The 166,945-nt window shown below is 70.4% G+C and carries 133 protein-coding genes, 1 tRNA gene and 1 riboswitch; of the genes, 89 read left to right on the top strand and 45 right to left on the bottom strand.

Translation table 11 applies throughout. The features are described 5' to 3' along the window. Positions 1-104 precede the first annotated feature (104 nt). Positions 105-767 (top strand): DegT/DnrJ/EryC1/StrS family aminotransferase, encoded by a 663-nt coding sequence (locus KCH87_RS28810; RefSeq protein ID WP_210589216.1) that lies wholly within the window; start codon positions 105-107, stop codon positions 765-767. Between the two features lie 84 nt (positions 768-851). Continuing rightward, positions 852-927: transfer RNA gene (locus KCH87_RS28805), tRNA-Thr, on the top strand. A 44-nt stretch (positions 928-971) separates the two neighbouring features. On the opposite strand, the gene KCH87_RS28800 is transcribed toward KCH87_RS28805, so the two are convergent. Next, positions 972-3,725 carry a SpoIIE family protein phosphatase gene (locus tag KCH87_RS28800; RefSeq protein WP_210589207.1) on the bottom strand — a complete coding sequence of 918 codons (2,754 nt, stop codon included), beginning with the start codon at positions 3,723-3,725 and terminating at the stop codon, positions 972-974. A gap of 373 nt (positions 3,726-4,098) precedes the next feature. On the opposite strand from KCH87_RS28800, the gene KCH87_RS28795 reads away from it, so the two are divergent. The 10 genes from KCH87_RS28795 to KCH87_RS28750 all read left to right on the top strand — a co-directional run bounded on the left by KCH87_RS28795 (position 4,099) and on the right by KCH87_RS28750 (position 18,987). Beyond that, entirely contained in the window at positions 4,099-9,594 is a 5,496-nt protein-coding gene (locus tag KCH87_RS28795) for a HAMP domain-containing protein (protein ID WP_210589206.1), read from the top strand. Positions 9,595-9,912: 318 nt separating this feature from the next. Further along, the gene (locus KCH87_RS28790) at positions 9,913-10,596 is read left to right on the top strand and encodes a two-component system response regulator (protein ID WP_210589205.1); all 684 of its coding nucleotides are present in this window, start codon (positions 9,913-9,915) and stop codon (positions 10,594-10,596) included. A gap of 142 nt (positions 10,597-10,738) precedes the next feature. Next, on the top strand, positions 10,739-13,447 hold the full coding sequence (locus tag KCH87_RS28785) for a DNA translocase FtsK (protein WP_210589204.1): 2,709 nt from the start codon (positions 10,739-10,741) through the stop codon (positions 13,445-13,447). 262 nt (positions 13,448-13,709) lie between these two features. Continuing rightward, positions 13,710-14,537, top strand: a complete 828-nt coding sequence (locus tag KCH87_RS28780; RefSeq protein ID WP_210589203.1) for a helix-turn-helix domain-containing protein — start codon at positions 13,710-13,712, stop codon at positions 14,535-14,537. A 97-nt stretch (positions 14,538-14,634) separates the two neighbouring features. Next, positions 14,635-16,110: a 30S ribosomal protein S12 methylthiotransferase RimO gene (gene rimO, locus KCH87_RS28775; protein WP_210589202.1), complete on the top strand. Its 1,476-nt coding sequence runs from the start codon at positions 14,635-14,637 to the stop codon at positions 16,108-16,110. Then, complete coding sequence (gene pgsA / locus KCH87_RS28770) at positions 16,107-16,859, top strand: CDP-diacylglycerol--glycerol-3-phosphate 3-phosphatidyltransferase (protein WP_210589201.1); 753 nt, start codon at positions 16,107-16,109, stop codon at positions 16,857-16,859. Before rimO ends, pgsA begins: the two co-directional genes overlap by 4 nt. Continuing rightward, positions 16,856-17,401 carry a CinA family protein gene (locus KCH87_RS28765; protein WP_210589200.1) on the top strand — a complete coding sequence of 182 codons (546 nt, stop codon included), beginning with the start codon at positions 16,856-16,858 and terminating at the stop codon, positions 17,399-17,401. The genes pgsA and KCH87_RS28765 overlap by 4 nt, the downstream gene beginning before the upstream one ends. 109 nt (positions 17,402-17,510) lie before the next feature. Beyond that, positions 17,511-17,891, top strand: a complete 381-nt coding sequence (locus KCH87_RS28760) for a helix-turn-helix domain-containing protein (RefSeq protein ID WP_210589199.1) — start codon at positions 17,511-17,513, stop codon at positions 17,889-17,891. Positions 17,892-18,078: 187 nt separating this feature from the next. Further along, positions 18,079-18,549, top strand: coding sequence for a Dps family protein (locus tag KCH87_RS28755; RefSeq protein ID WP_210589198.1), 471 nt, complete (start codon positions 18,079-18,081; stop codon positions 18,547-18,549). Positions 18,550-18,708: 159 nt separating this feature from the next. Then, a complete protein-coding gene (locus tag KCH87_RS28750) occupies positions 18,709-18,987 on the top strand; it encodes a hypothetical protein (protein ID WP_210589197.1) in 279 nt (92 codons plus the stop codon). Here the strand turns inward: KCH87_RS28750 and KCH87_RS28745 are convergent. The 3 genes from KCH87_RS28745 to KCH87_RS28735 form a co-directional block, all read right to left on the bottom strand. Then, positions 18,935-19,699, bottom strand: coding sequence for an SDR family NAD(P)-dependent oxidoreductase (locus KCH87_RS28745; RefSeq protein WP_210589196.1), 765 nt, complete (start codon positions 19,697-19,699; stop codon positions 18,935-18,937). The two genes, KCH87_RS28750 and KCH87_RS28745, sit on opposite strands and share 53 nt — an antisense overlap. Before the next feature lie 88 nt (positions 19,700-19,787). Continuing rightward, positions 19,788-20,627, bottom strand: a complete 840-nt coding sequence (locus tag KCH87_RS28740) for an Fpg/Nei family DNA glycosylase (RefSeq protein ID WP_210589195.1) — start codon at positions 20,625-20,627, stop codon at positions 19,788-19,790. 89 nt (positions 20,628-20,716) lie between these two features. After that, entirely contained in the window at positions 20,717-25,690 is a 4,974-nt protein-coding gene (locus tag KCH87_RS28735; protein ID WP_210589194.1) for an ATP-dependent helicase, read from the bottom strand. A gap of 93 nt (positions 25,691-25,783) precedes the next feature. Here KCH87_RS28735 and KCH87_RS28730 point away from each other — a divergent pair, with 93 nt between their 5' ends. The 3 genes from KCH87_RS28730 to KCH87_RS28720 are packed head-to-tail and all read left to right on the top strand — an operon-like array spanning position 25,784 to position 27,698. After that, positions 25,784-26,746, top strand: a complete 963-nt coding sequence (locus KCH87_RS28730) for an AraC family transcriptional regulator (protein WP_210589193.1) — start codon at positions 25,784-25,786, stop codon at positions 26,744-26,746. Further along, on the top strand, positions 26,647-27,393 hold the full coding sequence (locus KCH87_RS28725) for an AzlC family ABC transporter permease (protein WP_210589192.1): 747 nt from the start codon (positions 26,647-26,649) through the stop codon (positions 27,391-27,393). The genes KCH87_RS28730 and KCH87_RS28725 overlap by 100 nt, the downstream gene beginning before the upstream one ends. Continuing rightward, complete coding sequence (locus KCH87_RS28720; RefSeq protein ID WP_210589191.1) at positions 27,390-27,698, top strand: AzlD domain-containing protein; 309 nt, start codon at positions 27,390-27,392, stop codon at positions 27,696-27,698. The genes KCH87_RS28725 and KCH87_RS28720 overlap by 4 nt, the downstream gene beginning before the upstream one ends. A gap of 12 nt (positions 27,699-27,710) precedes the next feature. On the opposite strand, the gene KCH87_RS28715 is transcribed toward KCH87_RS28720, so the two are convergent. Beyond that, positions 27,711-28,655 (bottom strand): hypothetical protein, encoded by a 945-nt coding sequence (locus KCH87_RS28715; protein ID WP_210589190.1) that lies wholly within the window; start codon positions 28,653-28,655, stop codon positions 27,711-27,713. A gap of 80 nt (positions 28,656-28,735) precedes the next feature. Between KCH87_RS28715 and KCH87_RS28710 the strand changes: the two genes are divergently transcribed. From KCH87_RS28710 to recX, 4 genes are all read left to right on the top strand, one after another. Continuing rightward, entirely contained in the window at positions 28,736-28,930 is a 195-nt protein-coding gene (locus KCH87_RS28710; protein WP_210589189.1) for a DUF3046 domain-containing protein, read from the top strand. Positions 28,931-28,989: 59 nt separating this feature from the next. After that, entirely contained in the window at positions 28,990-30,225 is a 1,236-nt protein-coding gene (locus KCH87_RS28705) for an AI-2E family transporter (protein WP_210589188.1), read from the top strand. Between the two features lie 244 nt (positions 30,226-30,469). Continuing rightward, positions 30,470-31,597, top strand: coding sequence for a recombinase RecA (recA, locus tag KCH87_RS28700; protein ID WP_210589187.1), 1,128 nt, complete (start codon positions 30,470-30,472; stop codon positions 31,595-31,597). 4 nt (positions 31,598-31,601) lie between these two features. Beyond that, entirely contained in the window at positions 31,602-32,483 is an 882-nt protein-coding gene (gene recX / locus KCH87_RS28695) for a recombination regulator RecX (RefSeq protein WP_210589186.1), read from the top strand. 305 nt (positions 32,484-32,788) lie between these two features. Here recX and KCH87_RS28690 read toward each other — a convergent pair whose 3' ends face one another. The 8 genes from KCH87_RS28690 to KCH87_RS28660 all read right to left on the bottom strand — a co-directional run bounded on the left by KCH87_RS28690 (position 32,789) and on the right by KCH87_RS28660 (position 39,113). After that, positions 32,789-33,205, bottom strand: a complete 417-nt coding sequence (locus KCH87_RS28690) for a rhodanese-like domain-containing protein (RefSeq protein ID WP_374199050.1) — start codon at positions 33,203-33,205, stop codon at positions 32,789-32,791. Beyond that, positions 33,196-33,726: a cysteine dioxygenase gene (locus KCH87_RS28685; RefSeq protein ID WP_210589184.1), complete on the bottom strand. Its 531-nt coding sequence runs from the start codon at positions 33,724-33,726 to the stop codon at positions 33,196-33,198. Before KCH87_RS28685 ends, KCH87_RS28690 begins: the two co-directional genes overlap by 10 nt. 78 nt (positions 33,727-33,804) lie before the next feature. Beyond that, positions 33,805-33,876 (bottom strand): putative leader peptide, encoded by a 72-nt coding sequence (locus KCH87_RS50805; protein ID WP_328288302.1) that lies wholly within the window; start codon positions 33,874-33,876, stop codon positions 33,805-33,807. A 91-nt stretch (positions 33,877-33,967) separates the two neighbouring features. After that, on the bottom strand, positions 33,968-35,578 hold the full coding sequence (locus KCH87_RS28680; RefSeq protein WP_210589183.1) for an FAD-dependent monooxygenase: 1,611 nt from the start codon (positions 35,576-35,578) through the stop codon (positions 33,968-33,970). Positions 35,579-35,755: 177 nt separating this feature from the next. Beyond that, positions 35,756-36,664 carry an amino acid ABC transporter permease gene (locus tag KCH87_RS28675; protein WP_210589182.1) on the bottom strand — a complete coding sequence of 303 codons (909 nt, stop codon included), beginning with the start codon at positions 36,662-36,664 and terminating at the stop codon, positions 35,756-35,758. After that, the gene (locus tag KCH87_RS28670; RefSeq protein ID WP_210589181.1) at positions 36,661-37,329 is read right to left on the bottom strand and encodes an amino acid ABC transporter permease; all 669 of its coding nucleotides are present in this window, start codon (positions 37,327-37,329) and stop codon (positions 36,661-36,663) included. The genes KCH87_RS28675 and KCH87_RS28670 overlap by 4 nt, the downstream gene beginning before the upstream one ends. 75 nt (positions 37,330-37,404) lie before the next feature. Beyond that, complete coding sequence (locus KCH87_RS28665) at positions 37,405-38,256, bottom strand: glutamate ABC transporter substrate-binding protein (RefSeq protein WP_210589180.1); 852 nt, start codon at positions 38,254-38,256, stop codon at positions 37,405-37,407. A gap of 80 nt (positions 38,257-38,336) precedes the next feature. Continuing rightward, on the bottom strand, positions 38,337-39,113 hold the full coding sequence (locus KCH87_RS28660) for an amino acid ABC transporter ATP-binding protein (RefSeq protein WP_210589179.1): 777 nt from the start codon (positions 39,111-39,113) through the stop codon (positions 38,337-38,339). Between the two features lie 287 nt (positions 39,114-39,400). On the opposite strand from KCH87_RS28660, the gene KCH87_RS28655 reads away from it, so the two are divergent. Both KCH87_RS28655 and KCH87_RS28650 read left to right on the top strand, forming a co-directional pair. Continuing rightward, positions 39,401-40,087 (top strand): response regulator transcription factor, encoded by a 687-nt coding sequence (locus tag KCH87_RS28655; protein ID WP_210589178.1) that lies wholly within the window; start codon positions 39,401-39,403, stop codon positions 40,085-40,087. Positions 40,088-40,096: 9 nt separating this feature from the next. Further along, positions 40,097-41,506: a HAMP domain-containing sensor histidine kinase gene (locus KCH87_RS28650; RefSeq protein ID WP_210589177.1), complete on the top strand. Its 1,410-nt coding sequence runs from the start codon at positions 40,097-40,099 to the stop codon at positions 41,504-41,506. A gap of 156 nt (positions 41,507-41,662) precedes the next feature. On the opposite strand, the gene KCH87_RS28645 is transcribed toward KCH87_RS28650, so the two are convergent. After that, positions 41,663-42,661 (bottom strand): TAXI family TRAP transporter solute-binding subunit, encoded by a 999-nt coding sequence (locus KCH87_RS28645; RefSeq protein ID WP_210589176.1) that lies wholly within the window; start codon positions 42,659-42,661, stop codon positions 41,663-41,665. 328 nt (positions 42,662-42,989) lie between these two features. On the opposite strand from KCH87_RS28645, the gene KCH87_RS28640 reads away from it, so the two are divergent. Continuing rightward, the gene (locus tag KCH87_RS28640) at positions 42,990-43,394 is read left to right on the top strand and encodes a MazG nucleotide pyrophosphohydrolase domain-containing protein (protein ID WP_210589175.1); all 405 of its coding nucleotides are present in this window, start codon (positions 42,990-42,992) and stop codon (positions 43,392-43,394) included. Positions 43,395-43,539: 145 nt separating this feature from the next. On the opposite strand, the gene KCH87_RS28635 is transcribed toward KCH87_RS28640, so the two are convergent. After that, positions 43,540-44,763, bottom strand: coding sequence for a cation:proton antiporter (locus tag KCH87_RS28635; protein WP_210589174.1), 1,224 nt, complete (start codon positions 44,761-44,763; stop codon positions 43,540-43,542). Between the two features lie 4 nt (positions 44,764-44,767). Continuing rightward, positions 44,768-45,253, bottom strand: coding sequence for a cation:proton antiporter regulatory subunit (locus KCH87_RS28630; protein WP_210589173.1), 486 nt, complete (start codon positions 45,251-45,253; stop codon positions 44,768-44,770). Between the two features lie 247 nt (positions 45,254-45,500). On the opposite strand from KCH87_RS28630, the gene KCH87_RS28625 reads away from it, so the two are divergent. The 3 genes from KCH87_RS28625 (at position 45,501) to KCH87_RS28615 (ending at position 49,077) form a co-directional block, all read left to right on the top strand. After that, a complete protein-coding gene (locus tag KCH87_RS28625; protein WP_308298935.1) occupies positions 45,501-46,445 on the top strand; it encodes a sensor histidine kinase in 945 nt (314 codons plus the stop codon). Beyond that, complete coding sequence (locus KCH87_RS28620; protein WP_210589171.1) at positions 46,445-47,098, top strand: response regulator transcription factor; 654 nt, start codon at positions 46,445-46,447, stop codon at positions 47,096-47,098. The genes KCH87_RS28625 and KCH87_RS28620 overlap by 1 nt, the downstream gene beginning before the upstream one ends. A 107-nt stretch (positions 47,099-47,205) precedes the next feature. Then, a complete protein-coding gene (locus KCH87_RS28615; RefSeq protein WP_210589170.1) occupies positions 47,206-49,077 on the top strand; it encodes a glycoside hydrolase family 5 protein in 1,872 nt (623 codons plus the stop codon). Here the strand turns inward: KCH87_RS28615 and KCH87_RS28610 are convergent. From KCH87_RS28610 to KCH87_RS28585, 5 genes are all read right to left on the bottom strand, one after another. Next, the gene (locus tag KCH87_RS28610) at positions 49,016-50,590 is read right to left on the bottom strand and encodes a carboxylesterase/lipase family protein (protein ID WP_210589169.1); all 1,575 of its coding nucleotides are present in this window, start codon (positions 50,588-50,590) and stop codon (positions 49,016-49,018) included. The two genes, KCH87_RS28615 and KCH87_RS28610, sit on opposite strands and share 62 nt — an antisense overlap. Positions 50,591-50,850: 260 nt before the next feature. Further along, entirely contained in the window at positions 50,851-52,308 is a 1,458-nt protein-coding gene (locus tag KCH87_RS28605) for a benzaldehyde dehydrogenase (protein ID WP_210589168.1), read from the bottom strand. Between the two features lie 43 nt (positions 52,309-52,351). Continuing rightward, positions 52,352-54,325, bottom strand: a complete 1,974-nt coding sequence (locus KCH87_RS49340) for a thiamine pyrophosphate-dependent enzyme (RefSeq protein ID WP_247196952.1) — start codon at positions 54,323-54,325, stop codon at positions 52,352-52,354. Continuing rightward, the gene (locus KCH87_RS28590; RefSeq protein WP_210589167.1) at positions 54,322-55,155 is read right to left on the bottom strand and encodes a FadR/GntR family transcriptional regulator; all 834 of its coding nucleotides are present in this window, start codon (positions 55,153-55,155) and stop codon (positions 54,322-54,324) included. Before KCH87_RS28590 ends, KCH87_RS49340 begins: the two co-directional genes overlap by 4 nt. A gap of 133 nt (positions 55,156-55,288) precedes the next feature. Beyond that, positions 55,289-56,044, bottom strand: a complete 756-nt coding sequence (locus KCH87_RS28585) for an SDR family oxidoreductase (protein ID WP_210589166.1) — start codon at positions 56,042-56,044, stop codon at positions 55,289-55,291. Between the two features lie 235 nt (positions 56,045-56,279). Between KCH87_RS28585 and KCH87_RS28580 the strand changes: the two genes are divergently transcribed. The 5 genes from KCH87_RS28580 (at position 56,280) to KCH87_RS28560 (ending at position 60,952) form a co-directional block, all read left to right on the top strand. Next, complete coding sequence (locus tag KCH87_RS28580; protein ID WP_210589165.1) at positions 56,280-57,131, top strand: hypothetical protein; 852 nt, start codon at positions 56,280-56,282, stop codon at positions 57,129-57,131. A 44-nt stretch (positions 57,132-57,175) separates the two neighbouring features. Further along, positions 57,176-58,114, top strand: a complete 939-nt coding sequence (locus KCH87_RS50495) for a fumarylacetoacetate hydrolase family protein (protein ID WP_210589164.1) — start codon at positions 57,176-57,178, stop codon at positions 58,112-58,114. 66 nt (positions 58,115-58,180) lie between these two features. Then, positions 58,181-58,765, top strand: a complete 585-nt coding sequence (locus KCH87_RS28570; protein ID WP_210589163.1) for an NADPH-dependent FMN reductase — start codon at positions 58,181-58,183, stop codon at positions 58,763-58,765. Between the two features lie 61 nt (positions 58,766-58,826). Further along, entirely contained in the window at positions 58,827-59,258 is a 432-nt protein-coding gene (locus tag KCH87_RS28565; protein WP_210589162.1) for a heme-binding protein, read from the top strand. A 164-nt stretch (positions 59,259-59,422) separates the two neighbouring features. Continuing rightward, the gene (locus KCH87_RS28560; RefSeq protein ID WP_210589161.1) at positions 59,423-60,952 is read left to right on the top strand and encodes an MFS transporter; all 1,530 of its coding nucleotides are present in this window, start codon (positions 59,423-59,425) and stop codon (positions 60,950-60,952) included. 23 nt (positions 60,953-60,975) lie between these two features. Here KCH87_RS28560 and KCH87_RS28555 read toward each other — a convergent pair whose 3' ends face one another. Next, positions 60,976-61,845, bottom strand: a complete 870-nt coding sequence (locus tag KCH87_RS28555) for a LysR family transcriptional regulator (RefSeq protein WP_210589160.1) — start codon at positions 61,843-61,845, stop codon at positions 60,976-60,978. 167 nt (positions 61,846-62,012) lie between these two features. On the opposite strand from KCH87_RS28555, the gene KCH87_RS28550 reads away from it, so the two are divergent. Beyond that, on the top strand, positions 62,013-63,305 hold the full coding sequence (locus tag KCH87_RS28550) for an MFS transporter (protein WP_210589159.1): 1,293 nt from the start codon (positions 62,013-62,015) through the stop codon (positions 63,303-63,305). 259 nt (positions 63,306-63,564) lie between these two features. Here KCH87_RS28550 and KCH87_RS28545 read toward each other — a convergent pair whose 3' ends face one another. Then, complete coding sequence (locus KCH87_RS28545; protein WP_210589158.1) at positions 63,565-64,392, bottom strand: FadR/GntR family transcriptional regulator; 828 nt, start codon at positions 64,390-64,392, stop codon at positions 63,565-63,567. Positions 64,393-64,628: 236 nt separating this feature from the next. On the opposite strand from KCH87_RS28545, the gene KCH87_RS28540 reads away from it, so the two are divergent. The 7 genes from KCH87_RS28540 (at position 64,629) to KCH87_RS28510 (ending at position 71,804) form a co-directional block, all read left to right on the top strand. Continuing rightward, a complete protein-coding gene (locus KCH87_RS28540) occupies positions 64,629-66,089 on the top strand; it encodes a DHA2 family efflux MFS transporter permease subunit (RefSeq protein WP_210589157.1) in 1,461 nt (486 codons plus the stop codon). 10 nt (positions 66,090-66,099) lie between these two features. After that, the gene (locus KCH87_RS28535; RefSeq protein WP_210589156.1) at positions 66,100-67,155 is read left to right on the top strand and encodes an ABC transporter substrate-binding protein; all 1,056 of its coding nucleotides are present in this window, start codon (positions 66,100-66,102) and stop codon (positions 67,153-67,155) included. Positions 67,156-67,213: 58 nt separating this feature from the next. Then, positions 67,214-68,008 carry an ABC transporter ATP-binding protein gene (locus tag KCH87_RS28530; protein WP_210589155.1) on the top strand — a complete coding sequence of 265 codons (795 nt, stop codon included), beginning with the start codon at positions 67,214-67,216 and terminating at the stop codon, positions 68,006-68,008. 12 nt (positions 68,009-68,020) lie between these two features. After that, positions 68,021-68,845, top strand: coding sequence for an ABC transporter permease (locus KCH87_RS28525; RefSeq protein ID WP_210589154.1), 825 nt, complete (start codon positions 68,021-68,023; stop codon positions 68,843-68,845). 309 nt (positions 68,846-69,154) lie between these two features. Continuing rightward, on the top strand, positions 69,155-69,385 hold the full coding sequence (locus KCH87_RS28520; RefSeq protein ID WP_247196951.1) for a hypothetical protein: 231 nt from the start codon (positions 69,155-69,157) through the stop codon (positions 69,383-69,385). A 104-nt stretch (positions 69,386-69,489) separates the two neighbouring features. Next, the gene (gene miaB, locus KCH87_RS28515) at positions 69,490-71,010 is read left to right on the top strand and encodes a tRNA (N6-isopentenyl adenosine(37)-C2)-methylthiotransferase MiaB (protein WP_210589153.1); all 1,521 of its coding nucleotides are present in this window, start codon (positions 69,490-69,492) and stop codon (positions 71,008-71,010) included. Between the two features lie 65 nt (positions 71,011-71,075). Then, on the top strand, positions 71,076-71,804 hold the full coding sequence (locus tag KCH87_RS28510) for a class III extradiol dioxygenase subunit B-like domain-containing protein (protein WP_210589152.1): 729 nt from the start codon (positions 71,076-71,078) through the stop codon (positions 71,802-71,804). 74 nt (positions 71,805-71,878) lie between these two features. On the opposite strand, the gene KCH87_RS28505 is transcribed toward KCH87_RS28510, so the two are convergent. After that, on the bottom strand, positions 71,879-72,148 hold the full coding sequence (locus tag KCH87_RS28505; protein ID WP_210589151.1) for an antitoxin: 270 nt from the start codon (positions 72,146-72,148) through the stop codon (positions 71,879-71,881). A 25-nt stretch (positions 72,149-72,173) separates the two neighbouring features. Beyond that, positions 72,174-72,440, bottom strand: a complete 267-nt coding sequence (locus KCH87_RS28500) for a hypothetical protein (protein ID WP_210589150.1) — start codon at positions 72,438-72,440, stop codon at positions 72,174-72,176. A gap of 182 nt (positions 72,441-72,622) precedes the next feature. Between KCH87_RS28500 and miaA the strand changes: the two genes are divergently transcribed. The 6 genes from miaA (at position 72,623) to hflX (ending at position 80,765) form a co-directional block, all read left to right on the top strand. Next, positions 72,623-73,561, top strand: a complete 939-nt coding sequence (miaA, locus tag KCH87_RS28495) for a tRNA (adenosine(37)-N6)-dimethylallyltransferase MiaA (RefSeq protein WP_210589149.1) — start codon at positions 72,623-72,625, stop codon at positions 73,559-73,561. 108 nt (positions 73,562-73,669) lie between these two features. Next, positions 73,670-74,167 (top strand): hypothetical protein, encoded by a 498-nt coding sequence (locus tag KCH87_RS28490; RefSeq protein WP_210589214.1) that lies wholly within the window; start codon positions 73,670-73,672, stop codon positions 74,165-74,167. 109 nt (positions 74,168-74,276) lie between these two features. Continuing rightward, complete coding sequence (gene dapF, locus KCH87_RS28485) at positions 74,277-75,155, top strand: diaminopimelate epimerase (RefSeq protein WP_210589148.1); 879 nt, start codon at positions 74,277-74,279, stop codon at positions 75,153-75,155. A 278-nt stretch (positions 75,156-75,433) separates the two neighbouring features. After that, entirely contained in the window at positions 75,434-77,554 is a 2,121-nt protein-coding gene (locus KCH87_RS28480; RefSeq protein WP_210589147.1) for a bifunctional (p)ppGpp synthetase/guanosine-3',5'-bis(diphosphate) 3'-pyrophosphohydrolase, read from the top strand. Positions 77,555-77,673: 119 nt separating this feature from the next. After that, the gene (locus tag KCH87_RS28475) at positions 77,674-79,137 is read left to right on the top strand and encodes a M1 family metallopeptidase (RefSeq protein WP_210589146.1); all 1,464 of its coding nucleotides are present in this window, start codon (positions 77,674-77,676) and stop codon (positions 79,135-79,137) included. A 134-nt stretch (positions 79,138-79,271) separates the two neighbouring features. After that, complete coding sequence (gene hflX / locus KCH87_RS28470; RefSeq protein WP_210589145.1) at positions 79,272-80,765, top strand: GTPase HflX; 1,494 nt, start codon at positions 79,272-79,274, stop codon at positions 80,763-80,765. Positions 80,766-80,844: 79 nt separating this feature from the next. Here the strand turns inward: hflX and KCH87_RS28465 are convergent, their stop codons facing one another. Next, positions 80,845-82,065 (bottom strand): serine protease, encoded by a 1,221-nt coding sequence (locus tag KCH87_RS28465; protein ID WP_210589144.1) that lies wholly within the window; start codon positions 82,063-82,065, stop codon positions 80,845-80,847. 361 nt (positions 82,066-82,426) lie between these two features. On the opposite strand from KCH87_RS28465, the gene KCH87_RS28460 reads away from it, so the two are divergent. From KCH87_RS28460 to KCH87_RS28440, 5 genes are all read left to right on the top strand, one after another. Continuing rightward, positions 82,427-82,933, top strand: coding sequence for a SigE family RNA polymerase sigma factor (locus KCH87_RS28460; RefSeq protein ID WP_210589143.1), 507 nt, complete (start codon positions 82,427-82,429; stop codon positions 82,931-82,933). Between the two features lie 10 nt (positions 82,934-82,943). After that, complete coding sequence (locus tag KCH87_RS28455; RefSeq protein ID WP_210589142.1) at positions 82,944-83,477, top strand: hypothetical protein; 534 nt, start codon at positions 82,944-82,946, stop codon at positions 83,475-83,477. Positions 83,478-83,561: 84 nt separating this feature from the next. Further along, positions 83,562-84,806 carry a glycosyltransferase gene (locus KCH87_RS28450; RefSeq protein ID WP_210589141.1) on the top strand — a complete coding sequence of 415 codons (1,245 nt, stop codon included), beginning with the start codon at positions 83,562-83,564 and terminating at the stop codon, positions 84,804-84,806. A 116-nt stretch (positions 84,807-84,922) separates the two neighbouring features. Further along, positions 84,923-86,068 (top strand): glycosyltransferase family 39 protein, encoded by a 1,146-nt coding sequence (locus KCH87_RS28445; protein ID WP_247196975.1) that lies wholly within the window; start codon positions 84,923-84,925, stop codon positions 86,066-86,068. A 36-nt stretch (positions 86,069-86,104) separates the two neighbouring features. After that, entirely contained in the window at positions 86,105-87,349 is a 1,245-nt protein-coding gene (locus KCH87_RS28440; protein WP_210589139.1) for a mannosyltransferase family protein, read from the top strand. A 479-nt stretch (positions 87,350-87,828) separates the two neighbouring features. Here KCH87_RS28440 and KCH87_RS28435 read toward each other — a convergent pair whose 3' ends face one another. Beyond that, entirely contained in the window at positions 87,829-90,849 is a 3,021-nt protein-coding gene (locus KCH87_RS28435) for a CHAT domain-containing tetratricopeptide repeat protein (protein ID WP_210589138.1), read from the bottom strand. Positions 90,850-90,858: 9 nt separating this feature from the next. Then, positions 90,859-91,524 carry a hypothetical protein gene (locus KCH87_RS28430; protein ID WP_210589137.1) on the bottom strand — a complete coding sequence of 222 codons (666 nt, stop codon included), beginning with the start codon at positions 91,522-91,524 and terminating at the stop codon, positions 90,859-90,861. 143 nt (positions 91,525-91,667) lie between these two features. Between KCH87_RS28430 and KCH87_RS28425 the strand changes: the two genes are divergently transcribed. The 6 genes from KCH87_RS28425 to KCH87_RS28400 all read left to right on the top strand — a co-directional run bounded on the left by KCH87_RS28425 (position 91,668) and on the right by KCH87_RS28400 (position 100,776). After that, on the top strand, positions 91,668-92,066 hold the full coding sequence (locus tag KCH87_RS28425) for a hypothetical protein (protein WP_210589136.1): 399 nt from the start codon (positions 91,668-91,670) through the stop codon (positions 92,064-92,066). Beyond that, on the top strand, positions 92,066-92,920 hold the full coding sequence (locus KCH87_RS28420; protein WP_210589135.1) for a hypothetical protein: 855 nt from the start codon (positions 92,066-92,068) through the stop codon (positions 92,918-92,920). Before KCH87_RS28425 ends, KCH87_RS28420 begins: the two co-directional genes overlap by 1 nt. Before the next feature lie 302 nt (positions 92,921-93,222). Beyond that, a complete protein-coding gene (locus tag KCH87_RS28415) occupies positions 93,223-94,794 on the top strand; it encodes a diaminobutyrate--2-oxoglutarate transaminase family protein (RefSeq protein WP_210589213.1) in 1,572 nt (523 codons plus the stop codon). Between the two features lie 154 nt (positions 94,795-94,948). Next, positions 94,949-97,018 carry an IucA/IucC family siderophore biosynthesis protein gene (locus tag KCH87_RS28410; protein ID WP_374199046.1) on the top strand — a complete coding sequence of 690 codons (2,070 nt, stop codon included), beginning with the start codon at positions 94,949-94,951 and terminating at the stop codon, positions 97,016-97,018. Positions 97,019-97,488: 470 nt separating this feature from the next. Then, positions 97,489-98,220: a GNAT family N-acetyltransferase gene (locus KCH87_RS28405; RefSeq protein WP_210589211.1), complete on the top strand. Its 732-nt coding sequence runs from the start codon at positions 97,489-97,491 to the stop codon at positions 98,218-98,220. Positions 98,221-98,730: 510 nt separating this feature from the next. Continuing rightward, positions 98,731-100,776: an ATP-dependent DNA helicase gene (locus KCH87_RS28400; protein ID WP_210589134.1), complete on the top strand. Its 2,046-nt coding sequence runs from the start codon at positions 98,731-98,733 to the stop codon at positions 100,774-100,776. Positions 100,777-100,890: 114 nt separating this feature from the next. Here KCH87_RS28400 and lexA read toward each other — a convergent pair whose 3' ends face one another. After that, positions 100,891-101,670, bottom strand: coding sequence for a transcriptional repressor LexA (gene lexA / locus KCH87_RS28395; protein WP_210589133.1), 780 nt, complete (start codon positions 101,668-101,670; stop codon positions 100,891-100,893). Between the two features lie 566 nt (positions 101,671-102,236). On the opposite strand from lexA, the gene nrdR reads away from it, so the two are divergent. Beyond that, positions 102,237-102,788, top strand: coding sequence for a transcriptional regulator NrdR (gene nrdR, locus KCH87_RS28390; RefSeq protein ID WP_210589132.1), 552 nt, complete (start codon positions 102,237-102,239; stop codon positions 102,786-102,788). 165 nt (positions 102,789-102,953) lie between these two features. Continuing rightward, the gene (locus KCH87_RS28385) at positions 102,954-105,848 is read left to right on the top strand and encodes a vitamin B12-dependent ribonucleotide reductase (RefSeq protein WP_210589131.1); all 2,895 of its coding nucleotides are present in this window, start codon (positions 102,954-102,956) and stop codon (positions 105,846-105,848) included. 64 nt (positions 105,849-105,912) lie between these two features. On the opposite strand, the gene KCH87_RS28380 is transcribed toward KCH87_RS28385, so the two are convergent. Further along, a complete protein-coding gene (locus tag KCH87_RS28380) occupies positions 105,913-106,446 on the bottom strand; it encodes a TerD family protein (protein ID WP_210589130.1) in 534 nt (177 codons plus the stop codon). A gap of 149 nt (positions 106,447-106,595) precedes the next feature. Between KCH87_RS28380 and KCH87_RS28375 the strand changes: the two genes are divergently transcribed. The 3 genes from KCH87_RS28375 to KCH87_RS28365 all read left to right on the top strand — a co-directional run bounded on the left by KCH87_RS28375 (position 106,596) and on the right by KCH87_RS28365 (position 108,897). After that, positions 106,596-107,201 (top strand): YdbC family protein, encoded by a 606-nt coding sequence (locus KCH87_RS28375; protein WP_210589210.1) that lies wholly within the window; start codon positions 106,596-106,598, stop codon positions 107,199-107,201. A gap of 118 nt (positions 107,202-107,319) precedes the next feature. Next, entirely contained in the window at positions 107,320-107,979 is a 660-nt protein-coding gene (locus KCH87_RS28370) for a histidine phosphatase family protein (protein ID WP_210589129.1), read from the top strand. A gap of 12 nt (positions 107,980-107,991) precedes the next feature. Next, positions 107,992-108,897, top strand: a complete 906-nt coding sequence (locus KCH87_RS28365; RefSeq protein WP_210589128.1) for an ADP-ribosylglycohydrolase family protein — start codon at positions 107,992-107,994, stop codon at positions 108,895-108,897. A gap of 265 nt (positions 108,898-109,162) precedes the next feature. Here KCH87_RS28365 and KCH87_RS28360 read toward each other — a convergent pair whose 3' ends face one another. After that, positions 109,163-110,710, bottom strand: coding sequence for an MFS transporter (locus KCH87_RS28360; protein ID WP_210589127.1), 1,548 nt, complete (start codon positions 110,708-110,710; stop codon positions 109,163-109,165). Between the two features lie 187 nt (positions 110,711-110,897). Here KCH87_RS28360 and KCH87_RS28355 point away from each other — a divergent pair, with 187 nt between their 5' ends. The 3 genes from KCH87_RS28355 to KCH87_RS28345 all read left to right on the top strand — a co-directional run bounded on the left by KCH87_RS28355 (position 110,898) and on the right by KCH87_RS28345 (position 113,006). Beyond that, a complete protein-coding gene (locus KCH87_RS28355; protein WP_210589126.1) occupies positions 110,898-111,521 on the top strand; it encodes a TetR/AcrR family transcriptional regulator in 624 nt (207 codons plus the stop codon). Between the two features lie 82 nt (positions 111,522-111,603). Beyond that, positions 111,604-112,302, top strand: a complete 699-nt coding sequence (locus KCH87_RS28350) for a ribonuclease HII (RefSeq protein ID WP_210589125.1) — start codon at positions 111,604-111,606, stop codon at positions 112,300-112,302. A 68-nt stretch (positions 112,303-112,370) separates the two neighbouring features. After that, entirely contained in the window at positions 112,371-113,006 is a 636-nt protein-coding gene (locus KCH87_RS28345) for a hypothetical protein (RefSeq protein WP_210589124.1), read from the top strand. Between the two features lie 425 nt (positions 113,007-113,431). On the opposite strand, the gene KCH87_RS28340 is transcribed toward KCH87_RS28345, so the two are convergent. Together KCH87_RS28340 and KCH87_RS28335 are read right to left on the bottom strand one after the other, a co-directional pair. Next, positions 113,432-114,064: a hypothetical protein gene (locus KCH87_RS28340; RefSeq protein WP_210589123.1), complete on the bottom strand. Its 633-nt coding sequence runs from the start codon at positions 114,062-114,064 to the stop codon at positions 113,432-113,434. Positions 114,065-114,422: 358 nt separating this feature from the next. After that, positions 114,423-116,588, bottom strand: a complete 2,166-nt coding sequence (locus KCH87_RS28335) for a RecQ family ATP-dependent DNA helicase (RefSeq protein ID WP_210589122.1) — start codon at positions 116,586-116,588, stop codon at positions 114,423-114,425. A gap of 140 nt (positions 116,589-116,728) precedes the next feature. Here KCH87_RS28335 and KCH87_RS28330 point away from each other — a divergent pair, with 140 nt between their 5' ends. The 7 genes from KCH87_RS28330 to KCH87_RS28300 all read left to right on the top strand — a co-directional run bounded on the left by KCH87_RS28330 (position 116,729) and on the right by KCH87_RS28300 (position 128,028). Further along, the gene (locus KCH87_RS28330) at positions 116,729-118,354 is read left to right on the top strand and encodes a DUF4192 domain-containing protein (RefSeq protein ID WP_210589121.1); all 1,626 of its coding nucleotides are present in this window, start codon (positions 116,729-116,731) and stop codon (positions 118,352-118,354) included. A 268-nt stretch (positions 118,355-118,622) separates the two neighbouring features. Beyond that, complete coding sequence (locus KCH87_RS28325) at positions 118,623-120,785, top strand: glycogen debranching N-terminal domain-containing protein (protein ID WP_374199045.1); 2,163 nt, start codon at positions 118,623-118,625, stop codon at positions 120,783-120,785. 131 nt (positions 120,786-120,916) lie between these two features. Next, a complete protein-coding gene (locus tag KCH87_RS28320) occupies positions 120,917-121,675 on the top strand; it encodes an NUDIX domain-containing protein (protein WP_210589120.1) in 759 nt (252 codons plus the stop codon). Between the two features lie 125 nt (positions 121,676-121,800). Continuing rightward, a complete protein-coding gene (locus KCH87_RS28315) occupies positions 121,801-124,020 on the top strand; it encodes an ATP-binding cassette domain-containing protein (RefSeq protein WP_210589119.1) in 2,220 nt (739 codons plus the stop codon). A 162-nt stretch (positions 124,021-124,182) separates the two neighbouring features. Next, the gene (locus KCH87_RS28310; protein WP_210589118.1) at positions 124,183-125,070 is read left to right on the top strand and encodes a FadR/GntR family transcriptional regulator; all 888 of its coding nucleotides are present in this window, start codon (positions 124,183-124,185) and stop codon (positions 125,068-125,070) included. A gap of 426 nt (positions 125,071-125,496) precedes the next feature. Beyond that, positions 125,497-127,032 carry an RNA polymerase sigma factor gene (locus KCH87_RS28305; protein ID WP_210589117.1) on the top strand — a complete coding sequence of 512 codons (1,536 nt, stop codon included), beginning with the start codon at positions 125,497-125,499 and terminating at the stop codon, positions 127,030-127,032. A gap of 129 nt (positions 127,033-127,161) precedes the next feature. Beyond that, positions 127,162-128,028, top strand: a complete 867-nt coding sequence (locus KCH87_RS28300; RefSeq protein WP_210589116.1) for a trypsin-like serine protease — start codon at positions 127,162-127,164, stop codon at positions 128,026-128,028. A 101-nt stretch (positions 128,029-128,129) separates the two neighbouring features. On the opposite strand, the gene KCH87_RS28295 is transcribed toward KCH87_RS28300, so the two are convergent. Continuing rightward, the gene (locus KCH87_RS28295; RefSeq protein ID WP_210589115.1) at positions 128,130-128,360 is read right to left on the bottom strand and encodes a hypothetical protein; all 231 of its coding nucleotides are present in this window, start codon (positions 128,358-128,360) and stop codon (positions 128,130-128,132) included. A 441-nt stretch (positions 128,361-128,801) separates the two neighbouring features. Here KCH87_RS28295 and KCH87_RS28290 point away from each other — a divergent pair, with 441 nt between their 5' ends. The 6 genes from KCH87_RS28290 (at position 128,802) to KCH87_RS28265 (ending at position 135,798) form a co-directional block, all read left to right on the top strand. Further along, complete coding sequence (locus KCH87_RS28290) at positions 128,802-130,922, top strand: type IIA DNA topoisomerase subunit B (RefSeq protein WP_210589114.1); 2,121 nt, start codon at positions 128,802-128,804, stop codon at positions 130,920-130,922. Positions 130,923-131,235: 313 nt separating this feature from the next. Continuing rightward, the gene (locus tag KCH87_RS28285) at positions 131,236-131,760 is read left to right on the top strand and encodes a CcdC protein domain-containing protein (RefSeq protein ID WP_210589113.1); all 525 of its coding nucleotides are present in this window, start codon (positions 131,236-131,238) and stop codon (positions 131,758-131,760) included. After that, a complete protein-coding gene (locus tag KCH87_RS28280; protein ID WP_210589112.1) occupies positions 131,757-132,908 on the top strand; it encodes a histidine kinase in 1,152 nt (383 codons plus the stop codon). The genes KCH87_RS28285 and KCH87_RS28280 overlap by 4 nt, the downstream gene beginning before the upstream one ends. Next, a complete protein-coding gene (locus KCH87_RS28275; protein WP_210589111.1) occupies positions 132,905-133,585 on the top strand; it encodes a response regulator transcription factor in 681 nt (226 codons plus the stop codon). Before KCH87_RS28280 ends, KCH87_RS28275 begins: the two co-directional genes overlap by 4 nt. Positions 133,586-133,654: 69 nt before the next feature. Further along, positions 133,655-134,209: a DUF485 domain-containing protein gene (locus KCH87_RS28270; RefSeq protein WP_210589110.1), complete on the top strand. Its 555-nt coding sequence runs from the start codon at positions 133,655-133,657 to the stop codon at positions 134,207-134,209. Further along, entirely contained in the window at positions 134,206-135,798 is a 1,593-nt protein-coding gene (locus KCH87_RS28265) for a cation acetate symporter (protein WP_210589109.1), read from the top strand. The genes KCH87_RS28270 and KCH87_RS28265 overlap by 4 nt, the downstream gene beginning before the upstream one ends. An 84-nt stretch (positions 135,799-135,882) precedes the next feature. Here the strand turns inward: KCH87_RS28265 and KCH87_RS28260 are convergent, their stop codons facing one another. The 4 genes from KCH87_RS28260 to KCH87_RS28245 form a co-directional block, all read right to left on the bottom strand. Then, positions 135,883-136,563: a response regulator gene (locus KCH87_RS28260; protein ID WP_210589108.1), complete on the bottom strand. Its 681-nt coding sequence runs from the start codon at positions 136,561-136,563 to the stop codon at positions 135,883-135,885. Continuing rightward, positions 136,560-138,236, bottom strand: coding sequence for a sensor histidine kinase (locus tag KCH87_RS28255; protein ID WP_210589107.1), 1,677 nt, complete (start codon positions 138,234-138,236; stop codon positions 136,560-136,562). Before KCH87_RS28255 ends, KCH87_RS28260 begins: the two co-directional genes overlap by 4 nt. An 88-nt stretch (positions 138,237-138,324) precedes the next feature. Next, a complete protein-coding gene (locus KCH87_RS28250) occupies positions 138,325-139,266 on the bottom strand; it encodes a sucrase ferredoxin (RefSeq protein ID WP_210589106.1) in 942 nt (313 codons plus the stop codon). 53 nt (positions 139,267-139,319) lie between these two features. Continuing rightward, the gene (locus KCH87_RS28245; protein ID WP_210589105.1) at positions 139,320-140,576 is read right to left on the bottom strand and encodes a citrate synthase; all 1,257 of its coding nucleotides are present in this window, start codon (positions 140,574-140,576) and stop codon (positions 139,320-139,322) included. Positions 140,577-140,686: 110 nt separating this feature from the next. On the opposite strand from KCH87_RS28245, the gene KCH87_RS28240 reads away from it, so the two are divergent. Continuing rightward, on the top strand, positions 140,687-141,853 hold the full coding sequence (locus KCH87_RS28240) for a citrate synthase/methylcitrate synthase (RefSeq protein WP_210589104.1): 1,167 nt from the start codon (positions 140,687-140,689) through the stop codon (positions 141,851-141,853). Between the two features lie 95 nt (positions 141,854-141,948). On the opposite strand, the gene KCH87_RS28235 is transcribed toward KCH87_RS28240, so the two are convergent. The 3 genes from KCH87_RS28235 to KCH87_RS28225 all read right to left on the bottom strand — a co-directional run bounded on the left by KCH87_RS28235 (position 141,949) and on the right by KCH87_RS28225 (position 143,392). Continuing rightward, on the bottom strand, positions 141,949-142,176 hold the full coding sequence (locus tag KCH87_RS28235; protein WP_210589103.1) for a hypothetical protein: 228 nt from the start codon (positions 142,174-142,176) through the stop codon (positions 141,949-141,951). A 297-nt stretch (positions 142,177-142,473) separates the two neighbouring features. Beyond that, positions 142,474-142,710: a hypothetical protein gene (locus KCH87_RS28230; protein WP_210589102.1), complete on the bottom strand. Its 237-nt coding sequence runs from the start codon at positions 142,708-142,710 to the stop codon at positions 142,474-142,476. 130 nt (positions 142,711-142,840) lie between these two features. Continuing rightward, a complete protein-coding gene (locus KCH87_RS28225; RefSeq protein ID WP_210589101.1) occupies positions 142,841-143,392 on the bottom strand; it encodes a DUF6082 family protein in 552 nt (183 codons plus the stop codon). A gap of 684 nt (positions 143,393-144,076) precedes the next feature. Between KCH87_RS28225 and KCH87_RS28220 the strand changes: the two genes are divergently transcribed. The 3 genes from KCH87_RS28220 (at position 144,077) to KCH87_RS28210 (ending at position 150,318) form a co-directional block, all read left to right on the top strand. Next, positions 144,077-146,920, top strand: coding sequence for a carbohydrate-binding protein (locus KCH87_RS28220; protein ID WP_210589100.1), 2,844 nt, complete (start codon positions 144,077-144,079; stop codon positions 146,918-146,920). A gap of 5 nt (positions 146,921-146,925) precedes the next feature. Then, positions 146,926-149,097, top strand: a complete 2,172-nt coding sequence (locus KCH87_RS28215) for a ThuA domain-containing protein (RefSeq protein ID WP_210589099.1) — start codon at positions 146,926-146,928, stop codon at positions 149,095-149,097. 153 nt (positions 149,098-149,250) lie between these two features. Then, the gene (locus KCH87_RS28210) at positions 149,251-150,318 is read left to right on the top strand and encodes a GTP-binding protein (protein ID WP_210589098.1); all 1,068 of its coding nucleotides are present in this window, start codon (positions 149,251-149,253) and stop codon (positions 150,316-150,318) included. Here the strand turns inward: KCH87_RS28210 and KCH87_RS28205 are convergent. Then, complete coding sequence (locus KCH87_RS28205) at positions 150,315-152,771, bottom strand: DNA topoisomerase (ATP-hydrolyzing) subunit A (RefSeq protein WP_210589097.1); 2,457 nt, start codon at positions 152,769-152,771, stop codon at positions 150,315-150,317. The genes KCH87_RS28210 and KCH87_RS28205 overlap by 4 nt on opposite strands. Positions 152,772-153,087: 316 nt before the next feature. Between KCH87_RS28205 and KCH87_RS28200 the strand changes: the two genes are divergently transcribed. The 4 genes from KCH87_RS28200 to KCH87_RS28185 all read left to right on the top strand — a co-directional run bounded on the left by KCH87_RS28200 (position 153,088) and on the right by KCH87_RS28185 (position 157,887). Next, complete coding sequence (locus KCH87_RS28200; RefSeq protein WP_210589096.1) at positions 153,088-154,479, top strand: pitrilysin family protein; 1,392 nt, start codon at positions 153,088-153,090, stop codon at positions 154,477-154,479. Further along, positions 154,476-155,864, top strand: a complete 1,389-nt coding sequence (locus tag KCH87_RS28195) for a pitrilysin family protein (protein ID WP_210589095.1) — start codon at positions 154,476-154,478, stop codon at positions 155,862-155,864. The genes KCH87_RS28200 and KCH87_RS28195 overlap by 4 nt, the downstream gene beginning before the upstream one ends. A 202-nt stretch (positions 155,865-156,066) precedes the next feature. After that, positions 156,067-156,234, top strand: a riboswitch (cyclic di-AMP (ydaO/yuaA leader). A 12-nt stretch (positions 156,235-156,246) separates the two neighbouring features. Beyond that, positions 156,247-157,005, top strand: a complete 759-nt coding sequence (locus tag KCH87_RS28190) for a M23 family metallopeptidase (protein WP_210589094.1) — start codon at positions 156,247-156,249, stop codon at positions 157,003-157,005. A 186-nt stretch (positions 157,006-157,191) separates the two neighbouring features. Continuing rightward, on the top strand, positions 157,192-157,887 hold the full coding sequence (locus KCH87_RS28185; RefSeq protein ID WP_210589093.1) for a GntR family transcriptional regulator: 696 nt from the start codon (positions 157,192-157,194) through the stop codon (positions 157,885-157,887). 134 nt (positions 157,888-158,021) lie between these two features. On the opposite strand, the gene KCH87_RS28180 is transcribed toward KCH87_RS28185, so the two are convergent. Next, positions 158,022-158,303, bottom strand: a complete 282-nt coding sequence (locus KCH87_RS28180; RefSeq protein ID WP_210589092.1) for an HPr family phosphocarrier protein — start codon at positions 158,301-158,303, stop codon at positions 158,022-158,024. Between the two features lie 178 nt (positions 158,304-158,481). Here KCH87_RS28180 and KCH87_RS28175 point away from each other — a divergent pair, with 178 nt between their 5' ends. The 4 genes from KCH87_RS28175 to KCH87_RS28160 are packed head-to-tail and all read left to right on the top strand — an operon-like array spanning position 158,482 to position 163,836. After that, positions 158,482-161,313, top strand: coding sequence for a bifunctional GNAT family N-acetyltransferase/acetate--CoA ligase family protein (locus KCH87_RS28175; RefSeq protein ID WP_210589091.1), 2,832 nt, complete (start codon positions 158,482-158,484; stop codon positions 161,311-161,313). A 53-nt stretch (positions 161,314-161,366) separates the two neighbouring features. Continuing rightward, positions 161,367-161,954 carry a DUF5998 family protein gene (locus KCH87_RS28170; protein ID WP_210589090.1) on the top strand — a complete coding sequence of 196 codons (588 nt, stop codon included), beginning with the start codon at positions 161,367-161,369 and terminating at the stop codon, positions 161,952-161,954. Continuing rightward, positions 161,954-163,150 (top strand): alkaline phosphatase family protein, encoded by a 1,197-nt coding sequence (locus KCH87_RS28165; RefSeq protein WP_210589089.1) that lies wholly within the window; start codon positions 161,954-161,956, stop codon positions 163,148-163,150. The genes KCH87_RS28170 and KCH87_RS28165 overlap by 1 nt, the downstream gene beginning before the upstream one ends. Positions 163,151-163,188: 38 nt before the next feature. Continuing rightward, positions 163,189-163,836, top strand: coding sequence for a thymidine kinase (locus KCH87_RS28160; protein WP_210589088.1), 648 nt, complete (start codon positions 163,189-163,191; stop codon positions 163,834-163,836). 2 nt (positions 163,837-163,838) lie between these two features. On the opposite strand, the gene KCH87_RS28155 is transcribed toward KCH87_RS28160, so the two are convergent. Next, entirely contained in the window at positions 163,839-164,642 is an 804-nt protein-coding gene (locus KCH87_RS28155; protein WP_210589087.1) for a VOC family protein, read from the bottom strand. Between the two features lie 296 nt (positions 164,643-164,938). Between KCH87_RS28155 and KCH87_RS28150 the strand changes: the two genes are divergently transcribed. Then, a complete protein-coding gene (locus tag KCH87_RS28150) occupies positions 164,939-165,793 on the top strand; it encodes a sulfurtransferase (protein WP_210589086.1) in 855 nt (284 codons plus the stop codon). A gap of 70 nt (positions 165,794-165,863) precedes the next feature. Here KCH87_RS28150 and sepH read toward each other — a convergent pair whose 3' ends face one another. Next, positions 165,864-166,898 carry a septation protein SepH gene (sepH, locus tag KCH87_RS28145; RefSeq protein WP_210589085.1) on the bottom strand — a complete coding sequence of 345 codons (1,035 nt, stop codon included), beginning with the start codon at positions 166,896-166,898 and terminating at the stop codon, positions 165,864-165,866. Positions 166,899-166,945: the final 47 nt, after the last annotated feature.

Below are 166,945 nucleotides of genomic sequence, written 5' to 3'. Positions count from 1 at the left end.
AGGGTTGGACCCGGAACTTCGGTTCTGGGTCCAACCCTTTTTTGTTCTGCGTTACTTGAAGTTCACGTTGCGCAACAACCATCCGCAGCATGGGTACTGCTGCAATGCTCCGGGCTGCCGGCGTAGGAGTCGGTGACGAGGTCGTCGTCCCGGCGTTCGGGAACGTGGAAGTGGCCGAGGCCGTGGCGCTGGCCGGTGCGCTTCCGGTGTTCGCCGACATAGACCCGGTGACGTACTGCCTCGACACGTCCGCTGTCGAGGCGGCCGTAACTCCGCGGACGGCGGCCCTGGTCGTCGTACACCGCTTCGGTCGGCCCGCGGACATCGCGCGGCTGCTCGGGCTCGGGCAGCGGCATGGCCTGCTGGTGCTGGAGCAGGGCGAGTCCGAGGTGCCGTACGACGAGACTGCTCAGCGCAGGCAGCGGGCCTCCTATCTCGATGCGAAGTTGAAGGGTGTGCTGACGCCAGATGGCGGTGACGGGCACACCTATCAGCAGTACGTCGTGCGGGTTCCGGGGAACGGGCGGCCCGACCGGGACGCGTTCGCTCGGTCGGTGCGGGCCAGGGGAGTTGAGTGCCGGGTGCCGGTGAAGACGCCCGTGCACCGGCTGCCGGAATTCCGTCGGTGTGTGTCCCTGCCGGAGACCGAGCGGGCCGCTGACGAGACGTTGTCGCTGCCTGTGGATGCGTCGTTGACGAAGCGGGACATGCAGCGAATAGTGGCTGCGTGCAATGCCCTCGGGGGACTGCTTCAGCCCGCCTTCTGAAGGGAAGAGCAGGGTTGGGAGCACAGGTCTGTTCGGGGTATGATCTATTCCGTTGCCGCGGGGGAAGCCCCGAAATCGCGACAGGCCCCTATAGCTCAGTCGGTAGAGCGTCTCCATGGTAAGGAGAAGGTCAACGGTTCGATTCCGTTTGGGGGCTCCACGGAAAAGGCCCCCCGCCCAACGGCGGGGGGCCTTTTCGCTGTTCTAGTCCTTGTGGAGTCCGGGGACTCGCATCGCGAGGATTGCCATGTCGTCGGACGGGGCGTCGGATGCGAACCGCTCCACTGCGCGCATGATGCGGGCCGCTACGGCGCCGGCCGTGAGGCCCGTGCAGGTCGTGAGGACGTCGGTGAGGCCGTCGTCGCCCAGCATGCGGCTGCCTTCGCGGCGTTCGGTGACGCCGTCCGTGACGCACAGGAGGACGTCGCCGGGGTCCAGGGTGACCGTCTGCTCGTACAGCTCGAGATCCTCCATGACACCGAGGAGCGGCTGGGGTTCGGCGGCCGGTTCGACCGTGCCGTCCTGGCGCAGGCGGAGGGGGAGCGGGTGGCCGGCGCAGACCACCTTCAACTCCGCGCTGCCGTCGTCCTGCGGGCGCATCTCGCCGTACAGGAGGGTCAGGAAGCGGCTGCGGGCGCCCTCGTCGAGGATGGCGGAGTTCAGGCGCTCCAGGACCGCCGGGCCGCTGAGGCCTTCGCGGGCGAGCAGGCGGAGGGCATGCCGGGCCAGGCCCGTGACGGCCGCCGCGTTCGGGCCCGTACCGCAGACGTCGCCGATGGCGAAGCCGTAGGCGCCGTCGCTGATGGGGAAGACGTCGTAGAAGTCGCCGCCGACCTCGTTGCCCTCGCCGGCGGCGCGGTAGATGACCTCGACCTCGACGCCCTCGATCTCGGGGAGTTCGGGCGGCAGGAGGCTGCGCTGGAGGGACTGGCTGATGGCCGTGCGCTCGGAGTAGAGGCGGGCGTTGTCCAGGGCCAGGGCGGCTCGGCGGGACAAGTCCTCGGCCAGTTCCAGGATTTCCTGGCGGAAGTGTTCGTCCGTCGGCTTGCCGAGCGTCAGCATGCCGATGACTCGGTTGCGGGCCACGAGCGGCAGGACCACAGTCTCGCCGCCGACGGCGGACGCCGTGGCCAGAGTCGGGCCGATGCCCGAGCTGACGCGCGGGATGGGCTCGCCAAGGCCCAGGCTGCGCATGGACGTGCGCAGCGCCGCCTGGTGGGCGGCTTCCGCGGGGGCCGACCAGACGCGGGCGCCGGGCGTGGGGACCGGGTCCGGTGGGGCGATCTTCGACAGCAACGACTTGATGCCGTCGATGAGTTCCTCGTCCTCGTGCAGGACGTACGACAGGTACGGCTCCGAGGCCTGGTCGGCGATCGTGTAGACCGCGCACCAGGTCGCCAGGGTCGGGACGGTCATCTGGGCCATGAGGGCGAGCGTCTGGTCGCGGTCGAGGGTGCCGGCGAGGAGATCGGAGGCCTCGACCAGGAAGCTCAGCGAGCCTCGGCGCAGGCGCTCCAGTTCGCCCAGACGGGCCGACTCGACGGCCAACGCGATGCGGTCCGCGGCGAACTGGAGGCGCAGGGCCTCCTCGTTCGAGTATCTGCCGGGGCCCTCGGCGGCGACGCCCAGGGAGCCGGTGAGGCGGCCCTCGACCTTCAGCGGGACCGTGACGACCGAGCGCATGCCCGTGCCGCTCAGCAGGGGGACGGCGCCCGGTACGGCCGTCAGGTCGTCGTGGACCGCCGGCATACGGGCCGAGCCGTAGCGGCCGGGGCCCGCCTCGACGGGGACGCGGGCGAAGCGCTGGCGGGCGGAGGGCAGGCCCGTGGAGGCGCGGACCTCCAACTCCGTTTCGTCGTCGGTGGCCAGGAGCAGGAAGGCGCTGTCGCCGTCGAGCATGTCGCGGGCGCGCTCCACCGTGCGCTGGAGGAGGCCGTCGAGGTCGTCCGGGGCCGGGGAGCCGATGAACACCTCGAAGGGGTCGGCGCTCTGGCCGTCGGCAGAGGTGCCGGAGTCGGAGGAGGGGTGGCGCGACGGCGTCTGGAGGACGGCGCGTTCGTGGTCCCGTACGAGAAGGCAGACCGTGGACGGTTCGCCGCCCGTGTCGCGGACCCTGAGGTGGGAGGCGTACACCGGGGTCACGCGGCCGTTGGCGCCGCGGATGCCGTAACTGCCTTCCCAGCGCGAGAGTTGGAGCGCTTCCGCGATGCCGGTGCTGGTGCCCGGGGTGTGCGGCCAGGCCGCGAGGTCGGTCAGGGGCTTGCCGGTGACCTGCTCGGCGGCGTACCCGAAGAGGTCCTCGGCGTCCTCGTTCCAGGAGGCGATGCAGCCCGTACGGTCGATCTGGACGACGGCGACGCGGACCCGGCCGTCGGCGAGCGGCAGGAGGTCGGCGGGGAGGGAGGGGCCTGCCGAGCGGGTGCCGACCGAGCGCTCGGGGAGGGCGATCTGGAACCAGACCTGCTTGTGCGTGGGCGTGTACTCGACGCCCCAGCGGCCGGCCAGAGCCGCGCACAGCTGGAGGCCGCGGCCGCCCTCGCGGTCGGGGCTGCCCATGTTGACGGCCGAGCCCTGGAGTGGGATCTCGCGTTCGGGGTAGCGGTCGGCGACCTCGATCCGGACGCCGTCGTCACTGCGCAGGCACAGGACGTCCGCGGAGGTGCCCGCATGCACGACGGCGTTGGTCACCAGTTCGCTGGTGAGAACCACGGCATCGTCGACGATGTCGGCGAAGCCCCAGCCCTGGAGCGTGTCGCGGACGAAGGAGCGGGCGGTCGCGACGGATCGCCCGACGGGCTCGAAGCTGGCGGCCGCGCGCGCGGTGATCACAGAACTCCTCGACCGGTTGTCGACATGCAGGGCTACCTGGCCGACCGGCTCGTGCCGCGTTTGCGACGGCAGGCCGCCCGTCGGCCGTGGGTCCGGGGGATGTCCCCCCGGGATCAGTCCGGTGGTCATGCTGCGGCCGCCCCTCCGATGCCCGCTCGTTCTCGTGCCACCGCCCAGGCCGGACGGACCGGCGAGGCTGGACAGCCGCATGCAAGGTTACTTACCTTCGCCGTCCATGCGGATGCCGGTCTGCAGTGTTTCCGTCCGGAGGGTGTGCGGACGGTGTGCGAAGCTGCCGAACTGTTATGGCCGGGTTCAGGGAGGGTGAAACACTGGGCAAGCTTCTTGTGAAGGTCCGGGCAGGCAGAGTGAGATCCCCTTCGGGCGGGCAGCAGCCCGGGGTGTGGCCTGGCGGATCCGACAGAAATGCGCAGTAGTAACTGGTACGTCGAGCAGTCGTACCGGACACAGCAGTAACGGTCGACCCCTGCGGGAGGGACAAGTGGAGTCTGGCGCAGCGACGCGGGGCACTAAGACGCGCGCGAAAGGCGGACAGTCCCTGACCAAACAGCGCAAACCGCGTGGTGGGACCACGTCGGTGGACACGGCCTCCCTGGACAGACTGCTGGCGGCACTCGTGTCGATGCGGGACGGAAACTTCCGTAAGCGGCTCACGGTGTCCGGCGACGGCGTGATGTCGGAGATTGCTGCCGTTTTCAACGAGGTGGCCGACCGCAATCTCCATCTGACGGGTGAGTTGTCGCGTGTGCGGCGCATGGTGGGGCGTGAGGGAAAGCTCACGGAACGGCTGGAAACAGGCTCCAGCGAGGGCTCCTGGGCGGCCGCCATCGACGCCTCGAACGCCCTGGTCGACGATCTCGTACGACCGGTCTCCGAGGTCGGCCGGGTGCTTTCCGCGGTGGCCGAGGGTGATCTGTCGCCGCGCATGGAGCTGCGGACGCAGGCGCCGGACGGCACCACTGGGCAGCCGCTGCGCGGGGAGTTCCTCAAGGTCGGGCGGACGGTCAACAATCTGGTCGACCAGCTGTCGACGTTCACCGACGAGGTCACCCGGGTGGCCAGCGAGGTCGGGACCGAGGGCAAGCTGGGCGGACAGGCCCAGGTGCGCGGTATGTCGGGTTCGTGGAAGGACCTCACGGATTCCGTCAACACGATGGCGTACCGGCTGACGGCCCAGGTGAGGGACATCGCGCTGGTGACGACCGCGGTCGCGAAGGGTGACTTGTCCCGGAAGGTCACGGTTCATGTGGCCGGCGAGATGCTGGAGCTGAAGAACACCGTCAACACGATGGTGGACCAGCTGTCGTCCTTCTCCTCCGAGGTGACGCGAGTCGCCCGTGAGGTGGGCACCGAGGGCGAGCTCGGCGGGCAGGCGCAAGTGCCGGGTGTGGCCGGCGTGTGGAAGGACCTCACCGATTCGGTGAACCTCATGGCCGGCAACCTGACGGCACAGGTGCGCGGTATCGCACAGGTGACAACGGCGGTCGCCAACGGTGACCTGTCGCAGAAGGTGACGGTGTCGGCGCGCGGCGAGGTCGCGCAGCTGGCCGACACGATCAACCAGATGACCGAGACGCTGCGGATCTTCGCCGACGAGGTCACCCGCGTCGCCAACGAGGTCGGTGGCGAGGGGCGCCTCGGCGGTCAGGCGAATGTGCCGGGGGCCGCGGGGACGTGGAAGGACCTGACGGACTCCGTCAACACGGTCTTCAGGAACCTGACCACTCAGGTGCGGGACATCGCCGCCGTGACGACGGCCGTGGCCAGCGGTGACCTGTCGCAGAAGGTCACCGTCGACGTGGCCGGCGAGATGCTGGAGCTGAAGAACACCGTCAACGGGATGGTGGACCAGCTGTCGTCCTTCGGTTCCGAGGTCACCCGCGTGGCCCGGGAGGTCGGCGTCGAGGGTGAGCTCGGCGGACAGGCGCAGGTGCCGGGGGCGGCGGGGACGTGGAAGGACCTGACGGACTCCGTCAACACCGCGTTCCAGAACCTCACCGGACAGGTGAGGAACATCGCCCAGGTGACCACGGCGGTGGCCAACGGTGACCTGTCGCAGAAGGTCACCGTGGACGTCTCCGGCGAGATGCTCCAGCTGAAGAACACCGTGAACACGATGGTGGACCAGCTGTCGTCCTTCGCCGAGCAGGTGACCCGGATGGCCCGGGACGTGGGCACGGAGGGCCGCCTCGGCGGGCAGGCCGTCGTACCGGGTGTGTCCGGTACGTGGAAGGAGCTCACCGACTCCGTCAACTTCATGGGCGGCAACCTCACCTCACAGGTGCGGCAGATCGCCCAGGTGACCACGGCGGTGGCCCGGGGTGACCTGTCCCAGAAGATCGACGTCGATGCGCGCGGCGAGATCCTGGAGCTGAAGAACACCATCAACACGATGGTCGACCAGCTCTCCGCCTTCGCCGACCAGGTGACCCGGGTCGCCCGCGAGGTGGGCACGGAAGGCCGCCTCGGCGGGCAGGCGCAGGTGCCCGGCGTCGCCGGTGTGTGGCGCGACCTGACCGACTCCGTGAACGGCATGGCCGGCAACCTCACCGCGCAGGTGCGGAACATCGCGCAGGTCGCGACCGCGGTGGCCCGGGGTGACCTCTCCCAGAAGATCACCGTGGACGCGCGTGGCGAGATCCTGGAGCTCAAGAACACCCTGAACACGATGGTGGACCAGCTGTCGTCGTTCGCCGAGGAGGTCACCCGGGTCGCCCGCGAGGTGGGCACGGAGGGCCAGCTCGGCGGTCAGGCCGAAGTGCAGGGGGTCTCCGGCACCTGGAAGGACCTCACCCAGTCCGTGAACTTCATGGCGAACAACCTGACCATTCAGGTGCGCCAGATCGCCGAGGTCACGACCGCGGTCGCCAAGGGTGACCTGTCCAAGAAGATCACCGTCGACGCGAAGGGCGAGATCCTCGAACTCGTCACCACCGTCAACACGATGGTGGACCAGCTGTCGGCCTTCGCCGAGCAGGTGACCCGGGTGGCCCGCGAGGTGGGCACCGAGGGCATCCTGGGCGGCCAGGCGCACGTGCCGGGCGTCACCGGCATCTGGAAGGACCTCAGCGGCAACGTCAACCTGATGGCCAAGAACCTGACCATGCAGGTGCGGAACATCTCCCAGGTCGCGGCGGCCGTCGCCAACGGCGACCTGACCCGGACGGTGACGATCGAGGCGCGCGGCGAGGTCGCGCAGCTCGCGGACACCTTCAACACCATGGTGAAGACGCTGAGCTCGTTCGCCGACCAGGTCACCAAGGTGGCCCGCGAGGTGGGCACGGACGGCATCCTCGGCGGGCAGGCGCACGTACCGGGCGTGGCGGGTACGTGGAAGGACCTCACCGAGTCCGTGAACCAGATGGCCTCCAACCTGACCGGTCAGGTGCGGAACATCGCCATGGTCACCACCGCCATCGCCAAGGGTGACCTGACGAAGAAGATCGACATCGACGCTCGCGGTGAGATCCTCGAGCTCAAGACGACGATCAACACGATGGTCGACCAGCTGTCGTCCTTCGCCGAGGAGGTCACCCGTGTCGCCCGCGAGGTGGGCACGGAAGGCCAGCTCGGCGGCCAGGCACGCGTGCGTGACGTCGACGGCACCTGGCGCGACCTGACCGAGTCCGTGAACGAGATGGCCGGGAACCTCACCCGGCAGGTGCGTGCCATCGCGCGCGTGGCGACCGCCGTGACCCGCGGCGACCTGAACCTGAAGATCGACGTGGACGCCTCCGGCGAGATCCAGGAACTCCAGGACTACATCAACAAGATGATCGCCAACCTGCGCGACACCACGATCGCCAACAAGGAGCAGGACTGGCTCAAGGGCAACCTCGCCCGTATCTCCGCCCTGATGCAGGGCCGTCGCGACCTGGACGACGTGGCCTCGCTGATCATGAGCGAGCTGACGCCGGTGGTCTCCGCGCAGCACGGCGCGTTCTTCCTCGCGCTGCCGCTCGTCGACGGCAAGGACACGAGCGGCGACCACGAGGACCCGTACGAACTGCGCATGCTCGGGTCGTACGGCTACTCGATGGGCTCCATGCCGACGTCGTTCCGGCCGGGTGAGGCGCTGATCGGGACGGCCGCCGAGGAGCGGCGCACGATCCTCGTGGAGAACGCGCCCAGCGGCTATCTGAAGATTTCCTCCGGGCTCGGAGAGGCGCCGCCCGCGCAGGTGATCGTCCTTCCGGTGCTGTTCGAGGGCCAGGTCCTCGGTGTCATCGAGTTGGCGTCCTTCACTCCCTTCACGCAGATCCAGAAGGACTTCCTCAACCAGATCGCCGAGATGATCGCGACCAGCGTCAACACCATCTCGGTCAACACCAAGACCGAGGTGCTGCTGAGGCAGTCGCAGGAGCTGACCGAGCAACTCCGGGAGCGTTCGGAGGAGCTGGAGAACCGGCAGAAGGCCCTCCAGGCGTCCAACGCCGAACTGGAGGAGAAGGCCGAGCTGCTGGCCCAGCAGAACCGCGACATCGAGGTCAAGAACACCGAGATCGAGGAGGCTCGGCAGGTCCTGGAGGAGCGCGCCGAGCAGCTCGCCGTCTCCATGCGCTACAAGAGCGAGTTCCTCGCCAACATGTCGCACGAGCTGCGTACGCCGCTCAACTCGCTGCTGATTCTCGCCAAGTTGCTCGCCGACAACGCGGACGCCAATCTCACCCCGAAGCAGGTCGAGTTCGCCGAGACCATCCACGGCGCCGGCTCCGACCTGCTCCAGCTGATCAACGACATCCTCGACCTGTCGAAGGTCGAGGCGGGCAAGATGGACGTCTCGCCGACGCGTATCGCGCTCGTCCAGCTCGTCGACTACGTAGAGGCCACCTTCCGCCCGCTGACCGCGGAGAAGGGCCTCGACCTGTCCGTACGGGTGTCTCCGGAACTGCCCGCCACGCTGCACACCGACGAGCAGCGGCTGCTCCAGGTGCTGCGCAACCTGCTGTCCAACGCGGTGAAGTTCACCGACTCCGGATCCGTCGAGCTGGTCATCCGGCCGGCCGGCGCGGACGTCCCGTTGGCGATTCGGGAGCAGCTCCTGGAGACGGGCTCGCTGCGCGACGCGGACGCGGATCTGATCGCGTTCTCCGTGACCGACACCGGCATCGGCATCGCGAACAGCAAGATGCGGGTGATCTTCGAGGCCTTCAAGCAGGCGGACGGCACGACCAGCCGCAAGTACGGCGGTACGGGCCTGGGGCTGTCGATCTCGCGGGAGATCGCCCAGCTGCTCGGCGGCGAGATCCACGCGCAGAGCGAGCCGGGCCGCGGCTCGACGTTCACGCTGTATCTGCCGCTGCACCCGAGTGAACTGCCGCCGCAGGGGTACCAGCAGGGGCTGCCCGCACTGGAGGCCGGCGACCTGGTGGCGTCCGCGGCCCGGGCCGCGGCGGACCTGTCGGAGCTGTCCGACGTGGAGATCGAGACGCCGGCCGAGGTGAAGTCGTACCGCGATGCGCAGAACGGTCCGGCCGCGCTCTTCCGGCGCCGGCGCAGGGCCACGCCCATCGCGGCCGAACAGCTGGGAAGGGCGACACCGGAGCGCTGGCCCGCGTCCGACCAGGACGTGGCGCCGCGGTCGCACCGGGGCATCCGGTTCGGCGGGCAGAAGGTGCTGATCGTCGACGACGACATCCGCAATGTCTTCGCGCTCACCAGCGTTCTGGAGCAGCACGGCCTGTCCGTGCTGTACGCGGAGAACGGCCGTGAGGGCATCGAGGTCCTGGAGCAGCACGACGATGTGGCGGTCGTGCTGATGGACATCATGATGCCCGAGATGGACGGGTACGCGACGACGACGGCGATCCGCAGGATGCCGCAGTTCGCCGGTCTGCCGATCATCGCGCTCACCGCGAAGGCGATGAAGGGCGACCGGGAGAAGGCGATCGAGTCGGGCGCTTCCGACTATGTGACGAAGCCGGTCGACCCTGATCACCTGTTGGCTGTGATGGATCAGTGGATGAGGGAGGAGTGACGAGAACCGTCGGGGCGCGAGGCGAAGCGGCGGGGAAGTGGTGGGAACCTTCGGTGTTCACCCGGAGTTGCTGACTCAGTGTGGCCGAAGCCGTGTAGAAGTACGGGATACGGGGAACCTTCTGGTCTCCTGCTGCGTTTCTGCTACGTGCACAGTGACATCGCGGTGACAGGGTGTGGCGACAGGCGGGGTGCGGCTACCATGACCGGCACAAGGACGGGCGGCGCAAGGGAGTCGTCCCCTGGGGCGACGCACATCGGCGTCACCTCAAGTCCTGAGGACAGGGGAGGCCCCAAGCCGGGGCGAGGAGGGCGGGCCATGGTGCAGAAGGCCAAGATCCTCCTGGTCGATGACCGGCCGGAGAATCTGCTGGCGTTGGAGGCCATCCTCTCCGCGCTCGATCAGACGCTGGTGCGGGCATCGTCCGGGGAAGAAGCGCTCAAAGCACTGCTGACGGACGACTTCGCGGTCATTCTGCTGGATGTCCAGATGCCGGGAATGGACGGTTTCGAAACCGCCGCGCACATCAAGCGGCGAGAGCGGACCCGGGACATCCCGATCATCTTCCTCACCGCCATCAACCACGGTCCGCACCACACCTTCCGCGGCTATGCGGCGGGCGCGGTGGACTACATCTCCAAGCCCTTCGACCCGTGGGTGCTGCGCGCCAAGGTCTCCGTTTTCGTCGAGCTGTACATGAAGAACTGCCAGCTGCGGGAGCAGGCGGCCCTGCTGCGGCTCCAGTTGGAGGGCGGCGGAGGCAAGACCGCGGTCGGCGAGGCGAAGGAGCCCGCCGGGCTGCTCGCCGAACTGTCGGCGCGGCTCGCGGCCGTCGAGGAGCAGGCCGAGGCACTGTCCAAGCAACTCGACGACGAGTCCGCGGACGCGGCTGCGGTGGCCACGGCCGCCCACCTCGAGCGCAAACTCACCGGCCTGCGCCGCGCGCTGGACGCGCTGGAGCCGGGCACGGGAAGCGCTCCTTCTGTGCCGTCGCAGAACTGAACGCCCGCGACGACCGCCGTTGTGCGGGCGTGCACGCGGTGTTTGAGCGCGCGTCAATTTCCCGCCCCCGCAAGGGCGACACGAACGGGTGAAGCGGTGGGCACACGTGTCCGCCGGCGTCTCCACCGGTAACCTCACACCCATGGCCCCACGTCCCTCTGCCGCCAAGAAGCCTGCGAAGAAGGCGGCCGCTCCCGCGAAGGGACCGGCCAAGAAGGCCGCTGCCAAAAAGGCTCCTGCGAAGAAGGCGCCCGCCAGGAAGGCCGCGGCGAAGAAGCCCGCGCCCAAGCCGGCGCCGAACCCCACCGGGGGCATCGTGTGGCTCCTGCGGGCGATCTGGCTCGGTGCCGCGCACGCCGTCGGCGCGGTCTTCCGCGGCATAGGTCAGGGAGCGAAGAACCTCGACCCGGCGCACCGCAAGGACGGCATCGCGCTGCTGCTCCTCGGTCTCGCCCTGATCGTCGCCGCCGGTACATGGTCGAATCTGCGCGGTCCCGTCGGCGACCTCGTCGAAATACTGGTCACCGGCGCCTTCGGCCGCCTCGACCTGCTGGTGCCGCTGCTGCTCGCGATCATCGCCGTGCGCTTCATCCGGCACCCCGAGCAGCCCGAGGCCAACGGCCGCATCGTGATCGGTCTGTCCGCGCTCCTCATCGGCGTGCTCGGCCAGGTCCACCTCGCCTGTGGCTCGCCCGCCCGCAGCGACGGCATGCAGGCCATAAGGGACGCCGGCGGCCTCATCGGCTGGGGCGCGGCGACCCCGCTGACCTACACCATGGGCGAGGTGCTCGCCGTACCGCTGCTCGTGCTGCTCACGATCTTCGGGTTGCTGGTCGTCACGGCGACCCCGGTCAACGCGATCCCGCAGCGACTGCGGCTGCTCGGCAGGAAGCTCGGCCTCGTCCACGACCCGGCCGACGACGACTTCAGCGAGGACGACGAGCAGTACGAGGACCAGTGGCGGGACGCGCTGCCCGCGCGCCCGCGCCGGCGCACACCGAAGCCCGAGGCGTACGACCCCGAGAGCGCGGAGCAGGAGGCCCTCTCGCGGCGTCGCGGCCGCCCCAGGCGCTCCGCGGTGCCGCAGCCCGACATGGACCGGCAGATGGACGCCGTGGACGTCGCCGCGGCCGCCGCTGCCGCGCTCGACGGTGCCGTGATGCACGGGATGCCGCCCTCGCCGATCGTCGCCGACCTCACCCAGGGCGTGAGCGTGGGGGACCGCGAGGAGGCCACTCCGACACCCACCCCGACGCCTGTCCCGGCCGCTCGTCCGAAGCAGGAGAAGCTCAAGGGGGACGTACCGGATCTCACCAAGGCCCCCGAGGCGATCCGCGACCTGCCGCCGCGCGCCGAGCAGCTCCAGCTGTCCGGCGACATCACCTACTCCCTGCCGTCGCTCGACCTCCTCACCCGCGGCGGCCCCGGCAAGGCGCGCAGCGCCGCCAACGACGCCGTCGTCGCCTCGCTCACCACCGTCTTCTCCGAGTTCAAGGTCGACGCCTCCGTCACCGGCTTCACACGCGGGCCGACGGTCACGCGCTACGAGGTCGAGCTCGGTCCCGCCGTGAAGGTCGAGCGGATCACCGCGCTGACGAAGAACATCGCGTACGCCGTCGCCAGCCCGGACGTGCGGATCATCAGCCCGATCCCCGGAAAGTCGGCGGTCGGCATCGAGATCCCGAACACCGACCGCGAGATGGTCAACCTGGGCGATGTGCTGCGGCTCGCCGCGGCGGCCGAGGACGACCATCCGATGCTGGTGGCGCTCGGCAAGGACGTCGAGGGCGGCTATGTCATGGCCAACCTCGCGAAAATGCCGCACGTCCTCGTCGCCGGAGCCACTGGTTCCGGTAAATCGTCGTGCATTAACTGCCTGATCACGTCGATCATGGTCCGCGCGACCCCCGAGGACGTGCGCATGGTCCTCGTCGACCCCAAGCGCGTCGAGCTGACCGCCTACGAGGGCATTCCGCACCTGATCACGCCGATCATCACCAACCCGAAGCGGGCCGCGGAGGCGCTCCAGTGGGTCGTACGGGAAATGGACCTCCGGTACGACGACCTGGCGGCGTACGGCTACCGGCACATCGACGACTTCAACGAGGCCATCAGGAACGGCAAGGTCAAGCCGCCCGAGGGCAGTGAGCGCGAGCTCCAGCCGTACCCCTATCTGCTGGTGATCGTCGACGAGCTCGCCGACCTGATGATGGTCGCGCCGCGGGACGTCGAGGACGCGATCGTGCGGATCACGCAGCTCGCGCGCGCGGCCGGTATCCATCTGGTGCTGGCCACACAGCGGCCGTCGGTGGATGTCGTCACCGGTCTGATCAAGGCGAACGTGCCGTCGCGGCTCGCGTTCGCGACCTCGTCCCTGGCGGACTCCCGGGTCATCCTCGACCAGCCCGGCGCCGAGAAGCTGATTGGCAAGGGCGACGGGCTGTTCCTGCCGATGGGGGCGAACAAGCCGACCCGTATGCAGGGCGCCTTCGTGACCGAGGAAGAGGTCGCGGTCGTCGTCCAGCACTGCAAGGACCAGATGGCGCCGGTCTTCCGGGACGACGTCACCGTGGGCACCAAGAAGAAAAAGGAGATCGACGAGGACATCGGCGACGACCTCGACCTGCTCTGCCAGGCTGCCGAGCTGGTCGTCTCGACGCAGTTCGGGTCCACCTCGATGCTCCAGCGCAAACTGCGCGTCGGCTTCGCCAAGGCGGGGCGGCTGATGGACCTCATGGAGTCCCGGGGCGTCGTCGGCCCCAGCGAAGGGTCCAAGGCTCGTGATGTTCTTGTGAAACCTGACGAGCTGGATGGCGTGCTTGCCGTGATCCGTGGGGAGTCTGACGGGTAGGAAAGGTGCACAGTGGTCGCCATGCGGGCGGATGCGCGGCCGAGGGTGTTCGATCGTGACCCACCCGTAAGCGATCATTGAGCAACCGTTTCCCGGCGGCATACGTCAAGTTGAGGGAAGCGAAAAGCTGCTGCCCCACCATCGGCATGTCGGGCCATACCGATGGCGTACAAATTCCTACCGCCCGGTTGCCCCACCCTTTCGCACCCCCCCTAGACTGAACCTGCAGCACAGGCGGCTAAAACGCTCGAAAGGCGCCCCCGTGTCCATCGGCAACTCCCCTGAAGACGAGCGTCCGTTCGAAGACGACCGTGAGGAAGCCCGCCCTTCCGTCGGCCGTGCCCTCCAACAGGCGCGCATCGCGGCCGGGCTGACCGTCGACGACGTCACCAACGCCACCCGGGTCCGCCTGCCCATCGTGCACGCCATCGAGGCGGACGACTTCGGCCCGTGCGGCGGGGACGTCTACGCCCGTGGTCACATCCGGACCCTGGCCAAGGCCGTCGGCATCGATCCGGCGCCGTTGCTCGCTCAGTACGACGCCGACCACGGCGGCCGACCGGCGCCGACTCCGGCGGCCCCGCTCTTCGAGGCGGAACGCATCCGCCCCGAGCGGCGCGGGCCCAACTGGACCGCGGCCATGGTCGCCGCGATCGTCGCCGTGGTCGGCTTCGTCGGGTTCACCGCGTTCAAGGGCGGTGACGACGGGGGCGGTGACAAGACCCAGGTCGCCGAAGGGGCCACGCCCTCGACCAGCAAGACCGCCTCGCCCACGCCGACCAAGCCGAAGCCCGACCCGTCGGACAGCGCCATCGCGGCCGCGCCCCAGGACAAGGTGACCGTCCAGGTCAGCGCCGCCGACGGCCGCAGCTGGATCTCGGCAAAGGACCACAACGGCCGGCTCCTCTTCGACGGCCTCCTCAAGCAGGGTGAGTCCAAGACCTTCCAGGACAGCGAGAAGATCAACCTCGTCCTCGGTGACGCCGGCGCGATCCAGCTGTACGTCAACGGCAAGAAGATCGACGACGACTGGCAGCCGGGGGCGGTCGAGCGGCTGACGTACACGAAGGGCGATCCGCAGGTCGGATGAGCGGTCCGTCCTTTAAGGGCATGAAGGTACGGGGTTGGCCAAGATCGGCCAACCCCGTCGACGTGGGGTGTCAGTGGGACGAAGTAGTCTTGAGCCCATGCCTGAACGCCGTACCGTCGCACTCGTCACCCTTGGCTGCGCCCGTAACGAGGTGGACTCGGAGGAGCTCGCAGGCCGCTTGGAGGCGGACGGCTGGGATCTCGTCGAGGACGCTGAGGACGCGGACGTCGCCGTCGTCAACACGTGTGGCTTCGTCGAAGCCGCCAAGAAGGACTCCGTCGACGCCCTCCTCGAGGCCAACGACCTCAAGAGGCATGGCAGAACCCAGGCCGTCGTGGCGGTGGGCTGCATGGCCGAGCGGTACGGCAAGGAACTGGCCGAAGCGCTGCCCGAGGCCGACGGCGTGCTCGGATTCGACGACTACTCGGACATCTCGGGTCGGCTCCAGACCATCCTGAGCGGTGGCATCCACGCCGCTCACACCCCCCGTGACCGGCGCAAGCTGCTGCCCATCAGTCCGGCCGCGCGGCAGGAGTCGGCGACCGAGGTCGCGCTTCCCGGGCACGGAGCACCCGAGGACCTCCCTGAGGGTGTCGCCCCCGAGTCCGGCCCCCGGGCGCCGCTGCGCCGTCGGCTCGACGGCTCGCCTGTCGCCTCCGTGAAGCTCGCCTCCGGCTGCGACCGGCGCTGCTCCTTCTGCGCCATCCCGTCCTTCCGCGGCTCCTTCATCTCCCGCCGCCCGAGCGACGTGCTGAACGAGACGCGGTGGCTGGCCGAGCAGGGTGTCAAGGAGATCATGCTGGTCTCCGAGAACAACACCTCGTACGGCAAGGACCTCGGCGACATCCGCCTGCTGGACTCCCTGCTGCCCGAGCTCGCCGAGGTCGACGGCATCGAGCGCGTGCGCGTCAGCTACCTCCAACCCGCCGAGATGCGCCCCGGGCTCATCGACGTCCTGACCTCGACGCCGAAGATCGCGCCCTACTTCGACCTCTCCTTCCAGCACTCCGCCCCGGACGTGCTGCGCGCGATGCGCCGCTTCGGCGACACCGACCGCTTCCTGGAGCTGCTCGACACCATCCGGAACAAGGCCCCGCAGGCCGGCGTGCGCTCCAACTTCATCGTGGGCTTCCCCGGCGAGACCGAGGCAGACCTGGCCGAGCTGGAGCGGTTCCTGAACGGCGCGCGGCTGGATGCCATCGGCGTCTTCGGCTACTCCGACGAGGAGGGCACCGAGGCGGCGACGTACGACCACAAGCTGGACGAGGACGTCGTCGCCCAGCGACTGGCACATATCTCCAGGCTGGCCGAGGAACTCGTCTCGCAGCGTGCGGAGGAGCGCGTGGGCGAGACCGTGCATGTGCTCGTCGAATCGGTTGACGGCGAGGAGGGCGCGTACGGCCGCGGGGAGCACCAGGCTCCGGAGACGGACGGCCAGGTGCTGCTCACGAGCAGCGAAGGGCTCGGCGTCGGTCGTATGGTCGAGGCGAAGGTGGTCGGTACAGAAGGTGTCGACCTGGTGGCCGAGCCGCTTCAGGGCTCGCTCGGGTACGGAGAGGAGGCGACCAGATGACCGGAGTCCCGGCATCCGCCGCGGGCGGCCCCGCCAAGGCGAAAGGGCCGGCGGTATCCGGTGCGTCCGGTTCCCCCTCCATTTCCGCCATGTCGGCCTCCGGTGCACCGGGCGGTGCGAAGCCGGCGCGTGGCGCGAAGCTGACGGCCGTGGCCGTCAACCAGGCCAGTGTGTGGAACATCGCCAACCTCCTGACGATGCTCCGGCTGGTCCTCGTCCCCGGCTTCGTCGCGCTGATGCTGGCCGACGGCGGCTATGACCCGGCGTGGCGCTCGCTCGCCTGGGCGGCGTTCGCCATCGCTATGATCACCGACCTGTTCGACGGTCATCTGGCCCGCGCGTACAACCTCGTCACCGACTTCGGCAAGATCGCCGACCCCATCGCCGACAAGGCGATCATGGGTGCGGCGCTGATCTGTCTCTCCGCCCTTGGCGATCTGCCCTGGTGGGTGACGCTCGTCATCCTCGGCCGGGAACTCGGCATCACCCTGCTGCGTTTCATCGTCATCCGGTACGGCGTCATTCCGGCGAGCCGCGGCGGCAAGCTGAAGACCCTCACGCAGGGCGTGGCGGTCGGGATGTACGTCCTGGCGCTCACGGGGTGGCTCGCCACCCTGCGCTGGTGGGTGATGGCGGCAGCGGTCGTCCTGACCGTGGTGACCGGCCTTGACTATGTGAGACAAGCCATTGTGCTGCGCAGACAGGGAATCGCCGAGCGCAAGGCCGCGTCGGAGGAGGCGGAGGCATGAATTCCCGGGCCGCCGACCTGGTGCGACTACTCACGGTGAGAGGTGAGACGCTCGCTGTCGCCGAGTCTCTGACCGGTGGGCTGGTTGCGGCGGAGATCACAGCGGTGCCGGGAGCGTCCAAGATCTTCCGGGGGTCGGTGACCGCCTATGCCACCGAGTTGAAGCATGAACTGCTGGGTGTCGACGCCACCCTGCTGGCGCAGCGGGGAGCGGTGGATCCGCAGGTCGCGGCCCAGATGGCGACGGGTGTGCGCAAGGCGCTGGGCGCCGACTGGGGCCTTGCGACCACTGGTGTCGCCGGTCCGGAACCCCAGGACGGACAGCCCGTCGGCACGGTTTTCATCGCCGTCGACGGCCCGTTCGCAGCGGATTCCCCGACTGTCGGTGGCGGGAAAGTGGCCTCACTGCGGTTGAACGGCGACCGGGCGGACATTCGTATGGAGAGTGTACGGAGCGTACTCGCACTGCTCTTCCAGGAGCTTGCGAGCGAACAGACCGGGAATGAGCGGGCACAGGATACGGAACAGAACGGGGGGTTTTGATGTTTGCAGCCCTGAGTGAACACGACATCGCTCCCCGCACGGCCGCGGCGCAAGGCGGTACGGTGGGGCGTGAAGGATGCGGCTACGCGGTCCGAGGAGGGAGCCACCGATGATTCTGCTCCGTCGCCTGTTGGGTGACGTGCTGCGTCGGCAGCGCCAACGCCAGGGCCGTACTCTGCGCGAAGTCTCCTCGTCCGCCCGAGTCTCACTCGGCTATCTCTCCGAGGTGGAGCGGGGGCAGAAGGAGGCTTCCTCTGAACTGCTCTCCGCCATCTGCGACGCGCTGGACGTACGGATGTCCGAACTCATGCGGGAAGTCAGCGACGAGCTCGCACTCGCCGAGCTGGCCCGGTCCGCTGCGGCCACGTCGAGCGAGCACGTACCCACGTCGGTGCGTCCGATGCTGGGTTCCGTGTCGGTGGCCGGTGTGCCACCGGAACGGGTGACCATCAAGGCGCCTTCCGAGGCCGTGGACGTGGTCGCCGCGTGAGTCCCACGCGTGTGCGCGTATGAGCTGACGAAGTGTGTGAGGCCCCGGTCGGGGCTTCTCCGGGAGGTCCGGAGAAGCGCTGCCGGGGTTTTCTCGTTTCACGCCTATCCCTTTTGGTCCGTTTGCCGGTATGGGATGTGGCGGTCATGGTGGAGGGATATGACGGGGCGACCCAAGGGAGATTCGGATGTACGTCGTCAAGAGCCCGCTGTCCGACGCGGACCTGAAGACCGTGTCCGAGGCGTTGCAGGGCGCCCTCGTCGACCTGGTGGATCTCGCCCTCGTGGCCAAGCAGATCCACTGGAACGTGGTCGGGCCGCGCTTCCGCTCCGTCCACCTTCAGCTCGACGAGGTCGTGGCCACCGCACGGACGCACTCCGACACCGTCGCGGAGCGTGCCTCGGCGCTGGGTGTCTCGCCGGACGGGCGCGCGGCGACCGTGGCGGTCGGCAGCGGCATCGGCCCGGCGCGCGAGGGCTGGGTCACGGACGGCGATGCGGTGGCCACGCTGGTCGATGCCTTGGGCGCGGTGATCACCCGCATGCGGGAGCGGATCGAGGCGACCGCCGAGCCGGACCCGGTCAGCCAGGACATCTTCATCGGGATCACCGCCGACCTGGAGAAGCACCACTGGATGTTCCAGGCCGCCAACGGGTGACCTGGCCGTGCCTGCGCGCTGACCCGGACCGCAAGCCCGAGACGTGGGCGTGCCCACTGCGCGTGACGGTATTGGCCTGCGCTGCATCCGTGTGCCGTGGGTGCGCCCTTCCGGCGGGTGATGCGGCCCTTCTAGCTTCGGGCCGGAGGTGGTGGTGCCATGACGGGGTCGATAGTGCGCTGGGGGGCGCCGCTCGGGCTCGGGGCGCTGTGGTGGTGGGCCGTGCTGCGGCTCGCGCTGTCGCCCGATGCCGGGGTGCTGGAGGGTGCCGTCGCCGCCGGGGGATGGGGGCTGAGCCTGCTGCCGGTGCACTGTGTGCCGAAGGTGCGGGCGGCCGGCGCCTTGGACACCGGGCGGTGGCGGGAGGCCTGGCGGCTGGCCGTGGCTACCAGGGCATCGCGACCCCGCCGTTCGGGCGCAGGATCTGACCTGTCGTGAAGGCCGACGCGTCCGACGCCAGGTGCAGGACGGCGTAGGCGACGTCCTCCGGCTCGCCGACCCGGCCCAGTGGCGACCTCCGGGCCATCAGTGACTCGGTGTGCGCCTGGGCCTCGCTGTCATGGCGGTCCGTCATGGGCGTGCGGATCCAGCCCGGCGCGACCGCGTTGACGCGTATGCCGTGCCGGCCGATCTCGGCCGCCAGTGTCTTCGTCAGCTGCACCACGGCCGCCTTTGCGGCGCCGTAGCAGAGCAGGCCGGGGCCGCCGGTGTCGACGGCTCCCGACGCCATGGTGATGATGCTGCCCCTGATCTGCTGGGCGAGCATCAGCCGGGCGGCCTCCTGGCAGGCGTAGAGCACGCCTTTGAAGTTGACGTTCAGTACCCGGTCGAGGTCTGCGTCCCTGGTGTCCAGGACGGGGCTGCTGTGCATGATTCCGGCGACCGCGGCCATGACGTGCAGCTGCGCGCAGGACTGGACGGCCTGCTTGAGCTGAGTGCGGTCGGTGACGTCGAGGGGGTGCGTGTGGGCCAGGCCACCCGCGTCCTTGATCAGGGTCGCTGTCTCGTGCAGGCCCTGTGCGTCGCGGTCCGCGCAGTGCACGGTGGCTCCCGCCTCCGCGAGCAGGACCGCCGAGGCCCGGCCGATGCCGCTCCCGGCGCCGGTGACGAACGCGGTGCGGCCGGTGAGGTCGTACGCCTTGACGGGCATAAAGGGACGGTACGAGGGTTTCTGACGGGGCGTCAATTAGTTGGACGGGAGTGGGTTCCGTCGTATGGGGCGGGTTCGTCTGGCTGGTTCAGCCGTACGGGGTCGGGTTCCGTTTCCTGCGAAGGGCGCCGGGGGTCGGGGCGGGGCCCGTCTGGCAGGTCGGGCACCAGTACGTGGGGCGGTCGCGGGAGCCGTCGCCCTGGTCGGCCACGCGGATCGGTGTCTGGCAGCGGAGACAGGGGCGGGGCGCGCGGCCGTACACGAACAGGTCCTGGCCCCGGCGGCCCGTCGTCGTACGGGCGGGGCGGTCGCGGTTGGCCTCCAGGAGCTTCTTGGCGAGGGCGGGGAGTTGCGCGGCGCGCTCGGTGGGGAGGACACCGATGGGGAGCCAGGGGGTGGCGCCGAGCAGGAAGCAGAGCTCGCTCTTGTAGACGTTGCCGATACCGGCCAGATTGCGTTGGTCGAGCAGGGCTTCGCCTAGGGAGCGGGCGGGGTCCGCGAGGAGATTGACCAGGGCGCGGTCGGGGTCCCAGTCCGGGCCCAGGAGGTCGGGGCCGAGGTGGCCCACGACGCGGTGCTCCTCGGTCGTGCGGAGGAGTTCCAGGACGGGGAGGCGGTAGCCGACGGCCGTGTGGTCGGCTGCGCCGAGGATGGCGCGGATCTGGTGGGTGGGGCCGCCGGTCCAGCGCCGGCCTGCGGCGAACACCTTCCAGGCGCCGTCCATCCGTAGGTGCGAGTGGAGCGTCAGGCCGCCCTCGATACGGGTGAGGAGGTGCTTGCCGCGGGGCGTGACGTCCAGGACCGTGCGGCCGGTGAGATCGACGGTGGCGTACTTGGGGACGCGGAGGTCGCTCCGGGTCAGCATCTGGCCCGCGAGCGCGCCGTGCAGGAGCCTTGCGGCTTGCCAGACGGTGTCTCCTTCGGGCATGGGGTTCGTTCTCCTTCGGGCGGTGGATGCCGCCGTGCTTCCGATGCGGTGCCCTGTCGCCGCGCCCTGATGGCGTGCCCTTGCACGGGTCAGGCCCGCAGTCTCAGGCCCCTTGGGGTTGCGATGAAACCGGATCCTTCCAGGAGGCTGCCGATGGGGGAGGTCAGGGCGGAGGCGCCGTTGACGCGCTCCACCGTGACCGTGGCGAGGGAGCCCGCGCGGGCGGCGGTGGCGAGGGCTTCGGCGGCCTCGCGCAGGCGTGGGTCGTCCGTGGCCGTGCCGTCCGGAGTGGAGGGCCAGGCCAGGAGTGTCTTGCCGCCGCGCTCCATGTAGAGCGTCAGCTCGCCGTCGACGAGGACCACGAGGGAGCCCGCCTTGCGACCGGGCTTGTGCCCGGCGCCGGTCGGGGGTTCGGGCCAGGGGAGCGCGGCGCCGTACGCGTTCGCCGGGTCGGCGGCGGCGAGGACGACGGCTCGGGAGTCGGGGGTGGGGCGGGTGCGGTGGGGGGCGAAGCCGGGGCCGGAGCCGTACGGAGGGCTGGTACGGGGCGGGGGGAAGTCGCGCGGGGAGGTGTACTCGTCGCGGGAGCGGGGGGAGTTGGGGCGGGCGGTGGGGGTGTGGGGCGTGCTGAAGCCGTCTTCGAAGCCTTCGTCGAAACCCGGGGCGCCGAAGTCGCTGCCCGATGTGGAGCCGTCGCTCGACTCGAAGCCGCCTGCTGCGGCGCCGTCGGTCCACTCGAAGGCACCCGGTGGGAAGCCCTCGGAGGCGTCGAAGGGCTGTTGGGCGCCGTCGCTGTACGGCTGGGGCGGCAGGACCTCGCCCCGCTCGCGGGCGGACGCCACCGCGCGGAGGCGGTCGACCGCTCCGTCCATGGCGAACTGGGCGGCGCCGAGGCCTTCCACCACGTAGCCACGCCTTGCCTGGCCGCTGTCCTCGAAGGCGGACAGGATGCGGTACGTCGCCGAGAAGCCGCCCTCGACGCCTTCCGCGGAGACGGCTCCCCGCGTCACCACGCCGTGCCGGTCGAGGAGGGTGCGGGCCAGCGCATGGGCGCGGACGGTGGTGTCGGGTTCGCGATCCGGTAGCAGGGACCAGCGGCCGGCGACGGTCGGCGGGCCGGTGCGGGAGGCGGGGCGGGCGGCGGCGGTCAGCGAGCCGTAGCGCCCGCGTGGGACCGTGCGCTTGGCGCGGTGGGCCGTGGAGCCCGCGGTGCGGCCCGAGCCCAGGAGGGAGCGCATGGGCGTGAGGGTGTCATTCGTCAGACGGCCCGACCAGGCCAGGTCCCAGACGGCATCGGCCAGTTGGGGGTCCGTGGCGTCGGGGTGGGTGGTGGCCCGGATCTGGTCGGCGATCTGGCGGAAGAACAGGCCGTAGCCCCCGGAGAGGGTGTCCAGGACGGACTGGTGGAGCGCGGTCAGTTCCAGGGGGTGCGGGGGTGGCAGGAGCAGTGGGGCTGCGTCCGCCAGGTACAGGGAGACCCAGCCGTCCTTGCCGGGGAGCGCGCCCGCGCCGGCCCACACGATCTCTCCGGAGGCGGTGAGTTCGTCGAGCATGGCGGGCGTGTAGTTCGCGACGCGGGACGGCAGGACGAGCTTCTCCAGAGCCGATGCCGGTACGGACGCGCCCTGCAACTGCTCTACGGCACGCACCAGACCGTCGATGCCACGCAGCCCGTGGCCCTTGCCGATGTGCTGCCACTGGGGCAGGAACTGGGCCAGCGCGGGCGGAGTCACCGGCTCCAGCTCCTGCCGCAGCGCGGCCAGCGAACGGCGCCGGAGACGGCGCAGGACCGTCGCGTCGCACCACTCCTGACCGATCCCGGCGGGATGGAACTCCCCTTGTACGACACGGCCGTTCGCCGCCAGTCGCTGCAACGCGCCCTCGGTGACCGCCACGCCCAGACCGAAGCGGGCGGCCGCGGTGGCCGACGTGAACGGGCCGTGGGTACGGGCGTACCGCGCGAGGAGGTCGCCGAGCGGGTCCTTGACCGGCTCGGTGAAGGCCTCGGGGACGCCGACCGGCAGCGCTGTGCCCAACGCGTCGCGCAGGCGGCCCGCGTCCTCGATCGCCGCCCAGTGGTCGGCGCCGGCGATCCGGACGCGGATGGCGCGGCGGGCGCCGGCCAGCTCCTGGGCCCATTGCGGTTCGGCGCCCCGCTCGGCCAGCTCGGCTTCGGTGAGCGGGCCGAGCAGGCGCAGCAGATCCGCGACGCTTTCGGCATCCTTGGCGCGGCGGTCCTCGGTCAGCCACTGGAGTTCCTTCTCCAGCTCGGTCAGGACCTCGGCGTCGAGCAGCTCGCGCAGCTCCGCCTGGCCGAGCAGCTCGGCCAGCAGGCGCGAGTCCAGCGACAGGGCGGCAGCGCGGCGCTCGGCGAGGGGCGAGTCTCCCTCGTACAGGAACTGGGCGACGTACCCGAAGAGGAGGGAGCGGGCGAACGGGGAGGGCTCGGGCGTGGTGACCTCGACCAGGCGGACCTTGCGGGACTCCAGATCGCCCATCAGCTCGACGAGTCCGGGGACGTCGAAGACATCCTGGAGGCACTCGCGGACCGCTTCGAGGACGATCGGGAACGAGCCGAACTCGCTCGCCACCTGGAGCAGTTGGGCGGCACGCTGGCGCTGCTGCCACAGTGGGGTGCGCTTGCCGGGGTTGCGGCGCGGCAGCAGCAGCGCGCGGGCGGCGCACTCGCGGAAGCGGGCCGCGAACAGCGCCGAGCTGCCCACCTGCTCGGTGACGACCTGGTCGACCTCGCCCTTGTCGAAGACCACGTCCGCAGCGCCGACCGGGGCCTGCTCGGCGTCGTATTCCGTGCCTGCCTTCATCGGTGCCTGGTCGAGCAGGTCCAGGCCCATGAGGTCGGCGTCGGGCAGGCGCAGCACGATGCCGTCGTCGGCGTGCATGACCTGCGCGTCCATGCCGTACCGCTCGGAGAGCTTGGCGCCGAGCGCCAGGGCCCAGGGGGCGTGGACCTGGGCGCCGAAGGGGGAGTGGACGACGACCCGCCAGTCGCCGAGCTCGTCGCGGAACCGCTCCACGACGATCGTGCGGTCGTCCGGGACGTGGCCGCAGGCCTCGCGCTGTTCGTCCAGGTAGGACAGGACGTTGTCCGCGGCCCAGGCGTCCAGGCCCGCGGCGAGCAGACGGAGGCGGGCGTCGTCCTTGGGCAGCGAGCCGACCTCGCGGAGGAACGCGCCGACCGCGCGGCCCAGTTCGAGCGGGCGGCCCAGCTGGTCGCCCTTCCAGAAGGGGAGCCGGCCCGGTACGCCCGGCGCGGGGGAGACCAGGACGCGGTCGCGGGTGATGTCCTCGATGCGCCAGGAACTGGTCCCGAGGGTGAAGACGTCCCCGACGCGGGACTCGTAGACCATCTCCTCGTCGAGCTCGCCGACCCGCCCGCCGCCCTTCTTCGGGTCGGCTCCGGCGAGGAACACCCCGAACAGGCCCCGATCGGGAATCGTGCCTCCGGAGGTGACGGCGAGGCGCTGTGCGCCGGGACGGCCGGTGATCGTGCCGACGACGCGGTCCCACACCACGCGCGGACGCAACTCCGCGAAGGCGTCGGACGGATAGCGGCCCGCGAGCATGTCGAGCACGGCCGTGAACGCCGACTCCGGCAGCGAGGCGAACGGCGCGGCCCGGCGGACCATGGCGAGGAGGTCGTCGAGCTGCCAGGTGTCCATCGCCGTCATCGCGACGAGCTGTTGGGCGAGGACGTCCAGAGGGTTGGCCGGCACCCTCAGGGACTCGATCGAGCCGGTGCGCATGCGCTCGGTGACCACGGCCGCCTGGACGAGGTCGCCGCGGTACTTCGGGAAGACGACGCCGGTGGAGACCGCGCCGACCTGGTGTCCCGCGCGGCCCACTCGTTGCAGGCCGGAGGCCACGGAGGGGGGTGATTCGACCTGGACGACGAGGTCCACGGCGCCCATGTCGATGCCCAGTTCGAGGCTGGATGTGGCGACCACTGCGGGGAGGCGGCCCGCCTTGAGGTCCTCCTCGACCTGGGCGCGCTGCTCCTTGGAGACCGAGCCGTGGTGGGCGCGCGCGATGACGGGCGGGGCGCCCTGCGCGGCCCCCGAGCCGCCCATGAGCTCGGCTGGGGCGTGGTGCTCGTCCAGAGGCTCGCCGGTGGCCCGCTCGTAGGCGATCTCATTGAGGCGGTTGCACAACCGCTCCGCGAGGCGGCGGGAGTTGGCGAACACGATCGTCGAACGGTGGGCCTGGACGAGGTCGGTGATCCGCTCCTCCACGTGCGGCCAGATCGACGGGCGCTCCGCCCCTTCGCTGCCGTCGGCCACCGGGGAGCCGCCCAGTTCGCCCAGGTCCTCGACCGGGACGACGACCGAGAGGTCGAACTCCTTGCCGGACTTGGGCTGGACGATCTCCACCTTGCGGCGGGGGGAGAGATATCGGGCGACCTCGTCGACCGGGCGGACGGTGGCCGAGAGGCCGATACGGCGGGCGGGCTTCGGGAGCAGTTCGTCGAGCCGCTCCAGGGTGAGTGCGAGGTGGGCGCCGCGCTTGGTGCCGGCCACCGCGTGCACTTCGTCCAGGATCACCGTCTCGATGCCGGTCAGCGCGTCGCGCGTGGCCGACGTCAGCATCAGGAACAGGGACTCCGGGGTGGTGATCAGGATGTCCGGGGGGCGGGTGGACAGCGCACGGCGCTCGGCGGGCGGGGTGTCGCCGGAGCGGATGCCCACCTTGACCTCGGGCTCGGGCAGGCCCAGGCGCACGGATTCCTGGCGGATGCCGGTCAGCGGGCTGCGGAGATTGCGCTCGACATCGACCGCGAGGGCCTTCAGCGGGGACACATAGAGGACGCGGCAGCGCTTCTTGGGGTCGGCCGGCGGGGGTGTCGAGGCGAGCTGGTCGAGGGCGGCCAGGAAGGCGGCCAGGGTCTTGCCGGAGCCGGTGGGGGCCACCACCAGCACGTCCGAACCCTCCCCGATGGCCTGCCACGCGCCCGCCTGGGCCGCGGTGGGCGCGGAAAAGGCCCCCGTGAACCAGCCGCGGGTCGCGGGGGAGAAGCCGTCGAGGGCTCGATGTGCGGAGCTGACCATGCGTCCATCCTGCACCCGCCCACTGACAATGGCTCTGACCTGCGACGACATATCCGGCGGCGGTGTGGGCGGGGTCGTGGTGAGAATGGGGACATGGTGGGTTCGGATGAGCGGGCGCGGCACTGGCAGTACGCGGAACTGCCCGGCGTCGATCTGCTGCGGGCCCGGTACATCCGCAAGACCTTCGTCCGGCATACGCACGAGAACTTCGTCATCGCCGCCATATCCGAGGGCGTGGAGGTGTTCCACCACCGCGGTGCCGACGAGTACGCGGGCCCCGGCGCGCTCGCGCTGGTCAACCCGGACACCGCGCACACGGGCCGCGCGGGCGTGCCCGAGGGATGGCGGTACGGCGCCGTCTATCCCTCGCCGGAGGTCGTGGCCGAGATCGCCGCGGAGACCACGACGATCCGCGGTACCCCCGGGTTCGTGAGTCCCGTTGTCGACGATCCGTACACCGTGAGCCTGGTGCATCAGGTGCTTCGGGCCGCCGACGAGGGCAACGCCCTGGCCGCCGACACCTTGCTGCGGGTCGTGGTGACCCGGCTGCTCAGGCTGAACGGCGGGCCGCTGCCGCGGCGAGACATACGGACGGCGGGTGCGCGGATCGCGGCACGCGCGCGTGCCGAGCTGGAGGAGCGGATGGCCGAACCGCCGACCCTGGAGCGACTGGCGGCCGAGTTCGGGACCAGCCCCTTCGCCCTGCTCCGGGCCTTCCGGGACGCCTACGGGATGCCGCCGCACACCTGGCTGACCGACGCGCGCGTGCGGCAGGCTCGGCGGCTGCTGGACGCGGGTTCGACGCCCGCCGACGTGGCTGCGGCCGTGGGGTTCACCGATCAGCCCCACCTGAACCGCCACTTCACCCGGATCGTGGGGGTGCCGCCGGGGGCGTACCGGCGTGAGCGCAAGAACGTACAAGACGCACGGCAGCAGCTGCTCCTACCGTCCGAGTCATGGCAGAACAGACAGCTCTCCCGGACATACGCGCCGAAGAAGGAGACCGGGCCGACGCAGCCGTCGTCCGGGACGCGCTCGGAGTCGGGGTCGCCGTAGGACTGTCCGGGTTCGCCTTCGGGGTGACCTCGGCCGGGAGCGGGCTCACGCTCCTACAGACCTGTGCCCTCAGCCTCCTGGTGTTCACCGGCGCGTCCCAGTTCGCACTGGTGGGGGCGCTCGCGGCCGGCGGCAACCCGCTCACGGCGGCCGCCGGTGCCTTCTTCCTGGGCGTGCGCAACGCCTTCTACGGACTGCGGCTGTCGCAGTTGCTGGCCCTCCCGCGCGCGGTGCGGCCGTTCGCCGCCCAGTGGGTCATCGACGAGACCGCGGCCGTGGCGCTGGCGCAGCCGACGCGGCGCAGCGTCCGCATCGGCTTCGCCGTGACCGGGCTCAGCCTGTACGTGCTGTGGAACCTCACCACGCTGCTCGGCGCGCTGGGGGCCGAGGCCATCGGCGACACGGACGCGTGGGGCCTCGACGCGGCCGGTCCCGCCGTCTTCCTGGCGCTGCTCGCGCCGATGCTGACGTCCGCAACCGAGCGGGCCGTCGCCGCTCTCGCCGTCCTGCTGGGACTCGGACTCCTGCCTGTGCTGCCGGCCGGAGTGCCGGTCCTTGCGGCCGCGCTCGCGGCTCCGTTGGTGCTCTTCCTGGAGGGGCGGCGCAGGGGCGCCGTACGCAACGACACGGAAGAGGAAGCCCGTTGAACATCTGGATCGCGATCGGTGCGACCGCCGTCGGCTGCTACGCCGTCAAGCTCGCCGGGCTGCTCGTGCCCGCAGGCGCCCTCGAGAGGCCGCTCGTCAGGCGCCTCGCGGCCCTGCTGCCCGTCGCCCTCCTCGCCGCTCTCACGGCTCAGCAGACCTTCGCCGACGGCCGTGCTCTGGTGCTGGACGCCAGAGCCGCCGGTCTCGTCGCGGCCGCCGTCGCACTCATGCTGCGCGCCCCGTTCCTGCTGGTCGTCGCGGCGGCTGTGGTGGTGACCGCCGGAGTGCGCGCCCTGGGCGGCTGAGGCGGGCCGGGGTCAGCCGACGGTCCGGCCGTACGCCTTGAGCGTGCGCAGCGCCTCGATCGTCACCATGGGGCGTGCCTCCAGGGCGGTGCCCGGTGCCCACTGGCGCCAGGTGATGGGCCAGCCGCCGTCCTCCTGCTGCCGGCTCGCCAGGTGGTCCAGGGAGCGTTCCATCTCCTCGTCCGTGAACCACGCGCGCGCGAGGGAGCCCGGGGTCCTGGCGTAGTCGTACGGGAAGTGGTGCTCACCGGCGGCGTAGCCGGGCGCGACCGGGAACGCGTCGAGGCGCTCCGGGTCCAGTGCCGCGAGTCGGTGCTCACGTACCAGGCGGCCGAGGCGGTCGGCGGCCGCCTCCGCGCGCGGGCGGTCGGGTGCGGAGTCCAGGAAGGCCACGGCCGCCTCGATCTCGTACGGGTGGGACTGCTTCAGGGACTCGACCGCGTGCCAGCAGAAGTCCGTGGCCCGGAACAGCCAGGCGTGCCACACCTCGTTGCGGTGCAGCAGGCCGACCACCGGCCCGGTGGCGAGGAGGTCGCTGGGCGGGTCGTCGACGATCGGCACGAAGGGAGCGGCGGGGTAGTCGCGCTGGCTGGGACGGACCGACGGCAGCGCGCCGTCCGTAGTGGAGACAGAGGTCAGATAGCGGCACACGCGCTCCACCCGCTGCCCGCCGCAGCGCCCGACGGAGTCCAGCACACGCAGGGCGTGACCGGCGTGCAGGGGCTGGCTGACGGGGCCGCGCAGATCGGGTTCCAGAGCGTGGCCGTACCCGCCGTCCTCGTTGCGGTAGGCGTCCAGCGCGGTCTCCACCGGATCGGGGCTGCCGTGCAGGAAGTGGTGGGCGAAGAGGCGCTGTTCCAGCACGCGCGCGGTGAGCCAGACGAAGCGCTCGGCGCGGAAGAGCGGGGAGTGCGCCGGGGGCGTCGGGGGGAGTGGGGAAGCTCCGGATTCGGCCATGCGACAGACCGTAGGACGGAAAGCGGTCTCGGCAAGGGCTCCCGGCCGAGGCCCACTCTCAGGGGCGGGATACTGGTGTCATGCGGTTGACGGTCTTCTGGCAGCGGATGGCTGACCACTTCGGTCAGGGATACTCCGATACGTTCGCGCGTGACCACGTGATGGCGGAGCTCGGCGGGCGCACGGTGCACGGGGCGTTGGACGCCGGCTGGGACGCCAAGGATGTGTGGCGCGTGGTCTGCGCGGTCATGAACGTGCCACAAGAGAAGCGCTGACAGGTCACGAAGATCGCAGGACGGCCCCGATTGTCCGTGCCGTGGGTGAGACTTGCACCGTGGCACCCACTGACGAGACCGGCCAGGTAACCCCGCAGGCATCCCCGTTCGGTACCACGCCGCCCACCCGGCCCCCGGCCGACGGCGCCGCCGGGGCGAACTCCCGCATGCCGCGCTGGCTGCCGCGCGCCATGGTGCTCGCGCTCGCTCTCATCGCCGTGTTCCAGCTGGGCAGTTGGGCCTTCCACGAGCTCACCGGCCTGCTGATCAACATCCTCATCGCGTTCTTCCTGGCCCTGGCCATCGAACCCGCGGTGAGCTGGATGGCCTCGCGCGGCATGCGCAGAGGGCTGGCCACATTCCTCGTCTCCCTCGCCGTACTGATCGTGGCCGCGGGCTTCGTCACGCTGCTCGGCTCGATGCTCGCGGGTCAGATCATCAAGATCGTCGAGGGGTTCCCGGACTATCTCGACTCCGTCATCAACTGGATCAACGCGCACTTCCACACCGATCTGAAACGGGTGGACATCCAGGAGGGCCTGCTCCGCTCCGACTGGCTGCGCAACTACGTCCAGAACAGCGCCACCGGTGTCCTGGACGTGTCCACCCAGGTCCTCGGAGGCCTGTTCCAGCTGCTGACGATCGCGCTGTTCTCCTTCTACTTCGCCGCGGACGGCCCCCGGCTGCGGCGCGCGATCTGTTCGGTGCTGCCGCCCGCCAAACAGGCCGAGGTGCTGCGCGCGTGGGAGATCGCCGTCAACAAGACCGGCGGCTACATCTATTCGCGCGGCCTGATGGCGCTCGTCTCCGGAATCGCGCACTACATCCTGCTCCAGATACTGGACGTGCCGTACGCGCCGGTGCTCGCGGTGTGGGTGGGGCTGGTCTCGCAGTTCATCCCCACCATCGGCACCTATCTCGCGGGCGCCCTGCCGATGCTGATCGCCTTCACCGTCGATCCCTGGTACGCGCTGTGGGTGCTGATCTTCGTCGTGATCTACCAGCAGTTCGAGAACTACATGCTGCAACCCAAGCTGACCTCGAAGACCGTGGACATCCACCCCGCGGTCGCCTTCGGCTCGGTCGTCGCGGGCACCGCCCTCCTCGGTGCCGTCGGCGCGCTGATCGCCATCCCGGCGATCGCCACGCTCCAGGCGTTCCTCGGGGCCTATGTGAAGCGGTACGACGTCACGGACGATCCCCGTGTCCATGGGCACCGGACAGGAGAACAGAGGCCCAGTCTGCTCAAGCGGGCGCGTGGGCTGTGGGCGCGGAGGCCCCGGACGGGAGGCTGAACCCGGGGCGTTGTCGGACCGCGAACGTAGGCTCGGAAGTGTCGAGTGGTGCGCTTGACACAAAAATCGAACATCCATTCTTATGGAAGCTCCGGTGACGATCTCGACGGAGACTTCCACCGGGTTTGGACGGAGATGTGCCCGAGTTATCCACAGGCCGGACGGGCGTCGGGGCGCATTGTCAGTGGCAGGCGTTAGCGTCTTTGACGTGAAGCGATCGACTCAAGCAAACCGGGTGGAACCCATGGCAGGTACCGACCGCGAGAAGGCCCTGGACGCCGCGCTCGCACAGATTGAACGGCAATTCGGCAAGGGCGCGGTCATGCGCCTGGGCGAGCGGCCGAACGAGCCCATCGAGGTCATCCCCACCGGGTCGACCGCGCTCGACGTCGCGCTCGGCGTCGGCGGCCTGCCGCGCGGCCGCGTGGTGGAGGTGTACGGACCGGAATCCTCCGGTAAGACCACGCTGACCCTGCACGCGGTGGCGAACGCTCAGAAGGCGGGCGGCCAGGTCGCCTTCGTGGACGCGGAGCACGCCCTCGACCCCGAGTACGCGAAGAAGCTCGGCGTCGACATCGACAACCTGATCCTCTCCCAGCCGGACAACGGCGAGCAGGCGCTGGAGATCGTGGACATGCTGGTCCGCTCCGGTGCCCTCGACCTGATCGTCATCGACTCCGTCGCCGCGCTCGTCCCGCGCGCGGAGATCGAGGGCGAGATGGGCGACAGCCACGTCGGTCTGCAGGCCCGTCTGATGAGCCAGGCGCTGCGGAAGATCACCAGTGCGCTCAACCAGTCGAAGACCACCGCGATCTTCATCAACCAGCTCCGCGAGAAGATCGGCGTGATGTTCGGCTCGCCGGAGACCACGACCGGTGGCCGGGCGCTGAAGTTCTACGCCTCGGTGCGGCTCGACATCCGTCGCATCGAGACCCTGAAGGACGGCACCGACGCGGTCGGCAACCGCACTCGCGTCAAGGTCGTCAAGAACAAGGTCGCGCCGCCCTTCAAGCAGGCCGAGTTCGACATCCTCTACGGCCATGGCATCAGCCGCGAGGGCGGTCTGATCGACATGGGCGTGGAGAACGGCTTCGTCCGCAAGGCCGGCGCCTGGTACACGTACGAGGGCGACCAGCTCGGCCAGGGCAAGGAGAACGCGCGCAACTTCCTCAAGGACAACCCCGACCTGGCCAACGAGATCGAGAAGAAGATCAAGGAGAAGCTGGGCGTCGGCGTACGACCGGAGGAGCCGCCGGCCGAACCGGGCGCGGACGCCGCGGTCTCCGCCGCCACTGACGACGCAGCGAAGACGGTCCCCGCGTCGCCGGCAGCCAAGGCCGCCAAGACCAAGGCCGTCACCGCCAAGAGCTGACGCCGTGACACGACGAACCGACTGGGCCGAGTACGCGTATCCGGACGCCCCGCGTGAGTGGGGGAGCGCGGGCGACGGAGGCTCTGCCCGGGGAGACGACCGCGTGGACCGCGACGCGGGCGTGCCGTACGACCACACTGCGTCGTACGGCACGGACGGGGAGCCCGGCGCCGCGTCGGGCAGCGGAGAGTGGCCGGACGGTGGTGCGGTGCGCGGCGCCGGTTCGGCGGGCGGCTCGCGTCGCCGTGGCCGGGCCCGTGACGCGGGCGGCGGGGGCCATGACGCGGGCGGTGGGCGCGGGCGCCGTCGGCGTGGCCGTGCGGAGCCGTCCGGTGAGGGCGAAGGCGCCTCCTCCTCGTCGAGGGCCGAGCAGGAGGAACCTTCAGGGGACCCGGTGGAGCGGGCTCGGGCGATCTGTCTGCGCCTGCTCACCGGGACCCCGCGCACGCGGAAGCAACTCGCGGACGCCCTGCGCAAGCGCGAGATTCCCGACGATGCCGCCGAGGAGGTGCTGTCACGGTTCGAGGAGGTCGGGCTGATCAACGACAGTGCGTTCGCGGAAGCCTGGGTGGAGTCCCGGCACCACGGCCGGGGGCTGGCCCGGCGCGCCCTCGCCCAGGAACTACGGACCAAGGGCGTCGACTCCACGCTGATCGACGAGGCCGTGGCACAGCTCGACTCCGAACAGGAAGAGGCGACCGCACGCGAGCTCGTCGCCCGCAAACTGCGCTCGACCCGCGGCCTCGACCGCGACAAGCGGCTGCGGCGCCTCGCGGGCATGCTCGCCCGCAAGGGCTACCCCGAGGGCATGGCCCTGCGGGTGGTCCGGCGGGCGCTCGAAGAGGAGGGCGAGGACACGGAGTTCCTCGGCGACGAGGGCTTCTGAAGACGAGGGCTTCTGAACATGAGGGCTTCTGAAGGGGAGAGGCCCGCATAGAAGGCCGCCCCTGGTACGTCGGGCCCGGACACGGTGGACGCGCGGGGGCGCCCATCGCGTCCGGGGCCGGACACCGCGCGGCGCGTCGGGCGGGCGAATCCCGTGTTCCGTGGGCCACGGGGGTGCGACGCGGTGGCACGGCGCCAGGCTCCCGCACGGTGGGCTCGGCCTCCCACGCAAGGAGGAAGCCAACAAGGTCGCCGACGCCTGGTGAGCATGCCTTGGCCGGCAGGAAGCGTCTGGCCCCGCCCGCCCTACGACGTCACCGGAAGCCCCGCCGCCTTCCAGGCCTGGAACCCGCCGGCCAGATCGGTGGCCCGCAGCAGTCCCAGCCGGTGCAGGGACGCGGCCGCCAGACTGGAGGCGTAGCCCTCGTTGCACACCACGACCACACGCAGGTCATGGCTCGTGGCCTCGGGCGCACGGTGGCTGCCCTGGGGATCGAGGCGCCACTCCAGTTCGTTGCGTTCGACGACCAGGGCACCCGGAATCAGACCGTCTCGCTCGCGCAGGGCCGCGTAACGGATGTCCACCACCAGCGCCTCACCGGCCTGGACGGCGTCGTACGCCTCCTGCGGCTCGACGCGCTCGTAGCCCTCGCGGACCCGCTCCAGCAACTCGTCGATGCCGACCGGCCGTTCGCCCGTACCGCTGCCGCCGCTCACTGCCAGTCCTCCGGGCGCTCGACCTGCTCCAGGCGCAGAATCGGCCCGCTGCGGCTGTAGCGGCGGATCTGCGGCAGGGGCGGGTAGTAGGCGTGGACGGAGATCGCGTGCCGGTCCGAGGACTCGTTGAGCACCTCGTGGACGTGGTGACGGCCGAAGGAGCGGCCCTGACCGGTGGACAGCCGGCGCTCCCGGTCCACGTTCTCGCTGAGTTCCAGGGTCTTCCAGCCGTCGGTGGGCAGCCGGACGGCGAGCGAGTACTCCTTGAGCTCGCCGGCCGCGGTCAGGAACGCGCCGACCGAGTCGGCGTGGTCGTGCCAGCCGGTGCCCGTACCGGGCGGCCAGCCGATCAGCCAGGCCTCACTGCCGCCGGGTCCCTCCAGACGCACCCAGGTGCGGCCTTCGGGGTCGAGCGGAAGCGAGGCGATCAATTCGACGTCGGCCGCGGTACGCCGTACGAAATCGAGAAGATCCGCCTGCGTGGGCGCGGCGGAGACAGGGGTGGAGACAGAGGGAGAGACAGACACGTGCACCGTCCTGATGAGCGTTCGCGGGAGCGCGCGGCTGCACTTCGATGGCGCGCGCGGCTGAAGAGGGATGCGAATTCAGCAGGACCGCGTACACATGCAGCCCGCGTAGCGGACCAGGTCCATATGGACCCTCCGCCACAGGTGCACACACGTGTCGATCACGTTGCGGAGTACACCACGCTGCTGCCGACCGGTCAACTCACAGTCACTATGTGGACGGTATGTCGGCAGGGGCCGCTCAGCGCGACCCCGCCGTGGCCTTCGCCTCCGTCCCCGCCTCCACCGGCCCGCCCAGTGTCGCCTCGGCCGCCGTGTACAGGTCGGCGGGGCGCACCCCGTTCAGCGCGGTGACCAGGTGTCCGTCGGGCCGTACCAGCAGGACCGTGTGGGCGGCCGCCCCCGGGTAGCTCTCGGTGACGAGCAGTTCGGCCGGGTGCGGCAGCGCCGTGACGGCAGCCGCGAGCCGGGGCATGATTCCGGCGCTCACCCAGTGTCGGCGCTCCCACACACCCGTGCCCGGCGCGACCAGCACGACGAGCAGCGCGCCGCGGCCGAGCCGGTCCCGCAGACGTACGAAGGTGCCGTCCTCCGCGGTGACCCGGACGTCCGTGACCTGGGCACCGGGCAGGGTGTCCACCAGGGCCTCGCCCTCGAGGGGCCGGGGCGCGAGCGGCGAGCGGTCGTACGCCCCCGCGGCACCCAGCGCGCCCTGCCCCAGGTGGCCGTCGGTGAGCAGCGCGTCGTGGCCCCGGGACGAGCCGGGGACGTACGAGCGCAGCGCTCCGCCGCCGCGGAGCAGCGGCAGCGCCTGGTCGGCGGCGCGCAGCCGGGCGGCGACGATTCCGCGCCGCTCGGCCTGGTAGCTGTCGAGCAGCGCCTCGTGCTGTCCGTGGTGCCAGGCCAGCGCCAGCTTCCAGGCGAGGTTGTCGGCGTCCCTCAGCCCCTCGTCCAGCCCCTGGGTGCCGAGCGCGCCCAGCAGGTGGGCGGCGTCCCCGGCGAGGAAGACCCGGCCCGCGCGCCACCGTCGGGCCAGGCGGTGGTGGACGATGTGGACTCCGGTGTCCAGCAGCTCGTACGGCGGTGTCGAACCGCCCGTCCAGCCCGCGAGCGTCTCCCGGACGCGGGCCACCAGCAGCTCCGGCGTGACCAGGTCCTTGCCGGACGGCAGCAGCCAGTCCAGCCGCCAGATGCCGTCCGGCAGCGGGCGTCCGGTCACCTCCCCGCCCGAGGGGCCCGACGTCCGCCACGGCGGCATCCGATGGAGCAACGCCTCGTCGGGCCACGGAAGTTCCGCACGCAGCGCGGCGACGGCGTGTCGCTCCACCGCCGTACGGCCGGGGAAGCGGATGTCCTGGAGTTTGCGCACGGTCGAGCGCGGGCCGTCGCAGCCGACCAGGTAACTGCCGCGCCACCACGTGCCCTTGGGGCCGCGGGTGTGGGCGGTGACGCCGGAGCCTTCCTGCTCTATGGTGTCGAGCCGGCTGTCCGTCGCGATGTTGACCAGCCGGTCGCCGACGAGGGCCGCACGCAGGGCGCCGGTCAGCACGTGCTGTGCGATGTGCAGCGGAGCGGCCTGTCCGGTCTCCTCGAAGCTGACCGCACGCATCACCTGCTTGCGGCGCATCGACCGCCATCCGGCCCAGCGGCAGCCGGCCTCGGCCGACCGGAAACCGGCGAGACGCTCCACGAGGGCGGCGGTGTCCTCGCGCAGCACGACGGTGCGCGCGGGGCGTGGTTCGTCCTTGCTCGGACCCTCGTCGAGGACGACGGACGGCACTTCCTGGCGGGCCAGCGCAAGGGCGAGCGTGAGCCCGACCGGCCCCGCCCCGACGATGATCACCGGGTCCACGGCGCGGCGCCCCCTGCCCGCAGCGGTGTCCTCAGGGACGTGTGTGAACAGGAAGTTGGAGCAGGGTGCACGATCACAGAACGTATGCAACCTATTGCCGGTGCTTGCGTCAAGTGACGGAGGGCAGTGGCGATCATGCCACTGCCCTCCGTGCCGTTCATGCCACTTGACTGCTTGTCAGATAGAGCCGCCCGCGCCGGTCCCGAAGGAGCCGCCAACCTCGGCCGCGTTGAGCTCCTCCACGTCATCCTTGCCGAGGACCGTGCCGGTGCCGCGCTTGCTGCGCCGCAGTCGGCCCTCCAGCCAGCTCGCGAAGCTCGTCAGGATGAAGTTCAGGATGATGTAGATGACCCCCACCACGATGAAGCTCGCGATGACGTTGGCGTAGACCGCCGCTAGCGTGCCGCGCGAGTTGAGCAGCTCGGTGAAGCCGATCATCACGCCGCCGAGCGCGGTGTCCTTCACGATGACGACCAGCTGGCTGACGATGGCCGGCAGCATCACGGTGACGGCCTGCGGCAGCAGGATGGTGGACATCGTCTGGCCCTTGCGCAGACCGATCGCCTGCGCGGCCTCTGTCTGCCCCCTGGGCAGGGCGAGGATGCCCGCGCGGACGATCTCGGCGAGGACCGAGGCGTTGTAGAGCACCAGGCCCGTGACGACCGCGTACAGCGGACGGTCCTCGGTGCTGACGTCCGTGGAACGGGCGTAGAACTCGTTGGCGAACAGCATCAGCAGCAGCACCGGGATCGCCCGGAAGAACTCGACCACCACACCTGCGGGGATCCGCACCCAGCGGTGATCGGACATACGGGCGATGCCGAAGATCGCACCCAGGGGGAGGGCGATGACCATGGCGAGCCCCGCGGCCTTCAGGGTGTTGGCGAGTCCGGGGAGCAGATATGTCGTCCAGGCCTCGGACTTGGTGAACGGCTCCCACAGGGCCCATTTCAGCTGGCCCTTGTCGTCCATCGTCTGGTAGATCCACCATGCGAGCAGGGTCAACAGGGCGAAGAAGACCACCGAGAAGATGATGTTGCGCCGCTTGGCCCGGGGGCCGGGGGCGTCGTAGAGGACCGAGGTCATCGCTTCACCGCCAGTCGCTTGCTCAGCCAGCCGAGGAAGAGGCCGGTGGGCAGGGTCAGAACCACGAATCCGAAGGCGAACACCGCGCCGATGAGCAGTGTCTGGGCCTCGTTCTCGATCATTTCCTTCATCAGATACGCGGCCTCCGCCACGCCGATCGCGGCCGCCACGGTCGTGTTCTTGGTGAGCGCGATCAGTACGTTGGCCAGCGGGCCGATGACCGAACGGAACGCCTGCGGCAGCACGATGAGCCAGAGGACCTGGGTGAAGCTCAGCCCGATGGCGCGGGCCGCTTCGGCCTGTCCGAGGGGCACCGTGTTGATGCCCGAGCGGATCGCCTCGCAGACGAAGGCCGCGGTGTAGGCGGCGAATCCGAGGATCGACAGCCGGAAGCCCAGGGCGTCGAAGTCGTCTGCGGCGCCCAGCGTCATGCCGAAGACGTCGGCGAGGCCGAGCGACGTGAAGACGATGATGACGGTCAGGGGGATGTTCCGGACGATGTTCACGTACACAGTGCCGAACCCGCGCATCAGCGGGACGGGACTGACGCGCATGCCGGCCAGCAGAGTGCCCCAGATCAGCGAGCCGACGGCGGAGAGGACGGTGAGTTTCACCGTCATCCAGAACGCCCCGAGGACGTCGTAACCTTCAAGAAAGTCGAACACTGTCTCCCGCGCTTCCGGGTGTAGAGATGGCCGGGTGCGCCGCCCCGCCGGGCGGCGCACCTCTCAGGCGGTGCTTCAGCTGACGATGGTGCCGATCTTCGGAGCGGGCTCGTTCTTGTAGTTCGCCGGGCCGAAGTTCTCCTTGACCGCGGTGTCCCAGGCGCCGTCGCTGACCATCTTCTCGAGAGCGGTGTTGATCTTGTTGACGGTCTCGGTGTCGCCCTTCTTGACGCCGATGCCGTAGTTCTCGTTGCTGAGCTTCAGGCCGGCCAGCTTGAACTGGCCCTTGTACTGCTCCTGCGCCGCGAAGCCCGCGAGGATCGAGTCGTCGGTGGTCACCGCGTCCACGGCGCCGCTCTGCAGACCCGCGATGCACTCGGAGTAGGTGCCGTACTCCTTCAGCTGAGCCTTCGGGGCGATCTCGTCCTGGACGTTCTGCGCCGAGGTGGAGCCGGTCACCGAGCACAGCTTGTTGCCGTTGAGGTCGGTGGCCTCGCTGATGTCCGAGTCGGTCTTGGTCAGCAGGTCCTGGTGGGCCAGCAGGTAGGGGCCGGCGAAGTCGACCTTCTGCTTGCGCTCGTCGGTGATCGAGTAGGTGGCCGCGATCATCTTGACGTCGCCGCGGGCCAGCGCGTTCTCACGGTCGGCGCTCTTGGTCTCGACGAACTCGATCTGGTTGGCGTCGTAGCCGAGTTCCTTGGCCACGTACGTCGCCACGTCCACGTCGAAGCCGGAGAAGGAACCGTCGGGCTCCTTCAAGCCGAGACCCGGCTGGTCGTACTTGATGCCGATCTTGATCTTGTCACCGCCGCCGTCGGTGGAGCCCGACCCGGTGTCGCTGTCGCCGTCGTCGCCCCCACAGGCCGTCGCGGTCAGGGAGAGGACGAGCGCAGCCGCGGCCGCTGCGGTGACCTTGCGGAGCTTCATGGTGAACATCCCTTTGTGTGAAGAGGAGCATGCCGTTGGTGCGGGTGACGCAGCTCGTCGCGTAGGTGCGACGGGTGGGGTCAGTGGTGAAGGATCTTCGACAGGAAGTCCTTCGCGCGGTCGCTGCGCGGATTGCTGAAGAACTGGTCCGGCACAGCTTCTTCGACGATCTTGCCGTCGGCCATGAACACCACCCGGTTGGCGGCCGAACGGGCGAAGCCCATCTCATGGGTGACGACGATCATGGTCATGCCGTCGCGGGCGAGCTGCTGCATGACTTCGAGGACCTCGTTGATCATCTCCGGGTCGAGAGCCGACGTCGGCTCGTCGAAGAGCATGACCTTGGGGTCCATGGCCAGGGCGCGCGCGATGGCGACGCGCTGCTGCTGGCCGCCGGACAGTTGCGCGGGGTACTTGTCCGCCTGGTTCGCCACCCCGACCCGGTCGAGCAGCGCGCGGGCCTTCTCCTCGGCCTGCTTCTTGTCGGCCTTGCGGACCTTGATCTGGCCCAGCATCACGTTCTCGAGCACGGTCTTGTGCGCGAAGAGGTTGAAGGACTGGAAGACCATGCCGACGTCGGCGCGCAGCCGGGCCAGCGCCTTGCCCTCCGCGGGCAGCGGCTTGCCGTCGATGGCGATCGCCCCGGAGTCGATCGCCTCGAGGCGGTTGATGGCGCGGCACAAGGTCGACTTCCCGGACCCGGAGGGTCCGATGACCACGACGACTTCGCCGCGGGCGATCGTCAGGTCGATGTCCTGGAGTACGTGCAACGCGCCGAAATGCTTGTTGACGCTCTTCAGGACGACCAGGTCGCCGGTCGCGGCCACATCTTCCTTGGCCACCGATACTTTGGTCATCGCTCTCAGGCTCCGTCCTCCTCGGTTTCGGAGGACAGTAGTAACCCTACGCGACCTGCGTCTCTACATCTGAGGGGAATCTGAGCATCACGATCCGATAGCAATCGGACACGTGTCGTAGCACTTGTGACCTGGGGTGCGTATCGGGCGGGTAACGGATGCCGTGCGCAACCGGAACCCTCTTGACGCCGTCCTCGTCCATCAGCGTGACTGCAACGTGCACGCGCGCGTGCTCGCGTTTTTTTACACACCGACACCGTACGGCCGATGAACTGGAGGGAGCCGGGATGAGACTGCTCCTCGTCGAGGACGACAATCACGTCGCCGCGGCTCTGTCCGCGGTCCTGGCCAGGCACGGCTTCGACGTGACGCACGCCCGCAGCGGCGAGGAGGCCCTCCAGGCGCTGGTCCCCGAGGGCGCCGGTTTCGGTGTGGTGCTGCTCGACCTGGGCCTGCCCGACCAGGACGGCTACGAGGTGTGCGGCAAGATCCGCAAGCGGACCGCCATCCCGGTGATCATGGTCACCGCGCGCTCCGACGTCCGCTCCCGCATCCACGGCCTCAACCTCGGCGCCGATGACTACGTAGTGAAGCCGTACGACACCGGAGAGCTGCTCGCCCGCATCCACGCCGTCAGCCGGCGTACCGTCCACGACGATGCCGCGGCCGGCGGTGAGAGCGTGCTGAAGCTGGGCGCCGTGCACATCGAACTGCCCACCCGCCAGGTCAGCGTGGACGGTTCGGTTGTCCAACTGACCCGCAAGGAGTTCGACCTTCTCGCCCTGCTGGCCCAGCGCCCCGGGGTGGTCTTCCGGCGTGAGCAGATCATCAGCGAGGTGTGGCGCACCAGTTGGGAGGGGACCGGACGCACCCTGGAGGTGCACGTCGCGTCCCTGCGCGCCAAGCTGCGTATGCCGGCCCTGATCGAGACCGTGCGCGGAGTCGGCTACCGGCTCGTCGCCCCCACCTCGTAGCGGGCAAGGGTGCGCACTCGTCTCCTCCCGCTGCTCATCGTCCTGATGGCGGCCGTACTGCTCGCCCTCGGCTTCCCGCTCGCCGTCAGCGTGGCCGGAGCCCAGCAGCAGAACGTGGTCGTCGACCGGATCGACGACACGGCACGCTTCGCCGCCCTGGCCCAGTTCGTCACCGACACGCCCACCAGACCGACCGGCAGTACGTCCACCGACGAACGCCGGGAGGTCCTCAAGCGTGAGCTCCTCAGCTACTACGAGGTCTACGGCATCCGTGCCGGTGTCTTCTACCGCAATGACGCCCCCATGGCCAATGCGCCGACTAGTTGGGACCTCCCTGAAACGGGTGAGGTACGTGATGCTTTTGAAGAGGCGTTGCTCAGCCGGCGCAGTCACGACCCCCGGCAGGTGTGGCCCTGGCAGCGCAACCGGCTGATCGTCGCGTCCCCGGTGATCCGCGACGGTGACGTCGTCGCGGTCGTCGTCACCGACTCACCCACCGGGCATATGCGTTCGCGGATCCTGAACGGCTGGCTGATCATCGCCGCGGGTGAGAGCGCCGCGATGCTGCTGGCCGTCGGCGCGGCCCTCCGGCTGACCGGCTGGGTGCTCCGGCCGGTACGGGTGCTGGACGCCACCACGCACGACATCGCCACGGGACGGCTGAAGTCCCGGGTCGCGGCGGCCGGCGGTCCGCCGGAACTCCGCAGGCTCGCCCGGTCGTTCAACGAGATGGCGGACAACGTCGAGGGCGTCCTGGAGCAGCAGCGCGCCTTCGTCGCCGACGCCTCGCACCAGCTGCGCAACCCGCTCGCGGCGCTTCTGCTGCGCATGGAGCTGCTTGCGTTCGAAATGCCCGAGGGCAACCAGGAGATCGCCTCCGTCCAGGCCGAGGGCAAGCGCCTGGCCCAGGTCCTGGACGACCTGCTCGACCTCGCGCTGGCCGAGCACGCCGAGGCGGACCTCAGGCTCACCGACATCGGCGAGCTGGCCACCGAGCGCGTCGCGGCCTGGTCGCCGACCGCGGAGGCCAAGGGCGTACGGCTGGTGGGGGACTGCCCGCCCACCACCGCCTGGGTCGACCCGGTAACCCTGTCCAGCGCCCTGGACGCGGTGATCGACAACGCGGTGAAGTTCACGCCGGAGGACGAGCGGGTGGAGGTGACGGTCGCGGCCAACGGCGACACCGCCACCATCGTGGTCACCGACAACGGCCCCGGCCTCACCGACGAGGAGCTCGCCCGCGTCGGCGACCGCTTCTGGCGCAGCGGCCGCCACCAGAACATCAAGGGCTCAGGCCTCGGCCTGTCCATCACCCGGGCCCTGCTGACGGCGGCCGGCGGCTCCATCTCGTACGGCCATCACGAGCCGCGGGGACTGACGGTGACGGTGACGGTGCCGAGGTCGGAGCCGGTGGCCTGAGCGCTTCACTTGAAGTGCCGCGAAGTGCCGTCGTCCGTCTGCGGCGCCATCGTGGCTGGTCGCGCCCACGCGGCGGAGCCGCATATCGACACAGCCCCGCGCCCCTTCGGGCGCGCTGCCGAACTGCAGCCGACTTTCCCCGACTTGCTTGGTGCCCTATGGCTTGACCGACCGGTAGTAGCGCCGGGCGCCCTCGTGCAGTACCAGCGGGTCGGTGTAGATCGCGGTGCGTACGTCGACCAGCTGGGCCGAGTGGACGTGGGTGCCGATGCCGTCGCGGCTGTTGATCACGGTGCGGGTCAGCCAATCGGTGAGCCGGGGATCCGTGTCCTCGCGGGTGATCAGCAGGTTGGACACCGCCATGGTCGGCACGGTGTCGCCGTTCTGGATGCTGGGGTAGGCCGATTCCGGCATGTTGGTGGCGCGGTAGTAGCGAGTGGCGCCGCCCAGGGCGTGCACCTTGGCGACGAGGTCGGCGTCGATCGGGACGAACCGGTAGGCCAGGGAGCCGGCGAGTTTCTGGAGGCCCTCCGTGGGCAGCCCGCCCGACCAGAAGAACGCGTCGATCTCGCCCTTCTTCAGCCGGGCGGGCCCGGTGTCGATGCCGTCGGACAGCGGTGTGATGCCCTTGTCCGGGTTGATGCCGGCCGCCTCGAGCACCCGGTTGGCGATCAGCCGCACACCCGAGTGGGTGGGCCCTATGGCCACCCGCTTGCCCCGCAGGTCCGCCACGGAGTCGATGCCCGAGTCCGGCGCGACAACCAGCTGTACGTAGTCGTCGTACAGGCGGGCCACACCGCGCAGCCGGTCCGAACCCGACCTGCCGGCCAGCTCGTACGTCTCCACGGCATCGGCCGCGGCGATCGTGAAGTCCGCCTTTCCGGTCGCCACGCGCGCGACGTTCTCCTGCGAGCCGTCGCTGGTCAGCAGTCGCACGTCCAGGTTCGGCATGTCGTTGTCCAGCTCGGTGCGCAGCAGCTCGCCGTACTTCTGGTAGACGCCCGCCGGTGTTCCGGTGCTGAACGTGATCGTCCCGCGGGGCGGCGCCTCGCCCAGGGGCAGCAGCCACCACAGCAGCAGCCCGAAGGCGACGAACCCGGCAGCCGCGCCCTGTAGGGCCCGGCGCCTGCCGATGTGGGGGAAGACCTTGGACATGCGGGCGATCCTGCCAGCACGTGCGCGGTGCTGACCAGGGCCGGGGTCACAGGGTCGTCAGCGGTGCCGTGCCGGACGGCGGGGTCGAACGGGGTGCCGAGGGTGGGGGAGTGCCGAGGGCGTGTCGCGGGGGTCTTCTGGTGTCGGGTGGGGTTGCGGGCGGTGCCGTGTGGGGCGACGGGGGCGCGGGGGGTTGCCGTGGGTGCGGGGGAGTGTCGCGCGGGGCTGCCGGGGACGCCGTGCGGGACGCGCCGATGGTGCCGCGCGCCCGTCGGGGGCGGCACCGCGGGACTGGGGACTGTCAGTGGCGGTCGCTAGAGTTTCGTGCATGAGTCCTTCGCCCGCCGACCTGGTCCGTTCCTTCCACCATGCCGTCGGGCTCGACGCCCGCAGAACCCCGACCGAGGTGTCTCCCGAACTGGCCGCCCACCGGCGCGAGTTGCTGGCGGAGGAGGCCGCCGAGGTCGCCGAGGTCTCGGTCACCGGCCCGCTCGACCGGCTTGCGCACGAGTTGGCTGACGTGGTCTACGTGGCGTACGGCACGGCGCTCGTCCACGGGATCGACCTCGACGCGGTGATCGCCGAGGTCCATCGCTCCAACATGAGCAAGCTGGGCCCCGACGGCCGCGTCGCCCGCAGAGCGGACGGCAAGGTCCTCAAGGGCGAGCACTACGAGGTGCCGGATGTCTCGGCAGTGCTGCGCCGCCAGGGCTGGAATCCCGGCGGCGCGTGATCGGCAGGCCCATGTCGACGGTGACGCTGCGGTCGCCACTGATCTCCAGGTAGCAGGTCAGGTCGAGGTTGACCACGACCGGGACCGGTCGCCGACGTTCAGGGCCGAGCTCTCGGTCGGCGAACCACCGTTGACGCCCCGACCGTCAGTCGCCCACCGCCGTCCGCTCCCGCTCGCCGTCCTCTTCGCGGGTCTCGCCGCGGGCGCCCGAGCGCCGTCTCGTCCAGAGGGTGGCCAGTGGCTCGGTGTAGCGCGCGGTGAGCGGTCCGACGACGACCAGGATGAGGACGTACGCCGTCGCCAGCGGTCCCAGCGACGGCTCGATGCCGGCGGTGACCGCCAGCCCCGCGATGACGATCGAGAACTCGCCGCGCGCCACCAGCGCACCTCCCGTACGCCAGCGTCCCTTCACCGGGATCCCGGCGCGACGGGCGGCCCAATAGCCGGTGGCGATCTTCGTCGCGGCGGTGACGGCGGCCAGTGCGAGGGCCGGCAGCAGGACCGGCGGGATGCTGGCCGGGTCGGTGTGCAGCCCGAAGAACACGAAGAACACCGCGGCGAACAGGTCCCTGAGCGGGCTCAGCAGCGTGTGCGCACCCTCCGCGACCTCGCCGGACAGCGCTATGCCGACCAGGAACGCGCCGACCGCGGCCGACACCTGCAACTGCTGGGCCACGCCGGCGACCAGGATGGTCAGGCCGAGCACCACGAGGAGCAGTTTCTCCGGGTCGTCGCTGGAGACGAACCGGGAGATCACCCGGCCGTAGCGCAGCGCCACGAACAGCACGAGCCCCGCGACACCGAGCGCGATCGCCAGCGTGACGCTGCCGGCCGCGAGGCCGACGCCGGCCACCACCGCGGTGACGATGGGCAGATACACGGCCATCGCCAGGTCCTCCAGGACTAGCACGCTGAGGATGACCGGGGTCTCGCGGTTGCCGATCCGGCCCAGGTCGCCCAGCACCTTGGCGATCACACCCGAGGACGAGATCCAGGTGACGCCGGCCAGCACCACGGCGGCCACCGGGCCCCAGCCCAGCAGCAGCGCGGCCGCGGCGCCGGGCAGCGCGTTCAGGGCGAAGTCGACCAGGCCGGACGGGTAGTGGGCCTTGAGGTTGGAGACCAGATCGCTCGCCGAATACTCCAGGCCCAGCATGAGCAGCAGCAGGATGACGCCGATCTCGGCGCCGATGGCGATGAACTCCTCGCTCGCGCCGAGCGGCAGCAGACCGCCCTCGCCGAAGGCCAGCCCCGCCAGCAGATACAGCGGGATCGGCGAGAAGCTCAGACGCGCGGCCACCCGGCCGAGCAGGCCGAGGCCGAGAATGATGGAACCGAACTCGATCAGCAGGACCGCGGAGGAGTGCACGCGTTCACTCCCGCCCGAGTATCGCCGCGGCCGCGTCGACACCCTCGCGGGTGCCGATGACGATCAGGACGTCGCCGCCCGCGAGCCGGAAGTCCGGCGTCGGGGACGGAATCGCCTCCGCGCGGCGCAGCACGGCCACCACGGAGGCGCCGGTATCGGTGCGCATCCGGGTGTCGCCGAGCACCCGGCCGTTCCAGCGCGAGGCGGCGGCCACCTCGACGCGCTCGGCGACCAGGCCGAGGTCGGTCGTGTAGAGCAGGCTCGCGCTGTGGTGGGACGGCTTCAGCGCATCGATCAGCGAGCCCGCCTCCGAGCCGGTCAGCCGCAGCGACTGGGCGCAGGAGTCGGGATCGTCGGCGCGGTACACGCTCACCGTGCGGGCGCCGTCGCGGTGGGCCACCACCGACAGATGGCGGTTCTCTCGCGTCATCAGGTCGTACTGGACCCCGATGCCGGGCAGCGGCGTCGCCCTCAGGCGTGGAGCGGACACGTTTCTTCTCTTCCTCTCGCTGGGCCGGATGTGCGGCTCGTCACGTGGACGGGCTGAAGGGCCGCGCTTCCGAGCCGGATTGCTGTTCGAGGATCTTTGATCGACTTCGGGGCGGCATCGCCATGCTGCCACCCCCGCATACGGTGGCGACATGGGTGTTGTGACGGATATACGCGGCCGGACGCGGGCGGCGAGGCTGGTGCCGGCGCAGAAGTGCCGACGGATCGGAAGGGGCGGAGCCGGGAACGTGTCGCTGTTCTGGCGGATCTTCTCGCTCAACTCCGCGGGCCTGGTCGTGGCCGCCGCGCTGCTGCTGGGCCCGATCACCGTGTCGACCCCCGTACTGCCCGCCGAGGCGCTCGTCGTGGTCGCCGGACTGGCCGTACTGCTGGCCGCCAATGCCGTGGTCCTGCGTGTCGGGCTGGCTCCGCTCCAGCGGCTGGGCCGGTCGATGGCCACCGCTGATCTGCTGCGGCCGGGCGCCCGCGCGGCCGTCGCCGGTCCGGCGGAGACGGCCGAGCTGATCACGACGTACAACACGATGCTCGACCGGCTGGAGACCGAGCGCGCCAGCAGCGCGGCCCGTGCGCTGTCGGCGCAGGAGCGGGAGCGGCACCGCATCGCCCGCGAGCTGCACGACGAGGTCGGCCAGACCATGACCGCCGTCCTCCTCCAGCTCAAGCGCGTCGCCGACCGCGCCCCCGAGGAGCTGCGCGAGGAGGTCGGCCAGGCCCAGGAGGCCACCCGCGCCGGCCTCGACGAGATCCGCCGCACAGCGCGTCGGCTGCGCCCGGGCGTCCTGGAGGAACTGGGCCTGGCCAGCGCCCTGCGCTCGCTGGCGACGGAGTTCACCGCGCATGGCCTTTCGGTACGTCACCACGTTCCCGGCGATCTGCCCGCGCTGCCCGAGGAGGCGGAACTCGTCGTCTACCGGGTCGCCCAGGAAGCCCTCACCAACACGGCCCGGCACGCCGGTGCCGCCCGCGCCGAGATCCGGTTCCGGCGGATCGCCGACGCTGTCGAACTCGTCGTACGCGACAACGGCAAGGGCCTGGGTACGGCGCCGGAGGGCGCCGGGATCGGGGGCATGCGCGAGCGTGCGCTGCTGATCGGCGCGGCGCTCGCCGTGCGGCCGGGGCCCGAGGGCCGGGGGACGGACGTACGCCTGCGCATACCGGCCGGAGGTCGCTGATGTCCGCACCGACCCGCGTTCTGCTCGCGGACGACCACACCCTCGTACGACGTGGAGTGCGGCTCATCCTGGACGGCGAGCCCGATCTCACGGTGGTCGCCGAGGCCGGGGACGGCGCCGAGGCGGTCGCGCTGGCGCGTGACACCGAGGTGGATCTGGCCGTCCTGGACATCGCCATGCCCCGGATGACCGGGCTTCAGGCGGCCCGCGAACTCTCGCGCCGCATACCGGGGCTGCGGATTCTCGTCCTCACGATGTACGACAACGAGCAGTACTTCTTCGAGGCCCTCAAGGCCGGGGCCTCGGGCTATGTCCTGAAGTCCGTCGCCGACCGGGACCTGGTCGAGGCGTGCCGGGCGGCGATGCGCGACGAGCCGTTCGTCTACCCGGGAGCGGAACGGGCCCTCGTCCGCTCCTACCTGGACCGGCTGCACCGGGGCGACGACCTGCCCGCGCGGGCCGTCACCGACCGCGAGGAGGAGATCCTCAAGCTGGTGGCCGAGGGGCACACCTCCAAGGAGATAGGCGAGCTCCTCTTCATCAGCGCGAAGACGGTCGAACGGCATCGCGCCAACCTGCTGCACAAGCTGGGCATGCGCGACCGCCTGGAACTGACCCGGTATGCGATACGGGCGGGGCTCATCGAGCCCTGAGGTCGGGCGGGTTCTCCGAGGTGCAGGTCTGGACTAAGCCGGGACGGCACCTCATGATGACGCTGCCATGTCAAATCACGCGGCTTGGATCTGTCGGGTTGGAGACCATGCGCATCCTCAGAGCCACACTGGTCGCCGTACTTCTCCTGCTGCCTCTGGCACCCACTCCCGCGCAGGCCGAGAGCACGGCCGCCGCGGAGTGGGCGGGACCGCTCAGCACCCGCGGCCGTTGGATCGTCGACGCCGACGGTGACCGCTTCAAACTGCGCTCCGGCAACTGGCACGGCGCCAGCGGCACTTGGAACGGCTCTGGCGACACGGCGGACGACGCCAACCATCACGCGGGCGAGAACTCCGGCCGGATCCCGCTCGGCCTGGACCGCGCCCCCATGGCCGAGATCATCGCCGGTTTCCAGGAGATCGGGATCAACAGCATCCGCCTCCCCTTCTCCAACGAGATGATCCACGACACCGTTCCCGTCACGGACGACGCCGTCGCGGCCAATCCGTCGCTGCGCGGCATGATACCGCTCCAGGTGTACGACGTCGTGGTCCGTGAGCTCACCGCCGCCGGACTCGCCGTGATCCTCAACAACCACACCAACACGACCCGTTGGTGCTGCGGAGTCGACGGCAACGAGCGCTGGAACGCGAGCCAGTCGGCCGAGACCTGGGAGAACGACTGGCTGTTCATGGCCCGCCGCTACAAGGACAACAAGCGGGTGGTCGGCGCCGATCTCTACAACGAGGTCCGCCGCAACGTCTGGGACGACCCCAACTGGGGCCTCGGTGACGACCATGACTGGTTCGCCGCCTCGCAGCGCATCGGCGACCGCATCCTGACGGAGGCCGATCCCGACCTGCTGATCATCGTCGAGGGCATCAACTGGACCGGCATCCCCGTCGACGGCTTCGCCCACGAACGCCCCACCCTGGAGCCCGTACGCCGTCTCTCGCACACCCTCGTCGACTCCGGAAAGCTCGTGTACTCCGCCCACTTCTACGACTACACGGGCCCGAATCACAGCGGAGCCACCGGGACCGGGGAGACCAGCGACCCGCGCTACCGGGATCTGAGCCCGGCCGAGTTGATCGACGTCCTGAACCGGCAGGCCTTCTTCGTGAGCTCCGAACAGGACCAGCACTTCACCGCCCCCGTCTGGATCAGTGAGTTCGGTGTCGGCGGCCGTGACGAGACGGGGGCGAAGCAGCGCGCCTGGTTCGAGAACTTCGTCGACCAACTCATCCGTACCGACGCCGACTTCGCGTACTGGCCGCTCGTCGGCCGGCACGAGGACCGCAAGGGCAACGGCTGGGCGCTGCTGCACTGGGACGCGGCGGGCAACCGCATGGGCGTGTACGACGGTGACGACTGGCGGGCCGGCGCCTGGACCCGGCTCGTCCAGGCCCAGGGGCGCACCGGCCAGGTCGCGCCGGTCGCGGAGTGGTCGATGCTCAGCCCCGACCACGGCGACTTCGTCCAGTCCCGGCGGATGCGGGCGCTGCCCGACTTCGACTCCGGTGCCCGCAAGGCGGTCTGCCCCGACGGGCAGCGCCTGCTCGGCCTCAGCCACACCGGCAACCGGGGCCTGTGCTCGGACATCGGATCCTCATCGGCTCCGGCCGGCGGTCATGAGGTGGTCGTCGACGAGCGGCATGTCACGCCGGGCAACGACTGGGCGTCCGGCTACACCAAACTCCAGTGCGCCGACGGCTACTTCATGATCGGCTACAGCGTGCGCGGGGCTGCCGTGTCCTCCGCCCTGTGCGCGGCAGGCCCGACCGCCGGCACGAGCGGTCGTACGGTCTGGTTCGACCGCGGTGACAACCGGGGACCGGCGCCCAAGGGCGGTGACTTCGCCCAGGGGCACTACAAGGGTCAGTGCGCGGACGACGAGTACGCGTCCGGGGTCGCGTTCACCGGGCGGGTGGGGTCGGCTCGAACGCCGGACGCGCTGTACTGCCGGAAGGTGAGCTGAGCAGCGGCAGCGGGGCGAAGGTGTGATGCTGCCACAGGAGGCGTGAGGTCTCCTCCGGATAGCGGGTGACCTCCGGCTGGGCACCGTATACCTGCGTCAGGCGGTGTTCCGCGTCGTACGCGGGCCAGCCCGGGTCGCCATCGACGGCGAACCGCGTCCACGCGGCACGCATGCGTGCGGACAGCGCCTCCGCCTCGGGGTACGGGCTGTCGCCGATCAGGGTGGCCGGCTGGCCGCGGTCCAGGTTCCCGAAGACGAGCGGTACGTCGAGGCCGTGACAGGCGCCGAGGATGCCGCCCAGGCCGGGGGCGGGCCAGGTCAGCTCGTAGACGTGGGCCCGGCCGCCGGCGTCGTGGTGCGCCTGGGCGAGGTGGAGGCTCGGCATGCGGAACGCCCAGTCCGAATTCACCGTTTCGTGCAGCTCGTTGGGGCTCGCGGCAGGAAAGCCGTCGCGGTAGCGGCGCGCGCCGTCCGGGCCCGGGGCGACGAGCCGCAGGGCCTGTTCCGCCTGCTCCTCCGTCACCTGGCCGAGCAGACCGTCGAGCAGGCTCAGCAGGCGCTGCTCGTCGCGGGTGTGCCCGACGAGGAGGTCGATGCCCCGGCCGGCGCCGTCGGCCAGCGCCTGCCAGGGCGTGACGGGCAGGGCGTCCCCGTCGACGACGGGCGCGAACGTGACCGACCGGTACGCGACCGGGCCCCACCGGTCGACCGACTCGGGCAGCCGGGCGGTGACCGCGTCTCCGGCGATGGCCAGCAACTGCGGGTCCACCGTGGAGAGTTCGGTCACCGTGGGCCGCAGGCCCAGCTCCGACGCGCATTCGGCGGCGATGTCGGCAGCGAGTTCCGGCGTGAAGAACGTGCCCTGCACGCTCTGTGCGACGGCCCTCCGGAAGAGCCCGGTGGCGCTCGGCATCGCCAGCAGCGCGGCGACGGATCCGCCGCCCGCCGACTGGCCGAAGACGGTGACCCGGTCGGGGTCGCCGCCGAAGGCCCCGATCGTGTCGCGCACCCACTCCAGAGCGGCGACCTGGTCGAGCAGACCCCGGTTGGCGGGCGCCCCCTCGATCTGCGCGAACCCCTCTGCCCCGATCCGGTAGTTGAAGGTCACCACGACGACATCGCCGTCCCTGGCGAGACGGGCACCGTCGTACTCCGGGAGGCCGGACGTGCCGATCATGTAGGCGCCGCCGTGGATCCACACCATCACCGCGCGCCTCGCGCCCGGGTCCGGCTCGGGCGTCCAGACGTTGGCCGTCAGCCAGTCGTCGCCCTGCGTGTCCCCCGCCGCGTCCATACCCTGCGGTGCCGGCGGTCCGAAATCCCGGGCGGGCCGTACGCCGTCCCAGCCCTTCGCGGGCCGTGGCGCGGCGAAACGGAGTGCGCCGACGGGCGGCTCGGCGAACGGGATGCCGCGGAAGACCGCCACCCCGTCCTCCCGGCTGCCGCGCAGCGTGCCGGCCGTCGTGTGTACGAGTACGGGCTGGGGCTGGGGCTCGGACGAGGCAGAGGCCATGACCGGATCATCCCGTCGGTCCGCGCTGCGTGCCATTCATTTATTGCCCGACGGTCTACGTCGCGACGTCCGGCCGTCCATGGTCAGCGGCGGGCTGTCGATGCAGGGCAGGTAGTAGCGCAGGAAGAGTTCGCCGGTGCTCCTCCAGCCAGGCGTTGAGGGTGATCCAGTGCCCGAAGTCAGGGCATTTCAGCGCGGGCAGCGTTCAGCCGATCTGCGTTCTCCGATCGTCCGGCGGTCTGAAGCGGTGGTGGGACGCCTCAGAACGGGTACTGCGGCTGAGCCGAGCGGGCCGTGATCCAGCGGGTTTCGGTGAACGCCTCGATGTTCGCGGTGCCACCGAAGCGGGCGCCGGTGCCGGAGGCGGCGGTACCGCCGAAGGGGGCCACTGCCTCGTCGTTGACGGTCTGGTCGTTGATGTGGACCAGGCCGGTGGGGATGCGCTCGGCCAGGTCGAGGCCGCGCATCACGTCGGACGTGAGGATGCCCAGGGACAGGCCGTACGGACTCGCGGTGGCCAGGGCGACCGCCTCGTCGAGGTCGGAGAAGGCGCGGACCGGGGCGACCGGGCCGAAGACCTCCTCCGTGTAGGCGGGCGAGGCGTCGGTGACGGCGGTGAGCACGGTGGGCCGGTAGAAGAGGTCCTCGTAGGTGCCGCCGGCCACCAGACGGGCGCCGGCGTCGATGCTGGCGCCGACGAGACCGTGGATCTTGTCCCGCTGCCCCGCGTCGATGACCGGGCCCAGGGCGACCTCCTCCTTGGCCGGGTTGCCGACGGGGAGGTGCTCCGCCTTCTCCGCGAGCCGTTCGACGTACTCGTCGGCGATCGAGGCGTGGACGAGGTGGCGGCCGGTGCTCATGCAGACCTGGCCCTGGTGGAAGAACGAACCCCACGCGGCCGTGGAGGCGGCGCGCTCGAGGTCGGCATCGGGCAGCACGATCAGCGCGGAGTTGCCGCCGAGTTCGAGGTGGGCGCGCTTGAGGTGCTCGGCCGCGGCGGCGCCCACCTTGCGGCCGGCCGCGGTGGAGCCGGTGAAGGAGATCACGCGCACCTGAGGGGCCGTGACGAGTGCCGACCCAGTGTCGGCGCCTCCCGGGAGCAGTTGCAGCACGTCCTCGGGCAGCCCGGCCTCCTCGAACACTCGGCTGATCGCCACCCCGCCGGACACGGCGGTGCGCAGGTCCGGCTTGAGCAGCACGGCGTTGCCGAGGGCCAGGGCGGGTGCGACGGAGCGGATGCCCAGGACGAGCGGCACATTGAAGGGGGCGATGACGCCGACCACGCCCGCAGGCACCCGGCGGGCCAGGCTGAGCCTCGGCTCGCCGGAGGGCAGCACCTCCCCGAGCGGCCGGGAGACCAGGGCGGCGGCCTCGTAGCACTCCTGCGCGGCGATGCTCGTCTCGAAGGCGGCCTTGCCGGGAATGCTGCCGGCCTCCCGGACCAGCCAGCGCTGGATCTCCTCGGCGTGCAGGGTGAACAGGTCGCCGGCGCAACGGAGGACGGCGGCGCGTTCGGTGTACGGGGTGCGTGCCCAGGCGAGTTGGGCACGCGCGGCGCGTTCGGCGGCGGCGGAGACGTCCTCGGCGGTGGCGACGCCGATGACCTCCAGGACTTCACCGGTGGCGGGCTCAACGACCGGGGCGGTGCCGCCCGTCGGGGCCGTCCAGCCGCCGATGCCGGCCTTGCCGGACCAGAGCGCGGGATCGAGCAGGAACATGACGGCCTCCAGAGGGCGGGGGGCAATGGGGCTGGGAGTCGGGTCAGGGCTGGAACGTGCCCTCTGCCGAGACGGAGACTTCGAGGACCAGCGGCTCGGTGCGGTCCGGCAGGTCGGCGCAGAGGGTGTCGAGCGTCGCGCACAGGTCGGCGTACTCGGTGATCCGACGGGCCGGACAGCCGAGGCTCTCGGCGAGCCCGGCGACGCTGACCTCCTCGAACGAGGGCCACGGCGCTTTCCCGCCGTGCTGGTCGGCGAGCTTGTCCATGACGGCGTAGCGGCCGTTGGCGAGGACGACGAAGACGGCGCCGACCCCGTAGTGGGCGGCCGTCCACAACGCCTGGATCTGGTACAGGGAGGAGCCGTCGCCCACGACGGCCACCACCGGGCGCCGGGGCCGGGCCATCCGCACACCGACGGCAGCGGGCAACGCGAAGCCGAGTCCGCCCATCGCGGCACTGAGGAACCCGAGCGGCGCCCGGGCGGGCAGCAGGGCGTGCAGGTCGGGGCGCGAGGACGGGGTCTCCTCCACCACGACGGTGTCCATGGGCAGCCGCTCGGCGAGGGCGGCCAGGACGTGGGAAGGGGACAACGGCTGGCCGGGTGAAGGGGGTTGATGGGGCGTCGGCCGCATCGGGGTGGTCTTCTCCGGCGGCCCGCCGGGTGAGGGGGGCAACGGCTCTCCGGGCGAGGGAGGTTGATGGGCGGTCGGTCTGAGCGGGGCGTTCTCCCCCGGTGTCCCGGCGGGCAAAGGGGGAAAGGGCTCGGCGGGTGAAGGGGGTTGATGGGGCGTCGGCCGCATCGGGGTGGTTTGCTCCGGTGGCCCGCCGGGAGAGGGGGGCAACAGCTCCCCGGGCGACGGGGGTTGATGGGCCGTTGCCCTGACCGGGGTGGTCTTCTCCGGCGGCCCGCCGGGCGAGGGAGATGACGGTCCCCCGGGTGAGGGGGACAACGGCTCGGCGGGCGAAGGGGGTTGACGGGGCGTCGGCCCCGCCGTCGCGGTCTCCGCCGGTGTTCGCGGGGGTGTGCGGCGGGCCAGGCGGTTGCAGAAGTCGGCCAGGGGGGTGACGACGGCGAGTTCGACGGGGGAGTGGTGGGCCTCGGTCGGGTCGTCCGTGACCACGATCACGCGGGCGTCGGTCAACTTGCCGGGTGCGTAAGGGTATTGGCGCAGGAAGGGGGCGCCCACGCACAGCACCAGGTCGTGCGGAGCGAGTGCCGTACGCAGCCGGGGTCGGTCGGCGGGGAGGTGGCCGGCGAAGCGCCGGTGGTCCTGGGGGAATCCGGCGCGGGCGCCGAAGGGCTCCTGCCACACGGGGCAGTCGAGCCGTTCGGCGAGTGCGGTGAGGGCTCCCCAGGTGTCCGCGCCGTCGGCGCCCGCGCCGACCACCAGGACGGGCGCGGCGGCCCCGGACAGCAGATCGGCGACCTCGGCGACGTCCCCCGGGTCCGCGGCCGCCGATCGGCGCACGGCGGCCGGGGCCGCTATCGGCAGGTCCTCGGCCGGCTGCGCCCAGTCGTCCATGGGGACGAGGACCAGGGCCGGGCCACGGGCCTCGCGGGCGGCGTGCACGGCCCTGCCGATCGCGCCGGGCACGTCCTGGGCGCGCGCCGGCGTTTCCGCCCGTACCGGATAGTCCCCGGCCAGCCCTTCCAACCGCCCAGCGAGGAAGGGCTGTTGGGCGAGGTGCCGACGGTCCTGCTGGCCGACCAGGACGACCAGGGGCGCCCGGTTGACGCGGGCGGTGGCCAGCGCGCCCACCGCGTTGCCGAGCCCGGCGGTGGTGTGCAGCAGGACCAGCGCGGGTTCCTCGCGGGCCAGCGCCCAGCCGGTCGCGGCGCCGACCACCGAGCCCTCGTGCAGGGCCAGGACGAACTCCAGATCCCCGGGCAGGTCGGTGAGGAACGAGACCTCCGTCGAGCCGGGGTTGGAGAAGAGGGTCGTCAGGCCGTGCAGGCGCAGGACGTCGAAGGCGGCCTCGCGGACAGTGCGGTTCACGGTGGTCGGTGCCGTCATGAAAGCGTGCTCCGGCGGCTCGCGACCTGGCCGCCCAGGGTGACGTTCGACTGAAGCCAGGCGGTGAGCGCTTCGGTCAGACCGGTCTCGGAGTCGCCGGTGTCCCCGGCGGCCTTGCGGACCTCGGCGATCCGCTCGATGACCTTGCGGTGGTAGTCGCGGACCACGACCGCCGCGTGCCGGGGGTCCCGGGAGGCGACCGCGGCCACGATCCGCATCCGCTCCGGGTGGAGCGGACCGGTGACCTGTCCGAAGTCGCCGCCCTCGCCGCCGGACAGCTTCACGGCGAGCCCGACCTGCATCTCGGTGAGGAACCGGCACAGGGCGGCCAGCAGCGGGTTGTGCGAGATCTCGGCGAGCAGGACGAAGAAGTCCCGCAGCGCCGCGGCCGACCGCTCCACGCCCTCGGCGGCGGGGATGGCCTGGGCCGCCTCGCGCAGCCGGGCGATCTCCTCGTCCGTGGCGTGCTCGGCGGCGAGTTCGGCGGCGTAGGCGTTGAGCGCGCCGAGCAGACCGAGCGCCTCCCGGGCGCCGACCTTCTCGACCTGCACCACGGAGGCGATGGACACCGCGAGCAGGGTGTCGCCCTGCGCGGTGACGGTGGCCCGGCTGCCGTTGCGGGTGTTGACCAGGCCCATGGCGGTCAGCACCCGGATCGCCTCGCGGACGGTGGGGCCGCTGACGTCGTAGTACGCGGCCAGCTCCCGTTCGGCCGGCAGCCGTGATCCGTCGGGCAGGGTGCCGCTGAGGATCTGTGTGCGGAGGTCCTCGACGATCTGGTCGGCCACCCGGCCGCGGAAGATTTTCGCGGGGGTCTGGGGCACGGACATGTCACTCCCGAGCGTGTGCCGGACGTTCGGCGCCCGGATCTCCTATGGTGTCAACGCCTACAATTTAACCTACCTGGTAGGTTGAGGCAATGGTCTGGAGTCAAAGGTCGGGAGTCAATGGCCTGGAGCCGGCTCACCGCTCCGACTCGCTCGGCCGGATCAGCAGATGGCTCACGGCCGCACGGGCGGGGCGCGTGACGACGTACCCCACGGCGTCGGCGACATCCGCCGGGCTCAGCCGCTCGAACGGCCGCTGCTCGTGCAGTCGCGTGCGCATCTGTGCGGGCAGGAAGTCGGTCGCCACCGACGCCGGTTCCAGTACCGAGACGCGGACCCGGCGGCCGGCCAGCTCCTGGCGCAGGGACTCGCTGTAGGTGTTGAGTGCCTGCTTCGTGGCGGCGTACACCCCGTTGCTCTTGTTGACGGTGCGCCCCGACAGTGAGCTGATGCCCACCAGGTCGGCGACGCCCCTGAGGTCGTCCCGGGCGGCGGCGATCAGGTGCGGCAGGGCGGCGTGGCTGAAGTAGAGGGTGCCGAGCAGGTTCACCCGGATCATCTGTTCCCAGGAGTCCACCGGCGCTTCGAGCATCGGTCCCGGCCGGGTCGCCCCGGCGTTGTTGACGAGGATGTCCAGCCGGCCCAGGGAGTCGACGGTCCGCTCCACCGCATCGCGGGCCTGCTCGGCGTCGGTCACGTCCGCGGCCACCGGCAGGGCGCTCCCGCCGGCCTCCCGCAGCTTCACGGCAAGGGCGTCCAGCCGGTCCTCGCGGCGGGCCACCAGGGCCACAGTCGATCCCCGGGACGCCAGGTCGCGGGCCACGGCGGCGCCTATGCCGCTGGACGCGCCCGTGACCAGGGAAACCGTCCCCTTTAGTGCCATCTCGGTCATCTCCGGCTCCTTCAATTTCGACTAAAGCTCTCTACCTACCTTGACACAAACCTACTAGGAAGGTTTCTTTGAGGGGTAGCGACGACCGGATGTCTTCGACGAAGCGCGTGGCGGCCAGGCCGCAGACCCCCGACCGGACGATCGCCTTCGGAAACCACACCAGCCCGCCCGCGCGAGCCCCCGAGGCCGCGCGCGGATCACCGCACGGGCGTACACCTCATGACGGAGGACTGCGATGAAGATCGCGCCGTATGACGAGAACGCGTACAAGATGGACCATCCCAGGGGGACGGTCTCGTTCAACTACTTGCTGATGGGCGACCGCAGCAAGCCGTTCGAGAACTACCGCTACATCCTGGGCCGCAACGAGGCCGACTTCCAGATGCCCCGGCACTGCCACACCTTCGAACAGATCCGGCTGCCCGTGGTCGGCGACATGAACATCGGCGAGCAGGGCTTCCTGCGCGAGGGCGAGGTCGGCTACTTCCCCGAGGGCCAGACCTACGGGCCGCAGGACGACAAGCTGGAGGACCCCAAGCAGCTTCAGCTCGTGCTCCAGTTCGGCGGCGCCTCGGCCCTCGGCATGAGCGCCGGGCGCGGTCGCGGCCCGGACAACAAGGAGGCCCAGGCCGAGCGGCGCCCGGTGCGCGACCATCGGTTCCCCAAGCCCCGCTACAACGGCGTGGTGATCAGCAACCCGGACCACTTCAACTACCTGCCGGTGGCCGGCTGGCCGGGCGTGAAGCGCAAGCACATCGGCACCTACACCGAGCGGCAGTTCTGGATCGAGTTCGTCAAGATCGACTCCGGCGCGGAGTGGATCTCGGAGAGCACGGACGCCCGGCGGCTGACCGTGGTGCTCCAGGGCAAGGGCACGGCCGAGGGCACGGAGGTCGGCTGGATGGGGGCGGTCGAGGCCGACCCCGGCGACAAGGTGCGGTACGTCGCCACCGAGGAACTGGTGCTGTACACCGTCGGGTTGCCGCCCATCGTCGAGCCGGTCGAGCCGGACGACGACAAGTTCGTGACCGTGGCCACGGACGGCGGTATCCGCTTCGAGAACCCCAAGGAAGCGGACAAGGGCTGAGTGCACGACACCCGTCCACCCGCACGGAGAAGGCCAGTTACCCCGTGAAAATCGCCTCCCGGCGGACCCCCTTCGGCGATCGGCTCTGCTTCGCCGAAGTGGTTCCGCACCAACTCATCGACATCCAGGCCGCGTTCGTACGACGGCTCCAGACGGACGGCGTCCATCGGGACGACGCCCTGGCCCGCTCCCGGCTCGCCGTCCCCGGCGACCTCTCCGCGCTGCTCCAGGCGGATCCCCAACTCGCCACCGTACGACGCCTGTTCGACTGGGCGGTGGCGCAGGTCGGCACCGGCGTACTGGACGAGGACTGTCTGTGGTCCGACGAGCCGGGGCGGCTCGGTTCGCCCGTCGGCAGTCCGCGCACCGTCTGGTGCATGCTGGCCAACTATCCGCGCCGGCGGCCCGCCCCCGGCGAGGAGCCGCCGCCCCGGCGCGGCCTCCAGGGCTGCCTCAAGGCTCCCGGCGCGCTGGCCGGCCCGCACGACGACCTGCGGCACCCCGCGATCAGCGAACAGGTCGACCCGGAGATGGAGCTGGCGGTCGTCATCGGCCCCCGCTCCCGTCTCCTCACCACCGACAACGCCCTGCGCGCGGTGGCCGGTTACGTCGGCTTCTGCGACGTCGGTTCCCGGGACGTCTCGGACCGGGACAACAACCGTATGGACCGGGCCAAGGGCTTCGACACCTACGGCATCTGCGGCCCCTGGTTCGTCACCGCCGACGAGATCCCCGACCCGCACGCCCTGCGTATCCGCCAGTGGGTCAACGGCGAGGTGCGCCAGGACGGCAGCACCGCGGAGATGTTCCACACCGTTCCCGAGCAACTGGCCTGGCTCACCGCCGCCCTCACCCTCGCGCCCGGCGACGTGCTGTCCACCGGCACCCCGGCCGGCCACGGCGCCGTCAAGCCCGGCGACGTGGTCCGCGGCGCGATCGAGGGGCTCGGAGTCGTCGAGAACAAGGTCGTCCTCGACGACTGAGCAACGAGACGACCGAGCAACGGGACGACCGAGCAACGAGACGCCCGAGCAACGAAAGGCCGGCCAATGCCCCGCCCCCGTCTACAGATCATCATCGGCAGCACCCGTCCCGGCCGCCGCGGTGCGGCCATCGCCGCCTGGTTCCACGCCCTGGCCCTGAAACACCCCGGCTTCGACGCCGAACTCGTCGACCTCGCCGAGGTCGGGCTGCCGCTGCTGGACGAACCGCGCCCCCCGCAGCGCGGCCGGTACGAGCACGAGCACACCCGGCGCTGGAGCGCGACGGTGAGCGCCGCCGACGCCTATGTGTTCGTGGTGCCCGAGTACAACCACAGCTACAACGCCGCCACCAAGAACGCCCTCGACTACCTGGCCAAGGAGTGGGCCGGCAAGCCCGTCGCCTTCGTCGGGTACGGCGGTGTCGCCGCCGGCGCCAGAGCCGTACAGGCGCTCGTCCCCGTGGTGACGGCGCTCGGCATGGTGCCGCTGGCCGGTTCCGTGCAGATCCCCTTCGTCCGGCTCTCCTTCACCACCGACGGCAACTTCCAGGCCGCCCCCGGGCTGGACGAGAGCGCCACCGGCGTGCTCGACGAGCTCCAGCGGCTCACCGCGACGCTCACCGCCGCCCGGCCGACCGCCCCGATCGGATGAGCACCGGCCCGGCGATTCCCCCTTCCGTACAACTCACCCCCACTGAAGAGGAGTTGCAGACATGAGCGCACTGACTCTGAACCAGGCGTCCGAGATCGTGGACGCGGCCCTGAGCCACGCCCGCGAACTGGGGCTGCGCCCGCTGACCGTCACCGTCCTCGACCCCGGCGGCCATCCGCTGGTGGTCAAGCGCGAGGAGAAGGCCGGCATCCTGCGCCCGCAGATCGCCCACGCCAAGGCCTGGGGCTGCCTCGGCACCGGCCAGGGCGGCGCCGCCGGCGCCCGGCACGCCACCCGTGATCCCGCGTTCTTCTCCGCCCTCGCCGCGATCTCCGAGGGCCGCGTCGCCTCCTCCAAGGGCGGCGTGCTGATCCGCGACGCCGACGGCGAGCTGCTCGGTGCGGTGGGCGTGAGCGGCGACCGGCCGGACAATGACGAGACGGTCGCTGTTCACGGAGTGGAGAAGGCCGGCCTCGTCGCCGACGCCGGCTGACGGCCCCCCCACCAGGGCCGGGACCGGATCAGGACGGTCCCGGCCCGCAGCGGAAACGGATGTGACTCCTCCAGCACGAGCCGCATTCCCCGGCAGGACGCCGCCGCTTCTGCCACGGCATCGAACTCCCCAAACAGATAGCCGACGGGAAACACACGTACGTCATGGCAAAGACGCCGGAAGATTTCAGCGCGACACCCGACACCCCCGGGGACAAGGGACACCCCGGGACGGTCGATTCCGCCCCACTCGCCACCCGGCGTCGGGCCCAGGCTCTGGCCGTGTGCATCGCCGCCGCCTTCCTGACGCTGCTCGACGTGAGCATCGTGACCGTGGCGCTGCCCTCCATGGAGCACCACCTCGCCCTGTCGCCCGCGCAGGCGACCTGGTCGATCGCCGGATACACCCTGACCTTCGGACTGGCGCTGATACCGAGCGGCCGGCTGGGCGACGAGTTCGGCCGCAAAAAGGTCTTCCTCGTCGGGATGGTGCTGTTCACCGTCACCGGCGTGCTGTGCGCCGTCGCCACCACCGCCACCTGGCTCGTGGTCGCGCGACTCGCCCGAGGCGTCGCCGCAGGACTGGTCGCGCCCCAGGTGGTCGGCCTGCTGCACCAGATGTACCCGCCACGCGAGCGCGGCCGCGCCTTCGGCTACTACGGCGCGACCGTCAGCCTCTCCACCGCCATCGGCCCGCTCCTGGGCGGCGCCATCCTCCAGTGCTTCGGCACGGCGGACGGCTGGCGCTGGATCTTCCTCCTCTTCATCCCGCTCGACCTCGCAGTCCTGCCGCCGGCCCTGCGCCTGCTGCCCGAGAGCCGGCGGGCCGAACGGCGCAGCAGCCTCGACCTGGTCGGCGCCCTGGTGCTCGGCCTCGCCGTGACAGCCGTCATGCTGCCGCTGCTGGAGACCGGAGGGTGGTCGGGGCGCCGCTGGTGGCTGGCCTGGACGGGCCTCGCCCTGCTGGCCGTCTTCGTCCTGTGGGAACGCTCCGTGGCCCGCAAGGCACGTCGGCCGCTGGTCGACCTGAACCTGTTCCGGGAACGCGCGTACTGGGTCGGCACGCTGGTCGCCGCGGCCCTGTACGGCGGCTTCACCGGCATCTTCATCGTGCTGTTCCAGTTCCTCCAGCAGGGCCTGCACTACTCCCCGTTCAAAGCGTCCCTGTGCACCGTGCTGTTCACCCTCGGCTCCGCGGCCTGCGGCATCATCAGCGGCCGTCTGGTGCACCGCGTCGGACGCCCGCTGGTGATCGTCGGCACGGCCTGCACCGCCCTCGGACTGACGGCCACCGCGCTGGTCGTGGGCGGGTCCGAAGCCGGCGACAACATGTTCCTGCGGATGGCCCTGCCCCTGCTGCTGGCCGGCTGCGGGGCCGGACTGGTCATCGCCGCCAACCAGACGCTCGCCCTCCACCGGGTGCCCCGCCGCGAGGGCAGCACCGCCGCGGGCGTCTACCAGACCGGCATGAAGATCGGCACGTCCCTGGGGACCGCGCTGGCCAGTTCCCTCTACTTCGGTCAACTCCTCGCCAGCCACGGCGACTTCTCCGCCGCCGCGCGCACCGGCCTGCTGGGCGCCGCCGCCCTCGCCGCCGTCGCCTTCCTCGTGGCCCTGCCGGGTCTGACGCTGCGCGGCCGGCGGGACGGAGAGGCGGCGGTGGGTGCGGTGCAGGAGGTCGAGCCGGTCGGGTGAGCCGATCCATGCGGCCGGAAGGTTCACCGCTGTCCGATACGGCGCAGGAGCGCGGCGACCGCGGGGAGCAGTTCTCCGCGTGGGTGGATCACTCTCAGCGTCCATGTCGGTGGGTGCGCGGCAAAGGGGCGTACCGGTAGTTCGGGGAGCCGGGCGGCCAGCGACGGGGGCATGATGCACACGCCGAGGCCGTGGCGGACCAGGTCGCCGGCCGCCAGCAGGTCGTTCACCTCGAAGGTGATCGTGCGTTCCAGGGAGGCCGCACGGAAAGCCTTGTCGACGGCGTGCCGGACCGCCCAGCCGGGGGAGAAGTCCACCAGCGGCAGCCGGGCCGCCTCGGCCAGGGACACCGGACCCTCGGGCGGCAGCAGGTCCGTTGCCGGCGCGGCCACCAGGACCATCTCCTCCCGCGACAGCAGCCGGGTCGTCAGACCGCGCGGCAGCGGGGTGTCCAAGGCGGCCACGGCCAGGTCGACGGTGCCGTCGCGCAGAGCACGCGGGATGTCCTCGGCCGGGGCCTGACGCAGCCGAACCACCACGTTCGGATGTTCCCGGTGGAAGTCCGCCAGCGCCGCGGGGAGGCCGCCGTACAGCCCCTGAATCACACCGATCGTGATCTCTCCGCGCAGCTCGCCCCGGGCGAGGTCGACCGCGGCCCTGGCCTCCTCGGCGGCGCGCAGGGCGGCGCGGGCGGCCGGCAGGAAGGCGTGCCCCGCGGGGGTCAGTGACACCCGGTGGGTGGTGCGGTGGAACAGTGCCGCGCCCAGTTCGCGCTCCAGGGCACGTACGGTGCCGGAGACCGCGGACTGCACGACGTGCAGCCGCCGGGCCGCGGCGCTGAACCCGCCCTCTTCGGCGACCGCGACGACGACCTCCATCTGACGAAGATCCATGACCCTTCCCCTGGTTATCTCTCACACAGATAACCGTCATCTTGGATCATCTCCGCGGAATGGGAAACAACGACCCCGTCGGCCTGTTGGCAACCACAGGCGGTGAACGAAGGGCCGGCCGGCCCACCACCGCCCACGGAAACCACGTCAAGGATCGGAGTGCTCCGATGTCGGCGATATCGGCCACGCGCCCGCGTGCAGACCGCACATCCGCCCCGAAGGACCAAGCCCCCGAGCCGCCGTATACCGCTCGCCGGTACGGCGCCGGGTTCTGGACGACAGCCGCGGTGTTCGTGACGGCGATGGCGTTCTCCACCGTTCCCACGCCGTTGTATCCCCTGTACCAGGCGCATGACGGGTTCTCCACGTTCACGGTCACCGTCGTGTTCGCCGTCTACGCCGTCGGGGTGCTGACCAGCCTGCTGCTCGCCGGACACCTCTCGGACTGGCTGGGCCGCAAGAAGGTCATGGCATCGGCGCTGGCACTGCAACTGCTCGCCGCCGCACTGTTCCTGGCCACCTCCTCGCTCCCGGTACTGATCGTCGCCCGGCTCGTCACCGGTCTCGGCGTCGGCATGCTGACGGCGACCGCCACCGCGTATCTCCAGGAACTGCACAGCGCTCACCGGCCCGGCTCCTCGACGCGGCGGTTCGAAATCGTGTCGACCGTCGCCAACATCGGCGGCCTCGGCCTCGGCCCCGTCGTCGCGGGAGTACTGGCCCAGTACCTGGGTGCGCCGCTCCGGCTGCCGTACGCGGTCTTCGTCGTCCTGCTGCTGACGGGTGTGGCCGCCATTGCGCTGACGCCCGAGACGGTCCGTAAGCCCGACGTCAGGCCGGTCTACCGTCCCCAGCGGGTCGGGTCCACCCACGGCGTCTACGGCTATCTCGAGGCCGGCGCGGCCGGATTCACGTCCATGGCCGTGTTCGGCCTGTTCACCTCGGTGGTCCCCGGTTTCGTCGGCGGGACACTGCACCACCCGTCCCGCGCGCTGGCCGGACTGGTCGTGTTCGCGGTGTTCGGAGCGGCCGCGGTGGCCCAGACGGGCACCGGCCGACTCGGCGCCCGGACGCGCTGGTACGTCGGACTGCTCGCCCAGGCCGTGGGCATGGCCGTCCTGGCGGTCGGAATGCGCCTCACCAGCCTGCCCGTGTTCCTGCTGGCGGGGATCATCTCCGGGGCCGGCGCCGGGGTGCTGTTCAAGTCCGCCGTCGGGCACGTGGCCGGCGCGGCCGCACCGGCCCGGCGCGGCGAAGCCCTGGCCGGTCTCTTCTTCGTCTCCTACCTCGGCCTGGCCCTGCTGCCCGTCGGCCTCGGCGTCGCCAGCCGCTCCATGAGCGTGACCGACGCGACGACGTGGTTCACGGCCGTCGTACTCGTACTCCTCGCCGCCGTCGCCGTCCGCACCCGCCACAGCGGACCCGGCGCCGCGTCGGTAGGCGCCGGCAGCGCCCGTTGATGGCCATCAGCGCTGACCTCAGGAATCCCGCCGAGGGCACGGGAATGACCGTGCCGAACGGTGGCGTCAGGACTCGGTGCTCCGGCGGCTCGCCACCTGGCCGCCGAGGCCCACATGGGACCTCAACCGGGAGGTGAGGGCCTCGGTCATCCTGTTGTCGGACTCCGTCTCACGGTTCTTGCGGACGGGTGAGCGTTGACTTGAGGGAGCCCGCTGAGGGCGCGGGCGGGCACGGGAGTGACCGTGCCGAACGGTGGCGTCAGGACTCGGTGCTCCGGTGGCTCGCCACCTGGCCGCCGAGGCCCACATGGGACCTCAACCAGGAGGTGAGGGCCTCGGTCATGCCGTTGTCGGACTCCGCCTCACGACCCTTGCGGACGGATCGGATCCGATCGAGGACCTGCTCGTGGTACTCGCGGACCACCGCCGCCGCGTGCGCCGGATCCCGGCCGGCGACGGCGGTCACGATCCGTATCCGCCCCGGCTGGAGAGCGCTCGCGACCAGCCCCCAGTCCCCGTCCTGACCGCCGGACAGCTTCACGGAGAGTCCGATCTGCATCTCGTTGACGAACCGGCAGAGCGCGGCGAGCAGTGGGTTGTGCGCGATGTCGGCGAGGGTGACGAAGAAGCGGTGCAGCGCCGCGGCGGTCGCCTCCACGCCCTCCGCCGCGGGGATGGCCTCGGCCGCCTGCCGGAGCCGGGCGATCTCCTCGTCCGTGGCGTGCTCGGCGGCGAGTTCGGCGGCGTAGGCGTTGAGCGCGCCGAGCAGGCCCAGCACCTCTCGGGCGCCCACCTTCTCGACCTGCACGACCGAGGCGATGGACATCGCGAGCATGGTGTCGCCCTGTGCACTGACGGTCGCCCGGCTGCCGTTGCGGGTGTTGACCAGGCCCATCGCGGTCAGTACCCGGATCGCCTCGCGGATCGTCGGTGCGCTGACGTCGTAGGACGTGGCCAGGTCCCGCTCGGACGGCAGCCGGGAGCCGTCCGGCAGCGCGCCGCTGAGGATCTGCTCGCGGAGGTCCTCGACGATCTGGTCGGCGACCCGGCCGCGAAAGATCTTCGCAGGGTTGCGGGACGTGGGCATGTCACTCCCAGGGATCTTCGTGAGGCCACCGGGGTCCGGGGCCGCAGAGATCGGTTCAAGGGGCGAGGTTAACCTACCTAATAGGTATTCATCAAGGGTGCTGGCCGGGGTTGGGCGCTTATAGAAATCCCTGTTGTTTACCTTGACATAAACCTACCAAGAAGGTTTCTTGAGGGGCGGTGGCGCCGTCGGTACCAGGCGCCGAGATGTTCCACCCGTGGTCCCCGGAGGCCGTCATGTCCCCACCCCGCCCGCGGATCGTCGTCAGTCAGAAGGTGGCTGTCGGTGTCGTGTACGTGGCCGGGATCTTCCTGAGCACGCTCGACATGACCATCGTCAACATCGCCCTCCCCTCGATCGGCCGCGCCTTCGACGTCCCCTCCACGGCCGTCGACACCGTGTCCGTCTCGTATCTGGTGAGCCTGGCCGTCTTCGTCCCGGCCTCCGGCTGGCTCGGCGACCGCTTCGGCGGCAAACGCACCCTGCTCACCGCCATCACCGTCTTCACCGTCGCCTCCGCCCTGTGCGGCACGGCAGGCAGCCTCGGCCAACTGGTCGTGTTCCGGATCCTTCAGGGCGCGGGCGGCGGGATGCTCGCCTCGGTCGGCATGGCGATGCTGCTGCGCGCCTTCCCACCGGAGGAACGGGTCCGTGCCTCAGCGGTGCTCACCATGGCCAACGGCCTCGCGCCCACCATGGGCCCGGTCCTCGGCGGCCTCCTGGTCAGCGAGGTCTCCTGGCGGGCGATCTTCTACGTCAATGTGCCGATCGGCGTCGCCGCGGTGGCCTTCGGAGCGCTGTGCCTGCGCAACGACCCCGCGCGGCCCACTGAGCGGCTCGACGTCACCGGGTTCCTACTCGCCGCGTCCGGGTTCGGGCTGCTGATGTTCGGCGTCTCCGAGGGACCCGAGCGGGGCTGGTCCTCGGCACCGGTGATCGTGGGCCTGGCCTGCGGGGCGGTTCTGCTCACCGGGCTGGTCGTGGTGGAGATCCGCAAACGGGCCCCGATGATGGACTTCCGGCTGCTGCGGATCCGTCTGTTCGCCGCGGGCACCGCCGCCATGACCATCCAGTCGGCGACGCTCCTCGGCACCCTCTTCCTCATCACCCTCTACCTCCAGGACGTACGGGGGATGACCCCGCTGGCCGCCGGACTGGCCACCTTCCCCCAGTCGTTGGGGGTGGCCGTGGGTTCCCAGCTCGCGAGCCGGCTGCTGTACCGCAAGCTCGGGCCGCGCCGCCAGCTGATGCTCGGCGCGGCCGGCACCAGCGTCGCCGTGGCCCTGATGAGCCTGCTCGGCGCGGACACCCCGCTCTGGCTGGTCGTCGCGCTGCTGGTGCTGATGGGCCTCGCCGTCGGACAGGTCTTCCTCGGCACCCAGTCCGCGTCCTTCGCCACGGTCTCCGACGCGTCCTCCGGGCATGCCTCGACCCTGTTCAACGTCGGCCGCAGGATCGGCGGCGCCTTCGGGGTCGCGGTCGTCACCACGGTCCTCGTATCGGCCTCGGGCTCCGGCGGGGGTGACATGTCCGGCTACCGGGCGGCCTTCCTCACCGCCGCCGCCCTCAACGTCCTCGGCCTGTACGCGGCCACCCGCGTCAGCGACTCGGACGCGGCCCCCACGATCCCGCAACCCCGTCGCCGCAGAAAGCGAACACCGTCCGATCCGATCGGGACTTCGAACGTCACGAGATAGGGACCTGAAAATGCACAGAAGCAATGGCGCTTCATCGAGCCTTCGGACCTACGCCCCGCGCAGGCGAACCGGCGGGATCGCCGTGGTGGTGGGCCTGACCGCCGCGGTGGGCTGCTCGGCGAGCGCGGCCCCCGGCGCGGGGGAGGCCATCACCGTCTCGGTCTCGATCGCGGCCCCCGCCAACGCCCCGATCTTCCTCGCCGACGAACTCGGCTACTTCAAGGACGAGGGTCTCGACGTCAAAGTGGAGACCATCGCGAACGCGAGCCTCCAGATCGCCACCGGAAAAGTGCAGTACGGCGCGGTCAACACCTCCACCGTGATCCAGGCCGCGACGCAGGACATCGACCTCCAGCAGATCTGCGTGACGCAGGTGGACCCCTCGTACATGCTCGCCGTGAGCAACCAGGCCTGGGATCGCAACGACATGAGCGAGTCGATGTCGCTCAAGGAGCAGCTGACCGCGCTCAAGGGCGAGAACATCACCGCGATCGGCGGCCGGACCGTCAACCCGGGCGCCAAGCTGCTGGAGAGCCTGCTGGAGAAGGAGGGCCTGCCCAGGGACTGGATCGGCGTGCTCTCGCAGGCCAACACCGCTGCCTCCACCGCCGCGTTCCAGAAGGGCCAGGTAGGCCTGGTCTTCCAGCCCCAGCCCATACCCGACCAGGTGCTGTCCGTCGCCCCGGGCAAGATCATCTACGACACCGGCAGCTCCGATCTGTTCGCCGAGCTGGACAGCGTCGCGTGGTCCGGCGTCGGCGCCTCGCGGTCGTACGCCGCGGACCACCCGGACGTCAGCGAGAAGATCTGCAACGCCGTCGGCAAGGCCAACAACTACCTCGACGAGCATCCCGAAGACGCCGCCAAGGCCCTGCACCAGAGCATGAACTCGTTCGGCGAGGACGTCCTGGTGGACAGCATGGGCTCCTACAAGTGGGCCAAGGACGCGGACATGACCGAGGAGCAGTTCACCAAGAGCGTCGAGGTCCTCGCGGGTCTCGGGATGTTCGAGGAGCCGTCCGCGGACGTGCTCGAAGACGCCTACACGGCCGACTACCAGAAATGACCGGTCGCTGCCGGACACGGCATGCGTCGACGCCAGCACAGGGACGAGGCGGAGGAACGTGAAGCAGGACCTTGAAACCGCGCGGCCGGCGATGATCCTCGGGGATCTCACGCACCGGTTCGTGACGCCCGACGGCAAGATGATGGACGTCCTCCAGGACGTGTCCGTGACGGTCCGGGAGAAGGAGTTCTTCACGGTCGTAGGACCCAGCGGGTGCGGCAAGAGCACCCTGCTGAACATCGCGTCCGGCCTGCTCCGGCCGACGTCCGGCAGCGTACGGCTGCTGAGCGGGGAACGTGAGCTGGAGAAGCTGGAGATCGGCTACATCACGCAGGACTCCAATCTCTTCCCCTGGTTCACCGTGCTCGAGAACGTCATGATGCCGCTGGAGATCCGCAAGGTGCCCAAGCGGGAACGGGCCGAGCGGGCCAGGGAATGGATCAAGATCGTCGGCCTGGACGGGTTCGAGAACCACTACCCGCGGCAGCTGTCCGGCGGTATGCAGAAGCGCTGCTCCATCGCGCGCACCATGGTCTACGAGCCTGAAGTGCTGCTCATGGACGAGCCCTTCGGCGCTCTCGACGCGATCACCAAGACGACGATGCAGAAGACCGTGCTCGACCTGTGGCAGCGGCGGCAGACCTCGGTCGTCTTCATCACCCACGACCTCACCGAGGCGATCGCCCTGTCCGACCGCGTCGCCGTCATGACGGGCCGCCCCGGCCGGATCCGGCACACCGTGGACATCCCGCTCGAACGGCCCCGGGACGTCTACAACATCACCGACCTGAAGAACTTCCAGGAGCTGCGGCGCGAGCTGTGGGGCCTGCTCGAGAACGACCTGGACTCCTAGGAGGAGACGGCGATGGCCATCGAAGAACCGCTCACCATGCGCCGGGGCCGGGTGGTCCGGCAGAAATCCGAGGGGCGTCCGCGCGGACGCCACGGCATGATCGTCCTCGGCGGGCAGCTGGGTGTCGTCCTGCTGATCCTCGGGCTCTGGCAGCTCGTCAGCGGCCGGTTGATCGACTACTTCCTGATCAGCAACCCGGTCGACGTGATCGCCAAGCTGGTCGACGTGCTCGGCGACAGCTCCATGCACCACCACATCATGATCACCGGCCAGGAACTGGTCCTCGGCTGGGCGCTCGGGGCGGGCGCAGGCGCCGTGCTGGGCTGGGCGCTCGGCGCGGTGAAGATCGTGGGCGAGATCCTGGAGCCGATCCTGAACGCGATCAACGGCATTCCCAAGGTCGCGCTGGCGCCGATGATGCTGCTCTGGTTCGGCCTGGGCATCGGCTCGAAGATCGCGATCGCGTCCATGATCGTGTTCTTCCTGGTCTTCTTCAACGTCTACTCGGGCATGCGCAACGTGCCGCAGCCACTCGTCGAGGTGGCCCGGGCCATGGGCGCCTCGCGGCTGTACGTGGTGCGCAAGGTGGTTGTGCCGTCGGTCGCCGTGCCGCTCTTCGCCGGCCTGAAGGCCGGTGTGTCGTTCGCGATGATCGGCGTCATCGCCGGTGAGTTCATCTCGGCCGACGAGGGACTCGGCTACTACTCCATGACCTCGACCCAGCAGTTCGACCCGTCCGGGCTGTTCGCCGCCCTGGTGATCATCGTGGCCATGGTCGTCCTCGGCAGCGCGCTCATCGGCATCTTCGAGAAGCGCGCCCTCAAGTGGCAGAACTGACGGGTGATCCGCACCCGCCGGTGCAGCCTTGCGTCTCGCGGGACTCGGCTCCGGGATGCAGGTCCTCGATGGTGATCGACGCGGCTCAGGCCGCGCTGGAGGTGGCACGCGCCCGTGTTGTGCGCAGGGGCCGCCGAACCCGGCGGGGAGGGGCAGGGCGTCAGCCCGCAGGGCCATGAAACCGAACCCCTTCTACGGGAACGTGGCGGCAGTGGGCATTCCTCCCCGCGGCTGTCACTGTGTCAGCGCTCCCGTGCCTGCCTCCGCCTCGCGGGGCATCCCCAGGAGGGCGTCTCGGAAGGGGAACACATGAGCACGAACGGCGCGTCCGGCGCGCAGCGACGGGTACGGCTGGGCACCTGGCCGACGCCCCTCGAACCGGCGCCCCGCCTCGCTGCCGCTCTCGGCCTGGACCCCGCCGATCTGTGGGTGAAGCGGGACGACCTGACCGGTCTCGGGGCGGCGGGAACAAGTTCCGCGAACTGGAGTGGACGGTGGCCGCCGCGCCGGCCGGGGGCGCCGATTCCGCCGCTGCCGTGACCATGAGTCGCGACGACAGCGCCGGAGCTTGTCCTCGCCACAAGGAGACCGCCTCGGAATCCCCACGGCGCGGGGCGCTTCCGGCGCGCCCTTACCCTTGACCCATGACCAGCAGCAGCGACCGGAGCCCGGCAGTGGACGTGAAGACCTACGAAGTGCGCACCTACGGGTGCCAGATGAACGTCCACGACTCCGAGCGATTGTCCGGGCTGCTCGAAGAGGCCGGTTACGTACGCGCGCCCGACGGTTCCGACGGCGACGCTGACGTCGTCGTCTTCAACACCTGCGCCGTGCGGGAGAACGCCGACAACCGGCTGTACGGCAACCTCGGCCGCCTCGCGCCGAGGAAGGCGAGCCGGCCGGGCATGCAGATCGCGGTCGGTGGCTGTCTCGCGCAGAAGGACCGCGACACCATCGTGAAGAAGGCGCCCTGGGTGGACGTCGTCTTCGGCACGCACAACATCGGCAAACTGCCGGTCCTGCTGGAGCGCGCCCGCGTGCAGGAAGAGGCGCAGGTCGAGATCGCCGAGTCGCTGGAGGCGTTCCCGTCCACGCTGCCCACCCGCCGCGAGAGCGCGTACGCGGCCTGGGTGTCGATCTCGGTGGGCTGCAACAACACCTGCACCTTCTGCATCGTCCCGGCCCTGCGCGGCAAGGAGAAGGACCGCCGCACCGGCGACATCCTCGCCGAGATCGAGGCCCTGGTCGCCGAGGGCGTCTCGGAGATCACGCTGCTCGGCCAGAACGTCAACGCGTACGGCTCCGACATCGGCGACCGCGAGGCGTTCAGCAAGCTGCTGCGGGCCTGCGGCTCGATCGACGGCCTGGAGCGCGTCCGCTTCACCTCCCCGCACCCGCGCGACTTCACCGACGACGTCATCGCCGCCATGGCCGAGACGCCGAACGTGATGCCGCAGTTGCACATGCCCATGCAGTCAGGCTCGGACACCGTCCTGAAGGCGATGCGCCGCTCCTACCGGCAGGAGCGCTACCTCGGGATCATCGAGAAGGTCCGCGCCGCCATCCCGCACGCGGCGATCACCACCGACATCATCGTGGGCTTCCCCGGCGAGACCGAGGAGGACTTCGAGCAGACGCTGCACGCGGTGCGCGAGGCCCGCTTCTCGCAGGCCTTCACCTTCCAGTACTCCAAGCGCCCCGGCACCCCCGCCGCCACCATGGAGAACCAGATCCCCAAGCAGGTCGTCCAAGCGCGCTACGAGCGTCTCGTCGCCCTCCAGGAGGAGATCTCCTGGGACGAGAACAAGAAGCAGGTCGGCCGCACCCTGGAACTGATGGTCGCCGAGGGCGAGGGCCGCAAGGACGGCGCGACCCACCGCCTCTCCGGCCGTGCCCCCGACAACCGCCTGGTCCACTTCACCAAGCCGGACCAGGAGGTCCGCCCCGGTGACGTCGTCACGGTGGAGATCACGTACGCCGCCCCGCACCACCTCCTCGCCGAGGGCCCGGTCCTCGATGTGCGCCGCACGCGCGCGGGCGACGCCTGGGAGAAGCGCAATGCCACAGAGGCGGCCAAGCCGGCCGGCGTGCTGCTCGGTCTGCCGAGGATCGGCGTCCCCGAGCCGCTGCCGGTCGCCACGGGCAGCGGCTGCGGCTGCGACTGACCGCGGGGCGGTGGCGGACGGCCTGCGTCGTCCGTCCACCGCCGTACGGGGTTACCCTGCCGATCATGCTTGTCGCCGCCGCCGTCTGCCCCTGTCCACCGCTCCTCGTGCCCGAGGTCGCCGCGGGCGCTGCGCCCGAGCTGAACGACGCGCGCGCCGCCTGCACCGACGCGCTCGGCGTTCTCGCCGCCGCCCGGCCCGACCTGCTCGTGGTGATCGGACCCGCGGAGCCGAGCGGACGCGGAACGCATCCGGAGGGCACACGCGGCTCGTTCCACGGCTTCGGCGTGGCTCTCGACGTACGACTGGGCAGCGCCAAGGGCGATGACATGGACCCGGCCGGGGCGGAGCCTCGGCTTCCGCCCTCGCTCGCCGTGGCCGGATGGCTGCTGGAGCGCACCGGGTGGTCGGATGCCCCGATCGAGGGACTCGGTGTGGGGGAACCTCTGGCGGCCGAGGGGTGTATCGAAGTGGGAAGGGGAATCGCCGCGCGTGCCGAGCGGGTGGCGCTGCTGGTGATGGGCGACGCCAGCGCATGCCGCACGCTGAAAGCCCCCGGTTATCTCGACGAGCGGGCGGCGCCCTTCGACGCGGAGGTCGCGCGTGCGCTCGGAGCCGCGGACGTGCCGGCCCTGAAGGCACTCGACGTCGAGTTGGCGTATGAGCTGAAGGCATCGGGCCGGGCACCCTGGCAGGTCCTCGCGGGCGCGGCCGAGGGGGCGGAGCTGGGGGGTGCGCTGCTGTTCGAGGACGCGCCGTACGGCGTGGGGTACCTGGTCGCGACCTGGTCGTAGGGCCGCAGCGGCACGGATGAAACGGCGGACGGCCGGGAGCTGATCCGCTCCGCGGCCGTCCGTCGGTGTGCCGTTCAGGAAGTCGGCGGCGGCGACTCCGGCGGCGTCGTGGGTGCGCCGCCCGTGCCGGTGTCGTCCTTGTGCGCGAGTCGGTCCATGGCTCCCTTGGCCTTGCCCGTACCCGACTGGATCTTGTCGCTGTACTTGCCCTTGGTCTTCTTGTCGACGGCCTGTGCGGCCTTGTCGAGGCCGTGGGTGACCTTGTCCCCGTGCTGTTGCGCGAGGCCCGAGACCTTGCCCTTGGCCGGGGCGAGTTTGGCCTTCAAATTGTCCAGGAGACCCATGGTCCACCTTCCCTCGCGGGAGCAGTTACGTGCGGGCGCCCTCGTCGGCGTCGCGGTCGGCCGCATCCTCGGCGGAATGCTGCTTGGGGATTTCGACGCCCTCCCCGGCGGTGGCCTCGACGGTTTCCACCGCCTCCTCCGCGGCCTCGGCCGGCGCCCTCGTCTCCGCAGCCTCAGTGCCTTCCGCCTCGTCCGCCGCGGGTTCGGCCGTTGGTGTATCGGCCTGCGCCTCGGCGGTTGACGCCTCCTCCGTGGCCTTCGACCTCCGGAAAAGTCGTGCAAAAACGCCCATATCCACTCCATACGTTACTCGTGCGGGCGAATTCCCGCGTAGCCCGGTGCGTCCGTTTGTGTCGACCGGGTCACCGCCTCTCGAAATCGGCGGCGAAAACCTCGCAACAGGGAACGACCCCGGACCCGTGCCGTCACGTAACTCGTTCGAGGCGGCGGCAGGAGGTTTGCGAGACTGGGTCGGTGAGTAGCGCACCCCACGTCCCCCGAGTCATCGCCGTCGTCGGTCCCACCGCGGCCGGAAAGTCCGATCTGGGCGTCTTCCTGGCCCAGCGTCTGGGGGGCGAGGTCGTCAATGCCGACTCCATGCAGCTCTACCGGGGGATGGACATCGGCACCGCCAAGCTGACGCCCGAAGAACGCGCCGGCATCCCGCACCACCTCCTGGACATCTGGGACGTGACCGTCACGGCGTCCGTCGCCGAGTACCAGAGACTCGCCCGGGAGCGGATCGACGCGCTGCTCGCCGCCGGGCGCTGGCCGATCCTGGTCGGCGGTTCCGGCCTGTACATCCGTGGGGCCGTCGACAACCTGGAGTTCCCGGGCACGGACCCCGACGTCAGGGCCCGGCTGGAGGAGGAGCTGACGCTCCGCGGCTCCGGCGCGCTGCACGCCCGGCTTGCCGCCGCCGATCCCGAGGCCGCGCACGCGATCCTGCCCAGCAACGGCCGCCGTATCGTCCGGGCCCTGGAGGTGATCGAGATCACCGGCAGACCGTTCACCGCCAACCTCCCCGGCCACGACTCGATCTACGACACCGTCCAGATCGGGGTGGACGTCACGCGCCCAGAACTCGACGACCGCATCACCCGCCGGGTCGACCGGATGTGGGACGCGGGGCTCGTCGACGAGGTACGCGCGCTTGAGTCACATGGACTGCGCGAGGGGCGTACGGCCGCGCGCGCCCTCGGCTACCAGCAGGTGCTCGCCGCGCTCGCCGGGGAGTGCACCGAGGAGGAGGCGCGCGCCGAGACCGTCCGTGCCACCAAGCGCTTCGCGCGCCGTCAGGATTCGTGGTTCAGGCGCGATCCCCGGGTGCACTGGTTGAGTGGGGCTGCGGCGGATCTCACAGAACTTCCGCACCTCGCCCTGGCGTTGCTCGAACGACCGGTTACAGCCTGATCACGTCATGGCATCGGGACGCTCAGGCCGTCATCCAGGCCTCCGGCGCCGTGCCATCATCGAGCTTCGATCGACCAAGTGGAGTCCGAGTTGGGAGGGCGCGTGGCGATGGAGGCCGGCCCTCGCGACACCGCACGAGACACCGAGCCCCTCACCGCCGAGAGCGGTGAGCCGGAGCCGGACGGCGACCGTCTGAGCCCGGACGGGCTCGACGAGGACGGTGTGACCGACGACGGCCCTGAACCCGACGAGATGCTCACGGGCGGCCCGGAGGTCGAGGTCGAGCTGCGACCGCAGCGCCGGCTGCGCATCTGGCAGCTCGCGCCCATCGTCGCCCTGGCCGCGCTCGGCTCCCTGATGTTCGGGTTCCCGCTGGCCTTCGACTTCGGCGACAGCGGTGCCGTGATCGCCATGCTGGGGCTGCTGATCTGCTCGTGCGCGGCCGGCTGGGGCATGATGGCCGCCCGCCGCGTGGGTTACACGTGGCCGGGCCTGCCCCAGCGCGGCTCGGGGCGCAATCCGGACTGGCGGGTAATCCTGGCCTACGTCGTGGTGGTCGCGGCGGTGGTGGTGCTGGCGGTATGGCGCGTGGCCAGGCTGCGCTGAGGCGCCCCAAAGGGGCGCGGGGCTGTGTCGATATGCGGCTCCGCCGCGTGGGCGCGACCAGCCCCCACCGGCCCGCGGTGAAAATGCGACCTTCCCTTACGATCGAGGAATGAGCACGCGCACGCGGATCCCCTTCCTCAAGGGCCACGGCACCGAGAACGACTTCGTGATCGTCCCGGACCCCGAGAACACCGTCGACCTGCCGGCGGCAACCGTCGCCGCCCTGTGCGACCGCCGCGCGGGCATCGGCGGCGACGGCCTGCTGCATGTCGTACGGTCCGCCGCGCACCCCGAGGCCGAGGACATGGCGGCCGAGGCGGAGTGGTTCATGGACTACCGCAACGGCGACGGCTCGATCGCCGAGATGTGCGGCAACGGCGTGCGGGTGTTCGCGCGCTACCTCCAGGGCGCCGGACATGTCACCGAGGGTGACCTCGCCGTCGCCACGCGCGGGGGCGTGAAGACCGTGCACATCGCGAAGGACGGCGCCATCACGGTCGGCATGGGCAAGGCGCGGCTCCCCGAAGGGGACGACGTCACCGTGAGCGTCGGCGAGCGCAGCTGGCCCGCACGGAACGTGAACATGGGCAACCCCCACGCGGTCGCCTTCGTGGCGGACCTCGCGCACGCGGGCGACCTGTACTCCCCGCCGCCCTTCAGCCCGGCGTCCGCCTACCCGGACGGGGTGAACGTCGAGTTCGTGGTCGACCGCGGCCCCGCCCATGTCGCGCTGCGCGTGCACGAGCGCGGCGCCGGCGAGACCCGCTCGTGCGGCACGGGCGCGTGCGCCGTCGCCGTGGCCGCCGCCCGCAGAGACGGCGCCGACCCCGCGGTCACCGGTACGCCCGTGACGTACACCGTCGATGTGCCCGGCGGAACCCTCGTGATCACCGAGCGGCCCGACGGTGAGATCGAGATGACCGGACCCGCGGTGATCGTGGCCGAGGGTGAGATCGATGCGGAATGGCTGGAAAACGCGGTTCGGTGACCGTGCGTATCGCGGTCCCGATGCCGGGAAACGTTGGTTCCATGGGCTTGTGAGACGCGGAACTGCCGTGGGCCGCAGGTCACATGGCGCGAAATCGTAAACATCCAGACGGTCGCTCGAATGGGTGATCCGTTTCACGCTCGGCGAGAGGCGGTCAGTCACGCGTGGTGGGCTCGGTAGCATCAAGCACCGGCCCGGACGGGGGAACAAGCCATCCCCTGAGCCGCCGTCCGCCATGGGGCAACCCCGTCCGCCGGTCCACGCAGCCGGAGGTGCCCATGAGTGCGGAGGCCACGAACCCTGCCGCAGGTCCCGTAGCCCCCACAGGGCCCCGCAGGAGGTCGCTCCCCAGGATCGACCTGCGCCGCCTGGGCCGCGCCGCCCTGCTCGGCCCCACCTCCCGCGACCGGCTGCCCGATGCCATCGGCCATGTCGTCGAGGCCCACCGCGCCCACTACCCCGACGCCGATATCGAACCCCTGCGCCGCGCCTACGTCCTGGCCGAGTCCTCGCACCGCGGGCAGATGCGCAAGAGTGGCGAGCCGTACATCACGCATCCGCTTGCCGTGACCCTGATCCTCGCCGAACTCGGCGCCGAGACCACGACCTTGACGGCGTCTCTGCTCCACGACACCGTCGAGGACACCGAGGTGACGCTCGATCAGGTCGGTGAGGAGTTCGGCCGGGAGGTCCGCTATCTCGTCGACGGCGTCACGAAGTTGGAGAAGGTCGACTACGGCGCCGCCGCCGAACCCGAGACCTTCCGCAAGATGCTCGTCGCCACCGGCAGCGACGTCCGGGTGATGTCGATCAAGCTCGCCGACCGGCTGCACAACATGCGCACCCTCGGCGTGATGCGCCCGGAGAAGCAGGCTCGCATCGCCAAGGTGACCCGGGACGTGCTCATCCCGCTCGCCGAACGCCTCGGAGTCCAGGCCCTCAAGACCGAGTTGGAAGACCTCGTCTTCGCGATCCTGCTCCCCGAGGAGCACGAGCACACACACGAGTTGATCGCCGACAACGCGGCGCGCCCCGACGACCCGCTCGCCGAGATCGCCGACGAGGTGCGCACGGTCCTGCGCGACTCCGACATCCAGGCCGAAGTCCTCATCCGGCCCCGGCACTTCGTCTCCGTGCACCGTGTCGCCCGCAAGCGGGGGCGCCTCAGGGGCTGCGACTTCGGCCGGCTGCTGGTGCTGGTGAGCGAGGACGCGGACTGTTACGGCGTCCTGGGCGAGCTCCACACCTGTATGACGCCGGTCGTCTCGGAGTTCAAGGACTTCATCGCCGTCCCCAAGTTCAACCTCTACCAGTCGCTGCACACCGCCGTCGCCCGGGAGGACGGCCAGGTCGCCGAAGTCCTCATCCGCACACACCAGATGCACAAGGTCGCCGAGGCCGGCGTCGTCGCGCTCGGCAATCCCTACGCACCCGCCCCCGAGGACCCGGCCGACGGCGAGCGCGTCGACCCCACCCGGCCCGGCTGGCTGTCCCGGCTGCTCGACTGGCAGGAGGGCGCCCCCGACCCCGACACCTTCTGGTCGACCCTGCGCGAGGACCTCGCCCAGGACCGCGAGATCGCCGTCTTCCGGCCCGACGGCGGCAGGCTGGGCCTGCCCGACGGCGCGACCTGCGTCGACGCCGCGTACGCGCAGTACGGCGAGGACGCGCACGCCTGCATCGGCGCCCGCGTCAACGGCCGCCTGGCGACGCTGAGCACCGTCCTGCGGGACGGCGACACCGTTCAGCTCCTCATGGGGCAGGACCCGGCCTCCGAGCCCTCCAGAGAGTGGCTGGAGCACGCGCACACACCGGCGGCCCGGATCGCGATCCAACGGTGGCTCGCCACGCACCCCTCGTCGGCCGAGCCCGACGCCGAGGCCGAGCGCGGTCCCGAGGCACCGTCCGCGTCCCCGCGGCCCGCCGCCGACGGCCCCGCCACCCGGCCGGGCACCGCGAACGCGGTCGTCGACCAGCCCGGCGCCACCGTACGGCTCGGCGGCTGCTGCACGCCCGTACCGCCCGACGAGGTCACCGGCTTCTCGGTCCGCGGGGGAGTGGTGACCGTGCACCGCGTCGAGTGCGCCGGCGTGGCGCGGATGAAGAGCGCGGGGCGCCCGGAGGTCGGCGTGCGCTGGGGCGACACCACCGAGTGCCGGGTCACCCTGGTCGCCGAATCGTTCGGCCGCCCCCATCTCCTGGCCGACCTGACGGAAGCCATCGCCCTGGAGGGCGCCGAAATCGTGTCGGCCACCGTCGAACCCCCGAGCCAGCAACGCGTCCGCCACACCTACACCCTCCAACTCCCGGACGCCGCCCACCTCCCCGCCCTGATGCGGGCGATGCGGAACGTGCCCGGGGTGTACGACGTCGGGCGGGCGCAGACACCGGGAGCGTGAGGGCGGCACGCCAACCACGCGCGCGTGCAGCGCACTACGGCCCTCCTTCAGGACCCCGTTCGAGTGGGCCGGACGCGCGTCGTCACCGCGCCCAGGGTCAGCCCTGGTAGCCGTGGTGCATGCTGCTCACCCTCCGCACCCCCCGACGGCTGAAGGCGGCCCTGCTCGCCTCTGCCGTGTCCGTCTGCCTCGTCGCGGCCAGTGCCCCGCCGGCCCCCCTCGGCGTCGGCGACCGTCTCTTCCCGCACCTGGGCAACCCCGGATACGACGTGGCGTCGTACGACCTCTCCTTCACCTATCCCGGCACCAACAGCAAGCCCCTCCAGGCCGTCACGACGATCAGTGCCTGGACGACCACCGCGCTGGACCGCGTCAACCTCGACTTCGCGCACGGCAAGGTCAAGTCGGTCCAGGTCAACGGGGAGACGGCGGCCTTCTCCAGCGCCGGTGAGGATCTGGTCGTCACCCCCGGGCAACCGCTGCCCGCCGGCAGCTGGATGCGGATCACCGTGCGGCACACCAGCGATCCCCGCCCGGCGGCGGGCGGCCGGGACGGAGGCTGGGTGCGGACCGCCGACGGGCTCGTCATGGCCAATCAGGCCGACGTCGCCCACCTGGTGTTCCCGTGCAACGACCACCCCTCGGACAAGGCGATGTTCACCATCCGGGTCACCGCACCCGACGGCCACACCGCCGTCGCCAACGGAATGCAGACCGACGTCGACCGCACGCGCGGGGCGACGACCTGGACGTACCGGACCCGGCACCCCATGGCCACCGAACTCGCGCAGGTCTCCATCGGACGCTCCACGGTGCTGCACCGCACCGGACCGCATGGCCTGCCGGTCCGGGACGTCGTCCCCACCAAGGACCGGGGGCCTCTGGAACCGTGGCTGAAGAAGACCCCGGGCCAGATCAAGTGGATGGAGAGCAAGCTCGGGTCGTACCCCTTCGAGACGTACGGCCTGCTCATCGCCGAGGCGGACACCGGGTTCGAACTCGAGACGCAGACCCTCTCTCTCTTCGAGAGAGATCTGTTCATCGAGTCCGGCTTCCCCGCGTGGTTCGTCGACTCGATCATGGTCCATGAGCTGGCCCACCAGTGGTTCGGCAACAGCGTCAGCCCCCGCACCTGGTCCGACCTGTGGCTCAGCGAGGGGCATGCCACCTGGTACGAGGCCCTGTACGCGGAGGAGAAGGCGGACAAGCCGATGCGGGCCCGGATGAAGGCCGCCTACGGCAACTCCGACCGCTGGCGTGCGGCCGGCGGACCGCCGGCCGCGCCCAAGGTGCCCGGGCCCGGCCAGAAGATCGGCATCTTCCGCCCCAACGTCTACGACGGCGCAGCACTCATCCTGTACGCGCTGCGCGAGAAGATCGGCCGCCCCGCCTTCGAGCGCCTGGAGCGGGCCTGGGTGCAGGAGCACCAGGACGGCGCCGCGACCACCGCCGAATTCGTGCGCCTTGCCTCCGAGGTGTCCGGACGCGACCTCGGCGGGTTCTTCCAGGACTGGCTGTATGGCAAGAAGACCCCGCCGATGCCCGGTCACCCGGACTGGAAGCAGAAGGCGGCGGACAAATAACCCGGTGACGAGACGCCCCGTCCCGTGCAACCATCTTCAGGTCGGCGCGGTACGGGGCACGGGAATCTCCCGGAGTGCTCGTACGTTGAGAAGAATGACCGCCGCAATGGCATCCCCAACGACGTAAGGACCCAATGACCTCCTCTTCTTCCCCTTCCCAGGACACTGAGCGCCTTGCGCCTGCCTACCCCGAAGGTCTTCGGGCCGATGCCCTGATGGAAGAGGACGTCGCCTGGAGCCACGAGATCGACGGAGAGCGGGACGGCGAGCAGTTCGACCGCTCCGAGCGCGCGGCCCTGCGCCGCGTGGCGGGCCTCTCCACCGAGCTCGAGGACGTCACCGAGGTCGAGTACCGACAGCTCCGTCTGGAGCGCGTCGTGCTCGTCGGTGTCTGGACGACGGGGACCTCGCAGGACGCGGAGAACTCCCTCGCGGAGCTCGCCGCCCTCGCGGAGACCGCGGGCGCGCTCGTGCTCGACGGCGTGATCCAGCGCCGCGACAAGCCCGACGCGGCGACGTACATCGGCTCCGGCAAGGCCGACGAGCTGCGGGACGTCGTCCTCGAATCGGGCGCGGACACCGTCATCTGCGATGGTGAGCTCAGTCCTGGTCAGCTGATCCATCTCGAAGACGTCGTCAAGGTCAAGGTCATCGACCGTACGGCCCTGATCCTCGACATCTTCGCCCAGCACGCCAAGTCCCGAGAGGGCAAGGCGCAGGTCGCTCTCGCGCAGATGCAGTACATGCTGCCGAGGCTGCGCGGCTGGGGTCAGTCGCTGTCCCGGCAGATGGGCGGCGGCAAGGGCGGCGGCCTGGCCACCCGTGGTCCCGGTGAGACCAAGATCGAGACGGACCGGCGCCGGATCCGCGAGAAGATGGCGAAGATGCGCCGGGAGATCGCGGAGATGAAGACCGGCCGCGAGATCAAGCGCCAGGAGCGCAAGCGCCACAAGGTGCCCTCGGTCGCCATCGCGGGCTACACCAACGCCGGCAAGTCCTCGCTGCTCAACCGCCTCACGGGCGCGGGCGTCCTGGTCGAGAACTCCCTGTTCGCGACCCTGGACCCGACGGTCCGCAGGGCCGAGACGCCGAGCGGCCGTCTGTACACGCTGGCGGACACCGTCGGTTTCGTCCGGCATCTGCCGCACCACCTGGTCGAGGCGTTCCGCTCCACGATGGAGGAGGTCGGCGAGTCCGACCTGATCCTGCACGTGGTCGACGGTTCGCACCCGAACCCGGAGGAGCAGCTGGCCGCCGTACGCGAGGTGATCAGGGACGTCGGTGCCACCGACGTACCGGAGATCGTCGTGATCAACAAGGCCGACGCGGCGGACCCGCTGACGCTCCAGCGGCTGCTGCGGATCGAGAAGCGCGCCATCGCGGTCTCGGCCCGCACCGGCATGGGCATCGACGTGCTGCTCGGGCTCATCGACAACGAACTGCCGCGGCCGTCGGTCGAGATCGAGGCGCTGGTGCCGTACACGCACGGCAAGCTGGTCGCCCGCGCCCACACGGAGGGCGAGGTGATCTCCGAGGAGCACACCCCGGAGGGCACGTTGCTCAAGGCGCGGGTGCACGAGGAGCTGGCGGCGGATCTCGCGCCGTACGTTCCCGCACCGCTCGCCTGACGCCGTACGAGACTGAAAGGCCCGCCCCTGCTTTTCGCGGGGCGGGCCTTTCAGCATGTGCGGGGCGGGCTCTTCGGCGTCACTGGCCGGCGAACTTCTCGCTCACCGAGTCGTACACGCCCTTGGCCACATCACCCAGCCGCGGACCGGCCAGCCAGCCCGAAGTCGCCGGGCCGATCGAGGTGTTGGACACCAGCGCCTGCTCGCCGTCCGCGCCCGTGGTGACCCAGCCACCGCCGGAGGAACCGCCGGTCATGGTGCATCCGATGCGGTACATCGTCGGGTCGGAGGCGGCGATGGAGAGCCGTCCGGGCTTGTCCTGGCACTGGTACAGCGTCTCGCCGTCGAACGGTTTCGCGGCCGGGTAACCGGTCGCCGTGATGCTCTCCACCTGCTGCACGGCCGGAGCCGCGAAGTCCACCGGCAGCGCCGAACCGACGGTCTCCTCCAGCGACTTGCCGTCGCCGTTCTCGGGCGTCACATGGATGACGGCGAAGTCGTGCGACGCACCGTCCCCGCCCGTCGCACCGCCCTGCTCGATCCACTGGTCCGAGGTCCGCGCCCAGTCGCCCCACCAGACGCCGTACGGAGCGACCTCCTCCTGGGTGGCGCTCGCCGACTCCGCGGCCGACATGGCCGAGTCGTTGTACGACGGCACGAACGCGATGTTGCGGAACCAGCCGCCGCCCTTGCCCGCGTGCACACAGTGGCCCGCCGTCCACACCATGTTGGACTTGCCGGGGTTCGCCGGGTCCTGCACCACCGTCGCCGAGCAGACCATCGTGCCCTCGGGGGAGTCGAAGAACACCTTCCCGGCCGTGGGGGCGTTGTCGTGGTACGTAGGCGCCACGGCCTCGGCGTCCACCGGCTCGGGCGTCGGGTCGGTCACGCCCTGGTCACCGGAGAGGTCGCTGTCGTCGACGCCCTGGTCCAACTCGTCGGCTTCCCGCATCCGTTCCGGATTCCACAGATCCTCGATGATGGGGTTGACGAAGTCCTCGGCCTCGCGCAGCCAGTCGTCCTTGTCCCAGTTCTTCCAGGCGCCGTTCTTCCAGTTGTCCAGGTCGATCCCGTGCTCCTTGAGCCGGTCCGCCAGGCCGTCCGGGATCGTGATCTTGCCGTCGCCCTCCGCGGCGGCGGAGTCCGAGGCCCGCGCGTCCGCATCGGCGTCGCCCGAGCCGCAGGCCGTCGCGGTGAGCACGAGCGCGGAGGCGAGCGCAACTGCGGCCAGTACGGGGGAGATTCTGCGGCGCGCGCTCCCTTCCCGGCGAGCGGTGGACGAAGGCCTTGTCGATCGCATGATTCGACTCCCCCTGAGATAAACGAAATTCGGCGCTACGGCCGTGACCCGTTCTGCTGCCACGACATCCAGGAACGGCAACTCACACTATGCGCCCGCTGTGGGTGCCCGCCGACGGAACGGCAACGGTTTCGCTACGGGGAATCCGATCCGGACGTTCATCCCGACGAAGGGTGGTTGATCGCCGGGCGGTACCGGCTACCGCCCTGTCTTCGACACGGCCGAGCGGGACTTCCGCGTCGCCTGATGGCCACCGCCGCCGCGGTCTGTGACCCATGTCACCGGCTGTGAGTGCAGCGTGCGGTGGGTGTCAGTGCCTTCTCCCTGGTGTAGGCAGCCGGCGAGAACGGGGACAGCGCGGATGGAACAAGCTCGGGCCGGTGAGTTCGACGAGTTCGTGGCGGCCCGCTGGTCGGGTCTGTTCCACCTGGCCCGTCTGCTCACCGGGGGCGACCGGCATCGGGCCGAGGACCTCTTGCAGGAGTCCCTGGTCAAGCTGTGGTTCGTCTGGCCGAAGATCTCCGAGGAGGCTCCGGAGGCATACGTACGCAAGGTGCTGGCGCGAGCGGCGGCGCGCTCGGCCCGTCGGCGCTGGTGGGGCGAGCGCCCGGTGGAGCAGCTGCCCGACGTGGCGGTGCCGGGCGATGTGTCCGCGGCCGTGGCGGAGCGCTCGCGGCTGGAGGCCGCGCTGGCTCAACTGACGCCCCGGCAGCGGGCCGCGGTGGTGCTGCGCTATTACCAGGATCTGCCCGAGGCACAGGTCGCTCAGGCCTTGGGGTGCCCGGTGGGCACCGCTCGGTCGCATGCCTCGCGTGGGGTGGCCCGGCTGCGCCAGATCCTGGCCGATGTCATCGAGCCGGTGGGGTGAGGGAGAAGTCATGAACCACTTCGAGCGGCAGTTGGCGCAGCTGATGCGCGACACCCAGGAGCACACCCCCTACGAACCGCAGCACCAGGACCGTCTGCGGGCGGGGGTGCGGGCCCGCCGCCGTGCCCGCGCGGCACAGGCGGCCATCGGTTCCGTTCTGGCGGTCGCCGGACTCAGCGTCGGGCTGTTCCTGCTGCCCGACCGTCCGGTCAGTGTCGAGCCCAGCGCACCTCACCCACGGCCGGCCTTCAGCCCGGAGTCCTCCTCCAGTCCCTCTTCCTCACCGGACGCGTCCCCGAGCGCGACCTCGTCCGCAACCGGCTCGACGGACCCGGACGAGTCCTCCGTCGACCCCACCACCCCGCCCGCCTCGACAAGCGCTCCGGCCACGGAATCCGGGACCCCGTCCGACGACACCACCGTCAACAGCACCACGGGCACGGCCAGTGCACCGCCGCCCACGGCGACGGAGACCGTGAACGGGACGACGGGCACCGAGGAGCCGACGGCCCCCGAGTCGTCGAGCGTCGGAGCCGCCGACTAGGCCCCGTCCCCTTCCACACCCCCTCACCCAGCGCCGCGCGTGCCTTCCGTTTGCCCCGGACCAGAACGCAGACAGGAACAAACCATGAGAAATGACGGCACGCTGACAGCGGCGGGCACGGAGGGTCTGCCCCGCCCCACCCCGGTCCCCGCGCACCACCCGGAGCCCGTCCTGGACGTCGTCGTGCCGGTGTTCAACGAGGAAGCGGATCTGGAGCGCAGCGTACGGCGGCTGCACGCGCATCTGCGCGAAACGTTCCCGTATCCGTTCCGCATCACCGTCGCCGACAACGCCAGCACCGACTCCACTCCACGGATCGCCGCCCGGCTGGCCGGCGAACTGCCCGAGGCGGAGTGGATCCGGCTGGCCGAGAAGGGCAGGGGCCGTGCGCTGCGGGCGGCCTGGTCGCAGTCGCGGGCCCCGGTGTTGGCGTACGTCGACGTCGACCTGTCGACCGAACTGGCCGCGCTGCTCCCACTGGTGGCCCCGCTGATCTCCGGGCACTCGGACCTCGCCATAGGCACACGGCTGGCCCACGGCTCCCGGGTGGTGCGCGGTCCGAAGAGAGAGATCATCTCGCGCTGCTACAACGTCCTGCTGCGCTCCACCCTCGCCGTGGGCTTCTCCGACGCGCAGTGCGGATTCAAGGCGGTGCGGCGCGAGGTCGCCGAGCAACTGCTGCCCCTCGTACAGGACTCCGGGTGGTTCTTCGACACCGAACTGCTGGTGATCGCCGAGCGGGCCGGGCTACGGATCCACGAGGTGCCGGTGGACTGGGTGGACGACCCCGACAGCCGGGTCGACCTCCTCGCCACCGCGCTGGCCGACCTGCGCGGCATCGCCCGGATCGGCCGCGCCCTGGCCCGCGGCACCCTGCCGCCGGCCACGCTGCACCGGGACGCCGACGAGCCGACCCGCGGACTGGTCACGCAACTGGCGCGCTTCGCGGCCGTAGGAGCCGTCAGCACCCTCGGATACCTGCTGCTGTACGCGGTGCTGCGTCCGGCGGCGGGACCGCAGGCCGCCAACGCGCTGGCCCTGCTGGCCTGCGCCGTCGCCAACACGGCCGCGAACCGGCGGCTCACCTTCGGGCTCCGCGGCCGCAGCGGCGCCCTGCGTCACCAGGCCCGGGGTCTGGTGACCTTCCTCATCGGCCTGGCGCTCACCAGCGGATCGCTCGCCGCCCTGCACCACACGGCCCCCACCGCGACCCACCGCACCGAACTCGCCGTGCTGGTCGCCGCCAACCTCGCTGCGACGCTGCTGCGGTTCCTGCTCCTGCGGGCCTGGGTGTTCGGCACCCGGTCACCGGGACGGAGCGCCTCATGAACCCCACGAACACGACGCTCACGGCCCGGCCCACCACCGTGCCCCCGTACCGTGCCGTGCCCGACCGCCGCCGGCAGCTGCGCCGCACCGCCGAGCGCTACGGTCCGCCCTTGGCGATGTACGGCGTACTGAAGCTCATCGGCTTCTCCGTCTTCATGTACCTGCTGGACTCCGCCGGGGACTTCCGGACGAAGAACCCGCGCTTCGGCGGCGGCGCCCATCCCTGGGAAGTGCTGGCCACGTGGGACGGCTGGTGGTACCAGCAGATCGCCGCGCACGGCTACCACCCCGAACTCCGCCCGATCCCCGGAGCCACCGCACTGGTCACCATCGAGGGGAACTCGGCGGCCTTCTTCCCGCTCTACCCGGCGCTGATGCGGCTCGTTTCCGAGGTCACCGGCCTCGGACTCTACGGCGCCGGCCTGGTCGTCTCCATCGTCTCGTCCTTCGTGGCCGCCCTGGCGATCTATGCCGTGACCGCACACTTCGGCGGCCGACGGGCCGGGCTGGCCGCGGCCGGTCTATGGGCCGTCTGGCCCGGCTCCGGCGTGGAGTGGGCGGTCTACTCCGACTCCCTCTACGTCGCCCTGGCCGCCTGGGCCTGCTACGCCGTCATGACCAGACGCTGGCTCACCGCCGGTCTCCTCACCTGCGCGGCCGGGCTCAACCGCCCCACCGCCGGCGCCCTGATCGCCGCACTCGCCGTCGCCGCGCTCCTCGCGGTCCACCGGCACCGGCGCCGGGAAGGCATCCTGCGCCCATTGGCCGCGGTGGCCGTCGCCCCGCTGGGACTGCTCGGCTATCTGCTCTGGGTGGGCCACCGCATGGGCGACTACGGCGGCTACTTCAAGCTCCAGTCGGGTGCCTGGGCCCACGAGTTCGACTACGGCCGCCAGACCCTGGACGTCATCACCTCCGTCGCCGTGGGCCACAACGACTACCTCTTCGCGTGGCCCTTCGCGGACCTCATCGGCGTCGGTGTGGTCCTGCTGGCGGTGGTGCTCGTCCCGCTGCTGATCCGGCTGCGTCCGCCGGCCGTCCTGGTCGTCTACCCGGTCCTCACCCTCGCCCTGGTCCTGGGCAGCCAGCAGATCTTCGGCAACGTCTCCCGCTATCTGCTCCCGGCGTTCCCGCTGTTCATCCCGCTAGCCGTCGCCCTGCGCCGCCTCAGCCTGCCCCTCCAGTGCACGGTGCTCGGCATCGCCGCCGTCGCCTCCGGCTCGTACGCGGGCTACGTCCTCTTCGAACTCGGCGTCCCGTAACCCGGCCGACCCCACGCATCACAGAACGGACGGACGATGACCACGACCCTGCCCACTTCCGGACCGTCGGAGGCGAGTTCGGCACACCGGGCCCCGGGACAAAAACCCCAGGTCCCCGGCGCCCGGGTACGGCGGCTGCTCCACCGGCTGACCCCCGGGGACCGCCGGGTGCTGCGGCTCTACGTGTTCACGCGTCTGGGGCTGTGGCTCGTCGCCTACTGCACCGCGTGGCTGTTCCCCAAAGAGGGAGACGTCAAGACACCCGCCCCCTGGCTGTCGCACTGGGAGCAGTGGGACTGGGCGCACTACCAACACATAGCGGAACACGGCTACTTCGGCTCCTTCCCCGGGATCGATCCCGCGTCCGACAACCGCGTGGCCTTCTTCCCGGGCTTCCCGTTCACTCTGCACGCCGTACACACCGTGATCGCCGACTGGACCGCGGCCGGGCTGCTGATCTCCCTGGTCAGCGGTGCCGTGGCCGTGGTGGCGCTGGCCCGGATCGCCGGGCTGGGCCGTCCGGACGGCGCCCGGGCCGGTCAACGGGCCGTCGTCTTCCTGCTGTTGTCGCCCACCGCGGTGTTCCTGGCCGCCGGATACAGCGAGTCGCTCTTCCTCGCGTTCGCGCTGCCGGCCTGGCTCGCGGCGAAGAACCGCAACTGGCTCCTCGCCGGCCTCCTCGGGGCGGCGGCCACCACCACGCGGGTCAGCGGACTGTTCCTGGCCACCGCTATCGCGGTCGAGTTCCTGACGGCCAGCGACGGCCACCGTGGCACGCGGCGACTGCGCGCGCTGTCCTGGTGCGCGTTGCCCGCCGTGCCCGCCGCGGCCTACACGGTCTATCTGCACGCGCACACCGGAGACTGGCTGGCCTGGAAGCACGCCCAGGAACGCGGCTGGTACCGGGACTTCCACACCCCGGCCGAAGCCTTCCGGCACACCTGGCAGAACGCCTTCGGCCACCTCCAGAACACCGGCTACGCCTGGGAGTTCCAGCTGGAGCTGGCAGGGATGGCGACCGGGCTGCTGCTTCTGTCCTTGCTGCTGTACCGGCGCCGCTGGCCGGAGGCCGTGTTCATCGCGCTCAACCTCTGGGCCCTGGGAACGTCCTACTGGTATCTGTCGGTTCCCCGCGCCGCCCTGCTCTGGTGGCCCCTGTGGACCGGCCTGGCCCACTGGAGTCTGCGGCGCGACTGGGTCAGGGACGCGTATCTCGCCATGGTGGCACCGCTGATGGTGGTCCTCGCGGTGACGTTCACTTCGGGCCGCTGGGCCGGCTGACCGAATGGAGACCGCCCCGAATCGGTGGCCGAGTGGGACGCCGTCCACGGGGTATGAGTGGCTACCGTGACAGCCGACAGTGAGCGACACTCTGCGGAATCGTGCGGAATCTGTGCCCGGCCGGTGCCCCCCGATCAGATGGAGTCGAAACACCAGGCTCTGACAGAACAGCTTTGGGGAGGGCCCTCTCCGTCCGCCGGCCCTCTCGATGACACCGCCCGCAACTTGTCGAGCGCCATGGAGGCGTGGCGGTGCGACCGCTGCGGGCGCTGGATCTGCAACGACTGCATTCTGCCCTTCGTGATCAAATCCCGGGCTCGCAAGATGCGGCACCGCGACTGCGGCGGGATATTCAAGGCACCCGACGCACCGGCGTGGATCGGCGTCGACGGCCAGCGTGCCGTCGCACCGGGGTCGTGGAGGGCCCGGTTCGGAATCCGAACGCACTGAGCGTCCGCGCGCGGGGACGGCCAGGCCCGCTATGGCCCGCTGTGGATCAGCGGAGCCCAGAGGTCGGGGTGGGTGGGGTGCTGGGCGCGGAGGGTGTGGGTGACCTGGTGCAACGCCTGGGCGACGTCGACCGCGGTGGGGCTCGGCGGAAGGGCTCGGTAGAAGGCGTGGGCGGCGGTGGCGGCGATGTCGTCGGCCAGGGGCCAGAGGGTCGCGATGACGTGCCGGAACCCCGCCAGCTGGAAGGCCGACGCCAGGTGGATGGACTCCTCGGCGTGCTGCCAGCCCCGGTGCGCGGTCGAGCACGCGGACAGATAGGCGAGTTCGGCGTCGGCCAGCTGGAGCCTACTGATCTCCGGGATGGTCAGGGTGCCGTCGTACAGCCGTAGTCCTCCCTCCGAAGGGGCGGAGAGATTGGCGCCGGCGTGGCACGCGAAGTGAGCCCAGGTGGACTCGGGAAGGTGGGCCAACACCTGGCTGACGGTGGCGTCCTCGTCGGACAGCAACGGTGCGTCGGGGGCGCGGCTGTGCAGGTTGTCCGCCTCGGCGATGCTGCCGGGAAGGTCGCCGAGCCCCGGAGTGCGGGCCAGGGCTACGACGAGCTGGCGCCGGGTGAGGGCGGTGGGCCGGGCGTGCGCGTGGGCGAGCGCCCTCAGGGTCGACGTGTAGGACGACACGACCGCGTCGAGGGCGCCGGGCCGGCCGGGGTGCCCCGCGGCATGCAGGGGAAACAGACCGATGAGGCCGGTGGGCAGCCACCACACCCTCGGCCGCGGATCCGTGGCGGGGAGGGCACGGACCACCGGCTCCACGATCGTGTCCCACAACCAGCCCAGGATCTTCGGCAGGACGTTGCGCCGCAGCACTCCGGCGAAACCGCCGGTTTCGTGGATGGCTTCCAGCAGAGCCTCGCCGTAGGCGTGTACGTCGCTGTGGACGAGGTCCGGCAGAGGCACGGTCAGCGGGTCGCCGCCGGGGCCGAGGAGGATCGCGTCCCCGCGCCGGCGACCGGAGTTGACCATGACCACGGTGCCGTCGGCTGCGGCCGTGCGCAGCTCGCCGAGGCGTGGCGGGAGGAGGAAGCGGCGGAAGGCGGGGTTCCGGCGGATCTCGGTGAGCAGTTCGTCGTGCCGGGTCCAGGCCCGGGCCCGCTCCTCCGTCGGGCCGGGCGTGGGCCTGTTGAGCTCGTCACGGACCTGGCGGAATGCCGTGGCGAGGTCGGGCAGCGCCTTGTCGAGGTCGGTGAGATCCGTGCGGGAGTCCAGCTGTGCGGCGAGCAGGACCCCCCTGCCGAGCTCGGCGATCTCCAAGGCACCGGTCGGGTCGCCCAGCGCGCAGTGGGCGGCGACGGCCTCGCTCACCAGGCCGAGATGGCTGCCGAGACGGTGCTCCTGGTCGCTCCACGCGGCATCCCTGGCGGTGACCGTCGGCAGCAACGCCACCGCGGCGTCGAGTACGTGCACGGCGGTGGCGTGCTCGCCCATCGCGTGGGCGAGCGTCCCCACGGACCGGCCGACCCAGACCCGGTCCTGCGGTGCCCCGGCCACGACCGAGGCGACATCCTGAACCAGCGTGCGCAACGCATCGTGGTCAGGGGGCGACTCGCCCGTGTCCAGCCCCAGCAGATGGGCGTGGCTGAGGTTCGTCAGGAAGATCGGGCGTCGTGCGTGGCCCTCGGGGGCGGCGGCGACCGACTGTTCGAGGAGGTCGATCGCCCGCTCCAGGTCGGCGGGCTCCCGGTCGCGTTCGTACCTGCGTACGTAGCTGGAGGCGAGGTCGGACAGGGTGCCCGGCCGCGTGGCGTGTCCTTCCGGCATGGCCGCGACGGCACGTTCGTAGAGGGTGATGGCCCGCGTCAGATCGGCAGGTGCTCCGGCACTCTCGAAGCGGTTGAGAAGGGCGTGGGCGAACTCCGCCAGCCGCATCGGCTGTTCGAAGTGGCCGTCCGGGCTCTCGGCGAGTGCCTCCTCGAGAAGGTCGATGGCGTGGTCCAGCTGGGACGGTGCTCCGCTGCGGCGGTGCCGCAGCATGTGGGCGACACCGAGGTTGGCCAGGATCGTGGACCGCGCGATGTGTCCCTGCGGAACGTTCGGGAGGGCCCGCTGATCGAGCTCGATGGCGCGGTCCAGGTCGGCGAGGACGCCGCCCGACTCGAAGCGCTCGACGTAGGCGCGTCCCAGGTTGGACGCCAGTGCCGGGGCGTCGGGGTGCCCGTCCGGCAGGGACGACGCGGCCCGTTCGAGCAGGGCGATCGCCCGGTCCAGGTCGACGGCCGCGCCGTGGCGCTCGTAGCGCTCCCGGTGTGCCACACCGAGGTTGGACAGCCGTTGGGCAAGAGCGGGGTCGCCGTCTCGGGTGACGGCCACGGCCCGTCCGATGCACTCGATGGCCCGGTCCAGATCGCCGGTCGCTCCGGCACGCCGGTAGCGGGTCAGGTGGGCGAGGCCGAGGTTGGACGTCCGGACGGCCCTCCTCGGATGGTCCTCGGAGGTCTGTGCGACAGCCTGCTCCTGGCACCGGATGGACTGGTCGAGATCGGCCGCAGATCCGCCGGTCTCGAAGCGATACAGGTAGGCGCCGCCCAGGTTGGACAGGATGCCCGCCCGGTCGGAAGCCGGAGCGCGGGTGATCGTCAGCACCCGCTCGAACAGTGCGATCGCTCGGTCCAGGTCGGCGCCCAGCCCGCGGTGGCGGTAGCGCTCCCGGTGGGCGAGGCCGAGGTTGGACAGAGCGGTGGTCAGCTGCTCGTCGTCGGGGGAGGACTCCACCGCCTGCTCGATGAAGCCGATCGCACGGTCCAGATCGGCTGGCACACCGTGAGCCCCGAAGCGTTCCCGGTAGACGAGGCCGAGCTGGATCAGCCGGGTCGGACGTTCGGGGTCGTGGTCGGGGGTGTTCGCCAGCGCGAGCTCGAAGCAGGTGGCCGCCTGGTCGATGTTGTCGGCCCCGTCACCCCGGTCGTAGCGCTCCAGCCAGTCCATGCCGAGCTCGGCCAGCTTCTGGCTCTGGTACGACGCACGTGCTCTCCTGCGTCTCCACACGGATGCCATCGGACCGGCTCACTCCGGGGTGTGGCTCGCCCGGTGGAAGCGGGCGAAGAGCCTGGCCGCACAGGTGTGGCAGATCACCCAGCCGCCCTTGTCGGGGCGGGGCGGGCACACCGGGTCGCCGTCGACGAACCCGTTGCCGCGGAACTCACCCATGCGGTCCTCGGGAACGGTGAAGGTGAACTCACCGGAGTACATGCTCGCCCGGCAGAGGTCGCAGGAGTCCATGACGGCCTCCGGCGTCACATTCGCCGGCCACCGGCCGAAGACCTGCTCCCACCCCGCGGCGGCGAACAGCACGCACCCGGAAGGATCCACCTTGCCCGAGCCGGGAGGCCTGGTGTTCCGGACAGCGTGCGACCGCCCGGAATCGCGGTCGAAGACGAACATCTCGCTACAGTCCTCGCAGATGCTCCACGGAGACTGCTGACCGGCTGTCGAATGCAGGGAGTCCTGGAAAAACTGGAGCAGTTGTCCGTCCGCCAAGCCGAACGCGTCCACCATCGGCTTCGATTGCTCGAAAGCGGCCTTCCAGTACGCCCTGGAGAGCACGACGTCCCGCGTCGAGACGAAGTATCCGGCCGTACGGTCCAGCACGGCGTTGCACGAGTCGCAGACTCCAGTGGGCGCCGCACCGACCGACCTACGGCGCTGCACCAAGCCCTTGAACCATCCCACTTGCTCGTCCCCCTCCGCCTGATCGCGCCGCCGATCGTTCCCCGGCCGCAACACGACACACCACAGGGCCCGACAGGCCCGATAGGCTCGTCAACCAACGCCAACCGTAGCCGGGTTGGCGCGGAGAGAGGGCTGAGTGGGTCGTGGTCGAGCGGCACGTTGACGAAGAACGACTGGCCATCACCGTGTTGTGCACCGCGCTGCCGGCGTTGCGCGTCCGTGCCGCGCGCGGGTTCTGGGAGGACATCCTCGATCGCCACGTCGCCGAGGTCTCCGCAGGCGGTTCCGCGGTCGCGGCGTGCCGCGAACTGGCCCTGGACCTACGCCCCGACGGCAGACCGGGGACGCGCGGCGGCGAGTCCGGCATCGACGGCGCGACCACCGACTGGCTGCCCCCGCCCGTACTCATGGGCGACTACGTATGCCCGCTACGACGCTGTGCGCGCCGCGCCGACCGGGACGACCACGGCCGACCGCCCCGCTGCGCGCTGTCGGACGAACACATGACGTTCGTACGCCGGGCCGCGGACCAAGGGCCCTGATGAGCGCCCTGATGGTCGAGGTGACCAGGCGCCTGCCCGACCGATGGCTCGCCTCGACCCTGGGACCGGGCGCGCTGTGGGTCACGGTCGCCGCACTTGCGGTGCGGCTCGGCCACTCCCACGCCTTCTCCTTCGCCGAAGTCAAAGCCGGCGCACGGTCGGTGGGCTCCCTCGTACGAGACCGCCCGGCGGAGGCGTTCGCGTACGGGCTGCTCGCGGTGGGCGCCGCCGTCGCGATCAGCTCGGTGGCACGCCTGGTCGGCGGCGCCGTACGAGCGCTGTGGCTCGGGCGCTGGCGCGGCCCGCTGGCAGCGCTCGGCGGCAGGCTCACTCGGTGGCGGGCCGGCAGGGCACGGGCACGGCTTCGTACGGCACAGACGTGGTTGCCCGCCGACTACCTGCCGCAGACGGCCACCTGGATCGGCGACCGGCTGCTCCTGGCCGACACCAGGATCAGTGCCCAGTACGGGCTGTCCCTCGCGCTCATCTGGCCCCGACTGTGGCAGCTGGTGGACGACGACACCCGGGCGCTGGTCCAGCAGGCGCGGGCCCGTATCGATCTGGCCTGCACGATCGCCGGGTGGGCCGCGTGTTACGCGGTCCTGACGGTGTTCTGGTGGCCGGCGGCGATCGTGGCGGGCGTGGTGTTCGCGGCGGGCTGGCGACGCGCCCGGCTCGCGGCGGCTGTCTTCGCCGACGCCGTCGAGGCCACGGTGGACCTCCAGCACCGAACCCTCGCCGAGGAGCTCGGCCATCACCTGGAGCCGGGCAAGGCGCTACCGCCGTCCGTCGCCGACGCGATCAACGACCAACTGCACAAGGGAGGTACGCCCCAGCAGCGGGGCGAGGCGTGAGTGTCAGCGTTGGCTGTGAGATGCCTGTTCACCTGGAGCCCTTCCGGACCGGCAACGGTTCCATCACGGCAAGGATCTTGAAGCAACCCGTAACCAGGCCGGCGGTGGGCGGTTGGTAGCGGTGGGGGGCGGCCTGCTGTCTGCGTGTGCGGTCCCCTGCGCCAAGCGCGCGAGCAAGGTCGGGTGTCGGATGTCGGGCGGTGCTGCCGGGACTCGGGCACCCCTGGACAGCCGGAGGACAGGGAGCCGTGACCGTGACCGAGTCTGCGCCCGGGGGAATCACCGAGTCGGCGGGCGTGTCCATGGTGCGCCAGTCCGCGGGGACGGGCTCCGTGCACGAGGGGATCCTGCGGCGCCAGTCGGCGCGCGAATCGGCGGCGCGCACCTACGCGCGCGCCCTGCCGATCGTGCCCGTGCGGGCACGCGGACTGACCATCGAGGGCGCGGACGGACGCCGCTACCTCGACTGCCTTTCCGGCGCCGGAACCCTCGCCCTGGGGCACAACCACCCCGTCGTCCTGGAGGCGATCCGCAACGTTCTCGACTCCGGCGCGCCGCTGCACGTCCTCGACCTGGCGACACCCGTCAAGGACGCCTTCATCACCGAGCTGTTCCGCACCCTGCCGCGCGGCCTCGCCGACCGCGCGCGCGTGCAGTTCTGCGGACCGGCCGGCACGGACGCGGTGGAGGCCGCCTTCAAGCTCGTACGGTCCGCCACCGGGCGCACCGGGATGCTCGCCTTCACCGGCGCCTACCACGGGATGACCGCCGGCGCCCTCGAAGCGTCCGGGCACGCCTTCGACGTGCGGGTCACACGGCTGCCCTATCCGCAGGACTACCGCTGCCCGTTCGGCATCGGCGGCCCACGCGGTGCCGAACTCGCCGCCCGCTGGACCGAATCCGTTCTCGACGACCCGAAGTCCGGGGTGCCGCGCCCCGCCGGGATGATCCTCGAACCCGTGCAGGGCGAGGGCGGGGTGATGCCCGCGCCCGACACCTGGATGCGCCGTATGCGGGAGATCACCGCCGCTCGGTCCATCCCGCTGATCGCCGACGAGGTCCAGACGGGAGTCGGGCGCACCGGCGCCTTCTGGGCGGTCGAGCACAGCGGAGTCACCCCCGACGTGATGGTCCTCTCCAAGGCCATCGGCGGCAGCCTGCCGCTGGCGCTCGTGGTCTACCGCGACGACCTCGACGTCTGGGAACCCGGCGCCCACGCAGGCACGTTCCGCGGCAACCAGCTCGCCATGGCCGCCGGGACGGCGACCCTCGCCTACGTCCGCGAGAACCGACTCGCCGAGCGGGCTGCCGATCTCGGCACTCGGATGCTTTCCCAACTTCACTCCCTTGCTGATGAGTTCCCTTGCGTGGGCGATGTGCGGGGGCGGGGGCTGATGATCGGGGTTGAGCTGGTGGATCTGGAGGCGGAGGCGAGCGCGGAAACCGAGCCGGGGGCTGAGGGGGAGGGGGGTGTCGGGGGCGATCCGGCGGGAGGCGGTGTGGGATTGAGGAGCGGTTCGGATCCTGCTGACGGTCGGGCAGGCGCGGGGGCGACGGCACGCGACCGCTCTGACAGGGCAGTTGGCCCTACGGATGCTCAGGGAGCCGTTCGTGCCCCTCGTCCCGCCGCTCCCGACATCGCGGCCGCCGTACAGCGGGAGTGCCTGCGCCGAGGCCTGATCGTCGAACTCGGCGGTCGGCACTCGAGCGTCGTACGGCTCCTGCCGCCACTGACGATCAGCGACGAACAGGCGGCCGCGGTGCTCGACCGACTGGCCGACGCCGTGGCCGCGGTGGCCCGCGGTCACACCCGTCCCGACGAGACGCACCAGTCGCGCCGACGTAACGGCGCCCGTGCCGAGCGAGCGGGGTAGGCCCGGCGACCAGGGCGCGGGCCGACCCTGAACGTCCGTGCGCGCACCGCTGGTTCGGGCACCGGCCCGCCGCCCGGTCGGCCCTTTCGCACATGCCGTCTCACCTCCATATCTCGTCGCGCAACGAGCCAGAACCGCCTCACGAGGAACTGCGTTGAACACCACCCCCGCACCCGACGCCGACGCCCACGACCACGCCCACACGGATCCGCGACGCTCCACCGAGCCCGGGAGTCCCCTGACGGCGACGGACGAGCCGACCTCCCCGTCACCCGCAGAGCGGCCCGAAAGGGTCCCGGAGCAGGGCGGAGCTCCCGACCGGGAAGGCCCACCCGAGCAGGACGGAGCCCTCGACGCCGGACGGCCACACGGTGCCGCCGTCGACCTCCTGGAACATGCCGACCCGCACACGGCGGCCCAGGCCGCGGCCGTAGAGAACCTGCTGCGCTGCTGGGTACGCGAGACCGACCTCCCCGCTCCCGACACCGACACTCTCCGCATCCCCCTGCCGGCCAGCGGCACGACCCTGCTCGTCCCGGTCCACTACTGGTCCCGGACGGGCTGCCACCGCTTCGGCTCGCCCCGCCTTGCCGACGCCCCGGAGACATCCCCACCGGCCGACGCCGTCACGGTCGCGGCGCTCCTCACCAGGGAGACAACTCCGGGAGCAGGAACGGCCGACGAGCCTGCCACGGCCTCCGACGCCAGCCCCAACCCTGCCGAGAGCACCGCCCCCGACACCGCCGATCGCACCGACCTCATCGCCCGCGTCGCCGACTCCGTCCGACTGACCACCTCCTTCATCACGGACCGCCGGCAGCACCCATCCGACGTGCCCGATGTCTTCCTCGCGGCTGAACAGGCACTCCTCCTCGGCCACCCGCTGCACCCGACCCCGAAGAGCCGCGGAGGTCTTTCCGAGGGCGAAGTACAGCGGTACTCACCCGAGCTGCGCGGCTCCTTCCCCTTGCACTGGCTCGCTGTCGCCTCCTCCTTGCTCGCCACCGACTCCGCCTGGACCGAACGCGGCCGCCCCGTCCCGGCGCTGAACCTCACAGCACGACTGGCCGAGGCGGAACTGCCTCTGCCCGACGGCTACGCAGCCCTCCCGCTGCATCCCTGGCAACTGCGCGAGGTCCGCCACCGCCCCGAGACCGCGGAGCTGCTCGGCACAGGACTGCTCCGTGACCTCGGCGAGCACGGCGTTCCGTGGCATCCCACCTCCTCCGTGCGAACCGTCTACCGTCCCGACGCCCCCGCGATGCTCAAGCTGTCCCTGGGGCTGCGCATCACCAACTCCCGTCGGGAGAACCTCCGCAAGGAGCTCCACCGCGGCGTCGAGGTCCACCGTCTGCTGCGCAGCGGCCTGGCCAAGCAGTGGCAGGCGGTCCACCCGGGCTTCGACATCGTCCGCGACCCGGCCTGGCTCGCCGTGGACGCGCCGGACGGCCACCCCGTGCCCGGCCTCGACGTGATGATCCGGCACAACCCGTTCGGCCCTTCGGACGACGTCTCCTGCATCGCAGGACTCGTCTCGCCCAGGCCCTGCCGTCCATCGGGCAGGGCCGGCCACTCCACGTCCGGCGGGCCGTGGGGAGCACCCGTCAGGTCCCGGCTGGCCGAGGTGGTCACGCGCCTCGCCGACCGGACCGGTCGCCCACGGGGCGCGGTTGCCGCCGAGTGGTTCCTCCGCTACCTCGAACAGGTCGTCCGCCCCATCCTCTGGCTGGACGCGGAGGCGGGGATCGCGCTGGAGGCACACCAGCAGAACACGCTGCTCCTGCTGGACGCCGACGGCTGGCCCACCGGCGGCCGCTACCGGGACAACCAGGGCTACTACTTCCGCGAATCCCGGCGCGCGGAACTCGAAGCCCGGCTGCCCGGTGTCGGCCGGCACAGCGACACCTTTGTCTCCGACGAGGTCACCGACGAGCGCTTCGCCTACTACCTGGCGATCAACAACGTGCTCGGTCTCATCGGTGCGTTCGGCTCCCAGCGCCTCGCCGGTGAGCAACTGCTGCTCGCCGCCTTCCGCCGATTCCTCGGCGAGGTCGCTGCCGGCCCAGCACGCTTGCGCAGCTCAATGCCCGCCCGCCTCCTCGACTCACCCGTGCTTCGTTGCAAGGCCAACCTGCTGACCCGGCTGCATGGCCTCGACGAGCTGATCGGCCCGGTCGACACCCAGTCCGTGTACGTCACCATCGCCAACCCCCTCCACTCCTGAACATCGCCAACTCCCTTCAATTCCGAGGAACATGCCCCACCCTGCCTGATGAGAGGAGCGTCGCAGTGCCTCCCACCGACGCGAGCGCCGACGCCGGTACCGCAGCTGTCACCGAATGCGGTCCCGCCCCCGCCGACCAGAGCGGCACCCGCCCAAGCCCTGATGCCGGCGAGGGCAGCACCGGGACGAGCGACCTCCCGGGGACGGACGCCGAGGACACGCTCGACCTCCGGCTGCCCGACGAGTTCATCGCGCTCCTCGCGAAGGAACGGGCCGACGCGGAGAAGCAGACGGACGTGTACAGGCAGGCGGATGCGGACGAGCAGGCGGATGCGGGCGAGCAGGTGGATGCGGGCGAGCAGGCGGACGTGGACGAGCAGGCCAACGTGGAGAAGCACACGGACGCGTACGAACAGGCCGACGCAGGGGGCCGGACGTGCGCTCATGCCGCGGGCCGGACGGACGCGCAGGTGCACACTCACGCCGGGAGGCGAGCGGATGCACTTGAGCGGGCCGAGGCAGGGAGGCACGCCGACACCGAGGGGAAGCGGAGCCGCGGTGCGGACGCGCCTCCTTCCGTCTCTTCCACCCAGACCGACCACGATCTGCTCGACCATGACCTGCTCGACCATGACCTGCTCGACCGCGTCGCCGACTGGGGGCCGACCGTCACGCCCGTCGGCCTGTTCCAGTTCGTCCCCGTGAGCGTCGAGCGGGACCTGCCGCTCATCAGCCACTGGATGAACGACCCTGCCGTGGCAGCATTCTGGGGGCTGGGAGGATCCCAGAATGCGACCGAGGACCATGTGTGGGCCCAGCTCGCCGGCGACGGACGCAGCATCCCCTGCCTCGGCGTGCTGGAGGGCACGCCGATGAGCTACTGGGAGATCTACCGAGCGGACCTCGACCCGCTGGCCCGTCACTATCCCGCTCGACCTCACGACACCGGAATCCACCTCCTCATCGGTGGTGTCGCCGATCGCGGGCGGGGACTCGGCAGCGCCCTGCTCAGAGCCGTCGCCGACCTCGCGCTCGACAAGCGGCCCGCCTGCGCACGCGTCATCGCGGAACCTGACCTTCGCAACACCCCCTCCGTAGCCGCCTTCCTGAGCGCAGGCTTCCGGTTCTCCGCCGAGATTGAGCTGCCTGCCAAGCGGGCCGCCCTGATGGTCCGAGACCGTTCCCTACGCGATCTGCTGTAACGCCATGTCGTCGCGTCCTCACTTTTGGTACACCGCTCGCGCCGATCCGGTTCCCACTCGCGCCGGACCGATCTCGGACCGAGCCGGTCAGCGCCATGCGGCCCGAGGCCGGCGGCGTCCTGCCCGTGTCCGGTCGGCGTCCTGCCAAAGGCCGGTTGGTGCTGTGACAGGGCCGATCTCCGGCCACCGGTCTCCAGCCACCGACGCAATGCCCGGCTCAACCGGTCGGTGCTGGACCACGGACCCGCCTATCCCACGTACCCGACCCGATCTCGGCCCCGTATTTCCGCAGAATCGCCCCGCCGGCTCCGTTCCCGCGACCGACCCACCCGCGCACACAACCGAAACGATCCGCACCCCCACTGAGCCGCCTCCGCACCGATCAGGTCACGCCCGAACGGCAACCGATCCGATCCGATCCCCCACCGCGAATCCCGCGGTCTTGATCCAGCCCCTCGCCCCGGCCTTGACCACTCGTCTGTCAGTGGTGGGTCGTAGGGTGGTCGCCCTATGACGAAGCCCTCACTCCCCGAACTCCTGCATGCTGCCGTCACTGCCGTCGGCGGTACGGAGCGCCCCGGTCAGGTGACCATGGCCGAATCCGTCGCGCAGGCGATCGACGACACCTCCCATCTGTTGGTCCAGGCCGGCACCGGCACCGGGAAGTCGCTCGGCTATCTCGTGCCCGCGCTCGCGCACGGGGAGCGTGTCGTGGTCGCGACCGCCACGCTCGCACTCCAGCGCCAGCTCGTGGAGCGGGACCTGCCGCGCACGGTCGAGGCGTTGCACCCGCTGCTGCGCCGGCGTCCGGACTTCGCGATGCTCAAAGGCCGGTCGAACTACCTGTGCCTGCACCGCCTCCACGAGGGCGTCCCGCAGGACGAGGAGGAGGGCCTCTTCGACCAGTTCGAGGCAGCCGCCCCCACCAGCAAGCTGGGCCAGGACCTGCTCAGGCTGCGCGACTGGTCCCAGGACACCGAGACCGGTGACCGCGACGACCTCACCCCTGGTGTGTCCGACCGCGCCTGGGCGCAGGTGTCGGTCTCGTCGCGGGAGTGCCTGGGGGCCACGAAGTGCGCCTACGGCGCCGAGTGCTTCGCCGAGATGTCCCGCGAGCGCGCCAAGCTCGCCGAGGTGATCGTCACCAATCACGCGCTGCTCGCGATCGACGCCATCGAGGGCGCCCCGGTCCTCCCGCAGCACGAGGTACTGATCGTCGACGAGGCGCACGAACTGGTCTCCCGGGTCACTGGTGCAGCCACCGGTGAGCTCACTCCCGGCCAGGTCAACCGCGCGGTGCGGCGCGCCGCGAAGCTCGTCAACGAGAAGGCCGCCGACCAGCTCCAGACCGCCGCCGAGGGCTTCGAGCGACTGATGGAACTGGCCCTGCCCGGCCGTCTCGAGGAGATCCCGGAGGATCTCGGCTACGCGCTCATGGCACTGCGTGATGCCGCCCGCACCGTCATCTCCGCGATCGGATCGACCCGCGACAAGTCCGTCCAGGACGAGGATGCGGTCCGTAAGCAGGCCCTGGCCTCCGTGGAGACCGTGCATGACGTCGCGGAGCGGATCACGAACGGCTCTGAGTGGGACGTCGTCTGGTACGAGCGCCATGACCGCTTCGGCGCCTCCCTGCGTGTCGCCCCGATGTCGGTGTCGGGCCTCCTCAGGGAGAAGCTCTTCACCGACCGCTCGGTCGTCCTGACCTCAGCGACCCTGAAGCTGGGCGGCGATTTCAACGGTGTGGGTGCTTCCCTGGGACTGGCCCCCGAGGGCACGGAGGGCGACGACCTCCCGCAGTGGAAGGGCGTAGATGTCGGCTCGCCCTTCGACTACCGCAAGCAGGGCATCCTCTACGTCGCCAAGCACTTGTCGCGGCCCGCTCGAGACGGTGACCGCGCGGACATGCTGGACGAGCTGACCGAACTGATCCAGTCGGCCGGCGGCCGCACCCTGGGCCTGTTCTCCTCGATGCGGGCCGCCCAGCTGGCCGCCGAGGAACTGCGCTCCCGCATCCCCGAGTTCCCGATCCTCCTCCAGGGCGAGGAGACGCTCGGTGAGCTGATCAAGAACTTCGGGGCCGACCCCAAGACCTGCCTCTTCGGCACGCTGTCGCTGTGGCAGGGCGTCGACGTCCCGGGCCCGAGCTGTCAGCTGGTCGTCATGGACAAGATCCCCTTCCCACGCCCGGACGATCCCCTGATGAGCGCCCGCCAGAAGGCGGTGGAGGACGCCGGCGGCAACGGCTTCATGGCGGTCGCAGCCACCCACGCGGCCCTGCTCATGGCCCAGGGCGCCGGCCGCCTCGTACGGGCGTCGGGAGACCGCGGCGTGGTTGCCGTACTGGATCAACGGCTGGCCACGGCGCGCTACGGCGGCTATTTGAAGGCATCGCTGCCCGACTTCTGGTACACCACGGACCGCAACCAGGTCCGGAAGTCGCTGGCCGCGATCGACGCGGCAGCGCAACGGACGGGAGACGCGGCAGCACAACAGACGGGGATCGGCGCGGCAGCGCAAGTGGCGGGAGATGCGCCGGCGAAACAGGCGGAATAAGAACCGGCTCCGCCCCATCAGGGGTGGAGCCGGACAGCACAGGGCCCCGGAACCGGCGCAGGGGTTCCGGGGCCCGGTCAGGGGGCGGGCTTGTCGGCCCGCCCGCCGCAGCCGTCACACGCGCCGCAGCACAGCCACCACCTTGCCGAGGATGGTGGCGTCGTCGCCCGGGATCGGCTCGTACGCCGAGTTGTGCGGGAGGAGCCAGACGTGGCCGTCCTCGCGCTTGAAGCGCTTGACGGTGGCTTCGCCGTCAAGCATCGCGGCCACGATGTCGCCGTTCTCGGCGACGGGCTGGCGGCGGACCGTGACCCAGTCGCCGTCGCAGATCGCGGCCTCGATCATCGAGTCGCCGACGACCTTCAGCACGAACAGCTCACCGTCGCCGACCAGCTGGCGGGGGAGGGGGAAGACGTCCTCGACCGACTCCTCTGCCAGGATCGGGCCACCGGCGGCGATGCGGCCGACCAGTGGGACATACGACGCGGCCGGCTTGCCCGCGGTGTCCGTGGGCTGTACGGAGGCGGCCTGGTCGGAGCCGCGGACCTCGTACGCGCGCGGGCGGTGCGGGTCGCGGCGCAGGAAGCCCTTGCGCTCCAGTGCCATCAGCTGATGTGCGACCGAGGAGGTGCTGGAAAGGCCGACGGCCTGGCCGATCTCGCGCATCGACGGCGGGTAGCCGCGCCGCTGCACGGAGTCCCTGATGACCTCGATGACGCGGCGCTGCCGGTCTGTGAGGCCCGAGCTGTCAGCCCGGATGCCTGGAGGTCGGCCCGGCAGGGACCGCTTGTGCCCCTCGGGATTCGTGGCTTCGTTCATCGCATGCACCGGCTCGAGTCGGCCCTGGGAGCGGTCCTGGGCAGTGATGGTGGCACTGTCTGCGGTGGTGGTCACGTCGGCCCCTCTCGATGGTCTCCCTGCTGGACAACGGTAGTTGCTTTCGAAAGGTTGCGCCAAACACACGTTCGAGTGAAAAATCGCGGAGCGCCTTCCGCGATCATGTGTCTGGGTGTATGGCTAACGCGGCACCTGGCGGACAAAAGGGCCCATTGTTGTACTCTTCACCGCCGGGGTGACGACCTTGTGGGTTGTTGCGCCAGTCTGCCATCAGGCATCCCGTCAACCCGGAACCGACCCTCATCTGTGCGGGAGTCGCACGACCTCTCCCTGCGGTGCCCACGGTATCCCCGCATGTGTCGCAGCGGTACGGCTGTGCATCCGCGCGCGCCGAAGTGGCGGCGCTGCCGTATGGCATGTGCCAGTACGGGCGCGACACGCGCGAGTGGCTTGCATGTATGAGCCAATCCCCACATGTAGTGGTTGGATTGCAGCAGCAGCCCAGAAGTTGTGGTCCCCCGGGTCTTCGGGCCCTCGATCATCGCCTATGCTGGGGGCTGCTTCGAGGGGCCCAAGTGGCCTTTCGAGGCTATTGAGTCTGCTGTGAGGAGGGTTGGGAGTTCATGCACTGTCCCTTCTGCAGGCACCCCGACAGCCGCGTCGTCGACAGTCGTACGACCGACGACGGCACGTCGATCCGCAGGCGCCGCCAGTGTCCGGACTGCTCCCGTCGTTTCACGACCGTGGAGACGTGCTCGCTCATGGTGGTCAAGCGGTCCGGAGTCACCGAGCCTTTCAGTCGTACCAAGGTCATCAACGGCGTGCGCAAGGCATGCCAGGGGCGACCTGTCACCGAGGACGCGCTCGCCCAGCTCGGCCAACGGGTCGAGGAGGCGGTGCGGGCCACCGGAAGCGCCGAGTTGACCACCCATGACGTGGGGCTGGCCATACTCGGCCCGTTGCAGGAGCTCGACCTCGTCGCCTATCTGCGATTCGCCTCCGTCTACCGGGCGTTCGACTCGCTGGAGGACTTCGAGGCCGCCATCGCGGAACTCAGGGATGAGACGCGACGTCCCGGCGCCGACGACGAAGACGTGCGCGCGGGGAGCCAGGAAGACGATCGCGGGCCCGGAGGGACCACTCAGGTCCCCGTGCCCGCCAACGCCGCCGACTGACAGGCGGGCCGGACCCGGGCCTCAGGGCTCCGGGCCCGGCCGGTCGGCGGCGAGCGAAGACCTGTTGCGGGCGGCAGCGAGAGGTGCCCGCAGCACCAGACAGAACACCGTGTCACGGGAACATCGTGGCACTTCAGGGCGTTTTAGCCCGTACAGGGAGGCGGCATGACAGAGACGGCGAGCGGTCCGGCACGAGGTTCCCGAGCCAAGGGAACCAAGGCGACCAAGGGCCTGCGTATCGAGCGTATCCACACGACCCCCGGCGTACACCCGTACGACGAGGTGGCCTGGGAGCGCCGTGACGTCGTCATGACCAATTGGCGCGACGGCTCGGTCAACTTCGAGCAGCGTGGCGTCGAGTTCCCCGACTTCTGGTCGGTGAACGCGGTCAACATCGTCACCAGCAAGTACTTCCGCGGCGCTGTGGGCACCCCGCAGCGAGAGGTGAGCCTCAAGCAGCTCATCGACCGCATCGTGAAGACGTACCGGAAGGCCGGCGAGGACAACAAGTACTTCGCCTCGCCCGCCGACGCCGAGATCTTCGAGCACGAGCTGGCCTACGCCCTCCTGCACCAGATCTTCAGCTTCAACAGCCCGGTGTGGTTCAACGTCGGTACGCCCCAGCCCCAGCAGGTCTCCGCCTGCTTCATCCTGGCCGTCGACGACTCCATGGAGTCGATCCTCGACTGGTACAAGGAAGAGGGCATGATCTTCAAGGGCGGCTCGGGCGCCGGCCTGAACCTCTCCCGTATCCGTTCCTCCAAGGAACTCCTCTCCTCGGGCGGCAACGCCTCGGGTCCCGTCTCCTTCATGCGCGGTGCCGACGCCTCCGCAGGAACGATCAAGTCGGGTGGCGCCACCCGCCGCGCGGCCAAGATGGTCATCCTCGACGTCGACCACCCCGACATCGAGGGCTTCATCGAGACCAAGGTGAAGGAAGAGGAGAAGATCCGCGCGCTGCGGGACGCGGGCTTCGACATGGACCTGGGCGGCGACGACATCACGTCCGTCCAGTACCAGAACGCCAACAACTCGGTCCGCGTGAACGACGAGTTCATGAAGGCCGTGGAGAACGGCGACAAGTTCGGCCTGCGCGCCCGCATGACCGGCGAGGTCATCGAGGAGGTCGACGCCAAGGAGCTCTTCCGCAAGATGGCCGAGGCGGCCTGGGCCTGTGCCGACCCCGGCATCCAGTACGACGACACCATCAACGCCTGGCACACGTGCCCGGAGTCCGGCCGCATCAACGGCTCGAACCCGTGCAGTGAGTACATGCACCTGGACAACACGTCCTGCAACCTCGCCTCGCTGAACCTGATGAAGTTCCTGAAGGACGACGGCCTGGGCCACCAGTCCTTCGAGGTCGAGCGCTTCTCGCAGGTCGTCGAGCTGGTCATCACCGCGATGGACATCTCCATCTGCTTCGCGGACTTCCCGACGCAGAAGATCGGCGAGAACACCCGCGCCTTCCGCCAGTTGGGCATCGGCTACGCCAACCTCGGCGCCCTCCTGATGGCGACCGGCCACGCGTACGACTCCGACGGCGGCCGCTCCCTCGCCGGCGCCATCACCTCGCTGATGACCGGCACCTCGTACAAGCGCTCCGCGGAACTCGCCGCGGTCGTCGGCCCGTACGACGGCTACGCCCGCAACGCGCAGCCGCACCAACGCGTCATGAAGCAGCACTCCGACGCCAACGCCGTGGCGGTCCGCGTGGACGACCTGGACTCGCCGGTCTGGGCCGCCGCGACAGAGGCCTGGCAGGACGTCCTGCGCCTCGGCGAGAAGAACGGATTCCGCAACGCTCAGGCCTCGGTCATCGCCCCGACCGGCACCATCGGTCTCGCGATGTCCTGCGACACCACCGGTCTCGAGCCCGACCTCGCGCTGGTCAAGTTCAAGAAGCTGGTCGGCGGCGGCTCGATGCAGATTGTCAACGGCACCGTCCCGCAGGCCCTGCGCCGCCTGGGCTACCAGGAGGAGCAGATCGAGGCGATCGTCGCCCACATCGCCGATCACGGCAATGTCGTCGACGCCCCAGGCCTCAAGCACGAGCACTACGAGGTCTTCGACTGCGCCATGGGCGAGCGCTCCATCTCCGCGATGGGCCACGTCCGCATGATGGCCGCGATCCAGCCGTGGATCTCCGGCGCGCTCTCCAAGACGGTCAACCTGCCGGAGACGGCGACCGTCGAGGACGTCGAAGAGGTCTACTTCGAGGCGTGGAAGATGGGCGTCAAGGCGCTCGCGATCTACCGTGACAACTGCAAGGTCGGCCAGCCCCTCTCCGCGAAGACCAAGGACAAGGAGAAGGCCGAGGTCACCGCCAAGGCCGAGGAAACGATCCGTACCGCGGTCGAGAAGGTGGTCGAGTACCGCCCCGTCCGCAAGCGCCTCCCGAAGGGCCGTCCCGGCATCACGACCTCCTTCACCGTCGGCGGCGCCGAGGGTTACATGACCGCCAATTCCTACCCGGACGACGGTCTCGGTGAGGTCTTCCTGAAGATGTCCAAGCAGGGTTCCACCCTCGCGGGCATGATGGACGCCTTCTCGATCGCCGTCTCGGTGGGTCTGCAGTACGGCGTGCCGCTGGAGACGTACGTCTCGAAGTTCACGAACATGCGCTTCGAGCCGGCCGGTATGACGGACGACCCGGACGTGCGGATGGCCCAGTCGATCGTCGACTACATCTTCCGCCGTCTGGCGCTGGACTTCCTGCCCTTCGAGACGCGCTCCGCGCTCGGCATCCACTCCGCCGAGGAGCGTCAGCGTCACCTGGAGACCGGTTCGTACGAGTCGTCCGACGACGATGTCGACGTCGAGGGCCTGGCCCAGTCGGCGCCGCGCGCCCAGGAGCTGAAGGCCGTCGCCACGCCGAAGGCCGTCATCGAGGCGGCCAAGCCTGCCCCGCAGCAGGCCCACACCAGCGCCGAGCTGGTGGAGATGCAGCTGGGCATCCAGGCCGACGCCCCGTTGTGCTTCTCCTGCGGTACGAAGATGCAGCGGGCCGGCTCCTGCTACATCTGCGAGGGCTGCGGCTCGACCAGCGGTTGCAGCTGACCCGGCTGACAGTTAGTCCCTGCAACTGAGGGCGCCGACCACGTGTCGGCGCCCTCAGTGTCGTTCAGGGCTTGTGCGTCTTGCCCATGACCCTGGTGAAGGTCGCGGGATCGTCCTCGAAGCCGTGCACCCCGGCGTGGAAGTCCCACGTGCCCGCCGACTCGCGCACGAACTGGCCGACCGTCGCCGCCGTCGCCCCCAGGACATCGCCGAAGTTGTCCTCGGCCAGGACGGTGTAGCCCTCGCGGATGCGCAGGGCCGGGTTGAGCACGCTGACGAAGGTCCGGTGTGCCGGACGCTGCTGGATGATGATGCCGAGCACCACGCGCGCGTATTGGCCGTTGAGCCGGTCGAGCTCCACGGTCATGACCTCGTCCCAGCCGAAGCCCTTGCCGTCCTTGCTGTCCCGGTTGAGTGTGATGGTGCCGTCGGGCGAGCGGCTGTCGAAGTGCACCAGAAAGGCGGGATCGCCGTACGGATCGCTCGCCAAGTAGGTCGCGGCCACGATGTCCAGGTCGGTGGGCGGTTGCCCCACCGGACTCGGGTCCCACTTCAGTGCGACCTCGGCCTTCCGAATCCCCTTGCTGAGCCCGTTCACCAGACGTCCCCTTCCCTGTGTGAGCCATGCCCCAACTGCTCGACAGCCAGAGTTGGTTGTCCATCGTGCCACGCGCACGTGGGCATGTGCGCGGATACGGTCCGCGCGAGCGTGACCGAGGCCACGCTCCGTGGCCTTACGATGGCGCGGTGCTGGTCAAGTGGATTCGCTGCACCGTGGTGGACCGCCGCGGCTTCGAGCGGGGGCAGCGAAAGTGGGCGGGGCTTCTGGGAGAGCCGGGGTTTCGAGGACAGGGCGGAGGCTGGAGCCGGGGGCGGCAATCCGTCGCGCACATCTTCGCCTTCTGGGAGAGCCGCGCCTTCTACGACTCCTTCATGGCCCGTTCCCATGACCGGCTTGCGGCGGCACAGTCTGGCACTTTCAAGGACGCCCAGGTCAGGCTGTTCGACTACCGCTTCGATGTGAAGACGGGCTTCGAGCCGCGTTTCACGGACGCCGATCTGGTCCGGGTCGCCCACTGCCGCGTCCATGAGGACCGTGCAGAGCACTTCATGCTGATGCAGGAGAAGGTGTGGAACCCCGCGATGGCCGGCTCGCCCGGCATGATCCGCGGGCTGTTCGGCGAGGCACCCGGCAGTGAGTTCCTGGTGCTGTCGATGTGGCAGTCGGCCGCCGAACACGGCAAATACCGCACCGAGCGCGTGGAGCGGCTTGCCCTGCGCGCCCAGACCGAGGCGGACATCGCGGTCCTCAGAGGCGACATCGTGGCGCTGGAACCGGCCTGGATAGTTTGATTTCCGGACGCGTTACTCGTGTGTCCAGTGTGGCCAGTGGTGCAAGAACTGTGTGACCTACGCCGTATGGAGCCCGTACGAGTGCTCGATCAGCCGTCACTCGATCTAGGGTTTTGGCATGGCACGACCACGGCGCATCTTCCTTGTCCGGCATGGTGAGTCAACCGGCAATGTTGATGACACCGTGTACGAGCGCGAGCCCGACCATGCACTGGCACTGACAGAGCGGGGCTGGCGGCAGGCCGAGGAGACGGGCAAGCGGCTGCGCGAGGTGGTCGGCCGCGAGCGTGTCAGCGTGTACGTCTCCCCGTACCGCCGTACGCACGAGACATTCCGCGCCTTCCACCTGGACCCCGAGCTCGTCCGCGTGCGCGAGGAACCCCGGCTGCGCGAACAGGACTGGGGCAACTGGCAGGACGGGGACGACGTACGACTCCAGAAGGCCTACCGGGACGCGTACGGCCACTTCTTCTACCGCTTCGCCCAGGGCGAGTCCGGGGCCGATGTGTACGACCGGGTCGGCGGCTTCCTGGAGAGCCTGTACCGAAGCTTCGAGGCCCCCGACCATCCGCCGAACGTGTTGCTGGTGACCCATGGCCTGGCTATGCGGTTGTTCTGCATGCGCTGGTTCCACTGGACGGTCGCGGAATTCGAGTCGCTGTCGAACCCGGGGAACGCGGAGATGCGGATGCTCGTTCTCGGAGACGACGGCAAGTACTCGCTTGACCGGCCGTTCGATCAATGGCGAGATCCGGAGCCGTACGGGATCACCGGATAGAGTGGCAGAGCAATGACCGCTGATTCCTCTCCCGACCGGCGCCTGGACCGCGCCCTGGCCAGCCTGCGTGGACTCGCGGTGGGGGACGCGCTGGGCTCGCAGTTCTTCGTGCCGGTGAACTACCCGCTGCTGCACAGCCGTGAGCTGCCGCCGGCTCCCTGGCAGTGGACGGACGACACCGAGATGGCCTGCTCCGTCGTGGCCGTCCTGGCCGCCCACCATCGCATCGACCAGGACGCCCTGGCCCACTCCTTCGCCGAGCACCACGACTTCGACCGCGGCTACGGCCCGGCGGTCAACCGTCTGCTGCGGCTGGTCCGTGAAGGCGGCGACTGGCGTGAGCTCTCCTCCGCGCTCTTCAAGGGGCAGGGGTCCTGGGGCAACGGCGCCGCGATGCGGATCGCTCCCCTGGGCGCCTGGTACGCGGACGATCCGGAACAGGCGACCCACCAGGCCGAAATCTCGGCGTACCCCACGCACCAGCACCGCGAGGCCGTGGTCGGTGCCATGGCCGTCGCCGCTGCCGCCTCGATGGCCGCGGCCCCGGGCGGCCCGCCCAGTGCCCAGGCGCTCCTCGACGGCGTCATCGCGCTCGTTCCCAAGAGCGCCGTCGGAGCGGGCCTGCGGCGCGCCCGCGACATGCTCGACTACGCCGACGCGGGCACGGTCGCGGCGGTGCTGGGGTGTGGGCGGCGTACGACGGCCCACGACACCGTGCCTTTCGCGCTCTGGTCGGCAGCGCGTGCCCTCGGCGACTTCGAAGAAGCGTTCTGGACCACCGCCCAGGTCGGCGGAGACGTGGACACGACCTGCGCCATCGTGGGCGGGGTGATCGCCTCAGGGAAGGCGGGGACGCCGCCCAGCGCCTGGGTGGAGCGGACGGAAGCGCTGCCGGACTGGGTGCCGACGTCGGCGTAGCGCCTCGAAACTCTCCGTGCGAACTCTCTGTGCAGAGCGGGAACTCTGTGTGACCGAGTGCTCGTTGTCGTGGCAGTTGCTGTGCGGCGCATGGGTCCGTAGATGCAGGTGACACGCGAGGTTCGCGGGGGTGGTTGTGGACTTGCTGGTGATGCTGTTCGTGTTGCTCTTCATGGCGGTCGGGGTGCCCTGGTTCGATCGTGCCGTCTGGGGGCGCGATATCGCGCCCCCAGACATCGTGCGGCCCGTCGCGGGCCCGGCAGGGTCAGCCGACCGTCGGGCCCGTTGTACCGGCGAGCGCTTCCAGGTCGCTCTTGCGGACTCTGATCACCAGCCAGGCAGTGGCCAGCGCGAGCACGGCCATCGCCGCCGCCGCGACGAACCCCATCGAAATGCCGTGGGTGAGCACGTCGTGCCCCCAGGGCGCAGGCAACTGCTGCGTCTTGGCGAACTCGGCCTTCTGCTCGGCCGAACCGTCGGCCATGAACTTCGGCAACTGCTTCTCCGCCTCGTCCTTGCTGGCCGAGCCGAACACAGTCGTCAGGATGGACAGGCCCAGCGAACCGCCCACCTGCTGCGTGGCGTTGAGCAGTCCGGACGCCGCACCCGCCTCGTGCTGGGCGACACCGGAGACCGCGGTGACCGTCAGGGTGACGAAGTTCAGGCCCATGCCGAAGCCGAACACCAGCATCGGCCCGAGCACCCCGCCGACGTACGAGCTGTCGGAGCTGATCAAGGTCTGCCAGACGAGGCCGATCACCGCGAGAGCCGAGCCGACGAGCATGAACGGCTTGGGGCCGAGCACCGGAAGGAACCGCTGCGACAGTCCTGCGCCGATCGCGATCACCACCGTCACCGGCAGGAAGGCCACACCGGCCGCGATCGGGCTGTACCCCAGCACGTTCTGCACGAAGAGCACGATGTAGAAGAACATGCCGAACATCGCCGCTGCCAGACTCAGCATGATCACGTAGGTGCCCGAGCGATTTCGGTCGGTGAACATGCGCAGGGGAGTGATCGGGTCCGCGGCCCGGGTCTCGACGAACGCGAAGGCGAGGAGGAGGACCACCGCGGCGCCGAAGGAGCCGATCGTCATGCTGTCCTGCCAGCCCTCGTCGGCCGCGCTGATGAATCCGTAGACCAGCGCTGCCATGCCGAGCGTCGACGTGAGTGCGCCCGAGATGTCGAAGCGCCCAGGGTGTCGTTTCGACTCGCTGATGTACAACGGCGTGAGGACAGCGATCAGTATGCCGATCGGCACGTTGACGAAGAGGACCCACCGCCAGTCGAGCCACTCGGTGAGCATGCCGCCGGCGAGCAGGCCGACGGCACCGCCGCCCGCGGAGACGGCGGCGAAGACGCCGAACGCCCGGTTCCGTTCCGGGCCTTCGGGGAACGTGGTGGTGATCAGTGCCAGCGAGGTGGGCGACGCGATCGCGCCACCCACGCCCTGAAGGGCGCGTGCGGCCAGCAACTGCCAGGGTTCCTGTGCGAGTCCGCCGAGCAGCGAGGCGAATGTGAACAGCAGGATGCCGGTCATGAACACTCGGCGGCGGCCGAGGATGTCACCGGCCCGGCCACCGAGCAACAGCAGGCCACCGAAGGTGAGTGTGTAGGAACTGACCACCCACGTGAGGTCGGTGGTGCTGAACTTGAGTGCGTCTTGAATGTGCGGGAGCGCGATGTTCACAATCGTCGCGTCGAGTACCACCATGAGTTGGCAGGCCGCGATGACGGTGAGCGCGATACCGGGATGCCCTTCCCGGCGGGCCGCACCTGGCTTCTGATCCTTGATCAACTGAGAGGCTGTCACTATGGGTCCCCCACAAGTACGTTAGTGAACGCTCGCGTTCACTGTCGCGCCAACCGTAGTGAGTCCCAGACAGTGAACGCAAGCGTTCACTTAGTAGTGTGTCGCGCGGCGTTTCCCCCGTCGCTGCCGTGCGACATGTCCCCCTTCCCCGGAATCACCGCTTCCGCTGTTCGTTGGAGACGCTCAGATGGTTACTTCGCGCTGGACGGCCGCCCCCGCTCAGACGGCCTCCCTCCGCCGGCGCGGCGCCGTACTCGAACGCGCAATCCTCGACGCCGCGTTGGATCAGCTCAGTACGGTCGGCTGGAATGGCCTGACCATGGAGGGTGTCGCTGCCGGCGCCCAGACCGGAAAGGCCGCGGTCTACCGCCGATGGCCGTCCAAGGAGGATCTCGTCGCGGACGCGCTGCGGGCCGGACTGCCGTCCTTCGAGGCGGCGCCCAACCTCGGGAGCGTGCGCGACGATCTGCTGGAGCTGTGTCGGCAGGCGCGCGACGCGATGTACTCGCGGCCCGGTTTCGCCTTGCGTTCGGTGATTCACGAATGCGACAACATCCAGGCGGAACGCTTCCACGGAGTGATCATCAAGGGTGTCGTGGAGCCGACCATCCAACTGATCCGAGAGGTTATCGGCCGTGGAATCGAGCGGGGAGAGGTGCGAGCGGACGCGGCCAACGGGTACGTCGTCGATGTCATCCCGGCGATGATGATGTACCGGTCGAAGATGTGCGCAAGCGAATGGCCTGATCATGACATCGAGGAGATGGTGGACCAGTTGATGGTCCCGCTGCTGCGGCCACGCGGCGCCTGACCCCGGGGTTCGGGGACGGTGAAGTCGCCCCGGTGAACCAGGGTGTCGCCGGGGGTTCCGGGCGGCGTACGCTAAGGGCGCCATGCCGTACGAACCACCTACTCACACCGTCGAGCGCTCCCTCCGCGCCACGACCGGAGCGAAGGTCATTGCCGGTGTAGACGAGGTCGGGCGCGGCGCCTGGGCCGGCCCCGTCACCGTCTGCGCGGCGATCACCGGACTGCGCCGGCCCCCCGAAGGCCTCACCGACTCCAAGCTGCTCACCGTCAAGCGGCGTACCGAACTCGCCGAGGTGCTCCACACGTGGGTGACCTCCTACGCCCTGGGGCATGCCTCCCCGGAGGAGATCGACGAGTTGGGCATGACGGCCGCGCTGCGCCTAGCGGCAGTGCGCGCCCTGGAAGCCCTGCCGGTCCGTCCCGAGGCGGTGATCCTCGACGGGAAGCACGACTATCTCGGAGTGCCCTGGAAGGTCCGCACGGTGATCAAGGGGGACCAGTCCTGTGTGGCGGTTGCGGCGGCCTCGGTGCTTGCCAAGGTTCAGCGCGACAAAATGATGGCCGAACTGGGTATCGACCATGCAGACTTCGGTTTTGCGGACAACGCCGGGTATCCGTCGCCCGTGCACAAGGCCGCGCTGGAGGAGCGGGGACCCACCCCGTACCACCGGTTGTCGTGGGCGTATCTTGATTCGCTGCCCCAGTGGCGGCACCTCAAGAAGGTCCGCTGGGTGGACGGAAGCGTTCCGGAGATCGAGGGGCAGCTCGGCTTCGACTTCTGACGATTCCGCTCGCACCTATGTGCCACCCGCCGACGCGAGCCGTACCAACGTTTGATAAACATCAGCTCATGCCTCTCATTCCCGAGGAGCCTCAGATTCACGAGAGTGCCCAGGGTCCCCGCGTTACTCCGGCCAGTGGCCGCACCGCGCCGACCCCCCGTCCTGTACCCGGTCCCCGCCCCGCGGCTCCGTCGCGTCCCGGTCGCCCTGGGCCCCACAGGCCCACGCCGCCGGTGCAACGTACGCCGCGTGACGTGGCCAAGCCCGGATCGTCGGGCCCGGCCGTCGCTGCCGCCTCCGATGCGGCCCCGGCGACTCCGCAGATCCAGTTGATCCCGGCCTCGGTGGAAGGCGCCCTCGACGCCGCCGAGGAGGCCGTGGATCTGCTGCTGGACTCGGGTCGCGCCCCAAGTGACGTGCTGGTGATCACCACGGGTGAACAGCATCCGTGGGCCGCTCACGAGCTGTCCTTCGGTGAAGCCGCCTATTGGGCGCAGCATGACTCCGGTGACGACGTCTTCTACGCGGACGTCGCCGTCGCGAGCCGTGCCGCGTCGCGTCCGGTGGTCGTCGTTGCCGTCAACGGCGGTCCCGACACCGCTGCCGCCACCGCTCTCCCCCTGGCCCTCACCCGGGCCGGCACCCTGCTGATCGTCTGCGGCGACCCGCAGCAGATCAACTCGGTGCTGGGCGCGAGCGTCTGAGCCCGTTCCGGAACGTCCGGGGGACAGCGGGGCGATGGTGATGTCGCCGCGGTCGTGTTTGCACGGTGGGGGGTTCGGCGTGCGCGGGTAGGTGGGGCACGTGGGGCGTGAGTGCCGCTTGCTTCGAGACCTGCGCTCCGATCCCGTTTCGCGGAGTGTGGCGTAGGTGTTGGGTGCGGATGGCGGGACGTGACGTACGTGTCCGGGGCGGTGAACGGGGTCCGGCGAGCGTGTCCGGAAGACGATTCGCGGGCGTGGCGTGTCTCCGGGGCGGCGCCTGGCAACTCGGCGGTGGTGCTTTCGTAGGACCGTGGCAACGTTGTGTGTCGGCTCCGGGCGGAAGGTCTTTCGTGTGGGCGTGACCCAGGCGGTCGTACTGCCCGGCAGGAACGTTCCGTCAGTGTCTTCCGTAAATCCGGACGCTCTTAGCGAGCCGCCGCGCGGCGCAGGATTTCCGAGGCGGCGCCGCCGGTCCGTGGGATCGGCGGCGGTGCCTCGGACGTGGCGAAGGGCTCCGGTGTCGAATCCGAGTTGGGCCGACGTCCGCCGCGCCCTTCGCCAAGGACCTGCCAGCCGTCACGGGTCAACGTGATGTACGCCCCGCAGCGCAGCCCGTGCAGGGTGCAGGCGTCACGCAGCCCCCACATCCACGCGCCGTCCTCTTCCGTCCAACGGGCGTCGCCCTCACGGCAGTAGAGCAGCACTGCGGTGCGCACAGGGGTGCGGCGCCGCAGGTCGTGGGGGATGACCAGGCGCAGTTGGGCGAGCAGGACGTTGCGGAACATCCAGCCGTCGGCCGGGGACGGACGGCGGGTGAAGGAGGCGCTGGCGCAGAGCCGCTCGTCCGGATCGAGCACGGCCACGATCGCGGTCGCCGGCCGGGGGTGATGCCGGGAGTGCAGTCCGCTGACGACCTCCCGCGGGTTGCGCAACAGGGGGATGCCGGCCGCGGCCCACTCCGCCGGTTCGAGCATGCGGGCCAGAGGGTTGGCGGACGCGGCGGACAGGCCGGTAGATGACGTGGATCCCGCTGGGGACGAAGCGAATCCGAAGGTCACGGTCCTCCCTTCGGCTACGCGCCCACACTGCGGGCGAGGTCGGATTGGGGGGAGCGCACACCGCAGCGGAGCCCTGCCGGATCACGGACGAGTCGTGCGGGGAGCGGACCCCAATTCTTCCTGTCGAACGTGGATGCGGCAACGAGCAATTGGGGCCACCGACCGATATCTCACGGTGCGTGGTTTATATCCCTACGCGGGGTGTCATCGTGCGACGCATGGTGCGACCGTGCCACACGGGCGTACGCCATTGAGGCGAGAGCGGTCCGGGGGCCAGCTCTGCGCGGCGCGGGCGGATCGCGGGCACCTTTCCTTTCGGTGCCCGCCTGTGTGGAGGAGAGCTACTCGATTGGCGTGATCAACCCTGTACGGCCAGGACCAGCGGCAGCACCCCCTGGGCGCCTGCACGTCGGAGCATGCGGGCTGCGACCGCGAGTGTCCAGCCGGTCTCGGTGAAGTCGTCCACGAGGAGGACGGGACCCTTGATGTCGGACAGAGCGGAAGCGAGGGCGGGCGGCACGGTCAGTGCTCCGTCGAGGGCCTTGAGCCGCTGGGCGCTGTTGCTCCGAGAGACCTGGTGCCCGTCGCCCGTGTACTCCACGGAGCCCAGCAGCGGCAGTCGGCCCACCTCCGAGATGTGCGTGCCCAGGGAGCTGATCAGCAGCGGCCGTGAGCGCGAGGCGATGGTGACGACACCGACGGGACGTGCCTGGGCGTCCGCTGCACCCGGGGCCCAGCCCCCGGGCCCCTTGGCCCAGTCGGCCAGCACGCCGACGACAGCCTTTGTCACGTCGTCCGGCACGGGGCCGTCCGGAGCGTGAGGGGCAAACATCGGCCTGAGCCGGTTGCCCCAGCCGATGTCCGACAGTCGTCCCAGGGCCCGGCCCGATCCTCCCTGTTCACCTGCGGGAATGCGTCCCTTGAGGTCGACGCCGATGGCCGGCAGCCCGGTCGGCCACATCCTGCGCGGTTCCACCTCGACGCCCGCCCGGCCGAGGTCGTCGCGCGCGGCGTCCAGAGCGGCCGTCGACATATCGGCTGTGAAGCGTGCGCCCGCGCAGTTGTCGCAGCGGCCGCAGGGCTTGGCCCCCTCGTCGTCCAGCTGGCGTTGCAGGAACTGCATACGGCAGCTCGTCGTCGACGCGTACTCGCGCATCGCCTGCTGCTCGGCCTTGCGCTGCCGGGCCACCCAGTCGTACCGCTCCGCCTCGTACGTCCAAGGCTGGCCGGTGGCGATCCAGCCGCCCTTGACCCGCCTGACCGCCCCGTCCACGTCGAGGACCTTGAGCATGGTTTCCAGGCGGGACCGGCGCAGCTCCACCAACGGTTCCAGGGCGGGCAGTGACAGGGGCCGGTCCGCGCGCGCGAGTACGTCGAGCGTGCGCCGCACCAGGTCCTCCGACGGGAAGGCGAGTGAGGCGAAGTACTCCCAGATCGCCTCGTCCTCCTTCCCCGGCAGGAGGAGCACCTCGGCGTGCTCGACGCCGCGTCCGGCTCGGCCCACCTGCTGGTAGTAGGCGATGGGCGAGGAGGGCGAGCCCAGATGCACCACGAAGCCGAGGTCGGGTTTGTCGAAGCCCATGCCGAGTGCGGAAGTGGCGACCAGTGCCTTGACCCGGTTGGCGATCAGGTCGTCCTCGGCCTGCTGCCGATCGGCGTTCTCCGTCTTGCCCGTGTACGGGGCGACCGTGTGTCCACGGTGCCGCAGGAAGGCGGTGACCTCCTCGGCGGCGGCCACGGTGAGCGTGTAGATGATCCCGGAGCCCGGCAACTCATCGAGGTGGTCGGCGAGCCAGGCCATCCGGTGCGCGGCGTCAGGCAGCCGGAGCACGCTCAGGCTCAGGCTCTCCCGGTCCAGCGGGCCGCGCAGCACCAGGGCGTCCGATGTGCCCCCGGTGCCGAGTTGCTCCGCGACATCGGCGGTCACGCGGGCGTTGGCGGTGGCCGTGGTCGCGAGTACGGGTACGCCAGGCGGAAGGTCCGACAGCATCGTGCGGAGCCGTCGGTAGTCCGGGCGGAAGTCGTGTCCCCAGTCGGAGATGCAGTGGGCTTCGTCGACCACGAGGAGTCCGGTCGCGGCGGCGAGTTTGGGCAGCACCTGGTCGCGGAAGTCCGGATTGTTGAGCCGCTCCGGGCTGACCAGCAGGACATCGACCTCGCCCGCGGCGATCTCGTTCTGGACCGTGTCCCACTCCTCGGTGTTGGAGGAGTTGATGGTCCGTGCGTGGATACCGGCACGCGCCGCGGCCTCGACCTGGTTGCGCATCAGCGCGAGCAACGGGGAGACGATCACGGTGGGGCCGCTGCCACGGGCACGCAGCAGTGATGTGGCGACGAAGTACACCGCCGACTTGCCCCACCCCGTGCGCTGGACGACCAGGGCCCGGCGTCTGTCGGCCACCAACGCCTCGATCGCCCGCCACTGGTCCTCGCGCAGCCTGGCCGCCCCCGCGGTGTCCGGGACGAGGCGGGCGAGGACCGCGTCGGCGGCCGCCCGGAGATCCGCGTTGCTCGTGTGCTCCATGCGTCCATACAACAGGACGGCAGTGACAATCCGGGCTGGCTGTGGACGACGAGGGGGTTGCCCGACCGCATTGACGTGTCCCTGTTCGGACTTATCCACAGGTCGAAGCGGAGGTTCGGAATCCGGGAGATCGTCGGCGCATGACGAATCACAGCGAAACGACTGGATCTCCCGAAAACGAGGACATGGCCGGACGCGACGGGCTCGATGCGCACGGCAGGAGGGCAGAGTCCGGCGGATCCCAAGAGCCCTTCGGCCCAGGCGAGTCCGACAGCCCTGGCGCGCTCAACGCACCTGATGTGTACGACGGCCATGCCGGCGAGCACCAGGTCACCCTGCGCACCCCGGCCGAACTGGCCGACGCCCTGCCGTATCTGCTCGGGTACCGCCCCGAGGACAGCGTCGTCCTGGTCGCCCTCCACGACAGGGACGGCCGGGGCCGATTCGGTGGCCGGGCCCGACTCGGCATCCCCGCGAACGCGGACGACTGGCCGTCCGCGGCCCGGCAGCTGGCCCACGGCCTGGTGACGGGCAGCGAGCGCCGGGGTGTTCGCCCGGAGCAGATGGTCGCCTACGTCTGCCAGGAGCCGGCGAACGGCGAATCGGGCCGACAGGTCATGGAACGACTGCATGCGCTGGCCCAGCGGCTGCGCGTCGAGTGCGGCCTGATGGACGTGCCGGTGATCGAGGCACTGTGCATTTCGGACGGCCGCTACTGGTCGTACTGCTGCGCAAACGAGCGATGCTGCCCGCCCGAAGGCGTGCCGATGGGCCTGCCCGGTACCTCCGTGCTGGCGGCCGCTGCCACATATGCGGGCCTTCAGGTGCGCGGCTCCCTGCGCGAACTGCGGGCCAGGCTCCTGCCCTGGGAGACAGCGGCCGCTGTGGAGCAGGAGGTCGCCCTGGACACCGCCGGCATGTCCCTCGTCCCCCGGATCCTCGACGACGAGAGCCGGGCGGGCGTGGCCCAGGAGACGTTGGAGCTGGCCCGGCAGGTCATGAGCCGTCTGGCCGAAGCCCCACCCGTGTCCGGCACGCTCATGACAGATCTCCGCGACGACGAACTGCTCGGACACGACGAAGCCGCGACGCTGATTCTCGGCCTCCAGGACCGTACGACCCGTGATCGAGCGGCCGAATGGATGGAGGGCGACGAGGCAGGTCCGGCGCTGCGCCTCTGGCGCGCCCTGGCCCGCCGCTGCGTCGGCCCGTACGGCGAACATGCCGCGGCGCCACTCACGCTCGCCGGGTGGGTCGCCTGGTCGACGGGCGACGACCTGGAAGCCAGGGAAGCCCTCGCGATGGCACTCGGCGCGGACCCCGGTTACCTCTTCGCCCGTCTGCTGCACCAGGCCTGCAACGAGGGGCTGGATCCGGAGTCGATCCGACGCTGCCTGCGCGCGGAACGCGACGGCCGTGAGCCGACGCCGGTCGCCAACGCGGAGGTTCCCGAAGAGTCTGTGCGGGGCGAGGCCGCGGAGGCTGACCGACGCACCATCCCCGCGTCGGCGCCGGCCTCCCGCCGTCGACGCCGTGCACGGTCGGCGGGTGCAGCCGACAGGTCGCCTCGCTCCGCGAAGCCGGAGGCTCGAGAGCCGAGGCCGAACCCCTCCAGGCCGCGCACGACAGCTGCGGGTGAGTCGCGTCCGGCGGCCCCTCGGACGGGCGGCACGCGCCCGCGTGCCTCGGCCAAGGGTGTGTTCCGTGGCCGCGTCAATCCGCGAGAGACGCATCTCAAGAGCGATGGCACCGAGGGAGAGGCGTGAGCGACAGCACGGGCGGCCGGACTCGCACGGACGGCAGCGCGGAATGACAAGCGTTCGACAACCGGGGCCTGCCGGCGTCTGCGGCCCGCTCCGCCGCCACTCCGTCCAGTCGCCCTGCCGCGGGCGTTACCCCGAGGAGCCCCATTCCGTTCACCTGAGTGGCGGAACGCCCGGACGGGCAGGCCGCCGCACAGCCCGTGTCACTCCGGACGCATCCAGCACGGTACCGACCACGCCCAAGGCGCACAGAGCGCAGAAGAAGCCGCCCATGCATCAGCTGACTCCGCTTTCCATCGCCGCCGCCGACGACCCCTCTGCGCACGGCGGGTCCGGCCCACCGCCGCCCGTGGAAACTGCCGGCGCTCGCAAGCCCGGGTTGCCGCGCGGTGCCATTGGCTGGGCGCCGTTCCGGCGCGCGGCCCCGGCGCGAAGTCCGGCTGTGAGCCCGCCTCACACAGCCCCACTGCCGACCTCGCGTCGACCCCTGAACCTGCCACCCGCGCACACCGCTCTGATCTGCGTCGCCCTCCCCGGCTTCGTCATCTCCACGGAACAGGGGCAGCTGACCGGCCGCGGGCTGGAGGGGTTCTACCGCGCGGGTCGGCGAGTGCTCTCCCGTTGTCAGGTGCGCGTGGCCGGACACGAACCACTTGCGGTGCAGGCCCGGATGACCGGGGCCGACAGAGCCCGGTTCGTGGGCACCCTGCGCACGTCCACGTGCGTCGGCCCGGATCCGGACGTCATCGTCGAGCGCACCCGCGACGCGGACGGTACCGAACGGATCACGCTGCACAGTGCGGCTCTCCGTCCACTGCGCCTGCCGGTCGAGGTGGCCCTCGGCACGGATCTGGCCGACCTGGGCGCCATCGCGAACGGCAGCGCGGGACACGAACTGCCGGCCAGCGTCCACGACTCCGGCCTGCGCTGGTCCTGCGCCACCGGGAAGTCATCGGTCACGGCCGACCCACCGCCGCACGATGCGCTGGCCTCCGCGGGGCTGCTGCGCTGGGAGCTCGAACTGCCCCCGGGCGGCAGCACGACCGTGGAGCTGCGGGTACGGCCCGACGGAGCGGGACCCGTCCGAGCCGTGGGCCGCGCGGCGACGAGCCCTCTCGCCCACGCGAGGGTGGTGGGCGACAGCCCCGGAGCGCAGGCACTCCTGCGGACGAGCATCGAGGACCTCCAGTCCCTGTTGCTGCGCGATCCCGCGCATCCCGTCGACATGCACCTGGCCGTCGGCGTGCCCTGGCGCTGCGGCCTGGCCCCGGCGGAGGCGCTGGCCGCCGCGCGAATGACGTTGCCCCTCGGCACCCGGCTCACGGCGGGCACACTGCGCACCCTTGCCCGCACTCAACTCGGCGGCCCGGGAGCCCAGTCCGGCATGATCCCGGGCCCACGGCGGGACGCGGGGATGCATCTGCCGCCGGCCTGCACAGGTACGGAGGCCACGCTTGCCTTCCCCGCGCTGCTGGCCGAGGCCCGCCGTTGGGGCCTGTCCGAACACGAGACACGGGAGCTGCTCCCGGCGGCCGAGCGCTGCCTGACCTGGCTGCGCACCACAGTGGGCGACGGTACGTATCTGCGCGACCCGTACCCTGGCGGGCCCGTCCGCTGCGAGACACAGGCGTACGCCCACCGCGCCGCACTGCTCGGTGCCGATCTGCTCGACGCCTACGACAGACCGGGCGGCGCGGGACTGCGGCAGTGGGCCCAGGCATTGCGGACCGCGTTCCGGGCGGACTTCTGGGTCGACGACCTGGGCGGCGGCCGACCTGCGACCGCGCGTACCCCGGACGGTCGGCTCGTGCCGCACCTGGGCGCGGCCGCCGTCCACCTCCTCGACACGGGTCTGCTGGGCGAGGGCCGGCAGGCACCCGGTCTGCTCGACAAGGTGCAGACAGAGCAGCTCGCCCGGCTGCTAGGAGGCCCGGCCATGGACTCGGGCTGGGGGTTGCGCGGGCTCGGCGCGAAGGAACCGGGGTACAACTCGTTCGGCCACCGCACAGGGGCCGTGCGGGTCCAGGAGACGGCCGTCGCCGTGGCGGGGCTGACCGCCGCCGGATACGAGAAGGAAGCGGGTGCCCTGCTGCGGGGTGTGCTGGCCGCGGCCGAGACCTTCGGCCACCGATTGCCCGAGATGTACGCGGGGGAGCAGCGCACGGACGGGGGCGCCCCCCTCCCGCACCCCGCCGCCTGCCGCCCGGCTGCCACGGCCGCGGCTGCCGGCGTGCTGCTGCTCACCGCTCTCGCCGGCATCCGCCCCGACGCCCCCGCCGGGACGGTCACGCTGCGCCCCATGGGCAGCGCACCCCTGGGAGAGGTCGTCCTGACCGGACTGCGTGTCGCGGACGCCCCCTTCTCCGTACGGGTCAGCCGACTCGGCCTCGCCATGGTCGAGGAGGCTGCCGACCACCTGCAATTGGCAGGGTGACCTCGGATGCCGTGGCACCGCACGACCGCCGGGAGAGCTGGGTGAGACCTATACCGAGCCAAAGTGGATCAGCCATCGATGCGGCCGACGAAGGGAGTGTTTATCGTCAGGCAGACGACTATGATCGCCGCATGCCCTACGACCCGTCAGCCTTTCCGCCCTTCGCCGTCACCGTGGACCTGGTCGTGCTGACCGTGCGCCGCCATGCCCTGTGCGCGCTGGCGGTACGCAGGGGCGAACCGCCGTTCCAGGGACGCTGGGCGCTTCCCGGCGGCTTCGTGCGGGGCGACGAGGATCTGGCACAGGCAGCAGCCCGTGAGCTGGCCGAGGAGACCGGGCTTCGCGCCCACGATCCGTCCGTCCCCGCCCAGGACAACGGCGCCCACCTCGAGCAGCTCGCGACGTACGGCGACCCCAAGCGTGATCCTCGGATGCGCGTGGTCAGTGTCGCGCATCTGGCGCTCGCCCCCGATCTGCCCGCGCCCCGCGCCGGCGGCGACGCCAGCAACGCGCGCTGGGCGCCGGTCGAGGAACTGCTCCAGCAGAGCGGCTACGGCCGCGACGGAGACCCCGTGGCTCCGCTCGCCTTCGACCACGCACAGATCCTGTCGGACGGGGTGGAGCGTGCCCGGTCCAAGATCGAGTACTCGTCTCTGGCTACGGCGTTCTGCCCCACCGAGTTCACCGTCGGAGAGCTGCGCCGGGTCTACGAGGCGGTGTGGGGTGTCGCGCTCGACCCGCGCAACTTCCACCGCAAGGTGACGGGCACGCCGGGATTCCTCGTCCCCACCGGCGGCACCACCACGCGCCAGGGCGGTCGCCCGGCCCAGCTCTTCCGGGCCGGCGGCGCCACACTGCTCAACCCTCCGATGCTGCGCCCCGAGGTGTGAAGCCCAGCGACGACACCGGGCCCGGAGGTAAACGGCGAACAGGAGTCCGACCGGGGCGACGGCCGCCCGGGCAATGAACCGTGCGGTGCCCGAAAAACCGGACATAGCGCGCTATCTTGCTTCGGGTGATCGAGGTCTTCGGATTGACCAGCAACCCCCGCAAGGAGCTTCCCCCGGCCGTCGACGACGTCACCTTCGAGGCGCGTGCGGGCCACGTCACGGCCCTGCTCGGCGCGCCGGGGGCGGGCAAGACGACAGCACTCAAACTGATGCTCGAACTTCAACAGGGCCGCGGAATCACCTACTTCAGGGGCCGCCCCCTGCACCGCATCGCCCACCCCTCGCGCGAAGTCGGCGTGCTCCTCGGCGACGTCCCCGGACACCCGGCCCGGACCGTCCGCGGGCATCTTCGCATGCTGTGTGCCGCGGTGGGCGTTTCCGTGCGCCGCGCCGACGAGGTCCTCGAGGTGGTCGGTCTGGTCAGCCTGCGTGACGAGCGTCTCGGCACCCTCTCGCGCGGTATGGACCGCCGCCTCGGCCTGGCCTGTGCTCTGATCTCCGACCCGCACACGCTCGTGCTCGACGACCCCGCCGATGGCCTCTCCGCCCGCGAAAGCCATTGGTTGTACGGCATGCTCCGCGCGCACGCCTCCCAGGGCGGCACGGTCCTGCACACCACCGCCGATCCCAAGGAAGCCGCCCGCACCGCCGACCGCGTCATCACGCTGGAGCGGGGCAGCCTTGTCGCCGACCAAGAGGCCGCCGAGTTCGCCCGCACCCGGCTGCGCCCCCGGGTCGCAGTCCGCAGCCCGCAGGCCGTGCGACTCGCGGCCCTGCTCACCAAGGAAGCCCGCGCCGCGCAGCGCTCCCTCGAGGTCGTGCGCGAGAGGGGCAACCGGCTCTCCGTGTACGGCAGTACCTGCGCGGAAGTCGGTGAGACTGCGTTCCGCCATGGCATCCTCGTACATCAACTCGCCGATGAGATCGGAGACATGGGTCCCGGTGCGGCCGTAGGCGCGGAGGAACCGCAAGCCGACCGCGATCGGCGCCAGGCCGCGGAGGATCGTGCACCGGACGTGCCGCGGCAACCCGACGAACCCCCGGCCTCGGGTGAAATGTCGCTGGACACCGCGGACGCATCGCGAGCACATGCCGACGCATCGCAGATCCCGGCGGAGGCGCGCCGAGAGCCACTCGACGTTTCGAAGAACGCGGTGGGCGCACCGCGAGCGCCACTGGACGAGTCGCAGAACCCCGCGGACGCACCACGGGCGCACCTCGACGCATCGCGGAACTCCTCAGACGAACCACGAGAGCCGCTCGCCGCCTCACAGCACGCCGCAGACGCACCTCCAGCGGCTGGCGGCGCGCCGCAGGATGCCTCTGCGCATCTCGAGGCGTCGCAGGCCCAGGCCGGCGAGCCGCAGATCAGGACCGGAACGCCCCTGAGGGCGAACGTCTCCGACGATGCGCGCGTCGTGTCCAGCCCTCCGCAAGCGCTCTCCCGCCGCCCCGTCGAAGCCCGCAGCCTCGACGCCCTGTCCCCGCTGCCTCCCCCCATTTCCGTCCGCCCCTCGCCCAGCCCCCTCCGCCCGCTCCGCTACGAGCTGCGCCGCGCCACCGGAATCGGCACCGGATTCCTCACCGGAGCCGTCGTGCTCGTCGTGTCCGCCCTCACCGCCGTACTCCTGGCTCGCATCGGCCACACCCCGCAGCCGCGTCTGCTGGCCGCGTGGCCGCAGGAGCTGCCGCTGCCTCCCGCGGCGCTCGGCGCGGGGCTGCTCGGCGCACTCGCCTTCGGCGACGAGTTCCGCCACCCCGCCCTGGCGGCGGACCGCGGCACCGTGCCCCGCCGGCTGGGGCTGCTCGCCGCCAAACTCCTCGTCACCGCGGCCACCGCGCTGCTGCTGGCCTTCCTCACGGTCGGCTGCAACGCCGAAGCGCTCTATCTCGTCTACGGACGGGAGCTCGCGCAAGTTCCCGCCGACTGGCTCCCGCTGAGCGCGAGTTGGCTCGGCCTCGTGGTCGGCTGCGCCTGGGCCGGAGTGCTGGCCGCCGGCATCTTCCGGTCCACCACGGCCGGGCTCGCGGCGGTGGTCGCCGTACCGATCCTCGTCGTACCCCTCGTGCACAGGGCTCTGGAGGGACCGGCTGTGCGAACTGCGGCCGGGTTCCCCATGCGGCTGCGCGAGGTGCTCCTGATGCAGTGGCCCTTCGGCGGAGAGCGATATCTGGCCGTCGCGGCACGGATGGTCGCCCAACCTGTGGGCGGCGCATTGGCGTTGTCACTGAGCGTCCTGCTCTGCGCATATCTGCTCACGACCCTGCGTAGCAGGGTCCGGTGACGACCGTCCGAGCCCTTCCGATCCCGCCCTGCGCACAACTCCCCGGGGAAAGCCCATTTCTTTCCGATAAGGCGTCAATTGCGACGGGGTGAGCGATCACCCTTTCGTGTGCTTTTCACCAAAGACCTCAAGGGAGTTGGAGACGACGCCGACAAAGGATCCGTGAGTACCCTTGCGCACACCATGATGACCGCCGCCCGCTCCGCAGACTCTGGTCTCTCCGGCCCGGGCGAACTCGACCGCTACCCCTACGCCGAGGCTCCCGCCGTGGACCGTCTCGGGGCCCCCGCCTGGGACGGTGGGGATCCGGAGCTGGGCCGCGTGGGCCGACGCGCCGCAGGCAGCCGCGGACGCGGACTGCACGGCCAACTCGTCCAACAGCTGGGCCAGATGATCGTCTCGGGCGACCTGGGCGCCGACCGTCCGCTGGTGCCCGAGGAGATCGGCCAGCGATTCGAGGTCTCCCGCACCGTCGTCCGTGAGTCGCTCCGTGTCCTGGAGGCCAAGGGCCTGGTCAGCGCCCGCCCGAACGTCGGCACGCGCGTGCGGCCCGTCAGCGACTGGAACCTCCTCGACCCGGACATCATCGAATGGCGGGCTTTCGGACCACAGCGCGACGACCAGCGGCGCGAGCTGAGCGAGCTGCGCTGGACGATCGAGCCGCTCGCCGCACGCCTGGCCGCGGGACACGGGCGCGAGGACGTCCAGCAGCGGCTCGCGGACATGGTCGAGATCATGGGCCATGCCATGGGCCAGGGCGACGCGCTCACCTTCTCCCGCGCGGACGCCGAGTTCCACTCCCTGCTCATCCAGGTCGCGGGCAATCGCATGCTGGAGCACCTGTCCGGAATCGTGTCGGCCGCCCTCCAGGTCTCCGGCGGCCCCGTGACGGGCTGCGACAGGCCGAATGAGGCGTCGCTGACGCATCACGGCAGGATCGTCGACGCCCTGGCTGCCGGCGACGGCGCGGCCGCCGAGGCCGCCATGCGCCAACTGCTCACCGTCCACCCTGAGGTGGAGCGCGTGGTGCCCGCCCCGCGCGAGCACTGACCGCGCACCACGGGCGGCCCGGCCGGGGTTGCCTCCCCCTCCTGTGGCATCGCCGGTCGGCGGACCGCCCCCTGTCGGACCCCGCAGGAGCCCTCGGGTTCCTGCGGGGTCCGACGGCGCGAACGAGCGGTAAAGACGCACGGCAGAGGTCCGTCACGGTACGGGTGACCTCCTCTGTCCGCATCTGACCGTTTTTGAGCGCTTACGGGGTGTGACTCGGGCCACGCAGATTGGGCGTAACGCTCGTGGAAACAGCGCGATGACCTAAGAGGTGACTGCCGCGGAGGGAATACGGACGCCGTTCAAGGCGCTGTGCATCCTCCCGGCCCCCGCCCGCGCCGTCGGCTCATCCCCAAGTCGGCGGTCGGCTCCTGTCCGTCGTGGACGGGGCCGGAAGCCGTTTTCCAACGTTCCGAGAGGTTGTTCGTGTCGGCCAGCACATCCCGTACGCTCCCGCCGGAGATCGCCGAGTCCGTCTCTGTCATGGCGCTCATTGAGCGGGGAAAGGCTGAGGGGCAGATCGCCGGCGATGACGTGCGTCGGGCCTTCGAAGCTGACCAGATTCCGGCCACTCAGTGGAAGAACGTACTGCGCAGCCTCAACCAGATCCTCGAGGAAGAGGGTGTGACGCTGATGGTCAGTGCCGCGGAGCCCAAGCGCACCCGTAAGAGCGTCGCAGCGAAGAGTCCGGCCAAGCGCACCGCCACCAAGACGGTCGCGGCAAAGACGGTGACCGCCAAGAAGGCCACCGCCACCGCCACGCCGGCGGCGCCCGCCGTCGAGGCGCCCGTCGTCGAGGACGAGGCGGCCGCGAAGACGACCGCCAAGAAGACGACCGCCAAGAAGTCGGCCGCGAAGAAGACCGTCGCCAAGAAGACCGCGGCCAAGAAGACCACCGACGCCGCCAAGAAGGACGACGCCGAGCCGGTCGACGAGGAAGCCGTCGAGGAGGCCAAGCCGGGCGAGGAGCCCGAGGGCACCGAGAACGCCGGGTTCGTGCTGTCCGACGAGGACGAGGACGACGCACCCGCGCAGCAGGTCGCCGCCGCCGGTGCCACCGCCGACCCGGTCAAGGACTACCTCAAGCAGATCGGCAAGGTCCCGCTGCTCAACGCCGAGCAGGAGGTCGAGCTCGCCAAGCGCATCGAGGCCGGTCTGTTCGCCGAGGACAAGCTGGCCAATGCCGACAAGCTCGCTCCCAAGCTCAAGCGTGAGCTGGAGATCATCGCCGAGGACGGCCGCCGCGCCAAGAATCACCTCCTGGAGGCCAACCTCCGTCTGGTGGTCTCCCTGGCCAAGCGCTACACCGGCCGCGGCATGCTCTTCCTGGACCTCATCCAGGAGGGCAACCTCGGTCTGATCCGCGCGGTCGAGAAGTTCGACTACACCAAGGGCTACAAGTTCTCCACGTATGCCACCTGGTGGATCCGTCAGGCGATCACCCGCGCGATGGCCGATCAGGCCCGCACCATCCGTATCCCGGTGCACATGGTCGAGGTCATCAACAAGCTCGCGCGCGTGCAGCGCCAGATGCTCCAGGACCTGGGCCGCGAGCCCACCCCGGAGGAGCTGGCCAAGGAACTCGACATGACCCCGGAGAAGGTCATCGAGGTCCAGAAGTACGGCCGTGAGCCCATCTCCCTGCACACCCCGCTGGGCGAGGACGGCGACAGCGAGTTCGGTGACCTGATCGAGGACTCCGAGGCCGTCGTTCCGGCCGACGCGGTCAGCTTCACGCTCCTCCAGGAGCAGCTGCACTCCGTCCTCGACACCCTGTCCGAGCGCGAGGCGGGCGTCGTCTCCATGCGGTTCGGTCTCACCGACGGTCAGCCGAAGACCCTCGACGAGATCGGCAAGGTGTACGGCGTCACGCGCGAGCGCATCCGTCAGATCGAGTCCAAGACCATGTCGAAGCTGCGCCACCCGTCCCGTTCGCAGGTGCTGCGCGACTACCTCGACTAGGTCGCGTTGGTACGACGTCGGAGGCCCGGCCCCCTCCAGGGGAGCCGGGCTTCGCGCTGAGCGGGTGCGGGCAACTGCGTTGTGAATCACTCTGAGGTTCTTATGACCACCCCAGAGTGAGGAACGTGTATGCGTTTTCCCTTTGCCCGGGTGCTGTCCCGGCCGCTGGTTCTTGCGGTCGCCGCCACCGCCATGCCGGTCGTGTCCGCCGTTCCGGTGTCTGCGGACAGCGTCGTCGTCGGGGGGTTCCCGGTCGAGATAGCGGAGAGCCCGTGGGCTGTGGCGCTGTCCACTCGTGACCGGTTCGGGGGTACGCGCGCGGGGCAGTTCTGTGACGGTGTGGCAGTGGGCCCCAGAACCGTGCTCACCGCGGCTCACTGCCTCAGCGAGGACGTCCTGGGTGCGCCGCCGGACCAGGTACGCGACCTCAAGGTCATCACGGGCCGTACGGACCTGCTCTCCGAGCAGGGTCGGGAGATCGCCGTACGCGACACCTGGGTGAATCCTGGCTACGACAGCGTCAGCAACTCCGGCGACTTCGCGGTGGTCACGCTGGCGAAGGCCCTTGCGAGGAAGTCTGTCGTCCCGATGGCCACCGCCGGCGATCAGGCGTACGAGCCGGGCACGGCTGCCACCGTCTACGGCTGGGGCGACGTCACCGGTGCTGGTGACTACGCGCGCAGCCTGCGGGGGGCACGTGTGCATGTACTTCGCGATGCCCTCTGCGAGCAGGCGTATCCGGGCAGTGCCGAAGGCACCTATCGCGCCGACACCATGGTGTGTGCCGGGGAGGAGCGAGGCGGCCACGACGCCTGCCAAGGGGACAGTGGAGGGCCGCTCGTCGCACGGGGAAAGCTGATCGGGCTCGTCTCCTGGGGCAGCGGATGTGGGCGCGCTGACAGCCCCGGCGTCTATACGCGGGTGTCCGAGGTCGTGAACACGTTGGGCGGGGAGAAGCCTGCGGCGAGCCCTACGAGGTCCTCTGGCGGGGCCTGAGGGGCCATTCCGGGTACGAGCGCGGGCGGCGCCCCTGTGGACCAGGGGTGCCGCCCGCGGGCCGGCCTCTGCCGGTGCTGGCTCGTCGTGGACGCGAGGTGTCAGCGCTCTTCTTCGGTGGCGGCTGCCGGAAGCTCCGTCAGTCGCTCCGTCTCGTCCTGTATCTCAGCGGCGATCTTCTTGAGTTCCGGCTCGAACTTGCGGCCGTGATGGGCGCAGAAGAGCAGTTCTCCGCCGCTGAGCAGCACAACGCGCACGTAGGCCTGTGCGCCGCAGCGGTCGCAGCGATCGGCGGCCGTCAGTGGGCTCGCGGGGGTCAGAACAGTAGTCACGTCGCCTCTTCTCTAGCTCGACGAGCTGTCGTACCAGGGTCAACATCCAACCAGCCCGAAAACGTTCCCGCTCGTGGCTATTCCTCGAAAAAAATCTTCCGGGGCGGCTGTCTGCTGCCGGTTGGCGGCGAATGTGCCGTATTACGTGTCTATGTGTCTTACGGTTTCGCGCTGTCGGTCAATGTCGGTCCTCCCGGCTGGGTTGCCGGTTGTTCATGAGGACGTGCCCGGAGCCTAAATGGTTCATGCCTGGAAGGGAACGTGATGTGTGCTTCACTCCATCGAGGGATCGAACATGTATGCGACCCTGGGCTACTGTGAGGTTTTGACGAGGGTGGCGTTACAACGGCTCTACCAGGCCTCGGTACCCTCTGAGCGGCAACCGAAGCCGCGCCCTTACCCAGAAGGGCCCTACCTGAAATTCAGCGAGGAGCGAACCGCGTGACCGCCGAGACGTCCGTGCCGTCCACAGCGCTGCTGGCAGGAGCAGACCGGGACGGTTCCAACTACACCGCGCGGCACCTGCTCGTCCTCGAAGGACTCGAGGCCGTGCGGAAGCGCCCGGGCATGTACATCGGGTCGACCGACAGCCGTGGTCTGATGCACTGCCTGTGGGAGATCATCGACAACTCCGTGGACGAGGCCCTCGGGGGCTACTGCGACCACATCGACGTGATCCTCCACGACGACGGCTCCGTCGAGGTCCGGGACAACGGCCGAGGCATCCCCGTCGACGTCGAGCCCAAGACCGGCCTCTCCGGTGTCGAGGTCGTCATGACCAAGCTGCACGCCGGCGGCAAGTTCGGCGGCGGCTCCTATGCCGCCTCCGGCGGTCTGCACGGCGTCGGCGCCTCCGTGGTGAACGCTCTGTCCGCCCGGCTCGACGTCGAGGTGGACCGCAGCGGCCACACCCACGCCATCAGCTTCCGGCGCGGTGTCCCCGGAGTCTTCGCCGCGGACGGCCCCGACGCCAAGTTCGAGGCCGCAAGCTTGCGCAAGGCGAAGAAGGTCCCCAAGACCCGTACCGGCACGCGCGTGCGGTACTGGGCCGACCGCCAGATCTTCCTCAAGGACGCCAAGCTCTCTCTGGAGCACCTGCACCAGCGGGCGCGCCAGACGGCCTTCCTGGTGCCCGGCCTGACCATCGTCGTCCGCGACGAGTACGGCCTCGGCCAGGACGGCAGCAAGGGCGAGGAGTCGTTCCGCTTCGACGGCGGCATCAGCGAGTTCTGCGAGTACCTGGCCACTGACAAGCCGGTGTGCGATGTCCTCCGCTTCTCCGGGCAGGGCACCTTCAAGGAGACGGTGCCCGTCCTGGACGACCACGGCCAGATGACGCCCACCGAGGTCACCCGTGAACTCGGCGTCGACGTCGCGATGCGCTGGGGGACCGGCTACGACACGACCCTGAAGTCGTTCGTCAACATCATCGCCACCCCCAAGGGCGGCACCCACGTCGCGGGCTACGAACAGGCGGTCGCCAAGACGCTGAACGAGGTCCTGCGGGCCAAGAAGCTGCTGCGCGTCGCCGAGGACGACATCGTCAAGGACGACGCCCTGGAGGGCCTCACCGCGGTCGTCACCGTGCGCCTCGCCGAGCCGCAGTTCGAGGGACAGACCAAGGAAGTCCTCGGCACCTCGGCGGCCCGCCGGATCGTGAACACCGTGATCTCCAAGGAGCTCAAGGCGTTCCTCACCTCCACGAAGAGGGACGACGCGGCCCAGGCCCGCGTGGTGATGGAGAAGGCGGTCTCCGCGGCCCGTACGCGAATCGCCGCCCGCCAGCACAAGGACGCGCAGCGCCGCAAGACGGCCCTGGAGTCCTCGTCGCTGCCCGCAAAGCTCGCCGACTGCCGCAGTGACGACGTCGACCGCAGCGAGCTGTTCATCGTCGAGGGAGACTCCGCGCTCGGCACCGCCAAGCTCGCCCGGAACTCCGAGTTCCAGGCGCTGCTGCCGATCCGCGGCAAGATCCTCAACGTCCAGAAGTCGTCCGTGACCGACATGCTCAAGAACGTCGAGTGCGGAGCGATCATCCAGGTCATAGGAGCGGGGTCCGGCCGGACCTTCGATATCGACGCGGCCCGCTACGGCAAGATCATCATGATGACCGACGCCGATGTGGACGGCTCCCACATCCGGACGTTGCTCCTGACCCTGTTCCACCGCTACATGCGGCCCATGGTGGAGGCCGGCCGGGTCTTCGCGGCCGTGCCTCCACTGCACCGTGTCGAGATCGTCCAACCCAAGAAGGGGCAGGACAAATACGTCTACACGTACTCGGACCGCGAGCTGCGCGACAAGCTGATGGAGTTCGAGAGCAAGGGCATTCGGTACAAGGACTCCGTCCAGCGGTACAAGGGTCTCGGTGAGATGGACGCCGACCAGCTGGCCGAGACGACCATGGACCCGCGTCACCGCACGCTGCGCAGGATCAACCTCGGCGACCTGGAGTCCGCCGAGCAGGTCTTCGATCTGCTGATGGGCAACGACGTGGCACCGCGCAAGGAGTTCATCTCCAGTTCGGCGGCGACGCTGGACCGGTCCCGCATCGACGCGTAGCCGCAGCGCTTGGCAGGGCCGGGAAGCGGTGTCGGTGGCAGGCGGCGGTTCCGTCGGGCGAGCGCCACGGCACTGTCGGGTGGAGGTGCTGTGGCCGCCGACCCGCTGCGGAGCAGGGCGCCGCAGGTGCCCACACTGCTGTCGACCGGCGTTGCGGTCGGCCGTCTCCACCCGTGGGTGGAGACGGCAGCGGTGCTGGATCCACCCGTGATCCACCCTGGCTCCGATCTTCTGGCTTGCGAATTTCCGTAGCGTCGAAGGCGTCGGCAGCACTCGCTGTCGGCACCGTCCTTCTCCGCTCACGGAGGCTTTGATGCCCGGGCTCGTCGACGCGTTGGTGATCGTGGCCGTTGCCGCTCTGGTGATCGTGCGCCAGTCCCGCGCAACCAGGATCGGCACGGAGAAGCGCTGGTGGCTGGTCCCCGTGATCCTGGCCGTCATCGCGCTGCGCGATCCCGCCATGATCGACCCCGACCACCGCACCGAGTCGATGCTTCTCCTCGGCGCCGAACTTCTCATCGGCTTCGCCATGGGAGCAGCGTGGGCCTGGACCACCCGCATATGGGCGGAGCCGGACGGCGCAGTGTGGAGCAAGGGCACCAAGGCGAGTGTGGCCGTCTGGGTCGCCGGTATCGCCCTGCGCGCCGCGCTCTTCGCCCTCGGCGCGGTGCTGGGCGTGCAACAGGACACGTCCGCCCTGCTGCTCGCGCTGGCGATCACACTGCTGGTCCGCGGGGGAATCCTCGCCTGGCGCGCTCAGTCCCTGCATTCGGCCCCCGAGCGGAGCCCGGCGTACGGTGACGACATGTCCCGTCCCGCGTGGAAGGAACGTGTGTGACGGAGAACGCCTGGACAAGGTGGCCTTCCCGGGAAGCGCTCAGCCGCAAGGAACGCACCCGACCCCGTCGGCTGTTCGCCTCGGCCGTGCGACTCATGGTGCTCGCCATTCTGCTGTGGGGCGCCTCCACCAGCAGTGTGGTCCATGGCTGGGGTGCGGTCGGGGCCACGGCCGGTGTCCTGATGGCGGCCCTCGTTGCCTGGGCCTTCTACCGAACGACGTTCGAGCACCGGCTCTGGTCGTCCCTGGCGCTCGTCACGGGGCTCCTGGGACTTGCCCTCGCCGCCCAAGCCGTGGGGTTCAGAGTCCCCGCCCTCGTCATCTGGTGCGGCTGCGCCGTGACCGCACTGGAGCGGCTGCCTCTCGCGGCCGCGCTGCCGATGGCCTCGGCCGGCCTCGCGTCGTATGCCGCCTTCAACGACGATGCGTGGCTGACCACCGCGGCCACCGCAGCGGGGCTTGCCCTGGTCGGCTATGTTGTGCGGCTCGACGCCGAGGCCCGTGGCAGCGCCGAGCGGCTGCTCGCCCAGGAGCGGGCGGCGCTGGCGGCCGAAGCCGAGTCGGCGGCGCTCGGGGAGCGGGCCCGGATAGCCCGGGAGATCCATGACGTGCTGGCACACAGCCTCTCGGCGCAGCTCGTGCACCTGGAGGCGGCCCGGCTGCTCATCGAGCGGGACGCCGACCGGGACCAGATCCTCGAACGCGTGGTGGCGGCACGGGGGATGGCCCGCGAGGGACTCGAGGAGACCCGGCAGGCCCTCTCGGCGCTGCGCGGCGAACTGACCCCGCTGGAGGACTTCCTGACTCAGCTCGTGGATACGACCACTGCGGCCGAGGTCACCATTACGGGTGAGCACAGACCTCTGCCGGCCGAGGCGTCACAAGCCGTTCGGAGAGTTGCGCAGGAAGCTCTGACGAACGTGCGCAAGCACGCCCCGGGCGCCGAGGTGCGGGTACGGCTGGAGTACGGCGAACACCAAGTCATGCTGGACGTACGGGATTCGGGCGGCTCGGCAGGAGAGCTCGCCGGTTCCGGCGCCGGGTACGGTCTGCTCGGTATGCGGGAGCGTGCCGAGTTGCTGGGCGGCTCGTTGGAGGCCGGGCCGGACAAGGAGGGGTTCGTGGTGACGCTGAAGGTCCCCGTATGACGGATGAGGCGGGGGTCGACGCCGCGCGGGTGGTGGTCGCGGACGACCAGACCGTCGTCCGTGAGGGCATCGTGATGCTGCTGGGGCTGCTCCCCGGGATCGAGGTCGTCGGTGCCGCGAGAGACGGGGAGGAGGCGGTGAAGCTCGTGGCCGAACTCGCCCCGGACGTGGTCCTGATGGACCTGCGCATGCCGCGCTGTGACGGAGTGGAGGCGACCCGACGGATCCGGAGCCAATATCCCGGGACACAGGTCGTGGTGCTCACCACCTACGCGGACGACGACTCGATGTTTCCGGCGCTCAGAGCAGGAGCGCGCGGTTATCTCACCAAGGACGCGGGAGGGGATGAGATCGTACGGGCGGTGCGCAGCGTGCTGTCCGGGGACGCGGGGCTGTCGCCGAGCATCCAACGGCGGTTGCTGGAGCGGCTGTCGGAACCAGAGCCGGTGGCGGCACCGGCCGAACCGCCGGACGGGCTCACCGCGCGGGAGACCGAGGTGCTGGGACTGATCGCCGAAGGGCTCAACAACCAGCAGATCGCCCGGAAGCTGCATGTCTCCACGGCCACGGTGAAGACCCACATCAACAACATGTTCGCCAAGACGGGGCTCTCGGACCGGGCCCAGGCGGTGCGTTACGCGTTCGCGAAAGGCCTGGCGCGGCCGCCGACGGGGTGAGTCACCTGATGGGGTGAAGAGCGCGGGGAAGAAGAGTCGGGGATCTTCCCGTTCTGTCCATCCTTGGGCATGCACTCAAGCAACGGTCGCCCCGGCGGAGGCGGGGGTGGACCCGAGAGTACGGTCGAGCATTACGACGGTCGTGCAGCGGCCCTCTCCGAGACGCCCGGAAGCGTGCGGTACGACGATCCCTGGTACGACGCGCTCGCCTCCGGCTGGGGTGAGTCGGGCGGTACCGGAGTGCCTGTCCGCGCAGTTCCGCCCACGCGTGAGGAGCGGGAGCAGAAGGCGGCGGCCGATGTGTACCTCGAGGTGCAGCGCAGCGCGGCCTTCCAGGAGGTACGCAGTCGGTACCGGCGGTTCGTGGTGCCGGGGGTCGCCGGATTCTTCGTCTGGTATGTGGGATACGTCGTGACGGCCACGACCGCTCCAGGACTGATGGCCCGGCCTGTTGCGGGTGCTGTGAATGTGGCGATGGTCGCGGGGCTGGGGCAGTTCCTCACCACGTTTCTGCTCACCTGGGCGTACGCCCGGCATGCGCGGCTGCGCAGGGACCGGGCCGCGCTCGAACTGCGCTGGGACACCCAGGAGCTGACCCGCGGCGCCCGAGGCGGTGCTTCGTGACGGAGAACCATCAGACGCTTGCGCTGCTCCTGTTCAGCGCGTTCGTCGCCGTCACCTTGGGCATCACGACGTGGGTGAGTGGCAAACGGCACGGTTCGGCGGAGGAGTTCTACGCGGGCGGGCGGCTCTTCTCTCCGATGGAGAATGGTTTTGCCATCGCGGGCGACTACATGTCGGCCGCTTCCTTCCTCGGCATCTCCGGGCTCATCGCTCTCTACGGCTACGACGGGATGCTGTACTCGGTGGGCTTCCTGGTGGCCTTTCTCGTGGTGCTGTTTCTGGTCGCCGAACTGGTCCGCAACTGCGGGAGGTTCACGCTCGCCGACGTGGTCGCGGCGCGGATGAGAGAGCGGCCGGTGCGGATCGCGGCGGGAACTTCCTCGGTCGCCGTGTCCGTTCTGTATCTGGTGGCGCAGATGGTCGGTGCGGGCAGCCTGGTCGCACTGCTGCTGGGCGGCACCGGCGAGGCGGCGCAGGCCTGGACGGTCATCGGTGTCGGCGCGCTGATGGTGATCTATGTGTCGTTGGGAGGGATGCGGGCCACCACCTGGATCCAGATCGTGAAGGCGGTTCTGCTGCTCAGCGGCACCATTGCGCTGACCGTGCTCGTGCTGATGCGTTTCCACGGCGACTTCGACCGGCTGCTGCTGACGGCGGCGGAGCGCAGTGGTCACGGTGAATCGTTCCTGGCGCCCGGGCTGAAGTACGGCGGCGACTGGACCGCTCGGTTCGACTTCATCAGCCTCGGACTCGCCCTGGTGCTGGGCACGGCCGGGCTGCCGCACATCCTGTCCCGCTTCTACACCGTGCCGACCGCGCGGGCCGCACGGCGTTCGGTGGTCTGGGCGATCGGGCTCATCGGCGGCTTCTACCTGATGACGATCGTGCTGGGCTTCGGCGCGGCAGCGATCGTCGGCCCGGATGCCGTACGCGGGTCGAACGCGGCCGGGAACACGGCGGTGCCACTGCTCGCCCTCGATCTGGGCGGCGGTGCCGACTCCACTGGCGGAACGGTTCTGTTCGCGATGGTCGCCGCGGTCGCGTTCGCCACGATCCTCGCGGTGGTCGCCGGTATCACGCTCGCCTCCTCGGCGTCCGTGGCCCATGACCTCTACGCGTCCCTGCGACGCCGGCACGCCAAGCCGCGCAGCGAGGTGGCCGTCGCCCGCGTGGCCGCGGTCGGTATCGGCGTGGTCGCCATCGCCCTCGGCCTGCTGGCCCGCGACCTCAACGTGGCCTTCCTGGTGGGGCTCGCCTTCGCCGTGGCCGCCTCGGCCAATCTGCCGGTGCTGCTCTACTCGCTGTTCTGGCGCGGCTTCACCACGCGCGGCGCGGTGTGGGCCGTATACGGCGGGCTGATCCCTGCCGTGGCCCTCGTGGTGCTGTCGCCGGTGGTGTCGGGCAGCCCCGAGTCACTCTTCCCCGGTGTCGACTTCCAGTACTTCCCGCTGCAGAACCCCGGCCTGGTCTCCATCCCGCTGGGCTTCGTCGCGGGCTGGCTCGGCACCGTCACTTCGGCGGAGGAACCGGACGAGGCCAAACACGCGGAGACCGAGGTGCGGTCGCTGACCGGGGCGGGAGCGGTGTAAGCGGGGCGGCGGAGACGAGGGCGCCCTGCATCCGTATGAAAAGGCGGCACGGTCCCTTCCCCCGCCCCCACCCGGGCCGTGTCCTCAGGCGCGGGTCGCCCACACGTAACGGTGTTCCGGGCGGCCCGCGTCGCCGTACTTGAGGGTGAGGCGAGCCCGTCCGGTGCGCTCCAGAAGCTTCAGATAGCGCTGGGCGGTCTGCCGGCTCACCCCGGTCCGCTCGGCGATCTCCTGGGCCGACAGCGGGCCGTCGGCGTTCATCAGGGACCGGCGGACGAGCTCCGCGGTGGTGGGGGAGTGCCCTTTGGGCAGGTCGGGCTCCGACGGCGCCGACAGCGCGCCGAAGATACGGTCCACCTCGGCCTGCTCTGCCTCGCCGCCGCCGTCGAGGGTGCGGCGCAGCTCCGCATACGCCTCCAGCTTGGCCCGCAGCCCCGCGAAGGCGAACGGCTTGACCAGGTACTGGAGCGCGCCATGCCGCATCGCCGCCTGTACGGTCGTCACGTCCCGAGCCGCCGTCACCATGATCACGTCGGTCTGATGGCCACGGCGGCGCATCTCCTGCACGACCGCAAGACCCGTCTCGTCGGGCAGATAGTGGTCCAGGAGGACGAGGTCCAGCCGAGGCAGCAACTCGACCTGGCGCAGCGCCTCCTCCGCGCTGTGCGCCTCGCCGGCCACATGGAAGCCCGGCACCTTCTCGACGTAGGCGGCGTTCACCCGGGCGACCCGGATGTCGTCGTCCACGACCAGGACCTCGATCATCGCGACTCCTCCTTGGCGACGCTCTCCGGCGCCGACGGGACCGCGAGGGCCGGTTCCAGGTCCGGCTCGGCCAGCGCCTCCGGCAGGATGACGGTGAACTCCGCGCCCCCGCCGTGCGCCTCGCCGACGGTCGCGCTGCCACCCTGCCGCTCGGCCAGCCTGCGCACCAGGGACAGTCCGATCCCGCGCTTGCCGTGCGCCGGCGGCTTCTTGGTGGACCACCCCTCGGTGAAGACCAACTCCCGCTGCGCGGCCGGGATTCCGGGCCCGGTGTCGCGCACCCTGAGGACGACGGTCCGCCCCTCGGCGCGCAATTCGACCTCCACGCGCGCGTGCATCGTGCCGGCGACGGCGTCGAGAGCGTTGTCGACCAGGTTGCCGACGACCGTGACGAGCCCGCGGGGATCGACCAGGCGGTCCGGGAGCCTCGTACGGTCCGATATTCGCAGGGCGACGGCGCGCTCCGCGGCGACGGTCGCCTTGCCGACCAGCAGCGCGGCGAGCAGGGGGTCCTCGATCTTCTCCGTGACCTGTTCCGACGTCGCCCGGTGGTCGCCGACCACCTCTCCCACGAAGTCCACGGCGTCGTCGTACATCTCCAGTTCGAGCAGCCCGAGGAGCGTGTGCATGCGATTGGCGTGCTCGTGGTCCTGGGCGCGCAGGGCGTCGATCAGACCGCGCGTCGAGTCGAGTTCCCGGCCCAGCTGCTCCAGCTCGGTACGGTCGCGCAGGGTGGCGACGGCGCCGCCGTCGTCGGTGGGCATCCGGTTGGCGATCAGGACGCGCTGGCCGCGTACCGTGAGCAGATCGGTGCCCGTCACCCGTCCGGCCAGGACATCAGCCGTACGCCCCTCGCCGAGCGCCTCGTCGGGAGAGCGGCCGACGGCCTCCTCGCCGATGCCCAGCAGGCGCTGCGCCTCGTCGTTGAGGAGACGGACACGTCCCGCGCGGTCCAGGGCGACGACACCCTCCCGGATGCCGTGCAGCATCGCCTCACGCTCCGCGAGCAGTCCGGAGATGTCGGAGAAGGCCAGGTCCCGGGTCTGCCGCTGGACCCGCCGGGAGATGAACCAGGCCGCCAGCGCGCCGACGGCCAGGGCTCCGCCCGCATACGCCAGCAGCTCCGGGATCGCGTGGATCAGCAGGGCCCGGACGCTGTCGTACGCGATACCGACCGAGACCGCGCCGACGATCTCCCCGTCGTTGTCGCGCAGCGGCACCTTGCCGCGCGCGGAGCGGCCCAGGGTGCCCTCGTCGATCTCCATGACCTCCTGGCCGGCGAGCGCGTCGCTGGGGTCGGTCGAGACATGCCTGCCGATCTCCGTCGGCTCGGTGTGCGACCAGCGCACGCCCCGCGTGTCCATCACCACGATGTACTCGGCCTTGGTGGCCTTGCGGATCTTCTCCGCCTCCTGCTGGACCGGCCCGCCGGCCGTCGCAGGAGTGTTCTCGACGTCCTCGGCGAGCTGCGGCTGGGCCGCGGTGGTCTGCGCGATCGAGAGCGCCCGACGCATCGCCTGGTCGTCCAGCTGGTCGCTGAGCGGTGCGAGGAACAGCCCGGTCGCGAGTACCGCGACGCCCGCGGCGATCGCCACCTGCATCAGCAGCACCTGCGAGAACACCCGGCGCGGCAGACCGAGCCGCAGACGGCGTGCGGGAGGAGTGGAGCTCATATCCATGACGTTACGCGGGCGCGCCGCGGCAGCCGTAGGGGTGTGGCATGGATCTCTTGATCAACGCATGGACAGGCGGTGGCGCGGGTCAGCTCGCGAGCGCCGTCGGCGTCAGCTCGCGCACCGCCACCACATCCATTCGCGCGGGTGAGCCGAGCACCGACGCGCCGCAGCTCTCCGCGCGGGGCGGCAGTGACGCGCCCTGGGCCACGACCACGCGCCAGTGGCGCCCGTCCGCGTGCGCGACGGTCACCTCCCAGCGCGGTGCCGCGCCGTCCGTCCGTACGACCGTCAGAGCGTCCGCGGAGTACTCACGCGCCGCCGTACGCACCGCGAGCTCGGCCGCCTGGGCGGGCCGCGCCCAGGCCGAGCGGCCCCGACACCCCTCCACGACGATCCGCCCCTCCTGGACGCCGTGCAGGATCTCCTTGACCGCGTGTGCCTCGGCCCTGCCGTACGCGTAGCCGTACGGCAGGACGAGCAGCGTCGGAGAGAAGCGGTGACCACCCAGATGGGTGACCTCCCAGACCCCCTCGACCCCGGAGGCGGCGAGTTCCGCCGCCAAGGGCCGGCCGAGGAGCGCGCAGCAGCGGTCGCGCTTGCCGTTGGTGCACACGAGCGCGAGCGGATCACCGGTGTGGGAGCGCCCGCCGAGCGCCGTGCCGAAACTCTGGTGGTCGCCCCTGCCGAGCGCGGCGAAGTCGAGGTCGAGCAGGCGTTGCGGGTCGTGGACGGCGGCGCTGTGCAGCCACACGTTGCCGGGCACGGTGTGAGCCGCGTACACATGACGCTCGGTGGGGGTGCCGAGGTCGGCGTGGCGCCCGGGGCGCCGGATGAGTGCGATGCGTACGCCCGTGCCCTCGGCGGCGGCCTCCAGGGCGCGGCCCAGCGCGGGATCCAGATGGCTCGAAGTGAGCGCTTTGGCACCCCAGGGACCGGGCTGTTCCAGCAGCAGCCAGGTCGTTGCGGTCGCCGCGGTTCCCGAAATGGGCTCGTCGAGGTCTCGAGAGACGTTTGCACACGTACTCACAGAGGTGAGCCTAACCTGACTTGGGCCAGGGCGACTTCCGGCCCGGTCGTCTCCTACTCCGGTAGGGGTTGAGGCGGCCTCGGCCCCTCGTAGAGTCCGCTCGGGCGCATACGCAGCGGGCGCTCGCCGTACTCCTCCAGGGCGTGGGCGATCCAGCCCGCCGTTCGGGCCACCGCGAAGATCGTCTCGCCCGCGGTGGAGGGCATGCCGCTGGATGCGGTGAACACGGCGAGTGCCAGGTCTACGTTGGCGTGCAGCGGGGTGTGGCGGGCGGTGGTGGCCACGATGTCGCGGGCCGCGGCGAGAGCGGGAGCGGCCCGGGGGATCTCATCGAGGAGGGCGAACAGCGCACGCGCGCGTGGGTCCTCGCCGGCGTAGAGGCGGTGGCCGAGTCCTGGGATACGACGCCCGGAACGGAGTTCGTCCGCGATGACGGGCCCGGCGTCGCCCTGGTCGAGCACGTCCAGCAGCAGCCGGTGGGCGAGTCCGCTCGCGGCGCCGTGCAAGGGGCCCTCGATGACGCCGAGGCCCGCGGAGATGGCCGCGTAGGCGTGCGCGCGGGCCGAGGCGGCGACGCGCACCGCGAGCGTGGAGGCGGCCAGGTCGTGGTCGGCGAGCAGCCCGAGCGCGGTGTCCAGCACGCGCAGCGAGGCCTCTTCGGCTTGCTGTCCACTCAGCCGTGTCCACAGCCGGTGGGCCAGCGGGCCCTCGTCGCGGTGATCGGGGCGCATCGGCGGCAGAGCGGCGACGAGCGTGGGGATGAGGATGCGGGCAGTGCCGAGCACTGCCTCCTCTGACAGGTCGAAGCGCAGCGGATCCGCTGTCGCGGCAGCGATCGCGGCGACCCGCAACCGGTCGGTCGGATCGGTGTGCTCGGGCAGAGCGGCGACGGCGCGGCGGGCGACGGCGACGGACGCCTCGGGGGCGGTGAACGCGGTGCCGTGGCGCATCCGCCCGGTCCACAGCCACTCGGCGACTTCTTCGTAGGAGTGGCGTGCGGCCAGCTCTGTCGCGTCGACGCCTCGGTAGAAGTACCGATCCGTGTCGATGAGCGTGATGCGAGTACGCACCGACAGCTCGCCGCCCGAGCCCGAACTCCCGCCCCCCGCCCGTCTGTTGCGCCGTCCGAGCGCCTCGACCTCCTTCGCGTCGAAGGTGCTGCTCCGGCTGCCCGGCACCCGCAGGCTGCTGAGCTGACCGCGGCTCACATAGGCGTACACGGTCTCGGGCTTCACGCCCAGCAGCTCCGCGGTCTCCTTGGTGCTCAGCCGCCGTTCAGAGCGACTGGGGACGGGTTCTTGATCGCGCATGGAGGTCACCGTATCCGCATCGCGAAACCATGGATCCTGGGTTGATTGAATCAATATTGACAGGGGTTGAGTCAAGAGTAGACAGTCAAATCAAGTTCAGGGAGGAAATCATGTCCGTCAACAGGTCCGCAGCCACTCTTGTCGACGTACCCCGGGGGCTCGCGGGTGTCGTCGTGACCGACACCGAGATCGGCGACGTCCGGGGGCTCGAGGGCTTCTACCACTACCGCCAGTACTCCGCTGTCGAGCTCGCGCAGACCCGGAGTTTCGAGGACGTCTGGCATCTCCTGGTCCACGGTGAGCTTCCGGGCGCCGAGCGAGGCGCCGCGTTCGCCGCCGAGACGGCTGCCCTGCGCCGGCTGCCCGACGAGGTGCGTACGGTACTGCCCGCCATCGCGGCGGCGAGCGCGCGGTCCGGCCCGCTCGCCGGGATGCGTACGGCGCTGTCGCTGCTGGGGGCGGTCAAGGGCTTCCGGCCGGTGTACGACATCGACGCGGACCGGCGGCGCCGGGACACCCTCCTCGCGGCCGCCGCCGTACCGACGCTGCTGACCGCGCTGTACCGGCTGGGGCAGGGGCTCGAGCCGGTGGAGCCGCGCGAGGACCTCTCGTACGCGGCCAACTACCTCTACATGCTGACGGGTTCGGAGCCTGACCCGCAGCGGACCCGGGCGATCGAGCATTACTTGATCTCAACCATTGATCACGGCTTCAATGCGTCAACCTTTACGGCGCGGGTCATCACATCAACAGGGGCGGATGTGGCCGCATGCCTCGTGGGAGCCGTGGGCGCACTGTCCGGCCCGCTGCACGGCGGGGCGCCCAGCCGGGCGCTCGACACCCTGGACGCCATCGGCACGCCCGACCGCATCGCCGCCTGGATCCGCGAGCGCGTCCTCGCCGGCGACCGCATCATGGGATTCGGGCACCCGATCTACCGTACGGAGGACCCCCGCTCCCGGATGCTCCGCGAGATCGCCCAGCGCTTCGGCGGCGCGCGTGTCGACTTCGCCGTCGAGGTCGAGCGCCAAGTCGAGGCGATCCTCGCCGAGCTGAAGCCGGGGCGCGAACTCCACACGAACGTCGAGTTCTACGCGGGCGTGGTCATGGAACTCTGCGGTCTGCCCCGCGAGATGTTCACGCCGACGTTCGCGGCGGCCCGGGTGGTGGGCTGGAGCGCCAACATCCTGGAACAGGCGGAGGACTCGAAGATCATCCGTCCGGTGGCGCGGTATGTGGGGCCGGAGGCCCCTGTGGTGGTGCCCAAGGCGGCCTGACGTGTACGGAGGGCCCGGCGCCAAGCCGAGGCCGGGCCCTCCGTGCACGTCAGGCCACGGAGGGTCGGAAGGCCGTCAACTTGACGCGTCAGGGGCTACCTGCGGAACACGTTGATGGTTACGTTGGCGGCGGCATCCCCGAGGAAGACGCTGCCGCCGAATGCCGCCACTTCGGCGATGTATTCGCTCTGACCTGTGACGATTAACAGGATGATGCCGATGGCCGCCAGCAGGGCGATGACACCGGGAAGCAATTCGAAGATCCTCCTCGGTGGTCGGCCCGTCGGCTGTGCGGTACCGTCGTGCGGCGTCGGGTTGGACATGCCTGCTCCTTGAACTGTGTGTTCTCGGGGTGTTCGGCCGACCGCGGGGGGCCCTCTGCGTGGCACTCGTCGCTCGCCAAAGTCATCGGATGCCGCGACTCAAGGGGGCTCCCCTTGCGTGCAGTGGGGGAACTGGGATGCGGCACCTTGTCTTCTTCTGCCGCAGGGACGGCGGATCACCCAACTGAGTTGTTGGGACCCGCAATCGAACTCCTTCCATGGAGATGACGACCGTCTGCCGCACATCCACGGCGTGCCCGGATCCGTGCGAAGGACGAACGGATCCGGGACGTCCTGCTATGCGTCGGGGATGTCGCTCTTCGCGCGAATGAGTGTCTCGCGGCTGATGACCACGATGCGTTCGTAGTCGGCGCGGGAGGCGTCGGCGGGGAGTTCACGCTCAAGCGTGTCGGTGGCCTCGGTGCCGATCACGGCAAAGTTGCCGTCACTCAGCTCGAACAGGTCCGGGCAGTTGGCGCCTGAGGCGCTGCCACGGGCAGTTGGGGGCACACCGATGCGGCGCACGATCTTCAAGGGGCTACCGATCCTTACGAGGTTCTGGGCGGGTGGTCGGCAGCACGTTACTGGTGTTCCTGGGAATGTGACGGCAAAGTCGTCCTGCTCGTGTCCCTGCGTTGACCGGCCCCGCCAGTGACACGGTTGATCAGGCAGGCGGCGGGTTTCCCACCACCCACCACTCGTCCGTGTCCGCCTCGTCGAGGTCCTTGATCAAGCCGTCGACCATGCGCCCGAGCCGGGCCTCGTCGGACGAGTGCTTCAGGGTCGCGCGCTGGCCCTTCGAGGCCTCCCAGTACTCGCGCATCAGGGGATTCTGGAAGAGCTCGCGCGCATGCCCATGGAAAGCCTTGTCGTCGACGATCCCTGCCCGATAGAGGTGGTACAGGTTGATGTACCAGGCATTGGCATAGAAGTACTGACGCCGCCTCTCCGCCGGAATGTCCGGGTCATAGGTGGCGATCACAGCGGCGAGGGAAGGGTCGTCGATCGCCCTCGACAGCAACTCCCAATGCATACGCTGCTGGTGCGCCAGGGCGCTGCGCCGAGAGGCGAGCTCCTCCAGCCTCAGGCGCCTGACCTGAAGCCGCTCCGCCTCGAGGCGCCACCGGCGCGCGGCCAGCATCGTCCCGGTCGTGGCGAGCATCAGACCGGCAGCGGCAGAGCCCAGACTCGCCGCGGTGCTCTTCCATGTGGTCATGCCAAACCCCCGAATCAGGCGGCCGTCCACCGGTACTCGGGGTGCGGGTCGACTGAGGCGGACCGGCGAGCGGTGGGCGGCGCTTGCCGCCTCCAGGGTGCCGAGCGGCTCTGATCGGCGGGGGAGGCGGAGAGGAGGCGCACGGAGGGAAGCGAGGGTCGCACACTCCGGCGCCTTGCCCAACGTCTGCCCCGCAAATGCTGCTAACAATCGTTCACTTCGCCGTGATTCCTGCGGTCGGCGTCGCGGTCGGCATTCCGTCTTCAGGCATGTGCCGGAGCCTTGAGCCGGTGCGCGCGTCGGAGTGTGAGGGGCGCACGGCGGTCCCCGGTACCCGGTACCCGGGAAATCCGGTCGTTCGATACTCCGCACACGGTGACCTGGGCAGTTTTGTCAGGCTCTTGACAAATTGGTCGGGTCTCGCCAGCATGCAACTCGCCCGCAGAAGCTCGCAATTCTGCGCTCGAATATCGCAAGAACCCTGCTTCCGCACCCTCGAAGAAACTGCGTCGCATCTGAATCGCACCTGCGATGTACATGCGACGCACCAAGCGACGCACCAAGCGACGCACCAAGCGACGCATCAAACGACGCACCAAGCGACGCACGACTGAAGCACGCGGCAAGCGCGGCCGGCGCGCGCCTTGCCTGACATCCCCCACCGTCAGGAAGGAAAGCCCCTTCATGTCTCAGCGCCTTCGCGCAGGGCTCAGATGGCTCACCGCCCTCGCGCTCCTCGTGGCCGGAACGGCGGCGGCCGCTCCGCCGGCAGCCGCCGCGGTCACCGCTCCGGCGGACATCCCGGCCGCCGACTACCAGCAGGTCCAACTCGCCACCGGTGCAGCGGAACTGGGCGAGCCGATGTCGCTGACCGTGCTGCCCGACCGGTCCGTCCTGCACACCGCACGTGATGGCACGATCCGGTACACCGACCCGGCGGGCAACACCAAGACGGCCGGCAAGCTCGGCGTCTACACCCACGACGAAGAGGGTTTGCAGGGAATCGCCGCCGACCCCGGCTTCGCCACCAACCGGTATGTCTACGCGTACTACTCGCCGACGCTGAACACCCCGGCCGGTGATGCCCCCGTCACCGGGTCCGCCGCCGACTTCGAGCCCTGGAAAGGGCACCTCAACCTGTCGCGGTTCACGCTGAAGGCCGACAACACCCTCGACCTGGCAAGCGAGAAGGTCGTCCTCGAAGTACCCAACGACCGCGGCCAGTGCTGCCACGTCGGCGGTGACATCGACTTCGACGCGGCCGGAAACCTGTACCTGACCACGGGCGACGACACCAACCCGTTCGACTCGGCCGGGTACGCGCCGATCGACGAACGCACCGACCGCAACCCGCAGTTCGACGCCCAGCGCAGCTCCGGCAACACCAATGACCTGCGCGGCAAACTGCTGAAGATCAAGCCCACCGCCGCCGGTGGCTACACGGTCCCGTCCGGCAACCTCTTCGCCCCGGGCACCGCCGGCACCCGGCCGGAGATCTACGCGATGGGCTTCCGCAACCCGTTCCGGATGTCCGTCGACCGGGCCACCGGAGTGGTCTACCTCGGCGACTACGGTCCCGACGCCGGCTCCACCGACGCGGGCCGCGGCCCCGGCGGCCAGGTCGAGTTCAACCGCATCACCGCGCCGGGCAACTTCGGCTGGCCGTACTGCACCGGCACGAACACCACCAATGAGGTCTACAACGAGTACACCTTCCCCAGCGGCCCGTCCGGCGCCAAGTACGACTGCGCGGGCGGCCCGGCCAACAACTCCTTCCGCAACTCCGGCCAGGCCAAGCTGCCTCCGGTCAAGCCCAGCTGGATCAAGTACGGACTGGACGGCTCGCCGCCCGAGTTCGGCGGCGGCTCGGAGTCCCCGATGGGCGGCGAGGTCTACCGCTACGACCCGAACCTGAACTCGTCGGTGAAGTTCCCGCAGTCCCTCGACGGCCGCTACTTCGCCGCCGAGTACGGACGCCAGTGGATCAAGTCCATCGAGGTCAAGAGCGACGGCTCGTACGGCACGATCGAGGACTTCCCCTGGAACGGCACACAGGTGATGGACACCGACTTCGGGCCCGACGGGGCGCTGTACGTCCTGGACTACGGCACCGGAAGCAACAACCAGGCGCTGTACCGCATCGAGTACATCGCCGGCAGCAACCGCAACCCCGTCGCCAAGGCGGCCGCCGACAAGACCTCCGGCACGCTGCCGCTGACCGTGAAGTTCTCCTCCGCGGGCAGCTCCGACCCCGAGGGCCAGGCCCTGACGTACTCCTGGGACTTCGGTGACGGCGCCACCTCCACCGAGGCCAACCCCAGCCACACGTACACCACGAAGGGGACGTACACCCCGACCCTGACCGTCAAGGACCCCGAAGGCCTCACCGGTACGGCCAGTCTGGTCGTCACCGCGGGCAACACCGCGCCGACCGTCACCCTGCAACAGCCCACCGACGGGAAGTTGTTCTCCTTCGGTGACACCGTGCCCTTCACGGTCCAGGTCAGCGACCCCGAGGACGGCATGGTCGACTGCTCCAAGGTGAAGGTCACCTATCTGCTCGGCCACGACAGCCACACCCACGCCATCACCTCGGCGAACGGCTGCAACGGGTCGATCACCGTGCCCCCAGACGGTGAACACGACAGCGCCGCCAACCTCTACGGAGTCTTCGACGCCGAGTACACCGACGCCGACGGACTGACCACGCACTCCCTCCGCACCCTCCAGCCGCGCCACCGGCAGGCCGAGCACTTCAGCGCCCAGTCCGGAATCCAGATCGCCGGACACGGCCCCGCCGAGGGCGGCAATTCGGTCGGCTTCACCGACGACGGCGACTGGATCTCCTTCCAGCCCTACTCGCTGGGCAACGCCTCGAAGTTCACCGCCAGGGTGGCCTCCGCCGGCGCCGGCGGCACCATCGAGGTACGTGCCGGGTCCACGACCGGGACGCTGCTCGGCACGGCCACGGTCCCGGTGACCGGCGGCTGGGAGACGTACACCGACGTCACGGCCAACCTGACCGGAGCCCCGTCCGGTGCCACACAGCTGTACCTCGTCTTCCGCGGTCCGACCGGCAACGGCAACCTCTTCGACGTCGACGCCTTCACCTTCACGACGGCCGACACCGCCGGCACCACTCACGAAGGGGAGTCGTACACGTCGGGGTCGGGGGTCCAGGTGGCCGCCCACGCGGCGGCGAGTGGCGGGAACACGCTCGGCTATATCGAGAACGGTGACTGGGCCGGTTACTCGTCGGTGTCGACGGCGGGTGCGACGTCGTTCTCCGCGAAGGTGTCGTCGGCGGGTGCGGGCGGCACGATCGAGGTCCGCTCGGGTTCGGCCACGGGTACGTTGCTCGGTTCGGTGAGTGTGCCGGTCACGGGTGGCTGGGAGACGTTCACGACGGTGAACACCGCGTTGACCGCCGCCGCTTCGGGGCCGCTGTTCCTGCGCTTCACCGGCGGTGCGGGCTCCCTCTTCGACATCGACACCTTCACACTCACCGCCACGGCACGAAAGGGCTGAGGACCATGAGAACTCTGCTCCGACGTCTGCGTCGCGCTCCGGCTGCCGTGGCGCTGGCACTGACCTGCGGACTTGCCGCACCGATCCAGGCGGCCGAGGCCGCCCCCGAACAGCAGGCCGCGGCCTACGACGTCCTGGTGTTCTCCAAGACCGCCGGATTCCGGCACGACGCCATCCCGGCCGGCATCAGCGCCCTGCAAACGCTGGGCCAGCAGAACGACTTCGCCGTCACGGCCACCGAGGACGCGGGCGCCTTCACCACCGCGAACCTGGCCACGTACGAGGCGGTGGTGTTCCTCAACACGACCGGCGACGTCCTGAACGACAGCCAGCAGACCGCCTTGCAGTCGTACGTCGACAACGGCGGCGGCTACCTCGGCGTGCACGCGGCCGCCGACACCGAGTACGGCTGGCCGTATTACGGACAGCTCGTGGGCGCCTGGTTCAAGAGCCACCCCGCGATCCAGCAGGCCGTCGTCAAGAATGAGGACCGGACCCACCCGGCGACCACGCACCTGGGCGCGACCTGGACCCGTACCGACGAGTGGTACAACTACCGGACCAACCCGCGCTCCACGGTCCACGTCCTGCAGAGCCTGGACGAATCCTCCTACAGCGGTGGGGAGATGAGCGGGGACCACCCCATCACCTGGTGCCACAGCCAGGGCCAGGGCCGGTCCTTCTACACCGGGCTCGGCCACACAATCGAGTCCTACAGCGACCCGGCCTTCCGCTCCCTGCTGCTCGGCGGCGTGCGGTACGCGGCCGGGCAGGCGCCCGGCAACTGCGCCCCGCCGGCGGGCACCGGCCAGGTGGAGGCCGAGTCGTACACGTCGGGGTCGGGGGTCCAGGTGGCCGCCCATGCGTCGGCCAGTGGTGGGAACACGTTGGGCTATATCGAGAACGGTGACTGGGCCGGTTACTCGTCGGTGTCGACGGCGGGTGCGACGTCGTTCTCCGCGAAGGTGTCGTCGGCGGGTGCGGGCGGCACGATCGAGGTCCGTTCGGGTTCGGCCACGGGTACGTTGCTCGGTTCGGTGAGTGTGCCGGTCACGGGTGGCTGGGAGACGTTCACGACGGTGAACACCGCGTTGTCCGCCGCCGCTTCGGGGCCGCTGTTCCTGCGTTTCACCGGCGGCTCGGGCTCCCTCTTCGACATCGACACCTTCACCCTCACCGCCACACCGAGCGAGGTCACGCCGTCCCAGGACGTCCACCTTTTCTACTACCCCTGGTACGGCAGCCCCACGGTCAACGGTGGCTGGCGCCACTGGCAGCAGGGCAACCGCACCCCGCCCGACGACATCGGCGCCGACCTCTACCCGACGCTCGGCCCGTACGACTCCGGTGACTTCGCCGGGGCGGTGGCCCAGCACATGAAGTGGGTCACGCAGTCCGGGGCCGGCGTTATCGTCTACAGCTGGTGGGGACAGGGCAGTTACGAGGACGGGCTCGTCCAGGGCGTCCTCGACGCCGCCCAGAAGGAAGGCGTCAAGGTGGCCTGGCACCTGGAGCCGTACTCCGGACGCACCGCGGCCTCGACGGTCGCCGACATCCAGTACATCAACAACACCTACGGCAGCCATCCGGCCTTCTACCGGTCCGCCGACCACGGCGGGAAGAGCGCCTTCTACGTCTTCCAGAGCCTGGACATCACCGACTGGACGCCGCTCGACCAGGTCACGGGCAACAGCATCGTGCTCGCCCAGACCACCGACACCACGAAGATCGCGCACTTCTCCGGCCTGTACACCTACGACGGCATCGCCGGCGCCACGGCCCCGGGCTGGAAGCAGGCCGGGGACTACGCCCGCGCGAACAACCTCATCTGGTCCCCGTCCGTCGCCCCCGGCTACCTCGACGACCGCGCGGTGCCGGGCAACACCACACCCACCGTGGACCGCGCGAACGGCGCCGCCTACGACAAGCAGTGGAACAACGCCCTCGATCCCGCGATCGGCGGCTCACCGACCTGGGTGTCGGTGACCTCCTTCAACGAGTGGCACGAGGGCAGCTCGATCGAACCGGCCGACTCCACCCCGCCCGCCGGCCACGGCTACCTCACGTACGAGGGCGCCTACGGCAAGACCGGCGAAGCCGCCCAGACGGCCTACCTGGACCGCACCGCGTACTGGGTGAGCCGCTTCCAGGCCGCGCAGGCCGCCCTGAGCGACTGACGGCTGTCGCCCCTCACCAGGGCGTCCGGTCCGCGCACGCCGGACCGGGCGCCCTTCGACCTGCAACGTCACATCGATGGAGGCGCCCGCGGATCTCCCCGGCTCGTATCCTGGGCGGCGCATCTTTGTACAGCTCCCTGAAGAGGTCGCACGTTGGGTCACACGCCGAGTCCGCAGCGCCCGCAGCAGATCCCGGTCATCGTTCTCGCCGGGTTCCTGGGCTCCGGCAAGACGACGCTGCTCAACCATCTGCTCCACCGCAGCGGCGGCAGCCGTATCGGTGCCGTCGTCAACGACTTCGGTGCCATCGAGATCGACGCGATGGCCGTGGCCGGCGCGCTCGGCGACTCCACCGTGTCCCTCGGGAACGGCTGTCTGTGCTGCGCCGTGGACGTGAGCGAGCTCGATCTCTACCTCGACCGGCTCGCCAGGCCCTCCGCCGGCATCGACGTCATCGTCATCGAGGCCAGCGGTCTGGCCGAGCCGCAGGAACTCGTGCGGATGGTGCTCGCCAGTGAGCATCCGGGGATCGTGTACGGCGGGCTGATCGAGGTCGTCGACGCCGCCGAGTTCGACGACACGCGGGCGAAGCACCCCGAGATCGACCGGCATCTCGCCCTCGCCGACCTGGTCGTCGTCAACAAGGTCGACCGGGCGCCCGACGGAGAACGGGTCCTCGGGCTCGTCCGGTCCCTCGTCGACCGCGCAGCCGTCGTACCCGCCTCCTACGGGCGCATCGACCCCGAATTCCTCTTCGACTGCCGCCCCACGGGCGAGCGCATCGGGCAGCTCTCCTTCGACGACCTGCACGACCACGGAGCAGACGACCATGCCGCTCATCTGCATTCGGCTTACGACAGCCTGTCCTTCACCTCCGAAGTGCCCCTGAACCCACGCCGGATGATGGAGTTCCTCGACAGCCGTCCCGAAGGGCTGTACCGGATCAAGGGATACGTCGACTTCGGCCACCACGACACGGACAACCGGTACGCCGTTCACGCCGTCGGACGGTTCCTCCGCTTCCATCCGGAACCCTGGGCTGCCGCCGACGCGCGCGTGACCCAGCTCGTGCTCATCGGCGCAGGCATCGACGTCCCCGCTCTGCGCAAGGAGTTGGAGGCGTGCAAGGACGACGCCCCACACGCCGACGAGCACGGCATGTGGGGCGTCCTGCGCTACGTACAGGATCCCGCAGCGGATCTTGAGGAACCCGGCTGCTAGACCGGCCCGGCCACCACCGACACGGTCTTCGCCAGGGACACGCCCGAGCCGTCCCGGCGCGGGTCCATCTCCGGGAGGTCGGCCGGTGTGCCGTTCTTCTGCGCGGCCCGCGCCGGGACCGGGCCGGCCCAGCCCAGGGACAGACAGTCCTCGCCCTTGAGGAACCGCTGGCAGCGCACACCGCCCGTGGCGCGGCCCTTGCGCGGGTACTGGTCGAACGGAGTCAGTTTGGCCGTCGTCTGCACGGAGTCGTCCAGCGTGCCGCGCGAGCCGGCGACCGTGAACACCACGGCGTCGGCCGCCGGATCGATCGCCGTGAACGAGATGACCTTGGCGCCCTCGGTGAGCTTGATGCCCGCCATGCCACCCGCCGGACGGCCCTGGGGACGGACCTGCGAGGCCTGGTAGCGCAGCAACTGCGCGTCGTCCGTGATGAAGACCAGATCCTCCTCGCCGGTGCGCAGCTCGACCGCGCCGACGATCCGGTCACCCTCCTTGAGGGTGATGACCTCCAACTCCTCCTTGTTGGACGGATAGTCGGGGAGCACCCGCTTGACCACACCCTGCTCGGTGCCGAGCGCCAGACCCGGCGACGACTCGTCGAGCGTGGCCAGGCACACCAGCGTCTCGTCGTCCTCCAGGGAGACGAACTCGGTCAGCGGGGCGCCGCCCGCGAGGTTGGGCGCGGACGCCGTGTCCGGGAGCTGCGGCAGGTCGATGACATTGATCCGCAGCAGCCGGCCCGCCGAGGTGACCGCGCCGATCTCGCCACGGGCCGTGGCCGGCACCGCCGAGACGATCACGTCGTGCTTGGTGCGCCGGGCGTCGGCGTCCTCCGGGAACGGCTCGCCGTTCGCCGTACGCGCCAGCAGACCCGTCGAGGACAGCAGCACCCGGCACGGGTCGTCCGCGACCTGGAGCGGAACGGCGGACACCGGGGCGCCCCCCGACTCCAGCAGGACCGTACGCCGGTCGGTGCCGAACTTCTTGGACACCGCGGCCAGTTCGGCGGAGACCAGCTTGCGCAGCTCCGCGTCCGACTCGAGGATCCGGGTCAGCTCCTCGATCTCCGCCCTGAGCCGGTCCTTCTCGGACTCCAGCTCGATCCGGTCGAACTTGGTGAGGCGGCGCAGCGGCGTGTCCAGGATGTACTGCGTCTGGATCTCGCTCAGCGAGAACCGCTCCATCAGGCGCTGCTTGGCCTGCGCGGAGTTGTCGCTGGAGCGGATCAGGCGGATGACCTCGTCGATGTCCACCAGGGCGGTGAGCAGACCCTCGACCAGGTGCAGCCGGTCGCGCCGCTTGCCACGGCGGAACTCGCTGCGGCGCCGCACCACGTTGAAGCGGTGGTCGAGATAGACCTCGAGGAGCTCCTTGAGACCCAGCGTGAGGGGCTGCCCGTCGACCAGCGCCACGTTGTTGATGCCGAAGGACTCCTCCAACGGCGTCAGCTTGTAGAGCTGCTCCAGGACGGCCTCCGGCACGAAGCCGTTCTTGATCTCGATGACCAGGCGCAGGCCGTGCTGACGGTCGGTGAGGTCCTTGACGTCGGCGATGCCCTGGAGCTTCTTCGAGCCGACCAGGTCCTTGATCTTGGCGATCACCTTCTCCGGGCCGACGGTGAAGGGCAGCTCGGTGATGACGAGGCCCTTGCGGCGCGCGGTGACGTCCTCGACGGCCACCGTGGCACGGATCTTGAAGGTGCCGCGGCCCGTCTCGTACGCGTCCCGGATGCCCGTCAGGCCGACGATCCGGCCGCCGGTGGGCAGATCGGGGCCGGGAACGTGCCTCATCAGGGCTTCGAGATCGGCGCCCGGATGCCGGATGAGGTGGCGGGCCGCCGCGATCACCTCGCGCAGGTTGTGCGGCGGCATGTTCGTGGCCATGCCGACCGCGATGCCCGAGGCGCCGTTGACCAGGAGGTTCGGGAAGGCGGCGGGCAGGGCCACCGGCTCCTGCTCCTGGCCGTCGTAGTTGGGCGTGAAGTCGACGGTGTCCTCGTCGATGGACTCCGTCATCAAGCCCGTGGCCTCGGCCATACGGCACTCGGTGTACCGCATGGCGGCGGGCGGGTCGTCGTTGCCCAACGAGCCGAAGTTGCCGTGGCCGTCCACGAGGGGGACACGCATCGAGAAGGGCTGGGCCATGCGCACCAGCGCGTCGTAGATCGACGCGTCGCCGTGCGGGTGCAACTTACCCATGACCTCGCCGATGACGCGGGCGCACTTTACATAGCCGCGGTCGGGGCGTACGCCCATCTCGTTCATCTGGTAGACGATGCGACGGTGCACCGGCTTGAGGCCGTCGCGGGCGTCCGGCAGGGCTCGGGAGTAGATGACCGAGTACGCGTACTCGAGGAAGGAGCCCTGCATCTCGTCCACGACGTCGATGTCGAGGATCCGCTCCTCGAACGAGTCGTCGGGCGGCGGGGTCTTCGTGCTGCGGCGGGCCATCGCTGCCTGGCTCCTCTGTCTCCTGGTCGCTCGCCTACGGGGCGCGCTCTTGCTGAAGCGTTAACTGACTCTGATGCGGACCATTGTGGACCGCCCCACTGACAACGCGGACCAGGGCCCGACGTAAGCCGTCCCGCCCGGCGTTCGCAGGTGCCGCCGGCCTTCGGCGGGACAGCACGCCCGCAGGCTACGCGATCTCGCTCTGGGCGTACGTCGGCCGGGAACTTCGCCGAGCCTCCGCACGCTTGCATACAGTGGCAGGACCGGCGGGATTTCCGCAGTTACGACAAGTGTTTCCGCGATCGAAGGGACGTACATGCCCATGGGTCACACGGCCACAGACCAGGCAGGCACCGGGGGCCTGACAGCGACCGAGCACCGCCTGGCCAACGGCCTGCGCGTGGTGCTCTCCGAGGACCACCTGACCCCGGTCGCCGCGGTGTGCCTCTGGTACGACGTCGGCTCCCGCCACGAAGTCAAGGGCCGTACCGGCCTGGCTCACCTTTTCGAGCACCTGATGTTCCAGGGCTCCGGCCAGGTGAAGGGCAACGGCCACTTCGAGAAGGTCCAGGGGGCCGGCGGCTCGCTCAACGGCACCACCAGCTTCGAGCGCACCAACTACTTCGAGACCATGCCCACCCACCAGCTGGAGCTCGCCCTCTGGCTGGAGGCCGACCGCATGGGGTCCCTGCTCACGGCTCTCGACGACGAGTCCATGGAGAACCAGCGCGACGTCGTGAAGAACGAACGCCGGCAGCGCTACGACAACGTCCCTTACGGGACGGCGTTCGAGAAGCTGACCGCCCTCGCCTACCCGGAGGGCCACCCCTACCACCACACGCCGATCGGCTCGATGGCCGACCTGGACGCGGCGACCCTGGAGGACGCGCGGGCGTTCTTCCGGACGTACTACGCGCCCAACAACGCGGTTCTCTCCGTGGTCGGCGACATCGACCCGGAGCAGACGCTCGCCTGGGTCGACAAGTACTTCGGCTCCATCCCCTCGCACGACGGCAAGCCCGCCCCGCGTGACGGCGGACTGCCCGAGACCATCGGCGGGCAGCTGCGCGAGGTCGTCGAGGAAGAGGTCCCCGCGCGTGCGCTGATGGCCGCCTACCGGCTGCCGGAGGACGGCACGCGCGCGTGCGATGCGGCGGACCTCGCGCTCACGGTGCTCGGCGGGGGCGAGTCCTCCCGTCTCTACAACCGGCTCGTACGGCGCGACCGTACGGCAGTCGCCGCCGGGTTCGGTCTGCTGCGGCTGGCCGGCGCGCCCTCCCTGGGGTGGCTGGACGTGAAGACGTCCGGTGACGTGGAGGTGCCGGTGATCGAGACCGCCATCGACGAGGAGCTCGCCCGGTTCGCCGCGGAGGGCCCCACGGCCGAGGAAATGGAGCGCGCCCAGGCCCAGTTGGAGCGCGAGTGGCTGGACCGGCTCGGCACGGTCGCGGGCCGCGCCGACGAACTGTGCCGGTACGCCGTCCTGTTCGGCGACCCGCAGCTCGCCCTCACGGCCGTCGGGCGGGTGCTCGAGGTGACCGCGGAGGAGGTCCAGGAGGTCGCCAAGGCGCGCCTGCGACCCGACAACCGAGCGGTGCTGGTCTACGAGCCGACCGTCCCCACGGAGACCGTCGAGGAACCCACCGAAGACCTGGACTCCGCGGCGACCGTGGAAGCCACCGACGAGGACGAGGAGGCGGCCAAGTGACCGAGCTCGCCGCTATGGAATTCCACCCCGAGCCCCAGGCCGGCGAGGCCAGGCCGTGGGCGTTCCCGGCCCCCGAGCGCGGGACCCTCGACAACGGCGTGACGGTCCTGCGCTGCCACCGCCCCGGCCAGCAGGTCGTCGCCGTCGAGGTGCTCCTGGGCGCGCCGCTGGACGCCGAACCGGCCGGCCTCGACGGCGTCGCCACGATCATGGCGCGGGCCTTCTCCGAAGGCACCGACAAGTACTCCGCCGAGGAGTTCGCCGCCGAGCTGGAGCGCTGCGGTGCCACCCTCGACGCGCACGCCGACCACCCCGGCGTCCGCGTGAGCCTGGAGGTCCCGGTCTCGCGCCTCCCCAAGGCGCTCGGGCTGCTCGCCGACGCCCTCAGGGCGCCCGCCTTCGCGGACAGCGAGGTCGAACGGCTGGTCCGCAACCGCCTCGACGAGATCCCGCACGAGCTGGCCAACCCCTCCCGCCGGGCAGCCAAGGAGCTCTCCAAGGAGCTGTTCCCGGCGGATTCGCGTATGTCACGCCCGCGCCAGGGCACCGAGGACACGGTCGCGACCATCGACTCCGCGGCCGTACGCGCCTTTTACGAGAGGTACGTCCGCCCCGCCACGGCCACCGCCGTGGTCGTCGGCGACCTCACCGGCATCGACCTGGACGCGCTGCTCGGCGAGACGATCGGCTCCTGGACCGGCTCGCCCGCGCAGCCGCGCCCGGTGCCGCCGGTGACCGCCGACGACACCGGCCGCGTCGTCATCGTGGACCGCCCCGGCGCCGTCCAGACGCAGCTGCTCATCGGCCGGATCGGTCCCGACCGCCACGATCGCGTGTGGCCCGCGCAGGTGCTCGGCACGTACTGCCTCGGCGGCACCCTGACCTCCCGGCTTGACCGCGTCCTGCGCGAGGAGAAGGGCTACACCTACGGAGTGCGGGCGTTCGGGCAGGTGCTGCGGTCCGCCCCGGACGGCTCGGGCGCCGGGATGCTCGCCATCAGCGGCTCCGTCGACACCCCGAACACCGGTCCCGCACTCCAGGACCTGTGGACGGTGCTGCGCACGCTCGCCGCGGACGGGCTCACCGACGCCGAGCGCGACGTCGCCGTACAGAACCTCGTCGGGGTGGCGCCGCTGAAGTACGAGACCGCCGCGGCCGTGGCCGGCACGCTGGCCGACCAGGTGGAGCAGTACCTGCCGGACGACTACCAGGCCACGCTCTACCGGGAGCTCGCCGCGACCGGCACCGTCGAGGCCACCGCGGCTGCCGTACGCGCCTTCCCGGTGGACCGTCTGGTGACGGTTCTCGTGGGCGACGCGGCGCAGATCAAGGAGCCGGTCGAGGCACTCGGCGTCGGCCAAGTCACCGTCGTGTCCGCCGAGTAGCAGCGAACACACGGGTACGCGCGCGTGGAGCCCTGGTGACGGAAGCGTCGCCAGGGCTCCTTTATGTCCGAATTACGGGAGAGGTTGCCTGTCTGGCCTGTGGCATGCGCTACAAAAGCCGTGATCCGTTTGGGGATTGAAAGATGTCCCGTTTAGCGTCTTCCGGGCTGTCCGTCAGGCACTGCGCCGCGTCCGCGGCACCGGACAGTCATCGCCGAGTCCCCAGACGGCGCGAGCCAGGGGAGCCGGGGACCCACATACGTAGTCCCTGGGGTGAATCGGACGCCCACGCGTGCAGCGAGGGGGTCCGTAGGAGACCTTCCTGCTCCGAACCCGTCAGCTAACCCGGTAGGCGAGAAGGAAGGAAAGGACCAGCCACTACATGGCGTTCACCTGCGCCACCGGGAAGCACCGCCGTCCCAGCCGTATCCAGCGCACCACCGCCCGCGCGGCGGGCGTCGCGGCCCTCACCACCACCGGTGTCATCGGCACCCTGGCCGCCCCCGCGCTCGCGGCCGAGCCCGCCGCCGAGACGACCGGCCTGATCCCGGTCCTCAGTGTCGCCGCCGCCGACCCGATCGCGGAGCAGGCCGCCGCCCAGAAGGAGGCCGCCGAGGAGGCCGCAGCCGCGAAGAAGGCCGAGGCTGCCGCGAAGAAGGCCGCTGCGGAGAAGGCGAGGAAGGCCCGCGAGGCCAAGGAACGCGCCGCCCGCGAGGCCGAGCGCAAGCGCCTCAACAGCTACGTGCTGCCGGTCACCGGCTCGTACGTCTCCACCGGCTACCAGACCGGCGGCTCCCTGTGGTCCTCCGGCAGCCACACCGGCGTCGACTTCCATGCCGCGAGCGGCACCTCCGTCCACGCGGTCGGCCGCGGCACGGTCGTCGAGGCGGGCTGGAGCGGCTCGTACGGCAACGAGGTCGTGATCAAGATGAATGACGGCACGTACACCCAGTACGGCCATCTGTCGTCCATCGGTGTCTCGGTGGGCCAGAGCGTCACCCCCGGTCAGCAGATAGCCCTCTCCGGAGCGACCGGCAACGTCACCGGACCGCACCTGCACTTCGAGGCCCGTACGACCGCGGAGTACGGCTCCGACATCGACCCCGTCTCCTACCTGCGCTCGCACGGCGTGAACGTCTGACGACCGATCGCTCCGCATCCCGAGGCCCCGGCTCCCGAGCCGGGGTTTCGGCGTTTCACACGCCCGGTTGTCCAAAAAATATCCATGGATTCCGGCCCGCCATCGGAAATTCCGGCTCATTGCAATAGAGTCACGGAACACACGTCAATCATCGACGTTTCACGGGGATTAAGGCGGAGGTCGGTCATGCGTATTCCGGCGCACTCGGTATGCACGGCGATCCGGGACGACATCGTCGCCGGTGTCTACGAGCGCGGCGGCCGGCTCACCGAGGAACTCCTCGCCCGCCGCTACGGCGTCTCGCGCGTCCCCGTCCGTGAGGCACTGCGCACGCTGGAGGCCGAGGGGTTCGTGGTGACCCGCCGGCACGCGGGCGCGTGCGTCGCCGAACCGACCGAGCAGGAGGCCGCCGACCTGCTGGAGATGCGCATGCTCCTGGAGCCGCTCGGCGCCTCCAGGGCCGCCCAGCGGCGCACCGAGGCGCACCTCAAGGTGTTGCGGGGCCTGGTCAGGCTGGGTCAGGAGCGGGCCAGGCGGGGCAACAGCGAGGATCTGCGCTCCTTGGGGGGCTGGTTCCACGAGACGCTCGCCCAGGCTTCCGGCAGCCCCGCGCTGACCTCGATGCTGACCCAGCTGCGGCACAAGATCGCCTGGATGTACGCGGTGGAGGCGCCGGCCAACCCCGCGGAGTCCTGGGCGGAGCACGGCGCGATCGTCGACGCGGTGGCGCGCGGCGACGGCGAGCGCGCCCGGGCGGTCACCGCCCTGCACACCGAGCGCGCGGGCGCCGCGCATCGACTGCGGTTCAATGGCGGCCCCGATCGCGCGGACCGTGTGAGGAATTCGCAACATCCCGTAAACATGCCGAGCCTGCGGCATTAACACGGGCGCCGTATACAAAGAGGGGTTAATTCGCGGGGGATTATTTCTGCTGCCCGTAAGCGGGAAATGCGAAGGGCCCGCCCGATAATTCGGGCGGGCCCTTCCGTGCTGCGACGAAAGTCGCAGCCCTGAATTCAGACGGTCTCGGGAAGCTCCTCGAGCCCCTCGGCGACCAGCTTCGCCAGCCGGTCGAGTGCGGCGTCCGCGCCCTCGGCGTCGGAGGCGAGCACGATCTCCTCGCCGCCCTGGGCGCCGAGCCCGAGGACAGCCAGCATGGAGGCCGCGTTGACGGGGTTGCCGTCGGCCTTGGCGATCGTCACGGGGACCCCTGCGGCCGTGGTGGCCCGGACGAAGATGGAGGCGGGGCGGGCGTGGAGACCCTCGGCCCAGCCGACGTTGACGCGGCGCTCAGCCATGTGATGCTGCCCTTCAGGTGTTCAGGGTTGTCTAGACCAGTTTCCCATACCGTGAAGCAAGCCCGGAACGGTCCTGCGTCCCGTCCCGAAGTGTCGTCGGACCGCGGCCTCGGCCAGACTCCCGTCCTCCACAGACTGCCCCGCGCCGTTGTCGTACGCGAGCCGTACTCTGGGCCCCATGCAGAGCGCGCCGGACCGGCACGAATACCCCGCCCACTGGGAAGCCGACGTGGTGCTGCGCGACGGCGGCACCGCACGCATCCGCCCCATCACCGTTGATGACGCCGAGCGCCTGGTCAGCTTCTACGAGCAGGTGTCGGACGAGTCGAAGTACTACCGCTTCTTCGCGCCCTACCCGCGCCTGTCCGCCAAGGACGTCCACCGCTTCACGCACCACGACTTTGTGGACCGGGTGGGACTCGCGGCCACCATCGGCGGCGAGTTCATCGCCACCGTACGCTATGACCGAATCGGCGCCGACGGAATGGCCGCGTCCGCACCGTCGGACGAGGCCGAGGTCGCGTTCCTGGTGCAGGACGCCCACCAAGGCCGCGGTGTCGCCTCCGCCCTCCTCGAACACATCGGTGCCGTCGCCCGTGAGCGTGGCATCCGCCGCTTCGCCGCCGAGGTGCTCCCCGCCAACACCAAGATGATCAAGGTGTTCATGGACGCCGGGTACACCCAGAAGCGCAGCTTCGAAGACGGCGTCGTACGCCTGGAGTTTGACCTCGAACCCACGGACCGGTCCCTCGCCGTGCAGTACGCGCGCGAGCAGCGCGCCGAGGCGCGGTCCGTGCAGCGGTTGCTGATGCCCGGCTCCGTCGCCGTCATCGGGGCCGGCCGCACTCCCGGCGGTGTGGGCCGCAGCGTCCTCGGCAACATCCGGGAGGCCGGGTTCACGGGCGCTCTGTACGCCGTGAACAGGGCGTTCCCGGAGGGGTTCAAGGAGCTCGACGGGGTGCCCGCGTGCCGCTCCGTGCGGGACATCGAGGGGCCAGTCGACCTCGCGGTCGTCGCCGTGCCCGCGGACCTCGTCCCCGAGGTCGTCACCGAGTGCGGCGAGCACGGCGTGCAGGGGCTCGTCGTGATCTCCGCCGGGTACGCCGAGAGCGGCCCCGAGGGGCGCGAGCGGCAGCGGGAACTCGTACGGCACGCGCGTGCGTACGGCATGCGGATCATCGGGCCCAACGCGTTCGGGATCATCAACACCGCAGCGGGCGTACGGCTGAACGCGTCCCTCGCCCCCGAGATGCCCCGTCCCGGGCGGATCGGGCTCTTCGCGCAGTCCGGCGCCATCGGGATCGCGCTGCTGTCCCGGCTGCACCGGCGCGGAGGCGGGGTCACCGGGGTCACGGGCGTGTCCACGTTCGTGTCGTCCGGCAACCGGGCGGACGTGTCCGGGAACGACGTACTCCAGTACTGGTACGACGATCCCGACACCGACGTGGTGTTGATGTACCTGGAGTCGATCGGCAACCCCCGCAAGTTCACCCGGCTCGCCCGGCGTACGGCGGCGGCGAAGCCGTTGGTCGTCGTACAGGGTGCGCGGCACGGGGGTGCGGCGCCGCAGGGGCATGCGGTGCGGGCGACGCGGCTGCCGCATGCCACGGTGTCCGCGCTGCTGCGGCAGGCCGGGGTGATCCGGGTGGACACGATCACCGAGCTGGTCGACGCGGGGCTGTTGCTCGCGCGTCAGCCGTTGCCCGCGGGTCCTCGGGTGGCGATCTTGGGGAACTCGGAGTCGCTGGGACTGCTGACGTACGACGCGTGTCTCTCCGAGGGGCTGCGACCGCAGGCTCCGCTGGACCTGACGACGGGGGCGACCGCCGAGGGCTTCCATGCGGCGCTGTCTCGGGCGTTGGCGGATGACGTTTGCGATGCGGTGGTGGTGACGGCGATACCGGCGATCGGGGAGTCGTCGGTCGGGGATGCGATGCTGGCGGAGGCGTTGCGGTCGGCTGCGGCGGAGGTTCCCGGGAAGCCGGTGCTGGTGGTGCATGTGGAGCTCGGGGGGCTGGCGGAGGCGTTGTCGGCTGCGGCCAGTACGGCACCACAGGCGGGTTCGACGACCCCCGGAGTGGCAGGCGGTGCCCGACCGTTCCCCCCTGCGGAACGACTGCCCACCGCGGTGCGAGCACCTGATGAAGCTGGGCTCATCCCCGCCTACCCCGCCGCCGAACGCGCCGTCCGCGCCCTCGGTGAAGCCGTCAAGTACGCCCAGTGGCGGCGTGATGCCGCCGAACCCGGCAAGGTGCCCGAGTACGAGGACATCGATGAGAAGGGCGCTGCCGACCTGATCGACGGGCTGTTGGCTCGCGGGCAGGGGCTGACCCTGGGGACCGAAGAGACGTGTGAGCTGCTGGGGAAGTACGGGATAGGGGTCCACCGGGCGCTGCCCGCACTCTCGCCCGATGACGCCGCCGCGGCCGCCCGCACCCTCGGCTATCCGGTCGCCCTCAAGGCCACCGCCCCCCACCTCAGGCACCGGGCCGATCTGGGCGGCGTACGGCTGGATCTGGCGGACGAGGAGCAACTGCGCAGGGCGTACGCCGAGTTGACGGAGCTGTTCGGGACGCCGGAGGAGCTGCGGCCGGTGGTGCAGGGGATGGCGCCGCGCGGAGTCGACACGGTCGTACGGGCGGTGATCGATCCGGCGGCCGGGGCCGTGCTGTCGTTCGGGCTCGCCGGGGCCGCCTCCCAGCTGCTGGGCGACACGGCGCACCGGCTCGTCCCCGTCACCGACCGGGAGGCGGCCTCGCTGGTGCGGTCGATCCGGACGGCACCGCTCCTGTTCGGCTGGCGCGGTTCGACGCCGGCCGACACCCCGGCCCTGGAGGAACTGCTGCTGCGCGTGTCGCGGCTGGTCGACGACCACCCGGAGGTGGTCGCGGTGACCCTGGAGCCGGTCGTCGTGGCCCAGCGCGGGGTGAGCGTGCTCAGCGCGTCCGTGCGGCTAGCGCCCCCGCCCGCCCGTGACGACCTCGGTCCGAGGACGCTTCCGGTGTACTAGAGACCGGTGTGAGCGGTGCCTCGCAGTCAGTGGGCCCCCGTAGGATGGGCGTCATGGCCAAGACCAGTACGACGACCCAGGGGCTGCGAGCGGCGATCGAGCGCAGCGGCTACTACCCGGCCCTCGTGGCCGAGGCGGTGGAGGCCGCTGTGGGCGGCGAGCCCATGCGGTCGTTCCTGGTCCACCAGGAGACGACGTTCGACCAGAACGAGGTGCGGCGGCATGTGACGGTGCTCGTCCTCACCGGCAACCGCTTCATCGTCAGCCACACCGACGAGCAGGCCGCCGACAGCACCTCCCCGACGCCGTACGCCACCACCTCCACCGAGTCGGTCAAGCTCGGCCGGATCTCCTCCGTCGTGGTCAGCCGGGTCGTCGCGAACCCGGAGTCGTACACGCCGGGCACGCTGCCCCGCGAGGTCGTGCTGACCATCGGCTGGGGCGCCGTCGCCCGACTCGACCTGGAGCCCGCCGCCTGCGGTGACCCCAACTGCGAGGCCGACCACGGCTACACGGGCAGTTCGACGGCCGACGACCTCAGCCTGCGCGTCAGCGAAGCCGGCGACGGCCCCGAGACGGTCCGCCAGGCCCTGGCCTTCGCCCAGTCCCTCTCCGAGGCGACAGCGGGCCTCGACCACTGATGGTTCAGCCAGCCTGGGACACCCACCCGGAACCCCTCACCGTCGACTCCGCCCCCCGGCCCGAGTACGGCACCGGCTCGCTCGCCGACCTGCTGCCCACGCTGGCCGCGGGCATGGCCGTACCCGGAATGACCGTGGCCATTCCGGAGCTGACCGCCGCCGACCGCAACTGCGTGTTCCTGATCGACGGCCTGGGCTGGGAGCAGCTCAAGGCGCACCCACAGGACGCGCCCTTCATGGCCTCCCTCATCAGCAGCTCGCGCGGGGGCACGGGCCGTCCGCTCACCACCGGATACCCGGCGACCACCGCGACCTCCCTCGCCTCCGTCGGCACCGGACTACCGCCGGGCGCGCACGGCCTGCCCGGATACACCGCCCGCAATCCGGCCACCGGCGAGCTCATGAACCAGCTGCGCTGGCAGCCCTGGACCGATCCACGGGCCTGGCAGCCGTACCCCACGGTCTTCCAGCTCGCGGACGCGGCCGGTGTGCACACCGCCCAGGTGACCTCACCCCACTTCCAGAACACCCCCCTCACCAAGATCGCGCTCAGCGGCGGCACCTTCCACGGCCGACTGACCGGCGAGGAGCGCATGGACCTCGCGGCCGAGCAACTGGCCTCCGGCGACCGCGCGCTCGTCTACACCTACTACGCCGAACTCGACGGTGCCGGACACCGCTTCGGCGTCGACTCCGACACCTGGCGTGGCCAGCTCATGTACGTCGACCGGCTCGTCCAGCGCCTCGCCGAGCAACTGCCGCCGCGTACCGCGCTCTACGTCACCGCCGACCACGGCATGATCGACGTCCCCTTCGACGAACAGCACCGCATCGACTTCGACGAGGACTGGGAGCTGCGCGCCGGCGTCGCCCTGCTCGGCGGCGAGGGCCGCGCTCGCCATGTCTACGCGGTGCCGGGCGCCGAGAACGACGTACTGACCTGCTGGCGCGAGGTGCTCGGCGAGCAGTTCTGGGTGGCCTCGCGCGACGAGGCGATCGCGGCGGGCTGGTTCGGGCCGCCCGGTGAATGCGACGAGCGGGTGTACGGCCGGATCGGCGATGTCGTCGCGGCCGCCCGGGACGACGTACTGATCATCGCCTCCGAGCGGGAGCCGAAGGAGTCGGCGATGGTCGGCAACCACGGCTCGATGACCCCTGCCGAGCAGCTGATCCCGCTCCTCGAAGTACGCTCCTGACACCCATCTGCCCTGCCCTGAAAGGTGCTCGACTCGCCATGCCCGAGCTGGTGTTCTTCTCCGGAACGATGGACTGCGGGAAGTCGACGCTGGCTCTCCAGATCGAGCACAACCGCTCGGCGCGCGGCCTGGCCGGCATGATCTTCACGCGTGACGACCGGGCCGGCGAGGGCAAGCTGTCCTCGCGGCTCGGGCTGGTCACGGACGCGGTGGAGGTCGAGGACGGGCAGGATCTGTACGCGTATCTGGTCGACCACCTGTCACAGGGCGGCCGTGCGGACTACGTCATCGCGGACGAGGCGCAGTTCCTCGTGGAGCAGCAGATCGACCAACTCGCGCGCGTGGTCGACGATCTGGGCCTCGACGTCTACGCCTTCGGCATCACGACCGACTTCCGCTCCAAGCTGTTCCCCGGCTCCCAGCGCCTCGTCGAACTCGCCGACCGCGTCGAGGTCCTCCAGGTCGAGGCCCTGTGCTGGTGCGGCGCCCGGGCCACGCACAACGCCCGCACGATAGGCGGCGAGATGGTCATCGAGGGCGCTCAGGTCGTCGTCGGCGACGTCGACCAGGCGGACGACATCGGGTACGAGGTCCTGTGCCGCCGCCACCATCGCCGCCGTATGACCGCGGCGACGGCACGGGCGGCGGCGCTGTCACCGGACGTACTGCCCGTCTCACCGGGCTGAGTTCAGCGCGGGCTCTGAACCAGGCAGAACCTGGCTCCCTCCGGGTCGGCGACCGTTGCCACGCGGCCGTGTTCGCTGTCGTGGGCCGGTCTGAGGACATGCCCGCCGAGGTCGGTGATCCGGGCGAGGCTCTCGTCCGTGTCGGCGACCTCGAAGTACGTCATCCAGTGCGGACCCCGGTCGCGGGGCAGGTAGTTGCCGACGCCGTGGATGCCGGCGACCGGGCGGCCGTCGATGAGCAGGGTCACGTAGTCGAAGTCGGCGGAGATCACCGGCTCCTCCTCGTAGTCGAACACGGTCTCGTAGAACTTGGCGACGCTCGCGGTCTCGAAGGTCAGCAGCTCGTGCCAGGCCGGTGTGCCGGGCACCCCGGCGATGGCCGTGCCGCCGTGCGCCGCCGCCTGCCACACGCCGAAGACCGCGCCGGACGGGTCCGAACCGATCACCAGCCGCCCGGCCTCCTCCGCGTCCAGCGGGCCCACTCCGACGGTGCCGCCGCAGAGCCGGACCGTTTCGGCGGTCAGGTCGACGTCGTCCGAGGCGAGGTAGGGCGTCCAGGCGATGGGGAGATGCCGGTCCGGCGGGAGCTGGCCGATGCCCGCCACCTCAGCGCCGTCGAGCAGCGCCCGCGCATAGGGGCCGAGCTGCTGGGGGCCCGGCCGGAACTCCCAGCCGAACAGCGCCCCGTAGAACTCCTGGGTCGTGGCCAGTCCATGCACCATCAGACTCACCCAGCAGGGCGTGCCGGGCGCGTGCCGAGCGTGCGTTTCGCCGTTCGGGCCGGCCGACCCCCGTGCCTCGGTCATCGTCACTCTCTCCTCGACCCCTCGCGGCGGCCGTGTCGCCGCCGCTCTGCGGACCCCCGTGCCGATGCTCGCACCACCCGTGGGACCGCGCGCTCCGGGCGCGCCGCCGTCATCGGCCTGTGCTCGGAGAATGCCCGGTGTGCGGTCTCTCGTCCATTTCCGTGCGATTGCCGACGGATGTCGATCGGCTGTACAGCATGTGCCCGATCCCGTACGCCTCGTGATCGGGGCTGTCCGGCCGAGCACAGTAGCCGGACATGGGCGATGCGGCCACCCCGTGCGCAAGGATGGTGGCCATGAACGCCATCATTTCCGCAACCGAACTCGCGAGCGACATGGCGGGGCCGAACCCGCCCGTCCTCCTCGATGTCCGCTGGCAGTTGAGCGTGGCCAAGGCCGCAGGGGAGCCCCCCTTCGACGGGCGCGCCGCATACGAGGCCGGGCATGTTCCCGGCGCGGTTTTCGTCGATCTGGACCGGGAGCTCGCCTCGGCGCCGGGCGGGCGTGGCCGGCATCCGTTGCCCGACATGGCCGAATTCGGTACGGCCATGCGTCGGGTCGGCGTGTCGTCCGCGGTGCCCGTGGTCGTGTACGACGGCGGGCAGGGGTGGGCCGCGGCGCGCGCCTGGTGGCTGCTGCGCTGGACGGGGCACCCGGATGTGCGGGTCCTCGACGGAGGTCTGCCCGCTTGGGAGGGGGCACTGGAGACGGCCGCGCCCGTTCCTGCGGAGGGGGACTTCCAGCCGGTGCCGGGGGCGGTGGGGATGCTCGACGCCGACGGGGCCGCGGCGGTGGCGCGGAGCGGTGTGCTCCTCGATGCGCGGGCGGGGGAGCGGTACCGGGGGGATGTGGAGCCGATCGATCCGGTGGGCGGGCACATTCCGGGGGCCGTGTCAGCGCCCACGAACGAGAACGTGGGTACGGACGGCGGCTTCCTCGCCACGGAGGACCTCCGGGCGCGGTTCAAGGCGCTGGGCGTGTCCGGCGACGATTCGGAGGTGGGTGTCTACTGCGGTTCGGGGGTCTCCGGGGCGCATGAGGTGCTCGCGCTGGCCGTCGCGGGGATTCCGGCGGCGTTGTACGTGGGGTCGTGGTCGGAGTGGTCGTCGGATCCTTCTCGGCCTGTTGCCGTGGGGCCGGATCCTCAGTAACCCGCAGCTGTGCGGGCACAAGTGTGAGGGCCGCGCTCGACGTGCGCGGCCCTCATCCTCGTACGACCGACTACTCCTGCTTCTTCCGCCGCGTCCCGAACACGATCTCGTCCCAGCTCGGGACCGCTGCCCGGCGGCCGGGGCGGACGCCGTCGGCTTCGGCCTGGCGGTCGGTGGAGCCGGTGAGGCGGTCGCGGTGGCTGCCGACGGACCGGGGCATGAGGACGTCGGCGTAGGCGGAACCGGCCGAGGCGGCGGGCGCCGGGGGTTCCTCCGGGGTGGGTTCGGCGGCGGGAGGTTCCTCCACCGGGTCCGGCGCCGGGCGCTCCGGGACGACCATGTCGCCGCGGAAGCTCGGCACCGCCTCCAAGAGGCTGGTCAGCGAGTCGCGTTCGCCGGCGCTCTCCACCTCGGGTTCGGGTGAAGGTGACGGCAGCACCGGACGGTCCGGGCGGTCCAGCGGGCGGTCGCGCGGCAGCCGGGCGATACGCGGCACGAACGGGAAGCTGGGCTCCGCTGCCGCGGCGAGGTCCTCGGACTCGCCGATCAGCGAGCGCGCCTCCTCGTCGACGGCCTGGACGAGCCGCCGGGGCGGGTCGTACGTCCAGCTCGCCGAGTGCGGTTCGCCCGCGACGAGATACACCAGCAGGACTTCCCAGGTGCCGTCGTCGCGGCGCCACGAGTCCCACTGGACGGTGTCCTTCTCGGCGCCGCGCAGCAGCAGTCGCTCCTGGACGGCCTCGCCGAGCTGGGGTCCGGCGGCGTTCTCACCGGGCCGACGGACGGGTGTCTTACGGGCCCGCTCGGCCATGAAGGCGCGCTCGGCCAGCACGGGGCCCTCGAAGCGGCGTACACGGTCGACCGGAATTCCGGCCATCTGTGCGACCTCTTCCGCGGTCGCACCCGCGCGTATACGCGCCTGAATGTCTCGCGGGCGGAGATGGCTCTCCACCTCGATCTCGATCTGGCCGAGGCGGGGACGGTCGCCGCGGACCGCGGCGCGCAGACGCTCGTCGATCGGAAGCGTGTACTCCGTCGCGTCGGCAGCCTTGAGCACCAGCCGTGTGCCGTCATTGGAGACGGCCACGACACGCAGTTCGGGCATGGGGACCTCCCGGGTGGTGCCTGCCGACGTCACGTGCGTCGCTGCTT

The sequence above is a fragment of the Streptomyces sp. GESEQ-35 genome (assembly GCF_017948485.1).
GTDB lineage: Bacteria > Actinomycetota > Actinomycetes > Streptomycetales > Streptomycetaceae > Streptomyces.
The sequence above is the reverse complement of the archived record's forward strand: the minus strand, read 5'-3'. Positions and strand labels throughout refer to the sequence as shown.

Coding starts and splice junctions, on each gene's coding strand:
- KCH87_RS28180 (WP_210589092.1), bottom strand. CDS start 158,303: ATGGCTGAGCGCCGCGTCAACGTCGGCTGGGCCGAGGGTCTCCACGCC.
- KCH87_RS28275 (WP_210589111.1), top strand. CDS start 132,905: ATGACGGATGAGGCGGGGGTCGACGCCGCGCGGGTGGTGGTCGCGGAC.
- KCH87_RS28490 (WP_210589214.1), top strand. CDS start 73,670: ATGGAGGCCGGCCCTCGCGACACCGCACGAGACACCGAGCCCCTCACC.
- KCH87_RS28665 (WP_210589180.1), bottom strand. CDS start 38,256: ATGAAGCTCCGCAAGGTCACCGCAGCGGCCGCGGCTGCGCTCGTCCTC.
- KCH87_RS28255 (WP_210589107.1), bottom strand. CDS start 138,236: ATGAGCTCCACTCCTCCCGCACGCCGTCTGCGGCTCGGTCTGCCGCGC.
- KCH87_RS28215 (WP_210589099.1), top strand. CDS start 146,926: ATGAGAACTCTGCTCCGACGTCTGCGTCGCGCTCCGGCTGCCGTGGCG.
- KCH87_RS28475 (WP_210589146.1), top strand. CDS start 77,674: ATGCTGCTCACCCTCCGCACCCCCCGACGGCTGAAGGCGGCCCTGCTC.
- KCH87_RS28240 (WP_210589104.1), top strand. CDS start 140,687: ATGTCCGTCAACAGGTCCGCAGCCACTCTTGTCGACGTACCCCGGGGG.
- KCH87_RS28415 (WP_210589213.1), top strand. CDS start 93,223: ATGGTGCGCCAGTCCGCGGGGACGGGCTCCGTGCACGAGGGGATCCTG.
- dapF (WP_210589148.1), top strand. CDS start 74,277: ATGAGCACGCGCACGCGGATCCCCTTCCTCAAGGGCCACGGCACCGAG.
- nrdR (WP_210589132.1), top strand. CDS start 102,237: ATGCACTGTCCCTTCTGCAGGCACCCCGACAGCCGCGTCGTCGACAGT.
- KCH87_RS28370 (WP_210589129.1), top strand. CDS start 107,320: ATGGCACGACCACGGCGCATCTTCCTTGTCCGGCATGGTGAGTCAACC.
- KCH87_RS28620 (WP_210589171.1), top strand. CDS start 46,445: ATGTCCGCACCGACCCGCGTTCTGCTCGCGGACGACCACACCCTCGTA.
- KCH87_RS28500 (WP_210589150.1), bottom strand. CDS start 72,440: ATGGGCGTTTTTGCACGACTTTTCCGGAGGTCGAAGGCCACGGAGGAG.
- rimO (WP_210589202.1), top strand. CDS start 14,635: ATGCCTGAACGCCGTACCGTCGCACTCGTCACCCTTGGCTGCGCCCGT.
- KCH87_RS28735 (WP_210589194.1), bottom strand. CDS start 25,690: ATGGTCAGCTCCGCACATCGAGCCCTCGACGGCTTCTCCCCCGCGACC.
- KCH87_RS28245 (WP_210589105.1), bottom strand. CDS start 140,576: ATGCGCGATCAAGAACCCGTCCCCAGTCGCTCTGAACGGCGGCTGAGC.
- KCH87_RS28150 (WP_210589086.1), top strand. CDS start 164,939: ATGAACGCCATCATTTCCGCAACCGAACTCGCGAGCGACATGGCGGGG.
- KCH87_RS28505 (WP_210589151.1), bottom strand. CDS start 72,148: ATGGGTCTCCTGGACAATTTGAAGGCCAAACTCGCCCCGGCCAAGGGC.
- KCH87_RS28725 (WP_210589192.1), top strand. CDS start 26,647: ATGGCAGAACAGACAGCTCTCCCGGACATACGCGCCGAAGAAGGAGAC.
- KCH87_RS28165 (WP_210589089.1), top strand. CDS start 161,954: ATGGTTCAGCCAGCCTGGGACACCCACCCGGAACCCCTCACCGTCGAC.
- KCH87_RS28355 (WP_210589126.1), top strand. CDS start 110,898: ATGGTTACTTCGCGCTGGACGGCCGCCCCCGCTCAGACGGCCTCCCTC.
- KCH87_RS28445 (WP_247196975.1), top strand. CDS start 84,923: ATGTACGGCGTACTGAAGCTCATCGGCTTCTCCGTCTTCATGTACCTG.
- KCH87_RS28580 (WP_210589165.1), top strand. CDS start 56,280: ATGAAGATCGCGCCGTATGACGAGAACGCGTACAAGATGGACCATCCC.
- KCH87_RS28155 (WP_210589087.1), bottom strand. CDS start 164,642: ATGACCGAGGCACGGGGGTCGGCCGGCCCGAACGGCGAAACGCACGCT.
- KCH87_RS28170 (WP_210589090.1), top strand. CDS start 161,367: ATGGCCAAGACCAGTACGACGACCCAGGGGCTGCGAGCGGCGATCGAG.
- KCH87_RS28640 (WP_210589175.1), top strand. CDS start 42,990: ATGAGTCCTTCGCCCGCCGACCTGGTCCGTTCCTTCCACCATGCCGTC.
- KCH87_RS28740 (WP_210589195.1), bottom strand. CDS start 20,627: ATGCCCGAAGGAGACACCGTCTGGCAAGCCGCAAGGCTCCTGCACGGC.
- KCH87_RS28350 (WP_210589125.1), top strand. CDS start 111,604: ATGCCGTACGAACCACCTACTCACACCGTCGAGCGCTCCCTCCGCGCC.
- KCH87_RS28545 (WP_210589158.1), bottom strand. CDS start 64,392: ATGCCCACGTCCCGCAACCCTGCGAAGATCTTTCGCGGCCGGGTCGCC.
- KCH87_RS28325 (WP_374199045.1), top strand. CDS start 118,623: ATGCATCAGCTGACTCCGCTTTCCATCGCCGCCGCCGACGACCCCTCT.
- KCH87_RS28450 (WP_210589141.1), top strand. CDS start 83,562: ATGAGAAATGACGGCACGCTGACAGCGGCGGGCACGGAGGGTCTGCCC.
- KCH87_RS49340 (WP_247196952.1), bottom strand. CDS start 54,325: ATGACGGCACCGACCACCGTGAACCGCACTGTCCGCGAGGCCGCCTTC.
- KCH87_RS28220 (WP_210589100.1), top strand. CDS start 144,077: ATGTCTCAGCGCCTTCGCGCAGGGCTCAGATGGCTCACCGCCCTCGCG.
- KCH87_RS28205 (WP_210589097.1), bottom strand. CDS start 152,771: ATGGCCCGCCGCAGCACGAAGACCCCGCCGCCCGACGACTCGTTCGAG.
- KCH87_RS28365 (WP_210589128.1), top strand. CDS start 107,992: ATGACCGCTGATTCCTCTCCCGACCGGCGCCTGGACCGCGCCCTGGCC.
- KCH87_RS28385 (WP_210589131.1), top strand. CDS start 102,954: ATGACAGAGACGGCGAGCGGTCCGGCACGAGGTTCCCGAGCCAAGGGA.
- KCH87_RS28175 (WP_210589091.1), top strand. CDS start 158,482: ATGCAGAGCGCGCCGGACCGGCACGAATACCCCGCCCACTGGGAAGCC.
- KCH87_RS28510 (WP_210589152.1), top strand. CDS start 71,076: ATGCTTGTCGCCGCCGCCGTCTGCCCCTGTCCACCGCTCCTCGTGCCC.
- KCH87_RS28755 (WP_210589198.1), top strand. CDS start 18,079: ATGTACGTCGTCAAGAGCCCGCTGTCCGACGCGGACCTGAAGACCGTG.
- KCH87_RS28260 (WP_210589108.1), bottom strand. CDS start 136,563: ATGATCGAGGTCCTGGTCGTGGACGACGACATCCGGGTCGCCCGGGTG.
- KCH87_RS28655 (WP_210589178.1), top strand. CDS start 39,401: ATGAGACTGCTCCTCGTCGAGGACGACAATCACGTCGCCGCGGCTCTG.
- KCH87_RS28590 (WP_210589167.1), bottom strand. CDS start 55,155: ATGTCCGTGCCCCAGACCCCCGCGAAAATCTTCCGCGGCCGGGTGGCC.
- KCH87_RS28730 (WP_210589193.1), top strand. CDS start 25,784: ATGGTGGGTTCGGATGAGCGGGCGCGGCACTGGCAGTACGCGGAACTG.
- KCH87_RS28345 (WP_210589124.1), top strand. CDS start 112,371: ATGCCTCTCATTCCCGAGGAGCCTCAGATTCACGAGAGTGCCCAGGGT.
- KCH87_RS28645 (WP_210589176.1), bottom strand. CDS start 42,661: ATGTCCAAGGTCTTCCCCCACATCGGCAGGCGCCGGGCCCTACAGGGC.
- KCH87_RS28610 (WP_210589169.1), bottom strand. CDS start 50,590: ATGGCCTCTGCCTCGTCCGAGCCCCAGCCCCAGCCCGTACTCGTACAC.
- KCH87_RS28270 (WP_210589110.1), top strand. CDS start 133,655: ATGCACTCAAGCAACGGTCGCCCCGGCGGAGGCGGGGGTGGACCCGAG.
- KCH87_RS28190 (WP_210589094.1), top strand. CDS start 156,247: ATGGCGTTCACCTGCGCCACCGGGAAGCACCGCCGTCCCAGCCGTATC.
- KCH87_RS28765 (WP_210589200.1), top strand. CDS start 16,856: ATGAATTCCCGGGCCGCCGACCTGGTGCGACTACTCACGGTGAGAGGT.
- KCH87_RS28560 (WP_210589161.1), top strand. CDS start 59,423: ATGGCAAAGACGCCGGAAGATTTCAGCGCGACACCCGACACCCCCGGG.
- KCH87_RS28520 (WP_247196951.1), top strand. CDS start 69,155: ATGAGCACGAACGGCGCGTCCGGCGCGCAGCGACGGGTACGGCTGGGC.
- KCH87_RS28320 (WP_210589120.1), top strand. CDS start 120,917: ATGCCCTACGACCCGTCAGCCTTTCCGCCCTTCGCCGTCACCGTGGAC.
- KCH87_RS28540 (WP_210589157.1), top strand. CDS start 64,629: ATGTCCCCACCCCGCCCGCGGATCGTCGTCAGTCAGAAGGTGGCTGTC.
- KCH87_RS28225 (WP_210589101.1), bottom strand. CDS start 143,392: ATGACCACATGGAAGAGCACCGCGGCGAGTCTGGGCTCTGCCGCTGCC.
- KCH87_RS28285 (WP_210589113.1), top strand. CDS start 131,236: ATGCCCGGGCTCGTCGACGCGTTGGTGATCGTGGCCGTTGCCGCTCTG.
- KCH87_RS28420 (WP_210589135.1), top strand. CDS start 92,066: ATGAGCGCCCTGATGGTCGAGGTGACCAGGCGCCTGCCCGACCGATGG.
- KCH87_RS28455 (WP_210589142.1), top strand. CDS start 82,944: ATGAACCACTTCGAGCGGCAGTTGGCGCAGCTGATGCGCGACACCCAG.
- KCH87_RS28400 (WP_210589134.1), top strand. CDS start 98,731: ATGACGAAGCCCTCACTCCCCGAACTCCTGCATGCTGCCGTCACTGCC.
- KCH87_RS28525 (WP_210589154.1), top strand. CDS start 68,021: ATGGCCATCGAAGAACCGCTCACCATGCGCCGGGGCCGGGTGGTCCGG.
- KCH87_RS28460 (WP_210589143.1), top strand. CDS start 82,427: ATGGAACAAGCTCGGGCCGGTGAGTTCGACGAGTTCGTGGCGGCCCGC.
- KCH87_RS28330 (WP_210589121.1), top strand. CDS start 116,729: ATGACGAATCACAGCGAAACGACTGGATCTCCCGAAAACGAGGACATG.
- KCH87_RS28565 (WP_210589162.1), top strand. CDS start 58,827: ATGAGCGCACTGACTCTGAACCAGGCGTCCGAGATCGTGGACGCGGCC.
- KCH87_RS28760 (WP_210589199.1), top strand. CDS start 17,511: ATGATTCTGCTCCGTCGCCTGTTGGGTGACGTGCTGCGTCGGCAGCGC.
- KCH87_RS28785 (WP_210589204.1), top strand. CDS start 10,739: ATGGCCCCACGTCCCTCTGCCGCCAAGAAGCCTGCGAAGAAGGCGGCC.
- KCH87_RS28615 (WP_210589170.1), top strand. CDS start 47,206: ATGCGCATCCTCAGAGCCACACTGGTCGCCGTACTTCTCCTGCTGCCT.
- KCH87_RS28605 (WP_210589168.1), bottom strand. CDS start 52,308: ATGTTCCTGCTCGATCCCGCGCTCTGGTCCGGCAAGGCCGGCATCGGC.
- KCH87_RS28480 (WP_210589147.1), top strand. CDS start 75,434: ATGAGTGCGGAGGCCACGAACCCTGCCGCAGGTCCCGTAGCCCCCACA.
- KCH87_RS28570 (WP_210589163.1), top strand. CDS start 58,181: ATGCCCCGCCCCCGTCTACAGATCATCATCGGCAGCACCCGTCCCGGC.
- recA (WP_210589187.1), top strand. CDS start 30,470: ATGGCAGGTACCGACCGCGAGAAGGCCCTGGACGCCGCGCTCGCACAG.
- KCH87_RS28550 (WP_210589159.1), top strand. CDS start 62,013: ATGTCGGCGATATCGGCCACGCGCCCGCGTGCAGACCGCACATCCGCC.
- KCH87_RS28750 (WP_210589197.1), top strand. CDS start 18,709: ATGACGGGGTCGATAGTGCGCTGGGGGGCGCCGCTCGGGCTCGGGGCG.
- KCH87_RS28235 (WP_210589103.1), bottom strand. CDS start 142,176: ATGTCCAACCCGACGCCGCACGACGGTACCGCACAGCCGACGGGCCGA.
- KCH87_RS28810 (WP_210589216.1), top strand. CDS start 105: ATGCTCCGGGCTGCCGGCGTAGGAGTCGGTGACGAGGTCGTCGTCCCG.
- hflX (WP_210589145.1), top strand. CDS start 79,272: ATGACCTCCTCTTCTTCCCCTTCCCAGGACACTGAGCGCCTTGCGCCT.
- KCH87_RS28335 (WP_210589122.1), bottom strand. CDS start 116,588: ATGGAGCACACGAGCAACGCGGATCTCCGGGCGGCCGCCGACGCGGTC.
- KCH87_RS28555 (WP_210589160.1), bottom strand. CDS start 61,845: ATGGATCTTCGTCAGATGGAGGTCGTCGTCGCGGTCGCCGAAGAGGGC.
- KCH87_RS28435 (WP_210589138.1), bottom strand. CDS start 90,849: ATGGCATCCGTGTGGAGACGCAGGAGAGCACGTGCGTCGTACCAGAGC.
- KCH87_RS28585 (WP_210589166.1), bottom strand. CDS start 56,044: ATGACCGAGATGGCACTAAAGGGGACGGTTTCCCTGGTCACGGGCGCG.
- KCH87_RS28660 (WP_210589179.1), bottom strand. CDS start 39,113: ATGACCAAAGTATCGGTGGCCAAGGAAGATGTGGCCGCGACCGGCGAC.
- KCH87_RS28200 (WP_210589096.1), top strand. CDS start 153,088: ATGCCCATGGGTCACACGGCCACAGACCAGGCAGGCACCGGGGGCCTG.
- KCH87_RS28675 (WP_210589182.1), bottom strand. CDS start 36,664: ATGACCTCGGTCCTCTACGACGCCCCCGGCCCCCGGGCCAAGCGGCGC.
- KCH87_RS28160 (WP_210589088.1), top strand. CDS start 163,189: ATGCCCGAGCTGGTGTTCTTCTCCGGAACGATGGACTGCGGGAAGTCG.
- KCH87_RS28440 (WP_210589139.1), top strand. CDS start 86,105: ATGACCACGACCCTGCCCACTTCCGGACCGTCGGAGGCGAGTTCGGCA.
- KCH87_RS28715 (WP_210589190.1), bottom strand. CDS start 28,655: ATGGCCGAATCCGGAGCTTCCCCACTCCCCCCGACGCCCCCGGCGCAC.
- pgsA (WP_210589201.1), top strand. CDS start 16,107: ATGACCGGAGTCCCGGCATCCGCCGCGGGCGGCCCCGCCAAGGCGAAA.
- KCH87_RS28800 (WP_210589207.1), bottom strand. CDS start 3,725: ATGACCACCGGACTGATCCCGGGGGGACATCCCCCGGACCCACGGCCG.
- KCH87_RS28745 (WP_210589196.1), bottom strand. CDS start 19,699: ATGCCCGTCAAGGCGTACGACCTCACCGGCCGCACCGCGTTCGTCACC.
- KCH87_RS28790 (WP_210589205.1), top strand. CDS start 9,913: ATGGTGCAGAAGGCCAAGATCCTCCTGGTCGATGACCGGCCGGAGAAT.
- KCH87_RS28185 (WP_210589093.1), top strand. CDS start 157,192: ATGCGTATTCCGGCGCACTCGGTATGCACGGCGATCCGGGACGACATC.
- KCH87_RS28535 (WP_210589156.1), top strand. CDS start 66,100: ATGCACAGAAGCAATGGCGCTTCATCGAGCCTTCGGACCTACGCCCCG.
- sepH (WP_210589085.1), bottom strand. CDS start 166,898: ATGCCCGAACTGCGTGTCGTGGCCGTCTCCAATGACGGCACACGGCTG.
- KCH87_RS28300 (WP_210589116.1), top strand. CDS start 127,162: ATGCGTTTTCCCTTTGCCCGGGTGCTGTCCCGGCCGCTGGTTCTTGCG.
- miaB (WP_210589153.1), top strand. CDS start 69,490: ATGACCAGCAGCAGCGACCGGAGCCCGGCAGTGGACGTGAAGACCTAC.
- KCH87_RS28465 (WP_210589144.1), bottom strand. CDS start 82,065: ATGCGATCGACAAGGCCTTCGTCCACCGCTCGCCGGGAAGGGAGCGCG.
- KCH87_RS28710 (WP_210589189.1), top strand. CDS start 28,736: ATGCGGTTGACGGTCTTCTGGCAGCGGATGGCTGACCACTTCGGTCAG.